The organism is Acinetobacter sp. Res13-Abat-PEC15-P4-01, assembly GCF_015676285.1.
Lineage (GTDB): Bacteria > Pseudomonadota > Gammaproteobacteria > Pseudomonadales > Moraxellaceae > Acinetobacter > Acinetobacter nematophilus.
Genome location: NZ_JADAIN010000020.1, coordinates 115,344 through 346,029, shown reverse-complemented (window position 1 = coordinate 346,029; position 230,686 = coordinate 115,344). Strand labels below are relative to the sequence as shown.

The window sequence follows — 230,686 nt, the reverse complement described above, 5'->3', positions numbered from 1 at the left end:
GAAACCATTGATGTGCATCGTCTAACATAACGGAGTATTGGAATGATTGATATTCTGCAACTGGAAGGTGTACAGCCGATAGATTACCGTAATGAAGATGGCTGTATTATGATTACCGTACAGCCAAGCGGTGAGCATTTGCAAACATGCCCTGAATGCGGTGGACGCTTATATAAGCACGGTCAGCGTATCAATCATTTTGCTGATACCCCCTTGCAGATGCAACCAGTAAAAATTGAGGTGATACGAACACGCTATCGCTGTTCTGAATGCAAAAGCATGATAACCCCTCAACTCAGCTTCTTAGATGAAAAACGCAGAGCGACCCATCGGCTGATTCAGCAAGTACGCAAGCGTTGCTTAGATCGAACTTTTACACAGCTTGCCGAAGATACGGGTGTAGTCGTGAACACCATTAAAAACATTACGCTCGATTTCGTGGAGGAATTAGAACGAGATATTAAGTTTGAAACTCCAACGATTATGGGTATTGATGAACTTAAATTGATGGGAACATATCGCTGTGTCATCACCAACCTTGCTATGAACAGCTTATATGATATGTTGCCTGAAAGAACTCAAGATACATTGATACCATACTTCGCCAAACTGCCTGATGCAGAAAAAGTAGAATGGATTTGTAGTGATATGTGGCGACCCTTCAAAAAGTCATTTCGTCTGCACCTACCAAATGCCAAGTTGGTTATTGATAAGTTTCATGTAGTGAGAATGGCAAGTGAAGCTTTAGACACTGAACGTAAAGCTTTACAAAGTAGTTTAGACCGTGATGCCCGACTGAATATGAAAAAACATTTACGGTGGATACTGCTTAGACGGCCAAATTCATTGACCGAAGATCAACAAAGAATTTTAGGAAATTTAGAAAAATGGCATCCTGAATTTAAGGAAGCTTATGACCTCAAAGAGCAGTTTTATAATATTTATGAAGCAACAACCAAAGACGATGCCATACAAAGGTTTCATGAATGGGAAAGCAGTATTCCCAAATATTTAAAGTCTTTCCGTGACGTTGCTAAAACTGTGAATAATAACTTTGAGGATATATTCACCTATTGGGATGCGCCAATAAGAATTACCAATGCTTATACTGAGGGGCATAATGGTATTACAAGGGTCGCAAATCGAATGGGACGAGGATATACCTTTGAGGTGCTTCGAGCAAAAATGTTATATAACAAAGTGGCTCGATCTATTACAACTTTAAAGACTCCATCATCTTCATTAAAATCAACCGAAGGTTATGAGGGTTTAACTGCATTTCCAACCAAGCAAGAGAAAACTAAGTTGGAATATGGCGCTTATATTCCAACCTTGGTTGAATTGTATGGCGGTGATGAAGATTTGGATGAAGAACTAATTTCAACCATATAATGCAAATAGCCTTTTTTTCTTATTCTCTGCACTTACAACAATATCTCCAAGCCGAATCACATCTGCATTTTGATCCGTTTGTTCTTGAATCTGATCGTGATTTGAGTCTGGGTTTGAATTCGGGTTTTGCTCAACATCATGTGCATAAGCCGGTGCGGTGAGTGTCCCCAATATCCCCAATGCAACTACCAGTGGGTTCAATTTAAAGTGATGTCTCATAATCTACTCTATTCATTTGATATGAGGTAGATTAGGCAAAGCATATGCCAATCTTCTATTTCGACAAAAGCAACATCTAATTACATGATTTAAAATATTTTTCCTTAATAGATAAAAATATATGGGTTATCCTTCGATTTGCTTTTCAGACAATTGTGTTGAAAATAAAACAAGCCGATTTTCAAATAAAATTTTAAGTTCATAAATTCCAAAGAAAAAAGTTAAAAACAGACTTGGCATCAGTTGTGCTACCTCTATTCAAATAATTGCAAAAGAGTGAAGCAATGTCGAATCAACAAGGATTAATATCTAGAAGAAAGTTTTTGATCAACAGCCTCGCAGGTCTGGGAAGTGTAAGCTTATTCAGCCAATTTGCAGGCTGTGAGAGTAAAAGTTCCGAGCAGCATCGGTCTGACGGACAAAACACCCTATCCAAACCCCAACATGGTGGAACGATTCGCATGGGCGTTATTGGTGGGCAACAGTCAGGCAACCTCGATCCTCATCTTTCACCAGTTGGAAGTAGTATTATCCGTGGCTTTGCCGTATATAGTAAATTATGGGAGTGGGATGAAAATATGCTCCCGCGTTTGGCATTGGCTGAGTTTGCAGAGCCGAATGCCAATGCCAGTGAATGGACAATTCGTTTAAAAAAAGGGTTGGAGTTTCATCACGGTAAAAGTATACGCAGTGAAGATGTTATTTTCTCAATCTTGCGTTTAAGTGATCCTAAACTCGCATCCCCTTTCCGCTCGTTGGTACAATGGATTGACCGAAGCGAAGTTAAAAAGTTGGATGACTATACGGTTCGGATTAGATTTAACTCAAACATTCCCGGCTTTGTTGCTTTACCTGAAACATGGGTTAATTTTGGCGGTATTGTGCCTACTGACTTTGATCCTGTCACAAATCCTATCGGTGCAGGACCATTCAAAGTCAAGGAATTTATTCCAGGTCAACGTTCAGTATTTACGCGTTTTGAAAACTACTTCAAAGCCAATGAGCCTTACGCAGATCACTTAGAAATCATTGATTTCAAGGATCAAATTTCTCGTTTGAATGCATTGTTGGCTGGACAGATTGATTATGCAAATTCAATTTCTCCCGAATATGTTAAAATTTTAGAAAGTGCAAAACATATTCAAACCATCCGCTCACAAAGCTATATCAATAATGGTTTTGACTTTAATACTCAAGTTGCGCCGTTTAATCAAGTTAAAGTCAGACAGGCTTTTCGTTTAATTGCAAATCGAGAAGAGTTAGTCAAACGTGCTTTGAATGGTGAGGGACGCATAGCCAATGATTTATACGCACCACAAGATCCAACATTTTTATCAGCTGTGCCGCAACGCCAACAAAACATCTCTGAAGCAAAGAAACTGCTTGCAGAAGCGGGTTATGCCGATGGTTTACAAATCGAACTGGTGACCACAGCAGGAGCAGCCAGCCAATCAGCCTTGATTTTTGCTGAACAAGCAAAAGCTGCAAATGTTAAAATTATCGTTAAACAGGTCGATCTCGCCACATTTAATGGACCACAACGCTCGACATGGCAAATTTCGACCAATACGACCAATGTAGGTACACCCTATTTATCGACAGCTGTCGTCAATGACGGTCCGATTTCAACTACGGGCAAAGTTAATTTTAATGATGCTGAATATAGTCAGTTATTTTTTAAGGGTTTGGCTGAACCCGATTTGCAAAAACGTAAGCGATATCTGCAACAAGCCCAGCAAATTCAATATCAACGTGGCGGTATGCTGATTTGGGGATTTAGCACTGTGATTGATGCAGCCTCAAAACAGATGGGTGGACTTCAACCCGAACACACTCAATTTTCAACTTGGCGCTTTGAAAAGTTATGGAAAGCTTAAGCGACCTAGAATTATTCAATGCTTGAAAATATCCTCGCTTATCTTGATCATTCGCTCAATACAAGCGAGGTTTGTTTATGGGTTTCAACAAAATGCCATCATATAATTTGATGTTTCTTGAATGTACAACCCTTTAATTTCAATCAGGACTTAGAGTACAGCTTTCCAGGCGCCATGCATGGGAAAAAGTGTTGTAAAAAACCAGGTATGATCAACATAGATCACGCAAAAAAGCTACGAACAATGATATTCGTAGCTTTCACTTTTAAATCAACAGGAATCAATGACCAGGAACAGTAACCACAGAAAGTTTATCTACACCGACCCGCTCAATACTTGCCAATAATTTAGCCACAGTGCCATAAGGCACAGCCTCATCAGCATTCAAATTCAATGCAAGTTGGCTATTGGCATGCTTGCGGTTTTGAATTTCTTTTTCAAAATTTGTCAGCGATACCCTGTCTTTATCCAAGAAGATTTCTCCTGCTGGATTAATACTAATCACGACCGCTTTATTTTGATCTGTCGCTTGCGTCGGCGCCGCTTTGGGTAGGTTCACTTTTACCGAATTGGTCAACAACGGTGCTGTAACAATGAAGACAATCAATAAAACCAACATAACATCAACTAAGGGTGTGATATTGATCTCACTGACTACATCATCCTCTTGAGAAGTTGAAATCGCCATTATGCATACGCTCCTTTCTCATTCACTTCGTTTGATTGAGTGTCTTTACTTATCGCCGTTGTTGCTGCTTTTACCTTAGTTGGAGTTAACTGAAATCCGGCTTTTTGATTTAAACTTACAAAATCCGTAGCAAAATCATCTAGATCAGCACCAATTGATTTTACTTTACGTACAAAGAAGTTGTATGCAAGCACAGCAGGCACGGCAACAGCAATACCGATCCCCGTTGCTACGAGTGCCTCTCCAATCGGTCCTGCAACGATGTCCATACTGGCATTGCCAGATTTAGCAATCGCTTGCAAAGCATGAATGATCCCAAATACCGTACCGAATAAACCAATAAATGGTGCATTGTTCCCAATTGAAGCCAACACCGCTGAGCCTTTTTCAAGTTGACGTCGTTCACTGAGGATCTGTTTACGTAAGTGGCGTTCTAATAAATCCTGACGACTCCATGTTTGCTGTAAATCTTGATGGGTTCTATCATCTGCTTCGATCAGCGTTTTAAAGCCGACATTGGCGATCCGTGCTGTTGGACCTTCTCCCGTTTCGGACTTTGAAAGTGCATCAGTCAAACTTTTTGCTGTCCAAAATTCTTCTACAAAGGCTTTGCTTTGTTTATTGGCTTTATGGGCTTGAAAGGCTTTCACCACGATAAGTACCCAAGTGACAATTGAAAATGCCACCAGTAACCATATTGTTGCATCGTGAATTAGAGAATTAATATCTGTCATGATCGTTCCTGTTTAATATAAAATCTATTTCGGTAATTTAAAATGTAGTGGTACATCTACCCATCCTTCGACAGGTGTTTTGCCTTTTAATGCTGGGGAGAATTTCCAACCCTTTACGGTTTTTAAAGCCGCATTGTCTAAAACATTTCTTCCGCTACTCTGCTTTACAGTGACGGTTTCTGGACTGCCATTTGCTGAAACTTTAACTCGAAGCAATACAGAACCTTCCCACCCCCGTTCTAAAGCCTGTTCAGGATATGTAGGTGCTGGATTACTCAAATATCCGGCATAGCCTTTTGCATCTGTAACAGGTAAATTCTCATCAGATGGCTTATTGACCGCCTCGGCAGCTTTAGGCTCGGCTGTGGTATTTTTCGTTTCTGTTGGTTCTGCGGCTGGCTGTGTTGAGGTTTTTTCTATAGGTTTTTCAGTTGGTTTAGATTGCTCGACTGCTTTTTGGACTGGTTTGGGTTGCGCTTGTTTGTTTGCTACAGCTTTAGGTTGCTCAACGGGTTTAGGTTTTTCCGTAACGGGTGGGATCTTGGGTTTCTGTGTTACAGGTGGAATTTTGGGCTCAATAATCTTGGGTGGTTCGATAGGTTTGACTATTTCAATCACAACAGGGGTTGGCTTTTTAATATCCAAAGCAGATGTAGGTAGTTGTTTTGCTAAAAACCAAATTCCGAAGTGTGCTACCGCAACAGTAATTAAAGCAGTGGCTAACTTATTTAACTTCGGTGAAGGTGGCTGGATATAATCTGCTGACGGACTCTGCTGAAAAGGGTCAACTGTACCAGTCGCCTGTGGTACAGCCAATTGCTCAAATAGCAAAGCTCGCTTGCGGGGGTTAAATACTCTTTCACTCATAATCATTTAAGTTAAAAATAAATATTGAGTAGAAAATTGCATAACTCATGCCAACATCATAAGTAATTGTTTTTAATTATTTTATTTAAAATACCTGGATCGAAAAACATAAATATGTTGTTTTTTAAACACTGCTATGCTGTTCAAACAACAAGAACCCTTTCATATCTCAAAGGGTCCTATGTTTATAATTATAATTTATATCCCACCAAGGGAAGTACTTCCTCTGCTACCCGGTAGGCTTCTTCCAAATGCGGGTTACTTGCAAGGATAAAATGCTCGACGCCAATATCGATGTATTGTTGTAATTGATCTGCCACCTGCTCATAGCTCCCCACTAGAATACAGTTCGGACCGCCCCGTACATTCGACATCCCCGTCCATACATTTGGATGAGCAAATAGGTCTTCAAAACGGTCCCCCTGCGCCAATGCCTGTTGTCTTTTGGCCCCCACTGATTCAGTATCTTTACGTTCAAATGCATTGCCATCCATTGCAATACTTTCATACATTTGTTTAAGTTCTTGAAAAGCCTGTTCTTGGGTTGGTCTTGCTAAAATATCAATACGCATTCCGAACTTTACTTTACGTGCTGGTGCGTGTTGCTCAAAAAAAGCTTGCGCATTTTCAATGACTTTTTGCTGTTGTTCGACAGGCTCTCCCCAAGTTAAATGAATGTCTGCATGCCGACCTGCAACCTGTAATGCAGCATCACTTGCCCCTGCCAACCATAGGCGAGGAATATCGTACTGATTCATTGGATATTTTAAACCGCCCTGTTCGACATGGAAAAATTTTCCATCATAATCAAAAGGTGCATGTTTCGAGTAGCCCTTCACAAACTCCAAAAACTCATGGGTACGTGCATAGCGCTGATCATGTTCAATCAAATCACCATACGCACGCTGTTGTGCTCCTCCTCCACCAGAAATAACATTCCATTCGACCCGTCCCTGACTGAGACGCTGTAAACTTGCAGCCATTTGACTTGCATAAGCAGGATGGATAAACCACGGCTGAATGGCAATCAGAAGTCTCAATCTTTTCGTTTCACGGGCCAGTGCAGAAGCCAACACCCAAGGTTCTTCAGTATGTGGAAATGCAGGGATCAATGCGCCGTGAAAGCCAACAATATCTGCGGCTTTTGCAACTTGTTGTACATAGTCATAATATGCAAATATCTTATCATCGTGCTGGGGAGCAACACGTTGCGGCGATTGGACTGATGAGCTCAGCTGATTCCATTCACCGCGGGTGTGTAATTGATGTGCTCGACGTCCGTCCCCATGTACAGGGATTCTCCATAAAAACTCAACTGACATAATCATTCTCGATCATTAACGGTTTAAAAGTATTTCTTTACTCATCATTGTCACGAGCAGAAATCATGCCGCTTTTCCACAACCATAAAATTTAATATATCTCTTTGTTTTAACTTGATTTCACAATATCAAACTTAAACCCCGTGCTGAAATTTCAACAGTTGACTGCATCAGACTGTCCCTTTCCCAACACACCATCCCCCCCTCAGTAAGAAAAAAATCAAATAAAAATACAATATATTGATTTATATACACTAATTATTTTGGCTTAGATTTTGCTCTATCCAGGTATATTTCTTAATGCTTATGATGATATGCGTAATTCTCTACATCTGCTGCTTGCGCTTAGTCTATTCGGACTTGTAGCTTGTGGCTCACCAAAAACAGAACATGCCACTCAAGATCAATCCATACAGCAACAACTCCGTGTTGCTGTAGTGGCGAATAGAACCTCGGGGAGTTTAGATTTTATTGGTGTCCCCCAACTGATTTCACAGGATCCTATTTTCCTCAATGCACTCAAACAAAAGAATATCGCGTTAAAGTGGGAACCTGTCACGACTGCAGCTGTAGCAACATTGGTCAATGAGAGCTTCCTCAATAATAAAATTGATTTTGCTTTTTATGGCAATCTTCCAGCAGTGGTCCTGAATGCAACTGGTGTTAAGACTCAAATCGTTGTACCAGGTGGTATTGGGAATAATGTTTATCTGGTTGTACCTGCTGATTCAACCGTTAAAACTATTGAAGATTTAAAAGGCAAAAAAATTGCACTACACCGTGGACGTCCATGGGAAATTAATTTTGCTCAACTCATTCAAAGTAAAGGACTCAACCTCAAAGATTTCGAGATTGTTAACTTAAACCCTCAAGCAGGTGCAGCAGCATTATCGGCTAAAAGTGTAGCTGCATTTTTCACTTTAAGTGATGCACTCACCTTGCAAGATCGTCATTTAGGTAAAATTATCTGGTCTTCACAAGCACTGCCAGCTGACTGGAAAATGCGTGCCGAACTTTGGGGTCGAAAAAGTTATTTAGAACAACACCCGGAAACTACACAACTACTTGCCGATGCAACAGTGCGGGCAATGAATTGGGTCTCCAAGCATCAAGATGAATTTCAGCAAAGCCAAACCAGGTTTGGTCAGCCACTCAATGTCATTCAGCGTGAAGGACACAATACTGCTAGTACATGGCAACAGGATTGGTCTGCTGAATATCAGCTGGATGTCCTTAAACAGCATTATTCAAGAGTCATCGACCATGCTGTAAACAACCGATTGATTCAGGCACCAATTAAAGTTGATGAGTTGCTCAATCCAAAATTTACACAGCAAGCGATCCAAAATTTACAGGCAAATGATCCCGCCTATAAGCAAGGAAACTAAGCCATGAAAACGCTGGTCGACCCACTGATCAAACAAACCCATATTGTTCTAGGCGCATCACAATGGACATGGCTGTCATCGAAAAACATCTATCGCTTACTATCTTTGATTTCACCCTTTTTGGTATTGCTGATTTGGCAATGGATCAGCGTTCTACACATCTTTCCTGTACAGATCTTAGTTCCTCCGGCAACAGTTTGGCATGCTTTCATTGGCTTATTGCAAACAGGCGAACTGCAACTACATTTAAAAGACAGTCTGTTGCGTTTATTTCTCGGATTTTCAATCGCTGCCCTTAGCGCTATCGTTTTTGGCATCGCCTATGGCACGCTTTCTAAATTCCATCAATACACCTATATTCTGTTTAATATTTTTTACCAGATCCCAATCTTTGTACTTATTCCAATTTTTATTTTAATTTTTGGAATTGGTGAATTATTTAAGATTCTATTGATTATTAAAGCCTGCTTTTTTCCAATCGCTTTAGTAACTGCGGATGCAGTCAAAAATATTCCTAAAAAATATATTGAACTGGGTCAAATCTACCGGCTTAAAACACGTGCATGGATTAAGTTCATCATTCTCCCCTCAATTTTACCAGACCTCATCAGCGGACTTCGTATTGCACTCGGTCGGGCGTGGCTCATTTTAGTTGCAGTTGAACTTCTGGCAGCAGGAACTGGACTGGGTCAAATGATGGAATTGGGACGACAAATGTTAAGACTAGATGTTGTCATGGTCGGGGTATTCATAACAGGCATCATTGGTTTTGCCCTAGATAAGCTCTTACGCTTGATCGAACAAGGTTTTATCTCAGCTGAATTAAGTTCAAAGGAGAAATAATGTCACCATTCTTTCTTGGCTTTAAAAGCTATATTCAACGCAGTGTTATCTGGCTGCAAGGCTTGTTGCTTCCCTGTCTACTCCTCATTTTATGGCAGTATAATTCTAGCCTAGGTGCAAGTCATGCCTATGCTTTTGTTCCTTTACAAAAAATTTATTCTGCCTTTGTTCAACTGCTTCAATCAGGCGAATTATGGTTCAATACTTGGGGAAGTCTTAAAAAAGCCGGTCTTGGTTTCTTACTGGGTTCGAGTTCAGGATTATGTTTAGGCATATTACTGGCGTACTCAAAAGTTTTAAATGCACTCATTTCCCCCCTGTTTAACAGTATTCGCCAAGTGCCGTTACTGGGGTTAACCCCATTGATTGCTTTATGGTTTGGCAATGGCGATGAAGCAAAAATTTTTATTATTGCACTGGCATCTTTTTTCCCTATGGTTATCAACACCTTTCAGGGATTTTATCATTATGACAAAAAATATCATGAAATCGCACGCATTTATCAATTTTCATGGTGGCGTGAATTTAGAAAAATTCGCTTAACACAAGCACTTCCACATATTTTTACTGGACTCAATCTCGCTGTCCCTTTTACATGGATCACCACCACTGCCAGTGAACTATTATTTAATGCTGGTGCTGGTTTAGGGAATTTAATGATGAAAGCTGAGATCAATGCAGAAATGGATATCCTTTTGGTCTGTGCGACCCTGGTGACGTTGTGTGGTGCATGTATGACCATGACTATCCATATCATTTCACAACGTGTTTTGTTATGGCGTATTTAAACTTATAAAAAATTGCAGGATTTCTTATGGCTTTTTCACTACTATCAATCAAAAAACTCAACAAATCATTTCGACATGAGCAAAAAGCATTAACCGTTTTAGATGGTATCAATCTCGATATCGAACAGGGTGAATTTATTTCAATTGTTGGCAGCAGTGGCTGTGGAAAGTCCACTTTACTGCGCCTGATCGCTGGTTTGGATCAAGACTATCAAGGTGAAATTTTACTCAATCAAGCCCCTATTCAAGGTACAGATCTAAAGCGCGGTTTAATTTTTCAGGAACATCGTTTACTGCCGTGGCTTAGTGTTTCAGAAAATATACATTTAGCGCTCGAAGAAACACATTTATCACGTACTGAAAAATCACAAAGAGTACAGGAACACATCGATATTGTCGGTCTTCAAGGCTTTGAAAACGCCTATCCACATGAACTGTCAGGAGGCATGGCCCAGCGTGTAGCGATTGCAAGAGGACTAGTCAACAAACCTGACATTTTACTTTTGGATGAACCTTTTGGCGCTTTAGATGCCATGACACGCAGTCATTTACAAGCTGAATTACAACGAATATGGCAACATGAAAAAATCACCATGATTTTGGTCACCCACGATATTGAGGAAGCAGTATATCTCGGTGATCGCGTGGTTGTAATGTCTGCCCGACCAGGGAAAATTAAACAAGTGATCCATATTCCTATCGAGCACCCACGCAGCAGGTCGTCAGAACAGTTATTTCATATTCGCAATCAAACGTTAAGCCAACTGGATCAGTTGATATAAACTTAAGGATTTAAAAAAAGATACTTAAATCTGAATGCAATATTTTCAATTATTTTATTGTGATTTAGTAAAATTTCTACTTCATGTTAAAACAAAGTTTATCGTTTAGGAGATGAAAATTATGGGTTTATCTATTTGGCATATTTTATTATTTGCAGTTGTGGTTATTTTATTGTTTGGAACAGCAAAACTAAAAAATCTCGGCAAGGATTTGGGGGGTGCGATTAAGGATTTTAAGGATGCTATAAAATCAGAACACCAAACTGAAATTGATCATAAGCAGCAATTAAAAGAATTAAATCCAATCGATTTAAATAAAGAAAAAAGTCATTAATTGAGGTTGATATAAACAATGTTTAATATAAGTTTTGGAGAGTTTTTATTTTTTGGAATGATTGCTTTAATTATATTGGGTCCAGAAAAACTCCTCCAAACCTTAAGCAGTATATTTATCAAATATAAAAATATCAAAAAACAGCTAGATCAACTACAGACCGAACTTGAAAATGAATTTGAGCTCATCGAGTTAAAAAAAATGATGCAATCTGAATTACAAAAAATTCAACAAACTGAAGATCAGCTCAAGCTGCAACTCTTACAGATGCAGCAAGAAATCGAAACTGTTCAAGCCAAACAGATGCAACAGCCACTGAAACAGGTCAATTTTAAATACCAACTTTATGTATCCTCTGAGCAACAGCACCCGCCATTTATCAAGGGTCAATTCGCCACAAAAAACAATGAGGAGAATCAAGTAGCATGAGCAACCCAACGCTAAATGAATCACTCAACGAAATGAAATATACAGCCCATTTAAAGGCGCTCAGGAAATGTTTGATCTACGCAGTTTCAGCCGTCATTGCTGTATTTTTGCTTTTGTTACCCTGGGCACAGCAAAGCTATAAACTTCTTGCTCAACCCTTGACTTCGCTATTACCTTTACATTCAACCATGATTGCAACAGATGTCATGAGTACTTTTTTAGCGCCGTTTAAGCTCAATATCTATCTTGCAATTTTTCTAACCATTCCTTTTATTTTTTATCAGTTTTGGCAGTTTATAGCACCCGCCCTATATCAAAATGAAAGAAAAATGGGATTTGCTTTAATCGCCTTGAGCACCGTTTTATTTTATCTCGGTGTCATCTTTGCCTACGTTTTTATTTTACCTTTGGCGCTAAAATTCTTTATTCTAGCATCCCCTGAAAACGTGTTGCCAATGACCGACATTCATAGTTACCTGAATTTTTGCATTAAATTATTTCTGGCATTTGGTTGCGCCTTTCAGATTCCTATCATCACCTATATCCTTATTTTTATTGGTCTATTATCAATTCAGCAATTGGAACATCATCGTAAACATATCATTGTCTTTTTCTTCTTTATTTCCATGTTTATAACACCGCCTGATATTTTCAGTATGTTAGCTTTAGCGCTGCCAATGTGGCTATTATTCGAACTTGGTTTATGGGTGACCAAACTAACCCACCATCGATCCCATGCTTAGTTTGATGAGATCTCAATTGGCTTGATCATTTGATTTTAAAAAAAATGACTAGAAATAGACTCAATATTCAGTCTTATTATCTCCAGAAGATTTCCTGAAACCAAATAAAAAGCGCATAAAGCGCTTTTCGGTTTGCAGTCAAAACTTATCATCATTTCGTCAGCTCACGAGTACAGTAGACGAACGCATCAGTTTCAAACATATCAATTGAAGCAGTCACACAATTTCACCTTTTGATGGCAATAAATTATAACGAATCAATAAATTACGTAGAACATTACGTGAAATTCCCAACATTTTTGCAGTTTTTACTTGGTTGTTCCAACAACTTGAAAATGCTGTATTCACGATTTTATCTTCAACAATATGCCATGCCTCACCATCATACTCATGAAATAGTCGCTTTAACACATCCTCAAACTCCTGAATAAGATCACTATTTTCAGAGATCACTGTATTTTTTTCTTCTGAGAAACGCAGATGCTCTATATCAATGTTTTTTCCACCACTCATTAACAAAGCATAATGAATATTATTCTCCAATTCACGTATGTTTCCTGGCCAACCATAGTTCAACAGCGCATTCCGTGCTCGATCCGTGATATTGGGTTTAGGCGCAATCAACTTTTGTGAATATGAACTGAGAAAATATTCAACCAAAGGTAAAATATCCCCTTTACGTTCACGCAATGGGAGAATATTCAATACCACAACATTCAAACGGTAATACAGATCTAGACGAAATTTATTTTCCGCAACCGCCTTACGCAGATCAACATGCGTCCCTGATAAAATTCGGACATTGATGGGGATTGGTTTTCTTCCACCTACTCTGACGACCTCCCGCTCTTGCAACACTCGTAATAATTTTACTTGTAAAGAGAGGGGTAACTCTCCGACTTCATCTAAAAACAAGGTTCCACCGTCAGCGGACTCAAATATCCCCGCACGGGTCTTGTGCGCTCCCGTAAAAGCCCCCGCTTCATATCCAAACAACTCTGATTCTGCAAGACTTTCGACCAAAGCCCCACAATTTACCGCCAGAAAAGGTTTGTGTTTCCGATCACTTTTTAGATGGATTTCACGGGCAATCAATTCTTTACCAGTTCCTGACTCTCCTTGAATAATCACACTGGCAGAGCTTGGGGCAATTACTTCAACTTGATTGAGTAGTTTTTTAGATTTTTGATCTGAAAAAATAATGACTTTTGCTCGAATAGGTTTTATAGGAACTCCATTATCTGGCAAAGTAATTACTTTATATTCATTATCCAAATAGGATTTCATAATATAACCTTGTGCAATTTTAGAGAATTTCAATTGATTTTAATAGTACATTTCTACAACAAGGTTTATAAATAATAATTATAGATAATCTATCCTAAAAAATATTTGAACATCATATCTGTTCAAATATCTCTATCAAAATGTTTAAATTTAAACAAAATGTCATTTTCTTGATTAAATATAAACATATTCAAGATATAAAAAATGAAATGACATTGATTTTTAAACATTTCACATATGGCATTTTTATTGCTCTTTATATTATTTTTAATATGGAATGCACATGAGTATTGAGTTTGTTGGTATGGTTTTTCCAAATCAATGGTCAGAAACATATGGGATGCGTATTGGTCATAAAATAGATTTGGAATATCTCCGCTATCATGCACGTGCACATGAATATGCAGGCTTCGATAAAGTTTTGATTGCCAGCAACCCTTCAAGTCCAGATAGTATGCAAATTGCCGCGTACCTTGCACAACATACTGAACGTTTGGGATTTATGATTGCCCACCGCCCTGCTTTGTTGACCCCTAATTTGGCTGCTCGTTCTTTTGCAACACTCGATCATACGACAGGAGGCGGACGTATACGCCTGCATGCCATTACAGGCATTGGTGCTGAACCACAAGAAGGTGATTATATTATTGATAAAATTCAAAGATATGAACGGACAAGTGAATATCTTGAGATTATCAAACGACTCTGGAGCAATGAAGAGCCTTTTGACTATGAGGGAAAGTATTTTAAACTTGAGAATGCCTTTATACCGCTCAAACCTGTGTACGGTACAGTTCCAATTTCTTTCGGCGGATCTTCCGATATTGCGTATGAAATCGCAGCAAAACATGCGGATCTTTATTCACTTTGGGGAGAACCTTTATCAGGTGTGAAAGAACAGATTGATAAATTAAAAAATGCAGCAAATAAAGTTCATCAAACCACTCCTGCTGTAAGTTTATCAGTACGCCTTATTATTGGTCCGACCACGGAACTGGCATGGAAACGTGCCGAACAGATCTTAGCTGACATCCAAAACAATCCTCAATTTCAAAATAACGCTGACCTTACAGGACATAAGCTTAAAGGGACAGGTTCTCAGCGTTTACTTGCTGTTGCTAAACAAGGAGATCTTCATGACAAAGCCTTGTGGATGCCTACAGCCTCAGCTGTCGGAGCCTATGGCGATACCACAGCCTTAGTCGGTACGCCCGATACTATTATTGAATCATTGCTGGATTATGTAGATTTAGGTGTGACAACTTTCCTAAACCGTGGCTATGATCCTATTTATGATACTGTGGATTATGGTCGTTATATTATTCCTGCAGTTCGTCAGGAAGCGGCAAAACGTATAAAGCAAACGGCTTGATTCCACCGCATCATAATCCCATTGCGCTTATTTCAGTCAGCCACTTTGGTCCCATGAGCAAAGTGGCTATTTCTTATTGTAGTTCAGGCTTACAAATAGACTGTATTTTTTGTCCTGAAATCACCTTTTTAGCAAATGGAATAGAATCTTTTAATGATGCATTTACCGTTTCGCTATGACCGAGCCCATGATAGAGATGCCCTTCCACTACCGTTCCTGCCTGACAAGCATCTGCAACCAGTTTCATTTGACTGCGTGCATCAGGAGTAATGTCATTTGCGCCAGTACCAATAAATACGGGATGATTAATCTTTAATGTAGGATAATACCCGTAGGACTTGGATTGTTGTTCCAACACTTCCTTATAATAAGCCGGTGGATGAGGTTGATAAGCTTTCGCTGGAGATAATCCTGAAGCTTGGATATCTGACATAAATCCAACCAGACATGCATTACGCCCCTGTTCAACCAAAGCTAAGGCTTGTGGCGTAAAAATATCTTCAGCCTTAATTTCAGGATTTAAACTTTTGGCGACCAAGAAACTATAAATACCATATGCCAGTGATGGACTCACTTCATGCGGATTTAATTTCAAATCATTTTCACCTGCTTTTGCCTGGGGATCTTTATAAATAACTCCCGTACCGATTGAACCTTTGATATTTAAATCAGGTGCATAAGTCGCTGAATAAGAAGAAGCAGCAACGGCGCCCGCCCCCCCTTGCGACTGCCCCACAATGACGAATTTATTGGCCAATGGAAGATTGGTTTTTAAAGCTGCACGTCCGCTGTCTAAAATACTGTAAGCCAACATCGGATTGTTGATTAGCAAGTGTGGACCCGCTACTCCCAAGCCTTCGTAATCTGTTGCAACGACTGCAAAACCTTCTTCAAGCCAACGATTTAAATATTTGACATCACGGTATGAACGTCCATTCCAAGATGGAGCGCAACTGTCTGCCAAACCCACGGTTCCGTGTGCCCATAGCACGACAGGCCAGCCCCCCTGAGGCGCCTGTCCTTTGGGAATATGTACCGTTCCTGAAACGACAATTGGTGTTTTACTGTCCCGACCACTGGTCGAACTATATAAAATACGGATCGCTTGAGTCGCCTGATCAAGAGCAATATAAGGCGTAGTCACCACTTCTGTACGCAGCAATTCTCCCGGTTGGGCAGGAATATCATTGTTCCAAGTATAAAAAGCAGATACTCGTCCATCTCCATATTGTTCTTGCGCTTGTGGTGCATGTTGAGCATTCAAATAGGTGGGGATCACCATGGTGCTACCCAGTACAGTTAGACCGATGGTTTTTATCCATTGCTGAAATTTCATGATTTTTCTCTTACTCTAAATTGATTGAACAGGTATCGGGAATGGCTTGATCATTTAAAGCCAACTGGGCAAAAGGAATGGCATCCTGTAAGGAACGTGGTACAGCTTCACTATGACTTAAACCATGGTATAAATGAGCCTGTACTTGTGTTCCTGCTGCACAAGCATCTTTGACCAACTGCATTTGATTACGTGCATCAGGTGTACGATCGTCTGCCCCAGTACCAATAAAGACGGGATGCTTAATCTTAAGTGTGGGATAAGCCCCATATTTCTGATCAAATTTGGCTTGAAGTTTTTGGTATTTTTCAGAAGGTTGTGCCAATAAAGCATCGTTGAAACTGAGTTTCTCAAAATTTACATCAGCAAAAATTTCAGAAGCACATTGCGCACGTGAATGTTCCACCAAGGCAAAGGCTTTTGGGATAAATACTTCTTCTACCTTTAAGCTTGGGTCATATTGTTGTAAAACATGAAAGCCCAAAATCTGATAAGCCAATGCAGGATTGGGTAGATTACGATTGGCAATATTTATTGTAGGTCGCTCTGTTTGCTTAGGTTTATAAATCACACCTGTTGCAATTGTGCCTTTAATATTTAAATCAGGCGCATAACTTTCAGCATACGTTGCTGCGCCAAATGCCGCTGCACCACCTTGGGATTGCCCTGCAATAATGATGCGATTAGAAATCTGGTGCTGTGTTTTTAATGCCGCACGTGCGCTGTCTAAAATATTAAATGAAAGCTGTGGTACATTGATCAACCAATGCGGTCCTACGACACCTAACCCCTGATAGTCGGGTTCAACGATCGCATAGCCTTGCTTTAACCACTGATTTAAATAGTATGCGTTACGATAGACACGCCCCGCCCAGGAAGGCGCACACTGATCTGCAAGTCCAACTGTCCCATGCCCCCAAACTAAAAGCGGCCATCCCTCTGCTGGTGCTTTACCCTTGGGGATAAATAATGAGCCTGACACGACTGTTGCAGATCGACTGTCTATGCCATTGGTAGAACTGAATAGAATGCGATATTGATCAGAAGCTTCTTTTAAACGAATTCCTTCATCTAGAGGTTCAGTACGTAATAAAAGTCCGGGTTGCGTGGGTATCTTTTCATTCCATCGATAAAATTCGGAAAGATGCTTATCACCGTACAAGGGACTAAATTTGTATTCAATGAATGGCGTGTTGGCAAAGCTCTGTTGTAAGCCAAAAACCATATAAAAGATGCTGATTAAAATTGTGTTCAGTTTCATTTGGGTACCCTGACATCAAAAGTCGTAACTGATACGACCGTAGAGATAAGTACCAAATGAACCCTCTGGTGCATTAAAACTATATTTCACAACGCCATAAGGGTCTTGGGAAAGCGTACGATCCGGATGACTATTGAATAAATTCACCGCACCCAGATTGAGTTTTAAACCTTTCACGAATTGATCCGCGCTATACCCGATATCCAAATCCACAACCCATTGCGGATCAAACGTTTGGTCTAGACCAGGATTGGTATTGTTTTGAATGCTCCACTTGTCATAACGACGCAAATTGGTATTTAAAGTCCATGCATTTTTGTCCCACGTGGTTCCTATAGTCAGCTTATTTTTAGGTGCTGCTGACTCAATTAAACTCTGCGTATTTCGTCCTGCAATCGCACTGGATGGAATCATCTCTCCTTTTGAAGTCAATGCATTTCGCGTTTTGGTAATCTCATTGTCATTACTTGCAAAACCAAGATTTAAACGTAAATTCCCGTATCTGTCTAAATCTAAATCATGTTTTGCCGTAATCTCTACACCACGCGTACGAGTATCCAGCAAGTTATTGAAGAATGCTACATTATTGATATTGGCATATGCCGTGCCCGCAAAAGCATTGTTGATTAAACTGCCTGAGATATTATCCGAAAGTAAAATACGATCTTTAATGTTTATTTGATAAACATCGACGGTGAATGCTGTTTTGGCAACAGGTTCCCAAACAAAACCCAGTGAGTAATTGGTTGACTTTTCAGGTTTTAATTTATTTCCTCCCACCAATTGCGCGGCTTCACTGCCCGCAACTAAAGTACGCTGTTGTACATCTCTCCAAACACCATCTGTGCCTTGTACTGTCTGCACGCTATAGGTTGAATAGCCCAATTGGGCTAAAGAAGGAGCGCGATAGCCTGTGCTTGCTGAACCTCGGATACTGATCTTTGGATCAAGATTATATTTGAGCGTGAGTTTGCCGTTGGTGGTGCTGCCGAAGTCAGAATATCGTTCTGTACGCAATGCCACACCGGCATTTAAATCTTTAATCAGCTCTGTTTCCAAATCAACATAGGCACCATAAACATTGCGATCTATGCTTCGAACATCTTGGTCTGTAATCCCTGCATAAATCTCTGGCGCATTCAGGTTGTCATAGTAAGGACCACGCGTATAAGCAACACGATCACCTGCCTGCTGCTTATATTGTTCCCAACGATATAAAGCGCCTGTGGATACCGTTAGTGGGCTAAATAACCAAGATAGATTTAAATCACGACTGTAATCAACACCCGTATTGAGTTGAGAAAATATATTATTGCCCAAGTGGTATTGAGTCGGAGAACCTAATCCATAGCTTGGATTAAAACCATTGCCCTGTTCAGTATTGACTTTATTGTTTCCATAAGTCGCAAATACATCAAATTTACCCGTTTTCTGTGTACCATTTTTTGCTCCCAAAGTGACTGAAAAATCATCAACCTTGACTAAGCTTTCAGGAATTCTCCCATCTGGATAAATTTCCTTAAAATAAGGCGATTTATTAACTGCTGCTGTGGATGATGGCGGTTCATAAAAATTTTCCCCTTTGCTTTCGCGATGTCCATAAGTACCAAAGCTATAAAGTGCTAAGGTTTCCTTAATCGGTAGATCTGCATTAAAACTTAAGTTAATTTGATTTTTCAGCTCAGGTGAACCGAATTTCCAATGTCGGTAAGGCGTATTATTTTCATCGTATTGATGATTTGGATGACTCGAATTGTTGTAAAATACCCGCGTATCCGCCAAGGTATTATTGGCTGATTCACGTTTTCCAACATCCAATGCCAAGGTAAGTGAACCATCGTTGGGCAGTGCAAAACCTGTCCATGCTGAAATTTTATGCTGAACACCATCGCCCTGCGTAAAACCACCCCCCTGATAGTTGACATTACCCCCTGCATCAGTGGATCTTAAAATGATATTTACCACGCCTGCAATTGCATCAGAACCAAATTGAGCAGCTGCACCATCACGTAAAATTTCAACTCGCTCTACAGCACTGATGGGAATCAAGCTTAAATCCACACCCGCAGCACCTCGCCCTCCTGCATAGGACTGTCGAGTAAAATAAGCCGAGGTATGACGACGTTTACCATTGATCAATACCAGTGTTTGATCAGATGTTAAGCCTCTTAAAGCAATTCCTGGTGCAACTGCAGCACCAAAGCCACCTGCGGGAGAAGTTGGCAATGACACTGCTGGAGAAATTTTAGCCAATGCTTTTGATAGATCTGCTTCGCCTGTAGCCAGCAAGGCTTGAGGGGAAATAATATCGACAGGTGCTGGCGCATCTAATGCATTTTTAACTGCACGGCGAGAACCGGTAACGATAACAGATTCTAAAGTGATCGAATCTTCATCGTCCGCAGCTTTTGGCACTGAGGGCTGATTCGCCAGTGCAATCGCACTTGCCAGTGCAGAAAATACAAATATGGAGGATTTTAAAATGGAACTTTGATTGAATTTACTCATGAACATTTCCCTTAAAAAGTGATGTTCAATTGCAAAGCCAATGCCATTATTTTATTTATTAAAAATCAATCAATTAATCATAAATAAATCTATAGTGTTGTTTTTATTCAAACAAATATTTTCCAAAATGCTTTGAAAACAACTTTTTAAAATTATCCGGATAGCATTGAATTTTAAACCATAACTGTAGAGTGGAAATTAAGCTGATTTTAAACAAAGGTTAAAAAGCCACCCTGACTTTGGGATGGCTCAATTTTAAATAATGAGACCTAGACTGCACATCTTAAAATGAATAGCACCCAGTGTTTGCTTTTGATGAATTTATCATTTTCTCAATTCTGTTGGTGATTTTTAACTTCCACATCATCAGATCGGATAGACTATGCATGCGAGTTATTCATATAGGATTGATATAGCGCATAATACTGGCGTTGTTGCTGAAGTAATTGTTCATGTGTTCCAGACTCAACCACTGTTCCATTTTCAATCACCACAATCTTGTCAGCTTCTTGAATCGTACTTAAACGATGGGCGATAATAATACTGGTGCGATTTTGACAAAGACGGCGCAATGCATATTGGATTTTTTGTTCAGTATAGAGATCTATTGCTGAGGTCGCTTCGTCTAAAATCAAAATTTTGGGGTTGGCAAGATAAGCCCGGACCAGACAAACCAACTGGCGTTGTCCATGACTTAGATGTATACCTAAAGCTCCGACCTCTGTTAAATAGCCATTCGGCAATTGTTCCAATATTTCGTCCGCCCCTAAAGCTTCAATTGCTTGAATCAGTTCATTGTCCGTTGCTTCTGGTCTGACGAGTCTTAAATTGTCTAAGATACTGCCTGTAAATAACACATTATCTTGCAACACTATGCCTACATGTTGTCTTAAACTGGATTGTCTGATTTCATCAATCGGGTAACGATCAATAAAAATATTGCCTTGCTGCGCCTGATAGAAGCGAGTCAGCAATTGAACAACTGTGCTTTTCCCATGTCCCGTAGGTCCTACGATGGCTACCACCTGTCCTGCATCAATTTCCAGATTAAATTGCTTCAGCACAGGCTTGCTTGTATAGGCAAAATCGACAGATTGAAAACGAATATGTCCTTGTATGTGTTCCAAGTTCAAAGCATTTTCTTTATCGACAATCGCAGGTTGTGTATCTAATAAAAGAAAAATCCTTTGGGCACAAGCCGTACCATTGGCATAACGTTCAAACAGATCCGTTAATTCCTGCAAAGGTGCTAGAAATAAGAACACATAAAAAATACTTTCAGCAAACTGACCAATGGTGATGCTTTGCTCACTCAATGCATAGCTTCCTATTACAATAAATGCGGCGGTTGCAATGCTAGAAAGTATCCCTGTAAATGGCGCAAACCAACTGGTACGTTGACTGCCATGAATAATAGATTGATTAAAATCACGCAATAGCAGCTGATAACGTTGCTGATTAAGATTTGCATAATTCAATTGCTGAATAATTTTGGTTCCATTGACACTCTCTACCAAATGCGCCGTAAAACGACTGCGCTCTTCTGCAACACGCCCCCAATGCTTTTGTGATGATTTTTTGAAGATTGCCGTAACAGTAAAAAGAATCGGTAAAATCACAAATAAGCACCAAAAAAATGGTGGATATACATGCCAGAGTAAAATTGATGCCAAACCACAACGCAGCAATGCAGAAAGCAACTCTGGTGGTCCTTGAATCAACAGAGGTTCGAGTGCATCAACATCGCTATCCATCCGGGAAATTATCCTGCCTGCTTTTGTTCGATCAAAATATCCGATGCTTAAACTTTGTATATGTGCAAATAATGTTTGCCGCAACCGATTTAAAACCCGTAAACCCGCAAGACTTGATAAATATTTTGATAAAGCCGCAAAACCAAAGCGACTGATCCAGCTGATGCTCAGTATTGCCAAAGCCAACCATAAAACTTGATACTGGAGAATCAAGTGCCCTGCCTGTTGGGTAAAGCCTGAATCAAGAATAAATTTGATGGTCCAAGGGCGCACAAAAATACTCAGTACTTGAAAAATTTCAACGACACTGATGGCAATCAGTAAATGGCTTACAGGTGCAATCAAAGGAATAAGTTTTTCTAACATACTGCGTTGAATTGAGGTTTCTGCCAGATTTTCTTCTATTTGCAAATCTGTCAATTTCATCGTTGAACGTACATTCTGGGTGGATGAATTCATGACATTATTCCTTGTACGGCTATTCCCTTTGGTGTTGCAAGGTTCCTAGAAAATGTGGCGTGTTCTGGTCGATTGAACCCCATCAGCTCACCATAAAACTCACATGAATCAATTAATTCTTCATGTGTCCCCTGAGCAATGATTTGACCTTGTTTCAAAACCAAGATGCGATTTGACATCGCGATTGTTGTTGGCTTATTTGAATTAATGATCAATACCTTTTTTAATGAAGCTGCGGACTGTTGAGTTAATCGCTGTAGTACATGACGCTCAGTAGTGGCATCTAAAGCACTGGTTGAATCATCCAAAGCCAATATTGGAGAGTGATTCATAATGGCACGCGCCAAAGCAACACGTTGTTTTTGTCCGCCAGATAAGGTCACCCCTTTGTCGCCAATAATAGTGGATAAGCCTTGTTCAAGCCGTTGTATGAGTTCAGAAGCTGAAGCAAGATGTAATGCCTCAAGCATTTCCTGTTCAGTAGCATTCTGCTTAGCAACTTTGAGGTTTTCGGCTAAGGTCCCTGAAAAAAAGAAACTTTCCTGTGGAATGATTTGCACAATTTTTCTGAGCGTGGTCAGTTGCAAAGATTTGATATCCATCCATCCATCGTCGTCCGAACCAATCAATACACGACCTTCCGTTGGGTCAATAAAACGATTTAATAGATTCATCAACGTGGTCTTGCCCGAGCCGGTCTTACCCACAATGGTTACGATCTCATCTGCACGAAACTCAGCATGACAATTTTTTAAAATATACTTTTTTGTTTCTGTTGAAATTACACTGACATTGTCTAATTTAATGTTGATGGCTGTTTTGTGCTGAACAGCTTGTTCCCAGCCATCGACGATCTTGGTTTTCTCATCCAGCATTTGCCAAATTCGCGCAGCAGAAGAACGCGCATCGGCAAATATGTGTAAAACCTGCCCGATACTCTCTATGCGAAAAACCAATAAGTTTGCCATTAAAATGGCTGCAATAAATTCGCCGATTTGTAGTTGCTGCTGACCAATCAGATAAGCACCGAAAGCAATCACCCATACATAAGCGCAAGCAATAATCATTTGTGGAATCGGCAATCGGCAGGCACTCATGGCAACAGCGTGTGTAGAATGTTGAATAAATTGCACGATCGCCTGATTAAAACGCTGTAGTAATTTTTGTTCCAAACGGAATGCTTTAATCACTCGCACTCCAGCGACACTTTCTGTCAAAGTATCACTTACTTTTTCATAAGCAATGGCAACCTTGTGATCAAGAATTACCAAATGATTGGTTAATTTAAACAGTACCCCTACACCCAATAGAATAAAAAAAAATGGTACCAGTCCTAACCATAGATTGTACCAGGACAGTAAGCCGACTGTGACCAGGACCACCAGACTTGACTCAAATACCTGACGCCAAAAATTGATCAAGGCTTCTTTCAGTTTGTCGGCATCACGGGTACTGCGTGATAGCACTTCACCTAAGCCATGTTTCCAGTGCCATGAGATATCCAAATTCTGTACTTGCTGAAAAATTCGCTGTCTTAAAATGGTCAATAACTGTTGACCAATCATTAATGCACTTAAGCCTGCAAAATACTGAATGATGGCACGCATCACAGCAAGAAAGCTCAGCCCAATAAACCAAAACCACGGATTTAAAGGACTTGTCCATGCATGCTGAAACAAGCTCAATGGATCACCGTGTTTTAAAGTATCAATGGCTCGTCCAATTGAAAATTGTTGGAGTGCAATACCCAAATTCGCTAAAATAAAAAGCAAAGCAGTGGACACAAAACGGAATGGCATAAAACGATAGAGCGCTAAACTTCGTAGCAATGGATAGTGTTTCAACATATGGCAAAAAATATAAAGATAATCTGCTCTATTGCGAGAACCGTGCCATCTTTTATTTCGCAAAAACATAAACCAAGTATATGAAATTTATAGTGATATAATTAATCAAATGATCAGCATTGTTGAATTTAAGACAATAAATCTTGATGAGTGCTGTGAATGCAACAGATTTTGATATATCAACATCAAAAAACATGATAATAAAATAAAATATTATAAATCAATATTTTAAATAATGGCATTAATTTTGCAGTTCAGCCTTGAAACTCAATAGGAATGTTTTTATGGCAACACAAGTCATTAACCACTTATCTACACTCTGGTACACACGTTGTCCTGTTCCTACAGGATTAGGTATTGCAATCCAAAAAGGCTGGCTAAAAGATCGATTTTCTAAACAAAATATTGAAATCAAATCAATTCGTGAATCTCACTCAAAAGATATTCGTAATTCACATTTTAATCATAGTTTGGAAAATTCTGTCCGTCATGGCGGTAGTATTCCCGCGATTTGGGCTTATGCTTCCGGTCAAAAAACCAAAGTCATCGGTTTATCCTGGGCAGATGAAATCCAGCTACTCTTAACCCGCTATGACACAGGAATCAAAACAGTAAACGATTTAAAAGGAAAACGTTTTGGTATCCCCCATCACCAAGATGCGATTATTGATTTTTCTCGCGCCCAAGCCATCCGTGGGTTGGAAAATGCATTGAAAACAGTAGATCTTGAAGTCAGCGATCTTGTGTTGGTCGACACCCTCCGGACAGATATTCTAGCGGCACAAACACAACAGCAGCTTCCTGTTCAAAATGATGCTAGTTTTTATGGTAAACGTAATCCACTCAATGCCAGTGCTGAAATTGTTGCACTGCTCAAAGGAGAGGTCGATGCGATTTTTTTGAAGGGCGCACATGCTGCTCAAATCGCTCAAGATTATGCCTTACATACCATTATAGATATTGGTTCCCATCCAGATCCCATCTTGCGCTCGAACAATGGCACACCTCGTACGCTAACCGTGGATGAGAGTCTATTGACCCAATACCCTGAACAGACACAGACCATTCTTGAAGCCGTCCTCGAAGCTGAGCAATGGGCGCATTTACATGCCAGTGATACTCAGCGTTATTTGGCAAAGGAATGCAATAGCAGTGAACAATGGGTCAACATCGCTTATGGGGAGAATGCTCATCTAAAATTAAATACAAATTTTGATGAGGTTTCGATTCGAGCGTTGCAGGATTTAAGTGACTTTTTATACCGATGGAAATTTATTCCTCAGCGCATAGATGTCAATCAATGGCTAGCAGCTGAACTCTACCAGAATATAATCAGATAAACAGATTGATCAAATTTGATTTGAATCACTTTTAAATAAAAAATTTATTTTCCAAATCAATCAGATTTGATCATTTCTCCCAGTATGGTCCCATTCTGTTAGGGATTAAAAAGCGTTATGCATTGCACAGGCAGACAGAGATATGGTGAGTCACGGTATTTCAGTCGTGCTCAAGTCTAATGACTAAAAAATTGAATGTTATGGGATGATCGGTGACCGGTTTTTTACTTTGAATAGAAGCGCCAATAGAGCGATATGGTCATACGGTTGTTTAAAAACTTGAGATCGAATCCAATCAACATCATTGATTCGATCTCTAATCTGGGTTTAATCAAATTTTATTCTGGGCAACATGCGTCACATTCTGTGCTTGTTTTTTAAGGAGCACAGAGTTGTATTCACCGGGTGGAATATTATTTAAATAATAATTACCGACATGGTATAAACGCCAACGAATTGGATCATGCGTAGTATGAGTCCGTGCATTTCGCCAGAAACGGTCTAAATTCCATTTTGATAAAGTCGAACTTGCCCCAAGCAAACCAAAAATTTCACTGGATATTTTCAAAGAAGCGGCATCAGACTGGCTTCGTGTTGCAGCAACAGATAATATCAATTCCGTTTGTAAATCTTGATCTTCTAAATTCTCTAGATGTTGGGTAAAAATTTCTGCTGAACGGTCAAGCAAAGCTTCTGCTGAACGTACCAACACCGCAAATTCACCAATCTGTTTAATGATATGTGATTCTTCTGTTGGAGAATCAACACCACTTTCCACCCAAGGACGGGCGTGGTGTTGTAAATACTCAATTCCACTTTGTAATGCACCTGCAGCAATACCAGTATCCATAGCAGCATGCAAAATCTGAGGCCAGGTCAATCCGGTACGCAATAGCGTCCCTAAGCCACCCGAATTACGTTTGGCAATATAACGTTCATCCAGGACAATCTGATTAAAATTGACTGTACCACTGACACTATTGTTTTGACCAACTGCATCCCAATCGTCAATCAACTCCAAACCAACAGTATCCCGATGTACCAGTATAGAGACGGGTCCCTCGTCACTGCCTGCAATTAATGAAATCCATTCCGCCAGCAAAGATCCTGTCGAATAAAATTTACTGCCGTTGAGTATCCATTGACCTTGCTGGTTTTTTTCAACGCGGGTTTTATGATGAAATTTATCTTTCCCGCCAATTTCAGCCAAAGCATTACCTAATCGCTTTCCTGCCAATACATCTGTGATGACCTGATCACGAATTTCATCTTCATAGCCATTGAGCACCCCCCTCAACATCGTAAAATGAATCTGCAGCAGTTGTCCGATACCGCCATCAGCTGAAGAAATAATTTTCACCACATTCACAATGGTTAAAATACTTGCACCTAAACCTCCAAATTGTTTTGGTACACTGATTGCTGTTAATCCTGCCTCCGAAATGAGACGTGCCTGTTGATAAGGGATTGTACGGTTATATTGTGGATCTTGGGCAATTTCATTTAATTTCTTGGCAACGTCTTTAGCAATCTGCAGCGCTTCTTTTTCACTTTGAATATGTCGAATTGAACCCAGTGTAAGAAAGTCGGTATTGGTTGCATCATTCATGTTTAACTCCATAATATGTTCAATTATTTATACGTACTGTTGTTGTGTGGCAGGGCGATACAAACTCGGTGCATGAGCGAGTAAAGATTGGGTATAACGATGTTTTGGTTGGCTCAATACTTGTTGGGTATCACCGTATTCGACAATTTTTCCATTTTTCAATACAGCAACTCGGTCAGCAATCGCACGTACCACACCCAAGTTGTGTGTCACAAAAAGTATGGTCACACCTTGCAGTTGTAGTTGCTGTAAAAGTTTTAAAATTGAAGCTTGAACTGAAACATCTAGAGCTGAAGTGATTTCATCGCAAATCAAGATTTCGGGCTGGCACAGTAACGCCCGTGCAATCGCAACACGCTGACGTTCTCCACCTGACAAATCTCTTGGATACAGATCCTGAATCTGTAAAGGCAAAGACACTTGCGTCAAAACATCTGAGACTTTTTCTGCGATCAGCGATTCAGATTGACCATAAAAATGTGTTGCAACTTTCAACAAGGTTTGCCCGATCGTATGTGCAGGGTTCAGTGCTTTATAAGGATTTTGAAAGATATACTGAAGTTTATGTCTTTGTTCTGAACGACGTAATTTTCCTGTAAATGGCAGTAAGATACTGTCTAGAAATACTTGCCCTTCTACACTGTCATTCAAGCCTGCCAGTGCTCGCGACAAAGTCGTCTTACCAGAACCAGACTCTCCCACCAGAGCAAGACATTCACCGCGTTGCAGTTGAAATGACACATCAAACAGTACCTGCTGATGTCCATACCACGCATTGAGATGCTGAATGTTTAATAATGCTTCATGTGTGGTTTTAAACGCATCATACGCGGTTTCAATTTGCTTCAGCTGACTGAAACCCACCTGTTCCAGATGGTGACAAGCCACAAGGTGCTGTTCTAATTCATCCACCATTTGAATAAGCTTAGGCGACTGTTTTCGGCAGATCTCCGTAGCAAAATCACAACGTGGGGCAAAAGCGCATCCTAGAGGACGATGGTTTGGCGAAGGAGCATGTCCATCAATAGGCAATAAATATTTGCGTATCGCTACATCTGGGATAGCATTGAGTAAACCCTGAGTATACGGATGTTTTGGTGATTCAAATAATTGCGTTAAAACTGCGTTTTCAGCAATACGTCCTGAATACAATACAATCACCCGATCTGCAATCTCCTTCACCACAGTTAAATCATGTGAGACATAAATTGCCGCAACCTTATATTCATTACACAATTTTCGAATGATGTTCAAAATTAAAGTCTGGGTACTAACATCCAGTGCCGTAGTAGGTTCATCCAAAACAATTAAACGGGGCTGTAATAGAAAAGCCAGTGCCAATAATACGCGTTGCTGCTGCCCTCCCGAAAGTTGATGGGGAAACCGTTTCAAAAAATCATCATCAAATGCCAAACCAACATCTTGCAACATTCTTTTGACTTTATTTTTCCGTTCATTAGCACTCAATTTGGCTTGGTGAACATCCAGCAACTCTTCAAGGTGCTGACCAATGCGTAAAGCAGGATTTAATGCTGTACCAGGGTCTTGAGCGACATGACTGATTTGATGTCCACGTATTTGCCTGAGTTGCGAATCATCCAGTGTTAAAATATTGCGACCATCCAGATCAATTTGACCTTGAACAATTTTTGCACCGTGACGCGTATATCCCAGCAAAGCACTGGATAATGTGGTCTTACCTGAACCGCTTTCTCCAACAAGACCTAAGACTTCACCTTCCTTCAGGTCAAATGAAATGTCAGAAATGATGTGCTTAGCTGTTGTGATCAACGCAACGGATAGATTTCGTACTGATAAAACTGTTTGTTGATATTGCTTGGTCATCTTTATTTGTCCTCAATTCGTGCCGCTGCTCGTGCTACGCCTTCTGCCAATACGTTAGTTCCCAAGGCAAACAGTGCAATCAAGATGACTGGCGCAAACACCGCCCATGGTTGAATCAACAAACCTGCCCGATTTTCATTGATCATTAAGCCCCAGTCTGCAATTGGCGGTGCAACGCCATAACCCAGAAAAGCCAAACCAGACAACATACCCACAGCCCAAGTCAGCATCACACCGAGATGAATCAAGAGCGGTGTCAGCATATTGGGTAAAATTTCACGAAATAAGATATAACTCTTGGAATAGCCTAGAATCTTTGCCGCTTCTATATACTCCTGTTCAACGATGTTCAAAGCCACACTGCGAGCCAAACGTACGACCCCAGGAATAAATGCAATTGAAACGGTCAGTACGATCAACCACGGTTGACGACCTAACATCGACACGATCAGCAGTACTAAAATCAAATCTGGAAATGCCATAAACACATCTGTCAGCCATGTAACAAATTGATCGACTTTATTACGGGCAAATGCGGATAAAATACCAAAACCTGATCCGACAATTAAAGCAATTACACTTGCTGCCAAAGTCATCCAAATGACAGACATGCCTCCTGTCAAAACACGTGACCAGACATCATGCCCAATGTAGTCATATCCCAATAATGAACGCCCTTCAGGTGCCCCATAGGTCGTTCCGATCAATGCTGTTGAATCAAAAGGTGCGATCCTGGGTCCAAGCAAAGCAAATATCAAAACGACCGCTGTTACAACGACGCCAAAACGGACCTGACGCTCACGAAGTAATGTTTTAAAAAATTTACGCTGATACCATTGAAGTGTGCTCATTGTGCATCTCCCTGATGGTTGTTTTTTAATGCATTACGACGGTCTACGGGTTTCACTGTAATTGGACGCCCTGATTTCCATAGTCGCAGCGCATTACGACGTCCCGGTGAACGGGCCTTATGCTTTTTTGCAGTACGAATTTTGGGGGTCAACAAGGTGGTCAGCAAATCGGCAATAAGGTTAATTATCACCACACAAATTGTCAGCAGTAATATAATGGCCTGAATGGTCGGTATATCTCGCATTTCGATTGCAGCATTTAAGGCATTTCCAATACCGGGATAGCTGAATACCACTTCAACAATAATTGCACCACTCAACAAAACCCGTATACTCAATGCCGTCCCTTGTACAACAGGCACCAATGCATTCGGCAGCACATGGCGCCAGATAATACGGCGCTCTGGAATACCACGCATGCGTGCAGCTGTTACGTAGTCGGATTCCAAGGCATCAATCATTGAACCACGGACCAGTCGCATTAAATAAGGAATCAGAGACAGTGATAAAGTCAGCACCGGTAAAATCAAAAACTCAATCTGAGTAAATGGAGATTGACCAGGAATCAGCAAAGAAGCAGCCGGTAAAGCATGAAATACCGATGTTGAAAAAAACATCATGAGCCAAATTGCCAATACGAAACCGGGAACTGCTTTAAATATGATCGAAGTCGACACCACAATCCGATCCAGCTTACTGTCTCGACGTAATGCTAGGCACACTCCCAAAAGCACTGAAACCGGCAAAGTAATGGCAATGACCAAACTGCTTAAAGCAATCGTATTGCCAAAAAAATTACGGATAATTTGTACAACAGGCACATGGGAGTCGATTGAACGACCGAAATTACCTTGAAATAATTGGATAAGCCAATGCCAATACTGCACTAAAATAGGTTGTGTTAATCCAAGCTGTTCACGCAGTAGTTGCACAGTTTCTTCAGGTGCCTCTGCACCCAAAATCACTCGGGCAGGGTCTGAAGGTAATGCTTGAGTTGCAATAAAGACTATCAATGTAATTACAAATATAACGAGAAGTCCTGATACAATCCGTGTCAAAAACCACGGAAACCATGCAGGCAAAGCAAGGGTTTGATCAGTTTGAGTATTTACCTGTTGTGTTGGCGTATTGATTTCGCCAGTCTGAGTTGTCATGATCTAGCCCCTCCGCCAGAATTCATCAGTACGCCAACCAGCAAAACCCGTGCGATCTGCTGTCACGCCACCAATATGGTTTGAATGGGCATCAAGTACATTACTGAATCCCCAAATCAGTAAACCACCCTGTTCATGTTGGATTTGCTGGGCTTCGTGCACCAGAACTTTACGCTTTGCTAAATCTGCCTGTTGCAAAGCAGAATGAATTAATTCTGAAAAACGTTCATTGTTAAAACGTGTCTTATTATTTGCAGCACCTGGTCCATCAATTTGCAATACGGTCAGTAAAAATGGACGTGATACATTTGAACCTGTACTGAAAGCCCAGTCCTGTTTCACGGCATCGGCAAATGTGGCAGCTTCCACTTGACGCACATTGACAATCACTCCTGCTTGAGCGGCATGTTGAGCAAACACCAATGCTGCATTACTGTCTGGTCCAGTATACAAGTCAACTTTTAGGCTATTTTCAAAACCAGCTTGTTTTAATAATGCTCTTGCCTGGACTAAATCTTGTTTACGCTGTGCAATAGCATGGTTATATACAGGGTCACTAAATGAATAAAGATCATTGGCAACACGCCCTTGCCCCACCAGTGCTCTTTTAACCAGATCATCGCGATTCGCAATCAAACGGAATGCCTGACGCACACGTAAATCATTAAAAGGTGCTTTGCTTGTATTCATGTCGAAAGATTGCCAGGCATCGGTTTCTGAAGCGACGACATTGAGTTGTTTATTCTGCTGAATCAATGGTAAATGTTCCGCAAGAACCCCTGTTGCAATATCAATTTGACCAGACTGCAGCGCGGCTAAACGCCCAGTTTGATCTTTAAAATCAATAATTTCGATCGCATCAGCATAGGGTTGATGGGCTTTCCAATAATTCTCAAAGCGTATAAAACGAGAACGTTGCCCGGGTGTAAAACTTTCAAGCCTATAGGGACCTGCACCCACAACATTTTTTATCGGATCATAATCTGTGGGTACAATTCCCCCCCAGCTCATCCATGCTTCTGGTAGAGCAACCAATCCCTTGGCAGGAGCAAAGGGAATTTCAATGGTGTACGCATCGCGCTTTTGAATCGCATCACGCTGTAAAGAATATAAATAAGCGGCAAAGGGGGATGCCAATTTAGGATCGGTTAAACGTCTTAATGAAAAGATTACATCATCAGCAGTGATGGTTTTTCCATGATGAAATTCCAAGCCTTTTTTTAAACGGATGGTCCATTTTGTGCCATCTGCATTGGGTTCAGCAAATTCGGCTAAAGCCAGTTTTGGCTGAATATCACGCCCCCATTCCCACAGTTTTGCATATAAAGGCCATCCACGAAATGCACTCGACATGCCAATCGGTTTGTGTGCATCCAAGTTACCGGCTTGATGACCATTGATGACCCCAATCTTAATTACGCCCCCTTTTTTCGGTTGATTATTTTGAGGCGAAGATAAATCCCCACTGAGTGTAGGTGAGTCTGAACGAGAACAGCCAATCAAACTTGCAGCCGCGACTGCACCTAATCCCAAACCAGTATGTTTAATTAATTCTCGACGCGTAATTTTGCTCATATTTACTCTCTTTCTGGTTTAGGCACTTGAGTACAGATTTAATTGTGCTTTTTTTAAAAATTGATTGATCGACAGGTGCCTAAAGTGCAGTTTACGATCAATATATCCACAGCATGATATAAGGCGACAACCCATTAAAATGAAAGAATTAAATTGATATTGCTGGCTTAACCTATGCGTACTAAATGGCATGATCAGTATTGAAAGCCAATGTTTGAGCAAGCATTGCCGAGCTGAATATTGTGTCACCCTATCCCCCTTAAGCTACTGTTTTGCCTGCACGAATATTTAATGCAGAAGGTTGTTTTTTCAGTTGAGGCAACTCAAAACCATGGTCCAATTCAAGTAAAGGAAAGAGTAAATCAGCAACACGATAAACTTCACTGATCAACGGAAAGCCCGATAGAATAAAGGCTGATGTTCCATAGTGTTCATATTCTTTAATACGGTCTGCGACATTTTCAGCACTTCCAACCAAAGCTGTTCCTGCTGCAGGATTCAAGATATCGAAACCAAACAGCGATGGACCGGTCCATACATTCGGATAGATTTCAAAATCTTTAGCACTCGGTAAAATGCCTTGTCTGAGCAGAGCTAAGTTTTTTTGTACTTGCGGATGTTCACTTTGATAATCATCAAAACTTTCACCGGCAGGCAATTGACGCTTTACCGCTTCAATTGCATAGTTGACATCCAGTTTGTCCAGAAGTGACTGAGCGTATTGCCACGCTTCCTCTTCTGTTTCACGAACAATGATTTGTAGACGCGTCCCAAATTCCAATGTCCTTCCCACTTGTGCTGCTTTTGCAGCGACTTTGCTGAATTTTGCACCCAGTACAGGCGGTGTATTGGCAAAGCTTAAATACACGTCCAGTAATTCTACAGAATGTTCAACGCCTTTATCTGACGTTCCAGCTCCCCATAGTTCAACCCCTTTCGACTGTGTTGGACCATACCATCGGCCCATCGGTGATGCACTTTCTTGTCGTGGTGAAATTTTGATAAATTTCCCGTCAAATCCCATCGTATCTCCCAAATAGTTTTGCTGAAATGCCGCCCAATATTCTTTACTAAAGTCATAACGCTCATCATGCTGATAATGAATACCGAGTGCCGCTAATCCTTTGTCATTCCCATTGACAACATTGAACAACAAACGCCCTTGAGAAAAAGCATCAAACGTCTGTGCATATTTTGCCAAAACCGCAGGCTGAACTTCACCTGGATGTTGAGCCACTAAAAACTTTAAGCGCTCAGTAAATGGTATTAAACTGGCGGCTACCGCCAAAGTTTCATATTCACTGGTTCCCATCAAAGAGCCATAAAAACCGACACGGTCAGCGGTGATTGCAACTTGCTTTAAATGTTCATAATCGGTATCCCAACGCCCATTTTCCAACCACGGATATGGACCGTCGGGAGAAGTGAGATACCATAAAAGTTTTACTGCCATATTTTCTATAATCTCTATCTGTCTTTTTCAATCAGCGTTTAAAAAATGTACTGACCTTAATTTTGTGGCAATAAACCCAAGCTTTTTGCTTTTTCGGTCAAACCACTCATTTTCCATTGTTGCTGTAAAACGCCTTGACCATAATCTCGACTGCCACCCACCAGTTCAGCCAATAATTGAATTTGGGCACCTTCTTCAAGCAACAAAATAAACTCCGCAGTTTCTTGCAAACCTTGACGTCCCCATACCGTGGCACCACCATTGGCTTCTAAAATTGCACGATACTCAATGTCCACTTTCAATTGATCTAAAATGAAATCGACTTCGGCCTGGCGGCGGTCAATATAAATTGGTAGTTCTTTAAATAAATGGAAGCGCTGTACAGGCACATAACGAATCGGCAATGTGCGATGAGTTTGTGCCCACGCACCTAAATTTGGTGCATGTACATGTGAAATCGTCGTAATGTCAGCATGTTCTTTAAATAGTTTGTTATATCTCCCCCCCGCACTTTTTCGTCCAAGGAGTACTTCACCGTCTAAAGTCTCAACCAAGATTTTGCTTTTTTGCTCTGGTGACCATGGTCCAGCATAGTTAAAGGTCACCAATGTATTTTCAGGACCTCGCTCAACGAAGTTCACTGTGCCATTTGCGGTAATGGTAGATGTACGGCGGAAAACCTCAAAAGCAAATTCAGCCTTTTGACGATTTTCTTCAATGAAAGTATTTATTTCAGTTGAAAAAGGATGTTGAACAATTGCAGTCATATTCTGTGCTCTACTGTTAAAATGTCTTGTTTTTACGTCGTTTTAATACTTCCTGTAACGGGCGATGATCCACCCAAGCATCCAGATCAATATCACGCTCTAAAAAGCCATGTAGCCAAAGAAAATCTTTTTGTTGTTTAAGCAGCTCCAAGCGTTCAGCACTTAATGACGGATGAAGCGCTTTATGGAAATCATTACGATATGCAGTCGCTACACTCTCAGCTCCCGCTATGGTTTCATCTTCAAGAATGCTCAATACATCATCTAAATGCTCAGCAGCCCAGTCTGCGGTATCAAATAATTCCTCAAGGAAATTCACCACAGTATCAAAGTGATCTTTCAGTAAATCCTCATGAACTGTAATTGGACGTGGCGTTCCATTGTTTACTCGGCTGCTCACATCCTCAAAAGAATCTAAATCTATCCCCACTTTTAAGCCACGCGCTTTGGCAGCCTCAACAGCAGAAGCACCTTTCACATAAACCGCATCAACATCACCTGTCAGCAGCGCATCCAAACCAGACCAATAAGAACTTGCATCACGTCTATTTTGATTGTTTTCTGATACTACTCGCTCTGGAACCTCAACAAATTCAACATCTTTAAATTTTAAATTCGCTAACTGAAGTGCACCACGCAAACCCTGTAAAGACATGGCTCTAAAAATGCTGCCTGCACGTGTATCAGCATATTCTGGCAATGCAACTCTTGCATTTTTCAAGTGTTGAGGTTGACTGATTTGCGAGTCCGCACGAACAATAATGACTTGCCACTCATCAATCCAGGTCAGACCAATCAAACGACTCGGTGCTCCCTCAGAACGTGCTGCAAGTGCAGGAACATTGCCCCCTTCCCGGAACAACGCAGGTAATTGATGATCAAAATGATGTATGGATAAACCCTTGCTCGCATCTTGCAATACTTCAACATCGATACCATGTTGTTCAAACTTTTTTTTCAAAGTCCCACGTTTTAACGAGATCCCCGTTGCTGTAGGGACTGGACATCGAGTAATCCAAATCAATGATAAATTGGGCTTGAGCTGTTCTTTCTCAATTTCAACTTGATCTGCAATAATTGACATGAACATTCCTTTATATAGATTTCATGTCCAATCCATTGCACTGATCATGCCAAAAAAAATAATTATATTTTTCAAAATCTTATTATTTAATTTAAAATTTATGAATGATTATTTTTTTATTTTTCAACAGAAAAGTTGATTTTCCAACACTTCAAATCGACCTGTATCGCTTAAAAAAACCTGAAAAAGATCAATTTTACTCAATCTCACCAACAAAGCATCTCGGTTTAATCTCAGGCTGTTTTAATCAACAAAATTATCGCGCTGAATATAGCGACTTGGACTCATGCCTAAAACACGATGAAACATGGTGCTAAATGCCGCAGGATTTTTAAAACCAAAATCATAGGCAATCTGTTGGATTGAGTGCTGTCGAATCAGCCTCTCTAAACTCAATAATACGCAAGCATGTTGTCGCCATTTAGAAAAAGACATCCCCGTTTCACTTTTAAATCGCCGACTAAAATGACGTTCACTGAGATAGAGTTGCCCAGCAAAATCTTCAGGAGAAAAATGGATATTCGGGTGCTGAAGAAATTCCCTACACACCTTCAGCATCGCCTGGTTTTCAGGTAAGGCTAGATGTAAATCGATCACTTCAGACAATTCAAGCTCGCTTAGGATCAAATCAAAAATCAATTCATCACGTTTGCAAAAAGGTGGGCTAAGTTGAGGTGCCTTTAATAGTAGCTGTCGCAACAATGGAGAAACTGCCAAGACCTCACATTGCGTTGAAATCCGAGGTAAACAGTCAGGACGTATATAGATACTACATGTTTTCACATTGAACAATGTCAACTGATGGGGAACTTGTGGTGGAATCCATACTGCTCTTTCAGGTGGAATTATCCAATTGCCTTGTGGTGTTTCAACATGCATCACCCCTTCTGCACCATACAGAAGTTGAGCACGTTGATGGCTATGTTGTTCAAGTCTATAAAATTCAGCGTATTGAGTTTCTATGGCAATGATTCTATGTTCTAACTGTTCAATACTGTGAATAGAAATTTGCTTCATCTGCATGTCTGAATTGAGTAATTGAAAGCTGAATATAACAAACTTGCCTGTTTTATAAAGCTCTAAAATCTGAATTATTTTTCAAGATTCTGGTTATGGAACTCTATTTTATTCTACTGGCTGCTGGCATTCTGAGCGGCATACTTACCATATTATTTGGTTTTGCAGGTGGTTTCGTCGTTGTTCCATTAGTCTATTCTACCATTCACTTTCATGAAGCCTCTGATTCACTGGCATATGGCATGGCGTTCAAGAGTGCTGTTGCAACCTCCTTATTGTTAATGGTGATTAATTCTGGGCTTGCCTCATATCAACAGTTTACACGAGGCAATATACAGAGAAGATATCTTTTTCCAATTGCCTATTGGATTGGGGTGGGTGCAGTGATCGGTACTTTTATATCACTCCATATCGCAGCCTTTTATTTAAAATGGGCATTTGTAGCCTATTTATCCATTACAATTCTTGACTGTCTGTCACGACAACTCAAATCACAGCAAACTCAGCAGATTTCTCAACGTGGATTAAACTCAAAAGAACAGCATCTGGGCGGCATATGCATTGGTGTCGTTGCAGCTGCGCTCGGTGTTGGCGGAAGTGTCATGACCGTTCCGTTATTTCGCCGTTGTGGTTTAGAAATGTCTCGTGCTGTCGCTCTGGCAAATCCACTCAGTATGCCTGTTGCACTCGCGGGTTGCTTAACCTTGATCATCAGTCAATGGATACAACCACCTCACTTAGGAATACATTTCTGGGGATACTTCTATTATCCAGCACTAATATGTTTAATTCTCGGCGGCGTGATTGGAATGAAAATAACCCTTAACTTGTCTGGTAAATTGTCCAATACGGTTCATGAGCGCGGTTATATCGTTTTGTTAACTCTGGTTCTATTGAGTATTTTACTGACTTAGTGCAACGAGTTTTCTTGTATAAGCTTGAATCAAATTCAGCATTGTCCAATGATAAGATCCTGAATGTATTAGGATCTTCCTACATCTGAGTACAATCGCATTCATGCGAAGCTATAAAAAATGAGTAACTTTCGCTCAGCAGTTCATGGCACAGACTATGGCTTGGACAAGCATAATTCAGTCATTTAAAATTCAGCAATCCCATAAAAAATCATCAGTCGTCCCTTTTTCAACACAACTAAAATTGCTCCCCTGTCAATAAATGATAAATTTCGACTTGTAAAGCTAAAAAAAATTAACTAACCTACCTAACGTTAGGTATTTTACAGATCAAACCAATGAATCCAATTCTACACAAGCAAAAAATTGGTTTTTCGCTTATTGTTCTCCTTGCAATGCTGACGGCGCTTGACGCGTTGGCCATTGATATTTATTTACCCGCATTTCCTGAAATTGCAAAGAGCCTCAATGTCAATCTGAGTGAAATGCAGCAAACCTTGTCTATATTTTTAATTGGCTTAGCCATCGGTCAAGGTATTTATGGTCCCTTATTAGAGCGATTTGGACGTAGATTACCCTTATTGATTGGTGTATTGATTTTTATTATTGGATCAATGATTGCAAGCTTTGCAACTTCATTAGCGCTTTTGTTGACAGCCCGTTTTTTACAGGCGCTTGGTGCAGCAGCAGGTTTGGTCACACCACGTGCAGTGATCAGTGATCTTTGTAATGAAAAAGAAGCCGCAAAGAATTTTTCAATTTTAATGCAGGTCATGATGGTGGCACCTATAATCGCACCCATTGTTGGCAGCTATTTAATTCAACATAATCCATGGCAGATCATATTTTATACTTTAGCAGGCTTAGGCACGGTTCTACTGCTTTGGAGTATGCGATCCTTGCCAGAAACTTGCGATCCTGAAAAAAGACAAACCCTGAATTTAAAAAATATTTTTAACAGTTATCGTAGTGTCTGTACCAACCAAGCCTATCTCTACTTTACCCTTGCAAGTGGCTTTTTATTTGGTGGCTTTTTCTTTTATATCAGCAATTCGCCCTATATTTTTATTCAACATTATCAGCTCAATACCAGTCATTTCAGCTATCTTTTTGCTTTTAACGCCTTGTGTTTTATCCTCACAGGACAAATTTCAATTTGGCTGCTGAATCGGTGTTGGTCAGCCTACAAAATATTAAAATTAGGTCTGTGTATTTTTTTAGTTGCCACCGGGTGGTTATGTAGCAGTACGTTGTTTAGAGAGCCGACATTGATCGAGTATATTCTGACCTTGGGCTTTGCGATTTGGTCAACCGGCTTTTTATTTGGAAATTTGACCGCTTTGGCAATGCAGCAGGCAGAGCGTCATTTAACTGGAGTCGCATCGTCATTTATGGGATTCATTCAATATGCCGTAGGCGCAATGATTGGATTTATCGCCAGTCTGATGCCTGAGCATATTTCAGTTTTACCTCTTACCCTGTTGCTGTCCGGTCTGTTAATGTCCGCGCTTAGCTTCTATGCAAACGAAATAAGTAAATAGGATAAAACGATGTGATTGAAGGATTGAAAAACACCTATTTATTTGCAGGTGTTTTTCAATACCTCCAATACCTTGAGTATTGCCGTTAAACGAAGCTGATATTTGTGCTTGCCGCCATAGATTAATTCACTCTGTAAGGCATCCACGAAACTCATATACATCCGCGCCAAAGTCACATGATCCAATTGATTTTCAGGTAGCTGTTTCAAAGCATCCATAAAAATTTGCTCTAGATGTTCCATAAACAAATGCATGGGTTCAATCACCTCAGCATAGATATGTTTTGGCGGATTCAGTAAAGCATTGACCCAAAACTGTACATCAAAAGATTGGTCAAATCGCTGACCAATGCTACTCAAATATATATTGAATTGTTGAAATACTTCCTCACCACCGGTCAATATTTGTCTTGCATAGTTCAATTCATGCTCAACCATAATGGGAATTAAACTTAAATATAAATCATCTTTATTTTTAAAATGTGCATAAATTGATGGCTTTTTTATACCGACATCTGTTGCGATTTCGTTCATGGAAGTTGCACTAAACCCTTGCTTTGCAAAGCGTTCCAAGGCAGCTTTTTGAATTTTGAGAGCAGTCACGAAAACAAAAACCTTTATTGCGAATGGCGAAATCATAGCATGTAAATCAAGCCCCCCCCAAATCTACACATAGATGTATTCAAGCCAAAACATTTAGATCATCTAAAAATAAAATCACTTCAACACATTGTATTTTTATCAGACATGAGTGTCATGTCCATCTTTTGATGCCTGATCTGAACGATATCAAATCAAAATTAACTTTAAAGATGATCTAACCTTACCGGTAAACATAGTAAAAAATTAGTGCCCGTCTTTCCGGGCTGCCAACTTTTTTTCACCAAAGGATAGATGAGAATCTATCGCGACTGCGATATTAATAAAAATTAACTTTGATTTCAATATTTCTTCATAACTAAAATTTATAAAAAATCCTGTAGAGGCCGTGTGTAAAATTCGTATTCTCTACACCCAACGTTTTGATAATGGATTTAGGCATATGATATACAATCTGATCTTATCGTACTGATTTGTTCCAGCATTTTTTGCGATGTTGCGTATTGGAGACCAATAATTTATTTTTCGGTTAAGATGGCGCTTTTAGGATTGATGCGACAATTGACTGACTAAAAATTTTAAGCAGTTATCTTTTTCTGAAATCTTAAATAAAGCTTATGAATTGATTTGCTGATCCACCCAATCCAAAAATTTATTTTTATGATCAATCTCAGGCGCATTGATGATATTGATTATTTTCTTGTTACCAAACTGCCCCATAACTTTATCAGGAATTTCAAAAATAAAGTCATCATCTACACCTTGATTCAGCACTTTGAAATACTCAACCACTTTTTCAAAATTAGTCTTCGTTTTGAAATCAGGTGTAAGCAACAGAAAGTTATAAATCTGTTCTAAAACATATAAATAGTTAATATTTTTCATAAAAAACCCAATATGTAATATTCAATAATTTTTTAGCATCCATTCAAATAGCCAATAGAGCCAACTAGACTCTATTGAAATTCAAATGTGCACTCTACATTTTTCCTCTAGAAATAAAGCCAACAATGGCGAGGATGACAGCAACAACTAAAAGAATAACTGCAAAATCTTTAGAAAGCCCTGCTACACCACCAAATCCAAGTAAACTTGCCACAAGTGCAATCACTGCGAAAATTATTGCCCAACGAAACATATGCATTACTCCATAAATTAATCTTTTACTTTGAAATTAATATTTAAAGAAGTGGAGTGCCAATATCTGGTTATATCAGCATACAATTCTTTAATACTTTTATATAAAAAATAATTTTCAAAAATTACTTTTTATATAATCTGCTAAAACTAAAAATGTGATCGATCTCTGTATTTTTCAATTTCGGCATGACGATCTTAATTGAGAATAATACAGCACATGAAATGAATAGCATGATTAGCACTTCAATTGAATAACTAATCATGAACAACAGGGTATAAAACCCAAAAAAGAAAGACAGGCTTAAAAATATTTTTTGAAAATAAATGGTAATAAATGCGCCATAAAGTAAAGCTGCTGTAAATAAATTTACATATTTATTCATTCCCAATTTATCAAAAATAATAATAAGCAATGAAATAGCGAATATTGAGACAACAAAAATAAATAAATTTTTTAAAATTAACATTTCATTCCCTCATATTTTAAACCTTAGAAAAACCCCTCCTCCCTAGTAAACCGGCTAAGGAGGAGGGCTACCCCAATACACAACAATTTTTATTATGTCCATTAATTTAATAAATGCTTTTTTTAATTTAAGTGTTAGCGACAAACAGCTTAAATAATTATGCAGCTTTATAATAATGAACACTTGTGGTGTATGTAGGCAGTATAAATAAATGAAAATCAGACGGTATAATCCATAGCTTACATGATTGTGAGAAATTTCTTACAATTGTATACTTTTTAACCAATTATTTTTAATTATATTTTGATATTTTCTTTTACTTTCATATGCTTATTTTTAACAAAACAAATATCCAACCACCTGCTTTAACAAATCACTCAAACAGCAATAAAAAAACGTTACATTTCATATTTTTTTATAATTTCTACTAATCTATTCGCTTTCATTTCACGAACCCTGTATGGTAATCATCATTACTAATCTTTCTATGTGAAAACATAAAGCTTATTAATAAAATTAAAGCGTTAGCACCTAGTTTGAAGTAATTTTTATCGTGGAAACCTTCCAATGGAATTTGTCAGAGTTTTATATGCAAGTAAAGCTACGAGTGTTCATCCAGACGTGAAGAACGATCTCATAGAAATCTTGAATTCAGCCGTAGATTTTAATTCTCGTAATGAAATTACAGGCGTTCTTTATTATGGACATGGATATTTTGTTCAATGTTTAGAAGGACGTAAAAGTAAAGTAGACGATCTTTTTTACAATCAGATTTTGAAAGACCAACGTCACCAGAATTGTGAAATTTTATACTATGAAAAATGTGAGGTTGGATTATTCAAAAACTGGAATATGAAATTTGCTCCTGTCAACAAAAGGCTTGGAGACTTTTTTCTAGAAAATCATCGTGATGATTTTAATCCCTTTCTGCTTTCGAGTGAGACGATTCCCTCTTTTATTAATCTTTTGGCTGGAGAGTATGATGTTGAACCTTATAACTTTGATGCCAATGAGTGATCGAGTCGTTTATGCCCAAAATGTCTTGAGACAGCGCATATGTTAATTCGATTGTGTTATGCGAGTACTCGCAATCAATTGACTTCTGATTTACTTGAAGATCTCAATGATATCTTAAACACTGCTAGGGAATTCAATACGAGCAATCAAATTTTCGGCGTTTTGTATTATGCCAATAATTATTTCTTTCAGTGTCTTGAAGGGGATAAAGCGATCGTTCAAACATTATTTCAGCAGATAAAAAATGACATTCGGCATCACGATATTGTTGAATTCAAAATCAAGGAAATTGACAGAATTCACTTTAAGAATTGGTCGATGAAGTATGTTCAGAAGTGTTCGAAAATTGATATATTTTTCAATCAAATGGGATATGAATTGTTCACTCCAACTGCGCTCAATGAAGCTAATTTAGATAGCTTCTTAAAAGAGCTGCTCAGTGAAAAGCAAACTCGACTACGTAAAAAGGTCGGGTTAAATCAACGCGGTGTGTCGTCATTTCTCTAAACTTTAACTAGACGAACATATGTTCGTCTAGTTTAGCCATTATTTAAAGCTTTACAGACTGGCTGCTACCAAGTTGCTCAGTTTCCCCTGTAAGAGAAGCTTTGGCCAGTTTGAATAGGGTCACCAACTTTCCATTCCCTTTCCAATATTGTGCTCCATTACATACGACACGAATCAATTGAATGTTGGGATCGTTTTTCCCCTGCTCAAAAAATGCTTCATAGGCTGGTGACCATAATTGCTCAAGGATGTCTGGATCATTTACACACTCTGCAATAGCATTAATTGATACGTAATCATTATTTGCAATATGGCTATAGCCTAGATTGACCTGCTGACGAACAGGGATATTTTTAACTAATTCAGAATTTTTAGCACCAATAAACCATACGATACCATTAAAATCAGTATCTTGCGTAGTCATGGGAATAGAATGTAAATGCCCTTCTTCAGTGATAAATGTGACCATTACAAATCGAATATCTTTTATTAATGTATTAATCTGTTCATAATCTTGATTTAAATTTTCCACGTTGATATTCCTAAATAAATTTGAACCTTAAATATCCTCCAATGCATTAAACAAAACAGTTCCTTTATGTTCACTAAATGTTTTATCATGATGATAAAAGATAATGATTTATGAATAATTTATTTTTTTGTTATTATTAACACTCACCACTTTAAAAATAAAATTTTTATAACTAATATATTGACCTATTTTTGCATGATCCAATTGATCCCATAAATCAAAATAAAAAAATTCAGATGTCTCAGCATAGATCCAAAACCACGTGAATAATTCTTTTCTTTGAATGGAATCGTAAATAGTGTCCTTAACTTTTACGAGCTTGTGTAATTGAAATTTCTCATCTTGAAGTACGATTTCATAGATACACAATAGCGTATTCTCTAAATTTGAAATAATTCAAACTATATCCTAATTCAGATTCAACTTTGTATTCTTATTCTTTTTAAATATGTAATTTAATTTTTCAATCCCTTTTAAGCTCTGCGTTCAATTACTAAAATCAGCTTTAATCTTAAATTTTTAAATTCTCACTACATTATAATCTTAATCAAAAACATCAAGACTCCAAATGAGTCAATGTCTCACTATATGAATCTCAAGTAAAAAAATTAATCTTCAATCCTTTTAATTTTTTTATTTTCAAGACACCATCCACATGCTTATTTTTTTAAATTATTGTAAAGTCATAATTTAATGAGTGGTTATCCACCTTTTTATAAATTGCCAGTTCATGCTCATGATAACCACGTCTCCCTTTAAGCAGCTTGCGTATTTCTGCACTCCGATTTTTTTAAAGAAGACCTAAAGTACTTGGTCTATGTTAATCAAGCTCTATATCTCTCGCTATTTTCTTCTACAACACATAGAGCAGAAGCATGTCTGTGTTACTTTTAACTATCGCGATCTGATCTATTTTAGGCGCATGTTCACGTTAGGCAATAAGTTCTGAATTGAACACACCATTTGAAAATTTTCGTTTCAAAACTGTGATTGTTAATCTCCTAACTGTTTTAATCATCGGTTTAGCCGTGTCTTTTTGCAATAGCTCATTGAATGCAAATTATAAATTTTCCGTTATTTCAGCCTGTGGTCGCTTAAACACATTTTCTACTTTCTCAATGAAAGTTATGACCTTATTGCAAGTTGGGAAATTTGCCTATGCCTTTTACTGTTGGAGTCTATATGGTAAAGATTTTACCTTTTAAACCTGTCTGCCTTATGAATTTTGAAGATTCTTCATGAATGGATATTGAGTGCCTTTTATATAGAAATGAGTCAACGCTACCAAGCACAACTGTTACATGATTGACTGTTAAAGCGAGCAAAAATATGAAGTTCTGCGGCACAACTGCCATTCATGATTTTGAAAATCCAGATCCACAACAGAATTTCATTCATTCCATTTTTCGACTGGATTGATCAATCCTAGATACTTCAATTTACTTTTAAGCAAATCCAGTATGATCAACTGTTTCACAGTTTAAACCGGAGAGATGTTTTCATTTTAGATGTAAAATGCCAACTGATTTTGATCTTGGTGGGCACCACAGTGACAAATAATCATGGGCTTTACAGTATACCGTCATGCATAAAAATTATCACAAGCATCTGGCTCTTAAAAACTGAGTCTCCAACCTTGATAAAATCAAGACAAGAGACCCAAATTTTTAAACGTATTAAACTATCAATAAATTATTCGAGTTCTTTTAATATAGCCTGATTAAAAGCAGGAATATCATCAGGATTACGTGAAGTGATCAATACCCAGCCCCCCGTACTACAGCGATGTACTTGCTCATCCATCCAATTCGCACCCGCATTCTCTAGATCTAAACGTATACTTTTGTATGAAGTTAAATTTTTGTCTCTTATTCGATCCGCATTGATAAGTGTCCAAGGACCATGACATATTGCGGCAATGGTTTTTCTACTGTCTGTAAATGATTGGATAATTTTTATCGCATTTTCATCAATTCTTAATTGATCCGCATTCACCGTTCCACCTGGAATAACCAGTAGATCGTAATCATTCGGGTCCAGTTTTTCTAAAGTTGCATTAGGTGTATAAGATGCAGATTTTTCCTCATCATGCAGAACGGTCTGCACCTCTTTTAATTCAATTGCAGCATGAATACATTCAATTCCTTGACCATTTATAAAGTCTAATGGCTTTTTAAGTTCATCATGCTCTACACCAGAGTTTGAAGTGATAAATAGTACTTTTTTTGACATTTCTTACTCCACCAATATGTATGTTTTTAAGCTAACAAAAAATTGGCATCTGGGTGTACTCGTTTAGGCACCTTCTTGTTACTTGTTTAGGTGCATTGTTGTAAGATTTGTTATAACTGTCGATTTAATTCAGCGCTTTTTACACAAATCGCAAAAGCCCGATAAGTCCCGAATCAGCCGAATCTATTAAATTCAGAAAGTTGATTTACCTTTTTGAAAATTGGGAGTAAAGCGCTGTTTGATGTTGAAAATGGGGGGAATATTTACAAAAACAAGCAATCATAGAGCATACTTGATTGTTTTTTTTAAAAAATTTACTCATTTCTTTTAAATCAATAAATCGAAATTGAGAGAAGCCCTGATCAGCAATATCCGAAACACAAGCACATTTCGATCTGGAAGAACAGCAGCTTGCTTTTGACCAAAGATCTTGAAAATGTCTAAGCGGATTTATTCACACCGATACTTTTATTATAAATCGCGCTCTAACACTTGCCCATGCCATCCCTCATCCTGAAAACTCAATGTGGATCGATAACCACAAGATTCATAGAATTTGACTAGATTTCCATTACCCCCCGCATAACAGTCCAGTCGAAGATGATGGATCCCCTTCTCTTTCGCTAGCTGATCAGCAAAAGCCAATAATTGACGTCCTATTCCTTTATACTGTTGGTCCCGTCTTACGATAAGTAAACGTATATAACATTCTGGCTGAGCTGCGGATGGAACATAAGACATAGCATCACCCATAACAATTGCTGCACATATTCTACCGCTTTGTGTTTCAACAACCCAGGCATCAGGCAAGGCAAGTGTTTCTGTGACGCGAGCGATCTGTCTGGCTGAGGTAGACCACGGTTCTACTCCCCATTGTTGGGTATTTCCAATAGAAACCAACCATGCCACAACGTCATCAAAGATATCCAACACCTCAGATAAATCCTCAGCCCTTGCTTTACGAAGCACGAAGCTGTGTCTAGCAGTGCTTATTATTTTTTGCATATCTCTTCCAATTTCTTTAATTGAAAATATTTCTTGCTTCTAAACAAGCGATTGCCATATTAGAATGTCGATGGGGATCGCGCCAGCACACCTATTTTTTAGGGTCTTTTTTATTCAGTTAGATAATTTGAAATTTCTATTAAATTTTCATCTGGATCACGAATATATACCGACATAATATTTCCGATATCCGATGATTGGATTGTCTCAATCAATTCAAAGCCTATATAGGCTATTGCATCTCGACTTAAAATCAACCGACAAACTCCAATAATCCAAAGATCAGTTCTCTTTACGTGTTTAGCAAGACTAAGTACAAGTCACACCATCAATACGAGCTGATTTGTTTGCATCTAGGGATATGATCGAAAGCGCCACAGCATCAACAACGCGATTTAAAGCGCTGTTGGCTGTACTGACAACTTGCTGCATCTGCTTATTGTTGCTTGCTATCGCTTGATTAAAACTCATACGGCATGCCAATTGCTGATTTTGGTTAGAATTTTGATCCAAAGTAATAGTAGGATCATTGCGTTTCACAATCCAGGCAACAGACACTTCGACTTTCTCATTCGCCTGATTTGTGGAATTAACTATGTCAAAACGTGAAAAATCAGTGGCAATACGATAAGAAATTTTTCCCCCAACCATACCGCTATTGTAACGATCAACTGCACCCAGCTTTTGTTGCAGACCCGCAGATAAATTATCGCGCAGTTCTGTCCCTAAAGTTGAAGTCCAGCGTTCGTTGTCTAAAATTTGTGATTTTCCCGTAACATCTTGAATCACAATGGGCGCACGGTTGATGCGATCAGGCAATCCTACAGGCAAGACCTCAATGACAGTCACCTTTGAGTTGGCTAAGGGAGATACTTGAGCGGTTAAACTATAGTAGTTCGGTACTGGTGAGCTTGAACATGCCGACAAAAATATTGCAGCGAATAAAACGCCAGTACCTCTTACAATGAAAGCAGTATGGAATAATTTTTTATCTATTTTTTTCATTTATTAGCCTCTGCTTTTTTACCACGAATCAATGATTCAGGATGTTGTTCAATATAATCAGCCATTAACTGTAATGAAGCAGCAGCTCTAGTCATTTGCTGCAAAGCTTTACGCACATCCTGCTGCATCGGTGCATCACTGGATAAAATCGATTCACTGGATCGCATTGTCTTACGGACATCATTCAATGTTGCTTGTAAGTTTGGTGCAACCTTATCATCCAACTGTTTCACAAGTTTATCTGTCGATTCAATAGTCTTATTCATATTGCTGAATGTTTTACGTACATCCTGTCCGATTTCATCCAGTGGAAACTTACTCAGTTTATCCGCAATTTGTGACACTTGAGCCTGTAAACCACTTAATTCTGTTGCTGTTGTTGGAACTTCAGCACGTCCATCCGCACGCATTTTCAAAGTAGCCGGCTTGGCTTTTGGAAACTTATCAAAGGCAATATAATTTTGACCTGTTAGCAAATTTCCTGTACGCATCTGTGCACGCCAGCCATTTGCAATAAAGTTTTTGAAAATTTCACCATCAGGATCAAGCTCTTTACCATGAGCCAGTCGAGATGGATAAATAGTCGCATCTACACGCATCATTAATTGGGTATAAGATGGATCAAACTCAACATTAATGGCTTTCACATTGCCGATTTCGATGCCCATAAAGTCAATAGGCGCGCCAGCTGTTAGACCTCGTAATGAATGATCAAAATACATGATAATCGGACGAGGCTTACCATCGGGTTCTTTCATCGCTTCTTTACGAGACTCTGATAAGGTAAAATAACTGTGATTCGGTGCAATACTTCCTGCTGAATTTTCTGGATAACCGAATGCAATCCCTCCTGCAACAATACTGGCAAGAGATTGAGTATCTAAGTTAAAGCCCGATGCATTTAAAGAAACATCTACCCCACTTGCTTGCCAAAAACGCGCATCCGTAGTTACAAACTTATCATAGGGAGACTGAATAAAAGTCTGTAATTCAACACTTTTCCCATCATTTGCTAATTTGTAAGCAGTGATTTGTCCCACGTTGATTTTACGATAGTAAATTGGTGCACCTATATCCAAAGAACCTAAATCCTGTGCTTTTAAGAAAAAAACTTTCCCCGGAATATCAGAAGCGACAACAGGGGGAACTTCAAGCCCGGTGAAAGTTTCCTGTTTTTGCTCTGCCTTGCCGCCATCCACTTCAATGTAAGCACCCGACAGTAATGTATCAATCCCGGAAATTCCCCCTGTACCTACCCGTGGTCTAACCACCCAAAAACGTGAATCCTTAGCAGCAAAATTACTGGCATCTTTGCGTAATTCAATTTTCGCAATCACATGCGAACGATCATCAGAAAGATCGATTTGACGAACTAAGCCGATATCCACTTGTTTATAACGTACCGTGGTTTTACCTGCCACCAAACCTTCTGCGGTACGAAAGGACACTTCAATACTTGGACCTGTATCCAGTATGGCTTTCGCAGCAAGTGACAATGCAATCAGGAGTGCAACGAAAGGAACTAGCCAAATCAACGCAGGTCGCCAGCGCGCCTTTTTCTTTTCAGGTTCGGCGAGAAATACACCATTCTCCGTGGTCTCACTTGGGCTGGGTGTAGAATCTTGCTTGTTTGGTGTATTGTCTGGCATAGTGATCATTCTTTTAGCATTTAATCATGAGGATATGATTTCGTTTTAACTTTTAAATTGATGAATAACGGTTGTGTTCATCTGTTGGGGTTGCTGGGAATTCAACTTGTGAGCCTTGAAATAATTGTCCCAAATCAATCTTGGATCAAAGCTCAGTGAGGCAAACATGGTGAGTACAACGACTGCACCAAAAGCAACAGCTCCAGGTCCGGCCAAGATCGTTGCTAAAGATTGAATTTGAATAAGAGCGGTCAATAAAGCGACAACAAACACATCAATCATCGACCAACGACCGATAAATTCAACAATCCGATATAGCAGTGCACAATGTTCGGGTGAAAAATGCCACCTTGAAGATGATTGCATATACACGGCAATCAAGAGAAAAATCAAAATTAATAATTTTAAAATTGGGATAAAAATGCTTGCCATGAAAATGACTACGGACACCAGATAATCCCCATTTTGCCAAAAGTAGATGACTCCACTGATGATCGTATCTTGCTGACGGCCCAATAAAGAATCCGTGACTGTCATCGGCATTACATTGGCTGGAATATATAAAATTGCTGCGGCAATCACTAAAGCAAACGTTCGGTTTAAGCTTTGCGGTTTACGCGAGTGTAATCCACTTTTGCACCTCGAACACTTTAGCTCTGCATGTGTATCCCTGCTGGAACCAGCAAAATTTAATAAACCACAGCAATGGCATTGGATGAATCCGACATCTTTTGCCCGCACATAGTTTTTGGACTGTAAATCGACATCAGAAAGATGTTCTAACCATGAATTCTCAGTATCATGGTGATGTCTTTGCGTCATGCTAAGCTCCGATCGACTTCATCCCAAAGATCTTTAATCTTTACCGAAGCAATATAAACCAACAGAATGCTTAAAATCGTAAATGCCCAAAGTGCAATACCCGGAATGACGGTCACCATACCGACCAATTTGACCAAGGTGACCAATACACCAATTAAAAAGACTTCCACCATCCCCCATGTTCGAAATAAAAATAAAGTTTTCATAGCCAATCTGAGATGGCGAGGTCTGTATTTAAACAGTCCAACACAGCTTAAAACATAACTCAGCAATAACAATTCAATCAGAGGAACAACAAATGTAGTCATCAGAATCAGTGCCCCGACAAAAGGACGTTCAATATGAAACATCGTCCATGCCGCTCCTATCAGCGTGGTTTGTGAAGTATTGCCCTGTAACTCCACAATTACGATAGGAAAACTGTTGGCAATGACAAATATAATCAGTGCTGTAATTACCAAGGCAAGCAGTGATGACAAAGGTCGGCTACGTCGATACAACTCAGCACCGCAACAGGTGCAATAAGCACGCTCATTCACCAACAAGTCAACTTTACGATAAATCGCATCACATTCTTCACAACCAACCAACTCACTCAAGTCAAGAAGTTGTGATGATGCTAAAGGCTGATTATTTTTATTCGCCATAAGCTGACATCCGTGCGATTGATTCTTTCATTTTAAAGAACAGTTAATCTATCTTATACATTTTATTTTTAACATCTCAATCAGTGTTTCTCTTTACTACACAATTTTTAAACAAATTAACATTCAATTCAGGCAGGATAACATCAATGATGGAAATAAAAAATTTTAGATAATTGAAATCTGTATCGTTAAATCACCACTAAAAAGCACCCGTTAGAACGCTCATTCCATCACTTCTGCTGTAATGGGGTTGCCAACCTAAAATAGCGATATATCCATGGTACATCAGCTAAATTTGTCATCAACCCCAGATCGCATGCTCTCAAAGCAAGTTGCGCTTTAAGCACTCGATCAAGATAGCCCTGTTAAACCAGACTATCTTTATCTTTATTTAGATACTTTTGATATTCAGCAGCGTATTGCTTAGCCAAACCTTTTTTCTCGTTTTCGTCTAATATTTTACCCGCCTGCTGAAAAAAACTATGCTCTTCTTCTTTTAAATGATGATGAATAATTTCTGAAAGTTTTTTTGCCGTGGTTAGCCAACCTGGATGACTGAATTTTGTCTCAGTGAGTTGCTCTAACAATTCATCCATTTCATGATGTTCAGAAAGTGCATGTCGCGTAATATTCAAACCAGGATCTGTCATCATTAAAGGAATATAAAAATATCGATCTTCAGCAACTGCATGGGCAAAAAGTTCATTTTTCAATGCATCAAACAAGCTTCTTCTTTCTTCAGTATCTCCAGAGGTTTGAATAAGTTGTTCGGAATACTTTCTTTGCTTATCGTGACTTTTTCTTAATTCATCAAAAATATTATTATTTACTTTAGTATTCATGACTCAATATCCATACAGTTAATTGAATTAAACTTCATTATTATTTAGGGATAAAAAATTTATTGTTGAAATTTGTTTATAAAAAGAAATATATCTGTATAGCACTGTAATTTTTATAAACTATTGTAAAAATTCGTTTTTTTAGAGCTAATTATTTATTAGATCTTTTTACGAACTATTTTATAAATAACTTAAAATGAATCACCATTTATGAGTTGTTTTTATTTATCTAAACCTCTTATTAAACTCCATTAAAAATCCCCAATAAATTAAAAATATTGTGATTTGCCAATAATCATATCCGTCTTATATCCAATTCAGTTTTACAATCTCATTGAAAAAAATTTTATTGCGAGATAAGAATTATTTCAAAAGTTAAAATTTAAAGACCGAAGTTGAATGTTACAGGCAGCTATATTTTATTGGTGAAGTTCTTACACCGGGTGAAGCTCCAGAAAACACCAGAAATGAGAAAGATATGATTGTTTTTTACTTTTGATAAGATGCCTGTTCCATGATTCATGCTAACCAAAATACAGCTAGAAATGAATAGATGACAGCATATCTTTTCCATCTAACTTCACACCTCTTTCACACGTGTTTATCTACAGTGGTCAATATGCTTAAAAATGGATAATGATCGTGAAAAACTCAAAAAAAATATTTGCCTCCATATTCACATTACTCTGTGTATCTGGGTGTAAAAGTATTCCAAGTTATTCCTCAGATTATGCCAAGGCTAGAGATCATCTAATCGGTATTACATTGAATGATACTCAAGCATTGGATATTGGAACGCGTTTTACATCCGTCTTCAATACTTTGGGTACACCTGAATTCGTCAGTAAGGCAAGTTCATTATACGCAGATCAACTCTATATCAATGACACACTTTCCCAATTTTCATCACGGCAAAATTTGATTCAACATTTTAAAGGCATGAACAAGCGAGTCAGCAATGCAAGCGTCAGATTATTAAACACTACCCACCATCAGGATTCAGCCTATATTCATTGGTATATGGCTTATGATTTTAAATTTTTTGGCGTGAATAAAAGAATGGCGTCATATGGCATCAGCGAAATTAAAGTGAATAAAGATCAGCAAATTATTTTCCAACAAGACTTTTGGGATCCTGCAAATGGATTGTTTCGCCAATTACCTTATTTCGGAGGCTTATATTCATGGGCACTAACATTCAAAAAATCACCATATTGATTATGTCTGCGGCAGGTATATCCCTCAGCATTTGCGGTGCTCAAGCTGCGCCTACAAGACAATGTGGAAATGGTGCCATTTTAGTCGGTACCAAACAGATTGGTCAGGTAAGCTACTTTGCAGAGTCATGTAAACAGAACTGGGAAAACCAAAGTATTCAAATGAATTTTTCATACAGCCAGAATATTCCTGAATGGGCATTTAAGCGCGCAGCTACCCACTTTTTAAACAAAAACATCTCTGATTTTAAAGCCATATCTATTCTTAACCAAATTACCCAACTCTATAAACCGGTAAAGAATGGCGATGTATACACATTAAGTTATGTTCATTCATCGCAAACATTAACGCTTTCACTCAATGGAAAAATATTAGGTCATATTCAAAACCAAAATGCCAACCAATATTTCAGAATTTGGTTAGGTTCTGAGCCGTTTAGTGTTAAATTGAAACAGCAACTCCTGAATTAACAACATAAAGTTATTGTCATGACAAAATATTTTATTCTTATGGTGGAAGACCATTACGAATTAGCCTCTACACTCTGTGAGTTTTTAGAAGCTCATGGTTTTGTCATTGACCATGCACGCAATTTATTTACAGCACGAAATTTATTGAAAAATAATCCTTATCATATTCTTTTATTGGACATCAATTTACCTGATGGATCTGGCTATGATCTTTGTCAGTGGTTAAGAACAGAACAAGGGATAGATATTCCCGTGCTCATGCTTACAGCGCGTGACACCTTAGATGACAAAATTAAAGGGTTTTCTTCAGGAACTGATGATTATTTGATTAAACCTTTCGACTTCAATGAACTGGTTATGCGTGTTCGGGCATTAATCAAAAGATCTACAGGAGAGGTTTCAAATAGCAAATTACAAATCCATGATCTTATACTGGATAGTTCACAGCAAACGATTCAGCGTGCCGGGAAAAGTATAGAACTTCCACCTATTCAATTTAAATTATTAAAATTATTGATGAGAAATTCACCCAAGGTGATGACCAAACAAGAAATTATAATAGAACTCTGGGGAGATGCAGAACCTGAAAGTGATGCACTACGCAGCCATATTTATAATCTGCGAAAAATGGTGGATAAGCCTTTTAATCAAAAATTGATCCATACAGTATCCGGAGTAGGATTAAAAGTTTCTCTTGAACCTGATTCGTTTAATTAAGATACACCACAACAACCAATCCTGTGGAAGGTACTAAAGCAGTATTATTATGAACACTCAAATAATACAGGCGATCAAATAACCCTACACGCCAGCCAAGCTGTCTACACAGCTTCTGCACCAGTTGCAGTCCAATGCCATAGCCTTTTGTTTGCAATCTCAATTGAGGACTAGATAAATCCTGTACTTTAATTTCGTTGGGTAAATCAATACCTATCCCGTTATCAGCAATTAGAACTTTGTTTTTTTGTAGGATGATATCGATTTCTGATCCTTGGGAATAATTGAGGGCATTACGTAAAATATTGCCAAAAACCATTTTTGTCATAGAGGGATACAACTGTCGTGTCTGATCTTCTATCTCCTGATAAAGATTGATTTGTATTCCTTTCACTTGTCCCACTCCTTCAAGATCAGTTTGTAGTTCTTGTAATATCTTGAATATTGAACTCTGTTCTGGAGTCAGTGTATTGGTTGTATTGCGCGCAATTGCCAATAATGTATCAACCAATAACTGCATATCTTCTATTGTATTGCTCAAACGAACAAAGACTTTATTATCTCCATAACGAGCTTGGCAAAGCTGGACATTCCCTTTCAGGACAGTTAAAGGTGTCCGTAGTTCATGACTGACATCACGACTGAATTCACGTTCACGATGAATAAATTCAGTTAAAACTTGATGATATTTCTCTAACGCCTGTTTTAAATATTCTGCTTCCATATTCGCATCAGTACCGATATCCTTAAAGGGTGATGCTCCCTTGTTCTGGTGTTCCCAGTCAATATTTTCTAAGGCATTCGCAAGTCGAGTGATTGGAGAAAAATAACGACGTGCACGACGGTTCCACCACCAAAGCACGCTGTACAGTACAAATAAACTGAACATGAGCGGTGCCAAACCAAACAGCCAGATCAGTTTATTGACATTACTTTCACCAAAAACCAAAAGCACATGCTGTCCGTTACGCTCACCATAAACAGTCATACGCTCTTTACCATCAACAAAATGACGTCCCACGCCTGGTGTTAAATGCAGATTCTGAAAAGTGATCGGCGCTACCTGAGTCCAGCGATATCCATATAGATTTTTAGTATCGGGCAAATCCGCATTTGGATTACGCGCTACACGCATCCAATAATGCTCCATTTCCTGTTCAAGGGCAGTTTTCAATAATGTGCCTTTAATCACCCACGCACTACAGGTAATACCCACCACGATCGATAAAGCAATCAGTCCAATTTGCAACCAGTAATATCGATTAAACACTTCACCCAAGGGATGAGCACGGTTGCCCTTAAATAGCCTCAGCATAAATATATCCCTTGTGTCGCCGGCTGAACTGCACTTTCAATTTAAATTATACGGCTTTCTTGTGGAACAAAAAATGACCGATAATCCATTCTTGTCCTTGGTCAAAACCAAAAAGTTCAGCGCAAGCCATAAAAAAGATTCGCCAGCGTTGCCACCAAATTGCTGCATCTTTACCATAGGTTTGTTCAAACAATGGTTTTAGACTTCGATGCTGTCGGTCCATATTTTCAAGCCAGGCATTTGCTGTTCTCTCATATTGTTTACCAGACCATTGCCAATGCTGTTCTAATTGCAAATGATCTTGAAAATGTAAGAAAGTTGATGCAGATGGCATGAGTCCTCCACTAAAAAAGTATTTCGACATCCAATCATATTCATTTTTAATTTCAAATGGATAATGTAAAAACCGATGACAGAAAATATGGCACCACAATAGTCCATCAGGTTTAAGCCAGAGATTTATTTTTTCAAATAATTTTTGGTAATTGCGCACATGTTCAAACATTTCCACCGATACCACACGATCATATACACCCGCTTCAAGTTCTAATACATTCACATCGCAGGTGATGACTTTCAAATGATTGTACTGTCGTAATCTGGCTTGTTCCTGTATATAAGCGCGTTGTGTTGCTGAGTTTGATACCACTGTGATGGAAGCATTTGGGTATTGCTCAGCCATCCATAGACTTAAAGATCCCCAACCACAGCCAACTTCCAGAATGTGTTGACCATCTTTTAATTTTGCTCGCTCGCAATAACATGCCAAGGCCAACGCTTCCGCTTCATCTAAACTGGTTTCAGCATCGGTAAATAGACTGGCACTATATTTTAAGTGCTTTCCTAATACAGCCTGAAAAAACTCAGTAGGCAGTTCATAATGCTGTTGGTTCGCTTTATCAGTTTCAATTGCAATGTCACTGCGTTTAAGCATGTTCACAACATCCATATAACGCTGACTACCCAATTCAGGATCATAGCGCCCTTCTTGAGTTAAACGCTTTTTACTTAAGCTTCTTATCGCCGCACGTATAGCCTGATCTGGAATCAGTCCACTTTCGACCAGCTTTAAAGACTGTTGAATAATATAATCCATGTTGTGATCTACTCTTTTGGTTGCCGCGGAATAAACATTGACGTTCGCTGTTGATAATCTTGGTAATTTTGACCACGATGACGTAATGCCTGTTGTTCGCTAAATGGAATACCAGTGATGTAATATAAAAACAGCCACATCAGCAACGGATAAATCCATAGCAGATAAAGTCCTGCTGCCAAACCTAAAATTGGATAGGCAAACCAATGTAACCATTCAAAAAAATAATTCGGATGACGTGAATATTTCCATAAACCTTGATCCATGGTCTGACCTTGATTATTTGGATTCTGTTTAAAACGATATAGCTGTTGATCAGCAGTGCTTTCACCAGTAAAAGCCAGCAACATTATGAGAGCAGCCGCAGTGATTGCCCAATAAATCCATTCTTTCCACTGTGTTACTGGGGAGCTGAATAACGCCAGCATCGGATAAGAAAACAAAAGCGCCAGTACCGCTTGAAACATAAAAAATGCCAAGAAACCCCAGTGTTTCAATTGTCCCATCGCACGGCGCATATTGGCATAGCGGCGGTCTTCTTCTGTTTCATGCCAGTAACGGCGAAATAAATGCCATGTCAAACGAAGAAACCAGATACTGCTTGAAAGCCCGACAAAGATACGTACACTCAATGGAGCAATATCCAGCAAAAAAGCAGCACAAATAACATTTACTGCTATACAGAAACTCCAGGCAACATCGACTAAACCAGCACGTTTGTTATAGGTTACGATGAGCCAACTGATCAGCATAATCACGACATCGAGTAAAAACAATTTCAACAACATTCTGTTTACTCCTTGAGATATCAATGAATGCTTAAAGCTTAATAAGTGCTGGCTTCAAACAACATATGTACATTACTGATCACCCCTTCTTTGAATCCTCCTTCGCAATAACATAAGTAGAAATCCCACATCCGAATAAAATTTTCATCAAATCCAAGTTCAAGAATTTGTTCACGGGCGGCTAAAAAATTCTTCCGCCAAAGGTGCAATGTTTGAGCATAACTTTGACCAATATCCTCTAAATGTTTTAAACGCAATTTTTGCTCTGATGCCGTATGCGTTAATACGCTGATACATGGAATAAAGCTACCAGGAAAAATATAGCGTTTAATATAATCGACAGTGTTTAAAGCTTTTTTATAACGTGCATCTTCGATAGTAATGGCTTGAATGAGTCCCAATCCTTTTGGTTTCAACAAATGACGGCACTGTTTAAAATAGGTGGATAAATATTGTTCCCCTACCGCCTCAATCATTTCAATAGAAACCAATTTGTCGAATTTCCCTTCAAGTAAGCGATAATCTTTTAATTGTACCTCTACCCGATGCGCCAAACCTGCTGCTTCAATACGGGTTACGGCTTCATCATATTGCGCTTGTGAAATGGTAATCGTCGTCACTTTACAGCCATAATTTTGTGCAGCATAAAGTGCAAAACCACCCCACCCGCTTCCAATCTCAACCAAATGATCCATAGGTTTTAATTGTAATTTTTGGCAAATTAAATCTTTTTTATATTCAGATGCTTGTTCCAAAGTCATTTCAGTGTCTTTAAACACAGCGCTGGAATACATCATTGATGAATCAAGAAATAATTTAAAGAAATCATTACTCAAGTCATAATGATCTGCTATATTTTTACGACTCCCTTCGATTGAGTTTTTACGCTTTTTATACCAAGCTTTTAAGAAAAATTGGCTCGCCTGAGCAATAATATTTTGATTTAATTGATCCAAAAGATCTCGGTTACGTGCCAAAATTTGAATCAATTCGACCAAATGACTGGTACTCCAGTAACCCCGGATATAACCTTCAGCTGCGCCTAGAACACCATACTTGCAGATCAAATTTACCAATTTTTTATCATGAACCTGAACAACTGCAATTAACTCAATACTTTCACCCACAAAACCATTCCACACTCCATTAAATATAATCTGACCATGACGGAGTTTTAACAGATTCTGTAAAATCAAAGGTAGAGAATCTTGTTCACTGGAAATAAGTGCTTTCATCGCATTGTTTTTCCTTTTTGTTTATTCGGATGCCGATAAAATGGGACTTTTTTCCTCCATAAACGAAAAGCATTTAGATAAATACCTGTCATCATTTTGAAAGGTTCAAAGACACTATCAATAGCATAGCGATGCTGTTGTGAAGAAACTGTGATGGGTGTAAGTGAAAATCGCATAGTTGCATCAAATTGCAGTACATTTTGATGAAAAAGCTGCATATAAATTACATTTTGTTGCTCAGAAAAATTAAACGACCATATGTAGTTCATGTCCATGGGCATAAATGGAGAGACATGAAATGATTTCTTAAACTCAAATTTATAGCCGTTATATTGAGCGTGTTGTACAGCTTTGTTACGACAGTCATGTACATATACCTTACGTTCATCCCATGGCGTGTTGGTTATTTCACTCAGAATAAACAGCGGCTTTTCACTGGGATCGAAAATAAAAAAGAATACGACTGAGTTAAAACGGTAACCCAAAGTTCTCGGTAAAGCCAAAACTCGAATCTGTGTATTTAAAGCCAATACACTATTGGCTTGTTTTAATAATATTTTTTTAATTTTTTGCCGAATTGTTCCAGATTCTTCTATTAAAAAATCATTAGGATCGAGTTTGAGTAAATTCCAACGATGTGAAGACCATAAATAAGATTGCTCAGTAAAGACATGGATCTGATCCGGATCAAACCATAAATAATTCAACTTTGCTTCAAATTGATGTGGCTTGGGTAAATAGCGTCGATGCCTGATCAAGGCTGGTGCTATGGCGAGTTCAGTCATCAACATGAATACCCCCTACATTCGCTTTTCTATATGCTTTACGACTTGAGCAGCACTACGTACGCCATCCTCATGAAAACCCCATCCCCAATAAGCACCACAAAAAGAAGTCCGATTTTCACCATTGATCTCGGACCAGCGTCTTTGTGCCTCTATTGCCGATGCATTAAATACAGGATGACGATACTCTCGTTCTACTAAAACCAACTCTGGTGGAATATCAAAATTTGGATTTAATGTAGCGAAAATTTGTGTCTGGCAGCGCAAGTTTTGTAGTTTGTTCATCCAGTAGCTAAATGCATAATGAACTTGCGGCTTGTTATTTTGCGTATCGAAATTTGATTGATCTTCAGTAATATGTACATGCCAGCTCGCCCATTGAGTTTTCGACTTAGGCATAATCGTCTGATCACAATGCACGACCATTTTATTGTCCTGATAGGAAAATTTGGACAGTATCTCTTGCTCTAGTGCGGATGGATCATTCAATAACTTTAGACTGTCATCTGCATGACTTGCAAAAATCACCCAATCAAACTGTTGTGTATCATATTCTGTTTGCACAATCACTTCATCAGGCAAACGAGATACACTGATTATTGCTTGTTTTTTAAACTCCACATTTGCTGTCTGCTGTTGAATGGCTTCAACGTAACGAGCTGATCCACCAATTATGGTTTGCCATTGTGGACGGTCTTTAAGCTGTAGCATTCGATGATGTTGAAAAAAGCTTACAACGAATTTATAAGGAATTTTACCTACTTGATCAATAGGACATGACCATAATGCGCCACACATTGGATATAAATGCTCTTGGCGAAAAGCCTCGGAATATCCATTTTGATTTAAATACTCCTCAATACTTAAAGTGCTGTCGATATCTTTCAGCATGACCTCTTTATTTTTCGAATAAAATTTAAAAAGATCAGAAAGCATGGTTCTGAATTTTGATTTTAAAAAATTCTGTGGTCTGCTCAGTAACGCACTTTTTTTTGATGGATTATATTGCAAACCCGTAATTAAATTATTGACCGAAAAACTCATATCACTGTTTTGTGCTTTTACGCCTAACTCAGCGATCATCTGGCTAAATAATGGATAATTATAATGATTGAACACGATAAAACCGCTATCAATAGCGAGTTTCTGCTCATCAACCATCAAATCATGCGTATCAGTATGTCCGCCAAAGTACGTATTTTTTTCAAATACAGTGATATGATGATGTTTAGATAATTTCCATGCCGCATACAATCCGGAAATTCCTGAGCCAATAATTGCAATTTTCATGAAGACTCTCCAGTTGAACTTTTATCAGCCTTTGTTTTAATGAAGATATTTACTTTATTTGCTGATTGAGCAATTTTACTGACTTCATACACTCGTGCGGGTATGGGTTTCAATCCCCAAACCAGACCGAGCCAGGACATCATTCTTAAAACATAATAAGTGATATCAATTTGCCACCAATAAAAACCCTGCCTAACGCTCCCTGCATAATAATGATGGTTGTTATGCCATCCCTCACCTAAAGTAATGATCGACAAAAATAAGTTGTTTCGACTTTGATCTGCTGTTTCAAAATCTCGACTGCCATATAAATGTGCGAGTGAATTAATACATAAAGTGGCATGAATTAATAAAACTGTTGAAACAACAAAGCCCCAGACCAATAGTTGTAGACCTGATGTGGCAAGTGATGGATAGACAACGGCAAGCCACTCACCCAAAGCATAAATTGACACTGCGGTTAGCAGCACAATGATCAAGCTAAAACGATCCAACCACACCAGTTCAGGATATTTCAGCCAATCTTTAACCACCTCTTTACGTGTGGCAAAATTATAATCATTTAAAAACCAGCCTAAATGGCTATACCAAAAACCATAGGTTGATGAATGTGGATCATGTTCTGTATCCGTAAACCGATGATGATAACGATGATGTGCAGCCCACCATAAAGGTCCGCGTTGAGCACTCATCGTTCCAATCAACACAAAAACAAATTGAACTATTCGTGAAGTTTGAAAGGTTTTATGTGACAAATATCGGTGGAAAAATGCAGTAATTGAAAACATTCTTATCAGATAAAATAGCAACATGAAAATGACTGCAAACCCAGACACCCCCACGTAAAAAATCCCCAGACAGGCAAGATGTAGAACGATAAAAGGAATAATGCGTAACCATTGAATTTGCTTGCTTTCTGGCGAAATGGTCTGTGCCAGAATCGGACTGGACCAACTGTCTATCCACTGCCTAACACGGTTCAACATAGACGTATCCTAATTTTCTAATGATTGGATTTTATATGAACAAGTTTAATCAACTGGGAATGAAATTTATGTGAAGTGAATATTTTTTATGATACTAGCACGTTTATGACGATGGCGATGCCGCTCAACAACTCCATTGATTTTTATTCGATTGTGATAGCAATATCTTAATTAATTTGCACATAACGTTGCCATATCCAGACACGGCATATGTTGAATATTTTTCAATAAATAACCTTAGAAACTCGCCATTCTGGGTCTGTAGATAAAACTCAGCCTCAAATATATAGTAATCCGTCTTTAACTTAAGTATTTTTAGACAGATAAAACACTTTGACCTATTGCTCATCAATATTGGTTTATTTCCCTGTTCAAAGCTTGAATTGCACTCTAGATTGCAGATCAAATGCCTTTGCTGGTTTTTTTAATACATTCTGGATGCTCGTTTTATCATTTTCTGTCCTTCAAAATCATGCAAATACTGATTTAACTTAACTCTTGCTCTATCTTAATATCGATTCTGATATAAGAAATCTTTTTTTAATATTTGTTCTTTAATATTAGATATGCAATATATTAAACAAATCAGTTGAGTATATTACATGGAAATTTCAATACTCATTTCTTCGCTTCCGACTCAGAATACAACGACTCGTATGCGAGTCTGGCGATCTATCAAAGCAAGCGGTGCTGCAATCCTTAGAGATGGCGTTTACTTACTCCCCATTTCCCATACCAAAAAGTTTGAACCTATTGCAAACGATATTAATTCAGAACAAGGAACCGCTTATGTTTTTCATGCAGAACTACCTTTAAACTTTGAAATCTCTGCACTTTTTAACAGAAAGAAACAATACGATGGTTTCTACAAACAACTTTCTGAGTTAAAAAATCGACTGAGCAAAGATGAGAAGAAAGACTTACTCAAACAGATCCGTAAATTAAGAAAAAGTATAGATGCACTTATTGAAATCGACTATTACCCTGACGAAACTCAAATTCAGGTTGCCAATGAACTTTCCGCACTAGAGCTTCTAATTGCACGTTTTGGCGAAGCAAACGAACCCCTAGCGATCCATGCTGAAATCCAAGGTCTGGATAAAGAGAATTATCAAAACAAAACTTGGGCAACTCGAAAAAGACCATGGATTGATCGCTTAGCATCTGCTTGGCTGATTAAAACTTTTATAGATACTTCTCCCGCATTCATTTGGTTAGAAACTCCAGCAGACTGCCCCAAGGATGCAATCGGATTCGATTTTGATGGTGCAACTTTTAGCCATGTCAAGCATTGGGTGACCTTTGAAGTTCTCTTGCATCGTTTTAATTTAGAAACACCTGCTTTACAGAAAATTGCTGAAATTGTTCATTACCTTGATGTGGGGGGCGTTGAACCACCCGAAGCGATCGGTATTGAAAGAGTTATTCAAGGTATCCGTAGTCAAATGAGTGAGGATGATCAACTATTTGCTTTATCCAATCATATCTTCGATGGCTTATATGCCGACTTATCAAGAGAATAATCATGGAAAAACAACAAACCACGGTCGCTGACGAGCCAGTACAATCAGTTCCTTTTTGGCAAGCCTTCTTATTTTGGCTTAAATTGGGATTTATAAGCTTTGGTGGACCAGCTGGACAAATTGCTGTAATGCACCAAGAACTTGTTGAACAAAAACGCTGGATCTCTGAAAAACGTTTTTTACATGCTTTAAACTACTGCATGTTACTTCCTGGACCTGAAGCTCAACAGTTAGCGACCTACATTGGCTGGTTAATGCACAGGACGGCAGGTGGGATTATTGCAGGTGTTTTATTCGTTTTACCCTCTTTATTCATACTGATTGCGCTCTCATGGATCTATATCAAGTTCGGTAATGTTCCTATCGTCGCAGGGATCTTTTATGGAATTAAACCTGCTGTAGTTGCTATTGTCTTTCATGCTACTTTCCGAATTGGAAGCAGATCACTAAAGAATAAGTTTTTATGGACAGTTGCTGCCCTTGCATTCGTTGCTATCTTTTTCTTTAATCTACCATTTCCCGTGATTGTCTTAAGCGCAGCAATTATCGGATACTTAACCAGTAAAAAATATCCAGATTTTTTTACTGGAGCTGGGACACACCAGCAAAATCAAAAAAATTATGGTCCGGCACTCATTGATGATGATACCCCCCCGCCAGAACATGCCAGATTTAGTTGGAAACATTTAGGAAAGATCTTGGTTGTTGCTGGGGTTCTATGGTCTGCACCAATGTTGGTTTTGATTCTCAACTTTGGATGGGATCATAGCTATACACAAATGGCTTGGTTCTTTACTAAAGCCGCTCTACTCACCTTCGGTGGTGCCTATGCTGTATTACCTTACGTATACCAAGGTGCCGTGAATTTTTATGGTTGGCTAAGCCCAACACAAATGATCGATGGTTTGGCACTTGGTGAAAGTACGCCAGGTCCCCTGATTATGGTTGTTGCATTTGTAGGATTTTTAGGTGGCTTCAATCATATTTTATTAGGCAGCGATCATACATTCTTGGCAGGTGTTTTGGGCGCCGTAATTGTTACTTGGTTTACATTCCTTTTTTCATTTATTTTTATTCTTGCCGGTGCCCCCTTTATTGAATCAACACATAATGAATTAAAATTTACAGCTCCCCTAACCTCGATCACGGCTGCAGTTGTTGGGGTCATTTTAAACCTTGCTCTTTTCTTTAGTTACCATGTTTTATGGCCCAATGGATTTAATCATGGCTTCAATTATGAGGCTATGTTTATTGCCGTTATAGCATTCATTGCATTATTTTATTTTGAAGTTAAAGTCATGAAAGTTATTTTAGCATCTGCATTATGTGGTCTGATCTTGCATATGTGGCTATAAATTTTTAATCTTTGTCAAAGGAAAGCCAGACTCAATTTTGCTTATCGAGTGGTCATCACGGCTGCGCTTTGACTTTCCAGATAATCGTTTGATAACAAGCCTACTCATTTCGGTATGGCAAGCTGAAAAGAAATAAAACAGCGTTCAGTTGCTTTAGCCTGTATATTTGTATGGCTATCTGTATAGCGTGACTGTTGAGTAGGACATGCAACAGCTCTTCATCAAATTTGTAAGAGAGTCATGAGCATGAGAGACGGTGCTCAACACGTCTCGACAAAAGTTAAAAACTTGTTTTAAATATTAAAGATGCAAAATCGCGGTCATCTAGCACACTAAATTGGTTATTTCCAAAAAAATTAGTGTATGACAGTTCAGCCACATATTTCTTCTGATAAGTCGCCGATACCCCCACTGTAATCGCCATTTGCCCTTCCTGAAAATTTGGTCCAAAACCAGTCACATCATGACGCAGCATTAAACTCGGTGAAATACTCGTTTGTGCCAACAAATTACTGTAATTTAATGCGCCACGTAAACGATAGCCTGCGGACCATGGCTCATAGAAGCCTTCATCGTTACAGAATTTTTTATTTAGCTTGTGAATTTCTTGATCCGACAACTGAGCAGTTTTTGGCGTAATACAATATGTGTCTAATTTTGCAGGATCATAAACACCTGTTGATAAACCACTACGACCAAATGCACCACTACGACCAAAATGATATTGATCAGTATCACCTATATGGTTAATTCCTAGTTCTCCAATAAGTGATAGAGCACTTGCACCCCATACATTTGGAATAATCGTTGCTGCACCTAGGGTAAACTGCGTTACAGGCACTTGAGCAAAACCATTAATTCTTTCACCGAGCTTTAATGTTTCACCTGATTTGGTAAGTGGTGTATCACTATATAAAGCCTGTGCATAGACCATATCGGTACTGTTAAAATGCAATGGCATTTTGGGTTTATAATTCAATTCACTGAAAATATTCGTTTTTCCTGCTTTACTCGTCAAACTTAAACCATACATTTCAATATTTTCTGGATAAACAGAAACAATCCGTGCTGTATGATAATTCGCAGGTCCAGGTGCAGAAACAACAACACCATCAAAGTGCATAATACGACTATGGTAATTGGCATAGTACACACCTAATTCTGTATTGTTTAAACTTGGAATGGTTTGTTTAACCGCTAGACCATATTGACCACTATTTTTTGCAAATTCAGTAGGCAAACGAGCGACTGTAAAATCTAATGGACCATTGATGGCTTGATCAGTAGTAAATCCTGGTCCCCCAATCAAAAGTGGACCGCAATTTTCTGCAAAAACATCGGATATTTCAAAAAATGTCCCACAACCATCAATCACTGAGGGTCTAAATTTAAATTGATAGAAACCTTCTATTTTGGTTTTATCGCTTAAACCTGCTACAAAAGAGAACATTTCAACGGGAATGATCCTTTCTTTAATGTCAGCGCCAAAACGACTCATCCCTGCAAAATCAAACGCACTGACTGAGTTTAAACCATTTTGGAAAAACTGGGATTTACCCCAGTTCAACGCTTGTTTACCTAGTTTTAAATCTAAGGTTTTGTCCTCATCAAAACTAAAATTCTTCCAGATATAAGCGTCCCAGAGATCAATACCTTTATATTTCGCTAAACGTGGCCAATCAGAGTCATCAAATGCAAGAAAATCACCATGCCCCGTTTCATAAGCATGGTCGTACCAATACTTCGTACTAACTACAATACCTTGTTGCTTTCTTGTCAGGCGTAATTCAGTAATGCCTTTAATGACTTGTGATATAGGATCACCTTTACTAAAATTTTGACGACCATTATCACCATTAATATCAATACTTGTACCATTCTTACCTATGCTTAGAGCATCTGGCTTATAAAGCAACGCACTGTCAGGCGCCTCTGTACTCCAACTTTGAGCCACACTTAAATTGGTATTCGCTTCAAATTTCCAATCTCCATTTAAATCCAGACTCACTGCTGTCGCATGAGAAATACACATTACTGAACCCACTGTAATACTGAGCTTTTTCAGTTGTAATGCCGCATCCTTTGATTTTTTTAAATAATTATATTGCATTACCATACCATCTCCATATCGATATGATGAATTGAGTGTTACGCTTGCTTCCGCGCCTTTCTAGAAGATAAAAATTCTGTTTTTTGTTTTAAAAATCAAAAAGTAGGAATATCTATTCAATACTTTGAACTACGCAATAATTCCTACACTTGCATCATCAAGTTGCTGAATAAATTCTTCAGCTTGTGACCATGAACCAAATCCCGCAGCAGGATTTAAATGACCAACTTCGCCTAAATTCACCCACTGGCTTCCCCAAACTATTGCCATTTTTTCGACAGCCTCGGCACTTGCTAGATAGTCATTGCTGCTGGCAATGACAATACTCGGAAATGGGAGCTTTTGATCAGGCAACGGCGACCAGCCTTGTTCTTTCAACGTGTCTGAACTTGGATAGTTATCAGGCCAGATTTGGTCTAAATCAGGTGGTGTAACCAATAACGCACCTTTGATATTATATTTATGTGTATCTGGACGATATTGCGTTGCCCAATGGACTGTCATTAAAACACCTGCACTGTGTGCAACCAAAATGACTGGACCTTCAATTTTTTCTAACTCGGCTTGAATTCGTGCTACACGATTTGCGCAACTCAGTTTATCTGTCTCTGCAGGCGGAACTGAACGCACTTTTTCCAGTTTAGCTTCCAACAAGGTTTGCCAATGCTTTTCAACGTAATCACGCAATCCTGGAATAATTAAAATCGTTGCATTTGTGAGTATTTTTTCCATCTCTATACCTTGAGCATCATGCTCGCTGAAAATAAATCTGTACATTAAAATTCATCTCAACAATAAACTCTCGATAGCTTGAGCAATACACTTTCCACGACAATTACTTTTCATTTCAGGACAAATCGTATAAAAACACAGCAAATTTCAATAGACTTTTTTATGATGAAAAAACAGTGACACAACGAAACGAATTCAAACCTAGACCGAAGAGATACTTTTCTCGCACATAGAATTTAGTTATAAATAGTATCTCTGATCAGGAAGATCAAATTGAAAATATGGAGACAATAAAATGATTCCACTTGCACATAATGCTGTGCTCAAAAATTATATCGATATTACACTGCAACTTGGTGTGAATCCTTATCACTTATTGTCTGGTGTGGGATTATCCGAATCTCATATAAATAATCCTAAATATCGTATTCCTGTTGAAAAAGCTGTGGAATTAGTGGAACAATCTGCAAAATTGAGCAATTGTGAAGTATTTGGTTTACGTATGGCTGAACATAGACAACTTTCTGATTTTGGAGAAATAAGTTTATTGCTCAACTACCAACATACTTTGCGTGACGCTTTACAAACCATTGTTCGTTACCGAAGTTTATTAAATGACGCTTTAGCCATTCATGTTGAGGAAGTGGGAAATACTGTCATTATTCGACAGGAAGTTGTGACCTCAAAAACCCAGTACAGTCGTCAAGCAACTGAATTAGCACTAGGTGTAATGCATCGCTTCTGTGCTGCGCTTTTGCCTCAAAAATGGAAACCTTTATGTATCCACTTTACCCATTCTGCCCCAAATGACCTCTCAACTCATCGACGTATTTTCGGATGTACTTTAGAGTTTGGCAGTGAATTCAATGGAATCGTCTGTACAGCAGCAGAACTCGATACCACCACCCCTCAAGCCAATACGGCAATGGCAGATCATGCCCAACGTTTTTTGGATATTTTACAGAATACAGGGGAAGCATCTTTAATTTTTGAAATTCGGAAAAGCATCTATCTTCTTTTACCGATGGGGCGTGCCACCATTGACCAAGTAGCCCAGTCACACGGCATGAACGTACGCACTTTACAGCGTCGTTTAGTGGCTTATCAAACCAGTTTCAGCGATTTAATCAATGCCGTACGCCGTGAGCTTGTTTTCCGTTATTTAAACAATTTCAACTATTCACTCAGTCAAGTATCAGATATTTTAGGCTACTCCACACCGAGCTCTTTTACACGTTGGTTTATCAGTCAGTTTGGGATTGCGCCAAATCTATGGCGCTATAACAATACACATTAATCCTTGCTTGTATCGTTCTGTTTTTTCAATCCCGCTCTAGGAATAGCTTCACAAAAGGCTTTCAGGATTTGCTGAAAGCCCGATAAAGTCCATGATTTTCTACCCCATTTAAAACCAAAAATGTAAAATCGTGAGCACCAAGACAACAAGAAAAATACTTTCACCAATCATTAATAATATTGGCTTGACTCCTACTGAAGCAAGTTCTTTTAATTGAGTCTTCATTCCCAATGCACTGATTGCGATCACTAAAAACCAGCGAGACAGGTCATTGATCCCTGTTTGTACAATGGCAGGAACCCAACCCGTACTGTTAATACACGCCAAAACCAAAAAACCGACTGCAAACATCGGCAATAATGGTGGACGCTGTCCTGTACCATCCTCTGCTCCCTGCATTCGAGTAATCATGGCAGCACAGACAATCACTGGTAACAACATTGCTACGCGCATCAGTTTCACAACAGTCGCGGTATCCCCAGTTTCAGTTGACATGCTGTAGCCGGCACCCACAACTTGTGCAACATCATGAATGGTTGCTCCTAGAAATACACCTGCTATTTGAGGGACTAGATCAAACCATTTTGCAATCATCGGATAAGTAATCATGGCCACCGTAGATAACGCTGACACACCAATGACTGTAAACAATGTAGCCTTTTCTTTCTGGGGATGATTGGGTAAAGCAGCGGACAATGCTAATGCAGCAGAAGCACCACAAATTGCAGTTGCACCCCCTGTTAACATACCAAAAAATTTATTAAATCCGAGCAATTTAGCGGCTACCACAGAAATAAAGATCGTCACAACAACTAAACTCATCACCAGTACAACAGGTTTCCACCCCAGTCCAGTGATTTGTCCCAATGTGATTCTCATGCCAAGCAAAGCGATACCAAATCGCAATACAGAACGCGCCGTAAACTCAATACCTGCTTTACACTTACCGTCGGCTGACAGAAAGTTCAGTCCCATACCGAGTAATAGAGCAAAGAGCATTACTGGTGCACCATAATGCTCAGATAAAAAGGTAGCTGCTGCTGCAACAACAACACTGACAACCAAACCGGGCAATATTTCGCGGGTTCTTTGATTGAAATTCATGAGTTTTATCATGTTACTCTCCTGAACCCATTACGATATATAAATTTTCATTATCCAATTCAATTCGATAAGAATTTACTCTTAAATGCGTTGAATTAAGTAAATGACCGCTCTCTACATCAAAACGTAAACCATGTGCACAACATTGGATTACTTTTCCATCTAATTGACCTGAAAATAATGATGCGCCTTGATGTGGACAACTGTCATCGATTGCATAAAACTTTCCTTCGATATTGAATAAAACCAGAAATTTCTTCTTTACTTGCAGAAAAGTACGTTCACCTATCTTGGGAACTTTTTGTGTTGGTACTTGAAACCGAATAGTCATACGCACTGTCCTTGCATTTCGATCGTTTCCAGCATAGCCCTATATAATACCGATGCCTGTTGGGCACCTGCTATTGCCAAGCGACCACCAAAAATGAAATACGGAACACCCTTACCTCCTGTATCAGCTGAGACAAATGGCGTTTCTTTATTCACTAAAATGGCTTTAATCATCTCTTCCGAAAAACCACAATAACTGGCGATTTTCATCAATACATCCAATTGATTAATATGTTCGGAATGATTGAAATATGCCGAAATAATTGCTTCTAGCAAGCGATCGGTCTGTACAGAACATGAAATTTTGGCTGCTTTCTGAAAAAAATCATGCGCTAAACCCGTATTGGGCATACGGGGGATAAGATCAAAATCAATATCTACCCCCACCGATTGTGCAGCTTGACGAACTTGTCCCTGACGTATTCGAACAGCTGTTGCCGATCCCAATCTTTGTAAATAGAAAGCTTTAAATGGAACACCTTGTGTTGGAATGAGAGGCAACAATTGCACTCCACGCCAACTTATAAGCACTTCCACATCTGGATGGCTTTTTTTTAATTTTTTGATCGCATTGTGTAATTCTCGTTTACCGATCAAACACCAAGGGCAAATAAAATCAAAGAACATCTCAATAGAAAGTTGTTGTTTCATGATGAGTGTTCCCTATTTTCTTGAAGGCTTGTCGTAACTTGCCGGTCTGCACGTGCCATATCTTTGTGATAATGACGTTTCATATAAAGAAATACAGCAGCTGCTAAAATACTGATTAATGGCATTACCCTAAATGCATCATGTAAACCAATGATGTCTGATAATTTACCGGTTACCAATGGACCCAAAGCAAGCCCTAAAAAATTGTTGGCTAATGTCAATGTGGCAAATGCTGTTGCATGTACTGAAGCATGCGTCAAATTTGCAACCATCGCACTCGAAGGACCATTGGTCCCTAAAGCGACGAACATTCCTATGCAAATAAATACCAGTTGCATCGTGCCTATGGGTAAAGCAAATGCGAATGAAAGTAAACCACAGCTGACTAAGCAGAAAATAATTGCCAAAACCACTTTGCGATCGGGGCGGTCTTTACCCAAACGGTCACAGAGGATACCGCATAAGATGGTTCCGATAGCACTGAATAAGACAATGAGCGCTGATGCGATCCCTGCTTTATCTGTCGTCATGCCATAGTAGCGGTTAAGATAACTGGGCATCCAGACAATCACCGTGCCCCCAACAAAGAGTTGTAAACCACTTCCGAAATAACATGCGATGATGGAGCGACTTGAATAAATACTTCTAAGTGGATTAATCTCAGGCTTTAGTTTATTGCCCTCTTTGTCTTTTGGAATGGGGGAAGCAACTTTGCTTTCTTTGACCACCAATGGATAGAGTATAGACAGGATCAAACCAAAAATTGCCATACCAGCAAACGCCCAGCGCCAGCCAAATTCATGTGCAATGACACCGCCTAAAGACATACCGATGAATGAACCAAAAACACCACCAGCCATAAAAGAACTTGCGAGTGTAGCGCGCATTTCTCTTGGAAAAACAGCAACGACAACAGCTATACCAACACTTCCATATGCAGCTTCTCCTACACCGACCAAGAAGCGGGCGACAAACATCTGTTCATAACTTTGAGCCAAGGCACAACCTAAAGTTGCCATACTCCAAAGAATAGCCATTAAAGCAATGCTTTTAACTCGTCCAAATTTATCTGCAAATATAGAAAGCGGTAAGGTTAACAAGCCTACCATCAAGGCAACAATGCCGCTTAAGAGCCCAAGTTGGCTATCCGAAAGTAACCATTCACTTTTGATTAAAGGGAATACTGCATTAAGTACTTGTCTCGACATATAATCCGAAATAAGTAAACCAAATGTTAAAGCAAAAACGATCCACGCATAACGGCGAGGAATATCGATTGATGTATCGACTTGATCTGTTGTCGACAACTGATGTGTCCCCATACAACCTCCATATGTTTCTTTTAATTTTTTTCAGAACCTCAAGGATTACATTTTGAGGCAAAATGCAATCCTTATCTCTATGTTCTATTTGAGTTTAAATCCCTTTTAACTCGAATTATTAGTTGCGTTGGGGAACACCTTTTTGCCCTATTTTACGGTTCGGGGCCATGCCATTTTCACGTAAAGTCTCTTCTATGCTGTCGTATTGGACTCCTATACGATAAATTTCCCGTGCTTCTTGACCATTGGCGACTTCACGCCCTAGTTCATGTGCAATACGTACAGTCTGCTTGATTTGATCTACAGATGAAAAACGCTCGCCTTTATGATCAATAATCGTATCTTCATTACCCACACGGGCGTGTAAACCCATTGCCATAGACATGGTATTGAGTGGCAGTACATTTTTAAGCAAAGATTCAGAAGTCAAAGTACAACCATCTGGTACACGGTGAATAAAATTAAAGAAGTTAAATGGATTTGGACCATCAAATCCCCCACCGATACCAATCCAAGTCAGGTTCAACGGACCTTTGTACAAGCCTTTACGAACTAAGCGTTCCAGCGTTTCCAAACCATGCATCCCTGTCAATTGAAAGTGCGGTTGAATACCATTTGCTGCTAAACGCTTTAAATGCTCAATCAGCCATTCAGGTCCAGCAGGTACCGTCATTTCTGCATATGCTGCCTGAATCGCAGGGTGTTCCAAAGATGTACCTTTTAAATATTCTGGATATAACAGCTCCATGATATTCATTTGGGTTGTATTGACAGCAACAGTGACTTGATCTGGTTTGGGATCTAGTTCTGCCAATTTATGACGGGTATCATCACTGAGCCAAAGTGCAGCTTCCCCTTCACTTTCCGGCGCAAAAGAAATAGAACCGCCGACTTGAATAATCATATCGGGTACGGCTGCACGTACACCGGCAATCAACTCATTGAATTTAGATAAACGTTTAGAACCTTTTCCATCAAGTTCACGAACATGTAAATGTAAAACAGACGCACCTGCCTCATAACATTCCACAGCTTTCTGGATTTGTTCTTCCATTGTGACTGGAATATCTTCAGGAAAATCTTCTGGCATCCACTCAGGACCATAAGGTGCAACAGTAATTACGACTTTATCCATATTTTCCGGGTGCAAAGAATCATCAAAAAATTGCATGAGCATCTCCTATGCTATTTACATTTTTTAATCAAAAAAATAATTAAATAATATTCAAATCAATAAATTAGTAAGTTGCATCACCAATGATGCCGGCACGTTCCATTTTTCGATGGCATGCTGGATAGTCCATCACTGCATAATGCTGTGTACTTCGGTTATCCCAAATTGCAATGCTATTGGGTTGCCAGCGCCAACGGACCTGATACTCAGGAATATTGGCTTGTGTAATTAAATAACGCAGTAAATCTGATGCACCTGGATTAGCATCTTGCCCAAACCGAACACGCTCTTTAGTGTGGTAATTGCTAAAGTGAGTTGTAAATGCATTCACATACAGAATTTTCTCACCCGTTTCAGGATGTATGCGTACAACAGGATGTTCAGCATCTGGATATTGCGCCTTTAAAGCTAAACGCTTTTCTATCGGCATCACCGCTCCAAAACTGGCTTCAATACTGTGATAGGCACGTAAGTCTGCAATTTTTGCTTTTACATCATCAGGCAAGTTTTCATAAGCAGCCACCATATTGGTCCACATGGTGTCCCCCCCTACTGGCGGACATTCTACGCACCGTAAAACACAGCCCATAGGGGGTTCTTTTCGCCAGCTTGCATCGCTGTGCCAAGCATTTTCATAGCGATCAATCGGACTATCTGGGCGCTTGTAAATCTGTACCAAACCTGGATATTCAGGATGGCTACCCACTGCTGGATGATCTTCGAGTTGTCCAAAACGTTCAGCAAATGCAACGTGTTCTGCACGCGTGATATTTTGATCTCTTAAAAACAAGACCTTGTGTTCCAATAAATATGAACGAATTTCAGAGAATAAATCTTGGTCCTTTATGGCATCTGCCAAATTCACACCACGAAGTTCTGCGCCAATATTGCAGGCTAACTGTTCAATTTGCATAAGATATCCTTTCTGGCAAAATTTATTCGATCAAATCTAAATCACAAAAATAGATGATCCAATCGTTTTGCGTGCTTCTAAATCTCGATGTGCCTGAACTGCATCCTTGAGTTCATAACGTTGATTGATTTCGATTTTGATTCGACCATTTACAACATGATCAAAGAGTTCATCAGCAAGTGCTTTTTGCTCTGTAGGATCCGCAATGTAATCAGCAAGTGCCGGGCGGGTAATATATAAAGAGCCTTTGATGGCCAACAATACTGGATTGAATTCGGTAATTGGACCCGACGCAGTTCCTATACATACCATCAAACCACGGCGTTTCAATGAGTCTAATGACGTCATAAAAGTATCTTTTCCCACACTGTCAAATACGACATCTACCCCCACACCATTGGTAATTTCGCGGACTCTTTCTACAACATTTTCATGACTATAATTGATCACATGATCACAACCATACTTAAGAGCAACAGCGGCTTTTTCTTCTGAAGATGTTGTACCAATTACGGTCAAACCCAGTAACTTTGCCCACTGCGCTACGATTAAACCCACACCACCTGCCGCTGCATGTAATAAAATCGTATCGCCTGATTTAAAGTCATAAATGCGACGCATCAGATAAGCTGAAGTCAGCCCCCGCATGGTCATTGCTGCAGCAGTTTCATACGTAATGGCTTCAGGTAATTTGATTAAAGCATTTGCAGGAATGTTGCGTTCAACACTATAAGCGCCTAATGTATTTAAAAATCCTGTATAGGTAACACGGTCACCAACAGCAAAATCAGTCACCCCCTCACCTAAAGCTTCAATGATGCCAGAAGCTTCCGTTCCGATTCCATTAGGTAAAGAGATTGGGTATGTACCATTGCGGAAATAAGTATCGGCATAGTTCAGACCTACTGCCATATGACGTAAGCGTACTTCACCTGCCTTGGGTTCTGCGATTTCTACATCTTCATAACGCATTACTTCTGGTGAACCAGTTTCGTAAAAACGTACAGCTTGGGTTAATTTCATCGTCCTATCCATGTATTTGGTTATTATTGATTGCGCGTGGAGCATGAATTAAAACTACAATACTCCTTGCGCTGACCCTTCACATTTGACGACATCGACTTATCATTTTACGACAGCAGTAATTTTTAATTTAAAGAACGCATTGTTTTCACGCGTTTTAAATCAGAAAATCCAATAATGTTGATTTGATATAATTTTTAATAAAACAACAATTTATAAATTAATGTATAAAAATATAGATGCGAAAATTAAATCTGTTGGGAGTATCCCAATATATTTTCTCAAAGAATTATCGATCAGACTTACATAACAATTAACGCGGCTTTTCAATCTCGCATTATCACAAACCACTCCCATACCAACATTCGCCGATTTCATTTTTACAGCATCCTCTTTCTCATTTTATCAATCGCTCGACCAGATAGCGTCATCCTTCTTTTTGCTGTTTATTCCTCCATTCAACGCAGAATTGTTTTTTATTAATTCGCGTCAATTTGCTAAGATGGCTCTTATGAGAAATTGAGGATTATCCTTCAGTGATGCCACCTAATTAAGAGGTTAACGAAGGTGCACTATTTTCACTTGTTCGTGTAACTTGTCAGTTTTGTTGCTGATAGTAAATGTATTAATAAGCTAAGATAATTGAATCGCTTGCTAGTGCAGGCGGTTTTTTGTGTATTATCGGAGATCATCGATTAAAACTTGAAAATTGAGTGACCATATAATCAAGAACTCATCTGTGATATTTAAATTTACTGTTGCGAAACTTCGAATAACTGGAACTGTTTTTAAATTTTCAAAAAGTTCACTTATATCTGAGCATATCGATCAGCTATGCTCCCGTATTAAAAGATTGAACTTAAAATTTCGTCGCTATCAATTCTACAGAAAATGCACTGACATTTAATAACATAAAAAACTTTAATATCATTTTAAAATTCATATAAAAAATTTCATAGTATTGCTATCAATTTTTTTAATTTTAAAGGAATTTAACGAATGATATTGTCAAATCATCAGATTTTTAATTTATCCATTTTTTTTACTCTAATTATTTTTTTTATTACTGAGAATGCACATGCTGAAGGGAATTGTCCTTCAGGCTATTATCCAATAGGCGGACAAGGTGTTCAAGGCTGTGCGCCAATTTCCAGCGGAGGTAGTGGTGGATATTCGAATCAAAATCCACCTTTAAATCCTTTGCCTGAAACATTATGGGGTGCGATTGCAGAAGATAAAAGCAATGGATTAAAGGGACGTCCAATTGGCTTTACAAGAAACTTTAAATCTAGAGATGAGGCGCAAGCAAAAGCATTGAAGGCATGTGAGCAAGATGGAGGACAAAAGTGCCAAATCTCTCAAACATATTCTAGTCGCTGTGTAGCTGTGGCAGATCCAATTAAAGATGGTCAAAAATCAAAAATTTTGCTTGCTTTCTCAGAGGAACAGGCAAAAAAAGGTGCATTAGTGTTTTGTTTAAGTGAAAATTTAGAGCCTTGTCGTATTGTATATTCTGGCTGTAGTCTAGGAGACTAAGTACTAACAAAAATACTTAATGGCTCCTATCATAAATCATCAATTCCTTTTTCTTAAACGGCAAACTAACAAAAAAGTGTGTTCCTTCAATACACTTAGACTTTGAGACCTGCAAGGGCTTTTTTTTCAGAATCTATTTCTAGTAATTTTGTTTATCGACTCGCTTTACGAATATTACACGCTATACACAATTTATAAATTGAAGGGTGCCGATTGATTCCATCTTTCAATTTCAATGTCATTTCCCTGAAGTTCCAATAAAGCACCTAAAACCTACAGGCCATACTTGAACACCCGTTGAGCCATTGTTGGTACTCTCTGGGTAAATTTTGAGGACTGCAAATAAAACCTCTAAAAACATTAAAAGGTGAAAAATGGAAACTATGAATCATACAAATGCTAGAGCACAGCTCTCGATACTAATGAATAAGGCTATTTTAGGCCAACCTGTCGAAGTAACTCATAAAGACAAAGAATCCGTTGTCATTATCAGTAAATCATCTTTTGAATCTTACAAAAGGGCTAAGTTCGATCAAAACCTTACAAAGTAATTAGAGTATTGAATTTGGCAGTAACAAAAGTGATTTTTTTATTATAGCGATGTAACAACTTATTTTAAGAATAATTTCAGCAGTTTGGTTAAACTGTTGAAATTATTAAATCCCATGAAAATAAATTATTTAAAATGATCATCACTCCAATATTGTAGCAATCTGTAATTGACTTTGAATACGAATAAAATAGATACTAATTCGTATATTTGCAGATGTGTTTGCTTGCAAATGTCACATTCAAGTATTGTGGTGCAGGGATCGTGCTTATGAAGTCTACAATCAGAATTAATGACATTTCTGTCTCTCATGGGGAACATACTCATGATTTTGCCCAAATCCTATTTGGTGAACGAGGAAACGTCATCTGTGAACTGGAACATGGGGTCTTTAAATTAAAACAATCGAATGCCCTATTCTTACCATCAGATTGTCAACATCTTTATACAGGTAAAGATACAGAGAGTAGATTAATTGTCGTTGATATACCTTTAAACGATCCCACCCTAAATTCTATTTGCTTGTCTGCTGGCGTTGACCTAAAACAGCTAATCAATGAACAAGCCCTATTTAATAACATTAGTGACTTCTCCAGAGGAGTGCTTACCTCTGTTGCGCAACAAGGGAGCAACTGGAATTACCACCATGAGTTTGTGAAACAACAAACTGCAATTCTCCTTTTGACAGATTTTCTCAAAAATCAAATTGATGAGAGCATTTTGAGAGAAAATTGCCGGTTAATTAAAAAAGGGCAAATCGATCAAATCATTGATAGAAGGCTTACTGCTCCGCCCACTGGTGAAGAATTGGCAAAAATTCTTAATATGAGTGTAAGTACGATGATTGCCAAATTTAATCAAAACCTTGGAATGCCGCCTAATAAATACATTATGAAAAGAAGAATGGAATGGGCTAAATATTATATTGAAATATGCCATTTCAGTTTGTCTAGAGTCACTTATGAACTAGGTTTCTCAAATCAACCATCTTTCACAAGAGCTTTCAATCGTTATTATGGCTTCAGTCCAAAACAGATGAAAAAAACCTCTATTGTAAATTAAATAGAGGTTTTTTAATTAAAGTCTTTTAGTTTTAAAAATTAAGCGATATTTGTAACATTTTCGGTCTTGGCCTCTTCACCCTTTTCTACCACAGCTGTTCCAATTAGATCACCCGTGATATTACACACAGTATGTCCCATATCTAGCAATGGTGATAATGCTGCAATGATTGGTAGTAACGTTAATGGAAAACCAAGAGTCGTTAACATAATCGATGCCATAATAATATCTGCACCTTTCACTCCTCCCGTACCGGCTGCTAAAAAGACTCCTAGGAAGATAGTCGTAGCAAGGAAATCAATCGTAATATCTACACCATGAGCATTGGCTGCAAATATTGCAATAACACCTAAAACAACAGACATACCATTCATATTTACGGTAGCGCCTAGAGGAATGGTAAAGCCAAAGATTTTCTCAGAAATACCCAATTTTTCGCGCGCAATTTGCATTGTTGTAGGTAATGTTGCACTACTAGATGTGGTACTCGCCCCCATCAGCATTGCTGGGCTAATCACTTTATAGAATGTAATCGGGCGATAGCGTGTAAATAAAGCAATGATAATTGGATAAACCACTAACATTACTATGGCAATACCAGTGACATCTGCCAAAATATAGCGTAAACCTTGCAGTAAGAACTCTCCACCAAATTTTGAGGTAGCTGTCGCCATTAATGCAAAAATACCATAAGGTGCAAATGAGATAACAATCTCAGCCATCTTGATACTTAGGTCTGCGCCTACATTAAATAGGTCTACGAGTTTTTTCCCACGCTCACCCAATGCAATAAGTGCAATCCCCATTACAATAGCAAAAATGATGATTTGTAGGATGTTTCCGTTAGACATTGATTCAATGATATTTTTTGGAAACCAATTGACAATATTCTCTACAAAATTAAAGCTGAACTGTTTATGTACTGCTAAACTACTTACAGCTTCTTTGATATGGGCAGTTTCTTGTTTTCCAGGTGCAAAAAATAATGCAGCAATCACACCTAAAACAGTAGCTACAAAGCCTGTGACTATATAGAAACATACAGCTTTAACTCCAATAGTTCTCAGTTTCTCAATATTCTCAAGTTTCGTCATACCAGAAACTAAACTGAAAAATACCACTGGAACGATAATTGCCTGTAATGACCTCAAGAATATATTACCAATTGGGCTTAAAAATTCAGTTTTTTCGCCGAAGGTAAAACCTACTATAATCCCTAAAATCACGCCGATTAAGATCTTTACATACAGTTTTTGATTCTTCCACCAATTCATCTTCTTTCCTTAAAATGAATATTTCTTATAACTCTAAGAAATAGGTTTTATTCAACAACAGTGGAAATTTCAGTTTCCAGATCACGTCCTCTGTTGACCATAATTCATCTTAAGATTTGGTTGTTCCTTAGTATTATCAAAAATTCTTTATTTTTTACCATTTCTGTTAAGGTTCATATTTTTGAAATAATTGCTAAAAAATGCCTAATAATTGGTAAGAACCGATGCACTCATTTAATACAAGATTGTGAAAAATGAGTAAAGGAGTATCTAAATGAGTGCAATATATGAACCTGATAATTTAAGTGATTTATTACCTTGGGATAAATTAATTCAAGCTTTAGATGATGTATTTCGTAAAGATGTTTGTTGCCCTATACGACATCACCATGAAGTAAAAGTTCCTAATACAGATACAGCTACCCTTCTATTAATGCCAGCATGGATCGATGGAGAATATTTAGGTGTTAAACAAGTTAATGTTTTTCCTGGTAACTCAAAGTTAGGAAAACCAGGGTTAAATAGCCACTATTTACTTAGTTCAGCAACAACAGGGGATTTATTAGCTCGCTTTGACGGTAATATTATTACGGCTCGCCGTACAGCTGCTGCTTCTGCTCTAGCTGCAAAATATCTTTCTAGAGAAGATAGCAAACATCTTTTAATGGTTGGTGCGGGCCGTGTTGCACGGAATGTTGTGCCAGCAATTCTGAATGTAAGAAACATTGAAACTGTAGAAATTTGGGACATTACACCAGCAAATGCTGATTCATTCGTAGAGGAATTAAAAGCTGTAGGCATAAATGCTACAAGAGTTGAGCTCAACCAATTAGAAGAAGCAGTTAAAAGAGCAGATATTGTAAGTTGTGCTACTTTAAGTACTGAACCACTCATTTTAGGTGACTGGGTACAAGAAGGTGCGCATATAGATTTAATCGGAAGCTTTACACCAACTATGCGAGAAGCAGATGATCAACTCATGAAAAAGGCACGTATCTTTGCTGACTTTAAAGAAGCTGCTTTACATGAAACTGGTGACTTTATTACACCTATTGAAAAAGGTGCGATTACAGAAGATTCTATCTTAGGTGATTTTATTTCACTTAGTCGTAATCAAAAGAATGGAAGAAAAGCGCTCAATCTTCCAGAGAATTGTATAACTGTTTTTAAAGCTGTGGGTTCATCTATTGAAGACTTAGCAGTTGCAACACTAGCTTATAATCAAGTAAAAGCTTAATTGGTGAAGTAATGGAAAATTATCCAAACATTGACGTTGTTGACATGCATACAGGTGGTGAGCCTCTTCGTATTATTACAAAGGGCTACCCAGCGATTGAAGGTAATACGATTCTAAAAAAAAGAAGATTCGTTATCCAACATCTTGATCACTTAAGAAAGTTTTTAATGTTTGAACCACGCGGCCATAAAGAAATGTATGGAGCCCTTTTGGTTGAACCTAGTTTGCCAAATGCCGATTTAGCCGTTCTTTTCATGCATAACGAAGGCTATAGCACTATGTGCGGTCATGCTGTCATTGCTTTAGGACGCTTTGCAATTGATGAAGGAATTGTTGAACGCCAATTCCCTAAAACAACTGTGAATATTGAATGTCCTTGTGGTTTAGTACAAGTCGAAATTGATCCAACTACATATGAAACTTCTTTTATCAGTGTTCCAGCATTTGCCTTATTACTTGATCAAGAAATTAATTTAGACAACGGACAAAAAATTAAAGTTGATGTCAGTTATGGTGGTGCTTTTTACGCTCTCGTAGAAGACCATGTGTTGGGTCTTAATATTGAGAAAGATAGTGTTGAAAAACTGACGCATGCAGCTGACGCCGTTACCCAAAAAGCAAAAGCGCAGCTTAAATTGACTCACCCTGATAGCGATGACTTAGCGTTCTTATATGGAACGATTATTACAGATAGCAATCTACCTTTGAAGAAACCATCAAAAAATATATGTATTTTTGCGGATGCTCAAGTTGATCGTAGTCCAACTGGATCTGGCGTTACCGCCCGTATGGCTCAAGCCTACTCAAGAGGTATTTATCAGATCGGTGAACAAGCAAACTTTAAAAGTATTGTAAATTCAGAATTTAGAGCAGAAGTACATTCTACTGCTGATTTTGAAGACCTAAATGCAGTTCAAGTCAAAGTTTTTGGTAAAGGTTTTTATACTGGTCGCTCGAGTTTTATTTATGACGAAGGTGATGAATTAGGCAAAGGCTTCTTATGTAGATAAATGCAATTTCAAAGATTTAAATTTTCTACTAAATGAGCTACTTAGTTTTCTATAAGTAGCTCTTTGTTCATTTTATCAATCGCTCGACCAGATAGCGTCATCTTTCTTTTTGCTGTTTATTCCTCCATTCAGCGCAGAATTGTTTTTTATTAATTCGCGTCAATTTGCTAAGATGGCTCTTATGAGAAATTGAGCTAATCATCTCCCCTTTGTTGATTTAATTTTAACAATCCCGAGTAACCTTCAAGGTATACTTCCTTTTTTGATTAGTTCAGACCACTCAGAAAAATTGGATTTGGTTAGACGGCCAGGCTACTTTTAGATTGATTTTTTTTGCTTAAATTCAGGGATTTCACATACATGAATAATACAGAAATAACGGCTGACTTATCTTCTCACACCCCTATGATGCAGCAATATTTAAAAGTAAAAATGCAGCATCCGCATTCACTCATGTTCTATCGCATGGGCGACTTTTACGAACTTTTCTTTGATGATGCAAAAAAAGCAGCCAAACTACTTGGAATTACGCTCACGCACCGTGGAAAAGCCAATGGTGAACCTATTCCAATGGCAGGTGTACCTTATCATGCTGCTGAAGGCTACTTGGCCCGTTTAGTCAAAAAAGGCGAAGCTGTGGTGATCTGTGAGCAGATTGGTGAAGTCACAGGAAAAGGACCTGTTGAACGTGGTGTCGTCAGAATCATTACCCCAGGCACACTCACTGACGATGCCTTATTGACCGCGACACAGTCATCCAATCTTGTTGCCTTATGCTTTCAGCAAAATCAGATCGGTATAGCCCTGCTTGACCTAAGTGCAGGTATTTTTAAAGTTCAGCAGCAAGATTTTAAATCTGAAAATCTTGCGATTGAACTGGCACGATTGATGCCAAGTGAAATTCTAGTCGATGAAGACATTGTCGATCCCAATATTATTGAGCAAATAAAAAAACAAATTGAGTGTCCTATCACCAAACGCCCTAATGTTGATTTCAATTTAAATAATGCACAAAAAACCTTGTGTGATCAGTTTGCTGTTTCTACACTTTCTGGCTTTGGGATTGATCATTTACCCCTGGCTAAAGCCGCAGCTGCTGCCTTACTTCATTATGCGAAAGAAACTCAAAAAACGGCTTTGCCGCATATTCGTTCAATTAAATTAGAACAAAGTTCAGATTTTATTGCACTGGATCCTGTCACTCGGCGCAATTTAGAAATTATTGATCCTCTGTTTGAACATGGAACATCCTTATTTGGTCTGATCAATGATTGCCAAACTGCCATGGGAGGTCGTCTGCTTGCACGTACCTTGATGCAACCTATACGTGACACGCAAATATTAGATGAACGACTTGATGCAACAGATACATTGCTCAAAGGTTACCATGAAGCCCCCGTACGTTTAGTGCTCAAAGAAATTGGAGATATTGAACGTGTGTTAAGTCGGGTCGCGCTGGGGAGTGCACGCCCGCGTGATTTGGTACAACTACGTCAGGCATGCGCACAAATCCCCTTTTTAAGACATGCCCTGCAGCCTATTCTCAATACCCAACAATCTAAATTAATTGGGCAATTGAATGAAGAATTGGGCGATTTTAATGGATTGCACCAGCGTTTGATGTCTGCCATCGTTGAACATCCACCTGTTTTTTTGCGCGACGGTAATGTCATTGCCGAAGGCTTCGATACTGAATTAGACGAACTTCGTAAAATCCGTGATCATGCTGGACAATTTCTGATTGATCTGGAAATCAAGGAACGTGAATCAACAGGAATTAACACCTTAAAAATTGGTTATAACCGTGTAAGTGGTTATTACATTGAACTAACACGTGCTCAGGCAGAGCAGGCACCTGAACATTATATTCGTCGTCAGACATTAAAAAATGCTGAACGCTACATTACGCCAGAGTTAAAGTCTTTTGAAGATAAAGTACTTTCCAGTGAATCTCGTGCATTGGCTAGGGAAAAGTTGCTTTTTGAAATGTTGCTAGATGAGTTAAGAGCGGATATTGCCAATTTGCAGATGATGAGTGCCTCCATTGCACATATTGATCTATTGGCGAACTTTGCACATCAAGCGCGTTTAAACAACTGGAATCGACCTGAATATAGCCCAGAAATCGGCATTAAAATTACCGCTGGTCGTCATCCTGTGGTTGAATCCCTGAGTAAAGCACCATTTACGCCAAACGATACCCATCTTGATTTCAATCATCGCATGGCAATCATTACAGGTCCAAATATGGGCGGGAAATCGACTTTCATGCGTCAAACTGCTCTGATCAGTTTACTCGCCTACTGTGGCAGTTTCGTTCCTGCCAAAGCCGCAAAACTTGGTCCCATAGATCGTATCTTTACTCGTATTGGTTCTGCCGATGATTTATCTACCGGTAAATCAACCTTCATGGTGGAAATGACTGAAACCTCACAAATTTTACATCATGCCACCAATCAGTCTTTGGTGCTGATGGATGAGGTTGGTCGAGGGACAAGTACCTATGACGGTTTGTCGCTGGCTTGGGCATGTGTGCTCGACTTAACCAAACGCATCAAATGCTTATGCCTTTTTGCAACCCACTATTTTGAATTAACTGAATTATCAAAAGAAGTCGCAATTGATAATTATCATGTCACGGCAAAAGAGTTAAATGGTAATTTGATTTTATTGCATAAGGTACAACAAGGCCCTGCCAGTCAAAGCCATGGCTTACAAGTCGCAAAACTTGCAGGTATTCCTGCTGGAGTAATCAAAGAAGCTCAAAAACGCTTAAAAATTTTAGAAAAGCAACAACAGCAACAATTGCAATCCGTCGTACAAAATGACTTATTTGCAGACTTAAACAGTATTGAAACTGTAGAGACGGAACAAATCATCGAAATTGAGAAAGTCATTGAAATCATCAAGCCCTCTCCTGTGCTTGATACTTTGGCAAATATCGACCTTGATGATCTAACCCCTCGTCAAGCCCTTGAGCAATTGTATGCACTTAAAGCAGCTTTGAAGTCATAAGCCAATATTTCAGAACCTGCTTGTTATTTAAGCGGGTTCTAGAAAAGCATATTGCAAACAAAGTGAAAATCTGAATACTACAACACACAATTTTAATATATCAAAACTAGTTGAAACAAATTCGAGGATTGTAAAATCAAGATTTCCTTTAGACCATTACAACACACTGAGATTGATTTGATTTGGCAACAGATTGATCGAAAAGAATTAATCACATCCATGTATCAACAACAGGGGCAACAGTTGCAGCACGTTGACTGCTTTTATGATGTTCAAACTTGGGATCAGCATCACCTTGAAAATGATCCGCCCTTGATTAAACACCTTTGCCAACAAGGTGCCATTTGCATTGGTGGCTTTAATCCCTCAAGTCAACTTATCGCAGTTCAGGTCGTATCGAATCAAAGAATTACTGATTATCCACAGGCGAAGCTACTGCAATATTTTTATGTCGATGCCGATCATCAAGGGCACGGCATTGGCAGCCAGTTGATGCAAACAGCCGCCACTTCAGCAAAACAATTAGGTGCCAAACAACTCTATATTTCGGCAACTCCCACACAACGCACAGTTGATTTTTATCTCAAACAAGGTGCAAAGCTTTTAGAAAACCCAGATCAACAGCTCTGGGCTTTAGAGCCTGAGGATATTCATTTAATTTATGATCTCAGTGAATAGCCATGAAATCCTGTCAGTCCCCTTCAAGCACTGACAGGATCTATATAATCGGTTTATTATTCAAGCAATAAAACATTTTTTGTGATTTATTCAATATTACAGTTATACCTTTTTTTTAATATTCTTAGCATTTTTTCAACTATAGATTTCTTAGAATCATTACCTATATTTATAAAATTGCAAAATTCATCACAAAATATATCTTTTTCCTATAAAAAAAATTGATTCAGCAGGTTCATCTATATTAAATATCAATAAAAGCAATTGTTACTTTGTCGCGTTTTCCCTAAAATACAGCATTATTAATTAGAACCATATTTTTAGGTAGCTGACGCCATGACCTTTGTTGTCACTGAAAATTGTATTAAGTGTAAATATCAAGACTGCGTAGAAGTATGTCCAGTAGACTGTTTTTATGAAGGTCCGAATTTCCTTGTCATTAGCCCAGACGAGTGTATTGACTGTGCATTATGTGAACCTGAGTGCCCTGCAAATGCAATTTTCTCAGAAGACGAATTACCTGAAGGTCAAGAAGTCTTTATTGAATTAAATGCTGAGCTTGCACAAAAATGGCCTAATATCACTCAAATTGGCGATCAACCAGCAGATCGTGAAGAATGGAATGGTAAGCCAGATAAATTACAGTACTTAGAAAAATAAGTATTGTCCTAAAAGATCAGCTTAGGCTGATCTTTTTGCATTTAAATATGCAATTTATACATTTATTTGCAATTTATTCATAATACCCAATCTAAACTAGACTAGAATACTCCGTTACTTTCTTTAGCTAATATTGAGAATGAAATTTATTTTGAAAGGTCTACTTGCTGTCGGTGTTACTACAATGATTCTGGCTGGATGTACATCTTCCCCTCAAAAGAATCCAACAATTAGCACACCGCATGGTCAACGTATTTATATCCCTGAAGAAAAAATTACGATTGAACGGCCAATCCCACAAAAGACCATGCCTGCCTCTTATCGCCAATGGTTAATGTATGGTGACAATCAGTCTCGTGCGCGTGGCTATGAACGTTTTCTTGAACAAAACAATGCAGGGAACATTATTCCAAGTTTTGAACTATTTAAAACTGCACGTGATTGGGAAAAATGTGGTAAATCAGAATACATGATCCCAAGCCGTGAATTATGGAATAATCAATTGCCAACATTGAAAGTGTTTAAGTATCTGGTTGCATCCAAAGTATTGACTGATTTTACCGTCACTTCGGTCTATCGTGACTTACCATTAAATCAATGCGCTGGGGGTGCTGGCTCTTCACGGCATTTATTTAATTCAGCCATTGATTTTCGTATTGGTCCTGAAAATCCTCAACCTGAAGATTATGCTTATATTGAACACACCAAGTTCAAACTTTGCCAATTCTGGGCGCAGTACGGTCAAAGTTTAAACATGGGCTTAGGATTATATGCTTCAGGACAAATCCATATTGACACACAAGGCTATCGTACCTGGGGACCCGACTTGACCCGCAATAGTTCAATGTGTAATTTTTAATCCTCCTTTTGAATTAAAAGAGATCGATATGATCTCTTTTTTTATTCCTCAGCTTTTCTTGAGAAAGATGACGCTCAAGCCTGAAATGGCTTTATTCTTCATTGAATTGATGCGCTTAAACAAAGCAAATAAAAAAATGCCCAATGAAGTTCATTGGGCATTTTAAAATAAACAAAATCTATTTCAGATCAATCAATACGGTTTACACCTAGTCAATTGCAGGTGTATATGTGCCATCTGCGATTGCAGCTTTAATACGATCTGCTTCTTCCAACACCAAAGCAAGAAGATTTTTCACGTTGTCTAAAGTTGCAACTGGACTTAAAGTGGTCATTTTCAAAGATTGAACCTGCCCCACCTTGGTTACACCAATATTGGCCTCACCACGTGCAAATAATTCATCTGCAACGTTTTGATTCAATGTATCCAGCAACTCCACAGGATAATCCTCTGGAACGACACGGAACAACACCGATGCAAATTGTGGCTCAACCAAAAGCTCTAGGCCCTGGGTAGCTTTGATATAGTCAGCAACTTCACGCGTCAGCTTAACACCGTGATCAATCATCGAACCATATAGCTCTTCACCCAAGTTTTCAATTGTCATCCACAATTTCAATGCATCGAAACGACGTGTTGTTTGCAATGACTTCGAAACAAGGTTCGGCACCCCATGCTCTTCATCATAAGCCGAGTTTAAATACTCAGCTTCATAATGCATGAAACGATAATTCGCTTCATCTTTAAGCAAGAATGCACCACATGAAATGCTTTGAAAATAATGCTTGTGGAAATCCAATGTAATTGAATCAGACAATTCAATTCCATCCAGCATTGAACGGTAGTCATTTGAAAGAATCAGCGCACCGCCCCATGCCGCATCGATATGCATCCACGCGCCATATTTGTTGGTAATTTCACGGATTTTTTTCAATGGATCAATCGCACCCGCATCTGTCGTCCCTGCTGTCGCAACAACACACGCTACGATTTTGCCTTCAGCCTGTAAATGCGCCATGGTTTTTTCAAGCGCATCGACATCCATCTGGGCATTTTCATTGACAGGTACAGTGACCACAGACTGAAAGCCCATGCCCATCATTGCCATATTTTTTTGTACAGAGAAATGTGCATTTTCAGAGCAAATCACTTTGACATTACGCATCGCTTCGTTTGGAACGCCGTCACGTTGAACAGACCAAGGACGACCGTCCTCATCTTTCCAATTCTTGGCAATACACCAGTCACGTGCCAACAGTACACCCATCAAGTTTGACTGTGTACCACCAGAAGTGAATACGCCTGCTTGACCTGCACCATAGCCCACTTTTTGGCGCAACCAGTCAATCAATTGAACTTCCATCAATGAACCTGCTGGGCTTTGATCCCAAGAGTCCATTGATTGGTTTGTGGCATTAATCAACACTTCGGCAATTTGACTGGTCACCATCGTTGGGCAGTGCAAATGTGCTAAAGAATGAGGATGATGTACTTTTAAACTCTTGTTGAGGAAAAGTTCAACCATTCGCTCAAGCGATTGATGAAGCCCTAAACCTTGTTTAGACGGCGTAAAAGAAATTGCTTCACGCAATTCTTTAATGCTTCCGCCGGTATACATTTTATCGTTTTGCAACCATGCCGCGACTGCTTTAGTCGCCTCAGCCATTGCTGACTCATAGTCAGCAATGGATTGAGCATCATTGCAGAGTAACGCTTTACGATGTTCTGCAAAATCTACCATAAATCAAGCGCCTCGAACTGCAACAAGCGCTTCAGCAACAGCTTTCTTAAAGCGTGCAATCGCGTCTTCGCATTCTTCTTGAGTAATGATCAACGGACAAAGTAGACGGATCACCGTACCACTGCGACCCCCTTTTTCCAACAATAATTTATTGTTAAAACATGCAGTTTGAATGGCAGCCGCCAACTGCGAATCTGCAGGAAGTGAACCCATATGATCCGCTGGCTTACGTTCATCTACAATTTCAATGCCGATCATTAAACCGCGACCACGAACATTACCAATACATGGGTATTCCTGTGCTAATTTTTTCAATTCTGCTTGTAGGAAATCACCACGTTCTTGCGCATTTTTCGAAAGATTTTGCTCTTTGATGGTTTTGATCGTTGCAAGACCAGTACCCATAGCCAATTGGTTGCCACGGAAAGTTCCCGTATGCCCCGCAGGCTGCCAAGCATCAAACTTGCGTTTAATCCCCAATACAGCCAATGGAAGACTACCACCCACAGCTTTCGACATCACCACCACATCAGGTTCAATACCTGCGTGTTCAAAGGCGAACATTTTACCTGAACGTGCGAAGCCCGCTTGAACTTCATCTAAAATCAATACGATGTTATGGCGCTCAGTCACTTCACGGATTTTCTGCAACCATTTTGCAGGCGCAGATACAACACCGCCTTCACCTTGAATCGCTTCAAGGATTACAGCAGCAGGTTTGGTCACACCACTTTCGACATCTTCGATGAAGTTTTCGAAATAATATGTAAGGGCATCTACACCTGCTTCACCGCCAATTCCCAATGGGCAACGGTATTCATGCGGGTATGGCATAAATTGTACGCCTGGCATTAGACCATTTACCGCATTTTTAGCAGACAAGTTACCTGTCATCGCAAGTGCACCATGTGTCATACCATGGTAACCACCAGAGAAGCTGATCACCGTACTACGACCAGTATATGTTTTTGCCAATTTAATTGCTGCTTCTGTCCCATCTGCACCAGATGGACCGCAGAACTGCAAACAATACTCTTCTTTTCCACCAGGAAGTTGTTCAAGTAGTGCTTCAGTAAAAGCATCTTTTAAAGGCGTTGTTAAATCTAAAGTATGTAAAGGTAAACCACTTGCTAAAGTGTCTTGAATACTTTTAATCACCGCAGGATGGTTATGGCCCAAAGCCAATGTTCCTGCCCCAGCTAAACAATCGAGGTACTTTGTACCTTCAACATCGGTAACCCAACAACCATGTGCTTCCGCTATCGCTAACGGTAATTTACGTGGATAACTACGAACATTCGATTCCATCTGACTTTGGCGAGTCAAGTAGTATTCGTTTGTGGAAGTGGCAGCAGGATTTACAGAAGTAACGCTCATATCGAATTACCATCTCTGATATGGGTTGAAAGAAATAAGTCGGGTGACTTGTGGTCCTTTGACTCGGTGCTTTATAGAAATCTAGTTAGAGAGCTTTTAATATTCATAACTAGGAGCGCGATAATACAGTTTTTTACAAGAAAATAAATAACTTTTATGTACTTATCTACTCTCCATTTATCGAAAAAAACATTTAGCTCAATCCAGTTCAAGTATTATTATCATACTATGTGACAAAGCAAAGAAAAGTAGACAATTAAAATCACGTTCCCCATAAGACATGATCCTATACAAATCCACTCCCCCATAAAGGCATAAGCAGTTAATTTTTAAAATATTTTAAAAAAGAGATTATTGCAATTTTTATGTAAATTATTACAAATGCACCACAAAATCCGCCATAGTTTTTCCACAAACTACCATTATCATCAAAACAGATTCAATTTATACAATATATTTTTTGGTCATAAAATTTAATCAAACGATTTTTTAAGGATGACTTATGCGTTACTTAGCCTTAACCACTTTACTCTTGGGAACAACACTGAGCACAATCACAATGGCAGCTGATAATGATCCGCTAAACTACAATATTGTAAATGTCCAAGCAGATGCTACACGTCAAGTATCGAATGATGAAATGCATGCTGTACTGTTCATCGAAAAAACCAACAAACAACCTGCTGAGCTTTCTGCACAGATTACTCAGTTAATGAATCAAGCCATCGCGATCTCTAAAAAATATCCGCAAGTTAAAGTGGAAACAGGTTCACAAACCACATATCCTGTATATGACAATGACAATCAAAAATTAAAAGATTGGCGCGGCCGTGCTGAAATCCAAATCGAAAGCAAGGACTTTAAAGCGGCAAGTCAATTAATCAATGAATTGCAAAACAGCTTCCAAACCCAGTCAATTAATTTCACAGTGTCTGACGAACAACGTAAAAAAGTTGAAAATGAATTAATGGTGGAAGCTTCGAAAAACTTCCAACAGCGCGCGCAAATTTTAACCCACGCATGGAATAAATCGTCTTATAACTTGGTAAATATCAATATCAACACCAGCAACTCTTACCCTCAACCGATGTATGCGGCACGAGCGTCGATGGCTAAGTTTGAGGCTGCTGATGCTGGTGGACAGAACATGGCTGCTGGAGAATCAAAAATCACAGTGAATGCCAATGGTTCTATTCAATTTAAATAATCTCTTTTATATAATCCTAAATGAGACTCACAGAAACCGTGCTAAAGCACGGTTTTTGAATATTTATGCTTAACAGTTTGATTGTTTATTAAAAATTCCACTTGATCCCATCAAACCATAGTTTTAAATGATAATCATCATGATTTAAAAACTACATTGAACAGATTAAGATACGCATAATTCCAAATTGTTAAGTCCTTATGAATATATCCGTTCACAACACAAACAGTTATACCGTATTCAAACCCAGCCCACTGAGTTTGGCGATTGCCGTTTCATTCACTTTTATATCCATGTCATCCTCTGCTGAGGATGCCCAAGCAGGTACGCCTCAAGCACTTAAAACAATCACAGTTCGAGCCGAAGGAAACTGGCTTGAAGAAGCCAATGCTGAAAAAATTCACCAACATGCCGGGGCACGGACTATTGTTGATCGCAAAAAAATGGATGAATCTGCAGTAACCTCCATTCGTGATGCATTAAAACAGGTTCCTGGTGTTCAAGTTCAAGAGAGCAATGGTACTGGTGGCAGTGATGTTTCACTAAATTTAGGCGTTCGTGGTCTCACTTCTCGTCTCTCACCACGCTCTACAGTTTTGATGGATGGTGTCCCACTATCTTTTGCGCCTTATGGGCAACCACAATTATCTATGGCACCTGTGTCAATGGGTAATATTGAATCTATTGATGTAGTTCGTGGTGCAGGTTCTGTACGTTTTGGACCGCAAAATGTCGGCGGCATCATCAACTTCAATACCCGTTCAATCCCTGAAAAATTATCAGGTTCCGTTGGTTTAACGACTGAGTTTGCTACTGGAACAGATCAACTGAAGTACAGCCCGAATCTATTTGTTGGCGGGACCATGGAAAATGGTTTAGGGATTGCTTTACTCTATTCTGGAACCAAAGGGAATGGCTATCGTGAAGCAAATAATGACATAGATATCGATGACGTGATGTTGAAATCTTCATATCAGTTTACTGATCAAGATGCTTTAGCTGTCAATCTGCATCATTATGAAGGTCGTGGTGAAATGCCTGAAGGATTAACCACAGCCGACTATGCAAAAAATCCTTACCAGTCCAATCAATATCGAAATTATTTTGCAGGGCGCCGTTCCGATGTTTCGGTCAAATATAGCCACAAAGACGAACGGAATAATTTTGAAATCTTAGGTTACTATGTCGATTCTTTCCGTACCAGTGATCTGGAATCGGCTATAGAAGGTACTGCAAATAGTCGAATCAGCAACTCTCCACGTGATTATAAGTACTTTGGAATTGAACCGCGTTATTCGTACGCCTATACCTTAGGCAATATGAATAATGAAGTAACTGTTGGCTACCGTTATTTAAAAGAAGACAGTTCTGAGTTCTCAGGTCGTACTGCGCCATATAATACTGCAACGGGAATACCGGGCGAGCGTCTGGCCAATACGATCAGTGAAGGTGGAACCAAGGCCCATGCGGTGTATATTGACAATCGTTTTGGTCTGGGTGCATTGACCATTACACCTGGTGTACGTTTTGAATCAATTCAGACGCAAAATGATTACAGCGCTTATCAAAATGGTAAATTCATCAACACCGTGCATCCAAAAATCAAATCTGATGAGTTTTTGCCAAGCTTGGCAGTGCAGTATAACTTCACTGATCAATGGAACATTTTTGCCAATGCGGCTGTTTCATTTGGTCCTCAGCAATATAATCAATTAGCCAAGGTTGATGCTGGACAAGCCGTTACGACTTTAGATGGATTGCATCCTGAAAAGTCCAATAACTATGAGATTGGTACCAAATATCTGGGCAATGGCTTAAATGCCGAAATGACCGTGTTTTATCTGGACTTTGATAAAGAGTTGATATTAGAGCGACCTGATAATATTGGTACAGGGATCTGGACCAATCTAGGTGCAACCAGTCATAAAGGTGTAGAGCTGGGCTTAAATTACGATTTTGGGCATCTTAATGAGATGCTTCAAGGTCTGAAAATCTATAGTAATTACACATTTACCAAAGCACTATCAAAGGCTGGAAAGTTTGAGGGTAAAGATCTCCCTTATTATTCACGCCACGTAGGGAATTTAGGTCTGGGCTATGCGTTTGAAAAATGGTCTGTCAATCTAGATATGTTTGCCCAATCCAAACAACATGCTCCAGGTTCAGGCAATATCTATCAAACTATAGAAAGCGCGGATGGCCGTATTGGAGATATTCCAGGTTATTCGACTTTTGCTGTACGCACAGGCTATGATTTTGGCCAAGATTTCTATGGTTTGAAAGTTGCAGGTGGAATCAAAAACCTATTTGATCAAGAATATTTTACCCGTTCATCTGATTCAACAGGTGGAAAATATGTGGGGCAACCACGTACCTTCTATTTACAAACATCTGTTGATTTTTAATCTGATTCACAAACCTGTATAGATTTTCAAATCACTTCAACTTAAGCGTAAATCTCATCTATTGAGATTTACGCTTTTTTAATTACTTTTAATAGATTATCTTCTATGATTGTTTTCTTAAAATGAAAGTTAGAACTTCTGTAATGGAATATGAAACAATACTGCTCAGTTTGGGGTTCTTTGCATTTTGCGCTGGCTTAATTGATGCTGCTGTGGGGGGCGGTGGATTAATGCTACTCCCTGCCCTAATGCATGCTTTTCCAACCCGAAGTCTAGCCACAGTTTTTGGAACCAATAAAATTATTGCTATGGCAGGTACCGTTTCATCTGCTTTTGCTTACTTTAAGAAAGTAACAATCAACTGGAAACTCATCCTGCCAACCATGTTGGCAGCGTTCATATTTTCTTTCTTTGGTGCCATGTCTGTTTCGTTGATTCCTAAGGAGTTGATGCGCTATATCATATTCTTTTTGCTGATCTTGATTGCGATCTATACTTTTGCCAAAAAAGATTTAGGCAAAATACATACGGTTTTACAGACAGGAAAAAAAGAGATCGCGCTCGGTCTATTTTTTGGCGCATTGATTGGCTTCTATGATGGTATTTTTGGACCGGGTACAGGCAGCTTCTTGCTCTTTCTGTTTGTGAAAGTGTTTGCTTTTGATTTTCTCAATGCATCTGCTTCTGCCAAGTTGGTCAATGTTGCCACCAATATTTCTGCCATGTTCTTCTTTATCCCCTCAGGGCATATTTTATGGATGGCAGGCATTATTTTAGCAATATGTAATGTACTCGGCTCTCTCGCAGGAACTGCATTGGCGTTTAAATATGGAAGTGGTTTTATTCGTATTTTCTTTCTGATACTACTGATTTTTCTGATTGGGCGGATGGGATATGATCTATTCTTTTAATTCAAACCTATCTATTGATCTTTAAACTTGGATCGGTTCCCGATGCAGAATAATCACACTATTCTCCTCATATGAATCAGTAAAACCCTCACATCAAGCCATCCTCCTTGTGGGGGGTCGCTCAAAACCGACACTTCATAGATAGTTCAGATCTTGTTCAGCGCTATCACAGTGTTCGATACAAGCAATAGGATTGAATTGATGGTAACGGATTTAGTTCAGCTCTCCCTGCCTCAAATCTAAAGTGCAAAAATTTTGAATATAGTGTTGTCCAAATTGCACCCACTCCGTCATTAAAATTTCAGAAACTCAATTGCCGTTCAGACAGGATCTGAGCGTATTCATTTTCAATACGTGCAAACCTACGTTTAAATTCAAATAAATATGAAGTTTAGGAAATATTGTCCTTCACCTCTCACAGCACCCTCAAAAAATAATGAACACTTACTCAAAATCAGGACGAGCCCACCGTTCACTCATATGCCAATTGACTAAATCAATAGACGGATCACTTTCTAAAAACTCATTTTCGTCTTCCAAAGCATCTTCGTTGAGTTGATACAAATCATTTTGTAGATCATTACAAAATTGTTCAAGTAAATCACTGAGCGAGTTGGCGACTAAAATTCCCACGTTATACTCATGATCGATAAAGATGATCTGACCACTTCTACCTGTACCTGTTGGTGCCAAATCCATATACAAACCTGTTCTCCCGCCATCATGTGCAAACTGAATCCAATCTCGATGATAGGCATTGCTCGAATTGATTTGAGGGTCAGCATATTCCAGTATAAACAATTCAGTGACAATATCTGAAAGTTGCATACGTCTATTTTCAATATTGGCAAGTGATAGAAATTCCATACCGTAAAATAAACTACCCAAATTCTGCGCTTCATTCATCCCATCATGCCAACGATAAAGGGCTTTAAAATCTTCAGGTAATTGTTTAGAAATCTGAGCTTCAAAAGCTTCTAATTGAGTATTATTGGCTGCTGGATTCAATGACTGTGTTGCAATTCGTGGAGCGTGCTGTTCTAACCAGCGTTGTATATATTCTAATTGTTTTTGCATCATGTTCTTTTCATCATCGGAATAACAATTGAAAAACAGTGTACTCAAAAAAAACCATGGAGAGCAATAAAAAAGCCACGCTGAAGTGGCTTTAGCATTAAAACATTCATTACTTTTTAAATGGGAAAGCATATTTCACAATACGTCCAAGTACCTGACCATACTGTTTAAACAGACTTGCATTGTTGTAGTTCAGACCATATTTCTTACATACAGCTTCGACTTTAGGTGCCATTTTACGATAACGTCGTGCAGGTATTTCGGGAAATAAATGATGCTCAATTTGATGGCTCAAATGACCCGTTAAAATATGAAATGCTTCAGATCCGGTGAGATTTGAAGAACCACGAATTTGGCGCATATACCAGTGACCACGGCTTTCATCCTGTAACACAGTCTTAGGAAAGACCTCAACGTCTTTGGTAAAGTGACCACAGAAAATAATGCTAAATGTCCAAATATTACGGATACCATTCGCCACGAAGTTACCTGCAAAAACAGGTAAAGCAGCTGGTCCTGCAATCAATGGAAAGAACAAGTAGTCTTTAAAGAACTGTTTACCAATTTTTTTCTGTGTCGGTTTCCATTCTTCTTTAAACTGCGCCCAAGTTTTGCGCTTGTAGATCAATCTGCCGATTTCAAGATTTTGAATCGCTACGCCCCATTGAAACAATAAACAGAACGGAACGGCATATAAAGGTTGGAACAGAAAACCCGGTTTCCAGCGTTGCTCCGGAAATAAGCGCAACAAACCATAACCAATATCATCATCCATACCTTTAATATTGGTGTAGGTATGATGTTTATAATTATGTGTTTGACGCCAATTGTCAGAAGTCCCCACAATATCCCACTCGTAGGTAGTCCCTTTAAAACGTGGATCATTCATCCAGTCATATTGCCCATGCATGACGTTATGTCCCAGTTCCATATTTTCCATAATCTTTGCAAAACTGAGTAAACCTGTACCCAATAACCACGCAGGCGGGAACCAGCCAGCAAATAAACAAGCACGTCCTAAAATACTGCTGTAACGAATGGCGGCATACACCTTTTTGATGTATTTGGCATCTTGCTCGCCAATATCATCCAGGACTTCTTGTTTAATTGCATCCAACTCTCGCGCAAGTGCATCCAACTCAGTCTGACTCAGCTCACGATTTTTGGTATTTTTAAAATATTGAATTTTAACTGGCATATTCATGGTAAAACTCGCTTAAATATCAATTACTAAATCTGTCTGAGCTGTATTTACACAGATTCTCAGTAAATTATTTGGCTCTGCATTCTCTTGACCATTCACCAAATTCTGTGTCGCACCCTGTACTTTATTGCATGCACATTTGTTGCAGATCCCCATTCGACAGCCATGTTCTGGTTTGAGATTTTGCTGTTCTAGACCCACTAAAATAGCTTGACCTTTGGGGATGGCGATGACTTTATTGGATTTGGTTAAAGTGACATTTACAAAACCTGTATCATCTGATTTCACAGGACTCAAACTGAATGCTTCACTTTTAAGTTGTTGGGCAGTTTTAAACAACTGTTCTGCTGTTGCGACAAAACCTGATGGTCCACAGGCATACACTGTGCTGTGTTCTAAGTTTTTAATCAAATGAAGATATTCTGCATTCAAACGTTCATCTGCCGGTGTTTCCTGCGTATAAAACACCTCGAATTTGAATTGCGGAAACTGTTGAGACCATTGTTCGAACTGTTTTTTAAACGCGACATCGGCTTGTTTTTTTACCCAGTATAATAACTGTACTGGCTGCGGATTAAGTTGATGACTGTTCAACAAAGCCTGAACCAAACTGTACATGGGGGTAATGCCACTGCCCGCTGCCAATAAAATCAGTGGTTCATCCGTTTCTGGAAGCAACATATCACCGTAAGGCTGACCGAATTCAATAACATCACCGATTTGAATATGATCAGTCAGCCATTGACTTACCATTCCTTTTTCAACTTTTTTCACAGTAAGCAGGATATGTTGTTTATCCAGCTGTGTCAGACTATAAGTACGCTCATAACGTCGACCATTGACTTCAACCACGACTGGATGATGTTGCCCTGCCTGCCCCATTTTAAAGTGACGATTCGTTTTAATTTTAAGACTTACAGTATCTGCAGCTGATTGTTTCTTTTCAACAATTTTCCCTAATGCCTGTTGAACAGACCACAAGGGATTAATTTTTTGTAGCCAAAAGTTGGCAGTATCATTCCCCAATACCATATCAAATATAGACGTTACAGGAGATTTTTGCTTTTCAATAGCGTGCATGTTGAGCTCACCATCTGAGTGATTTTTAATTATTATACACATGTATATATATTTGTATATATATTTGTATATATAACCGTATTGTATCTGGACATTTCACTTATGTAATAGCAACAGCTATAATGAAAAAATATTTTAATGATTTGATAGTTTATGAATCCAACGTCAGCACTGCCTCAGAATGCCTCTTCTGTTCAAGATCAAATCCATGAGCTTGAAAAAGTTTCTGTACGTACCGTTGGACGCAAAGCAACCATTACCAAAGAAGAATTATTCCAAGCGGCATTAAATTTAATTGGCCCACAAAAAAGTATTTCTTCACTGAGCTTAAGAGAAGTTGCCCGTGAAGCGGGTATTGCACCAAATAGCTTTTATCGACACTTCAAAGATATTGATGAATTGGCAATTGAATTGATCGATCGCTCAGGTGTGGTATTGCGTCAAATTTTGCATGAAGCACGTATTAAAGCGGTCAGACAAAGCAGTATTATTCGTAGTTCTGTTGAAGTTTTTATTGAACAATTAGATGCAGATGAAGGTAATTTAAGCTTATTGCTGCGTGAAGGTTATACGGGATCAAAACAGTATAAACTGGCTGTTGAAAAACAGTTGAATTACTTTCAGCAAGAATTACAAGATGATTTAATTCGAATCGAGCGAATTAATCACAGTAAACTAACCCACCCGGATCTAGTCGCCAAAGCCATTACACAGCTGGTTTTTAATATGGGAGCAAACGTGATTGATTTGCCTGCCGCAGAGCGTAAAGAAGTTGCAGAGCAAACCATGATTATGATTCGGATGTTACTTGAAGGCTCTCGTCATCTCGATGAAGCACAAATAAAATAATCCTGTCACTGAAATGACCTCATCCAACCATAAGCATCCAATGATCAGCAAAAATCAACAGAATATTCGAGTAGGCATACTCGGGGTGACAGGCAGAATGGGACAAATGCTTGTACACGCCTCTATTCAGGCAGGACTAAACATTACTGTTGCAACAGGCAGATCTGGAACTCCATGCATTGGTCAGGAACTTGGAACATATCTGAATCAAGGCTGCTTAGATCTAATCATTTCTGAAGATTTATCAGAAGTCATTCAGAATTGCGATGTGGTCATTGATTTCACCACTGCGGAAGCTCTATCTCGCCATCTTGACATCTGTCAACAAGGAAAAAAACCGCTCATTATTGGTATTACAGGTCTATCCGAGTCATTGACCCAACGTATTAGGGTGGCAGCACAAACAATCACTATTGTGCATTCTGGTAATTATTCCATAGGTGTCAATTTATCAGTTGATTTAGTGCGGGTTGCAGCACAATTACTTAAACATGATTTCGAAGCTGAGATTATTGAAGCCCACCACCACCATAAAATAGATGCCCCCTCAGGGACAGCACTAATGTACGCTGATGCAATTGCCGAAGTAAGACAGAAATCACTCTCCGATTTAGCTGTTTATCAGCGATTGGGCAATCAAACAGAACCAGATCCTCAACGTATCGGATTACAGTCAATTCGCGGTGGAGACATTGTGGGTGAACACAGCACAATTTTTTTTGGTCATGGTGAGCAAGTTGAAATCAAGCATATTGCAACCAATCGCATGAATTTTGCTACCGGTGCTGTCCGTGCAGCAATCTGGAGCGTTACGCAAGCGCCTGGTTTATATGACATGAAAGATGTAATCAATTTTACTCCCCAGTAAAATTTCAATCTCAATCCGAATTTGATTTGCATCTAGAATTCCCAACCCAACCTCAAGCCATTTGAATCCATATGCTTGAATAACTTTAAGCACTTAAAGATGAATGAAAAATATATTTCCTTGAATATTGATGCAAAATATTTCACATAGAATTAAGATTCATATATAAAAATAGTTATTGTCGTCCAAGGCTAGAGCGGTTTAAATTTAGTTGCGGTTTTTATGACCCATACATCAATTGTATAATTGAGTCGAATTCACATGAAAATGTTAAATGATCGTCAAAGCATTATTGCAAGTTATTTGCTGATGCTGATCTTTTTGTCTTTACTCATTCCACTACATTTACTCGCATCTTTTTTTGCAGGATTTGTTGTTTTTGAAATCATTAACAGTCTAGGCACTGTTACTGAAAAATATATTGATGGTCAAAGAGCACGACTGACCATAAGTATTGTACTTGCGATCATTATTATTTCTCTAATCGTACTCAGTATTACGGGGCTCATCAGTTTTGTACAACATGATTTACAGGGCGCTGGAATTCATGCCATTAGCGATCAAGTAGATCAAACACTGCAAAAACTTCAACTTGAAGTTGCCCAATATTTCCCAAGTTTTATTCCTTATTCTTTAACTGAAGTAAAAGATCAAACCTTTGATTTGATCAAAGATAATTTATCAACGTTAAAAAATACCGGAACTGGTTTTTTACACAACTTAGCCACCATGTTGATCGGGATGATTGTAGGGATATTAGTGTCATTAAATCGCTTACACCCGCAACCAGATCAACCTGCATTTAAACGTGCCATGATTACTCGGATTGAGAATCTTTCCAGCTCCTTTAAGAATGTGGTTTTTGCTCAGTTTAAAATCTCATTGATTAATACGTTCTTATTTTTGCTGTTCTCCCACCTACTGCTCCCTGCTTTTGGTGTACAACTGCCTTTTGCCAATACTTTAGTCATTCTGACATTTATTTTTGGACTCATTCCGATAGTTGGGAATTTACTCTCCAACACGATCATTGTGATTGCAGGCTTGACGATTTCAGTATCCACAGCAGGTATTGCACTGCTCTATTTGATCTTTATTCATAAACTTGAATACTTTATCAATGCAAAAATTATAGGAACCAAAATCCACGCAGCATCGTGGGAAGTCCTATTGGCGATGCTGGTTTTTGAATCTCTTTTCGGACTTGCAGGCTTAATTATTGCTCCAGTTTTCTATGCTTATCTCAAACTTGAACTTAAACAAGCTGAAATGATTTAAACAGGCTGTATAGAAAAACCAAACCCAGCCTGTAAAGAAGACGCTTTAAAGCGTCTTTTTTACAGGCTTCACTATGTAATTTTCAAGCAATTATTCCCACACGATTTCTTGCTTTTTTTGCGCCCAACTGTCCAGAAATGGGGCATAACGGCTTTCGATCTTATTGCGTTTAATCTTCATTGTCGGTGTCAGTAAATCATTTTCCATTGTCCAGGGTTCCTTGACAATCACAAAAAAACTCAGCTTTTCATGTGGTTCAAGCCCTTCGTTGATGGTCGCTCTTAACGTTTTTAGCGTGTTTTCAACATCATTTTTTTGCTCATTTTGCTTCAAATGGAGCCGTATATCCTCTGCCAACATGATAAAAGCAACTGGTTGTGGTTGACTCGAGCCACCCACGCATACAGATTCGATTAAGGCATTGTTCCCCAGTTTCTGTTCAGTTGGAACCGGCATCACGTATTTCCCTTTAGACGTTTTAAAAATATCCTTAATACGCCCTGTAATTTTTAAACGCCCTTGTTGATCAATTTCACCCAAATCACCAGTCCGTAAAAAACCATCTACTGTCATATCTTCTGCTGTCTTTTCTGGATTTTTATAATACCCCAGCATGGTTCCAGGGCTTTTGACTAAAATTTCGCCATTTTCATCAATTTTACATTCTACTTTTGGCTGCACATGCCCAACATAACCCGCAGCAAACTGTCCTACTCGCGTGACATGCGAATAACCACAGTTTTCAGTCATTCCATATACTTCAAGCAGTTCCAAGCCCAAGTTCCTGTACCACAGTAAGATATCAATCGGTAGAGGTGCTGCAGCCGTAAAAGCATAGCGCACGTGATTTAATCCCAATTTAGTCAATAGTTTCTTTTTGAGTAAATTGCCTAAAATCGGAATTTTGAACAAAACTTTTTGTATATGTGGAGGAATTTTTTCATTAATTCCTAAATAAAATTTTGTCCAAAGTCGAGGAACTGAAAAGAATAAAGTCGGTTTAGCACGATTTAAATCTTCTATAAACGTTTCTAGCGAATTTGCAAAATAAACAGTGAATCCACACACCATCAGCGAGGTTTCTATAAAAATACGTTCCGCCACATGTGCTAGCGGTAAATAAGACAATACCCGGTCATTTTCATCAACCTGATAGATCGTTTTAAGTTCACGTGCACCTGCCAAAATTGTACCAAAGCTTTGCATGACTCCCTTGGGCGCACCTGTACTTCCCGAAGTATAAACGATGGTTGCCAATGTATTTTTATCTGGTAAAGCCGGATCTTGCAGCGGTTCAACCATCTGAACAATCTCATTCCATGTAGGCGCTGTATCATATTCTGGAGATAAATTTAAAGTAATACAGGGTAAATCTTTTGGAATGATATGTTTGACTTCATTCCAACTGTCTGCTTTGCCATCAAGCTTCCCGATAAACAGCAATTTTGCTTCGCTATGGTTGAGTACATAGGTCGCGCCGTCAGCATTCAATGTTGGATAAAGGGGGACAGAAACATAGCCAGCCATCCAAATCGCTAAATCTGCCATGATCCAATTTGCACTATTCTTTCCATAAATTGCAATCGCACTTTGTTGAGGTAGCCCTAAGGATTGCAAGTAGGCAGCCATTCGTCGAACCTGTGATGCGACTTCAGACCATGTATAAGACACCACCTCCCCATCGGAAAGAGGTTGAACGAATGCCTGTTTTTGAGGCAGATGTTTTTCCCAATGAAGTAAATAATGCACATGAGTGTCATGAAACTCAAAAAAATCCTTGTTTTCCATATCATTTCTTCCATTTATTGTAAATTTTTATCTCTGGTAGAGGCTTTCAGCTATAAATCCAATCAATGAATATGTGTAAAAATATTGGATGAAAAATAACAATGACAAACAAAATTCAATCCATATTCAATCCTTGAAACGGAAAGCACTTTATTTTAATAGCATAAAATTAGTCGAAATGTATATAGAAATTCATTTCGCACGATCCATTGTCTTTGCTTCAAAGGCGTACAGATCATTCAAAAATAAATGTCTACCGTGCTATACCAGATATGAGATTCTACAATCACCGTATCCCTCATTATGAACGCATTCAAATCTTAATTACGATTCAAAAAAGCCCCCGAAGGAGCTTTTTTTAAAAACAATCAGAAATTGAATTAAGGTTTAACCACAACCAATACTTGAATCGCCTCTGGTGTCACTGATAAACCATCCAGTAAGCCCAAGCCTTCTTGCTGGAATTTCTGTAAACGTTGAATTTCATCTGCACGGATACTTGGATTAAATTGTTTTAGATAGCTCAAACGGTCAATTTCATATTGCCATTTGCTGCCATAGATTTCTTTCGCCTGTTCTTTGAGTTGCGGTAATGCACCTTTTGCAATATCAAGTGCTTGAGCATAACGCGCTTCGATCACTTCACGACGCGCTTTGACCACTTGACGGCAACTGTTACTATCCAGGTGATGCAAATACGGCTTAATAATTTCTGGATCAAGTTTGGCAGTAATATCCTGACCGGTTTCAGTCAATAGAACACGAATCAACTGCGTTGGTAAACTTGATGGAAGATTTAACGCTTTTGGAGCAATCACATCCACCTTAAACCAAACTTCCAACAAAATCGTACCTTGTTTGAGCGCATTGGTTTTAAGAATCGCGACATTGGTACTCCCAAAAGATTGAGTTCGTATGATTTCCATCACACTTTCTGTAAAAGGATGCTCAAGTGTTAAATATTGTGCGTCTTCACGAATCTGTGCCTGATCACGATAGAAAGTTGCAGTCATACCCTCTTCATCAATCTCCAAACCTTGCACTTGCATTTGGTCTGTAGGCTTAATGATCACTGTACCGTTACTTTGCTCATCAAAATCAATATTGGTGGATGCCATAAAACGTTTCATGAACATCGGCAATAAAGTATTGTCATCATAATCTTCTAGAGCAGTGACAATTTCCTGCGCCACGATCGGACGACATGAATTGTACTCTAACAGACGGTCACGGCCATCCTGTAATTCTGCTTCAAGCGCCTGACGCTGCACATTGACCGCTTCAAGCAAGTCTTCAAAAACCTGCCCTTTATCTGCCAGTAAACACGCTTTTAAATCGACAATAAAGTTTTCTTGCAGTGTTTGCGCCGTAGGTGAAATATTACTGAAAATATTTAGTGCTTCATTATACCAACGGAACATACGCTCTTGCGCCGTGCCGACAAGATAAGGTACATGAATCTGAATACGGTTTTCTTGACCAATACGATCCAAACGACCGATACGTTGCTCTAACACATCAGGATTTGCAGGTAGGTCGAAAAGTACCAAATCAGAAGCAAACTGGAAGTTACGTCCTTCTGAACCAATCTCAGAACAGAGTAAAATCTGTGCACCATAAGAGTCCTCAGCAAAGTAAGCCGCGGCTTGGTCACGTTCCAATAAGCTCATGCCTTCATGGAACATTGCCGTACGAATACCGGCATGTATACGTAAAGCATTTTCAAGCGCCTCAACAACTGGACCACTACGTGCGATCAACAAAACTTTTTTATGTTTTAAATCAGAACGCAAACGTTCCATTAGCCATGTCACACGTGGATCTGTTTCCATCCAAGCGCCATCAAGCTGCCCTTCTTCCGGCCACATTTGCTCACGTAATTTACCATCTTTAGACCAGTTTTCTGGAGCAGGTAAAGCTGCAGGCTGGCAATCACGCCCAGGGAAACCTTGAATCGCTTCTCGTGTATTACGGAACAGGATACGACCTGTACCATGACGATCTAAAAGCTCATGAATCGCACGGAAACGGTGTTCTGGTTGATCTTCAATTGGATGACCCAACAGTTTTTCAACTGCTGCCAAATGTTCCGCTTCAAGTGGTAAATCCGACATCAATACTTCAGCGATTTTTGCAGTATGATGATATTGTTCTTCTTCATCCAAAAAGCGATCAAGTGAACTGAAACGTTGTGGATCGAGTAAGCGTAAACGCGCAAAATGGCTTTCTACACCCAACTGCTCAGGTGTTGCAGTCAGAAGCAGTACACCTTCTGTTTTTTCAGCAAGTTCTTCAACCAGATCGTAACGATCGTTGCCGCCCTCTTCTTCGCTCCACATCAAATGATGTGCTTCATCGACAACAAGCAAATCAAACCCAGCTTCAATTGCCTGTTCACGCAAGTCATCATGATCAATCATCAAATCCACAGAGGCAATAATACATTGTTCGGTCAGGAATGGATTCAGCTCTGGATCGTGTTCTTTGATCGAAGCTGTGCGGGTCAAATCAAACAATGAGAAATTTAAATTGAAACGGCGACGCATTTCAATCATCCACTGATATTGCAGTGAATCAGGTACCAGAATCAAAATACGTTCAGAACGACCCGTTTTAAGCTGCTGGTGGATGATCAAACCTGCTTCAATGGTTTTCCCCAGACCCACTTCATCAGCCAGTAACACTCGTGGTGCAAAACGTTTACCAACTTCATGCGCGATGTAAAGCTGGTGTGGAATCAATCCCACCCGTGCGCCAACCAAGCCACGTAGAGGTGAGGTTTGCATATTGGCTTGCATCTGCATTGCCTCAATACGCAAGTCATACCATTCCTTATAATCAATCTGGCTTGCCAGTAAACGTTCTAAAGGCTTTGAAAGCTGAATTTGCGCACCAATGCGCGTTTCATTCAATGCCTTTTTCTCTTGTTCACCATTGTCGAGGGTACGAATAACGTTATAACGGATCACACCATTGCGGTCATCAAAGGATTCGACAATCCATTTGATCCCCTCTTGATCCTGAACTTCATCATTGACATTGAAAACAATACGAGATAGAGGTGCATTATTACGTGCATAGACACGAGTTTCGTCACTTTTCGGGAAAAGAATACTGATTGAACGTTCATCGACATCAATCAAAACACCCAAACCTAACTCAGTTTCTGTGTCCGATAACCAACGTTGACCTATAGCAAATTGTTGCAATTTTTCCACCTTTATCTCATGTTAGGGCTGAAACATGGTTGCTCAAATCAGGAGAATATTTGAACAAAGTTTATACCCATTACGCAATACTTTTTGACATAAAGCTCATTAAATTTTGAGCGACTTAATTTCAACTTAAAAATTTTGACTAAAACGGAACTGGACAATCAAATTGTACAAGCTCCTCTGTTTTAGGATGATGAAAACTGAGTTGTTGTGCATGTAGACATAGTCTAGGCATAAGCTGCTGCTGTGCTACAGTTGCATATAAAGTATCACCAATAATGGGATGACCTAAATATTGCATATGTACACGTAACTGATGTGACCGTCCTGTAATCGGTGTCAATTCAACACGGGTTACAGCCTGTTCTTGAATATAAAAATGTTCGATTGCTTTCCAGTGTGTCAAAGCTGGCTTGTTATGTCCCGGATCTACAATATGTAACGGCGGATGTTCCAGATCATATACCACAGGTACATCAACTGTACCCTCACCTTTCAGGGTTCCAGCAACAACAGCTTGATAAATCTTAGCGGTCTGGCGCTCTTGAAACTGCCGTGAAATGGTTTTCTGTCCCCATTTACTTAACCCAAAAACCAGAATACCGGAAGTATCTCGATCTAAACGGTGAATGAGTAAAGTCTTCGCTTCGATTTTTAATAGTCTATTGATGACACAATCTTGTAAATCTGCTGTTTTCCCAGGAACAGTGAGTATGCCTGCTGGCTTATGAATCACCATAAAATCATCATCACGATGTATCAGGTGTTCGGTTAGAAAATTACTCAAAGTTCAGTTCCAATGATCACGCAAACAAGCAGGCAATTCTAAGAATCTTGGACTAAAAATACAATCAAAATTATCTGATTTATTCGATTATTCTAAAGAAAGAATAATAAATCGTACAATTATGCAAAAATCATCTGAAATTATTTCAAGTCATCCAATATCAAGATACTTTTTGCCAATCTCTTTGCCTCAAATATACTAAAATCATTCAAAAAATATTTTTTAGCTTATTTTTTGGTAGCTTAAAATCTTAACACTCATTTTCTTAAATGCTATAAACAGAAGTATTAATTGGAAAGAGTAAAGTATGAATAAATTCAAGAATAAGTTTACATTGTCAATTTGCCTATTTTCAGCATGTTTAATGACTGGTTGTGCAACCTCAACCCTTTTAAATAAAGATAATGGTGTTCGTACACGTGCTGTCAAACAGGTTTTAACTTCAGATAATGTGGTTGCCTTTGGTAAACCCGCTTCAGGTCTTGCAGATCTACCTGCTGACAGCATCGTCATTGCTGGGCAAAAAAATAATTATGTATTAACCCAGGGTGGGACACGATTTGCCAAAGTCATTACGGGACTTGACCCCAAACTGATCCAAATTGATAAAGAACTGACATTTTATTCAGCAAAGAATGATGGTGAGTTTTCAGGAACGCTTCCGTTGCGTTACATCAAACTTTCTGAAGATGTGACCAAACAGGACCGTGAGTTTTTTATTGAAAATGGGGCTGAAGAATGTACAACCTCCAGTGACCAACGACTAAAAGCGCAACGTTTCTGTTTTAATATCGCATTGTCAGGCCGTATTTATCCACCTGCGTCAAACATTGCATCACTAAAAGCATTAAGCAAACCCTATCAAGTCAGTATCTACACCACACAACAGGTGACAGATTACTCAAAAGCAGGGGCGAAGACTGCAGATAAACTGGTGCTTTTCCCATTTGCGGTTGCTTTTGATGTCGTAACTTTACCCTTCCAAGCCATTCATAAAATTTTTGATTGAATATCATTATAAACAATGACATTGATCCTGTTTTTGTAAGTGATAGGTCTGATAAAACACTAAATTTTCGTTCTCAATGAAAATTTAGTGTTTTATGGCTGGCAAAATTCTATAAGAATCCCACCAAAAATTGAACTTTGCACATGGCAATCCAGACTCCCCTATTTAATATATTTTTTCAAATAGTGACTGGATCAAATAAATTCATTTAACACTTGAGCTTCGAGTTAACTCCAATCTTAGAATCAAATTTAACTCAATCAACAAAGAGGTTGTTTTATGCAGATTCTATATAACAAAGGCTACATGCTATTAGGCATAATTTTTATTTTATTGGCACTATTCATCACGACTTCCATCATGCCCACCAGACATGTTCGTATAGAAAGCAGGATCTTCATCAATAAGCCCATTGAACAGGTATGGGCACAATTCAAATGTGTCGATGCTTATTCACAATGGAATACTTTATTTGATATAGAAAAATTTCCAACACAAGTTGGGCAACAGATCAAAATTGATTTATACGATGAGAATGGAAAAGTAAAAATTCAAATGCAACCCGTTGTGCTCAGCTTAGAAAATTATCGTCTTGAATGGGAAGGAAAATTGTATGTCAATGGATTGTTTAATGGTCGTCATCAATTCATTTTTCAGTCATTGGATGAGAATACAACTGAACTTATTCAAGCTGAAGATTTCAAAGGGCTACTTATTCCATTTTTAAATCGAGCGATCATTCAACCAACATTACTCAATTTCAGAAAAATGAACGTATCATTTAAAACATATGTTGAAACATATAACTTAGATTCAAATCCATGTTTAGATACTATTGATGAGAAAAAATAAAATGAATATTAGTCAATTTTCAAAAAAGCATGGCGTATCTCCGGATACACTACGCTTCTATGAAGAATTAAAAATACTTGTCCCAGATCGATTGAAAAATGGTTATAGAAACTACCAAGAGCATCATGAACAGCAGATCAAATATATTATTGCGCTAAAAAGCATTGGTTTTAGCTTAATAGAAATCAAACATATCCTTGAGTTAAGTCAACAGCCAGTATCTGAAAGCTGCAATATACTTTCCAACCAACTCATTGATGAAAAACAAGCTTTGATTCACCAACAAATACAATTGCTCGAATATGGAAAAAACACCTTGGATCATCTCAAACAATATATCAAGGAGAATACCTTTATTCAAAACCAATCCAAAATTGAACAAATGATTGAAAATTTATATCAGTTGACTAAACAGGCGAAAGTTCAAAAACTTCTGCATGTAAATATTGAGCCAAACATAAAAATCAAATAGTCGGCAAAGAGATGGACTGTATTTATAGAGTTAACCATCCAGATTGGATGATGAACCCGACAGGTCAACAACAGTTAAACGCTGCATTTTATTGATAAGTTTGATTCAATTTATTTGCAACAATTGATTACAGCACTTTGGACCGTTTACTTTTAAAACTTAAATCGTTTTTTATCCGTTAAAGATAAATATTTGTTTAAATATGGATTAAGACCATAAATAAATCTGCAACAATAATCAATTAAACACAAAATCCGTTTAAAATTGGATATATTTTCTTCAAACCTTAGCCAATTGGTAAAAGATTAAACAAATTCACAAAGAAGCTGTTGTAAAAAACAACAGATTCTTTATAATTCATTCAAACAGACAAGTCTGTCTATTTAGCTGAAATAAAACCGAATGACATGTGCATTCAGAGGGTAAAAGAAATAAATATAAGAAGACGCTTAAGCATCTCATCATCTTAACGTTGATTGTGATTGCAATAAGCGTTAAGTACATAAGAAACTTATCAGCAAAGCGCGATAGCATAAAGTTATCGCGCTTTTTTATTTTAAAATTATACAGTGAAGCATCAGCTTAAAACTAGCATATGCTTCAATTCAACATAAATTGTCATGTGAATATTCAATATCAAGAAGCGACTGGCAGTTCCATTTGGATCAAGGTTTCTACTCTTTTCCAGTAATCGTCTAAACACACTTGCTTTGGATCAATCTGAGCTTGAATCGTCATTCCATCAAGGATACTCGACAAAAAGCCTGCCATTTGCACAGCCTGTTGAACTCCTAACTGTCGTAAAGCATGGCTGAGATGCCCTTTTAACCATTCCTTGTAATCAATAGCAGGCTGAAGTGATGATGGGTATATTTTTGAAATTTCTTCAACCGCTTTTTGGAACATACAGCCATTAAAATCTTCCGTATGGAACCAAGCGTTATACCAAACGAAAATTGCTTTGATGTGTGATAAATAATCATCGGGATCACACTTGGCTATTGCAGCATCCAATGAATGCTGCAAATTGTGATTTCTCGTCACCAAACACTCTTCAATCAATTTAGCTTTAGATGGAAAATACTTATAAAAAGTCATTTTTGCAACGCCAGACTCGCTAATAATCCGGTCTATACCGATAGAATTATAACTATAAGAATTAAAGAGATTCAGCGCTGTATTAATGATGTCCTCTTTTTTTGACATTTATTTTTACCTGACGTATAAAAATTTAAGATTAAAATTAAGGCATTAGCTTGAAAAAACAGCACATAAATACGCATTACTTCACGATACGCCTAGAATTATATCTTAAATTCACAACAACATAGAATTATTGAAAAAAAACGATGTAAGAGCAAATGCAAGTGCATGAAATATAAAATATTAAACTTGATTAAATACTAGCAAATTAATTTATTTTTGACTATGATAAAAACGGTAAAATTAAAATTTTAATGCAGCATATGAACACATTCTCTTTTACGCAATCAGAACATACTCGTCTTGAGTTGCTGCAGTTCATCCAAAATTCCTTAAAACCCGAAATATGGCAACAAAATACGCAAGCTGTCAATCATCTCAAGCAACTGACACAACACCATTCTCTATTTAAACATCCGATACTCGACCAACTTCACCAATGCCAATTTAGTCTGGATCAATTAAAGTTTATCCATATCAATTATTTTACTGCTATCGTTAAAAATTTTACCGATGCCTTGAGCATGGTCATCTACCAAGCGCACAAGCTGGAACAAAATTCAAATATCCTTGAAGAAAATAGAATTGCATCAAAAATTTATGCACGTTACTTGCTGTCGCTCAATTTAATTGATGAGTTAGGTTTCAATACCCATCAACTTGAACAAAGTTCAGCTGCCAAATCCCATCTGGTGTATTTCTTGAAATTAATGCAACAGTTAGGTCTAGACCCTCTGGATCAGAGTGAAACTCAAATCGAGGCATATGCACTGACAGAGTATATACAAAAAAATATGGATTCTTATGCTGAGCTTTTACTGATTTTGGCATGTACAGAACTGCAGGTGATCAAATTTAGTGAAGCATTGCGCAACAATATGGCGATTTACAACAGCATCTATATTGAGGGCTACTATGCATGTCATGGTCTAGCTGATCAGGATGCTTCAACACTTGCCAATGATGACAATCATCAAGATGATATTTGGACACTGCTTGCACAATGCTATTCCCTGGAGAATCAACAACATCTACTGCAAATTCAGTCAGAATATTTGGTTTTATGGAATAATTTCTGGAGCAAAATGAAAGTTTGTACTGCAACCATTTAATTTTTTGCTTTTTCATCAGGCAAATTTACCTGACATCACGCTCAGATTTTGCGGCATGGTGTAATCAAAGCCAGCGATACACAAGTAATCAGGTTATCTCCCTTGAAATACCCTCTAAAACAATATCAGGCTTTACTAAAAAAGTATCGGTTGCCGGTTTCTGCTGAGCATTTCTCTTTCGATGTTCACATAAAGTACTCCCCTAAATTGAAACCTGAATCATACACATCGTCTGTTTGATCCAAGTTTCTCATTCAGGATTGCCTTTCCGGCCATATTCAAACCGATGTTTTTATACTTTCCTGCCTGCTTTTCAATTTAACGCGACTCTAAAGCTTGTTGTGTGGAAGGACTTTGTTTGCGTTCTTGACTTGCTTTTTTAATCACCTGATATCCCCCCGTTAACCCTAAAGTTGCCATAATCACTGCGACAATCAAATCTGGAAACATGCTTCCCGTACCAAACACACCGATTGCAGCAAAAATTACCGCGATATTGCCGATTGCATCATTTCGACTACACAACCAAACAGACCGCATATTCGAATCACCCTCTCTGAATGCATAAAGTATGACTGCTGAAATCACATTGGCAATAAGTGCAAGTATGCCAATAGCTCCCATTGTAATGGCTTCGGGTGGAATTCCCTGCATATATGCATAAACAGTTTTAGCAATCACCACAAGTCCAAAAATTGCCATGACCGCACCTTTAAACAATGCAACCGTTGCGCGCCAGTACAAACTTGCTCCTAAAACTGCCAAGGAAACAGCATAATTGACAGCATCACCAAAGAAATCGAGTGAATCAGCCCAGAGTGCTGAAGAATGTGCATAAGCACCACCAAGTAACTCAACAAAAAACATCGCAAGATTGATAAATAAAGCAATCCACAATGCCGTTCTAAACTTGCTGTTGTTTTTTTGTGGTGCAGGTTCATGACTGCATGTACACGCCATGACACATCTCCTTAATGAAATATCAGTCGTTGATCCGTCTTTGTTCAAGCAACCGCATGACCTTTTTAATGCAATTGGAAGCGTTATAGACAATAATCAAATTAAGTTATACTGCTATTTAAAACTATGGAGTAAGTCCTAAGTCAAGCAAAATTGAGGAATCATCATGCAGCAATATTTAATCAGTGATCTTGCCAAAAAAACCCAGCTTTCGACTGATACCGTACGTTTTTACGAAAAAAAGCAGCTAATCCAGTCCTGCTATCGCGCAGAAAACAACTATAAATATTATGATGAAGATTGCTTAAAAAGACTGGTATTTATCAAGCGCTGTCGTTCTTTGGATATGACCTTACATGAAATTACCCAACTTCTAGAACAGATTCAGCATCCTGAACAGGATTGTAAAGTGATCGATCGATTGATTGAAGAACATATTCAACATGTCGAAGCTCGTATTCATGAATTACAAAATTTTAAAGCTCAATTGCAATACTTACGTCAATCCTGCTCATCGAATACCACCATTGATCACTGCCAAATCGTCAAAAAGCTGGAAGCCTCCGAATAATCGATTTATTTCTATGATTGCTGAGCCCCCTTTATTGAAATACGATTCTATTTAATTTTAATGATAGCCCGACCAATAAGATGAGTACTGGAACTTCGACCAAGGGACCAATGATCGTTGCGAAGGCAACAGGCGATGCCAATCCAAACGCAGCTACCGCGACAGCAAGTGCTAATTCAAAATTGTTGCCTGCGGCTGTAAATGAAATTGCTGTTGTTTTTGCATAATTATTCCCCATCCATTTACTCATGAAAAAGCTTAGAAAAAACATCAGTACAAAATAAAGAATCAATGGAATTGCAATTCGCAATACATCTAAAGGAAGACTGATGACCTCAGCGCCTTTTAAACTAAACATTGCTACAATGGTAAACAGCAATGCCAGTAAACTGATCGGGCTGAGTGCAGGAATAAAAATATTTTCATACCAAACCAATCCTTTCATTTTGACCAATATCGAACGAGTGAAAAAGCCCAAAAGAAATGGAATTCCCAAATAGACCAAAACAGCATGTGTAATCGTCCAGAACCCCACATCAATGACTTTACCTTCTACACCAAAATATGGAGGTAATACATCAAGAAATAACCAAGCATAACTACTAAAAAAGAGAATCTGAAAAATGCTGTTGAAAGCAACCAAAGCTGCAACGTATTGATTATCACCACCTGCCAAGTTATTCCATACCAATACCATTGCGATACAGCGCGCCAGTCCAATTAGAATCAACCCAGTCATATATTCAGGATACTGATGTAAAAAAATAATGGCTAAGACAAACATTAAACAAGGCGCAATCAACCAGTTTTGCAATAAGGATAAAACCAGTGTTCGCCTGTCATTAAATACCTGTGGCAGAGTTTTATAGTTCACTTTGGCAAGAGGCGGGTACATCATCAAAATAAGACCAATCGCAATGGGTATATTGACTGAATCCAAACTTAAATCATTTAAATTTGTCGATATCCGCGGGAAAAATATGCTGACAGCAATTCCTAATGCCATAGCCATAAAAATCCATACAGTCAGATAGCGATCTAAAAAAGACAATCCAGAAGTCTGCCGAGGGAAATGCATCATGATTTACTCACAGCAATGATTGATATTGATCAGAGCTGAAGGCTTTTTTATCGGGTTGTGATTTTCCAGGGCAATAATATTTAATATTTTGCTCGCCCACTCTGGAAGTTCAGGATTCAATCGGTAATACACCCATTGTCCTTTTCGTTCATCCAAGACAATGGATAGATTTCTCAACAAAGCCAAATGCCTTGAGATCTTCGGTTGACCTAAGTTTAAAATTTCCGTGATTTCACATACACAGACACTGTCTTTTGCCACCAGCATTTTTAAAATGTCTAGACGTGTCGGGTCAGATAAGCATTTAAAGAAATCTGTTTGATCCATGACAATTGCTCAATTTACTCATTATTCATATTTGCTATTGCGAATATACGCATATCCATATATAAATACAAGACCATCCTGTTGTCACAAAATCGTAAAATCCATGTCATCCCAAATTAAAATTTACCACAACCCTAACTGTGGAACCTCACGCAACACGCTTGCATTGATTCGCAATGCAGGAATAGAACCTGAAATCATTGAGTATTTGAATAATCCGCCAAGCAAACTACAGTTGATTCAACTGATTCAACAATCGGGTTTATCCGTCCAAGATGTGCTACGTAAAAACGTAGAAGTCTACATGGCTTTAAATCTAGAAAAACAGCAATACAACGAACATCAGCTCATTGAACTCATGCTGCAGCATCCCATCTTGATTAATCGTCCATTTGTCGTCACGGAGTTAGGTGTCCGTTTATGCCGCCCTTCTGAAATGGTTTTGGATATATTATCCGCCCCTCAATTACATCCATTTTCTAAAGAAGATGGTGAAATTATTATCAATCAAGCATTAAAAAGAATGAAATAATTTTTTAGACTTGCATAAAATAAACAAGAAATTAAACATAAGTTATTGAATAAATTGTTTTTTAATTAAAAATCAACCTAATAATCCTGAGTGTTTTACTAGGTTGAATCTTATTTTTAAACCCTTACAATAAAACCATATTTTTAGTATGCCTTTAGATTTTTATGCGCATCTCTCACATTACAGAACTTCTCTCTCCAGCAGGTTCACTGAAAAACATGCGTTATGCATTTGCCTATGGTGCTGATGCAGTATATGCAGGTCAACCTCGCTATAGTCTGAGAGTCCGTAATAATGAATTTGATCATGCCAATTTAAAAGTTGGAATTTCCGAAGCACATGCGCTGGGAAAAAAATTTTACGTTGTGGTCAATATTCAGCCACATAATGCTAAATTAAAAAACTTCATTCGTGACCTGACACCTGTCATTGAAATGCAACCTGACGCACTCATCATGTCCGATCCGGGCTTAATCATGATGATTCGAGAGCACTTTCCACATATGCCGATTCATCTGTCTGTACAAGCAAATGCAGTCAATTGGGCAACTGTGAAGTTTTGGAAAAACATGGGGCTGACTCGTGTGATCTTGTCACGCGAGTTATCAATCGAGGAAATTGAAGAAATTAAGCAGAATGTACCTGATATGGAAATTGAAGTTTTCGTACATGGTGCACTTTGCATGGCTTATTCCGGTCGTTGCTTACTTTCAGGCTATATGAATAAACGTGATGCAAATCAAGGCGCTTGCACCAATGCATGTCGCTGGGAATATAATATTCACGAAGCAACAGAAGATGCATCTGGGGATGTCATTCCAGTCCAGTCACTGGAGACAGCATCAGCATGTTGCAACAATAAAGATGCCAACGAGCAACACGCCATACAACAACATCAATTTGGCGAGCCGGTTTTATTACAACGTCATGAAGAAGACATGTTTGCTGCCGAAGAAGATCAGCATGGCACCTACTTCATGAATTCTAAAGACTTACGTGCAGTACAACATGTAGATCGCTTAACCAAAATGGGCATTCATTCTTTGAAAATTGAAGGACGCACCAAATCTTACTTCTATTGCGCAAGAACAGCGCAAATCTATCGTAAAGCGATTGATGATGCACAATCGGGTAAACCATTTGACTGGGCTTTGATGAAACAACTCGAAGGTTTAGCTAATCGTGGTTATACCGAAGGTTTTTTACGTCGACATGTGCATGCTGAATATCAAAATTATGAAACAGGCTCATCACGTTTTGACCATCAACAATTTGTCGGCGAAGTGCTGGAAAGAAATGATGACTACATCAAAATTGATGTGAAAAATCGTTTTGTGGTCGGGGATTCTCTGGAGCTGATGACAACATCGGGCAATATTAGCTTTAAGCTTCATCAGATATTGGACAAAAAAAGACAGCCTATTATGGATGCAAAAGGATCCGGGCATATTGTCGAAATTCCTATTCCTGCGGATGTTGATATGCAATATGCCTTATTAATTAGAAACTTACCTAACTCAACTGCTGATATTTCAGCGTCATCATTGGCTTACCAGGCAGTATAGGATATTGAAATGGCTTTAATGATTACTGACAAGTGTATCAATTGTGATATGTGTGTTGCAGAATGCCCCAATCAGGCAATATTTGAAGGTCAAGATATTTATGAAATCGATAGCGAACGTTGTACAGAATGTGTTGGATTTTATGATCGCCAAACTTGTGTAGATGTTTGTCCTATTGAATGCATTGTTCAAAATCCTGAGCACATTGAAAGCAAGGCACAACTGTTAAATCGTTTTCACTATCTAAGTTTTTTTGGATAAAAATATTTTCCAAGAAATGCTGATCTTGGAACGTATATTGCTTTATTAATATGTCAGCAAATAACAAGAACAATAAACAACATGGAATTGAGCAGTGGCAGCGCAGCTCATTAACAGGGTAAAACAATAAGATTAAGGAGAAGCTAAGGTGTGTTTGGGGGACACTTTAGCTTTTTCTTATTTAAATGGTTAATTTCACTTTTAGGGACCAACGAATACCTTAATTTTTATGAAAAAATTCCAAGCCTAAACAAAACTTTGAGAAAATTTTTCTTTGCACCAATTTTTCACTTCATTCACAACAGAATCAGCATCGGGTGGAGTCAATAGATAATAATTCCAAGCCGGTTCACTATATGCTGAAACGATTTTCATACGCCCCTGTTTTAAGTCATTTGCAATTGCTGTACGACTTAATAATGCCACACCTTGCCCTGACAATACTGCCTGAATTGCATGACTTTCCTGAGTATAAAAAACTTGTGGCTGTCCGGCATGTATCTGTAATCCACGCTTTTCAAACCATTTTTGCCAATTGACCAAATTGGGGCAGTATTCATCTCCCCAAGTAAAGTGAATCAATGGAACAGTCTTCCAATTCATTTCTTGTATATTCAGCGATGGATGCCCGACAGCAACATATTCATCGGTGGCCAGTAGTTCAGTAGTAACATGCTGATAGCCTCCTGAACCGTAGCGAATCGCCAAATCGTAGAGACCGGAATTCATATTGACCAAATCATAGCTCGCATGTACGCGAAACATAATATTGGGAAAGCGGTTTTGTAATTCCGGTAAATGCGGAATGATCCACTCACTTGCAAAAGACGGGATCGTTGTAATCGTAAAAAGCCGTTGTTTGTGTTGTTCAAGTTGATGTAAAGCCGATTGAATCTGTTCAAAACCAGTGCGCACATGTTTCAGCAAGAACTCGCCTTCTGGGGTCAGCGTTATTGATCTTATGCGTCGTTCAAAAAGCTGTAAATTTAATTGTTGCTCTAACTTTTTGATGCGATGGCTTAAGGCAGTGGGTGTCAAAAAAAGTTGATCCGCTGCTTTTTTAAAGCTCAGTTCTTCTGCGACATATTGAAAAGCCAATAATTGTTCGAATGCATTATGTAAAGCCATAAGACCACATATATAAATGAATTTAATTCATTTATAACATGTATTTTTATCGTTTGTCGTTTTTTTCGAATTAAATAAAAATCATATTCAATACATTAACAACAGCGTATTAATATGGCAAACATTCTGAAAATAGATACCAGTTTAAGAAGTGGTATTTCTGGAACACATCCACATGGTTCTTTAAGCCGACGTTTAACAGCGTTATTTATTCAACAATGGCGTGAAAATGATTCATCTATTGAGGTTAAGTATCGTGATCTAGGACAAAATCCCATACCTTATATTGATGAAGAATGGGTCATTTCAGAATTCGGCTACGCAGAATCCGAAGAAAAAGCACAACAACGCTTAAAACTCAGTGATGAACTGATTGAAGAAATACAATGGGCGGATGTAATTGTACTGGGCGTACCCATGTATAACTTTGGACCGCCTGCCCATCTAAAAGCCTATATTGACCACTTGGTACGCATAAATAAAACCTATTCTTTTGATCCCACCAAAACACAACCATACTCAGGTTTGTTAGATGATCAAAAAACGCTGATTATTCTTTCTGCACGAGGCTCACACGACTTTGATTCAGCCGATGCACCTTTTGCCAACCATGTGGAGCCCTCTATCAAAACCGCATTTAATTTTATTGGCATCAGAAAAATTCATGAAATTGCCATTGAACATCAGGAAACTGGCGGCAGCTTGCTAGAAAACTCCATACTTGCCGCTGAAGAAAAAACCCGAACACTGGTTAGAAATCTACAGACACAAACACCCCCATAAAGTCATTCAACACCTATGACAAAAAAAGGAATTGAGCTGTTAGCAACTCAATTCCTATCAAGGGTAAAACAATCAGTTGAATAATTGCAAAATCAAAGCGTTTAATGGACCAGTCTGGTTTTGCCACTCAACAATCTTCAGTCATTATTGACCTGAACGAATAATATAATCAAATGCAGATAACGACGCTTTTGCCCCCTCACCCGCAGCGATGATAATTTGTTTATAAGGTACTGTTGTACAGTCGCCTGCAGCAAAAACACCTTTCACATTGGTTTCATTGCGATCATTCACTACAATTTCATTTCGATTAGAAAGTTCAACAGCGGTTTCTTTTAGGAAATCTGTATTTGGCAATAAACCAATCTGTACGAATATTCCAGCAAGCTCAATGATGTGAAGCTCATCAGTCGCACGATCTTTATATTTCAAGCCTGTCACGACCGAACCATCACCAATCACCTCTGTAGAAAGTGCATTCATGATCACTGTAGTATTTGGCAAGCTATTGAGCTTATCTTGAAGTACTTGGTCAGCACGAAGTTTGGTATCAAACTCAATTAATGTCACATGCTCAACAATACCTGCAAGATCAATCGCGGCTTCCACACCTGAGTTACCACCACCGATTACAGCAACTTTTTTGCCTTTGAACAATGGACCATCACAATGCGGGCAGTAAGCAACACCACGTGTTTTATACTCTTTCTCGCCTGGTACATTCATTTCTCTCCAACGCGCACCTGTTGATAAGATGACTGTTTTTGATTCAAGTTTTGCACCATTTTCCAACTCAACTTCGACCAAGCCATTGACTGTTTGATCTGCACCTACAATGTTTTTAACTTTTTGCAAGTTCATGATGTCGACGCCGTACTCACGTACATGAGCTTCCATATCAGCACCAAATTTAGGACCTTGGGTTTTCTGAACTGAAATAAAGTTCTCGATATCCATGGTGTCCATGACCTGACCGCCAAAGCGTTCTGACACAATACCAGTACGAATGCCTTTACGTGCAGCATATACCGCAGACGTTGCACCCGCAGGTCCACCACCGATCACCAATACATCGAATGCATCTTTGGCATTGAGTTTCTCAGCATCTTTGGCTGCAGCGCCACTGTCTAGTTTGGCAATGATTTCTTCTAGAGTCATACGACCTTGACCAATATGTTCACCATTTTGGAAAACCATCGGTACAGCTAAAATTTTGCGCTCTTCAACTTCATCTTGGAAGAATGCCCCATCGATCATGGTTGCGGTCGTACCAGGGTTGTTAATGGCAATCAAGTTCAATGCCTGAACAACATCTGGACAGTTGTGACAACTTAAAGAGACGAATACATCAAAGTCTGCAGTCAGATTTAAGCCTTTGACTTGTGCCAGAACTTCATCAGAAACTTTGGGCGCATAGCCAGAAACTTGCAACAAAGCCAAGATCAGTGAAGTAAATTCATGCCCCATAGGCAAGCCGGCAAAGAATACACGTGGCTGCTCACCCACTTTTGCAATACCAAAGCTAGGCTTACGTCCATTTTGACCATCAAAACGTGCTGTCACTTGATCTGAAAGCGCAGCAATTTCAGTCACCAACTCTTTAATTTTATCTGACTTCTCAGAGCCATTTAAAGAAGCAATGATTTCGATTGGGCTTTCGAGACGCTCTAACAAAGTTTTTAATTGAGCAGAAGTATTTGTATCTAACATGCTAACAATCTCCAAGGGAGTAAATTTATTTCGTTAAATGTATATTACGACTATTTAAAAAATAGATAAAACAGTTTGTTTTCATTAAATCAATCGGTTTTTTAGTTTAACAATAATCCGACTCATTTGCATCACATGTTCCCCTGTTTATTCAGTACAAGTATTTAACTGTATTGTATATCGGGACATTCACGATAAAATCAATCAATCAGGGCAATTCTTCAAAACTTAAAATTAGATTAATATTCAATAAAAATAATATTTTTGCGACCATGTTTCTACAAAAAACTCTGCGCAGAGATTACACAAAGTTTTAAGCTAAATTGATGGTGTCGTTTCTCCTATTAAGTACAACAACGTGTACTTATTCACAATTTCCAAATACAGATGTGATGAGGTAAAACAATGAAAATAGAGTTTGTGTTCGATATCGTCTACCCAATGAGTTATGTTGCATTTGAAAAACTCAAACAACACTGGAATCAACCAACGGCGAAAAAAATCGAATTATTACCTGTGCAAGTTTTACCTGAAATTCCGGAACAGGGTTTAGATATTTATCAATATCTGACTGAAAAATACGGAACCAAAGAAGCTGATCGTAAACTTGATATGGCAAAATTTGCTGCATATAGTCAAGACTTGACTGTAGATATCGAGCATATGAAACGTATGCCCAATAGTCGCTTGGCGCATCAGGCTATTTTAGCCTTGGATAATGTCTTTGATCAGTTTGCTTTAACCCAGGCTTTATTTCACGCTATTTTTGCGCATGGTAAAGACATTGCCAATCCTGAAATATTAAAACAAGTCATTGAAGGCATGGGACTGGACGGCACTAAAGTTCTACGTTCAATTCAACATAAAGAAGTTGCAGACAAACAAGCTGAAATTACCCAATATGTCCAAGGTTTTGGTAAACATCCAACACCATACTATTTGGTTGATGGTGAAATTTGGGATAAAACCTTTGATACACTTGAACTTAAGGAACTTATTACTCAACGCGCGAAAGATCTAGCCTAGTAAATTCCGGTCACACATTAAAAAGCACTTGGCGTCAAAACAAAAAGTGCTTTTTTGCTTAGATGCCCCCTGTATGTAACAGGTAAACATTAACTTATCCGATGACCAATCCGCTGTAATCGTTTGCTCATTCGATATGCGATCAAATAGATGAATAAGCCTGATAATAAACCCATTGCCCCAATCGCCCATAACAGCTTCTCGACGATATTAGACCAAAAATTTGCTCGATTCACTTGAACTTCAACGCCTTTGGCAAGTGGAGACAGCGCTTGGTTAAACACTTGATGCTGAATCGTCCATAACTGTTCTGGTTTAAATCCATATTCTAAGAATTGAGGGTCGCCTTGCTCTGCTTTGATGAGCTTTTCTGCATAGACTGTTGCAACCACTCGATCTACAGGTTTATGCATTAATGCTGTCTGTGCCAATAAATAGTTTTGTACAGGTTCAGGTAATTCAGATTTGCTGAGATATTGGTAAATATTACTGTGTTGAATATTCTGATCATAATGAACAAAAGCTTTCAGCTCTTTGTCACCTTCATCTTTTAGATCATATTGTATATAAGTCAAACCTGACCATATCACAATAAAAGCAATTAACCATGCCACACATTTGAGAATAAAAGATTGCAGACGAATCAAAAAGAATTGCAACTTTTTAAGTAATTTAATGACAAAAAATGCACCAATGAAAGAAATAATCAATTTTAAAATTAACCAACCTAACCAAGAAAACGCGTTCATCAGATAGTCAGGCTGATAAATTGCGTCTCTTAATTGCTGATCAACCATATAAGGCAGATGCAGTTGATGCACATGTTGAGCAACCCCAAACATGTTAAAAACCCATTCCTGCTGAAAAAATAATGAAATCAAACCTGCAACACCAACCGCTGACAAAATTACAGCCGCCGCCGTAAGATTCCACTTACGGCGCTGTAACATTTTTAATCCATGTTCTATTTGCTGAATATCTACAGCATGTTGATTATTTTCAGTCAAGTATTACACCTTTATTCACGACATCAATGAGCACATTTAAAATTGATTCAAGATTTTTGTGCAGTATTGTCCAAAACCAACTGCTGTAAATTCGACTGCAAAGCTTTAATTCGGGTTGAAGCCTCTTCACGCTTTTGCATGCCTTCTTTTTGTATCTGAATCACATCATTCACTGTTTTAATGAGGGTGTTTTGAACATGTTCAAGCGTTTCAATATCAATCACCGAGCGTTGATTGGCTTTGGCGGTATCTACTGAATTTTGATGTAACAAATCCGCATTGCGTTTTAACAACTCGTTGGTTGCATCATCAATCGTATTGGCAAGTTGTACGCTGTTGCGTTGTTCATTTAGCGATATCGCTAAGCTAATTTGGTTTTTCCAAGCAGGCAGTGTGATATTTTTAATGGCATAGAATTTATCAACCAACATCATATTATTTGACTGAATGATTCGGATCATCGGCAAAGTTTGCATGGCGGACTGTTGCAGAACCTGTAAATCACTGACTCTTTTTTCTAGATTATTGGCTAAATGGTTGAGATCGTAGACACGCTGATTGATTTTTTGATCTTGTTCTTGCACAGATAAAGTCGCAATCTCTTGTTGTACCTCTTGTTGTTTGATTCGTCCAGCAGCAATATAGATACCCAACTGGCGATATTCTTCCTGCACACCATTAAACATGCGATCTAAGGTATCTACACGTGCTTTCAAACCCGTTTGCGAAGTTTCAATTTCTTTAACCAGTGCGTCAATTTGTTCTTTGGTGGTATTAAAATGTTGGTCAAAACTCTGTTTCGCACCTTTAAACTTATTTAAGAGACTGCCGATAAATCCTGAACTTTTCGATTGATTCAAAATACTCGATGTATTGAGCTGCTGCGCAACTTGTACGACTTCATTTAACTTTTGCCCCGTCACATCGAGGTCTTTATTTTTAACCAGATTCAACAATTCATCCGTATAGGACGAAGTTTTAGTTGCAATATTTTTTCCGTACTCTGCAACTGCTGCATGGTTGATATTTGCCAAATCTTTATGAGCATTGACCACCTCATTAAAATCCTCGGTATTTAAACCGATCTCTTTGAGATTCAATTGTTCAAATTTTTGAATTTCCAATGGAGAGTTTGATTCTGCTGTCGTTGACGTCATAGAATCCGCTGATGTTTTTAATGGTTGCTGATTCGAATCGCTCATAGATCTACCCTATTTATTTTCTAATGATTTCTTTAAAGATTGAATTAATTTATCACGACTTTTATCAAGTTCTTCAGTCGTCACCAAAGAATTTTGTGCACTGCTCTGTCTGACATGATACTGCCATGCAGGAATCAAAACTTGCTGTGCTTCATTAAAGCGGTCCAACAATGTTAAGGAAAGTTGTTGCGTTAACTGCATCTGAGCCAATGCAATATCATTACTGGCTTGTAAAGTCTGCAAAGTGTTGATCTTTTTTGACAAACGTTCTGAAAAATTATCCAAGGGATGACGTTGCTGCACAAATACAGGGTATTCATCTAAAAATTCCTGTGCTGCGCGAATATATTTTGCCATTTGCTCTCTTAAACCATTGGCTTGTTGGAAACGAGATTCTGACTTTTGAATTTCAATTTGCAATCGTTGACTCAGTTGTTTGGCTTCATCAATTAAACTTTCTAAATCCCGTAAATATTTTACTTGCCCGACGCTAAACTCTAAATCCAAACCTAACCACTTTTGCAAAGCATTAAATTTTCTTTGGTTCAACTTTGTCTTTGATACAGATAACTGTTCAATAATTTGGGCAATAATTTGACTTAACTTTTGTGTCAAACTCGGATCTATACTTTTTAACAGTACGGACTGTGCTTGAATCAATTGATCCGCATACAAATTGAGTCGGGTTTGATTATCCAGCAATGGAACAAGATCATTACGTTTAATTGAAAGCAATTCATCAGCATTACAAGAAATCTGTTCAAGGGGGGTCAGTACAGTAAATTGTTTCATATCAGTTCAAAATGAATAACTTTTCAATGATTTAAGGGAAATCTTCAGACTACCCTCTCTAATTAAAACTTATAATACAAATTCAGCTTAAAGCCTAACTAAATAGCAAAAAATATACAGACATAAAAAAACCAGCTTCGAAAAACTGGTTTTTATACATCTAAATGACTATTTCGCCTGTTTATGCAACTGATAGCGACGATATCCCAGCAATCCGAACAAACCCAATATGCTCAACCATCCAAACGCACCACCACCACTGACACGCGGACTGCCTGGTGCAGTGCCTGAGTTTTGCAATTTCACTGTTGCTGAATTCGAAATTTTTCCATCTGCATCATACACATAGTAAGTAAAATTATAACTGAATGGATCAAGCGTACTTCTGAGCTGGATATGCACCTTACCGCTGTAACAGGTATATTTACCGTCATCACCCGGACACGGTCCACTACGGTCTGCCGTAATCACCACAGGGTCAATGCTGTTTGCAATTCTAACTGGAAGCTCAATCCCTTCTGGATTGACATAGAATTTTGGTTTATTCGGTTTTGCAGTTAAAGCTGCAACATTTCCATCACCATCATCATTGGCATATTGCAGTAAATCAACATCCAATGGTTTGGTTGAACCATATTCGATATTCAATGTTGCATCTTTAGCGATTGGTGCAATATTGGTAAAACTACCAATGATATAAGCTGAAGATTTTATACTTGGATCTGCAATTAATTGTAGTTGATAGCTACAGAATTCATTATCACCTGAAGGTGTCACATTATCATTGATACGCCACAGCATGATTCTTTTCAGGTTCGGATTCCATTCACATTTAAAGTTTGGATCTTCTTTACCAACGAATACCTTTTTATCATTCAATGTGCCTACGCCAAGCGCTTTAACGGTTACGGTGTAGTTGTCCGTGTTTAGGTGTTTGACTACACGTGTATCTTGACCATTTGCATTTTTCGTTACGATCTCAGCAGGTAGATTCGCGGCAAAAGGATCAACAAATATGGTCCGATATTTCTGATCAGATTTGGTATATTTGATTAAGTTACTATATGTCTCCGATTGAATTTTATAGAACGGAATATAATCTTTATTGGTCGCTGGATCTTCCAGCAACTTATTATAGTTATCCAGTATGGTTTGATATGACTCCAACATGGTGACGACGGAACTATTGGATGCACTCAGGTTATTCGCTGTTAAACGTAAAACCTCGGTTGATCCCATATCACAGGAGTTAGCAACATCATTTTCACCATTTGAATTTTCCGCAATGACACGAGTTACACCACGCTGATCTTTACCACTACAGCCTGTATAACCGATATCTACCAGATCTTTGTCTGTGCCTAAATTCTTAGGAAAATACATCGGCATGAACCCAGTAGATTCACTAGGTGGCTCAAGTTCATTCAAGAGTGTTGAGAAGTTAATATTACTGACATCAAAGGTATTGTCCTTGCCATCTTTCCTCACATCTTCTGCCACTTCACACTGATCATTTCCAGCAGACATTGTCAAAGCATTATAGGTGAGTACAACACCAGATTTTTCAACCTTGGTGACATCACCATCTGCATAACGACAAGACTTTCCAGTATTGTAGGCCAATATATTGTTACTTAATGCTTTTATTCCATTAAAGCCATATAACAATGTCGACCATGCACTATTTCTAACAATAGTATTACTGATTAAACTTAAAGCAGAATTGTCACTCAAATTCACCTTTCCTTGCGGGGTCGTTTGCGTGAATTGAATAATACTGCCTTGATTTGAATTTGCCACATTGTTGGTAATTGTATTGGCGGTAAATGTGACTGAAGGTTGTCCACAAAAGCTAAACATACTTAGGCTATTTTCAGATCCATTTCTCAGAAAACTTGCGTAGTTAATTCCGATAGTGCGTGTCGTAAATCCTAAATTATCTGAACATGTCATCCCAAGTACACTGCCTTGGTCCGCGTTATTCCCGTCGAAAACACCATAATTGATATTGAGTGAACTGGTCACATCATTTAAATAAATCGCGCCACCGACTTTCGCCTTGGAATTCAGGACGGTAACATTATTTAAAGTCAGTGCCCCGCCCGCATAAATTGCTCCACCAACACTGTAATTGCTGTCAGTTAAACTTGAACCATCTTTTAAAATTAAATCGTTAAGCACCAGACTCGGTTTGTTTTCATAGATGGTATTAAAAATACGCGAACTGCCTTGACCAGAAATTGTGGTTTTAATTGGCGTTGCAGCCGGAAACTGATTGGTCAACACATCAGGACGGGTATAATCACCTGGTTCTTTCCCAACAATTGATACATCTGAATTAGGTCTAAGCTCTTTATTTAACTTATACTCTCCTGCTTCCAATTGGATCACGTTAGGCACTGTAGAATAGACTTGTCCTGCACTACAGCCGCCATAAGCTTTGTGTATAGCAGCAGCATGTAATGCTTCTCTCAAAGAACACTTGTCGGGATTTGTCCCATCTTCATCATCAAAAGTCGTGACATAAATCGTTTTATCTTCTGCCGCCATTAATGACATCGTCGACAATATAACAACTGTCAGAAATCCTTTTTTATAGTTTTTCATAGCAAATCCCTTACTTATTCTTTAAACGTCGATAGCCTGCTAATCCGAGAAGACCTACGATAGAGAAGAACCCAAGACTTCCGCCCGATGTTTTGACTTTATAATCCTTAAAATCATCAGGTTTTCTCTGTACAACTCGTGCAGGTATAGTGATATAAGGGTTATCTGATTTATTAAAACTTGTTGTGGATGTCACAACACTAATTTTAAATTCATCTGAACCTTGCCAGTTCCCATTTGGGGTATAGACCAAATCACCTGCTTGATCAATCACTAAGCTACCCTTAGACGGGGTATTGGTTTGAACTGTTTTGAGGCATCCGATTTGCCATGGTTTGCCATTGTCATCAACATCTCGATTGAAAATCTGTTTACATTTTTCTGGGCTAACCAACTCGCCATCCTGCAACTGATCGGCAATCGAAAACTTAGCTTTTTCACCATAAAGAATGTCTTGTCCAACAATTGAAATATTACTCGTGTCAATCACCAGCTCAATTGAACCGCGATCACATAATTCAGCATTTATATCTCTATTCTTGCCACGTTGATCAGTTGTTGAGCATGACAATATTTTATCTTGTACAGCAGGTCCATGATTAATAATCAACGAATCTTCTGCCGAATTGTAACTTGGTAAAATTCTCGGTAAGAAATATCCCAAGGCGATCTTAGAAGACTCTGCAAAAGGACATAAAATACCATTGGTACTATAGTCACATTTACCTTCAGTCGTTGAGCCAGCAATCAATTGAGCATTACCCAGTGCAGTAGATTTAAACCCAGTACAGCCTGATGAATATAGGTTATTACTGATCTGTTCAGCTTCTCCCCCTGCCACCACAGTACAATCTTGTGCGCCATTTTGCGCAATAATACTATTGGCAACATAACCTTTTTTCTGCGGTGCGTTCACAATCAAGCCCATGCTGTTTAAAATCATGGTGATATTGTTGACCTGCATCGCATCATAGATTTTAACCACATAACCTTTATTGTTAAAAATGGTACTGGTTACAATTCCAAACGGAATGGAGGAACCTATTGCTTTTAATGCATCTTCAGAGAATTGATTTTGTGTTTCAAAATTTGAACTGTTACTGTTGCTTGTTTCATTGTCTCGAATCAATGATTGAGAAATGATAAATGACGGCAATTCGGTATAAATGACACCGCCCTCTACTGCCTTATTGCCTTTCATTAAAGTTTTTGACAATGACACAGAACTGAGCGAGGTATTTGCAGCATATATACCTGCATTATAAATTGCACCACCTTGTCGTGCAGAACCGTCTAACAGTTGCCCATTGCTGATACCCAGTGATTCTTTGTTATAAATCAAACCACCTTGATCCGCACAAATCGACTGTCCACATCCTTTTAATGTAATTTCATCAAAAGAAACTTTCAGCATCGCAGGAGGAGTGGTTGCGTTTGGGTCATTTGCTTTTTCGATTTGAAACAAACGGTCTTTACCCACCATTTTAATGATGGCATTTCGTTTACCAACAATCGACTCATTATCATTGACATTGGTTTGATAGTCAGAACCAAATGCCACATCTTTTAAAATATGAATTTGCTTTGTCAGTGAATATTCTTTATTTGCCTGCAACATGATTTTTGCTGTTGCATCTTTACCACCGCATCCGTTATAGCCAGCTTCAGGCATGCCCTGATTGACGTATTCAACTGCTTCCCTTAATGAACACTGGTCATCAGCTTTTACAATATCATCTGTTGTTGTTACAGTAATATTTGCACTGAATGCATGACCAGTAATACATAATAATCCTAAGCCTATGCCCCGTTTGAGCATTATAGTCTCCTTGATTTCTTTTAATTATTTCTTATTAGCCAGCATAATGCTTTGCTATCAGTCCTTTTTGCGTACTTTGTCACAGCTAATAAAAATTCTCAAGAATTTTTATTTTTACACTGTCGATCACACATCAAATCAAACACAGATCAAAAATTACTATAAAATACAAATAATTATTGTCTATATTCATCAATCAATGCATAGAGTTGTCTTAGCGTCGCATGAGATAATTTGGTTTTCTCACCCTTCAATAACTTTTCTAGTTGATCCACAGATTGCAGTAGTGTACTCGTTTGATGTGGTCCATGTAATAGCAAATATTCCGTTATTTGCGGGTCAAAATGTACACCCCGACGTTCCAAGACAGAATGTAATAATGCATGACGATCTGCATAAGACTGTCCACTGGGTACTTTTACACTTACCGCCTGGGTCAAACGTGATTGTAAATCAGGAAGTTCGAGCTTTAATTCGATAGGTGCGAATCTCGATGAAAACACCAACTGCCCGCCATCTTCGTTATTATTGTTGATGAGATGGAAAACTGCTTTCTGCCAATGCGGCACGCCACTGATCGCCTCAATATCATCCAAGGCAACGAGATCATAACTTTCTAATGACGTAATTGCTTCTATGGGCGCGTCCAACAACTCCAATAAAGATACTTTTATTGCAGACTTACCAATTTCTAAATAAGAATCACAAATTGCAGAGAGTAAATGGCTTTTTCCAGTTCCAGCACCACCATAGATATAGAAACGATTCATCAAGCCCGCATGAAGCTGACGCACAGCATCAATTACAGGTCCCCAACCTGGTCCAGAAAAATCACTAATTCTGGCATCCAGTTGTGGTTCTATATCCAACTGTAATTGACGCATATATTCAAATCATTCCTAAAGTGGATTTTGATCAGTTTTAATCGATTCATCAGTATCTTGCGTGTTTTTGACTTCAATATCAAGATCAACTTTATCGCTTTCAACTGAAATTGTCTCGGAACTTCCAGTATTTTGTATGGTCACCAGCGTGCTTTCTGCCTTGTAAAACTGACTTCGCTGATATAACTCTTTGAGATGTTTCAATAAAACCACGATCACAGCAGCCACAGGAAGCGCAATCAACATCCCAACAAAGCCGCCTAATTGCGCACCAGCAAGTACAGCAAAAACCACAGCGACTGGCGATAAACCAATTTTATCCCCAAGAAGGAAAGGTTGCAGGATGTATCCTTCGATCAATTGCCCAACACCAAATACTGCTAAAACCATCAATAAATGTTTTACATCAAGCCCAAATTGGAAGAAACAGGCAATAATGGCGGCAATAATACCTACACCAAAACCCAAATAAGGAATAATGCTGCATAGACCTGCAATCATCCCAATAATCAATCCGACTTCCAATCCAACCAACTGTAAGCCAACTGCATATACGATGCCCAACAAGACCATGACTAAAAATTGACCTTTGACAAAAGCACCCAAAACACTATGACATTCAGCAACAATATTTAAAACGCTGTTTTCATATTGGCGCGGAATAAATCCCTTCATGCTTTCCAGCATACGGTTCCAATCGAGCAGGAAATAAAAGGCAATAATTGGAATTAAAACAATCGTACCGCCAATCGAAATAAAACTCAGTCCAGATTGTGCTATTTTCAACGCCATAGATTGAATACTGTCTGCGCTATAGTTGGTTTGCACATAGTCCATGACCACTTTAGAAATCTGATCTGTATCAAGCTCCATGTGTTCCACATTAAAATTATTGGATAACCACGGTAAAAAAGTCGCATTCACCCAATGAATTCCAGCAGGGATACTGTCACGCGCATAGATTAATTGTTTCCAAACCAAAGGCACCACAAACCAAATTGCCCAAGTCAGCAGTACACCGATTCCAACAAATACCACTGAAATAGACAACCAGCGCGGTAAAAATTTACTCAGCTTTTCAACAACTGGGCTAAACAGATAAGCTACGAGAAATGCAGCGACAAATGGAATCACTACAGGTTTCAGTAAGTACAAAATCCATAGAACAAAAGCGATTGCAGCAAGAATAAAAATTCGTTTTAAAGTCCGATCATGCATCGAATCACGCCTTTTTCAAATTTAATCATTATTGAGAGTAAAATATTTTAATAAAGATAACATTTTGCCGCATAAATAACATAAGAGTTTCGTATATTCAGGTATAATCCTCGCGCGAATGCGGAGACTTCAATTATGAGCAACTCAACTTCTACCCCAAACACTGGTTTAAGCTATAAAGACGCTGGTGTCGATATTGAAGCGGGCGACGCACTTGTCGATCGAATCAAATCAGTCGCTAAACGCACAACACGCCCTGAAGTAATGGGTGGTTTAGGCGGCTTCGGTGCACTTTGCAAAATTCCTAAAGGTTATGAAGAACCAGTTCTTGTATCAGGTACAGATGGTGTCGGTACAAAACTACGTTTAGCTTTAAACTTAAACCGTCATGACACAATTGGTCAAGACTTGGTTGCAATGTGTGTAAACGACCTTTTAGTGTGTGGTGCAGAACCTTTATTCTTCCTTGATTATTATGCAACAGGCCATCTCAATGTAGATGTTGCTGCAAATGTCGTGACTGGTATTGGTCAAGGCTGTGAACTTGCAGGCTGTGCTTTAGTCGGTGGTGAAACTGCTGAAATGCCAGGAATGTATGAAGGCGAAGACTATGATCTTGCAGGTTTTTCTGTAGGTGTTGTTGAAGCAAGCAAAATTATTGATGGCTCTAAAGTTAAAGCGGGTGACGTTTTGATTGGTTTAGCATCTTCTGGTGCGCATTCAAATGGTTACTCTTTGCTTCGTAAAATCCTTGATGTAAAAAATGTCGATTTGACACAACTTGTAGAGGGTCGCCCTCTTGCAGATGTTGCGATGGAACCTACGCGTATTTATGTAAAACCTGTTCTTGAACTTTGCAAACAAGTTGATGTTCATGCCATGGCACATATTACGGGTGGCGGTTTACCTGGAAATTTACCTCGTGTATTGCCAAATGGTGCGCAAGCAGTCATTCAAGAATCTTCATGGGAATGGCCTGAGCTATTCAAACTGTTACAACGTGAAGGTGGTGTTGAACAATTCGAGATGTATCGTACTTTCAACTGTGGCGTAGGCATGGTGATTGCTGTTGATGCGAATGATGCAGATAAAACGATTGAAGTATTGACCACACAAGGCGAAAAAGCTTGGAAAATTGGTCATATTCAAGAAAATTCAGCTTCTGTTGAAGGCGCTGACGAAAAAATTCGTGTCATTTTTGCCTAAGTTTTCGCATGATTAAAATTGCTGTACTTGTTTCAGGCAGTGGAAGCAATCTACAAGCCTTGATTGACGCCAATCTTTCAGGGCAAATCGTAGGAGTCATTTCCAATAAACCTGAAGCATACGCTTTAGAGCGTGCGACAAAGGCAGGCATTGCGACTCGCGTGATTGAACATAAAAATTATTCCAATCGTGAAGCATTTGATGATGTCATGCATCAACAATTAAAAGATTGGGATGTTGATCTGGTCATTCTCGCGGGATTTATGCGTATCCTGAGTGCCCAATTTGTAAATGCTTGGCAAGGCAAAATGGTCAATATCCATCCTTCCCTGTTGCCAAACTACAAAGGCATGCATACCCATCAACGCGTTTTAAACACTGGGGATGTATGGCATGGCTGTACTGTGCATTATGTCACCGCGGAATTGGATGCAGGTCAAGCATTGACACAAGGAATTTTAAAAGTTGATTTGCATGACAATGCTCAATCTCTTGCGGCACGTGTACATGTCCTTGAACATTTAATTTACCCTCAAGCCGTTGAATGGATCTGCAATGGTACCCTGCAGCATTTGGACAATGGTCAAGTGTTGTATAGAGGGCAAGTGCTTGAGAAACCAATTCAGTTCTGTCAGTTTTAGACAATATTTGAGTTGAAATATGCTCTAAAAAAAATGCATCTCAGGATGCATTTTTTTCACTGAAAACATTCAACTGAACATGGTAAAGCTTCCAATCAGATTCAATATGTGTGCAACAGTCAGTCTGTTGAAAAATCTATACGCCCTTAAAACAACTATTTATTTCGTATCAATTGCTTGACCAGTTCAACAGTTTCAACTGGATGTTCCAAAGGGAACATATGACCACCTGACGTAACTGTAAAAGGTATATTAAATTTCTTTTTTACAATTTGAGGAAATTTACGCTTTAAAAATGGACTTTCTGAACCAATCACCAAATCTACAGGTACCTGAGGTTGTGGATGCGGCAGCCACCAATAAGATGGTCCACTTCTAAAAATTGCAACTTCCACATCTTTAGGAATGGTTAAGGTGACTCCACCGCACACATGATCTTCCGTTAAGGCATGGTCAATATATGCTTGGAAACAATCTTCATCAAAATGCTGGTAAAAACCTTTGGGTCTCAGGAGCTCTGCTGCTTGTTGACGTGATTCCCAATGATCCCGTCGTCGTAAACTCAAATGTGCTGGCGTGATTTGATCGACTTTTTTTGGGAAAAAAGTTTTTGCGAGATTAAAAAATAATGAAGCTTTGCCCATAATTAAAGGAGGGTCTAATAGAATCGCTTGCTCAAATAAATCTGGACGTTTAAAAGCAGCCAAAAATGTCGCAACAGAACCTAAAGAATGCCCTAGCCCGATCACTTTACGGCCACTGGATTGCTGGACAATGCTATCTATCACTTGATCAGCAAAGTTCGACCAATTGCTATCGATTGGATAACGTTGATCGGTTCCCAACAATGACACATAGATGACATCATATTGATCTTTCAATAATTCAAACAGTTTTGTATATACCTTTGAAGGTACGCCATTGGCATGGGCAAAATGAATAACAGGTTTCATATGAGATAAGCGGGTCATGTGTTCCTTTTACATTCAAAAATCTAGGCAATTGAAAACACTGTATAGGATAATTTGCCTTGCGTTAACCATTTTTTTAGACTGTTTAGACTATTCTTTTGGATGAAGCTTGAATGTATCAATAAAAAATGAGGATATGGAGTATTTTGATTTTGCTGACTTTTCTTTAATCATCCAATGGTATTGATGATTGATCATCCATTCAGGATTGGTATTTTTTATCTGCTGATGAAAGATAGATGATTTCTTTCTGGTGTAGCACTAAATTTACAAAACGCTGACGATCAGCGTATAAACCAGTTTTCATGCCGTAAAGCGTGTTCAACCAGTGACCACGCTTTACATATCATGTATTTAAAACTATTGCATTTTTACATCTTGATTCATACCCAGTTTTTGGTTGATTGTCTCACCGAGACCATGCCCCATTTCCGACCCCATACGTCCAAGAATTGAATCAAATGGGCTTCGTTCAACTGTGTAATTGACTGTTTTCTTAACCTTTAACTCGCGTTTTAAACTTTCGATATTGCCGGCTTTATCAGCGATACCCAATTTAATCGCTTGTTCGCCTGTCCAGAATAAGCCAGAGAAGATTGCTGGATCTTGAGATTTGAGTTTGGCACCACGACCTTGTTTTACTGCATCAATAAAATGCGCATGTACATTGTCTAATAACGCCTGAATATGTGCACGTTGTTCTGGGTTAATAGGTTTGGTCATACTGAGGATATCTTTATTGTTCCCAGATGTCATCGTACGGTCTTCAACACCTAGCTTTTGTGCTAAACCACTGACCCCATAGTTTGGCATAATGACACCAATAGAGCCGACCAAACTTGATGGATTTACCCAAATCTCATCCGCTGCAGAAGCAATATAGTAAGCACCTGATGCACCCATATCACCAATTACGGCATATACTTTTTTATCAGGATTCTGCTTTTTAAGATACTGAATTTCCTGCCAAATATCATCTGATTGAACAGGAGAGCCACCAGGTGAGTTGACATTCAATACTACAGCTTTGGCAGATTTAGCTTCGAAAGCTTTCTTCAATGATTTGATCGTATCGGTACTATTCACACCCTGACTGCTTGAGTCGATTGTGCCAATAATATTGACCACGCCTAAATGGTTTTCGGAGGTCATTGAACCATCATCTGCACTCGATAAAGAACAACTTTTGACGAATGCAACCAAAACAAAGAGAATATACAGAAAAGTCAGAATCTTGAAGAAAATTCCCCAACGTCGACTACGACGCTGTTCCTCCACAGAAGCAAGCACTGCTTTTTCCAAGATCTTCCATTCCTGCCCTGTAGGCTGCTGACCTACATTCGAGTTCAAATTTGTATTGTCATTTTGAGGTTTAGGTGGCCAATCGGACATTTATACCATCCAAATTAATTATTCATGCTTCATTATATACACTGAATCCGTATAATCTATTTAATCATTACGATTTAACTTATAATATTTCGCTAAATCTTAAAATTAGGGCGTGTTGATTTTGCGTAGAGGCTTATAATGCCAGCGAAAATCAAGCTCCCCCTATTCACCTCAGTATTAATTTCTTGATCCAGATGACTGATAAACATAAAACCATAACCACACGACTACTTAATTTCTTTAGCCAGCTTCCTATCCCAGTGGCTCGTTTTATTGCCCGAATTTTAGCTGGATTGGTCAATTTATTGCGTATCACCAAGACATCTGAAACTATTCGTCTTAATATTGAAATATGCTTTCCAGAATTAGACAAAGCGCAACGCGAAAAAATTACCGAACATGCCATTCGTAACGAATTACAGTCCTATATGGAATTTTTTACCGTATGGGGTGGATCAAATCAAAAAAATATTGATCGTATTCATCAGATTCAAGGTGAACACTTTTTTCATGATGCCATTGCAGCAGGCAAAGGCTTAGTATTAATCGTGCCGCATTTTGGGACTTGGGAAGTCATGAATGCTTGGTTTGCACAATATACTCAAATGACCATCATGTATGAACCGATCAAGGACGTCAGTGCAGATGATTTTGTACGTGCTGCACGGAGTCGAGAAAATGCTACGCTTGTACCTACGGATGAGTCAGGTGTGCGTCGAATTTTTAGAGCCTTGAAACAGGGTGGTACAACCGTCATTCTGCCGGATCATACCCCTCATCAAGGGGGTGAACTGATTGAGTACTTTGGTATACCCCTTTCTTCAAGCAATTTAAGTGCAAAATTAATTCAAAAAACCAAAGCCAAAGCACTATTCTTATATGCCATCAGAAATGACAACCAAGGTTTTGACATGGTCATTCAACCAGTGGATGAAGAAATCTATCAAGTTGATGCCAATCAAGGCACACGGATCATTTACCAATTGTTGGAACAGCTTATTTGCCAATATCCCGAACATTATCATTGGAGTTATAAACGCTTTAAAGCCCATCCGCAGCTTAAGCAGATTTATAATGTTCCCAATAAAGAAGCCATGGAAATGGCGAATCTCATTCGTAATGGTTCAACTTTCAGCCCTACCCAGCCATTTTAGACTGTCACGAAAACCGTTTATTTTCATCTCGCCGTTACGATGAAGATCAATTTGGATCGTCCCCTGCTGACTGGTTGATTTGAGTGGAATATTTAAATGAGCCAGACGTTTCAATACGATCGGATGCGGGTGACCATAACGATTGTTATATCCAGCCGATACAATCGCTAGCTTAGGCTGCAGTTGTTTTAAAAAGGCATACGAGGAACTGTTCTGACTCCCATGATGTCCCAATACCAACACATCTACTTTTAAATCTGGATATTGCTGTAATAAACCAAACTCAGTTTCCCAGCCTGCATCTCCCATCAGCAAAAAGTTTTGATAGGACTTTGATTGCGGTACTTGAATATAGACCACACATGACTGTTCATTTTTATTGTATGCCGCCTGACTGAGTTTATTCTGGGCAGGCGATAGTATTGAAATGCGAATCTCAGCATATTGCCAGACTTGTCCCTGCTGACAATATTCAAATTGATAGTGTTTAAAATCTTCATGTTGTTCATTGGAAAGCACTTTATCAATCTTGATCTGTTCTGCAATCTGTGTAAATGCACCACTATGATCTTGATCCAGATGCGTTAAAATCACTTGATCAAGCTCACGAATCCCTTGCCGCATCAGATAAGGCAACATCACTTGCTGCGCTATGCTGAATTGAGTTTCATCCCATGAACCTCCTGTGTCAATCAGCATTTTATGTTGGGGCAACCTGATCAGTACTGCCTGACCCTGTCCGACATCAAGAACATCCAACTGAAAAATTGAAGGGCTTTGTTGAGGTAAAAGTAGCGGGCTCAAACATAACAGAGCCCAAAATTTGGGAACTGTTCCTTGAGGAAGGAATAAAATAAATAAAGCCAATGCCAGACAGAAAATTTCAAATTGGCTGAATGCCCACCAGCGCAACTCTCCCCCTAAAGATTGATCAAACAGGTCTAATCCTGCGACTAAAATGGACAGAAGCAGATCAGAAAACTGAAATATCCATAATCCAAGCGGCTCAGAAACAATACTCAGAGCAGCGGCTATTATTTCAATAGGGACAATCATCGCCATCATGGGAATGGCTATCAAATTACTCACGGGAGCGAGCCAAGAGAATTGTTGAAACACCCATAGGACCAATGGCATAAGTGCAATAAAAATTTTCCATTGGGATTCGATCAATACATAGATAAAGCGTTTGGCTTGTATCTTCCAAGTGAGAATCTGATGGGGATCCTGTTGCTGGATCGTTTGATAAATTCGAATCAAAATAAAACACGTCCCAAAGGACAAGGCAAACGCCGCAGAAAGAATACTAAAAGGGTCCAGCAACAATAAAATACTGGCAGCCAACAATAAATGTTTTAGCGGTTGAATTTTTTGTTTTAACAGAATGATCAGACTTAAAATGATGATCGTCAGCATGGTTCGAAGTGCTGGAATTTCAAATCCGACAAAAGCAGTGTAAAACACCACACAGATTAAAAATGGGTAGACCATCAAATAAGGTCGCGGCACTTTTAAAAAAATAGACGAGAAAAATTGCTTGATGAAAAAATTGAATAAAAAGCAAAATAACGTCGCAAAAATCAACACATGAGGACCAGAGATTGCCAATAGATGGGAAATTCCCGTTTTTTTAAATAAATCTTGTATCGTACTTGGTAATAAACTTTCATCTCCTGTTAACAATGCCAGCAATAACCCTTTATGCTGCAAGGATGAATGAGCAATTAAGTTCCTAAAATCGAATCGTAATTTTTCTATTTTCAATTGTGCCTGTTTCCACCATGCCTGTTGACGGTCAATAAAGGCAGCATAGCCCATCCGCTTAACTTGATCAGGCGCAATGAGATCAATGGACTGAGGGTGCAATATGCCCAAAATATTTTCCTGAATACTCCATTTTTCTTTATCAAATGTGCCTTCTACTGCAAAACCGTGGACAGGCTTAATTTGACCTGTCACCCGATAGTACTGCCCCAATTTTAAAAGCTCCGCTTGGGAAGGATTAACATATAACAGTAGCTGTATGGTCTGTTGAGGAGCTAACAGCTGAACTTTTTGTTGGATCGTTGCTGTATTTGAAAATCTATCGCCAGATATTGTCGTTTTTTGCTTAACTTTATTGATATGGGCAATATAGATAATGTGTTCGATTTGACCGTGTGCGGCATCTCTTAAATTCAGTCGTTGCTCTAATGCACTGTCTGCATAATACCAGCCGATCAAGCCGCTGAGTAAAGTGATTAAAGCTGTGCGAAAAAGTTTAAAATAGATGGAACCTATAATTTTGTAGTTAAAATAATGAAATAAAATCAGCAGAAGATTTGCCCCGATACCTAAAACAAGGAACAGATTGACATGCTGTGGCAAGGGATAGCCCAGCAGTGAAATACCCACCACCCATCCGACCAAGATGAAATATATATACATATAATTGTTCAATTTTATTGTTTTCGGTATGTTTGTGCTGATTAAGCCCAAGTTTTGGACTTAATCATGAATTATGAATATACACTTAATATTGCATCATTAAAATGACTAAAATCTTCTATTCACCTACCCAGATACCATCTTGCATATGCAAAATACGATCTGCAGATTTTGCCAATTGCTCATCATGGGTCACGATTAACATTGCCATATTGAATTCCTCACGTAAATCACGTAGCAACTCAAAAATAGATTTTGCTGTCTTACGATCAAGATTACCGGTTGGCTCGTCCGCCAGCATCAACTTAGGCTGGGTGACTAAGGCACGCGCCAAAGCCACGCGTTGGCGTTCACCTCCCGATAGTTCACCCGGTTGGTGAGTTAAACGATGCGATAACCCAACCCGTTCAAGCAAAAACTCAGCGCGTGCTTTAACCTGCTTAAATTCAGCATCTTTTCTTAACATCAACGGCATCGCAACATTTTCAAGCGCAGTAAATTCTGGCAATAAATGATGGAATTGATAAACAAAACCTAAGTTTTCGTTGCGTAAAAAGCCTCGCTCCGCTTCACCCAAATTGTCAAACCGTTTGCCATTTAGATTGACCATTCCCTGACTTGGGCGATCCAAACCACCTAAAATATGCAACAAGGTACTTTTACCGGAGCCGCTTGAACCAACAATAGATACAAATTCACCTTGATGAACCTGTAGGGACAAGTCTTTGATCACCTCTACATGTGATTTTCCATCTGTAAATGATCTATAAATATTTTTCGCTTCGAGTACCACGGGTTGTACTGCACTACTATTCATAACGAAGCGCCTCCGCAGGTTGAATTTTGGCAGCACGCAATGCAGGATAGATGGTGGCAATAAAGCTTAGACCCAATGATAGCGTCACAATAATCACCACATCTTGCCATCTTAAATATGAAGGTAAATAGTTAATGAAGTAAGCATCAAAAAGGTGTAAGCCAAATGCCGTATTGAGCCAACCGATAAAATTACTGATACCTAGCGCTGAAATTACACCCAGGATTGCTCCCGTAACTGTACCGACAACGCCAATCACTGTTCCCTGTACCATGAAAATTCTTGTGATGGTTGCTGGCGAAGCACCCAGTGTCCTAAGAATCGCGATATCAGATTTTTTATCAGTCACCACCATCACCAGTGAAGAAACGATATTGAATGCAGCCACCAAGACAATCAGGAAAAGCAATAAACTGACCATTGCTTTTTCCATTTGAATTGCACTGAACAAATTCCCATGTGTATAAGTCCAGTCAGAAGCATAAAACCCACTTGGCAAATCGCGCACAATTTCATTGGCAACTTGAGGCGCTTGAAAAATATCATCAAGCTTCATGCGAATCCCCTGCGCACCATCTGGAAGGCGTAACAGGGTTGAAGCATCATTTAATGCAATATAACCCAAGCTAGAATCAACTTCTGCACCAATGCTAAAAATTCCTACGATTTTAAAACGCTTAAAACGAGGAACAACGCCTGCTGGAGAAGGTGTTGCTTCCGGTAAAACCAAAGTGACGTTGTCATTGAGACTCAAACCAAGCGCATCAGCCATTTGTTTGCCTAAAACAATGCCATATTCTCCTTTTTTCAGTTGATCTATGCTGCCTTCCACCATATGATTTTGAATGATTGAAACCTTTTTCTCATATTGAGGTTCAATCCCAGTGACCATGATGCCTGCAACTTGTCCCTGAGCAGTGAGCATGCCTTGTAATTGGGTAAATGGCGCAACACCGGTGACGTGTTGATGTTTTTCAATTTTTTTCGCGAGAACTGGCCAGTCTGTTAAAATTTGTGTTGAAGAAACAGTAGCTTGAGGTATCATACCTAAGACACGGTTCTTTAGCTCTCGGTCAAAACCGTTCATAACAGATAAAACTGTAATCAGTACAGCAACCCCTAAGGTCAGACCGATCATGGAAACCAGAGCGATAAAAGAAATAAAGTGATTACTACGCCGCGCGCGAGTGTATCTCAACCCTATATACAGCGAGATTGGTTTAAACATACCATCTAGTCCGAGGTGTTTTATGGAAGCGTTACAGCAGCAAAATGAAATGATTGAACGTCGTGTCATGTCGCGAATTGATGCTGCATTGAGAATCAACTATCAAATCATTTCTGAAGAAGTTGCACTGAACGATCCATATGATCCTAATTTTGTATTACCGCGCTATTTTCTACTACTTGCAGAATTAGATCAATTTGATCATGCACTTCACTACGAATTAGAACAATTAAATGAAAAAGATCAACAAATTGCTCGAATCTTATCCTTATTCAACCAAAAGTTAAACCTTATTACAGGGTCTCTTTACGATTCTATTGTACAAACCATGTTACCAACGCCACAAAACGTTAATTTTTCAGAAAGTGGCTTTAGTTTTATTAGTCAGCAGTATCTTAAACAAGGCAGTTATATTCATGTGACCTTGAGTCATCCTGAAAATTTCTTTCATATTGCCGCCACAGCACAAATTGCCTATTCTGAAACAGTTGAAAACGAGCAGTATCGTGTAGGCGCCTATTTCATTACCTTACATCCGCAAGACAAAGTCAAACTTGCCGAATGTATTCAACAGAATACAATTTCATCCAGTGATTAATCTTTTAAACTGAGATTTGAATATGGATACATCATTATTTGCATTTTCACTGATTGCCTTGGGTATGGCACTAACCCCAGGTCCAAATATGATTTATCTCATTTCAAGATCATTGTGTCAGGGTCGTACAGCAGGTCTAGTCTCCTTGGCAGGTACTGCACTTGGTTTCGTGTTCTATATGTTTTGTGCAGCATTTGGAATTACTGCCCTGTTGATGACGATTCCACTTGCCTATGATGCATTAAAAATAGCAGGCGCAATTTATCTGGTCTACTTGGGTTGGAAAGCCATCAGCTCACCGCAATCCCCCTTTGAAATGCGCAATATTCAGACTTATTCCAATTCAAAACTATTTTTAATGGGTTTCCTGACCAATATACTTAATCCTAAAATTGCCATGATGTATTTGGCTTTACTTCCTCAATTCATCCAGCCGCATGAAGGTGCTGTACTTGTACAAACTTTGAAATTAGGTTTTGTGCAGATTACTGTGAGTTTACTCACCAATGCCTTTTTTATCTTCTCAGCCAGTTCATTTACACAATTTCTAAATCGTCACATACTTTGGTTGAAAGTACAAAAATGGTTTATGGGTACCGTCTTTTTTGGTTTAGCCACACAAATCATCCTCAGTTCAAAAAGATAATATTGCAAATTTTAACATCGTCCAAATTCCTTTCTATGCCATGCCAAACGTTTTATGATGGATCGTGCTTAAAAGGATCTAGAACGCATCATAAAAAATACTTATCCAAGGAATCTATTTTATTGGCGTTTAAATCCTCGTTCACTTGCGACTTTAGTACGTCTCAATTTTTAAAAAGGTGGGATTTTTTGACTGTTATCTTCCCACCGAATTGCTTTAGAACAATAATGGCTTAGCCAGCCAGAACATTATTCTGCCAATTGATGAATTCGTTTGTCATAATCTGAACGTGCAGAATGATCAAGTTTGGTCAGTATTCCATTATCACCCAAGACACGGCGCGCTCCTCGTTGTGCCCATTGTGGCAATAGACCATAAGCACCATACACAGTTTGTAAATAATCAGGAACTGCAATAAACAAACGTGGTTTCACTAAAGCACTTACCACAGCATTGGCAACTTGCTGAGGTGTCACCGCAGGAATTGTCTTTGCCGCATGTTCAGTCCCTAAAGTAAGCTCTGTCAGCACCTTGCTGGGCAAAATTGCAGTAAACTGAATATTGGAATCACGAAACTCTCCAGCCACTGCTTCAGTCAGACCAATCACCGCAAATTTGGTTCCAGAATAAACAGCTGAACCTGGTAAAGCAAAACGTCCGGCAAGCGATGCAATATTGATGATATGTCCTTGCTGCTGTTTGATCAGCTCTAGCAATGCCAACTGCATCCCGATGACTACACCGCGGAAATTAATGTCAATTTGTGCATCCGCCAAGGCAGGATCTTCATCAATAAATGCACCCATTGGCATAATACCTGCGTTATTCACCAATGAATAAAGACTGCCATAATGTTGAATCGTATTTTCAATAAATTGGGCAAATGATGTGCGATCTCTTACATCGACTTGAAAAGCTTTGGCACCTATCCGTTTTGCTTCTGTTTCAGCCAGCGCTAGATCAAGATCACCGATACTGACTTTCGCACCCAATGCGATCAAAGCTTCCGCAGTAGCCAAACCGATACCCCGTGCTGCACCTGTAATCGCAATCACTTTCCCTTTTAATTGTTGTTTTTTAAACATGGTTGTGTCCTTTATCTAATCCACAATTTAAGTTGCTTATTTTGAGGAAAATATCACTTTGTATTTAGCAATAATCATGATGCCGATTTTGTCCCGGGTTTATAATCGACACGATACTCTCGAAGATTAAAACGCTTCATTTTTTCACGCAGTTTAAATGTGGTCCACGGCCAGACTGTACTGTTACGACCATTCCGATCAATAAAATAACTTTGGCAGCCCCCTTTATTCCACACTGTGGTCTGCAAAGCAGCTTGAACTTCTTCATTAAAGATTCTGGTCAGTTTTGGATGGGGCTCGATGGTTTGAATTCCCAATCGCATCGCCTGCTTTAAAGCATCCATAATATAGCCCAACTGCGCTTCAATAATGATAAAAGCAGAAGAACTCACTGCTATATTCGGTCCAAACATTAAAAAACCATTCGGACAGTTTTCTACCATTGTGCCCATATAGCCCTCTGGGCTACCTTGCCAGACATCGGACATCCTTTCTCCAAAACGGTTATAGACCCGTTTGGCAATCGGTGGCTCAGCGATTTCAAAGCCAGTTCCAAGAATAATGACATCTGCTTCGCAGCTTTCGCCATTTGAAGCAATTAAAGTATTGCCTCTAATTTCATTTAAACCACTGGCAATGACTGCGACATTGTCTTGTGCTAATGCAGGATACCAATTGTTGGATTGTAAAATACGCTTACAACCAATGATAAAATCAGGGGTGAGCTTTTGGCGTAATTGTGGATTTTTAATATGATAATTTAAATGCCATCGTGCTAATTTTTGAAATTGCTTCATGGCTGCTGGACTTTGGATTCCACCATTAATGGTTTCGAAAATCCCATACACAGATCCACGCATAAGCTGTTGCGTCATCGGCCATAGCTTAAACATGGCACGTACAGGTGCAAGTAAAGGCATATCGGATTTGGGCAATACCCATTGTGCAGTTCGTTGAAACACTGTCAATTTTTTTACAACAGGCTGTATTTGTGGCACAAACTGTAATGCAGATGCTCCTGTTCCAATCACAGCAACACGTTTTCCGGTTAAATCGATATCATGACGCCATTGTGAAGAATGGAAAATCTCTCCTTTAAAATGTTCAATTCCTTGAATATCCGGTAATACTGGTTCATGCATAGGACCACAGGCAAGAATAGCAAATTGCGATCTCACTTCACCTTGATTGGTCTTGATGATCCAACAACTTTCTGTATCCGACCATTGTGCTTCAAGTGCCTCACAATTTAAGTGTACATGTGGCATAACCATGTATTTATCAACAACATCAAACAAATACTGTTTGATTTCCTTCTGTTGAGCAAAAACTCGAGACCAAGCTGGATTTTGTTCAAAAGAATATGAATACAAAGCAGATGGAACATCACAAGCACAGCCTGGATAGGTATTTTCCCGCCATACCCCACCCATTTCAGCGGCTTTTTCCAATAGAATGAAATCTTCAATGCCAGCTTGTTTCAGTTTGATCGCCGCGCCCAGACCTGCGAAACCACCACCGACGATAATGACGCGATAAAAGTTTTGATCCTTTGTATTATTTTTCTTTGGTTCCATGTTAAAAATCGCTTAGAATATGATCGACTGGAATAAAATGTCAAAAACGGAATGACTTGTCAATTTCTATTGTTTAACAATTTAAAAGATTATTTGGTAGTTTTTGCCTATGAGTGAAAAAATCGGTTTAAGTCGTGCAGAACGGCAACGGCTACAGTTGCAAGCAGAAATTTTAGAAGCCGCTTTTTTAGAGTTTTCTGAACGCGGCTATCACCAAACAGCCATTTCAGACATCGCTAAACGTCTGGGTATTGGACACGGTACCTTTTATCGACATTTTAAAAATAAACGCGATATTCTCCAACATGTCATTTCAGACACGATGCAGAAAATCATGGCATTGCTGACTGGTGAAAATGCGCCTCAAGCTGTAAAAAATATTGAGCAATATCGGGAACAGTGTCAGCGTATTTCAGAACGTTTAAGGACTTTTGCTCAAGAAAACCCACGCACTTTAAAATTAGTATTGCTCGAAGCAACATCGATTGATCCTGAAATGACCCAATTTATTCAAAATTTAATGCAGATGGCTGGCATGCTTACGGCTGACTATCTGGAACATGGCGTAGAACTAGGCTTTTTTAGAGAAAATCTGGACTGTGAAAATACAGGACACAACATCATCGGTATGATCTTGAATGGCGCCTTACGCTTTTTAGCCCAACCTGATGACTTGATTGGTTTAGAAAATTATGGAAATTCAATTATTGATTTAATTATCGGAGGAGTTGCAAAGGCTTGTTAAACAGCAACATAACAATATGGCTTAAATAAACCTTGCTTAACACTGGTCTGACAGAGCTACAAAGTTCTGTCAGATGTCTATTCTGGGTCTGTATTTAAAGATCACAAACCATCTTTGCTGGGTTTACAGCCAATCACCATAATATCGGTAATGATGTCACCGGGACCAGTTAATGCAGTGATATTGCATAGATACTGAGCACGTTCTTGGACTGCATTTTGATAATAGCCTGTTGGTCGATATTGATTTTCATAAATCGCACCTACCACACCTTGTCCTCCGGTCTGTCCAACAACACGCTGACCTGCATATTCAGATCCAGTTTGCACAAACTGCTGCACCACATATTGAGAAACAATAGAATTTTCCCACATTGCTGAACCACCTAACTTACTGGCAGGGACACGGTAAGTCGGTGAACCAAAAATATCAATGGCTTTATTTACGTGCTGTCCCACCAATTTATCGGCGGCTTGTTTTACTGGATTAGGTGTAGTGACACAACCGGTAAGTGAAAGCCCCAATGTCAAGGTCGCTAACAGACCGATCAGATTGAGTTTCAATGTACTTGATGACTGTTGAAGAACAGGGTTTATTGCTTGCTGTTTCATCCACATAAAAATTTCCTTTTATTAATTTTTGATTTTGCCTTATTGACCTATATTCTATATGGCCCGATGGCTTTTCATAAAACATTGTTTTGCTTTTTAGAGAAAATTATAATCTGAGAAACTAAAATTTTATGGATCCAGATAATATTCAGCTCTCACCTTACCCTGCTCTAACTCATTTGCACGTTCAGTCACTCGTTCAAGAAATTGCTGATCACAGTCTAATTCAGTAATTTTTTTACTTGATGTTGCGGGCGCATTTTCAGCATCAAATGCTGTCTGATTACACTGATCATCATAGAAGGTATGAAGGGATCGCCACTCTTTTTGCGCATCTAACAATCTTTTTTGTTCAGTGGCTGAGAGTGTCGCCGACAGTTTTTGCTCGGCATTTTTTAACCTTTGATTCTGACGTTGATATTCTGCACTTATACATTTCTGCTTGTTCGTTGATGACTTGGCAGCATGGGTACATTCATCATATGTTTTTGAGTATTGTAATGTCGGTGCAGCCGAGAGTGCCGTTGCAACACCAGACAGACTCACAAATCCCCAAATATATAACCATTTTGAAAATATATTGTTCATACAATTAACCTACAGATCCAAAAACTTTATTGAAGATATTGATATGAATTGTTGATCGCTGGATTTATTTATACGCTAAATTTCAATTCATGTGAAATTGAAACGATAAATGAGAAAATCAATAGCCAATAAAATTTTAAAAAGTAAACACTAAGTAATTATTATTTAATATATTTTCATGACTTTTAGTTGAAAGCCCCGATACCTTTTACAGATCATATCAATGACTTTCGCAAAGATTTCGTTTTGTCTGGTTTGTGAAAGAAAAAATCTACACAGATTTCAGCCTTCACTGTATAAAATAGCTTTCGTAAAATATGATTGATAATTTGGTCACCCTCATGGTGTCTTTAGTGTCAGGTTAAGGCTTGAGTTGAACAGACTTAACATCGACATAATTTTAATTCTATCCTTGGTGTTTTTATCTTGATTAAAAAAAGAACTTTCATGTAAATACATAAAAGTCCTTTTGGATAGGACCTGATTAGCCTGGGAAAATACCACGTTCCATACGTGCCTTTAAAATCCGTTCACACCCCAAAATAAATGCTGCCGTTCTTAAACTGCATATCTTTTCGTTTGAGGTATGCCAGACATCATTGATCGCCTGAACCATTAACTTGTCCAAGCGTTGGTTGATTTCTTCTTCAGACCAAAAGTAGCTCGACATGTCTTGCACCCATTCAAAATAACTGACGGTAACCCCACCTGCATTACAAATCACATCAGGAACTACGGTCACACCACGCTGAATCAAAATATCATCGGCTTCTGGATAAGTCGGACCATTTGCACCTTCCAACACTAATTTTGCGGTTAATTTCTGTGCTCGCTCAATTGTGATTTGCCCTTCCAACGCGGCAGGAATCAAAATATCGATTTCAACATTCCAGAAATCTTCATCGCTGATCATTTCAGCACCCTTGAAACCTGCAACGCCCTGATTAGTCTCTAAATATATTTTTAATTTCGCTAAATCAATGCCTTCTGGATTAAAAATAGTTCCCGTATGATCTTGTATCGCCACAATAAGAGATTGCGATTCTGCAAATAAGTAAGCTGCTTCACTGCCCACATTACCAAAACCTTGAACCGCAATTTTTGCTCCTTTGAGTGGAAGCTTAATTTTTTCGGCAACTTCTCGACCAGTCACAAAAACACCACGGCCTGTGGCTTTAATACGACCTAAAGATCCGCCCAAGTGAATTGGTTTGCCCGTCACAACACCAGTAACAGTATGACCCTGTCCAGATGAATAGGTATCCATAATCCATCCCATTACATTGGGATTGGTACCCACATCAGGGGCTGGAATATCTTTTTGTGGACCAATAATATGACTGATCTCACTGGTATAACGTCGAGTTAAACGTTCTAACTCGCGCGGAGAAAGTTTACGTGGATCAACTCGAACACCGCCTTTTGCACCACCAAAAGGTAAATTTAACACAGCAGTTTTAATTGTCATCCATGCTGAAAGTGCCATAACTTCATTTAAATCAACATCTGGATGATAGCGAATCCCGCCTTTGCCCGGTCCACGTGACAAATTGTGCTGTACACGGTATCCCTCAAAATGCTGAATCGTTCCGTCATCCATCACGATTGGCACATCTACAATCAGTGCACGTTTAGGACGTTTTAATGTGTCTATATAACCCTTGAGATGTTCTAAATAAGGCGTCACCCGTTCGATTTGTTCGAGATAAGTCGACCACGGGCCATGATTTTGAGTGATATAAGATAAATTCGACATGTGTTGTTTTGTCCTTTTAATGCCTTGTATTCAATCATTGATCGAAAAGGTAATTAAAAATAATATAAGCAGCCAATTTGGCGGTTCGGTTGTCCAAATCAAATCTTGGGTTGCATTCAGCAACATCAAGAACTTTAATTTTCCCAGTATTTTTAATGGCTTGAAATAAAGGATCAAATACTGATAAATCAATTCCTTTCACGGCTGGAGCACTTACCCCTGGTGCGATACTGGCACTAAAAACATCTAAATCGACCGTCACATAAAGCACATCAACTTTCTCAATGAACTGATTCATTTTCAGCATGATTGCATCTAAATGAGTTTCTCTTAATGCTTGATCATAAATATAGGTACAATTCAAGCGATCAGCTGTTTCAAATAACACTTGAGTATTTGCATGTTTGGCAACGCCAATACATAGATAGTGAAATTCTTGTTGATATTGTGCTGATAAATGAGCAGCATTTAAAAAAGGTGTTCCCGAGCTTACACGTTCAGCTTCACGCAAATCAAAATGTGCATCAAAGTTGATAATCCCAATTTTTTGATCGGGTTGATGTTTCTGTATATATTGAAATAACCCGGAAAAACTTCCAAACGCCACTTCATGCCCACCACCTAAAATGATGGGTTGGCTTCCAGAGCAAAGACAATCCTCAACCTGATCAGCCAATTCCGCCTGTGCCTTTTCAAGATCACCATCTACACACATTACTGTACCCAAATCCGCAATTGAAAGCGGTTGATGTACGGGTAAATTTGCCAATTGGGCACGAATTGCATCAGGCGCATCTGCTGCACCCAAGCGACCTTTGTTACGCTTCACACCTTCATCTGAACCAAAGCCAATCAATGCATAAGATGCGTGAGCTTGGGTGTTGATCACTTGATGGATACGCAGGTGCGCTGCACCTTCACCATCGTTGCGTCCTTGCCATATAAATGAATGCTTCATAATAAATACAACGCTGTCAAACTGAGTTTAAGGCTAGAATAAAACTTCTGTGCCATGTCTTATAATCCGTTTGGACAAATCGCCACCTAACCAGTAAACAATTTCGGAGGGATGTTCAATATCCCATGCGATAAAATCGGCGAACTTACCTTGTTCCAAACTGCCATGTGTATCTTGCAAGCCAAGTGCAAAAGCAGCATTGATGGTAACAGCCGCCAATGCCTGTTCAGGCGTCAATCGAAATAAAGTACTGCCCATATTCAACATTAAACGCAATGACAGGGTTGGAGAGGTTCCCGGATTTAAATCACTCGACAATGCAATTCGCACACCATGTTTGTGCAAGCTATCCAATGGTGGATATTGAGTTTCTCTCAGAAAATAAAATGCACCAGGTAAAAGCACTGCAACAGTTCCCGAAGCTGCCATGGCTTTGGCATCATCATCAGTCATAAATTCTAAATGATCTGCGGAAAGTGCATGGTAGCGTGCCGCAAGACTTGAACCACCTAAGGATGAAAGCTGCTCAGCATGTAGTTTTACAGGCAGTTTTAAGCTTTGGGCAGCTTTAAAAACACGTTCAACCTGGGCGGGTGAAAATGCCAAATGCTCGCAAAAGGCATCGACCGCATCAATCAAGTCTTCCTGCGCTAGTTTTGGCAGCATTTCATTGCATATATATTCAATATAAGCATCGCTGCGCCCCTGATACTCTGGAGCCAATGCATGCGCAGCCAAACACGTACTGCGTACTGTCATTGGCAATGCATCCGCGATCTGACGGATGACACGAAGCATTTTTCGTTCATTTTGATAGTCCAGACCATAACCTGATTTGATTTCAATCGTGGTTACACCATCTTTAAGCAGACATTGGACTCGTTTCAAGGCTGTGCTTAAAAGTTGCGCTTCACTTGCTTCACGCGTGGCACGAACAGTACTGGCAATTCCGCCACCACTCGCCGCAATTTCTGCATAGCTTAACCCTTGCAAACGTTTTTCAAACTCAATACTTCGATTACCACCAAATACACTGTGTGTATGGCAATCAATCAGACCTGGAGTTAGCCATGCTGCATTGAGATTGATGGTCTCTGCATAATCATCTTCAGGAACATCTTTTCGTGCGCCAATCCAGTGAATATGTGGTCCGAAAGTCACGATTGCAGCATCTTCTATAATGGAATAATGCCCATTTTGCATGGTCGCGATATGACAGTTTGTCCAAAGTTTTTTCATTCACATTTCCTCATACTGCCTATGTAGTCAAGTACATAGGCAGTTTCAGTATTAGCTTTCCATTTCGATATTTTGCTGTAAGTTTGATTTTTCTTTTGCATTATTTCGTTTTGGCTTAACCCAGATCGTGTAAGCAATCCAAAGAATCAACAGCCAACTTGCACCGACATAGATCGCGGGTCTCGAATCCGGGAAATATCCCATCATCAGTAAAATGAAGACCATGAATACAATCGCAAATGCAGGTGCATATGGCCAACCGATCACTGGAAAATCCAGGGCTTTGATTTCTGCCTTCGATAATTTTCGACGCATTGCAACTTGAGAAAGCAGGATCATCAACCAGACCCACACTGTTGCGAAAGTTGCTATTGACGCAATGATAATGAAAACATTTTCAGGAATCAGATAATTCAGTACCACACCAACAAGCAGTACACCGGCCATCACCACAACGGTCATCCAAGGCACACCACTTTTGGAAATTCTTTGGAAGACCTTCGGTGCTTGACCACGATTCGACATACCATACAACATACGACCCGCACCAAACACATCACTGTTGATTGCAGAAATTGCAGCAGTAATCACCACTATGTTTAAAATCGTTGCTGCTGATTGAATACCGAGATTTTCAAAAATCTGGACAAATGGACTGCCTTTGCTGCCAATTTGATTCCATGGGAAAATTGACATCAATACAAAAATAGTTAAAACATAAAATAGTAAAATACGTAATGGAACAGCATTGATTGCACGTGGAATCGATTTTTTAGGATCTTCAGATTCACCTGCAGTAATTCCGATGATTTCAATACCGCCAAATGCAAACACCACAACAGATAAACAGGCAACTAATCCTGCAATGCCGTTGGGCATAAAACCATCATGTATCCATAGATTTTGGATACCTGTGGTGAAGCCACTATGTTCAGCATGAAAACCATAGAACATCAAACCAAAACCACCAAGTATCATCGCCACAATTGCGCTAACCTTGACAATGGATAACCAGAATTCAAGCTCACCAAAAACTTTGACATGAATCAGATTGATTGCACCTAAGAACATAATCAGTGACAAAATCCAGATCCAGCGGGGTACATCAGGATACCAAAATCCCATATATATACCGAAAGCTGTCACATCAGCCAAGGCCACAATGATCATTTCAAAAACATAGGTCCAACCTGTGGTAAATCCTGCAAGTGGACCAATATAGTTAGATGCATATTCGCTAAATGAGCCAGATACTGGATTGTGTACTGCCATCTCACCCAATGCTCGCATTAAGATATAGATCGCAATCCCAGCAACAATGTATGCAAGCAATACGGATGGACCGGCCATTTTAATGGCGGTTGCAGACCCATAGAACAATCCTGTTCCGATGGCTGAGCCTAATGCTAAAAAACGGATATGTCGGGTATTTAACCCCCGCTGTAATGTGGAATGCTGTGACATTATAATCTCCAATCCTTGAGGAAATTTAGATAGATTCGGCCACTCCATGTGGCCGTTTTATTGATCACACTTTAGATAAACTTGGTAATAGCTTTGGAATGAGTAATTCGTTTAAGCAACCACTCGCAAGCAATTCACTTGCCTGTTCAATATCTGGTGCAAAGAAACGGTCTTCGCTGTAATATGGCACTTGATCACGCAGCACTTTGCGTGCTTGCTCCAGTTTTGGTGAACTTTTTAATCCTTCACGGAAATCAAGTCCTTGACATGCTCCCAACCATTCAACTGCCAAGATACCGCGAACATTGTCTGCCATATACCACAAACGTTTCCCTGCATTTGGCGCCATAGATACATGGTCTTCCTGATTGGCTGATGTCGGTAAGCTATCCACACTTGCAGGATGTGCAAGCGCTTTGTTGTCACTCGCCAATGCCGCAGCAGTCACTTGCGCAATCATAAAACCAGAGTTGACACCGCCATTGGCAACTAAAAATGGTGGCAGTTGGGACATATGACGATCCATCATCATTGAAATACGACGTTCAGACAATGAACCGATTTCAGCAATTGCAAGTGCTAGATTATCCGCTGCCATCGCGACCGGTTCAGCGTGGAAATTGCCTCCTGAAATCACATCACCTTCCGCTGCAAACACCAAAGGATTATCAGATACTGCATTTGCTTCGATTTCGAGTACTTCCGCGGCTTGACGTATTTGCGTTAAACATGCACCCATAACCTGTGGCTGGCAGCGTAATGAGTATGGGTCTTGAACCTTGCTGCAATCTTCATGTGAATGGGCAATTTCACTCGAATCGGTCAATAAGTCACGATATGCTGCAGCAACATCAATTTGACCTCGTTGACCTCGAACTTCATGAATGCGTGCATCAAATGGCGCACGTGAACCCAACATTGCTTCAACACTCAAACCACCACACACAGTCGCTGCCGCAAATAAATCTTCGGCTTCAAATAATCCGCGTAGTGCATAAGCTGTGGAAACTTGTGTACCATTTAACAATGCCAAACCTTCTTTGGCTGCTAGAGAAATCGGCTCTAAACCAGCTATTTTAAGTGCCTCAACCGCAGGCAACCATTTCCCTTGATAACGCGCTTTACTTTCACCCAGTAAAACCAGTGACATATGTGCCAATGGTGCCAAGTCACCTGAAGCACCCACTGAACCTTTTAAAGGAATATGCGGATATACTTCAGCGTTGACCAAAGCAAGAATTGCATCAATCACCTTACGGCGAATACCTGAAAAGCCTCGTGCCAAACTATTGGCTTTCAATAGCATGATTAAACGGACCATTGCATCATCTAAGGCTTCGCCCACGCCAGCGGCATGAGAAAGCACTAAAGAACGCTGTAATTGCTCTAAGTCTTCAGGTGCAATTTTTGTTGAAGCAAGTAAACCGAAGCCTGTATTGATACCGTAGGCTGTACGCCCTTCATTGACAATTTTTTCCACACAAGCCACGCTCGCATCGATGCCTTCAGAAGCACTGTCATCGAGTTTAGCTTTGATTGGATTTAAATAAGCTTGACGGAGATCTGCTAGGGTGAGTTTGCCTGGTTGAATTAAAAGTTCCATTATTGACGTCCTGTTTTGCACTGTATTGTTCTGTTACGGTGTTTTCTGCTCAATTGCAAAAAACACCGTAATCGCGATCCTTGTATTTTTTATTGCGTAATCATAGGCAAGTTCAGACCTTGCTCTTTCGCGCAATCAATCGCAATGTCATAACCTGCATCTGCATGACGCATCACACCTGTTGCAGGGTCATTGGTCAGTACACGAGCAATACGTGCTGCTGCTTCATCCGTACCATCACAGACGATCACCACACCTGAATGCTGTGAGAACCCCATACCAACACCGCCGCCATGATGCAATGACACCCAAGTTGCCCCGCCTGCGGTATTTAACAATGCATTCAGTAACGGCCAATCAGACACCGCATCTGAACCATCTTTCATGGCTTCAGTTTCACGGTTGGGACTAGACACTGAACCTGAGTCTAAGTGATCACGACCGATGACGATAGGTGCTGAAAGCTCCCCACTCCGTACCATTTCGTTAAATGCTAAACCCAGTTTTGCACGTAAGCCCAAACCAACCCAACAGATACGTGCAGGCAAACCTTGGAAGCTGATACGTTCACGAGCCATATCCAACCAACGGTGCAAATGCTCATCATCTCGAATCAATTCTTTGACTTTGGCATCTGTTTTATAGATATCTTCTGGATCACCTGAAAGAGCCGCCCAGCGGAAAGGGCCTATGCCTCGACAAAACAGCGGGCGGATATATGCAGGAACAAAACCAGGGAAATCAAAGGCATTTTCCACACCTTCATCTTGTGCCATTTGACGAATGTTATTGCCATAATCAAAAGTTGGAACACCCATCTTCTGAAAATCCAACATGGCTTGAACATGCTTTGCCATGGATTGTTTTGCTGCTTTCACCACAACTTCTGGTTCAGTTTGAGCACGTTGACGATACTCTTCCCATGTCCAGCCAATCGGTAAATAACCATTTAATGGATCATGTGCGCTGGTTTGATCAGTCACCATGTCAGGATGCACACCACGGCGCACCAGTTCAGGTAAAATTTCAGCAGCATTACCATGAAGTGCAATCGAAATTGCCTTGCCTTCTTGCGTGTATTTTTCAATACGTGCTAACGCATCGTCCAGGTCTGCTGCTTGCTCATCAACATAACGTGTACGCAAGCGGAAATCGATGCTGGCTTGTTGACATTCGATATTGAGAGAACATGCGCCTGCCAATGTTGCAGCCAAAGGTTGTGCTCCGCCCATACCACCTAAACCTGCGGTCAGCACCCAACGCCCTTTCAAATCACCGTTATAATGTTGACGACCGGCTTCAACAAAAGTCTCGTATGTGCCTTGTACAATGCCTTGACTGCCAATATAGATCCAAGAACCTGCCGTCATTTGCCCATACATTGCTAAACCTTTGGCATCCATTTCATTGAAATGCTTCCAGTTTGCCCAATGAGGAACAAGGTTTGAGTTAGCAATCAGTACACGTGGTGCATCTTGATGGGTTTTAAATACACCCACTGGCTTACCTGACTGAACCAATAGCGTCTCATCAATTTCTAAATTTTTGAGTGTTTCAACAATCTTGTCAAAACATTCCCAGTTGCGCGCGGCACGACCAATACCACCATAAACAACCAATTCTTTTGGGTTCTCTGCGACATCCGGATCAAGATTATTCATCAACATTCGAAGTGGAGCTTCAGTCAACCAGCTTTTTGTATTGAGTGTCGTACCACGTGGCGCGCGAATCTCTACATCACGAAATTTTGTTGTCGTTGTTGTCACAATAGGACTCCTTCCTTTGAGTTTAAAGCAGTGAATGAAATCACTTTCACTGTCTAGCAATGTACTAACTTGTATATACATCTATATACTACACAAATCTCTAAACTTGAAAAGATGATTTTTAATTTTTTTTGCAAAATTAGATTTAAGCATATGAATTAATTTGAAATTATTTTCAATTAAAAAGAAAACGCATACAACTTTAAGTTGAATGCGTCGAAACAACATCAATGAAATTTAAATTTTTGTGAGTTGAATGAGGCAGGCTTGTATAGAAAATTGTGGATTCAAAATCATCATTTTTGCCAAATTTTCATGTTCGATTTTGAGACAGTTCTGATGCTGCAAATAAAAAATCTTTTCGTCAATCATGATTTCCAATGGTTTTACTGACTGGTTAAAAACAAAAATAAAATCTGAAGAGATGGGAATTTTGAATGTTTCTTGGGTAAAGATCCATTGATATTGTGCTGATATTTTTTTGGGATCATAAATCAGATTAAAATCTCGGATTTGACCTGCCAATAACTCACAGTACACCACACTTTCCCCACTGAACGAAACAGTTTGCAGTGTATGCAAATATTTGAATTCATCATCAATATGCAGTGAAATTCCCTGACCTTCCAATACTGTTAAAAAACGCTGCATCCCGTGGAATTTGGAAAATTCTCCAGCGCTTTTGACATCAGCCATCGAAATACGCCATTCAAAATCGTTCAGGCTTTCTCCTGCACTTCGGGCAATTTCTAGCGTATAACCTTCACCGTTTTTCCATCGCATTTTTTTATAGTGCAATATTTCTAACAGCGCAATCATTGCGTAAATTTACCTTCAAGATAATAGCGACTTCCTGGATAGATTAAGCGGGCACTTGAAATCAACTGTTTATTCGACCATGTTCTACGACGAATCAGCAAACACGGTTCTGTTTTATTGATTTTCAACCACTTGCATTCTTGTGCGGATGCCAAAATCGCCGTAACCACATGCTCACCTTCTGTAACAGGTGCTTTTGACATTAAATACGCATTCGGGGTAATACTTTGGAAGTCTTGTCCAAGATAATCGGGAATCAGAATAGGATCCACCAAACGATCTTCAATTTGCACAGGCACGCCATTTTCATAGTGTACAATGATTGAGTGGAATAACTTTTGCCCTTCACGAATGTGCATCAGACGACTTTGCTCTGCATTGGCTTGTATCTGTTCGAGTACCAAGACTTTCGCATGATGCTTGTGATTTCTTGCAATAATTTCTTCGGCAATGTTATTGACATGAAATAAAGCAGTACGCCCCTGACCTTCAGCAACAAAAGATCCAACACCTTGTATACGTACCAATAGGCCCTCACTGGTGAGTTCACGCAAGGCACGGTTCACAGTCATACGGCTACAGCCGAGCAAATTGACCAATTCACTTTCAGAAGGAATTTTTTTATTGACCGTCCATGTTCCTTCATAAATTTTTTGTGAAATCATTTGTTTCACGCGCAAATACAACGGAACAGGACTATCTTCTTCTAGCGACAAGTCTAAATCGTTGTGCTTTGACACTCTTGACATTGACTAAAACTCATACAAAATATATCAAATCATTGTATATGGTCTCAACCTTGTTTGTATATACAAGCCTATACAAATATGCATAATTAAAAAATCAAATGCTTATTACATTTTCTACAATCTCAACGACCCATTTCTCATCATTCCATTGGGCAGGTCAATTTTCTCTGTTAAAAACAGCGTATAAACGTTTGAGCATATTAAAATGCATCTTCAATTAAAAAATGTTATGCAAAAAGAATATATTATCTTAAATGAAAACTTTAGATAGAATTAATAAAAACAAAGCAGTGGATCCACTGCACACCTTTTTAACACTTTTATCATTTTGAGTATTATAGCCATATCGATCAAAAAAGGAGGCATTCGCCTCCTCCTCTACCGCATTAAAAAGTTTTTCTGATACTCAACCAATACTGTTGATGATCTCGTTCCTTGAGTTGTTCTGGTGTGCTTCCTATTGGAAATGCAACTTCGGCATTGGCTTGGATATTCCATAAACTGCTCCAGTTTAAGCCCAATCCAGCACTGCTGATTTGTACTTGATTGTCGCCTGTGACGCCTGCCCAACGTTGCGCATTTAAGGTTACTTCTGCTGTATCCACAAAAACTTTACCAGTAAGTTGATGTTTGGCATTTGCAAATAAGCTTTGTCGCAGTTCTGCTGTAGCTAAATAGCCGGTCGAACCTGCGAATTGGCTGGATTCATAACCGCGAACATTAAATGGGCCGCCTCCTAAATATTGTTCTGCGCTGTCTAGATTATTAGGACTGTATTGACCATAAATTCCCAAATAGCCTTGTGTACCCTTGCCACCCAGATTTTGTAAACGAGAAAGATTCAGTGTGGCAGTGTAGTAATCTCCTGCTATTTTTGCTGTTTGTTCATCTAAGGCAGCGGCATCATCATTTTTAAATTTAACACGTCCATAACTGGTCGAGGCACCATATTGTGTTAATCCACCACCTAACCAAGAGTCAAATTGCGAACCATCTAGCCGCGCAGTCATCACATCAATATTGCGATGCTTGTAGTATTGGTTCAATTGAATATCATCTTTGAGTTGTTTATGGTCATATTGTAAGCTTAACAACACTTCTGCTGTATTGGTCAGTAATGCAGGCTGGCTGATGAATACACTGCTTTGTGCTGCACTTCCTTCTGCCCCAATACTTTTTAGATCTTTACCCAGTTCGTAATCCAGATAGGAATAGCTTGCACCTGCACGTGTCCCCATTCCTGTAAAGGTAAAGGCGTATCCGACACGTCCGTAGTTCATCCGTTTTCCAACAGTCATCAGATCTAAGCTCAGTTCATCCCCTAAACCAACTAAATTATTGACGGAGACACCGGCGGTACCTCGTACTCGACTGGTGTATTTATTCCCAAAGTTATCTGCACCGATATAACCATTGAGTAGGGATGCATTCTGTACTTCTACATTGAGTTGGCTACTGCCCACTGTGGTTCCTGGACTTAGAACATTTCGGGTGCTCACTCCTTTTAATCGATTGAGCAATTTAAGTTGCTGTTGCATTTGATCGCTGTTGATTCGCTCGCCTTGTTTCAAGGGTGCGACTGTTTGCTCAATAAGCCAATTCTGAGTTCTGCTTTGATTCTCAATCTGAGTTTTATCGTAATACGCTTCAAGAATATTGATTCGTACGATACCTTGACTTAAGTTTTGTTGTGGAAGATAAGCACGACTGTAGCCATAACCATGTTGTTGATAGTAAGTGCTAATCTTTTGTGCAACCTGCCAAAGTTGATTCAATGTCAGTTGCTGGCCTTCGGCATCAGCAACCAGTTGATGGAGTTGTTGGGTGTTAAAACGGCTATTCCCGATAATTTCAATTTTTCGTACAGGAATTTGTACATCTGTTGCCGTAGGAGCTATTGGGTTTGCGGTATTTTCAATCTGTACAGCAGTCTGTGGTTCAAGCGTCTGCCCTTGTTGCTGTTGTTGCAACAGCTGCCCAGCATTCGGGGCAGGTGCTGCATGGTTTGTGTTGCTGAATAGCATGAAACAAGCACTTACAGATGCTGACAATATATGTTGTTGTGATTTCATTGTTTAGTGCTCCCCTGCCAAGATTTGAATGCCTGTGGTGTTCACACCACCTTGGCGTACGTCAAGATTGACGGTATTTAATGCATTTTGTGTTTCAGGCAAATAATGTGGTCGTTTGAATTGAATGGCCTGTAAGTAAGCCGCTGGTGTCAACATATAAATATCTGCTGTAGTTTTCGCAGTCCTATCCACGAGTGTGTAGTTTTGGGCATCTGAACCGCCAAGACTTAAATCTGTAATCAATACATTTTTGCCTTGCCCTGTGGCCGCATTGTCAAATTGACCTATTGCTGTTGCTAAATTCAGATTATCCCCAGCATAGATGCCATTGAATTCAGCATGACTAAGATCTAAATCAGCAATTGTTAATCCATTATAGGTGCGGTTATTTGCGCGAATACCTGTAATATATTGAATCGTAGCTTGACTAATATCAGCTGTAGTTTGTGCAGTGTTATTCACTAACTCGTAGTTATGTGCATCTGCACCACTTAGGCTAATTCCTTGAATGTTTACTTGTTTGGCATTACCTACATTTTTATCACTGAATTGTCCTTTTGCTAATTCGACTTTCAGTTCATCACCTGCGATTTGACCTGTAAATTGCGCTGCTGCTGTATTCAACGTTACTTGTGTACTGGCATCATAAACACGATTATTTGCTGTAATTCCTGTAACTTGGTTAATTTTGGCTTTGGCAATATCCAATGCGCCATCGACAAAGGTTAGATCGTAGTTTTTATCAACGCCATTGGCTTTATTCGCATAACTGCCTGCATCTTTAGCCGTTACAGAGGCTGTAACACCTGAAAGTACAGATTCAGTTTCACCATTGACTAAACCTATTGCGCTAAAGCCCGATACTGTTTGGTTTTTGCCGTTATAAGTCGTATTTAAACTATTCGCTGTCACAGTCGCTTTGGCTTTGGCAATATCTAAAGCCCCATCGACAAAGGTCAGGTCATAGTTCTGATCAATACCACTGGCTTTATTCGCATAACTACCTGCATCTTTAGCCGTTACAGAGGCTGTGACACCTGAAAGTACAGATTCAGTTTCACCATTGACTAAACCAGTGGCGCTAAAGCCCGATACTGTTTGGTTTTTGCCGTTATAAGTCGTATTTAAACTATTCGCTGTCACAGTCGCTTTGGCTTTGGCAATATCTAAAGCCCCATCGACAAAGGTCAGATCATAGTTCTGATCAATACCACTGGCTTTATTCGCATAACTACCTGCATCTTTAGCCGTTACAGCGGCTGTGACACCTGTCAATACCGAGCTATCTTCGCCATTCACCAAACCTGTTGCAGTAAAGCCCGATACTGTTTGGTTTTTACCATTATAGGTCGTATTTAAACTATTCGCTGTCACAGTCGCTTTGGCTTTGGCAATATCTAAAGCCCCATCGACAAAGGTCAGATCATAGTTCTGATCAATACCACTGGCTTTATTCGCATAACTACCTGCATCTTTAGCCGTTACAGAGGCTGTGACACCTGAAAGTACAGATTCAGTTTCGCCATTAACTAAACCTGTTGCAGTAAAGCCTGATGCAGTCTGGTTTTGCCCGTTATAAACAGTTGATACGCTATTCGCCGTTACAGTCGCTCTAGCTTTGGCAATATCCAATGCACCATCGACAAAGGTTAGATCGTAGTTTTTATCAACGCCATTGGCTTTATTCGCATAACTGCCTGCATCTTTAGCCGTTACGGATGCTGTGACACCTGTCAATACCGAGCTATCTTCGCCATTGACCAAACCTGTTGTGCTAAAGCCAGTAGCTGTTTGATTTTGTCCATTATAAACAGTTGATACGCTATTCGCCGTTACAGTCGCTTTGGCTTTGGCAATATCCAATGTGCCATCGACAAAGGTTAGATCGTAGTTTTTATCAATGCCATTGGCTTTGTTCGTATAACTACCTGCATCTTTAGCCGTTACAGAGGCTGTTACACCTGATAAGACTGATTCAGTTTCACCATTGACTAAACCAGTGGCGCTAAAGCCCGATACTGTTTGATTTTGTCCATTATAAACAGTTGATACACTATTCGCTGTCACAGTCGCTTTGGCTTTGGCAATATCCAATGTGCCATCGACAAAGGTTAGATCGTAGTTTTTATCAATGCCATTGGCTTTGTTCGTATAACTACCTGCATCTTTAGCGGTTACAGAGGCTGTGACACCTGTCAATACCGAGCTATCTTCGCCATTGACTAAACCTGTTGCACTAAAGCCTGATGCAGTCTGGTTTTGTCCGTTATAGGTCGTATTTAAACTATTTGCCGTTACAGTCGCTTTGGCTTTGGCAATATCCAATGCGCCATCGACAAAGGTCAGATCATAGTTCTGATCAACGCCATTGGCTTTGTTCGTATAACTGCCTGCATCTTTAGCCGTTACAGAGGCTGTTACACCTGATAAGACTGATTCAGTTTCACCATTGACCAAACCTGTTGTGCTAAAGCCAGTAGCTGTTTGATTTTGTCCATTATAAACAGTTGATACGCTATTCGCCGTTACAGTCGCTTTGGCTTTGGCAATATCCAATGCGCCATCGACAAAGGTCAGATCATAGTTCTGATCAACACCATTGGCTTTGTTCGTATAACTACCTGCATCTTTAGCCGTTACGGATGCTGTGACACCTGTCAATACCGAGCTATCTTCGCCATTCACCAAACCTGTTGCAGTAAAGCCCGATACTGTTTGGTTTTTACCATTATAGGTCGTATTTAAACTATTCGCTGTCACAGTCGCTTTGGCTTTGGCAATATCCAATGATCCATCGACAAAGGTTAGATCGTAGTTTTTATCAACACCATTGGCTTTGTTCGTGTAACTACCTGCATCTTTAGCCATTACAGAGGCTGTTACACCTGATAAGACTGATTCAGTTTCGCCATTAACTAAACCTGTTGCACTAAAGCCTGATGCAGTCTGGTTTTGCCCGTTATAAACAGTTGATACGCTATTCGCCGTTACAGTCGCTTTAGCTTTGGCAATATCCAATGCGCCATCGACAAAGGTTAGATCGTAGTTTTTATCAACGCCATTGGCTTTATTCGCATAACTACCTGCATCTTTAGCCGTTACAGAGGCTGTGACACCTGTCAATACCGAACTATTTTCGCCATTCACCAAACCAGAGGCGCTAAAGCCTGATGCTGTTTGATTTTGTCCATTATAAACAGTTGATACACTATTCGCTGTTACAGTCGCTTTGGCTTTGGCGATATTCAATGATCCATCAATAAAAGTCAGATCATAGTTCTGATCAACGCCATTGGCTTTATTCGCATAACTGCCTGCATCTTTAGCCGTTACAGAGGCTGTTACACCTGATAAGACTGATTCAGTTTCGCCATTAACTAAGCCTGTTGCAGTAAAGCCTGATGCTGTTTGGTTTTTGCCGTTATAGGTCGTATTTAAACTATTCGCTGTTACAGTCGCTTTGGCTTTGGCGATATCCAATGTGCCATCGACAAAGGTCAGATCATAGTTCTGATCAACGCCATTGGCTTTATTCGCATAACTGCCTGCATCTTTAGCCGTTACAGAGGCTGTTACACCTGATAAGACTGATTCAGTTTCACCATTAACTAAGCCTGTTGCAGTAAAGCCTGATGCTGTTTGATTTTTGCCGTTATAGGTCGTATTTAAACTATTCGCTGTCACAGTCGCTTTGGCTTTGGCAATATCCAATGTGCCATCGACAAAGGTCAGATCATAGTTTTTATCAACGCCATTGGCTTTATTCGCATAACTGCCTGCATTTTTAGCCGTTACAGAGGCTGTTACACCTGTCAATACCGAGCTATCTTCGCCATTCACCAAACCTGTTGCAGTAAAGCCTGATGCTGTTTGATTTTTGCCGTTATAAGTCGTATTTAAACTATTCGCTGTCACAGTCGCTTTGGCTTTGGTAATATCCAATGTGCCATCGACAAAGGTCAGGTCATAGTTTTTATCAACGCCATTGGCTTTATTCGCATAACTGCCTGCATCTTTAGCCGTTACGGATGCTGTGACACCTGAAAGTACAGATTCAGTTTCACCATTGACTAAACCTGTTGCGCTAAAGCCTAATGCTGTTTGGTTTTTACCGTTATAGGTCGTATTTAAACTATTCGCAGTCACAGTCGCTTTGGCTTTGGCAATATCCAATGCCCCATCGACAAAGGTCAGGTCATAGTTCTGATCAATACCACTGGCTTTATTCGCATAACTGCCTGCATCTTTAGCCGTTACAGAGGCTGTTACACCTGATAAGACTGATTCAGTTTCGCCATTGACCAAACCTGTTGCAGTAAAGCCTGATGCAGTCTGGTTTTGTCCGTTATAGGTCGTATTTAAACTATTGGCCTTTACAATGGCTTGTGCTTTGTGAATTGTGGCACTTAAACCTATAGGCTGACTAAAAATATAATTTCCAGCATCCACACCTGTTAAGTTATAGCCTGTTACGATCACAGACCTGGTTCCTGCATTCTTATCTGTAAATGTTCCTATACCACTACCAGTCAATCCAACAGAATCTCCTGCAATTGGATTGATTGAAGCAGTGCCGTTTATGGTTGCATTGGACAAACCATCATAGGTTTTATCTGCAACACTTATTCCATTGATGGTTAAAATTGCAGGCGTTATATTAGCTTTAAGATTTGTAGGCTGTAGCAATGTGTAATTTAAAGCATCTGTTCCTGACAACGTAAAACCTGAAACAGTGACATTTTTATCATTGCCGACATTTTTGTCAGTAAATAATCCAATTCCAGTTCCAGACAACGAAATAGAATCACCCGATATTCCACCTACAATACTTGCATTTCCTGTTAATGATGCAGATTTTGATGCGTTATAAACTTTGTTTACTGCACTTAAGCCACCAATATTTAAACTCTTTGTTGTTATTGTCAGTGTTCCTGATCCACCATTGTCTTTATATATAACATCATCACCAAATTGTGTTGTATTTGCCCCTGTAGGAACGCCACTGATCAAGATTGAACCATCATTTAAACTATAAACACCTGCATTTTTACCGGCTGTTTTATAATTTACTCCTGAAGCTAGCGTTCCTGAAGCAATCACTCCATCATAAGTTTTATCAGTAAAATTAGCGACGATTTCTGTGACCAAAGGTTTTAGAAAATGACGTAGTAAAGGGGCAGATGTACCTTCATAAATACGCCAAATTTTACCAGTGCCTCCGGCATCATCAATATCCCAATCTGCAAAAGTCGCAATTTGTTGAAGTTGTGCTGTCGTCTTACCTACACCACCTGCACTGCTTAATCGACCAGAAGTACTGGTGTTCCAAAAGCTATTTGTAGTTGTACCATTTCCACCACCAACAAGACCACCAATATACTGATTCCCAATGACATTACCTGAAGAATAAGTCTTATCAACATTTCCTCCATTAAAACCAACTAATCCACCAACATATTGATTTCCAATCACTGTGCCTGTAGCATAAGAATTATTGACTGGTCCTGAAGTTCCTCCAACCAATCCACCAACATGATTATTTCCTGTCACTGGACCTGTTGCAAAAGAAGAACTGATTAACCCATCGCTATAACCAACTAGACCGCCAATATAGTTATTATTTGAATATTTCCCTTTTACAGTCACATTGGCATATGAGTTTAAAATATTGCCATAATTAAAATTCCAACCAACCAATCCACCATACTGTTCAGTATTACCTGTGACCAGCCCTGTGTTGACATAGGCATTATTAATTGTGCCCAGATTAAGCCCAACCAAACCACCAGTTTTTCCATAACCTGAAATACCAATATTGGTCAGCCCAACATTTTGTATCAGTGCATCCTGATGCGTAATCGCAAACAGCCCGATCCCTTGATACATAGATTCAATACTAAGTCCATTAATCACATGACCTAATCCATCAAAACGTCCACGAAAAGCCTGTTGTGATAGATCCATTGGGCTTAAATTTGCATTATAAAAACCAATTGGGTCGAATCCTGTGTAACCATTCCATAGCTCTGTACTGCTGGCATCTATGTCAGCACCCAACACATAATTACCACTCAGGTTACCATTAATGCCTTGTAAATCTTGACTTGTAGTTGAACCTTGTGCACCCAAAGCCGTAATGACTTGATAGTTAATGGTGGTTGCTGTTCCTTTTTGGGTACTAAAGTTCTGACCTGCCTTTAAGTTTATTTTTGCACCATTGTTAATATAATAATTTGCGCTGGTATTGGCTGTATTTTGCCCATAAATCAAATTAAGTTTGCCACTATTATTGGTCGCTGTAATGTTGGCATTAATATTAATGTTATTTTGTGCATTTAAAGTCAGGCTAGTTGCACTCCCCCAAGTCACATCAGCATTAACATTGATATCCCCCTTTTGGTTACCCGTAGTGCTGGTTAGTAATACAACATTACTGGTTGCAAGACTGCTTGCTAAAGTGGTTGCACCAATGCCACTACTACTTGCTGATGCATTACCCGAATTAATACTGAAATCTGTGGGGTCGATTAACCAAGTTCCTGTTTTTCCACTGTCGGATCGAGTGGACACAGCCGTAGTTTGATCGATCTTAACATCAGCGGCTGAGGTTTCAATAAATCCACCATCCTGACCATTTTTTCCTTCAGCTTTCAGTACACCACTCACAGTGGTTGTGCCCGTTTGCATATCACCTAGTAGAATAATTTCGCCTTTGGCATTTTGACTTAAACGGTTGGCTTCGATAATGCCTGAATGATTGACAACTGCTTTACTTAAACTGTCTTTGGCTTTTGCAGTTAAATAGACTGCGCCATTATCAGCAAGAATTGCTCCTCCATTGTCCACCAAACCTTTAAGAACCCCTTGATCCACTTGGTACTGGGTCAGTGAACCATCTTGTAAAGCAAGCGTGACTTGACTAGCGGATGTTAAGTGTGTAGTCCCATTCGGTGTGGTAATAGAACCTGTATTTTTAACATTCGGCGCAATTAGCGCTACTGTTCCACCTTGTGAAGTTTGAATAGCGCCATGATTTTCAATACTTGCATGACTATTGGCATCGCCTTTTAAAGTGAATTGACCATTTTGAATATCATGGTCCGTGAGTGCTAACGTTGAAGCAACCAATCCCCCAACATTCACTTGAGCGGTTTTAGAGAAAACCACACCATTCGGATTGAGTAGGAACACCTGACCATTGGCATTTAAACGCCCCATGATTTGCGAAGCATTACTGTCTAATACATGGTTAATTGCGACTGAAGATGCATTATTTTGGTTAAAATTGACTGTCGCATTTTGACCAATGTTAAAGCTGTTCCAATTGGTGCTCAGTGTTTGACTGCTTTGATTAATGTTCAAAGTATGCCCATTTTGAGAAATCGTTGCCGCACCCGAATTAATTTGAGCGCCTGTCGGTAACTCGGTATTTGAAATCGCCGCCAGTACAGATAAAGGCAACAGTGCCAATCCAAATATAAGCAGAGCTGATACTTTTTCAACAATCCCCATTGTCTTATTCTGATCAATGACTGTGCTTTGTGAAGGACGGTGATTCTTGGCAAGTTCTGAAACGGCTTGCCAACAACCAAGCTGCGCATTCCAGATAACTTTGTAAATTTTATTCATGATATGCCCAAATGTAATAGATTAAATATTAATCATCTAAACATAACTTTACATAACTAGATATACCTGAAATTAGTGATTTTTAAAGATTTTTTAATTATATCTACATGGTTTATTTAAATAATTTTACACAAAATGAGACTTATTTTACTGTAAAATTACAATGCATAAATTAAGTCTCATTTTTATAAAAACTACACTAAAAATGTTTATTCTATGAAGGTAGCTTATTTAAATTTACGAGCTCATTTAATTGATTCTGTAATTTTTCTAGATTTGCTTCTGGATCAAGCCACCATTCCACTGTCCACAATTGAATCACGCTCCAACCGAGTCCGGTTAATACAGAAGGACGCAATTGATCTCGATCTCGTGCAGTTGCAGCTTTGGCATAATCATCTCCATCCACCAAAATACCTGTTAAATACTGCCCAGCAACATAAGGATTTTGGATGGCAATATCAATACGGCTATCTCCGCTGCCTACGGCCAAGTCAACTTTCCAACCCAAATGTTCTAATTGTGCTTGCACATACAGCATTAGGTCATCTTTAGCCTTTTGATTTTCAAACGTTTGTGAGTAATATGCCATCTGCCCGGTTTGCGCAAAATTTAAGAAATCCTTTAAATCACGCACTCCCTCACTGCTGGTTCGAGACAAATCAATCTGGTCTGGACGGAGTGTTGAGAAAACATGTAGACCTTGACGCGCACGTGTAATCGCAACATTTAAACGGCGCTGTCCACCCTGACGATTCAAGGCACCAAAATTCATCAGTAATTTGCCCTGCTGATCGGGTGCATAAGTGATGGAAAAGATAATAATATCTCGTTCATCACCTTGTACATTTTCCAAATTTTTAACAAACAATGGCTCAAAGCCCTCTCGGCTAAGTTGTTCTAATTCAGGATGTTGTGCCAATTCATTATCAAGCAAATCTTCAATCAGTTTTTGCTGAGTAATATTGAATGTCACCACACCGATGGTTTGTTTAGCTTCTGCGTTGAGTTGATCCGTTAAATGTTGCAGAATAAACCGTACTATTGCCTGAGCCTCTGCTTTGTTGGTTCGAGTGTCCCCCTTGTCATATACACCTTCAACAGCGTGCAATTGAATTGCCCTGTCTTTTGCTACAGGTGCAGGAAATGTCAACAGCTCACCTTTATAATATTTTTGATTACTAAACTGAATGAGGCTTTCATAACGACTACGATAGTGCCAATTCAAGACCAGTTCTGGTAATTGTGCAGCTAAACATTCATCCAGAATGCTTTCCAAATCTTCAGTGACATCTTCATCAACCTCTTCGCTATCTCCTTTTCCAAAGAAACTGGTGGGCGGCATTTGTTTATTGTCACCAACAACAATGGATTGCTCTCCTCGTGCAAGTGCACCAATTGCATCCCAGACAGGAATTTGTGACGCTTCATCAAAAATCACGACATCAAACCTAGATTCAGGATCGAGATATTGAGCAACTGACAATGGGCTCATTAACATACACGGCTTAAGCCCCCGAATCACATCTGGAATCTGTTTGATCAGTTCACGTACTGGAATATGTCGACGTTTTTTCCCCAACTCTTTGTTGAGTAATGCCCACTGCTTTTTAAACTCATCAGGATTTTCAAAAATTTTATGCCAACGTCGGGTAATTTCCTCACTGGCAAATTGTTGGTGTTCACGATCCTGTTGTGAGAATTTAAGAATTTTTTGTTGATGTAACTCACCATTGAACTGGTTGAGTTCAGGATGCAGACTAAACTGTTGAACAATCCATTGACGGGCAAGATTGATATCAATGAGTCGTGCAACTTGTTCCTGATCTAATTTTACCTCGGTAGTCGAAGATCCCAGATCAGTTGAACAGTGCTGTTGTAAATATAGGACAAAACGAGACAAACCTTGTTGCTGAAGCTGCGTTTTTAAACCTTGCCAATTTAACCAGTGACGCCAGTTGCTGATCACGTTCTGTAAGTTTTGCTGACGTGTGAGTAATGCTGCAAATGCAATCTGTGTATATGATCTTGAATTTTCCGTCTGGATCTGCTGATCTGGTAATAGCAGTGCGTAGCATCGCTGTAATTCTTCAATAGATTGTTCGGCTTCAAAGTACTGCTGTTGACTTGCAAAGTCCAATGCTTGTAATAACACTGCTGGGCTGGAAATACGATCTGCAAGTTGGCTGTTCAACTGGGTCCAAGCCTGCAGCATGTTTTCAAACTGTGTCCAATCTGTTTTTTCACCTTGCCAATAGGTTTGCAGTTTGGCACTTAAACTATTTTCAATCGCTTTAAACTGTTGCTGATGAGTTTGGATATTCATCAGCAATGGCAGATCATTCTCCACCACCATGGCAGAAGGTCGCTGTTTCTCGGTGTGATAGCTACGCATCAAGTTTCTTAACTGATACTTGCCAAACCAAGACCACGGCCAAAACTTGGCAGAAGCTTCGCGCCACTTAAACTCAATCTGTTTTAATTCCGCTTGATAAATGGAAAAATCATATTTAAAGATCAAACGCGTCTGACTTTGAACAATCTCTGTGCTGACCGCTTTGGCTTCGGAAATCTGACGTATGTCTAGACCATCAATAATTTTTAGCAGCTTCAAATCATATTGTTGACTAAATGCAAATATTTTCTGGAAGACGGCTAAGTCAGCTTGAATCTGTTGTAGATTTTCTGCTTGTTTAAATTGACAAATATTTTGCCAAGCATGTAGCGAACGATGTATTTGAGGAATTAATTCGGCAATACGTTGTTGGTTGTGCTGATACTGATCTTGCCACATCAGATTCCAGAAATTCGGAGAACTTCCTTCGGCAAATCCATTCAGGCAATCCCGTACGCTGCTCGAAATTTGTTGATACTGCAGCCAGGCTTTGACGGCCAAATCTTTCAGCTGCGAACGTGCTTGATGGCTCAATTGTTGAATATTGAGATCAAAACGCAATGTTTCGGTCTCTCTATGCAACAACTCCTCACTCATGGCATCGAATAAACTCCATCCTATTGAATGTTGTTGATGCAACACCCGCACATGCTGATTAAGTACATCACGGCTTTCTACCAGATGTTGTGAAAGTAACTGCCATTCTTGTTGGGTTTCTTTTTGGGCAATTGCATAAGGATTATTGTTATTTTCTGCACGTTCACGGAGCTGATCAAGCACTTCTATTTTTTGTGCTTTGGCAGAATGGAGCTGTAGACAGAGATGCTCCAATCCAATTTGATTCAGTCGGCGATACACCACATCCAATGCAGCCATTTTTTCAGAGACAAAAAGTACGGATTTACCATCTGCCAAACATTGCGCCACCATATTGGTAATGGTTTGTGACTTTCCTGTTCCCGGTGGTCCAGAAAGCACAAATGTCCGCCCTAAAGCTGCGGACATCACGGCTGCAAGCTGTGAAGAATCAGAAGATAATGGGGTAAACAGCTGTTTGGGTTGGTATTTTTGATCGAGTTCAGCGGGATGCGGAAAAGCCTCTTGCTTTTTAAACGGCTCGCGTGGCGTTTCAATCAAATGATGAACCACAGCCTGTTCTTTTAATTGCTGTATACGTAAAGACAGATCTCGCCACATTAAGTATTTTGAAAATGAAAACTGACCAATCGCGGCTTCAACAGTCACCTCCCATCCTCGCATATGGACTACGGCTCGGCGTACAATTTGCAAGACAGCATTGACATCTATCCCCGATCCATCAGTTGGTAGCGGGTCCAAACCACTGACCTCAATTTCAAAATCCTGTCTCAATAATTGCAACAGTGTTGAATTGAATCGTGGCTCGTCATCATACATCCACAAGCGATAACCAGATTTTGCCGACTCTCGTGTCATCCGCACGGGAATTAACAAAAGCGGCGCTTTAAATGTTCTCTGGGCTTTCTCTGATTCTTTCCACTCCAGAAAACCAACTGCCAAGAATAAAGTATTTGCCCCACCTTCTTCCAACGCTGTGCGTGAGGCGCGATAAACTTCCACCAAACGTTTATTTAAGGTCTCGCTGTCTAAGCCACTAAATAACAACTGGCGCTGTAGATTTTCATCAATATAGTTTTGAACATGTTGGGCTTCATTTTCACGAGTGACATCTTTAAGAGAGATATAATCCACACTTTGAAAGAAAAAGCCCTTATTCTCAGCCAAAGCATCTTCTAAAGCGGCTAAAGTTTTCTCAGAACACTGCAAGGGAATACTTAAACGGTTATCTTTAAAATTTAATAACTTATTTCTTAAACTTAAATCCAGCAAACGTCTTAACCAGCGCTGTACACGCGTTGCAACGTTTACATTTGCATCCATCACCGCATATTCAGGTAAAGATGCTGCTGTCCATGTCATCTCATCTGCATCTAAATTTTGTGCGACATCAAGCTGTGTTGAAATAGGACGTACACCACGTAAACGACTTTGACGAATATCAATGGCTACATAAAACGGTTCAATTTTTTCAGCATCGCGCAAGTACTCTTGTGCTGAAGTTATGGCTTGCTGCAGACTTGCCCGAGAGCTTAACAAGGTGGTTTCGATAAAAGTAATGCCACCAAGTTCCATATACTTACGTAAAGCCTGAAGATCATCAATTAAAACATCAGCAACTGGAGTTTCATGCAACCATACACCGATAAAACTGTGACCTTGGACAATCACCACCATTGGATCAAGTCCAATTTGCTCAAGCAAAGAACTCATCAACATGGTGCTATCCAAACAACATGCCATTTTGTCTTCTAAAATCTGTTTGGCAAAACGGATACGCTGTCCATGTTGGATATAACTTGCAGGATTAACGATATAGTGTAAATCCTGTTCACACAATGCCTGCCAAATTGCATGTACCTGATTGAAAACTTGTTTAGGGCTTTTATCCATATAGCCATTCAGGCGACCTAGATTCTTCTGTACCAAGCATTCACTGGCACGTTGAAGCACAGGTGCTAAAGAAACCGCATTCGGTTGTGAAAAACAGGCTAAAAGTTCAAGCGGCTGTTTTTCTCCACCCCATGTATCTACTGTCAGCACTTCAATATCTTGTTGTTTTTCAGCCAACAGCTGTCCCTCTGGGTCCAACCATTTTAAATTTAGATAGCCTTTTATATTTTCAGTCAGGTGGAGCAGAAAATTGAGATCAAAATTGAGTTTGGGATTATTGAGGTAGATGCTTTGCTCAATATCGCTTTTACCGATTCGAATCTCAGTAGGTTGGATAAATACAGGATGAGATTCAATGACAAGCTTACTTTCAGAAAGTGGCTTACTCCCAGTCAAGGATATATGACGGATCAAAGGAATCGCGTTTTGCTGAAAAGTAAAATTTAAGCTTGAAGATGCATCGAGAGAAATTTGAAATTGATTGTGTTCCACAACATCTGGCATGAAAATTGTAATCCTGGATTTTTTTGATTATGAACTTAGTCGCTTACTGTATACTAAATCTATCTCAGTAAAAACGCACCCTAGGTGCTTATTCCGTATATCTCAATTAAAACAGTACCTGCTGTGAATTTAATAACTCGGCAATGGCATCTGTCGAGAATACAGTCGTACTTTGTAAATCACGCATAGGTTGCTCAGCAGGTTCTGAGTTTAAATTCACGACGTTCTCACTTATCGTACCGCTTTGCGTCATTGAACTTGTAATCACATGCTCAATCTGTTGGTCTGTCGACTCAACAGCAGCATCCAAAAACAAATCATTTACGATTGTCTCATGACCAGTATCCAAATACTTTTGAGTGGCATCATTGACCTCAGGAGGGGTTTGCAGCAGATTTGCAATATGCTCACTGGTTAAATCAAGGCTATTGGGTTGTGCATGCAGCATGTTATGACGCAAAATATCACTCTGGGCATTCGAACCTGAATTCAACTCAGCATTGACAATCTGATTCGATAAAAAGAGATGGGAATCTGCCAAGTTTTGATCAATGATAGAATATTCATCAATAGCTGCTGCTTTCACTCCCACTTCAACCACCGTAAATGAACGTGCATCGCTCATCAAACTCGTATTTCCGGCCTTATCCGTTTGTACGCTGGTAATGCTATGCGCCCCCAGACTTAAATCATAGTCGAAACTGAATGACCATTTGCTGTCAGCACCGACAGTGACTTTTCCAACAGCTTTATTATTGTCATAAATAATCAATGTCGCACCGGCTTCGCCAGTCCCTGAAATCACTGGGCGTTTGTCATCTGTGTTTCCATTAGCAGCTATTGAACCTTTGGTTTCACCGACATCGTCTACTACATCAGTAATTTTAGGACTGGCTGGTGGCGTGACATCTTTAGTTCCTGTTACAGATGCAACTGCTGATTGATTTCCGGCAGCATCTGTAGCATAGACACTCCCCACTTTTGCCTCAGTCAAAGCAGTTGAAAGGGTGACCGAATAATTTCCATTGGCATCTGTCGTTGCAGTACCCAACAGTTTATTGGCACTGTCATAGACCGTAATTTTGGAATTTGCTTCTGCAGTTCCCGTAATCATTGTGCCTTCAGCATTTAAGCTGGCTACAGGTTTTTCAGGCGCCAAACTATCTTGTCCTGGTTTAATTTCAGTGGCTTTGGATTGATTTCCGGCTGCATCCTCAATGATTATTTTACCTGTTTGGTTGGTCCCCAAAGCAGGCGAAATTGTGATATTGAATTTCCCCTGTGCATTAACTGTGCCTGTTGCAATCACAGCACCCGTCGAATCTTGAATAATGACTTTGGCATTGGCTTCGGCTGTACCCAGTATGGTCGTTCCCTCTTTGTTGAATTCATACTTCGGTTGATCCGGTGCAATGGTATCTTTGCCCAATTCTATTCTGTGCTGTTCGGATTTATTTCCTGCCGCGTCAATCGCTTCAACAGTTCCTATTTGACCTGCCGTCAAAGCAGGTGAAATTGCAACTGAAAACACGCCTTCGGTATTGGCTTTTGCAGTTCCGATTAATTTACCGGATGCATCATAAACATTGATGGTTGCATTGGCTTCAGACTTACCGGTGACAATGTTTCCTTGATCATTTAATTGTGCCTGAGGTTCCGATGGCGCAATAGTGTCTTTTGTTCCCGTGACTTGCGTATAGCCTGATGAATTTCCTGCATCATCTTTGGCTTTGACATAATAACTGTTGTTGTTGAGCAGCGCTTCAGGCAAGGTTACCGAGTACTGACCATCTTTATCCACTTTGACCGTAACAATGACTTTTTCATTTTTATCGACCACATAAATTGTTGCACCTGCTTCAGCTGTGCCACTGATTTTCGTACCCTCTGCATTAATTGTGGCGGTAGGTGTTTTAGGCGCAGTGATGTCTGGAGGTGTACTTGATTTACTATCACCGCTGTCAATCAATGCCAAGCCTAATCCGATTGCCGACACAACCCCTAGACCTGCTTTGGCTGCACTTGAAGAAAAAAGCTCAGAAAATGAAAAATCCGAAGTGGATGTAGAGGACGACTCATAAGCGCTGAGGGGTTGAGCAGGAACAGTATTTGCACTTTCATATAGTAGTGAATCTAATTTTTGCAGACCTGTATAATTGGAGAATTTACCAGTCTCATCAAATTGGACAAGGCTAAATGTTCCATCCGCTTTTGGAAATGCCAAAGCGTGTACTGTGGTTGTAGGGGTTTGAAAAAAACCCTCTAAAACAATCTGTTCTCCATTTTTCAAAGTCACAATGAGCTTATCGCCAGATTGTTCCAGCGTTTTAACATCTTGTTGTGTAACCCCAATTTGAATGATCGATGGTCGATCTAAAACAACCAATTTGGATTGAGTATCCTGCAATAAAGTTTGATCTTGTTTCGCGGCAACGACTATTCTTGTCATGTATGTCCTCAATTCATTTAAAGTTTATTTTTCTGAAATTATACAGAATCCCTCAAGAGACACCAATGCATTTTAATCTTTATAGAACCATTTAAACCATCTTTTTAATAAATTAAAAACAAATAAAATTCAAATACTTAAAAAAATAATTTTTAACGTCCGATCAAATAAATTGATATGGAATCGAGTTGATCATTTTTATTCATAGCATGTTAAACCAAACTTAACATGCAGCTTGTGTAAATTGCGGTGAATCATCCAAAATTTCAAACCATGCAGCTTTATTCGCGGTAAATGCATGTGACATAATTTTTGCCTTAACAGCTTCATTAATAATTCCAACACGTAACCGAACCACATCAGGCAAATCTAAACGCGCACTAAATAAAGGTGAAGCACAGTGTTTACAGAACACTCTTTTTTTATTTGCCGTTGCATAATACTCAGCAAATAGTTCTTTACCCTGAACAATTTCTAAATTTTTACTTTGAATCGGAGTAATGGCGACGAAAGCAGAACCTTGGGCTTTTTGACACTGTTGGCAATGACAGACAAAGATTTCGGAAATTTCACTCCGAATTTTTAATTGAATGCCACCACAAAGGCATGAAGCGGTATACATATTTGTTTCCTTGATGAATTCAATATTCAACTTGATGAATGTCTGTCTTATTTATTGGTAATTAAATGGATAGTTTGAAAAAAATGCAATATCTATTTGTTTGACTGCCTGCTCAAATTGAGCAAATTCATTATCAGTCATTGATTCATCCATATAATTTTCAAATTCTTGCAGCAACACAGCAAATTGTAAAAATTGAAAAAAATTAATCTGCATGGACTGAAGTGAATGGCGATTTAGCGCATCAGTAAAGCCCAAATCATGATCATAAAAGAGCACTTCTAAAGACTGCCGATCAAGAAACCATTCATCACCCTGCCCACTTCGCCCTATTGTCCATACTAGCCTAGATAGTTCTGGGAAATTGAGTGCTAAGTATTGATTTTCCTTGACTGTATTTTCGTACCCAAACAGATAAATATCTGCTGTAATTTCAGAATCAGTGCATGTTTTTAGAAATTTGATATAGTTAATATCTTTAGGCAAGAAACTAACATCTTGCATTATTTGTCGACGCGGATTCAATTGTTTAAATAGATCATCTAAATTGTTTTGAAGTTCAAACATAGGTTAATCCCAACCTGTATGTTTAACGTCTTTATGTTTGAAGTCTACATCTTCTGACCGATACAGCTTTAATGCTTCAATTTCAGTATAAATCAGCTGCTGTAACTGATCTCTAAATAGCATCATATCATCCATTGTTTGAATCTGATCAGTCGCTAAACGTGGCATAAATTTAAAATAAAATGGAATTCGTTTAGGAATAAGATGCTTTGGAATTGAGGGAATCACTTCACCGTGTCGAAGAAAACGATCAATTTTGGGATTAGACAAGATTTTGTTAAACCATTTTTGTTGAAGTAAAACGTTGACATCAAAACCTAAATCAAAAACTTCATCCCCGCCTAAAGCCACAAAAGGTGCAATTTCATAGCCAAATTCTTGGGCTAACTTTAGAAAACCGAAACGCTGCTTCCAAATCAATTGATAAGCCTCGCCTTTGCGTTTAATGACTTCTCGCCCGCCACCTGGGAAAACCAGAATAGAGTATCCCTGTCGCATGGCTGCTTTGGCATACTCCTGAATACCATCGATGCCGCCAACCCGCTTTACGACTTCTTTCCACACCGGGATATGAAAGTGCATATGATCAGCTAAACTCACCACCGCAATCTTATGTTCTGTAAATAAATAGTCGATCAGAATCGGAGAATCAAGCACGCCGTAAATGGTGTGGTTTCCTACATACATAGCGGGTTTATGGGCTACGAGGTTTTCTGCACCTAAAAATGTCGGACGAAAATAAAAGCGTTGTAAACTGCTGATCAATCGGATCAGTTTGGCATTGTGTCGTATTGTTAAATTTTTATCCGTCATGTTGTATCTCTACAAACTGATTTTCAACATTTATGGTCTGCCGCTTGTGAAATTTAAAAGTTTTTAAACAGGCTTTTAGCATCCTTAAATTGATTTAAATTTTGGGTAATCACTCCCGCTTTAAAAGAAGGAGTGAACAGCTATTTTTACAACAGTGATTTAAGCAACATGCTTTTGAACAAGGATTGAACCTACAGAATAGCCTGCTCCGAATGAACAGAGCACACCATATTCACCATCATTGACCTGATCTGCGGTACGATGCAATGCGATAATCACACCTGCCGAAGAGGTATTGGCAAACTCGTCCAAAATAATTGGAACTAATTCTGGATCAGCTTCTGCAACTTCACGCCCAACAATCAGCTTGAGGATCAATTCATTCATATTGGCATTGGCTTGATGCAACCAGAAACGTTTGACATTTTCAGGTTGAATACTGTTCTTTTCCAATTGCGTAGAAATGATTTTTGCGACCAGCGGACAAACTTCTTTAAAGACTTTACGTCCATCCTGACGGAATTGTTTATCGTCACGTGAGGTTAATTCGGAGCCGTTTAGAAAACCAAAGTTATTACGAATATTATTTGAGAACTGGGTAAATAAATGCGTATCTACGATTTCAAAACCAGTTTTGGTTTCTGTTTCTTCAATAATCGAAGCTGTTGCCACATCACCAAAGATAAAATGGCAGTCACGTGAACGGTAATCTGTATGGCCTGATGTAATTTCAACATTCACCAATAACACACGGCGAGCACCGGTTTTAACAGCATCATAAGCTTGTTTTAAACCAAAAGTCGCTGCTGAACATGCCACATTCATGTCATAGGCATAGCCTTGAATACCCAGTGCAGTCTGTATTTCAATGGCTACAGCAGGATAAGCACGCTGTAAATTTGAACAAGCAAGAATTACAACATCAATATCTTCCGCTGTCACGCCAGCATTTTCCATCGCTTGTTTTGCTGCGATTACGCCCCATTCTGCCTGAATCGAAAGTTCCTCATCAGAACGTTCCTCAAGACGTGGTCTTAAACGGTTAATGTCCAATACACCAGATTTCTCAATCACATAACGGCGTTTAACCCCGGATGCTTTTTCAATAAAATCTGCACTTGAACCACGACGTGCAACAACCTCACCTGCTTCAATTTTTTCAGCATTTTCAGTGTTAAATTGTTCCACATAAGCATTTAAACAATCCACCAATTCTTCATTGGTGATCACTTCTTCAGGATGGTACAAGCCTGTACCAGTAATACGGATGCCCATGTAAAACTCCTTTTCTCAATTCACAAATATTTCAAATTATTTCTATTCTAACCGATTCCTAGCTTTTCCCATACCTTTTGTATTCGAGTCGAAGATATCGGCATTTTGGTTTTCATCGGCTGTGAGAATAAGGAGATCCGTAGTTCCTCAACCATGAAATACACTTCTTTTACACGAACATCGGATTTAAACTTAAACAGTTTATCCATCCAAGGATCAACTTCTTTGATCGCAGCATCATCTCGATTTAGATTATTCGGCAAACGATCTAAACGCAATAACAATGCTTTTAAATAACGCGGATATTCTTGCCAAACATCAAATGATTTTGAATAAACAAAATTGGAGAGATTCATCAAATCCAGTTGATCTTCAATGTCATCCATATTTTTTCCAAAGACATCTTGATCCAACATGAGTAAATTTTGACGAATTTCTTGCCATTGAATATAGATTTCACTGATCAGTTTTAGTGCCTCCTGACCATGCGTTAAGAAGCTTTTCTTGACATCGGCAGTTAACTGAGCAAACTCCTGAGCATTGATCGGTAAGTTTTGAATCGCCATTTGCAAAGTTGCATAAATCAACATCTGCTCCAGTTGGGCTTTATCTCCCAATGGTGAGTAAGCCAAAGCCAATGGTTTTGAAATTTGCTTTTTCAGTTGACGGATCAAGTCACCTAACTGCATATGAATCAACCGAATCACACCTTCGCGATGCTGCTTAATGGCTTCATTCTGATCATTAAAAGTCTGGATCACAATCCCGGATTCATCTTTGCTGTCTAATTGTGCAAAGTCTTTAGTGGGTACCAATGCTTGATATTGTTTAACAACAACACCCGTAACTTTTTGAGAGGCCTCAAAAACAAAATTTTCAGGGAAGACGGTAAATTCACCTTTCAATTGTTTTACGGGACTGTGTGTTTCTGTACGGCAACGTGCTTTAAGTTCTGCAAGGTCACGCCCCTGTTCCAACACACGTCCTTTTTCGTCAAGAACTTTAACAAAAGGAATCAGATAAGGTTCAATACGCTCAAAAGAAAAATCTTTGCGCGTAATCTGTTCGCCTCGTAATTGAAATGCAAGGAAATCAAAAATATGACCACGTAAATGTTGAGCATCTACTGCTTTCATCAACTTTTGCGCTGTGTCGGGAATCGGCACTAAATTACGGCGTTTATCTTTAGGCAGTGCTTTGAGTAAGGCTTCTATCAACTCTAAACGCCATCCGGGGATTCCCCACGACCAGATATTTTCATCGACTTGTGCTAAGGCCTGTACTGGAATTTTTACTGTCGCCCCATCTTCATCATGGCTTGGATCGAAACGATAACTGGCCGCCAATCGCAATTGCCCATTATGCAAATAATCAGGAAATTGCTGCGTAGTCGGACGATCTGTCATCCATAAATCATCATCATCTACAAACAGATAACGAGGATTTTTAGGTTCTACCGTCGCCCGCCAGTCTTCAAAACTGCGACGACTTGCAATTTCAGCAGGAACCTTGGCTGCATAAAACTGGTAAATTGTTTCTTCATCAACCACCAAATCACGACGTCTTAATTTATCTTCAACCCGTTCAACTTCTTCAAGCTTCAATAAATTATGTTTTAGAAATGGCGGTGTAATCCCTAAATTTCCTGTCGTTAATGCATCTCTTAAAAAAATTTCATGCGCAGCAGGCTGATCCACTTTTTCATAATTGGTTGCCCGCTTGGGCTCGATAATTAAGCCAAATAATGAAATCTGATCATAGGCATTGACGACACCAGGTTTTTTCGCCCAATGCGGCTCAAAATAATGGTGTTTTAATAAATTTGGTGCAGCCAAGAGAATCCACTCGGGTTCTATTTTTGCCAAAGTGCGCAGATAAACCTGAGAGGTTTCCACCATTTCAAATGCCATGACCCAAGGTGTATTGGTTTTATGTAATGTCGATGCAGGAAAAATCCGTGCCTTTTGCTGGCGTACTGCCATGAAAGTATTGCGTTCATCTGTTTTATTGGCAATAAAAGACAATAGCCCCGTTAACAGTGCACGGTGCAAATTTTCATAACTGGCTTTTTTCTCATTAAAAGACAGCTTTAAGCCCTGCGCTAAATCAAGCAATTGTTCATGGGTTTTTTTCCACTCACGCAAACGCAACCAACTGAGAAAATGCTGCTTGGCAAAATTACGACGTTTGTTCTCGCTTAAAGTCTCACGATTTTCACTCAAGGTATTCCATAATTTCAGATAAAATAAAAAATCTGAATCTGCTTCTTTAAACAGTGCATGCTTTTGATCGGCTTGCATCTGTTTATCCGCAGGACGTTCTCGAGGATCTTGTACAGCAAGAGCTGCAACGATGATTAACACTTCACGAAGTACACCAAAGTGAGCCCCGCCCAAAATCATTCTCGCCAAACGTGGATCAATTGGCATTTTTGCCATTTGCAGACCAATTTTGGTCAGCTCACTGCGAGTAGAACTACTGGCTTGCGGCTGTTCCTGAATAGCCCCCAATTCAATCAATAGCTTTCGACCGTCGTTAACCAAACGATGATCGGGTGGCTCAATAAAATCAAAATCTTCAACTGCACCCAAGCCCAGACTTTGCATCTGCAAAATAACCGATGCTAAATTGGTGCGTTTAATTTCTGGCTCGGTAAATTCAGGGCGACTTTGAAAATCATCCTCGCTATAAAGGCGAATACACACACCCGGTGCAATACGACCACAACGCCCTTTTCGCTGATTCGCAGCTGCTTGTGATATTGCCTCAATCGGTAAGCGTTGTACCCGAGAACGATAGTTATAGCGGGATATACGTGCAAATCCACTGTCAATCACATAACGTATGTTGGGGACCGTCAAAGCAGTTTCAGCCACGTTTGTCGCAATAATGATTCTTCGCCCACCGCCTGAAGGATTAAAGATTTTCTGCTGTTCAGCTAGCGCCAGTCGCGCATACAAGGGTAAAATCTGGGTGTGTTTCGGTCCAAACTTCTGCAAGGTTTCCTGTAGTTCACGAATCTCTTGTTCCGTACTTGAAAAAATCAGAATATCTGCATGCTCAGGATGCCCTTTAGCTTCTGCATCTTTTAAACATTCCTCCACGGCTTGCACAACAGCACGCGGTAAGTTTTCCTCGAAATCATCAAAATCATCGTCATCACTGCCACCAATGGTCAGTTCTGAAATTGGACGATAACGCAATTCTACGGGAAAGCTACGTCCTTCAACTTCAAAAATAGGCGCCCCATTAAAGTAATCACTAAATCGGTTGACGTCTAAAGTTGCAGAGGTGATGATGATTTTCAAATCAGGACGCTTTTTCACCAACTGTTTCAGATAGCCCATGATGAAATCAATATTCAATGAACGCTCATGCGCTTCATCGATAATGATCGTGTCATATTTATTTAAATAACGGTCATTCGACAGCTCAGCCAACAAAATACCGTCCGTCATCAAACGAACAATTGAATCATTGGAACCTTGTTCATTAAAACGGACTTTAAAGCTAATGGACTCACCCAGTTTCTCGCCGACTTCTTCTGCGATCCGCTGTGAGACGCTTCGCGCTGCAAGACGACGAGGTTGCGTATGTCCAATCATTCCTGTTAAACCACGACCTGCAAGCATCGCAATTTGTGGTAACTGAGTGGTTTTACCAGAACCCGTTTCCCCTGCCACAATAATGACCTGATGTTTTTGAATCGCATCAATCAATTGATCTGCATATTGAGTAACTGGTAAATCTTGATTAAGTTTAATCGTCGGTAGACTGGCGAATCTCTTTTTAACTTGCTGATTCGATTTCTCAAAAAGTTCTTGAAATTTTTCTGGATCAGCATCTTTTCCTTTTTTCAGTCGGCTTAAACGATGGCGATCGCGAACCATAACCCATTGATCGACATTTAACTGATTTGGCACAGATGCTTTATCCTAATACTTAAAATTGAACAGAATATTTTACGCGGTAATGCGTAGCAGAGATAGTCTCTTGAAAAATGAAATCATATTGGTCTGACATAAATCAGGCTTAAAATCAAAAAAAGTAACCATGTAATCCCCCCAATGATCCACAATGGCTGATGGCAATACACGATACTGTCGTAAATAATTTTCGAAAATGGTGCTGTTTCAAGCATCGATAAAACAATGAGGAATATTAAAAAATAGACCGCTAAAAATAAAATATACCAAAAACGTCGATAAGACAGTAATAAAGGTAAACATAAAAACAGTCCGACAATGCCAGAAAACTGAATCATTTCAGGATCATCCGCAGAAGTGCCGTGCAACTCGCTAAAATAAGTCACCTGAAGTGGGCGAATATATTCATATAAACATAGATTGTTTTCAGAACCTGCAATACTCAACATACACAATGATGCGACAGCCAAACACAATACAGCAATAACACGCAGAATTTGATCAATATACGTCATTAAAATGTGATGGATTTAAGAGTCAAACGATCTTAGCAGAACAATTTCTATACATTGAAATATTTTTTATATCTTTTTTAAAAAATCACCCTTGAAATATAGCTACAGAAGCATCATGTTTGTTACAGATTTAAAAAGGATGGTTTTGTCATTCAAACATCATCTTTATTTGCTTTAGTTGATGGAACAATGACTGAACAATTGTCTTTGGTGAAATGTATCTGGAGCATGCTAATTTGATTTTCCGATCTTAGCCATAAAAAAATACTATTTCACCAATAACCTAAAATTCATTATTCTAGTTACATATTAGATAAACACCTCAATCATGGAGATAATGATGAGCTTAATTAATACTGAAGTTAAACCTTTTAAAGCACAAGCGTTCCAAAACGGTCAATTCATTGAAGTTACAGAAGCTGATCTTAAAGGTAAATGGTCTGTAGTTTTCTTCTATCCAGCCGATTTCACTTTCGTTTGTCCAACTGAGCTAGGTGATCTTGCTGATAACTATGCTGAATTCAAAAAATTAGGCGTTGAAATCTATTCAGTTTCTACAGACACTCACTTCACGCACAAAGCTTGGCACGATTCTTCTGAAGAAATCAAAAAAATCGAATACGTAATGGTTGGCGATCCAACTTGGGTACTTGCTAAAAACTTTGAAGTTTTAATCGAATCTGCTGGTCTTGCTGACCGTGGTACTTTCGTGATCGATCCTGAAGGTAAAATCCAAATCATCGAAATCAATGCTGGTGGTATTGGTCGTGATGCTTCTGAACTTCTTCGTAAAGTTAAAGCAGCTCAATATGTTCACGGTCACCCTGGTGAAGTTTGCCCTGCTAAATGGAAAGAAGGCGATGCAACACTTGCTCCTTCTATCGACTTAGTTGGTAAAATCTAATATTCAATTAGATTAGATTAGATTAAAAAACCACGTTAAAGCGTGGTTTTTTAATGCGACCAAATGGCAAGCTCATAACCATCCAAGTCCTTAAAGTGAAAGCGGCGTCCACCTGGAAAGCTAAAAATTTCTTGTACAATCGTTCCACCTGCATCTTTTACACACTGTAAACTCTGTTCGATTTGCTCAGTATATAAAACAATCAATGCGCCACCCGCACTGTGAACATGATCAGCTTGGGCAAAACCACCTTTAATCGTACCAGAATCGAATTCACAATAAGCCGGACCAAAGTCAGTGAATGTCCAACCCAAGGATTGATAAAATATTTTGGATTGCTGAATATCTTTGACATTGAATTCAATATAATTAATTGCAATTTTGTATTCATCGGAGGGCTGGTTCATTTTCATTTATCCTGTTTGTTTATCACAATGTAACTCACTTTATGTCAAAATTCTTCAAATAAAGCTGAATTGATTTATTACTAAATCATTCAATTATTGTTGTGAGATTCTGCTTAGGCGATCGACCTCTTTCAACAACTTCGGTATCCGATATTTTCCATGCATATTTTTCACATATTGCTTGGCAAGTTCAAGCTCAATACCGACCGCGGAAATATAAAGCGGCTGGATGCTTTGACCGCGTAAAATTTCGCAATTGCTTGGCGTACCTTTAAACTGATTTTTAGCCACCCCAATCACGGGAACTTTACGGATTAATGCCTCATACAAATACTGCCCCAAACCCGCTTTCTGTTCATTCCCAAGATAAACATACCCATCGATAATAATCGTATCAATCTGCTCTGTAACATGTGCCAACAAAGCTTCAATACAAGGCAATTCACGTTTATAAAACTGCCCGGATTCATAGTCCATGATGTGATCTAAAGAAATCCTGTATCGCTTGAATAAATCAGCTGCATCCCATGCATCAAATACTCCTCCAGCGACTTGCGCACTCGTTCCACTATACGCAACATCAATCGCAAGGATCATTGCGTCCCCTTTGTTTCCGAGATAGAAACAAACATTTTTTCAAGGATTCTATTCATGGTATTTGATCATTTTTTAAATTTTCGGCTTCGGCATAAGCTTATCAGAAAAAACCTCAGCCTTTTTACAAAACCACAATACTTTTCTAGAGATGAATAGACTAATTTCAAATCATACAGAATATTTTTTCTGTAGAACAATCAGAAGTTTAAGGGGTTGCTTATGGGATCAATGATTACCGTGACTTCTTGGAAGTACAATGCTTCTTCACGGTATTTAAAAATTTTTTATAACAATGGTTCTGGTGAACTATACCATCCTGTACCAGAATTTATTTATGACAATTTACTGCGATGTAGTGATAAAACGGCTTTTGTGCATAAGTATTTAGAATATGACGTACATTTTAAACGACTTTCAATTTTATAATTTGTAAAACCATCTGTTTCAGCACAAAGTCAGGGAGAAGCCTCCCTGATGCAACACCAGATACTAATTTTTAAATGTCACAATAAAAAGCCCAGCGCCTACTGACAGTGTGGTTGTCATAAATCGTGGATCTCGCTTTACTTCATCAATAAAACTTTTAACCTCAGCCGCATGTGAAATCACATTATCTACAACCAATACGCCCCCATGTTCTACTATCATATTTTGCAGATACACCCAATAATTCAAGTAGGCATCACGCTCAGCATCGAGTAATATAAAATCATATTTTTCATGACATTTTTCTAAATAATTTTGTGCATCACCGACCCAGAAGTCAATAACATGATCTAGTTCAAACTCTTTGGCATAATGCTTTGCTTGCAGTGTTCGCTGCTCATCAATCTCAAGCGTTGTGACCCTTGCACCTGTCACTTGTGCTGCATCAGCCAGCCACAAAGTTGAATATCCTGTTGAAGTACCAATTTCAAGAATCGTTTTAGCCTGTTGAATTCTGACTTGCATAGCCAGAAATAGTGCAGATTCTGGTTCAATGTTACGATATCGTTTGATCCGATCACATTGTGTCGCATCAAACCTGATAAAAGACTGGTATAGCTCATTCAATCGTTGCAAAAATGGGTGACTTAAACTCATATTCAGCACGTCCTCTTTACTATCATTGTTATTATTTCAATTATTCACGTCATTCCAATGACAGTCGATCAGCTCTACAGCATAAATTCTTTAGCATACAAATCACTTTTAACTATACTCCGTTAATCAACACATTGGCGAAATTAAACGGTATGTAAAAACTCAAATCTTGCTATCGATCGACCATCTTCCAAACTAACCTGTTCGATAAACATTTCATATGGTCGAACCCAAATTGAATAATCACCATATAAACATTGATAGACCACCATTTTTTCCCGCGTTTCACTATGATTTGCCACATGTAGAACTTGATACAAATGACCTTTATAATGTCTATAAATTCCGGCTTTCAACATAACGATAAAACTGCCAATACGATTATTATGTTATACATGATCTGAATATAAAAAACTCGTCCTAAGACGAGTTTTTTATATACTTTTCAATAATGAATTAAGAAAAATCCAAACCTTTTTCAAATGCTTTCAACTCATGGCGAGCCATAGCCAAGTTTGATTTAGAGCGGTCTAAAACAAGATAAAGGAATAAATTTTCATTTGAATCTAATGGACGGATCAAATGATATTGCTTACCTAGAGTAATCAAAATATCTTCAATTACATCATCAAGTTTTAAAGCTTTTGCAACTTTACGCTTAGCACGAACAACTTCAGTATTACCTGCTGCTGCCAATTCCAAGTCCAAGCCTGCACCTGCTGTCGCTAATGAAAGACCGCTTTCGCTGTCTACTAAAGCAGCGCAAACGAAACCATCGATATCTGTTAATTGATCTAGTGTGATACGAGCCATGAGCATCCCCGTTTCTATTTGACATTGTTGTTTGCTTTAGTAATTCAATTTTTATTTTGCTTTACTAAAACACTTTACTATTTAACTAAGGATTATTACCCCTAGCTAACATGGATAAAATTAGTATTCTTCTTGAATACCTATTTTAATTTTATTCGATAATCAATTTTAATTAATTATTTCCTACGCTTATTTTAATAGCATAAAAAATATTAATTATTCAAGCGTAATTTAAAAATAAATTAGACTTTTAATCATTTAAAACTTGCTACAACTTTCAACAATTATCAATAGATTATTTCGATTATTGATAAACATCTCGTTTTATATAAAAAATATAAGTCGCTTAACAATTTCCATGAATCAACGTTAGATATTTTTTACCAACAATTCTGTTGTCGACTTTACCTCATATAACATTTGCCCTAGCAAGATATCTTTGTTGGTCATAGCAACCAAAACCAAAGGATGTTTCGGATGCGGAATAGCTGTCAGCAACGCCTTTCCATTCTCAGCATCTAAAGTAATTGTTTGGCATCCCACAAGATTAATCTCAGATACAAAAGCTGTCACCATTGCTAAAATTGAGCTGCTGACAGCAGCAATTTTTCCTGAATTATTAATGTTTTTCTTATTGACCAGCGCAATTTCGAAACCATCTGAAGTACATAGCATCACAAACTCAACACCACTTACAGCATTCAGTAAGTGCCTAATTTGTCTTTCAGCATATTCCACAAAATCATCTGGCACTTTTCGAGATTTGTTTAAATCCAGCATATTTAAGAAAACCCCATAAATTTCCATTTTACCCGCGTTTAAAGCACCATTTTGGGGCTTTTGGGGGCGAGTCAATTATTTGATATATTTCACACTTTGGTTTTAATTCTATCTTTTTTTATTGGCTTGTAAATATATTTTTTTACTTTAACCCAGTTTTATTTTGAGAACTGTTTAAATAATATTCTAAACGTATAAATGTCAGATTTACCTCAATAATGTCATTCTTGCTCATCTATGGTGCATTATCACAAAACATCCATTTTGCACGCTGAATTTTACTTTATATCTCCACTATCTTGTTGCACTGGTATATTTTATCACTGGATATAATTTTTGAATTAAAAAAACACAATGAATATACTATTTTATGAATAATATATTAAGATTTTGTGAAAATATTATGGATTGAAGCATGCCTGTCGTTAATTTAAGGCATAAAACTTATAAAAACGTTACATTTTATTTTTTGATTTGATTTTTTTTTGTGTTTATATTTATTTCATCCAGCTGCTGGATGCCAAATATTAATTTAAAAAAGGTATACAAGATGAATAAAATTTTACTCGCTTTGGGTCTGACTGCTACGATTGCACTCGTAGGCTGTAATAAAGATAAAGCCCCTGAAACAGGAGCAACTACAGGTGAACATGTTGAAAATGCTGTTGATCAAGCTAAACATGATGTAGAAAATGCCACTAAAGATGCTGCTAGTGCAACAGCTCAAGCAGCTGACCATGCTGCCAATGCTACTGCTACGGCTGTAGACCATGCTGCTGACGCGACTGCCCATGCCGCTGACGCAACTGTAGATGCGGCTAAAAATGCAACCGCAACTGCAGCGGGCGCCGTTGAAAAAGGTGCAGCCGATGTGAAAGAAAAAGCTCAACAATAATTTGAATTGAAATAAAAGCTCCTGACATAGGAGCTTTTTTATATTTGTCATATACTTAAATTATAAGTGATTTAACTTTCCTGAATATGGAGTCACCTTTATGTCTCATTCACATCACCCAGAACAACATTTTATACAACGTACAGGCTGGTTAAGAGCAGCTGTTTTGGGTGCCAATGACGGTATTATTTCAGTGACCAGTTTAGTGATGGGGATGGCAGCAAGTGGAGCATCAAGTCACACACTACTTATTACCTGTATTGCTGGCTTAATTTCAGGTGCAACTTCAATGGCAGCAGGTGAATATATTTCTGTCAAATCACAATCGGATATAGAAGAGGCGGATTTAAAAGTTGAGGCACGCGAATTAGAAAAAAATCCGCATTTAGAACTTAAAGAACTGACACATATTTACATACAGCGTGGACTAGATCCAGAACTCGCCCATCAGGTTGCGATTCAACTGACTGAAAAAGATGCATTGGAAGCCCATGCCCGTGATGAAATTGGAATCAATGACATAACTGCTGCGAAACCGATCCAAGCCGCTGGTTCTTCTGCGTTATCTTTCTCGATCGGGGCGTTATTACCCACATTATCAATTTTATTCAGTCCTGAAATTTATTTAGAAAAAGTGGTTTTGGTGGTCGGTATTTTATCCCTGGTCATTTTAGGTGCTTTATCTAGCTATTTTGCCGGAACTTCTATGCTTAAAGGCAGCCTTCGAGTTGCCATTTGGGGCATTATCGCGATGGCTTTCTCTAGTTGGATTGGCTCTCTTTTCCATGTCACTCCAATTTAATATCAACATGTTTCACTTCAGCTCCACATAAACATGTATTTAAATTATATTTTTAAAATAAATACTGAACATAATTTGCTTATTGCCCTAAGCTTGGGCAAAGTAAATGAAAATTGAGGAGCTAGGAAATGTCTTTATTAGAACAGTTAGGAATAAAACTTCCAATATTGCTTGCCCCTATGGCAGGGGTTTCAACACCACAATTAGCAGCCGAAGTATCCAATCAAGGTGCACTGGGATCGTTGGGACTTGGTGCAAATGATGTTGAAACTGCCCACAAACTCATCAGGGAAACCCAAAATCTAACCCCTCACCCTTTTCAGTTGAACTTCTTCTGTCACGAATCATCGAGCATAGACATACAGTCCAATATGCTCTGGATAGAACATTTAGCGGCTGAATTTGAAAAATTTGGTGCTGTTCCACCCACTGAATTAAAGTGTATTTATCCAAGCTTTAAAGACAACGATGATTTTTTAGATCTATGCTTGGAGACACAGCCCAAAGCCGTAAGTTTTCACTTTGGTATTCCACATGAATATCAAATCCAAAAACTAAAAGATGCTGGTATTCTAACGCTTGTTTCAGCAACCAATCTGACTGAAGCCCTTGCTATCGAAGCAGCAGGCATTGATATTATCATTGCTCAGGGAATTGAAGCAGGTGGACATCGCGGTATTTTTAATGCACAAATCGATGGTGCAATTAAAACCTCCGACCTTGTTCAACTCATCAAAAAACACTGTTCAATCCCTGTGGTTGCAGCGGGGGGAATTATGAATGGTCAGCAGGCAAAAGCCATGCTCAATCTCGGTGCAGATGCAGTACAAATGGGAACAGCCTTTGTACAATGCAAGTCATCAAATGCCAATACTGCTTACCGCAAAGCGTTATTTGATCATCCTTTAACTCAAATTACCTCCAGTATCTCTGGTCGCCCTGCACGCGGCATCATCAATCATTGGCAAACTCGCATCGACCAGCCTGATCGTCCAAATGTAGCAGCCTATCCTTATGCTTATGATTTGGCAAAACAACTTAATGCATTGGCAGTACAGAATGGCGATGTTGGCTTTGGTGCATTTTGGGCGGGCAGTAATGTAGCACAAATCCGAGAACTTGAAGCACAGGATCTACTCAATCAATTGGTTGTAGAAATGAATCACGCTTGATTTAAAAGCAATTACAGAAGTGACGATGTGTCACTTCTGAAACATATTCTGGTCAATCTTGTAAATTTTCTTCAACCAACATATATACCCAATCAAGCTCAGGACACTGATAACCCAATATCGTCATAGCAGCAGTCACTTGCCCTCGATGATGTGTACCATGATTAAAAACGTGAATCAGCGTATCTGTATAGGGCAAGCTTTGTGCATCCCCATTGGCCCTGCAATAGTTTAAATTTCCCGCTAAAAGTGTCTCATCTAAATCATCAATAAAGCTCAACCAATTTAGGCTTTTAGTGTTTAATTCATTCAAAAGCTGAGTTTTATCCTGATGAATGACGGTGTTTAATGCCATAGTTGGAGAGTGATGCTCTTTAAAACGTGAATACCAGAGATAATGCTCCCCCAAAAGTAAATGGTTGAGAGTTCCTGCAATACTTTTAAAGTAAAGTCCGACCTCTTGATTAAAATCTGCATCAGAAACAGTTTTTAAACACTTACAAAGACGTTGGGTTGCCCAAACATTATATTGAGCAAATCGTTTTAAATCATTTTTACCCATTTTTTCAACGACCTTTGCAAGAGTATCAATTGGATCGACTTGATAAAATTCATATTTTGAATCAAATAGCAGCAAAATCAATATACATTTTTTTGCATATGATTAATCATTTTTTTCCCATCGTTCAGTCATTTTCCATCAGTTTAGATCATTTTCCTTTTTAACTGATTCAAAAATACACATGTGATTTGTCGTGTCTGCATATCACCCAATACGTGCAGGTTATGACCTGACAGTATTACGGTTGATCAATCCTATACCCCATATTGTGCAGCTCGCTGTTCAGCATCACAGGTTTGTCTTCCCTTTTTTCTTTTCAAAAAATGTCATGGGGCAAACCTTCATTTTTTATGGTTGATCAGGCGTAGCAATTGGGCGCGCAAATCCAATCAAAAATATTTAATCAATGTGATTTTTGGAAAGATTGATTGCAACAGCATTCATACCAACCCAACACTTCATACTCATCAAAATGCCACAATTTTGATGCTCAGGAGAGTATAAATATGCTGAAAAATTACTTTCGAAAAGAGCGAATCTCCCCTTGAAATGATCGGCTAAAAGAACATTTGCGAATGGCTTAGCAGAATGAGTGATTTGTGTTAATTTTGAGATTTAATTGCTGTTGAACCTTAAACCAGACATCCTTAAATAATTGAACTTTAAAAAATAATTAAAGTAGATGTAAATAAGACAGCCTCCATTTGGAGGCTGTCTTATTTTAATCAAAAGAAAAACTGAACATGTTTCTCTAATAATCAATCCATTTTACAAGGCGGTTAGGCTGCGTCTTGTTGCTTAGGATGAACCATATTTTGAACGGCAAGCACAGAAGCTAAAACTTCATCAGAAAGCAATTGTTCTGCTCGAATCAACTCTAAAATACTTGCACCAGTTTCATTGGCTTGTTTGGCAATACGTGTTGTCGTTTCATAACCCAAGTAAGGATTCAATACTGTAATGATACCAATCGAGTTGTCCACCAAAGCTTGGCAATGCTCTGCATTGGCACGAATATTTTGAATACATTTCTGTTCAAACATACGTATTGCTCTGCCCAGCAAATCAATTGATTCAAATAATTTGAAGGCAATTAACGGTTCCATAGCATTGAGCTGTAATTGACCTGCTTCAGCAGCTAAAGTAATTGCCAAATCATTCGCCATAATTTGATAACAAGCAAGATTCATTGCTTCCGGAATTACTGGGTTCACTTTACCTGGCATAATTGAGCTGCCGGGTTGGCGTGGTTCTAAATGAATTTCATTTAAACCTGCACGCGGACCACTCGACAACAAACGTAAATCATTAGAGATCTTTGAAAGTTTAGTTGCAGTTCGCTTTAATAAGCTCGATAACAGAACAAAATCGCCCATGTCCGAAGTTGCTTCAATTAAATCAGGCGCACTTGAGATGGTTTTATTGGTTATTTTAGACAAAGCTTGAATAGCAAGAATACGGTATTCAACTTCAGTGTTGATACCCGTACCGATCGCAGTTCCGCCAAGATTCACCACACTTAAAGCGTCTGGCATAATTTGATTGATTTTTTTCAAATCGTTTTGCAAAGTATGCGCAAATGCTGCAAATTCTTGCCCCAATGTCATTGGTACAGCATCTTGTAATTGAGTACGTCCCATTTTCAAGATATGAGAAAACTCATCTGATTTATTTTCAAAACTTTGAATTAAGCTTTGAAATGGCTGATTCAGTTGGTCTAAGGCAAACAATAAACCAATTTTGATTGCGCTTGGGTAAACATCATTGGTTGACTGCGACATATTCACATCATTATTTGGATGCAAATATTTGTATTCCCCTTTTGCATGCCCTAAATACTCTAATCCGATATTCGCCACAACTTCATTGATATTCATATTGGTCGATGTGCCCGCACCGCCTTGAATCATGTCGATTGGAAATTGCTCATGATACAAATCATTGTTCAGTTGCTGGCAAGCATGCTGAATTGCATTATACTTATTTTCTTCGAGCTTATTGAGTTTGAAATTGGCATCTGCACAAGCTGCCTTAACCATTGCAAGTGCTTTAATAAAAACAGGAAAGTGACTTAATTTAGTTGAACTTAAGTTAAAGTTCTCCAGTGCTCTCAGGGTTTGTACGCCATAATAGCAATGAAACGGCACTTCTTTAAGTCCTAGTAAATCCTTTTCAACTCGTGTTTTAATTTCAATGTTCATGTGCAATACAGCTCAATAAAAGAATAAATTTATCTTAGGAAATGCATTGAAAATTGGCTAATGTAAAAAAATATTTATGTATGCATTTTTTGCATATCACTTGCTATAATAGTAAGTGTGTAATGTAGAACGGCTAATCAATATGACCTTAGAAATTCGATGGATAGAAGATCTTTTGGCTTTAGACCAAGAAAAATCCATATCTAAAGCTGCTGCGCTACGCCATGTTACCCAATCCGCTTTTACACGCAGAATACAGAATATTGAAGAATCGCTTGGTTTTCAGATTTTAAAACGCTACAGCAAAAGTATTGATTTCACGGATGCCGGGCAAGTCTTGCTCTCAACATCTAAAAACATCAAAAATCAGATGAATACCACCATTAACTATTTAGAAAAAAATATTAAAGACAATGAATTATCGATTAAGTTTGCGGTATCCCACTCTCTGATTACTCAATTTTTCCCCAAATTTATTCAAAAACTATATAGCAATTATGATGATTTAAAATTGGAAATTATCGCCTCCAATTTGCAACAAGGACTTTATTTACTCAAAGAAGGCTCTTGTGATTTTTTAATTTGTTACTGTGATCAAATTACTTTACAACAGTTAGACCCGAGTATTTTTAAATATCATAAAATCGTCAAAATGGAAGTACTCCCTGTCACAGCGACAATCAATCAACAACCTAAATATTCATTTAGCCAGAACTTCCCTCTCTTGGCTTACAGTAAAAAAGCCTATTTGGGCAAATGTGTCGATAAAGTGATCGAAGGTAAATTAAATTACCGTACCTTGTATGAAACAGACAATGCCAGTGACTTAAAAGCCTTGGCTTTACAAGGTCTGGGTGTAGCATGGCTGCCAAGATTGTTGATAGAAGAAGAACTCAATGACAATAAATTAAAAGTTCTGGAGGGTTATAGCTTCTTTCAAGATGTTTATATCGTCCGCAGCCACTTAATTTACTCTGAAAAAGTAAATTTTGTTTGGAATGCCTTAGTGTTAAATTAAGGCTTTCATCCACCAACTTATGTCTATACATCCAATAAATTAACGGACTCAACCTGTACATCACTCATCAAGTTTCCTTGCTCCAATAAGTGGTCAAAATACTGTTCTACAACGTTCGCTTGCTCAACAGTACTTTCAACCTTATACATATGCTGACGAAACTCATTGCTTGAATGTAAGCCTTTGGTGTACCAAGCAATATGTTTTCGCGCGATACGGCAACCGGAGTACTCCCCATAAAACTGATAAAGCTCAGACAAATGACCAAGTAAAACATCTTTCACTTCTTGGATATTGGGCGCAGCTAAATGCTCACCGGTTTTTAAATAATGGGCAATTTCGCGAAAAATCCAAGGGCGTCCCTGTGCCGCACGACCAATCATCACGGCATCCGCACCTGTATAATCCAACACATATTTGGCTTTTTCAGGACGATCAATATCACCATTGGCAATCACTGGTATCGAAATCGACTGCTTGACTTCTTTGATCAAGCTATACCGTGCCGTGTTTAAATACATATCTTCACGGGTACGACCATGTAAAGCCAAAGCTGCTATTCCTGCTTCTTCAGCACGCTTTGCCACTCGCAGAATATTTTCCTGACCATTTAAATAGCCCAAACGGGTCTTTAAGGTCACAGGAACATCCACAGCATTGACCACTGCATCTAAAATTCGGGCAACTAAATCTTCATCTTGTAACAGTGCTGAGCCTGCTAATTTATTGCAGACTTTTTTCGCAGGACAGCCCATATTGATGTCGACAATTTGGGCACCATTTGAAACTTGGTAACGGGCAGCTTCAGCCAATTGTTCTGGTTCAGAACCCGCGATTTGTGCTGAAATGGGCGCGAGTTCACCATCAAAATTGGCACGATATAAACTTTTTTTGGTCATCCTTAATGTCTGATCAGATGTCATCATTTCGCTGACCGCATGTCCTGCACCAAAATACTTGCATAGCGTTCTAAACGGACGATCAGTTACCCCTGCCATAGGGGCAACGATTAAATTATTTGACAGTTGATAGGGACCAATATACATATATATTCATACATTTTAAGACCTTCATAGTATACTGCATCTGCCATAGTGGCTCATCATTTTCCGAGTATGTTTTCTGCGATATGAAAAAATTAGTTCGACATCACGCTTTTATTAAATCTTTCAGCGTGTTAGCTCTTTCTTTAAGTTTGGTTGCTTGTGGTAAAGGTTCATGGTTTGCCAATGAGGATGATGAGCAGTTAAAACAGGAACAGATTAAGAAGCTGATTCCAAATCGTGTCAGCCAACGTGATTCTTGGGCGAAAGATATTTACGATATTTCCAACGAATTAAAAATTCCGACCAATAAAGAAAATGTCTGTACCATTATCGCTGTCGTTGACCAAGAATCCAACTTTGTCGCTAATCCTGTTGTGCCTGGTTTAGGCGACAAGGCTGTCAAAGAAGTGACCACTCGACTCAATGAAAAGTTTGAAGAAAAATTGGGTTCAACCATTGGCGGTACAGTCGCATCGTACTTTGAAAATGTTTTAAAAAATCAACCCTCGCCAGATGATAATTACTTAAAACAGATGAGTCGTGTACGCACAGAAAAAGATTTAGATGTGCTCTACCGTGAAATCTTTGATTATATGGCAAAGCATTATCATGTCAGCGCACTCACGGGTGCTGCTAAATTCGTAGGTCAAGATATTGCCGAGAAAATGAACCCAATCACCACTCTTGGGTCGATGCAAGTACATATCAACTACGCCAAAGCACACAAACGCAGCAGTATGAATGTCAATGAATTACGAGATGATCTTTATACTGAGTTTGGTGGTTTGTACTACGGCATTCATCGTTTAATGATGTACCCAGCGGATTATGATAAACCGATCTATCGTTTTGCAGACTACAACTCGGGCATGTACTCGAGTCGAAATGCGGCTTTCCAAAAAATGATTGATAAGCTGACCAAAGCGGATTTAGCACTTGATGGTGACCTGTTGTCTTATGATAAAAATGGTGATCCTCGTCCTGCTATCACAGATACAGAAAAAGCACTGACGGCTTTATTTTCCCAAAATAATATTTTAGTGACCCCAAGACAATTACGTAGTGATTTAAAGCAAGAGAAAGAACAAGGTTTTGAAAAAACCCAGACCTATATAGCAGTCTCTAAACTTTATAAAAATCAGACAGGCAAAGAGCCAATATATGCCATAATGCCTGAAGTGATCATTTCTGGACCGAAATTAAGTCGTGACTACAACACAAATTGGTATGCGAGCCGCGTAAACGGACGATATGAAACATGTATGCACCGAGCAAAACGTATAAAAATTTAGCGTTATTTGATTTTGATGGAACCCTGTGTAAAAAAGATAGTTTTACAGGGTTTATTTTCTATGCCTTATCCAAAAGGCATATCGTAAAACAAGGCATCAAAATCTTACCGTGGATTCAAGCCTATTATTTAAATATCTACCCTGCTCATGCAATGCGCATAAAGCTGTTTAACGCCATGTTTAAACATGCGGATGCCAATGAGATCTTGGATATAGCGGATGAATACGCTTATCGTCTAATGGGACAATTAGATCCGATTCTTTACCAACAACTGCTCAAACACCAAAATAATGGTGATGATGTCGTTTTGGTTTCTGCCTCTGTTGACATTTACTTAGAGGTTATCTGCCAACTTTTAAAAATAGATTTGATCTGTACCGAGACAGAAATCACTGCGGGGAAATTTACAGGTCATTATGCGACGCCAGACTGTAGTAGCGAACAAAAACGGCTGCGAATTTTAGAAAAATATGATTTAACACATTATCAAAAAGTCTTCGCTTATGGAAACAGTGAAGAAGATCTCGACATGCTTGATCTAGCTGATTTTAAATATATGGTTGGTCAAGATCAGTATCTCCCAAACATTGAAAATGAAAAGAAATCAGCTTGAAATTTAATCGTTTAAATGTGAGCTCATTATGTCTTATATTTATGTCATTACACCATTGATGCAATTCTATCCTTATATTCAGCCTGAATTAGAAAAATACAAGATTGAACTGTTGATGGAATATTTTGATGCCAATCACCAGATTCAAATCGATGCCATCACGGCAGAAAATCTACAGGCACAACTTTTAAAGTATGGTCATCGAAATCTGGGATTCTATTTTTTAGATAAAGCTCAAAAAATAAATAAAAGCCAAATTTATAATGACAAATATTGTATTTATGCCATTGAAGGCAAAGGTGGAAGAGAAACAGAAGATAGCTTAGAAAAAATAACCTTGAGAATGATTTCAAAAACTCCCGATAAAAACATAAAAGGTTTTTTTAATGCCATTAAACGCAAATTAAATCATGATGAAAATTTTGCTCAAGGTATACAAGGTGCTTCGCGCCTGCACCAACAGCATTATTATTTAAAGTCATATGTGGGGAAAAAAGTATTTAAATCTGATTTTTATAATAACAAGGCGCCAGCATTAATACCCAAATAAAAACCCCGCCTTAGCGAGGTCATATCTATAAAACTTCGGAAATCAATAAATCGACATATGGTTGCGATGTATCATTTCCAATGAGCGTGCTTCACCTAAAACTTGATAAACCTTGTCAGATGACAAACCTTTGACAATTTCAGCAGAACGAGAGCTGAAATTTACTCGCCCAACCGCAACACGATGACCATGTTGATCGACGCACTCAACCACATCGCCACGATCAAAATGGCCTTCAACAGCTTTTACGCCTACAGGCAATAAACTACGGTGATTATCTTTAATGGCTTTCACCGCACCCTCATCGAGTACCAAACGCCCTGCCGTTTGTAAGTGCGCGGCAAGCCACTGCTGATGCGCCGTTAAACGATCATCATCGGTTATAAACAGTGTACCCAGTAATTCACCCGCCATTAAACGAGCCAATACATGGTCACTCTCACCACTTGCAATTAGCGTTGGACACCCTGACTTGGCTGCCAAACGAGCAGCACGAACTTTGGTCAGCATACCGCCACGACCAAACTTACCGCCACCACCCGCCATATCAAATAAAGTTTCATCCATTGCACGAACGGTATGGAACAATTTTGCATTGGGATTGGAACGTGGGTCTGAATCAAACATCCCCTGCTGATCAGTCAAAATAATCAGCAAATCTGCATGCACTTGACCTGCAACCATTGCGGCAAGCGTGTCATTGTCACCGAAACGAATTTCGTCTGTGGAAACCGTGTCATTTTCATTAATGACAGGAATCACCTTCCAGTCAATTAAATTCTGTAAGGCATCACATGAGTTCAAATAGCGGCGGCGATCTGCGAGGTCATCATGCGTCAACAAGACTTGTGCTGTTTGGATCGAATGTTTCTCTAATACGCTTGACCAAGTATGGATTAAGCCCATTTGTCCAATCGCAGCACAAGCCTGCAGACTGGGTAGATCGGTGGGTCGATTCTCTAGCTTCATGCGAACCATCCCTTCAGCCACAGCACCAGAAGACACCAGAATAATCTCATGTCCAGCAGTGTGTAGATCTGCAATTTGTTTCGCCCAATGCGAAATTGCATCCAAATCTAAACCTTGCCCATTTGCTGTGAGTAAAGATGATCCGATTTTAACAACGATACGTTTTAAAGCCTTGAGCTGACGTTGCCCATCTACCACTTCTATCATCTTATCCTCGGTCTTTCTTTTCTAAACGGATACCCGAATATTCGGATATCTTTAGAAACTAGCGCACGTAGTACACTTCCATTTCGCCATCGTCACCATCGTCGTCTTCATCGTCATCACCCAAGATACCGGCCAGACGTTGTTGACGGCGCATTTCACGATAAGCTTCTTTTGCAGCAATCGTTTGTTCACGTGTTTCAGCCTCAAGCTGATCACGGAACGCTTTCATTTTCGCTGCATACTCTGGATCTTCTTCTTCCAACTCACGTTGTTGTTCGATTTGATCCATGAGGTAATACACAACAGGTTTTGTTCCCTCTTCAAGCAAGCCTGAAGTTTTGAATACAGGACCATCCCATTGTAATTCTTCAAGAATATGATTACACCATTCTTCTTGAGTATCATCACTTAATTGGTCGAGTTTGTTTAAAACAAGTACAATCGGCAATTGAGCCAACGTTGGTGAGAATTTTTTCAATTCTTCCATAATGGCTTTGGCATTATAGGCAGGATCCGAACCATCAATCGGTTGCACATCAATAATATGCAAAAGAATACGAGTTCGTGCCAAATGTTTAAGAAAACGAATACCGAGACCTGCACCTTCAGCAGCGCCTTCAATCAACCCTGGAATGTCCGCCATTACAAATGAACGATGACGATCAGCATCAACCACACCCAAGTTTGGCACCATTGTGGTAAATGGATAATCCGCAACTTTAGGTTTTGCTGCCGAAACAGCACGAATAAAGGTAGATTTACCCGCATTCGGCATTCCCAGCAAGCCCACATCAGCCAGAACTTTAAGCTCTAGACGGATTTCACGGTATTCACCTTTGATCCCATGTGTACATTTACGTGGCGAACGGTTAGTCGATGATTTAAAGTGGGTATTTCCCAAACCGCCATCACCGCCATGCGCAACTAAAACTTTTTGACCATCTTCAACCAGGTCACCAATAATATCGCCAGACTCTGTATCTACAATGGTTGTTCCCACAGGAACTTTCAAAACAACTGATTCACCACCACGACCAGCACAGTTTGCGCCAGCACCGTTTTTACCACGTTCAGCGCGAAATTTACGGGTATAACGATAATCGACTAAGGTACTGGTATCGTCGTCAGCTTGAATGTATACGCTGCCACCACGACCACCATCACCACCATCTGGACCACCAAATGGTACAAATTTCTCACGGCGAAAACTGGCTACGCCATTGCCACCGTCGCCAGCCTCTACGGTAATGACTGCTTCATCAACAAAGCGCATGCTGCCAATCCTCTAAAATCTTTAAAACCGCATATTCTGCCATATTTTGAAAAATTTCTCGAATAGTATTATTCAACTGAGCATGTATTTTCATAAACATTTTTTGCAATTTCACCCATAAAACTGAATTCTCACTTATTTTGGTTGTTTTTCATGCAGATAGTTTTTTATAATACAGGGTCTGAAAAACACCTATTTGTGACTTACAAAAAATTATGGTCACAAATTTATAAATTTGCCTTTTTAAATCAATACTTTTTATTTTGATCAATTATTTGATCTAAAGGATAATCCATATTGTCTATAGTCCAAATCAGTGCTGCGCTTGGACCCGCAGAATGTGAACTTGCAGTTAAATACACTTTGCAAGAAATGCAAAAAGAAGCCAAAAAGCAAAAAATTCTACTTGAGGTCATAGAAAGCAATAATTCTGTGCATGGCTATTCATCGGTGATGTGTCATCTTGACGATGCGCATCAAAACTGGCTGAACTCATGGTTGGGAACCATTCAATGGACGTTTCAAAGTCCAATTCGTCCACATCACAAACGTAAAAATTGGTTTGTAGGCATTAGCCAATTTCAAACACCCCAGCAACTTCCTGCTGATGATGCGATTGTTTTCCAAGCCTGTCGGGCATCCGGTGCCGGTGGACAACATGTCAACACCACCGACTCCGCTATTCATGCAACCCATATCTCCACTGGAATCAGTGTTAAAGTCATGTCTGAACGCAGCCAACATGCCAATAAACGTTTAGCAAAAGAATTGATTGCATTAAAACTGCAACAACTTATTGAAAGTCAACAAGCAGATCATAAGCAAGCACGACATTTACAACATGCGCTGATCGAACGAGGCAATCCAGTTAAAGCGTTCAAAAGAAACTGATGCTAAAAGCCGATCAATATGTCCGATATTGCGTCACTGGCAAAACATTCTTTCCTCAGTATCTAATTTGAAATTATGTATGCAATAAAAGATCCTTCAACACTCATATAAAAAAGGAAGCCTTGGCTTCCTTTAATATTCTTTCCTGAATCGTTTAAAAAATTTAAGCATGTACTTCGGTTTTTTCTTCAAGCATTTTGCGGTCAACTTCTTCTGGATTATTCAAAGCATCATTGAGTTTTTCAACATCAAGCTTACCTACCCATTTAGCAACAACGATGGTTGCCAAAGAGTTCCCAACCAGGTTGGTTAAGGCACGTGCTTCCGACATAAAACGATCAATTCCCAGAATCAATGCCAGACCAGCAACAGGAATATTACCCACTGCTGCTAAAGTCGCTGCCATCACAATAAATCCTGAACCTGTCACACCTGCTGCACCTTTTGATGAAATTAACAATACCGCAAGCAAGGTAATTTCATGCCAGATATCCAATTGTGTGTTGGTTGCCTGTGCAATGAAGATCGCAGCCATCGTCAGATAAATAGACGTTCCATCAAGGTTAAATGAGTAACCTGTTGGGATCACCAAACCGACAACAGATTTTTCACAACCTGCAATTTCAAGCTTTTTCAACATTCGAGGCAATACAGATTCAGAAGATGATGTACCCAATACAATCAACAATTCTTCACGAATCATACGGATCATTTTAAGAATACTAAAACCACAGAAACGGCTGATTGAACCCAAGATAATGAAAATGAACAATAAACAAGTGATATAGAAGCAGAGAATTAATTGGGCAAGTTGTGCCAAGCTACCAATCCCATATTTACCAATGGTAAATGCCATTGCACCAAATGCACCAATAGGCGCAAGTTTCATAATCATGTTCACGATGTTAAAGAACACATGCGAAATTTGATCAATCAATCTCAGCACTGGTTTACCTGCATCTCCCAACTTATGCAAAGCAAAGCCAAACAGCAATGCAAATAAAAGAACTTGCAAAATTTCGCCTTCAGCAAATGCCCCAACAACTGTATTGGGAATAATGTGCATAAAGAAATCAACAGTAGACTGTGACGCTCCAGATTCCACATATTTGCTGATACCAGAGGTATCAAGTGTTGCGGGATCAATATTCATCCCAACACCCGGTTTCGCGATATTGATTACCACCAAACCAATAATCAGGGCAATCGTGGACACAATCTCAAAATACAACAGTGCAATACCGCCAGTCTTACCGACCGATTTCATACTTTCCATACCTGCGATACCACTGACCACGGTACAGAAAATCACAGGTGCGATAATCATTTTAATGAGCTTGATAAAAGCATCACCTAATGGTTTAAGTTGCTCACCCAAACCTGGAATATTTTTTTCTACACCATTGATCAATTGCGTACCACTTGGGAAATAGTGACCCACGATCACACCCAAAATAATGGCAACAATCACTTGAAAATAGAGTGACTTATACAGCGGTTTCTTAGCCATGATAATTACTTCTTTCTATATTTCTGTTCGAAGAAATATCCAATATTAATGCGACCATTTGCTGACACAGGCAAAAATCCTGATGAAAACATCAAGAAAATAGATTTTTAGAAAATAAAAATCCGTTCAGAAAACAGCCGTTTTCCAAAACAAAGACAACGAATGACGATGTTTAAGATTTACTCCGTACTGCCAATATGCAAATCAGAATAAATGTAGAACAGGAGATGATAAATAAAACACTATTCAAGCATATTTTAATTAATTTTTGAGCATCAATCTCTAGTTAAATGTAGATTTCGGCTAACATCTGTCCATTTTCTGCTTAGACCTTAGTCTAATGTCACTTGGATCTATACCCTTTTAATCCATTTATGGCATAGTGTACTGCACAGCTTCTTCCGCTTATGACTGCACCCATATGAACAGCAAACGCAATCTATATAAAGACTTTGAACATCCTTTTGCACAGTATGTGCGAATTATCGGTAAAGGGAAAAATGGTGCAAGATCATTAACTTATGATGAAGCTTATCAAGCTTTCTCGATGATCTTAAAAAATCAAGTGCTTGATGTACAACTGGGGGCATTTTTGATGTTACTCCGAGTCAAGGAAGAATCTGTAGATGAACTTACAGGTTTTGTCCAAGCGACCAAAGACCAATTGAATTTCCAGGCACTTTCTGTGGATCTAGACTGGTCATCCTATGCAGGCAAACGTAAACATTATCCATGGTTTTTGTTGGCGGCTTTAACACTGGCCAAACACGGTTATAAGATCGTCATGCACGGTGCTGCCGGTCATACCATGAACCGTGTTTATACTGAACAGGTTTTAGCGCATTTAGGATTTCCAATTTGCCAAAATGAAACAGCGGTCAAGCAACAGTTAGCAGCTCGGAATTTTGCTTATTTGCCTTTGGATGTAATTTCTCCAATTTTGGCGGATTTGATTAATCTCAGAAATGTGATGGGATTACGCTCTCCAGTACATACTCTTGCTCGTCTAATTAATCCTTTCAATGCCAAAGCCACCATGCAGGCTATTTTCCACCCTGCTTACCGCAGCTCGCATCAACAGGCAGCCTTTCAACTGGGTTACCAAAATAGTGCGGTGATTAAGGGTGAAGGCGGTGAGTTTGAAAGAAATCCTGATGCAAAAACATTGATCTGCGGCATTCAAAATGGCGAACTCTATGAATATGAATTGCCAAAATTAACAGATCATCGCAGTCCTGTTGAAGAACAACTGGATCTGTCCGTCTTTAAAGCAGTTTGGGAGGGTCAACAATCACATGGCTATGGTGAAATTGCCGTGACTCAAACGATGGGTATAGCGCTCTATACCATGGGTGTGGTAACAGATTATGAAGATGCCATGAAAAAAGCCCAACAGCTTTGGAACACACGTTTTTTAAATTGAAGCCTGTACCAAACTGTGATGATCAATGACCACGCTTTTCGATAAAATAAAATTCAGACCAATAGGGATAATGTTTTCCTGATGAATGAATATTTCTAAGTATGAGCGGATCACCAATGTGAATTGTATTTTTATTCTGCTCATGAGGACCAGATAAATATGCATCTTTTTGCTGTCCACTCAACTTGGAGCAATATTGCCGATGTTTTTCCAAATGTTTTGAAGCATTGCTTGCCTCAGCATTGTGAATTTTTATCCCGATCAATAACATGGGATACCCGTCATTTTTAATGGACGTATATTGCGTAACAGGATTTTGAAAGTTCCGGCTGGACACGACAGTAACATCAAGCCGACACTCGATGCTTTTTTCAATATTGGGTTGTGCCACGACAAATGTTGTTGAGGTCAACATCAATAGAATAATTAAAGAGTACTTGCGCTTGTTCATCTTAACATTATTTTATTGTTTTCAATTTTTTGCTGATCACCACAACGAACCATGTCGCTGTGGTGATGTTCAATTCACTTATGGTTTACTGTTAAACGAAACGAATAGGTTTGAATTCTGGTTCAGGAACATGTGAATCACATTCCTCACCTTCCTCCTTATGACCTTTATCAATATAACCTGTACGCTCTTTCTCAGGGACATTTTGATGTTCCCAAGCAATCACCGCCTGCATACAGGTTTGACGCTGCTCAGCAGTCAGTGCCACACCATTTGGCCATTTTCCAATTTCTACTGCTGTTTTTAATCGTTCAACAATGTCAGCATCTAAAATAGAAAGCATCTGTTCAATATTCATGGTCAATCCTGCTGAAAAGAATCAAAATCTTGATTCCAACCAAGTTTAGTACGACAAGCCATATAGAAGTCATACCCTGGCGGATGTAAAAGTATTAGTTTGAATGGATGTTTGCGAATATGCAAACTATCCCCAACATTTAATGAAACACTGTGTTGTCCATCTGCGCTCACCATCGGCAATACGCGATTTTCACGAATCAATATCTTGATTTCACTCTGCCCGCCGACAACGATTGGACGTGAAGACAAAGTATGTGGATGCATCGGAACCAAAGCAATCGCATCCATACTCGGGTGGAGAATCGGTCCCCCACCCGATAATGCATAGGCTGTCGAACCTGTGGGTGTGGAGACGATTAAACCATCACTGTGCTGACGGTAAACATACTGCCCATCAATGTTTAATTCGAAATCAATCATATGTACAGACTTTCCTGAATGAAGTACCACATCATTCAGGGCAATTGCATCGTAAATGGTTTCGTTTTTGCTGCGAATTTCTATTTCAAGTAAAAAACGGCGATCAAGCTGAAACTCACCTCTGAGCACTTGATCAAGTTTAAAGATCACTTCAGTCGGCTTAATGTCGGTCAGAAAGCCTAAACGACCACGGTTTACTCCCAGAACAGGTATATTATATTTCACCAATGCACGTGCTGCATGTAATAAGGAACCATCGCCACCAACAACAATAACTAGATCAACCACCTCACCGAGTAAATTCTTACTGACAGTCTGGGTATTGGTATAGGGAACAAGTTCTGCTGTTGCGGTATCAAAAACGGGATGTAAACCTAAACCCAACAAATGATCATGTATAAGGCAAAGCGTATCAACCACAGAAGATTTATCTGGTCTTCCAATCAAACCAATGTTACGAAAGGTCTTTGGTGAAATCTGCACAGGTGCTTTAGCTCCACTGAAATTCTGAGATATCATAGCACTTTCAGAATATGTTTATAAAATCATTCATCAACGAAAAATAACAAGAATACCCAAAAAGCCTTTTAATTTGTGTATTTCACAGATTTATTATTGCAAATTTAAGAAAAGCTTCGCATGATTAGCGAAAATAAATTGGGTTTTATTATCTGTATATGAAGAACGAACGTGGTATAGGCTTGATTGCACTGATTTTTTGTGTATTGGTCATTGCAGCATTTTTTGCATTTAGTATCTACTTAATTCGACTCGACAATGTTATTCGGGACAAGTTCGAAGGAAACCGTTGGGACATTCCTGCTAAAGTATTTGCACGACCATTGGAAATATATGCAACTGCACCTATCGCACAAACAGATTTTGAACAAGAGCTTAAACAACTGGGTTACAAAAGTAGTGACAGCTATACCAAATCAGGAACATATATCAGCCAACCCAATTCAGTGTATGTCCATACACGGGGTTTCGACTTTGGTGACAGCGTTGACCCGGAACAAGTTCTGCAAGTGACCTTTGCAGGAGATAGCGTTTCTGACGTTAAAGCCACCAAGCCAACCAATACCGGAATTGCACGTTTAGAACCAATGTTGATTGGTGGAATCTATCCTCAGCATAATGAAGACCGCGTACTGATTAAACTGAATAAGGTGCCAAAGCCTTTGATCGAGGCATTAATCGCGACGGAAGATCGTAACTTTTATCGCCATCACGGGATTTCTTTCCGTGGCACCGCACGGGCTTTGGTCAGTAATGTGACAGGTGGAAAACGTCAAGGGGGGTCAACACTCACTCAACAGTTGGTGAAGAACTTTTTCTTAACGCCTGAAAAAACCTTGAAACGTAAAGTCAATGAAGCACTGATGTCTCTTTTGTTAGAGCTCCATTACAGTAAAGATGAAATTCTTGAAGCCTATTTAAATGAAGTGAATTTGGGGCAAAGTGGCAATTATTCTGTCAATGGTTATGGTCTGGCTTCACAATTCTATTTTGGATTACCACTGAGTGAGTTAAATATTTCACAACAAGCCTATCTTGTGGGTTTGGTTCAAGGTCCTACCCTGTTTAATCCATGGAAGAATCCTGAAGGCGCAAAAAAACGTCGAGATATTGTGTTGAACAATATGTTGGTCATGGGCTATCTAGATCAAGCGCAATATGAAAAAGAAATTTCGCGTCCATTGAATGTCGTACGTAAACCGACTCTAGGAACCGCGAAATTCCCAGACTTTCTCGATATCGTACGTCGTCAGCTTAAAACAGAGTACCAGGAGTCTGACCTCACCAATCAAGGTTTAAGAATTTTCACTACCCTTGATCCAATTGCACAAACCAAAGTTCAAAATAGCTTTAGAGACACTGTGACCCGATTAGCCAATGCCAATCCATCACGCTTGAAAGACTTGCAGGGTGCTGTTTTAGTCACCCGTCCCGAGAACGGTGAATTGATTGCTGCTGTGGGATCTACCCAAGACTTTACAGGTTTTAACCGTACTGTCGATGCAAAACGTCAGGTCGGTTCTTTGCTTAAACCTGTGATCTATTTAAGTGCATTGGAGTCAGGTCGTTATAATTGGGCATCTCAAATCGAAGATGCACCCATCAGCTTACCAGTCAATGGCAACCAAACATGGACACCGAAAAACTATAGTGGTTCTGGTCATGGTTATGTTCCTTTAGCACAAGCATTGGCGAACTCATATAACCTGTCAGCTGTACGTCTGGGCAATGAATTTGGCATATCAACATTTAGCAATAATCTGACTAAATTTGGTGTGACCTCTAAAATTCCGAATTATCCATCGATTTTCCTCGGTGCAGTTGATATGTCACCGATGGAAGTGATGAGTATCTATGGCAACTTTGCAACGGGTGGATTTAAATACCCGACCAAAGCCATTCGGACTGTGGTTGATTCAAACGGTCGCCTCCTAGAGCGCTTCGGCCTAAATGTTCAGCAAACAATCGATCCTTCTGCTGCATACCTGTTGAACTATGGTTTACAGCAGGTAATGTCCTCGGGTACAGGTAAAGCGGCTTACAATAGCTTATCTGCTGACCTTAAACTTGCCGGTAAATCAGGAACAACCAATGATACGCGTGATTCATGGTTCGCAGGATACTCAGGCAACAACTTAGCTGTGGTATGGTTAGGTTTGGACAACAATAAAATTACGGGGTTGACAGGTTCATCAGGGGCATTACCCGTATGGATTAATGTGATGAAACAGTTACGTCAAAAACCTGTGAATTTGCGTCAAACAGATGATATCGCCTGGCAGTGGATTGATTCACGTACTGGGGAATTGTCTGCCCAAGGTTGTGAGGGTGCCATGTATATTCCTTTATTACGCCATACTGTACCAAATCGTGCGACTGAATGCGGTATGCCACATTATCAGGTGGATCCACAATACGTACCCGATACACAACAAAACGCTTCGCAAACACAGTCAGGTGATAGTATTGACAACTACATTCGTGAGAGTGAAGACAGTATGGAACAGGACTCAAGAGGTCGCATGATTTCAAGCGGGAGTTACAACAACTAAATCCTCTCAGTTTTGAGGTTAAGATGGACTGGCTTTTTGAATAGGAATGAATGATGAATCGTAATGTGACCAAGACCACTTATTTAATAAGTTTAATGGGAATATTGGCTTTAACTGGTTGTCAAACGACACCACAACACACCAAGCCACCACTAAAACCTGTCGAAAAGCCAGATACATCACAGCAAAAGAATAATGTTCCAACGCCTGACGGTGTAAAGATTACCCCTTATGAGCGCCCTGAAATTAAACGTGAAAAGGTCCCTACTGTTATCGTGCCACAACAAAAAGCCCAAACTCAAAAATTTGACGATGGGCAAACTATTCCGGCTTTTAAGCAATTGATGCAACAAGCCCAGACTGCCTACCAAAAACAGCAGTGGGATGAAGCTGAACGATTTACCTTACATGCACAACGTTTAGCCCCACAATCTGCCGAAGTTTTTTCTTATCTGGCTAGAATCGCCCAACAGAAAAAGCAGTATGCAAATGCTGAGTCCTTAGCTCGACGTGGCTTAAGCTACGCACAGACCAATACGCAGAAGAAAGTGTTTTGGAATACAATCTTACAGTCGGCACAGCAGTTGAAAAATCAAAAAACCATTGCAGAAGCATCTAAACAACTGCAAAGCCTTTAGCAACTCAGTCCAAAAAAACCAGCTTAAATTAGAACAGGCTTATTCCTGCAATACCATAAGCATGATGTTGTTTTGCAATGCTTAGATCTGCGGGGCTTAACCCCCCCAATGCAAATACAGGCAAATCACTACTTTTGGCGTATTGTGCAAACTGCTCCCATCCCAAAGCATGTGCATCCGGATGTGTTGCAGTAGGTAGAACAGGGCTCAAAATCACAGCATCGAATCCTAAGCTGTGTGCACGCTGTAAAGACACCATATCATGACATGCTGCGATACAGCGCATACCGAGTGGCAATTGCCCCATTTGCAAATCCATCACCTGTTGTTGTTTGTAATGCACTGCAGCCACAGCTTTCTGCAAAGATTCTGGTAATTGTACCCAAATATCAATATTGACGATCAATCTAGATAGATCATCCTGATCTATCTGTTGAATTTCTTGGATTACAGATGGCTTAAATTCAGTTCGGTAATAAAATAATGGCAATACCGTTTTTTCGTGGTTTGTGTCTTTTTTGCTATCCCTCAACGCGGTCAGATCGTCAGAAATCTTAATATAATGGTGCCAAAATAAACGCTGAATAATCGGTCGATTGGCTTTGGGAAAATTCAGTTCTAAAAGTTGATCACGGCTATACCACGTCCACGGTTTTTGAATGTCTGCTAAATACTGTTCACTCACAGTGGCGTGAAACAAGTGCAAAAAAACTTCGACATCTTCATACACATGATGAATCACATCAAAAGCATGCCAATGTTGAATGCCAACTCCCACTTCCTCAAAAATTTCTCGTCGGCATGCTTCAACAGGCGTTTCTCCTGCCTCGATCTTGCCTCCCGGGAACTCATATTTATTCCCTTGGTGCTGATCAGCATTGCGCCATCCTACAAGGACTTTGCCACGATACATCAATAAAGCTATGGCGACATAGATAGTGGGTTTTGACATAGAAAATAAGACCTGAAGTTTTAATCAATTGTAAGTAAATATAGAAATTTTATAAATGATAAAAATTATCGTTGACAGATCTATTCGATAATGATTATCATTTAAATCACTTAGACAACACCCCACTCGGAGTCAGAAGAATGAACGCACCATTTAGCTTATTTACACGTAACACCGAAGCTCACCAATCCCTTCCAATGTTACATTCGAACAACTTATTTGCATTAGGACGCGAAATCCGCATTATGCATGCCGGTGAAGAATATCGTTTACGCTTGACTCGTAACAATCGCTTGATTTTGACCAAATAACGATAAAAACAACTGATTTAAAACAAAAAACGTGGGAACAAGCAGTATGAATCAGCGCATACTGCTTTTTAAGTTTTATTCATGTAATTTTCATATCACTTATTTATCGCAGCATTTCAGATATTCAAACACATCAGTGACTGTACAACCAGCCAAATGCTTGAAATATTTGGAATGAATAGCCGAGCATTTCAATTTAAGATAAATAGACACGGATTTTCAAGCCTCCATACTCAGAAGCACTAAAATGAATTTGACCTTGATGTAGATCTATCACCGTTTTACAAATCGACAAGCCTAGTCCTGAGCCTCGTGTTTGGGTTCCTAAAGCGCGAAAGAAGCGTTCACCTAAACGTTCAATAACCTCGTTTGGCACACCCTCACCTTCATTTTGAATTTCAAATAATTTCCAATGCTCAAAATGACCCAAATGAATATAAACATGACCTTGTTGTGGTGTATATCGAATCGCATTATCAATCAAATTACGGAGGCAAATGAACATCAGTTCTTCATTTACCTCAACGTCTACATCTTCTCTTTGAGTATGAATCTGAATTTGTTTTTCATCCATAAATGTTTCTAAAGCCAAAATGACTTTTTCTGTTATATGCCCCAGACTTGCCCATTTTTTGGGTAAATCAACTGCTTCTGCAGGATCTAATCTGGCCAGCAACAACAGATTTTCAAGTACTTGCGTGCCACGGAATACATCGTTCTGTATGAGATTTAATTGATGGTGAATTTCAGGAAATCCTGCATACTTACGTTGCAACAACTGCAAGCGCATGTGTATTGCTGACAGAGGTGAACGTAACTCATGTGATGCATCTGCGGTAAATCTTTGTTCTGCAACCAATGCTTGTTCAAGCCTGATAAACATTTGATTCAGTTGATTAACCATCGGTTGTAATTCTTTAAATTCGGGTTGGGGCTGCTGAATCAACGTTAAGTCTTTAACACTTTTCTCAGCTATTTCTTTTGAGAGAGATTGGATTGACTTAAATTGTTTTTTGACTGAAAAGTGCAGAATCAACCATTGGATCGCCCATAAGCTCAGTAAAATTAAAAAATAACTGATTAAACTTTGCGATAAATCTTTGAAACGCTCACTCAACGGTTGAATTACATAGACGCTCAATCCAGAATCCGTATTCTTTGCATGATAGCTTCGCCAAAGTTGATGATTTAACCAAATAAAGTCATAACCACTATCCTGATGAGTCATCTTAGAGAGATCAGTTGGGTTGAATGCAAACTCTGGAGATTGTGTTAAACGCATATCTCCATTCATCAATTGATATTGAATATCAAATTCATCACTCAGTTCATCCAGTTGAACCCCTGAAGTGGTACTCAAGTCTGAAATCAACAGCATGTCTGAAATTTCATCCATGATTTGATCTTGAACATCCATGTTGTGATAAATGGACAACGCAATCAGTAACAGCAAAGCAAACATACCCGCCACAATTGAACTCAACATGGACGTTTTAATCAATTTATATTGGAGCGAGATGGCTTGACTCATAGATACCCTGTTGAAACCATTAAGAATTAATCATTTGCCTACTGATTCTTGGGGGTATTCATTCGATATCCCAATCCACGTATGGTTTTAATCAAATGATTGCCAATCTTCTTGCGTAATTGATAGATATAAACTTCAATTGCATTACTTTCAATTTCATCGCCCCATGCATAGAGAGAAGCTTCTAACTGCTCACGCGTCACAACATGTTCAGGTTTTTGCATCAGTTTATATAAAATCTGAAATTCTTTTGCAGTTAAAGCAATCGCTTGCTGGTCCTGAAAAACTGTTTTTGCTTGGGTATCGAGGACTAAATTAGCATACTTTATTTCATGTACATTGACTGTCTGTGCTTGTCTTAATTGTGCACGTACTCGGGCTGAGAGCTCTTCAAGGCTGAAAGGCTTGACCAGATAATCGTTTGCGCCTAGATCCAAACCTTGCACACGATCTTGAATACTGTCTCTTGCCGTTAAAAAAATCACAGGCGTATCAGGATATTGCTTTTTTAATCGCTCTAAAATCTCATCTCCTGTGGTCTTTGGCAAGCCTCTATCAAGCAAAATACAATCATATTCATGCTGTTCAATCGCGAAAATGGCGTGGTCCCCACGTTCAACCCAATCTACATTATAGCCATCCATTTCTAGCCAAGATTGGATACTTTCAGCTTGTGAACGGTCATCTTCCGCAAGCAAAATTCGCATGATCCCCTCCTCGTCTCCAGCCTGATCGAAACGACATCGGCTATCAAAAACAATTTCTATATCATACCGAAAAAGACCAGACACGAATGCATCTGATCTTTTTCAACTATTAAAGTTCAAATCATAATGAGTTGTAATCTTTGCAATCGAACACATTAAAAATTCACGGCATCAACATCAATTTCAACTCGCTTGGTTGGCTTATAATCAATATCCACCTCGCCTATTAAGGTCACAGCGGTATTCGGTGCAATCGGTTTACCCTGCCATAATTCATCATCAATATCGACAGTGATGGTACCAGTGTGATCACGGAATTGATATTTTTCATCACCGATGGCTTTTACCACATTGCCACGTAACTGGACTTTTGTATCATCTTTCAAAGTTAATGCATTTTTGACAGTGGTCAAACTTGGTGTAAGTGCTGACTGATTTACTGCTGTATTTGCAGAAGCAAAAGAAGTTGCACCGATGAAAGTTGCTGCCAAAACTGTTTTTGAAATTGCATTCATTGTATTACCTCATGGATATTGATCATTTCAATGAAGCCATTAAAACAAATCAACATGAGGTGAATCTTAGGATGCCTTGATTTTCAATTTTCGCTATAAAGTGGAAAAATTAATTCAAAGGTACAACCCTTAACACTTCTTCTAAAGTGGTTATACCTTCTAAAACTTTGCGCGCACCTGCAATTCGTAAGGGTTCAATCCCTTCTTTCTTGGCTTGCATTCTAAGATCATCTAAGCCGGCATTGGCGCTGATACGCTGTTTTGCCTCTAGACTGATTGGCATAAACTCATAAATACCCACACGACCTTTGTACCCCGTTTGGCGACATTCTTCGCAACCGACCGCTTTAAAAATAAAATCAGGGGTCTTGGTTTGATAACCAGAAGTTAAATGTTTCCATTCTTGCTCATTGATAAAAGTTTCTTGTTTACAATGAGGACATAGCTTCCGCACCAAACGTTGAGCAAGTACTCCCAGAATTGTTGCAGCTGTTAAGAAAGGTTGGACACCTAAATCATGCAAACGGGTCAAACTTGATGGTGCGTCATTGGTATGCAGGGTTGAAAGCACGAGATGACCTGTTAAAGCTGCCTGAATTGCCATATTCGCCGTATCTTGATCACGGATTTCTCCTACCATGATAATGTCTGGATCCTGACGCATTAACGCCCGGATACCATCCGCGAAACCCAATTCAATTCCTTGATTCACCTGCATCTGGTTAAAGCTGGGTTCCAACATTTCAATCGGGTCTTCGATGGTACAGACATTGACTTCTTCAGTGGCCAATTGTTTTAAGGATGAATACAGTGTCGTTGTTTTACCCGAACCTGTTGGCCCAGTCACCAAAATGATTCCGTGACTGTGTCGGGTCAAACCTTGCCATTGCGCCAACAGGTGCTCATCAAATCCCAATTGTTGAAAACTGCGTACCAAAACCTCCGGGTCAAAAATACGCATCACCAACTTTTCACCAAATGCAGTCGGTAAAGTCGAGAGACGTAATTCAGTTTCCTGTCCTTTCGGAGTACGGGTTTTCAGACGACCATCCTGTGGTTTACGCTTTTCCGCAACATTCATCCTTCCTAAGATTTTAATCCGTGAAATGACCGCAGTTAAAGTATTGGCAGGCATGTTATAAATCGTGTGCAGAACACCATCTATACGAAAACGAATTTTGCCCTTTTCCTTACGCGGCTCTAAATGGATGTCACTGGCACCTTGTTCAAAGGCAAACTGTAAAACCCAATCCACAAGTTTAACAATATGCTGATCATTGGCATCTGGATTTTGCGTATCACCCAATTGTAAAAGCGCTTCTACGCCCTTGTTTTCCTTATCATAAGCACTCGATTTTTGTGAGTTACTGACAGCTCGACTGACCTGATAATACTCTGTCAGATAGCGCTGTAACTGTTCGGGGTTTAACACCACTTTTTCGATTTTTTTTGGTCTTAAACTCCGTTCAAGATTATGCAGCCAATCCGTCATAAAAGGCTGAGCCGTCCCAATTAAAATACGATCGGCACTCACTTCTACAGCCAAGATTTTATTTCTTAAAGCAAACTCTTGAGACATCACACCAGTCAAAGATGTGACATCTGCTTTTAAAGGATCAATGGTAAATACATTTAACTGTGCTTTTTCAGCCAACCATTCTGTTAAAGTTGTGAGTGTCAATCTTTTTACAGGATCTTGGGCATCAACCAACTTAAAATTTGCAATCCATTGCAAGGGATGCCACTTCAATTGCTCACGTTGCCTGTGCGTGGTCTGGACCAATAATTTTTCACGCTCAGTAATACGTCCATCTTTTAATAATTGTTCTAAACACCAAGCTGTATCGATTTCGAAATTGAATTGCATTGTTATATCCCCAAAACACAGTTTACTATAACAAAATTAACTTTTGTATTTGCTGAATTTTTTAAATTGACCTCTATATTATTCAGAAGTCAAAAATAAACTTTTGATTTCGGAATACTTTAGGCTACATTGAAATCAAACAATCTATTCATGGTTCTGGGGGAGCGCTATGAATTTAATTCCAACCATGCCATTCGATTTCAATTCTTATCATGATTTATTTACAATTATTGCGGCTGCTTTGGGTTGCGGTTTGTTGATAGGACTCGAACGTGAGCGCAGCAAACAACGAGAAAATCAACGTAGTTTTGCGGGTTTAAGATCATTTGCGATTTGTTCAATCTTCGGTGCTGTATGCTTTTTATTTGGTCCCTACTTTGGCATCGTAGGCGCACTGATCACAGGTGCAATTGTTGCTTACTCGATCAAAAATCAGACCGATGATCCTGGGGTTACGACTGAAGTCGCTTTTATTCTCACCTACTTTATTGGTGGAATGTGTTTATGGAACATCCCATTTGCTGCCGGCTTATCCGTCATTTTGACAATCTTGCTCATGACCAAACATTCCATGCACGGCATCGCAGGCAAATGGATCACAGAATCTGAATTTAGAGATGGAATTTTTCTCTTAGCATTGTTACTGATTGCACTTCCGCTTACCCCCAATAAACCATTGTGGGGTTCAGTCCTTAATCCCTATGTGATTTTAAAATTACTCACTTTAATTCTGACTGTACAAGCATTGGCACACATTGCCAAACGATTATTGTCCACAAAAAATGCTTTGCTCTTGTCCTCTCTAGCATCTGGCTTTGTATCCAGTACAGCAACGGTTGCCAGTTTAGGATTAGAAGTCCGTAACGGACGTGCCGATGCCAAAGCCAATGCAGGCGCTGCACTTATGTCATGTGTTGCGACGCTATTGCAATTGATGATTATTGTCATTGGTGTAAGTATTTCTTGGTTTAAAGTCATTATTTTACCCAGTCTGGTTGCAATCACTGTTTTAGTTATTTTTGCATTATGGCTCATGCGCAATACACAACCGATTGAAACCAACAAATCAACGGATAGTCGTATGTTTAGCCTTAAAGAAGCTGCGATTATTGCTGGCTCTTTAACCTTGATTCAAGCAGGTGTTTATGGCTTAAACCTGTTATTGGGTGATGCAGGACTCATTGCAGGTACACTTCTTGCGTCACTTTTTGAAATTCACGGTGCATTAGCAACCATCGTCATTCAAGGTGAGCCAAGTCATTCTGTATTGTCACTTGCATTCCTGCTCGGTTTAGCTGCGCATGCAGTGGCGAAATCAATAAATGCTTTGATAAGTGGTGGGAGTCGCTATGCACTTGTTTTTGCTCCAATTCAAATTTTACACATGTTGATCTTTATTGGAATTTTTGTTTGGGTTGTTCAAAATTCGACTGCTTTATAAGTTCTTTTTAAAAGAAAGATTCAACATGAATCACTGATCCTTCTCATATAAACAATTTAAAACTTTAAAAATCAAGATAATTCACACGTTAAGCTCATTTTGATTCATCTGAACATGAAAATGATCGCTTAAAAATATGGTGCTGCGAATATTCTTAAACCTGTCGATCCAATATTTTTAAGACCACCAGTGCAATAAAATTTCAACCTTAAAATAGATATTGAAAAAATAATAGGTTTCAATATCATGACAACGTAAACTTTTATACGCATAAATTTTTAATATTTTATAATTTGGAATAATTCATGAAAATTAAATTACTGTCTTTTACCATTATTTCTTCATTATTTTTGACCGCATGTGGAGGAGATTCAGCTGCCGGGGACTATATCACCAACAATGAGTCAGAATGGTTTAGTTATGAAACTGGCGGTTCGCTTCAAGATGCTTATCTGTTTAGCAAAGTAAAATTTAGCTTTAGAAATAAACAAATGTATATCGATGGTGAATATAGAGTAGATGGTTCCACCCAATTTACTGCATCCGATCTGTTGAGCCATTATTTAGCAGCTGATGGATTGTATGATGCGCCTAAGAGTAAAACGGATTTGGGCTATCAAAATGCAACACTTAAATCAAAATCAGCAACAGTATGGACATTCACACCGTATTCCACACGGAACTACAAGCAATTAGAATTAACTGAAAAATTTGAAACTGTTAATTTAACTGGTAAATTAATCAGCCCATATATCAATGGTTTTGATCATTTTGCGGGTTTAAACAATACATTGAGCTCTGCGATTGGACCTTATCCTGCGTACTACGTGAAAAAGCTGCAGGGTAAAACTTTCCCAACAGGTTCAACATGTTTAAGATCAATATCTTCTTCGACCAATACCCCTTTTGCTGATCTGTATTCGAACGGACCCATCAATAATTACCAGCCATCAAAATATTTTCAAAATGGTTATATTGAAACAAAACTTGGTAATTTCAGCTTAGATTTATCTCGTAATATTCAACCAAACAGCCCGATAGATGCTGTGGCTAAAATTGGCTCTGACTATTATCCAGCGGCTTATTATACTACTGGTGACTATGAGGTTCTTGCGGATAAAATTCAGCAGTATGAGCAGGACTATAAAGACGCCGTGAATAAGTTTGGGAAATACAGTATCAATGCCCAGATAGAATTCGCATACCTTGAGGGTTTAAAATCTGAATGCACTTTGTTCAATACCACTGCAAGCCAAGCAATTGATGCTGTAAAATAAAGTAATCCTGTAAAACAATGCTCTGATTAAACATGGATTTCGTCAGGGCATAGCTTTTATGCAGTTATTTTAAAAAATCAAAATGCTTTATCATCAATTAACGATATTTTCCAAAGACCTTCCAAACTTGATTATCCGCCAAAGGATCCGCATAACTGTCATTGCGTTGCTTACGTGGTTTTTCCCTGGCGTCAACCAACTCAAACTCTTTCTCAGTGCCAAGTACCAATCCATTCACATAAAATCGAGTTCTGGTATATTCACTTTGTCCATGTTGAAAAATATAGGTGCGTAAATCAATAAATTCACGATGTGCCACCAGGGCAGCCGTATCATCACTATTTAACCATTGGGTCATGTTACTGATTTGACTTGGCTCGAATTGACCACATTTTTCGATCAAAGCAGCAATACCACGAAAGGTTTTAGACTCTTTAGCACGGGTTTTATTGATACGAATTCGATCTACATGAAAAAAGAACAAGGGTAAATTTAAGTGGCTCGGCAAATGAACAGCATCCAAAGGCTCATCTGTCATAAAGGGTTGGTAGAGTGCCTGTGCCCGTTCAATCAATCCAAGCCATTGTTTGTAGTAATGCTCTACTTGTGTTTGAGGTGCATAATAAATCGGTAAACCTTCAACATGTGCAAGCTCAGTCGGTGGCCAAATATTTTGGCGTAATAATGCAATATCGCTTTTTAAACTTTGTACAGCAATCGCATCTTGCATGATCTGCTCCTGAAGTATTTATTATGCTTAGGCTATTTTGAGTATGCTATAGTTATCTCAATGAAACAAGCCTGTAAATAGGAAAGGTTATGCCTGAAAATAATGATTTTTTTGAAGAAACTGAACAAGTTGACGTAGATGAAAGCTTTTACGAACGCGCTGATGAATTTATTGCACTTGCCAATCAATTCGCTGATGCTGACCATCAAGTCTCTCATCTCACAGCACATCCAGGTAGTGTCAGTGCTTCATTTATGTACGCCAATGCACGTTATAGCATTTGGCATGCGGCTTGTTCTTATCAAAAGGCATCGGATTTTAAAGCTGATCGACAAGTGATCTTGGATTATTACACTGAACAATTTAAACTCATGCTGGAAGATCATCTTGATGAATATCAAGAAAATTTTGACAGTTATTTCCCTCAATCAGACAGCGATGAAGTAAAGCGTTTCGTTTGATCATTGGATTGCCTATAATAGCTGCCAATGAAATACCATATGTGGAAAAACCATGTCTCAAAAAATCACCGCGACTGATATCACTGAAGAAGAAGCTTTAAATGCTGTTTTTTTTGAGCGTGCAGATGAGTTTATCAAACAAGCCAATGAATTCTGTCGGCCTGTAAAGGAAAAGCCAGTCAAGCCTGAAGAGCTGCGTGGTCAAGTCAGTGCTGCGATGTTATTTGCAACTGCTCGCTTTAACACCTGGGTTGCTGCCAATAATTTTAAAGATGGTAATGAAATGCGCGATGCAAAAGAACAAGTCATGTCTTATGTATTACAGCAATTTCAAATGATGCTTGAAGACAATTATGATGAATATTGTGAGCAGTTTGAAAACTATCTACGTTTCCGTAAAGATGAGCATTTCCATACGCATAAGCATGATCACGATGGTCATGATCATCAGCATTAATCTTTCCTGAACGCTGCTGTTCACCAGTGACCGTTTTAGCCTCTTTCTCGAAGAGGCTAAATTTTTCGTCCACACTTAAAACGATACTTTGAAATTTCAAAACAACTCATATTTCCAATCTGATATTTACGAACAAATAATATTCATCTTTTATAAAACTATTGTATGGTATGTTCATAATAAATAACAATTTGGATGTTATATGCACACATTTGATTTTCCGCTCATTGACCCACATATACACCAATGGGATCCCTATAACACACCTCATGCTGCTGCATTTGCTGTAAAGCTTTTCGGTCAACGTCCTTTTCTGTTGGATAAAATGGTTCGTCTGGTGAAACCCAAGGATTTAATTGATACTGTTGGGCTGACTGAGCATATTACACGCCCCTATTTGCCAGAAGACTATAAAAATGATCTAGGGCGATATGCCGTTGAACAGATCGTGCATATAGAAGCGAGTTGGGCAAAGCATAAAGGTAAAGGTGTGGTCGGTGAAACTGAATTTATTGAGTCTTTACCTTTTAATGAAGATACAGTCAAACTGGGCGGTATTGTTGCTACAGCAGACCCTCGTGACAGCAATTTCAAGAAAATTTTAAAACTGCATCAAAAAGCATCCAAACGATTACGCGGTATACGCCGTATGGCTGCTTTTCACGAAGACAAAGGTGTACATAACTGGACAGATACACCACACCTTTATACCCAAAAGAAATTTCTCAAAGGCTTTGAGCAACTGGCTCAGCATAACCTCAGCTTTGATGCCTGGGTGTATTCTCAACAAATCACAGATGTGATTGAACTTGCAAAAATTTTTCCTGAAACCTCCATCGTTCTAGATCACTTGGGCACGCCTGCGGGATTATTTGGCAAGGTGGGTCAAAATACCGGCTTGTCTAAAACAGCACGGGAAAATATCTTTTATCAATGGCAGGAAGATATTGCAGAATTATCTACACTTCCAAACGTATATGCAAAAATGTCTGGATTATTTATGCCTGTCCTCGGACATCAATTCTATAAAAAGAAACAATTGGCATCGAAACAGCAAATCATTGACCTTGTTGCCCCGCTCATTCTGCATGCTTTAGAAAGTTTCGGCACATACCGTGTGATGTTTGCTTCCAACTTTCCAATGGATCGGGTCAATACCAGTCTCATCAATATCATTGATGCATTTAGTGATATTGTGATGCAGTATGATGAAAATGCTCTTGAAAAAGTCTTTCATCATAATGCTAAACAATTCTATCGTTTATGATTGAACAGGATTAAAGTGATGTTTCCAAATATCACTTTAATCTCATCATTCACACAAGAATCAGGTTTCAATCAAATTTCGCAAGAAAAACCTGAATCGCATGTTGGGCAATTTGAGCATCTTCAAATGATTTTACTCCAGATATACCCACAGCACCCATCACATGTCCTTGATATAAAATCGGTTCGCCACCTTCTAACATACCTAAACCAGTATTCATTGATAAAAATCCCATTTGGCCATTTTTAATCAAGTTCTCATAAGCACTTGAAGGTCGACGACTGAGTGCTGAGCATTTGGCTTTTTCTTGACAGAAATTTGCAGACATTGCCGATGCTCCATCCATGCGCTTCATTGCCAATAAATTTCCTGTTTCGTCGACAATAGCGATACTGACATTAAAGTGGTGTTCACTTGCATATTGTTGTGCGGTATTCAATAGAAATTCTGCATCGGATAAAGTTAAATAATGTTTAGTTTGCATATTTTCGTCCGTAATTATCGTATTTAAAATTTAAAAAAGCCCATAGTACAAAGGCTATGGGCTTTTATTCTAAATGAAGCTTCATTAAAAATGACTGTTCATTCTGCTCATTTATCACAGCAATGAACAAGGCATAGAATTAAGCTAATTTTTCATTTCAGCAAAGGTTTCTTTAGCAGCTTGAATCGTAAATTCAATATCCTCATCGCTATGTGCGGCAGAGATAAAGCCGGCTTCAAATGCTGAAGGTGCAAGATTTACACCACGGTCTAACATACCGTGGAAAAATTTACGGAATGCCTCAATATCACATTTCAAAATATGATCAAAACTGCTGATTTCTGTTTGATCGGTAAAGTAAATTCCAAATAAGCCACCCGCTTGCTGAGTAAAAAATGGAATCCCGGCTTCATCTGCAGCAGCTTGTAAGCCTTGCAGTAATTTATCCAGTTTTGCGGTTAAATCCGTATAGAAATTGGGCTGGCGAAGTGTTTCAAACATTTTTACGCCGGCACGCATTGCCAATGGGTTACCCGATAAAGTTCCCGCTTGATAAACACCGCCTAAAGGTGCAATACATTCCATAATTTCACGTTTACCACCAAATGCACCTACAGGTAAACCAGCACCAATGATTTTACCCAAAGTGGTTAAGTCTGGTTTTACATTGTAATACGCCTGCGCACCACCAAGTGCAACGCGGAAACCAGTCATAACCTCATCAATGATAAAAACCGATTGATATTGATCACATTGTTCACGAATCGTCTCTAAAAAGCCTTTTACAGGCTTCACCAAATTCATATTTCCTGCAACAGGTTCAACGATCACACCTGCAATTTCATGACCATACTTTGCAAAACACGCTTTAACCGCTTCAATATCGTTATATGGCAAAGTGACTGTATGCTTTGCAAAGTCCGCAGGTACACCTTTTGAGGTTGGTTCCCCCATGGTCAACATCCCCGAACCCGCTTTTACCAAAAGTGAATCTGAATGTCCGTGATAGCAACCTTCAAATTTAACAATCATGTCACGTCCAGTATAGCCACGTGCTAATCGAATGGCGGTCATGGTTGCTTCTGTTCCTGAGTTGGTCATACGAACCAATTCAATGGATGGCATGATTTCACAAATCAAATCTGCCAGTGTCGTTTCATGAACAGTCGGTGCACCAAAACTCAAACCATCCACCGCTGCCTCTTGTACTGCTTGGATAATATCAGGATGTGCATGCCCCAAAATCATGGGACCCCAAGAACCCACATAATCCACATAACGCTTGCCATCCACATCGTATAAATAAGCCCCTTTGGCTTTTTCAATAAATATTGGCGTACCACCGACTCCATTAAACGCTCGTACAGGAGAATTCACTCCCCCAGGAATATGTTTACTGGCTTGTTTAAACAATTGTTCTTGCTTGGCAGATAACGTCATGAGATTACTCGACTAAAAAACAAATTACAAAAAGAGAAGCTTAAGCTTTGTGAGCAGTAAATAAATCTGCCCATTCTTGGGTACGGACAGTGACACCAGATAAAGTGCGTCCTAATATATCACTAATTACCGCACAAAGGTCGGCACCTGCCTCGATCACAGGCGCTGAATTTTCAACGGTTAACCCCCCGATTGCACAGATGGGTATATCGAATTTAGCTTTGGCTTGTTTTAAGGTATCCAGTCCGATATTTCCTGCTTCCGGTTTAGTATCCGTCGCATAGATTGCACCAAAAGCAACATAGTTTGCACCATCGGCAATCGCTTGTTCAGCAAGTTCTATTGAATTATTACAGCTTCGCCCGATGAGCACACCTTTGGGTAAACGTGCCACAGCTTCAGCAATCGAGCCATCGCCTTGACCTAGGTGAACCCCCACACCGTATTTGATCGCTGCGTCTAAATCGTCATTGATCACGAAAGGGACTTTGTATTGTGCACACATGGATTTCATGTACTCAATTTCATAAGCCTGATCTTGTTTTGGCACTTTCTTACGACGATATTGCAAAACGGCAACGTCATAGGTTGCCATTGCACCTTCTAATTTTGCTAATAACAGTTCAATTGGATCATCATTGGTGATGAGATAAAGACCGCGCATGATAGACTCAAAAAATGGAAATATTCATATTATATATTTTTTGGTATCAATCTGCTCTAAAACGGAAATTTTCTAGCGAAATTTATTAGGAGTAGATCAAGGAATGTTAGGATCTCTACAATAACCTGTAGTAGGAGTACTCATGATTGGAATTATGAATGGGGCAGAACAACCGATCCAAGAGTAAGAAACCTTCCCTCTTTTCGCAGCCCAACCTATATTCATTTTATTTCCTGGTTCAATAGTGCCAGGAGATTGCGTTTTATAGTCGATACCAGATAATGACCAATGACTCTTTTGGGCGTGACAAAGATAATCAGATACATTAGCATTTTGTGACGCCTCATTATAACAAAAAGCGATACTAACGCTCTTAGAACAAGCATTCACCAAATCAAGTGAACCATCTTTTTGAGCTATCTCTCGTAAACAATTTACAGGTCGTGATGTTTTGGATTGACCTGAATCAGTGATGTCTACCATCATATTATTTGTACTACTTTTTTTAGTAACACTATTTTCAATTTTAAAATTATATTTATTTGCATCCGGACCCATTGGAGTAAATTGCCCCCCTGTAGAAATATTTGTCGATTGCTTTTGTGCAACTTGGATCATGTTTTGCTTCGCCTGCATTTGGGTATTGAGTTTAGTTTGATTTGAAGATTGTTCTCCTACTTGTTGCGTTGCATATAAAGTTGCCGCACCAGACCAGACGTCTACAGCTTGTTCACTATTCAGTAAACCGCCTAGTGTAAAGACATCTATCACTGGTCCAAAGGTTATTGAACTTAAACCCATAAATGTGCCAAAAATATAGTTACCGTGTTTAAATTCTTCTTTGGTATCAGCAAGCATCCCTATCGTATTACATCCTGATAATAAACATCCAATTAATGTCAATAAAAATATATTTTTGGATTTCATTTTATTTCTCCATATAGAATTATTGTTAGAATAAAGTTAATTTTGTGTATCCTCTATTCCATAAATAAGGAATAAAAAACCACTCTAAGCGAGTGGTTTTAGTCCTATTATTTATTACATAAATCAACATCGGCTTGATAATTAACTTGAAGTTGTTTGGCGACCTTAATCCAATCGATAGGATTCTGTAATGTATACGTTGTTGAATAACTATAATGATTACTTGCATCTATAGCATTAATATAAATTCCTTCAAACGATTTATTTTGACAATTACTGATATTATTTTGAATAAAATTTATAAATGATGGCCAATTATTTTTTAAATTGCTGCAAGCTCTTTCCTTTTCAGTTGAACCAGCAACTAAACCATTTGGTTTTAAATATTCATAATGCGGTCCAAGTGCGGCATAGTTTACTGCACATAATATATTTGAATTAACCCCATTAGAAGGACTCGGATATAGAACATTAGTTGCACGATATTCAATTGGATAATAGTGATTATCAACCGTAATAGAACCTGTATTGTCACCTGTTGGTGATGGATTGTCTGGTGTAGTTGGCGGGGTTACAACAGCACCATTTCCACTAAGCTCTCCAAAGATATTAATCATTTCAAAGTCATCAAAATCGCCATTCTTTGGCAGTGAATTAATTTGCAATTGGATTTTGTCACCGACATTAAAGCTACTTAAAGAAAAACATTCTTTATATTGGCTGAAACTTCCATTTTCAGCGCTATCAGGAAGGACTTTAACAATATAACTACCAGGTTGACCATTGTTTGATAACGAAATCGGATCATTGCTCCCATCTTTTATACTATTAAAACCCCTTCCCATAAATGAAATACAAATATTGTCATATTTTGATTTTAATAGATCTGAATATATAAAATGATCAACCCAAATCTTTCCTTGAGCCTTTATCTGTAATTGAGAGTTTACAGAACCTGTAAACTGATTATCGCCCAAATGAATAATATCCAAGCCATTAAAAAATATAATATCTGTCTCTTCCAACTTCTTTAATGTTGGATTAGATGTTTTGGTATCAACTCCCAAATGATTATTTGTATAACTAAATAAAACTGTAACAGGCTTATAGTTCTCAGCCTTAATCATTCCTGCAAAAAATTGCGGATAATCGTAATCCTGGGGTGTCTTTAACTTATAATTTCCATTATTATCTGTTTTTACAGAATATTTTACATCATTAAGTTTTACTGATACTTCAGCACCAGCAATCGGATTACCAGTATCATCTACAACTTTGCCACTTGTACTCCAGACAGCTCCATCTATATTTTGATTTCCTTCACCGCCGCCGCACCCAGCTAAAACTGAAATAGTGATCATTAGAAATATCACTTTTTTATATCGTTTCATATCGAATCCCTTTTATTCAAAAATAATAAAGAGTATTCGCTTTATTTTTTATTCCCTCTATTCCTCAAATGAGGAATAAGCTCATGCCTTTTCATGATATTTAGGCATATTCAGCAATAATTTCATTAACTCAGACTGACGGTTGGTATCAGTTTTTTTAAAAATAGACTGTAATTGTTTTCTTACTGTGTCTGTATTCACATGATTTTTTTGAGCAATCTCTTTAAGAAGTAAACCATCTAATAGCGATAAAGCGACTTTTGATTCGGCTGGTGTTAAATTAAATGCAGCACTCAGTAAATGTGCATCAATATTTGGTGCATAAGTGGGTGAATAAAGCGTCAGCATAACAGATGGGCGTACACCAAATGCTTTCAGCTCTTGATCTGTAATTAACAGTGTTGCAAAAATATAGAAGACTTCGCCCATCTGATCGACAATCTTTATACAGCCATCCTCAAAAAAACTCTGATTCAAATTATTTTGCTTTTTAAATGCAATTTCGATTTCTTTTAGATTCTTCTTAAGCACTTGCATATAAGGCATGGGTAATTTTAAATAATTTTTTTCAATTTGAATGGTATTGTTTGTTTCTAAAATACACTTTGCCGCCTTGTTCTGGTGTACAACCTGTCCTGATAAATTCAAAATCACAATAGGCTGTGCTAATTTATCAATCAATGTATAACCCATAATCGCTTTATTTGAAAATTCATAGATACTTCGTTGAATTTCTACTATTCGTTTTAGATGAATCAGTAATTTATCTAAAAAACCCAATTCATCTGAGTTTAATGGTTGCCTTTGTTCTGATGTTTGTACTGCAATTAACATACATAATTTTTCATCCGAGATGATTTCATGTGCAGCGGTATAACGCATATTATAGGGAAGCAATATGTTTTGATATAAGTGTGATTTCTCCACAAAGTCTATGGATATATCATGATGACATTGATACCAACCTTTGCGCTGGGGATTAAATAAACCGCTCCAGCGCGGATCATCATTCACCGGATAATGTAAGTATGAAACTTCGGCATAAGCTGTATCGCTTTCATTGACGAACCGATTTACAGCACGACTAAATGAATAAGCTTGGAATTCTAAATCTAATGCCAATATGTGGACCGTTGAACAATCCATCACTTGTGTCATTTTTTCACAAAAAATACCCCAACCATCGGCATCCAGTGGAATTTTATAAATTAAATCTACAAGTTCATCATGATATTGATCTAAATTGTTCATTTTTTAAATTCACTCATTATTATTCTTTCATCATAAATTACAAAGTGTATTTTTTTATTTGAAAATAATCATAGAAAAATAAATTATTTCTAATTATAACGATTGATACAATTCAATAAAAAAGGAATATTCACATAAAATACCACTTGAAGGTATTGGCAACTTCTTTTATAAGTACCTTTTTTAGAATCATGATGAACAGATAAAATAATTTCATCCTCTCCCTATTCTAAATATAGAAATTGCTTGGATTGCTAATATGATTAAAAATATTTTTTTTAACTTAAAGGGAATATTTCTTAATTAATATCTATTAATTATGTAATTTATATTCAAAGTATTACGTAGATTACTGTCGAAGAAATAGAAAACGCTCTACTTCTTCGTTATGTTTTTTTTCTTAACTCTCAATTTTATCAAAACGGCGATCTTTCAAACTTAGATTACCGCGCAAAATATCAGAAAGCATACGCCAATCTGAAATAAAGCTATACAACGGCTGCTTAAAGCTGGCAGGTTTATTTTTTTCAAAGACAAAATGCCCCACCCAAGCACAGGCGTAACCTGAAACTAATCCATATAGTACATATTTGGCTTTACGCTGGCGAATTGCTTGAGTAAAGAAATAAATACCCAAACTGCTTCCCGCTGCATGTAAACGGCGACTCATGATGCTGCGGTGTTCTGTTAGATAAAAGCGATAAAACTCTGAATAGTTTTGAATTGGAAGTTCAAATTTAGGGTATTGCTCTAATTCCGATTTAGGCTCTACTTGGGCATTCATGATCAATCATCCTGTTTTATTTTTAATCAGCTTAGTTTATTTTATGCTGCGTTAAAAGCCAAATTAAAAATAGTGTGTAAATTGTGCATTCTTGCGGAAAGGATACGTTCTGTCAGCATTTTACACCCAATTTTGCGTTACAATAACAAGATAAACATGAAGAAAAATTTAAGTCTTCAATCGATATGATCATTTTTAGGATTTTCCCATGCTTGAAGTTGAATTAAAGTTTCAAATTTCCGAAACTCGCCGCAATGCATTACTTAAAGCAATAGACCCAAAAAAATCCGAGATCATTCACCTACAAGCAAAATACTACGACACACCTGACCGTCTACTTTCACAACAGGGCGTTGCACTTCGCCAACGTTTAGAAGGCACCCGTTGGATACAGACTTTAAAAGCAGCAACCAAAAGTCATTTACAACGCTTTGAAGACAATATTGATTTGGGTGAGCAAGCAGAAGCACCAAGTTTAGACCTCAAAATTTATGAAAATAAGCCTGAAGCATTCGCAATTCTTCAAAATGCTTTAGGTGACAGAATTGAACACTTACAGCTACAGTTTGAAACCGATATTCAGCGTACCACCCGACTGATCAACTTTGAAGATGCGGAAATTGAAATCAGTTTAGATGTCGGTGAAGTCAGAACCAAAACAGCAAAACAAGATATTTATGAAGTTGAATTTGAATTAAAAAGCGGTTCAATTCAATCACTTTTAGCTTTTAGTTTTGAATGGGTAAAAAAATACCAACTTTGGTTGGATGTCCGCAGTAAAGCTGAGTTTGGAAACTTATTGCTGCTTGGTCAAAAAGTGAGTTCAGCAAAACTTGCAAAAGAACCCCATTTAAATAAGAAAGACACTGCTGATAAAAATTTACGTGGACTTATTGCCAGCCAACTTCAACATTTATTACCGAATATTGCTGCGATTTCTGCACAAGTTGCCGAGCCTGAGCATATTCTTCAAGCACAAACTGCCCTTCATCATCTGCATCTGACCTTATCCTTGTTTAAGGACTGGACAGATACCAAAACAGAAAAATGGGCACATCAGCTTTCTGCTTTTGAAAGCCATTTTAAAAATTTACAGCATTTTGAGCATATGCAACGCACACTCGGTGCGTTACTGCAAAATCCTAAAACAGCAGAGAGTTTAGACAAAGACATCTTATATGCCAATGAGAAGTTGATTAATTTAGTTAAATCTACCCAGAATGTTCAACACTATCTTGAACTATTGATGTTTAGTCTTGGACAATCAAATAAACCACAGCCACATGATTTGAAATGGTTTGCTCAAAACACCCTACAGCATCAGTACAAACTGCTTCAGGAAAGTTTAAATGGTGCTGATCTTTCCAACCTTGAAAGTCTTGAATCATTAGCCCAGCATTTAAATGAACTGAAGTTCAGCTTTCCAATTTTAACCCAGATCTATGATGTTAAAAATTTGCAGAAATACGGTAAATCTTTGAATGATGCTCAACAGGCTTGTGAACAATATCAAGTATTGGCATCCTCATCTTCTTATTTACAGCAAACTGATCTAGATGCCAGTGATTGGTTTGCTTTAGGGTGGCTGACAGCCAAGCAGGAAGTCTATGCTGAAAAATTACTAGAAGCCACTGAGCAGTTCTTGGTCAGTCGTAAATTCTTAAAATAATCCAGATGTGGAGATGATTTTTTGTTTCAAAATCATCTCTTTGCACAGGTCATCTAAAATAACAATAAGCTATTATTCGTAGACGGAGTATTTGATTTGTAATCATTTTTTAAAAATTCTCAAAAATACAATTGATCAGATTACAATCATTCTGATCATAGCGAAAATGAGAACATGAAGATGTTTGAAATCGAATTAAAATTCCAGATTCCACAAGAAAAGCAAGATGCTCTCATTAAAGCATTTCAAAGAAAAAATGATCGAAGCTTACATCTACAAGCAAAGTATTTCGACACACCTACTTTTATATTGTCGCAACATTCTATTTCGCTTCGTCAACGGCTCGAAAATGATCAATGGGTACAAACCCTGAAACTGCCTACTGAACAAAAGCTAAAACGCGCTGAGTTTGAACATGATTTAGGAACAGATGAAATTGAACTGAATATTGAAGATTACTTAAAAAACAAACAGATTGCTAAAAGCGTTCAATCCATACTAGCGCAACATAAAACTGTGCTTGAGATTCAGTTTCAAACTGACATTGATAGAAAATTAAGTACTTTCCAGTTTCAAAATAGTCAAATTGAAGTGAGTTATGACCAAGGTCAAATCATTACCCAACATGACAGTTTAGCTTTACATGAACTTGAATTTGAATTAAAACAAGGCACGGTACAAGATCTGGTTTCGTTTATATTACCCCGTGTCAAACGCTATGGCTTATGGCTCGATGTCCGTAGTAAAGCACAACAAGGTTTTCAATTGGCACAAAGCATCCGAGAAAATCCCGTACAATTTCAAACACCTTTAAACTTAAATGCAAAAGACACACCTGAAATAGCATTAAAAAAGATATTTAATAACTGTCTGAATCATCTGCTTCCCAACAGCACGGCGATTGCATCTGCTAACTTTGATTCCAAGCATGTTCATCAGGCGCGTGTTGCTATTCGACGTTTACGTAGTGCAATTAAAACTTTTTCAAGTTGGTCCTTGCATATTGATCCAACTTGGCAAACACAGTTAACTGAACTGTTTAGACAGTTGGGTTCAGCACGAGATTTAGATGTGATTCGTGAAGAACTTTTACCCCAACTTGACGCTGTTAGTGCACCAAAATTTAAGCTGCCTGAATCACAGACCGTTGATCCCCATAAATTAACCAAATTATTTCGATCATTTAATTTTAATTATTTGATTCTGTCATTGATCCAATTTATCGAACAAGAATCACATGAGAAAAGTAAAACGTCCATACACAAATTAGCATTAAAAAAAATCAGTAAATTACATCGAAAAATTCAAATAGACGCTGAAAATTACCTAAACCTAGATATTGAAGCCCGTCATAAAACCCGTAAAGATTTAAAACGTTTACGCTATAGCGTTGAATTTATTGCATCCTTATATGATAAATCAACGATAAAAAAATACTTAAAGGCAATCAAACCTGCTCAAGAAAGCTTAGGTCTATACAATGATTTAATCGTGGCTGAAGAGATTTTAATAAAATTGGTTAAAAGCCAACCACAAGTTTGGTTTGCCTTGGGCTGGATTGCCGCGGAAAAACAACGTATTTTACAACAATCTCAACAAGACCTACTCGACTTTGCCCAAATCAGTACATTGCAGTAAAGCGCACTCAACAAAGCAAAATAGTGAGATAAACGGCAGCATAGATCAGGCGATTTAATTTTGAGATTAATATAAAAATCCAAGCAAAAATGAATTTTATTCAGTATTGTATTTTTTAAACATAATCAAACTGCTCGATTGTTCACACAAGTATTTTGATTTCAAAAGTTCATCCCGAATGAACTTTAAGCTTTTTATACAAACTTTTGGAAGCTTTGTATAATTCATATTTTTCATTTTTTTGAATCAAGGTTGGTTTCCTATCGTGCAACGCTATGGATGTTGTCATGTTGAGCGGGAATATAGGATATATCCCCTGCTCAACATACATAAAAACAAAGCATGGCTTTGTTTGCAGCGTCAGATTTTTCTGCCTCTACGAGAAGTGAAATTTCATCGACGAAAATCTATTCAGACTTGAGAGCTAAAGCGTGGCATAGAATGCTTTATATGATTCAGCAATATATTCATCTCATTGAATTTAAGCATGCTTATTCAGGCGTGATTTCTTGGATAACAACAGCATCATCACGACAGCTAAATTTGATGTTTAACTGACCAAAGCGCATCCCATAAATTCTTTGCTCATCATCTTGATAGGCTGGACGT

Annotated in this window: 201 protein-coding genes (2 of these 201 only partly in view); 74 read left to right on the top strand and 127 right to left on the bottom strand. The window is 38.9% G+C overall.

Annotation, left to right across the window (positions count from 1 at the left end; translation table 11 throughout):
* Together IMO47_RS08610 and IMO47_RS08605 are read left to right on the top strand one after the other, a co-directional pair.
* Positions 1–30 carry the end of a type I restriction endonuclease gene (locus IMO47_RS08610; RefSeq protein ID WP_196077395.1) on the top strand. The gene continues 3,255 nt to the left of window position 1, outside the view, so the window shows 30 of its 3,285 coding nt (coding positions 3,256–3,285); its start codon lies beyond the left edge, outside the window; the stop codon is at positions 28–30.
* Positions 31–42: 12 nt separating this feature from the next.
* A complete protein-coding gene (locus IMO47_RS08605) occupies positions 43–1,392 on the top strand; it encodes an ISL3 family transposase (RefSeq protein WP_196077394.1) in 1,350 nt (449 codons plus the stop codon).
* Here IMO47_RS08605 and IMO47_RS08600 read toward each other — a convergent pair.
* The gene (locus IMO47_RS08600) at positions 1,381–1,611 is read right to left on the bottom strand and encodes a hypothetical protein (protein ID WP_196077393.1); all 231 of its coding nucleotides are present in this window, start codon (positions 1,609–1,611) and stop codon (positions 1,381–1,383) included. The two genes, IMO47_RS08605 and IMO47_RS08600, sit on opposite strands and share 12 nt — an antisense overlap.
* A 284-nt stretch (positions 1,612–1,895) precedes the next feature.
* Here IMO47_RS08600 and IMO47_RS08595 point away from each other — a divergent pair, with 284 nt between their 5' ends.
* On the top strand, positions 1,896–3,488 hold the full coding sequence (locus tag IMO47_RS08595) for an ABC transporter substrate-binding protein (protein ID WP_196077392.1): 1,593 nt from the start codon (positions 1,896–1,898) through the stop codon (positions 3,486–3,488).
* A gap of 280 nt (positions 3,489–3,768) precedes the next feature.
* Here the strand turns inward: IMO47_RS08595 and IMO47_RS08590 are convergent, their stop codons facing one another.
* The 4 genes from IMO47_RS08590 to IMO47_RS08575 form a co-directional block, all read right to left on the bottom strand.
* Entirely contained in the window at positions 3,769–4,176 is a 408-nt protein-coding gene (locus IMO47_RS08590; protein WP_196077391.1) for a biopolymer transporter ExbD, read from the bottom strand.
* Positions 4,176–4,910: a MotA/TolQ/ExbB proton channel family protein gene (locus IMO47_RS08585; RefSeq protein WP_196077390.1), complete on the bottom strand. Its 735-nt coding sequence runs from the start codon at positions 4,908–4,910 to the stop codon at positions 4,176–4,178. The genes IMO47_RS08590 and IMO47_RS08585 overlap by 1 nt, the downstream gene beginning before the upstream one ends.
* Before the next feature lie 24 nt (positions 4,911–4,934).
* A complete protein-coding gene (locus tag IMO47_RS08580) occupies positions 4,935–5,777 on the bottom strand; it encodes an energy transducer TonB (RefSeq protein ID WP_196077389.1) in 843 nt (280 codons plus the stop codon).
* Positions 5,778–5,968: 191 nt separating this feature from the next.
* Complete coding sequence (locus IMO47_RS08575; protein ID WP_196076556.1) at positions 5,969–7,099, bottom strand: LLM class flavin-dependent oxidoreductase; 1,131 nt, start codon at positions 7,097–7,099, stop codon at positions 5,969–5,971.
* Between the two features lie 314 nt (positions 7,100–7,413).
* On the opposite strand from IMO47_RS08575, the gene IMO47_RS08570 reads away from it, so the two are divergent.
* The 7 genes from IMO47_RS08570 to tatC all read left to right on the top strand — a co-directional run bounded on the left by IMO47_RS08570 (position 7,414) and on the right by tatC (position 12,406).
* A complete protein-coding gene (locus IMO47_RS08570; protein WP_196076557.1) occupies positions 7,414–8,487 on the top strand; it encodes an ABC transporter substrate-binding protein in 1,074 nt (357 codons plus the stop codon).
* A 3-nt stretch (positions 8,488–8,490) separates the two neighbouring features.
* On the top strand, positions 8,491–9,330 hold the full coding sequence (locus IMO47_RS08565; RefSeq protein WP_196076558.1) for an ABC transporter permease: 840 nt from the start codon (positions 8,491–8,493) through the stop codon (positions 9,328–9,330).
* Positions 9,330–10,118 (top strand): ABC transporter permease, encoded by a 789-nt coding sequence (locus tag IMO47_RS08560; protein WP_196076559.1) that lies wholly within the window; start codon positions 9,330–9,332, stop codon positions 10,116–10,118. The genes IMO47_RS08565 and IMO47_RS08560 overlap by 1 nt, the downstream gene beginning before the upstream one ends.
* Before the next feature lie 11 nt (positions 10,119–10,129).
* A complete protein-coding gene (locus tag IMO47_RS08555) occupies positions 10,130–10,900 on the top strand; it encodes an ABC transporter ATP-binding protein (RefSeq protein ID WP_196076560.1) in 771 nt (256 codons plus the stop codon).
* A gap of 121 nt (positions 10,901–11,021) precedes the next feature.
* Positions 11,022–11,234: a Sec-independent protein translocase subunit TatA gene (tatA, locus tag IMO47_RS08550; protein WP_196084069.1), complete on the top strand. Its 213-nt coding sequence runs from the start codon at positions 11,022–11,024 to the stop codon at positions 11,232–11,234.
* Between the two features lie 18 nt (positions 11,235–11,252).
* Positions 11,253–11,663 (top strand): twin-arginine translocase subunit TatB, encoded by a 411-nt coding sequence (locus IMO47_RS08545; RefSeq protein ID WP_196077802.1) that lies wholly within the window; start codon positions 11,253–11,255, stop codon positions 11,661–11,663.
* The gene (gene tatC, locus IMO47_RS08540; RefSeq protein WP_196077197.1) at positions 11,660–12,406 is read left to right on the top strand and encodes a twin-arginine translocase subunit TatC; all 747 of its coding nucleotides are present in this window, start codon (positions 11,660–11,662) and stop codon (positions 12,404–12,406) included. The genes IMO47_RS08545 and tatC overlap by 4 nt, the downstream gene beginning before the upstream one ends.
* Before the next feature lie 216 nt (positions 12,407–12,622).
* Here tatC and IMO47_RS08535 read toward each other — a convergent pair whose 3' ends face one another.
* Positions 12,623–13,693, bottom strand: coding sequence for a sigma-54 dependent transcriptional regulator (locus IMO47_RS08535; RefSeq protein WP_196077198.1), 1,071 nt, complete (start codon positions 13,691–13,693; stop codon positions 12,623–12,625).
* 283 nt (positions 13,694–13,976) lie between these two features.
* Here IMO47_RS08535 and IMO47_RS08530 point away from each other — a divergent pair, with 283 nt between their 5' ends.
* Positions 13,977–15,065 (top strand): LLM class flavin-dependent oxidoreductase, encoded by a 1,089-nt coding sequence (locus IMO47_RS08530; RefSeq protein WP_196075238.1) that lies wholly within the window; start codon positions 13,977–13,979, stop codon positions 15,063–15,065.
* A gap of 73 nt (positions 15,066–15,138) precedes the next feature.
* Here IMO47_RS08530 and IMO47_RS08525 read toward each other — a convergent pair whose 3' ends face one another.
* From IMO47_RS08525 to IMO47_RS08505, 5 genes are all read right to left on the bottom strand, one after another.
* Positions 15,139–16,347: a lipase family protein gene (locus IMO47_RS08525; RefSeq protein ID WP_196075243.1), complete on the bottom strand. Its 1,209-nt coding sequence runs from the start codon at positions 16,345–16,347 to the stop codon at positions 15,139–15,141.
* A gap of 64 nt (positions 16,348–16,411) precedes the next feature.
* Positions 16,412–17,662, bottom strand: coding sequence for a lipase family protein (locus tag IMO47_RS08520; RefSeq protein WP_196075239.1), 1,251 nt, complete (start codon positions 17,660–17,662; stop codon positions 16,412–16,414).
* Between the two features lie 15 nt (positions 17,663–17,677).
* Positions 17,678–20,170 (bottom strand): TonB-dependent receptor, encoded by a 2,493-nt coding sequence (locus IMO47_RS08515; protein WP_196075240.1) that lies wholly within the window; start codon positions 20,168–20,170, stop codon positions 17,678–17,680.
* Positions 20,171–20,550: 380 nt separating this feature from the next.
* A complete protein-coding gene (locus IMO47_RS08510) occupies positions 20,551–22,383 on the bottom strand; it encodes an ABC transporter ATP-binding protein (protein WP_196075241.1) in 1,833 nt (610 codons plus the stop codon).
* Positions 22,380–24,230, bottom strand: coding sequence for an ABC transporter ATP-binding protein (locus IMO47_RS08505; RefSeq protein WP_196075242.1), 1,851 nt, complete (start codon positions 24,228–24,230; stop codon positions 22,380–22,382). The genes IMO47_RS08510 and IMO47_RS08505 overlap by 4 nt, the downstream gene beginning before the upstream one ends.
* 284 nt (positions 24,231–24,514) lie before the next feature.
* On the opposite strand from IMO47_RS08505, the gene IMO47_RS08500 reads away from it, so the two are divergent.
* Positions 24,515–25,570, top strand: a complete 1,056-nt coding sequence (locus tag IMO47_RS08500; protein WP_196074577.1) for an ABC transporter substrate-binding protein — start codon at positions 24,515–24,517, stop codon at positions 25,568–25,570.
* 331 nt (positions 25,571–25,901) lie between these two features.
* Here IMO47_RS08500 and IMO47_RS08495 read toward each other — a convergent pair whose 3' ends face one another.
* The 9 genes from IMO47_RS08495 to IMO47_RS08455 form a co-directional block, all read right to left on the bottom strand.
* A complete protein-coding gene (locus tag IMO47_RS08495; protein ID WP_196074578.1) occupies positions 25,902–27,179 on the bottom strand; it encodes an acyl-CoA dehydrogenase family protein in 1,278 nt (425 codons plus the stop codon).
* Between the two features lie 27 nt (positions 27,180–27,206).
* Positions 27,207–29,024 carry an ABC transporter ATP-binding protein gene (locus IMO47_RS08490; RefSeq protein WP_196074579.1) on the bottom strand — a complete coding sequence of 606 codons (1,818 nt, stop codon included), beginning with the start codon at positions 29,022–29,024 and terminating at the stop codon, positions 27,207–27,209.
* Positions 29,025–29,026: 2 nt separating this feature from the next.
* A complete protein-coding gene (locus tag IMO47_RS08485) occupies positions 29,027–29,875 on the bottom strand; it encodes an ABC transporter permease (RefSeq protein ID WP_196074580.1) in 849 nt (282 codons plus the stop codon).
* Positions 29,872–31,029, bottom strand: coding sequence for an ABC transporter permease (locus IMO47_RS08480; RefSeq protein ID WP_196074581.1), 1,158 nt, complete (start codon positions 31,027–31,029; stop codon positions 29,872–29,874). The genes IMO47_RS08485 and IMO47_RS08480 overlap by 4 nt, the downstream gene beginning before the upstream one ends.
* A 3-nt stretch (positions 31,030–31,032) precedes the next feature.
* Positions 31,033–32,604: an ABC transporter substrate-binding protein gene (locus IMO47_RS08475; protein ID WP_196074582.1), complete on the bottom strand. Its 1,572-nt coding sequence runs from the start codon at positions 32,602–32,604 to the stop codon at positions 31,033–31,035.
* Positions 32,605–32,863: 259 nt separating this feature from the next.
* On the bottom strand, positions 32,864–34,057 hold the full coding sequence (locus tag IMO47_RS08470) for an LLM class flavin-dependent oxidoreductase (RefSeq protein WP_196074583.1): 1,194 nt from the start codon (positions 34,055–34,057) through the stop codon (positions 32,864–32,866).
* Between the two features lie 56 nt (positions 34,058–34,113).
* Positions 34,114–34,824: a class II aldolase/adducin family protein gene (locus IMO47_RS08465; protein ID WP_196074584.1), complete on the bottom strand. Its 711-nt coding sequence runs from the start codon at positions 34,822–34,824 to the stop codon at positions 34,114–34,116.
* A 16-nt stretch (positions 34,825–34,840) separates the two neighbouring features.
* Positions 34,841–35,908 (bottom strand): ABC transporter substrate-binding protein, encoded by a 1,068-nt coding sequence (locus IMO47_RS08460; RefSeq protein ID WP_196074585.1) that lies wholly within the window; start codon positions 35,906–35,908, stop codon positions 34,841–34,843.
* A gap of 243 nt (positions 35,909–36,151) precedes the next feature.
* The gene (locus IMO47_RS08455; protein WP_196074586.1) at positions 36,152–36,925 is read right to left on the bottom strand and encodes a helix-turn-helix transcriptional regulator; all 774 of its coding nucleotides are present in this window, start codon (positions 36,923–36,925) and stop codon (positions 36,152–36,154) included.
* Positions 36,926–37,020: 95 nt separating this feature from the next.
* On the opposite strand from IMO47_RS08455, the gene IMO47_RS08450 reads away from it, so the two are divergent.
* Complete coding sequence (locus tag IMO47_RS08450) at positions 37,021–37,839, top strand: sulfite exporter TauE/SafE family protein (RefSeq protein WP_196074587.1); 819 nt, start codon at positions 37,021–37,023, stop codon at positions 37,837–37,839.
* Between the two features lie 338 nt (positions 37,840–38,177).
* Complete coding sequence (locus IMO47_RS08445; protein WP_196074588.1) at positions 38,178–39,380, top strand: multidrug effflux MFS transporter; 1,203 nt, start codon at positions 38,178–38,180, stop codon at positions 39,378–39,380.
* Between the two features lie 38 nt (positions 39,381–39,418).
* Here IMO47_RS08445 and IMO47_RS08440 read toward each other — a convergent pair whose 3' ends face one another.
* The 4 genes from IMO47_RS08440 to IMO47_RS19605 form a co-directional block, all read right to left on the bottom strand.
* A complete protein-coding gene (locus IMO47_RS08440) occupies positions 39,419–39,982 on the bottom strand; it encodes a TetR/AcrR family transcriptional regulator (protein ID WP_196074589.1) in 564 nt (187 codons plus the stop codon).
* 612 nt (positions 39,983–40,594) lie between these two features.
* Positions 40,595–40,864 carry a hypothetical protein gene (locus IMO47_RS08435; RefSeq protein WP_196074590.1) on the bottom strand — a complete coding sequence of 90 codons (270 nt, stop codon included), beginning with the start codon at positions 40,862–40,864 and terminating at the stop codon, positions 40,595–40,597.
* 94 nt (positions 40,865–40,958) lie between these two features.
* Positions 40,959–41,117, bottom strand: a complete 159-nt coding sequence (locus tag IMO47_RS08430) for a DUF1328 domain-containing protein (RefSeq protein ID WP_196074591.1) — start codon at positions 41,115–41,117, stop codon at positions 40,959–40,961.
* A 124-nt stretch (positions 41,118–41,241) separates the two neighbouring features.
* On the bottom strand, positions 41,242–41,586 hold the full coding sequence (locus IMO47_RS19605; protein ID WP_227552185.1) for a hypothetical protein: 345 nt from the start codon (positions 41,584–41,586) through the stop codon (positions 41,242–41,244).
* 567 nt (positions 41,587–42,153) lie between these two features.
* Between IMO47_RS19605 and IMO47_RS08425 the strand changes: the two genes are divergently transcribed.
* Together IMO47_RS08425 and IMO47_RS08420 are read left to right on the top strand one after the other, a co-directional pair.
* Positions 42,154–42,603 carry a BLUF domain-containing protein gene (locus tag IMO47_RS08425; RefSeq protein WP_196074545.1) on the top strand — a complete coding sequence of 150 codons (450 nt, stop codon included), beginning with the start codon at positions 42,154–42,156 and terminating at the stop codon, positions 42,601–42,603.
* Between the two features lie 39 nt (positions 42,604–42,642).
* Positions 42,643–43,110 (top strand): BLUF domain-containing protein, encoded by a 468-nt coding sequence (locus IMO47_RS08420; protein ID WP_196074546.1) that lies wholly within the window; start codon positions 42,643–42,645, stop codon positions 43,108–43,110.
* Between the two features lie 43 nt (positions 43,111–43,153).
* Here the strand turns inward: IMO47_RS08420 and IMO47_RS08415 are convergent, their stop codons facing one another.
* The 9 genes from IMO47_RS08415 to IMO47_RS08380 form a co-directional block, all read right to left on the bottom strand.
* Positions 43,154–43,642 carry a pyridoxamine 5'-phosphate oxidase family protein gene (locus tag IMO47_RS08415; protein ID WP_196074547.1) on the bottom strand — a complete coding sequence of 163 codons (489 nt, stop codon included), beginning with the start codon at positions 43,640–43,642 and terminating at the stop codon, positions 43,154–43,156.
* 108 nt (positions 43,643–43,750) lie between these two features.
* The gene (locus IMO47_RS19600; RefSeq protein WP_227552186.1) at positions 43,751–44,011 is read right to left on the bottom strand and encodes a hypothetical protein; all 261 of its coding nucleotides are present in this window, start codon (positions 44,009–44,011) and stop codon (positions 43,751–43,753) included.
* A gap of 1,323 nt (positions 44,012–45,334) precedes the next feature.
* Entirely contained in the window at positions 45,335–45,874 is a 540-nt protein-coding gene (locus IMO47_RS08410) for a type 1 glutamine amidotransferase domain-containing protein (protein ID WP_196074537.1), read from the bottom strand.
* Between the two features lie 471 nt (positions 45,875–46,345).
* Positions 46,346–46,879 carry a GNAT family N-acetyltransferase gene (locus tag IMO47_RS08405; protein ID WP_196074536.1) on the bottom strand — a complete coding sequence of 178 codons (534 nt, stop codon included), beginning with the start codon at positions 46,877–46,879 and terminating at the stop codon, positions 46,346–46,348.
* Between the two features lie 309 nt (positions 46,880–47,188).
* Positions 47,189–47,884 carry an ABC-type transport auxiliary lipoprotein family protein gene (locus tag IMO47_RS08400; RefSeq protein WP_196074535.1) on the bottom strand — a complete coding sequence of 232 codons (696 nt, stop codon included), beginning with the start codon at positions 47,882–47,884 and terminating at the stop codon, positions 47,189–47,191.
* Positions 47,881–49,533, bottom strand: a complete 1,653-nt coding sequence (locus tag IMO47_RS08395) for an MlaD family protein (protein WP_196074534.1) — start codon at positions 49,531–49,533, stop codon at positions 47,881–47,883. The genes IMO47_RS08400 and IMO47_RS08395 overlap by 4 nt, the downstream gene beginning before the upstream one ends.
* A gap of 45 nt (positions 49,534–49,578) precedes the next feature.
* Complete coding sequence (locus IMO47_RS08390) at positions 49,579–50,355, bottom strand: paraquat-inducible protein A (protein WP_196074533.1); 777 nt, start codon at positions 50,353–50,355, stop codon at positions 49,579–49,581.
* Complete coding sequence (locus tag IMO47_RS08385; protein ID WP_196074532.1) at positions 50,352–51,002, bottom strand: paraquat-inducible protein A; 651 nt, start codon at positions 51,000–51,002, stop codon at positions 50,352–50,354. Before IMO47_RS08385 ends, IMO47_RS08390 begins: the two co-directional genes overlap by 4 nt.
* A gap of 365 nt (positions 51,003–51,367) precedes the next feature.
* A complete protein-coding gene (locus IMO47_RS08380) occupies positions 51,368–51,844 on the bottom strand; it encodes a hemerythrin domain-containing protein (RefSeq protein WP_196077854.1) in 477 nt (158 codons plus the stop codon).
* Between the two features lie 636 nt (positions 51,845–52,480).
* On the opposite strand from IMO47_RS08380, the gene IMO47_RS08375 reads away from it, so the two are divergent.
* Genes IMO47_RS08375 through IMO47_RS08365 form a run of 3 tightly spaced genes read left to right on the top strand, consistent with a single transcriptional unit; the run spans position 52,481 to position 54,249 of the window.
* On the top strand, positions 52,481–53,062 hold the full coding sequence (locus IMO47_RS08375; RefSeq protein ID WP_196077580.1) for a DUF2358 domain-containing protein: 582 nt from the start codon (positions 52,481–52,483) through the stop codon (positions 53,060–53,062).
* The gene (locus tag IMO47_RS08370) at positions 53,029–53,532 is read left to right on the top strand and encodes a chalcone isomerase family protein (protein ID WP_196077581.1); all 504 of its coding nucleotides are present in this window, start codon (positions 53,029–53,031) and stop codon (positions 53,530–53,532) included. Before IMO47_RS08375 ends, IMO47_RS08370 begins: the two co-directional genes overlap by 34 nt.
* An 18-nt stretch (positions 53,533–53,550) precedes the next feature.
* A complete protein-coding gene (locus tag IMO47_RS08365; RefSeq protein ID WP_196077582.1) occupies positions 53,551–54,249 on the top strand; it encodes a response regulator transcription factor in 699 nt (232 codons plus the stop codon).
* Here IMO47_RS08365 and IMO47_RS08360 read toward each other — a convergent pair.
* From IMO47_RS08360 to IMO47_RS08330, 7 genes are read right to left on the bottom strand one after another with little or no spacing between them, the layout of a single operon-like run.
* On the bottom strand, positions 54,242–55,564 hold the full coding sequence (locus IMO47_RS08360; RefSeq protein ID WP_196077583.1) for a HAMP domain-containing sensor histidine kinase: 1,323 nt from the start codon (positions 55,562–55,564) through the stop codon (positions 54,242–54,244). The two genes, IMO47_RS08365 and IMO47_RS08360, sit on opposite strands and share 8 nt — an antisense overlap.
* Before the next feature lie 46 nt (positions 55,565–55,610).
* Positions 55,611–56,660, bottom strand: a complete 1,050-nt coding sequence (locus tag IMO47_RS08355) for a cyclopropane-fatty-acyl-phospholipid synthase family protein (RefSeq protein WP_196077584.1) — start codon at positions 56,658–56,660, stop codon at positions 55,611–55,613.
* 8 nt (positions 56,661–56,668) lie between these two features.
* Positions 56,669–57,448: a DUF1295 domain-containing protein gene (locus tag IMO47_RS08350; protein ID WP_196077585.1), complete on the bottom strand. Its 780-nt coding sequence runs from the start codon at positions 57,446–57,448 to the stop codon at positions 56,669–56,671.
* Positions 57,449–57,486: 38 nt separating this feature from the next.
* On the bottom strand, positions 57,487–58,683 hold the full coding sequence (locus IMO47_RS08345) for a cyclopropane-fatty-acyl-phospholipid synthase family protein (protein WP_196077586.1): 1,197 nt from the start codon (positions 58,681–58,683) through the stop codon (positions 57,487–57,489).
* Positions 58,680–59,474, bottom strand: coding sequence for a DUF1365 domain-containing protein (locus tag IMO47_RS08340; RefSeq protein WP_196077587.1), 795 nt, complete (start codon positions 59,472–59,474; stop codon positions 58,680–58,682). Before IMO47_RS08340 ends, IMO47_RS08345 begins: the two co-directional genes overlap by 4 nt.
* 9 nt (positions 59,475–59,483) lie before the next feature.
* Positions 59,484–60,758: an FAD-dependent oxidoreductase gene (locus tag IMO47_RS08335; protein WP_196077588.1), complete on the bottom strand. Its 1,275-nt coding sequence runs from the start codon at positions 60,756–60,758 to the stop codon at positions 59,484–59,486.
* On the bottom strand, positions 60,755–61,744 hold the full coding sequence (locus IMO47_RS08330) for an acyl-CoA desaturase (RefSeq protein WP_196077589.1): 990 nt from the start codon (positions 61,742–61,744) through the stop codon (positions 60,755–60,757). The genes IMO47_RS08335 and IMO47_RS08330 overlap by 4 nt, the downstream gene beginning before the upstream one ends.
* Before the next feature lie 602 nt (positions 61,745–62,346).
* Here IMO47_RS08330 and IMO47_RS08325 point away from each other — a divergent pair.
* Both IMO47_RS08325 and chrA read left to right on the top strand, forming a co-directional pair.
* Entirely contained in the window at positions 62,347–63,267 is a 921-nt protein-coding gene (locus tag IMO47_RS08325) for a chromate resistance protein ChrB domain-containing protein (RefSeq protein ID WP_196077590.1), read from the top strand.
* A gap of 2 nt (positions 63,268–63,269) precedes the next feature.
* The gene (chrA, locus tag IMO47_RS08320; protein WP_196077591.1) at positions 63,270–64,622 is read left to right on the top strand and encodes a chromate efflux transporter; all 1,353 of its coding nucleotides are present in this window, start codon (positions 63,270–63,272) and stop codon (positions 64,620–64,622) included.
* A 280-nt stretch (positions 64,623–64,902) separates the two neighbouring features.
* Here the strand turns inward: chrA and IMO47_RS08315 are convergent, their stop codons facing one another.
* Both IMO47_RS08315 and IMO47_RS08310 read right to left on the bottom strand, forming a co-directional pair.
* Positions 64,903–66,738, bottom strand: coding sequence for a DUF1302 domain-containing protein (locus IMO47_RS08315; RefSeq protein ID WP_196077592.1), 1,836 nt, complete (start codon positions 66,736–66,738; stop codon positions 64,903–64,905).
* A 123-nt stretch (positions 66,739–66,861) separates the two neighbouring features.
* Positions 66,862–67,464, bottom strand: coding sequence for an alpha/beta hydrolase (locus IMO47_RS08310; RefSeq protein WP_196077593.1), 603 nt, complete (start codon positions 67,462–67,464; stop codon positions 66,862–66,864).
* 295 nt (positions 67,465–67,759) lie between these two features.
* On the opposite strand from IMO47_RS08310, the gene IMO47_RS08305 reads away from it, so the two are divergent.
* Complete coding sequence (locus tag IMO47_RS08305; RefSeq protein ID WP_196077594.1) at positions 67,760–68,761, top strand: AraC family transcriptional regulator; 1,002 nt, start codon at positions 67,760–67,762, stop codon at positions 68,759–68,761.
* 108 nt (positions 68,762–68,869) lie between these two features.
* Here the strand turns inward: IMO47_RS08305 and IMO47_RS08300 are convergent, their stop codons facing one another.
* The 7 genes from IMO47_RS08300 to IMO47_RS08270 all read right to left on the bottom strand — a co-directional run bounded on the left by IMO47_RS08300 (position 68,870) and on the right by IMO47_RS08270 (position 75,278).
* Positions 68,870–69,877 carry a putative sulfate exporter family transporter gene (locus IMO47_RS08300; protein WP_196077595.1) on the bottom strand — a complete coding sequence of 336 codons (1,008 nt, stop codon included), beginning with the start codon at positions 69,875–69,877 and terminating at the stop codon, positions 68,870–68,872.
* Between the two features lies 1 nt (position 69,878).
* Positions 69,879–70,196 (bottom strand): Rieske 2Fe-2S domain-containing protein, encoded by a 318-nt coding sequence (locus IMO47_RS08295; protein WP_151824618.1) that lies wholly within the window; start codon positions 70,194–70,196, stop codon positions 69,879–69,881.
* Positions 70,193–70,849, bottom strand: a complete 657-nt coding sequence (locus IMO47_RS08290; protein ID WP_242052624.1) for a DsbA family oxidoreductase — start codon at positions 70,847–70,849, stop codon at positions 70,193–70,195. Before IMO47_RS08290 ends, IMO47_RS08295 begins: the two co-directional genes overlap by 4 nt.
* Positions 70,843–72,168, bottom strand: a complete 1,326-nt coding sequence (locus IMO47_RS08285) for an MFS transporter (RefSeq protein WP_196077597.1) — start codon at positions 72,166–72,168, stop codon at positions 70,843–70,845. Before IMO47_RS08285 ends, IMO47_RS08290 begins: the two co-directional genes overlap by 7 nt.
* Before the next feature lie 118 nt (positions 72,169–72,286).
* Positions 72,287–73,339, bottom strand: coding sequence for a 3-keto-5-aminohexanoate cleavage protein (locus tag IMO47_RS08280; RefSeq protein WP_151824617.1), 1,053 nt, complete (start codon positions 73,337–73,339; stop codon positions 72,287–72,289).
* Between the two features lie 67 nt (positions 73,340–73,406).
* On the bottom strand, positions 73,407–74,255 hold the full coding sequence (locus tag IMO47_RS08275; protein WP_151824616.1) for a TauD/TfdA family dioxygenase: 849 nt from the start codon (positions 74,253–74,255) through the stop codon (positions 73,407–73,409).
* 36 nt (positions 74,256–74,291) lie between these two features.
* Positions 74,292–75,278, bottom strand: a complete 987-nt coding sequence (locus IMO47_RS08270) for a quinone oxidoreductase (protein ID WP_151751269.1) — start codon at positions 75,276–75,278, stop codon at positions 74,292–74,294.
* Between the two features lie 999 nt (positions 75,279–76,277).
* Between IMO47_RS08270 and IMO47_RS08265 the strand changes: the two genes are divergently transcribed.
* The 3 genes from IMO47_RS08265 (at position 76,278) to IMO47_RS08255 (ending at position 78,426) form a co-directional block, all read left to right on the top strand.
* Positions 76,278–76,814, top strand: coding sequence for a DUF4189 domain-containing protein (locus IMO47_RS08265; protein ID WP_196077980.1), 537 nt, complete (start codon positions 76,278–76,280; stop codon positions 76,812–76,814).
* Between the two features lie 374 nt (positions 76,815–77,188).
* Positions 77,189–77,365 carry a type II toxin-antitoxin system prevent-host-death family antitoxin gene (locus IMO47_RS08260; protein ID WP_196075459.1) on the top strand — a complete coding sequence of 59 codons (177 nt, stop codon included), beginning with the start codon at positions 77,189–77,191 and terminating at the stop codon, positions 77,363–77,365.
* A gap of 269 nt (positions 77,366–77,634) precedes the next feature.
* Entirely contained in the window at positions 77,635–78,426 is a 792-nt protein-coding gene (locus IMO47_RS08255; protein WP_196075460.1) for an AraC family transcriptional regulator, read from the top strand.
* A gap of 38 nt (positions 78,427–78,464) precedes the next feature.
* Here the strand turns inward: IMO47_RS08255 and IMO47_RS08250 are convergent, their stop codons facing one another.
* Positions 78,465–79,700, bottom strand: coding sequence for a dicarboxylate/amino acid:cation symporter (locus IMO47_RS08250; RefSeq protein ID WP_196075461.1), 1,236 nt, complete (start codon positions 79,698–79,700; stop codon positions 78,465–78,467).
* Between the two features lie 274 nt (positions 79,701–79,974).
* On the opposite strand from IMO47_RS08250, the gene IMO47_RS08245 reads away from it, so the two are divergent.
* From IMO47_RS08245 to IMO47_RS08220, 6 genes are all read left to right on the top strand, one after another.
* Positions 79,975–80,937, top strand: a complete 963-nt coding sequence (locus IMO47_RS08245) for an ornithine cyclodeaminase family protein (protein ID WP_196075462.1) — start codon at positions 79,975–79,977, stop codon at positions 80,935–80,937.
* 11 nt (positions 80,938–80,948) lie between these two features.
* A complete protein-coding gene (locus tag IMO47_RS08240) occupies positions 80,949–81,947 on the top strand; it encodes a proline racemase family protein (RefSeq protein ID WP_196075463.1) in 999 nt (332 codons plus the stop codon).
* Positions 81,948–82,307: 360 nt separating this feature from the next.
* The gene (mutS, locus tag IMO47_RS08235; RefSeq protein ID WP_196075464.1) at positions 82,308–84,962 is read left to right on the top strand and encodes a DNA mismatch repair protein MutS; all 2,655 of its coding nucleotides are present in this window, start codon (positions 82,308–82,310) and stop codon (positions 84,960–84,962) included.
* Between the two features lie 135 nt (positions 84,963–85,097).
* Positions 85,098–85,640: a GNAT family N-acetyltransferase gene (locus tag IMO47_RS08230; RefSeq protein ID WP_196075474.1), complete on the top strand. Its 543-nt coding sequence runs from the start codon at positions 85,098–85,100 to the stop codon at positions 85,638–85,640.
* 336 nt (positions 85,641–85,976) lie between these two features.
* Positions 85,977–86,300 (top strand): ferredoxin FdxA, encoded by a 324-nt coding sequence (fdxA, locus tag IMO47_RS08225; RefSeq protein WP_120384435.1) that lies wholly within the window; start codon positions 85,977–85,979, stop codon positions 86,298–86,300.
* Between the two features lie 139 nt (positions 86,301–86,439).
* The gene (locus IMO47_RS08220) at positions 86,440–87,159 is read left to right on the top strand and encodes a D-Ala-D-Ala carboxypeptidase family metallohydrolase (RefSeq protein ID WP_196075465.1); all 720 of its coding nucleotides are present in this window, start codon (positions 86,440–86,442) and stop codon (positions 87,157–87,159) included.
* Positions 87,160–87,367: 208 nt separating this feature from the next.
* On the opposite strand, the gene IMO47_RS08215 is transcribed toward IMO47_RS08220, so the two are convergent.
* Both IMO47_RS08215 and IMO47_RS08210 read right to left on the bottom strand, forming a co-directional pair.
* The gene (locus IMO47_RS08215; RefSeq protein WP_196075466.1) at positions 87,368–88,900 is read right to left on the bottom strand and encodes an aspartate aminotransferase family protein; all 1,533 of its coding nucleotides are present in this window, start codon (positions 88,898–88,900) and stop codon (positions 87,368–87,370) included.
* 3 nt (positions 88,901–88,903) lie between these two features.
* Positions 88,904–90,277, bottom strand: a complete 1,374-nt coding sequence (locus IMO47_RS08210) for a diaminobutyrate--2-oxoglutarate transaminase (RefSeq protein WP_196075467.1) — start codon at positions 90,275–90,277, stop codon at positions 88,904–88,906.
* A 502-nt stretch (positions 90,278–90,779) separates the two neighbouring features.
* Here IMO47_RS08210 and IMO47_RS08205 point away from each other — a divergent pair.
* The 3 genes from IMO47_RS08205 (at position 90,780) to IMO47_RS08195 (ending at position 94,800) form a co-directional block, all read left to right on the top strand.
* Complete coding sequence (locus IMO47_RS08205) at positions 90,780–91,484, top strand: SIMPL domain-containing protein (protein ID WP_196075468.1); 705 nt, start codon at positions 90,780–90,782, stop codon at positions 91,482–91,484.
* 200 nt (positions 91,485–91,684) lie between these two features.
* The gene (locus IMO47_RS08200) at positions 91,685–93,889 is read left to right on the top strand and encodes a TonB-dependent siderophore receptor (RefSeq protein WP_196075469.1); all 2,205 of its coding nucleotides are present in this window, start codon (positions 91,685–91,687) and stop codon (positions 93,887–93,889) included.
* A gap of 143 nt (positions 93,890–94,032) precedes the next feature.
* Positions 94,033–94,800 (top strand): TSUP family transporter, encoded by a 768-nt coding sequence (locus tag IMO47_RS08195; protein WP_196075475.1) that lies wholly within the window; start codon positions 94,033–94,035, stop codon positions 94,798–94,800.
* Between the two features lie 444 nt (positions 94,801–95,244).
* Here IMO47_RS08195 and IMO47_RS08190 read toward each other — a convergent pair whose 3' ends face one another.
* From IMO47_RS08190 to IMO47_RS08180, 3 genes are all read right to left on the bottom strand, one after another.
* Entirely contained in the window at positions 95,245–95,880 is a 636-nt protein-coding gene (locus IMO47_RS08190) for an SMI1/KNR4 family protein (protein WP_196075470.1), read from the bottom strand.
* A 106-nt stretch (positions 95,881–95,986) separates the two neighbouring features.
* Positions 95,987–97,081 (bottom strand): acyl-CoA desaturase, encoded by a 1,095-nt coding sequence (locus IMO47_RS08185; RefSeq protein WP_196075471.1) that lies wholly within the window; start codon positions 97,079–97,081, stop codon positions 95,987–95,989.
* A 12-nt stretch (positions 97,082–97,093) separates the two neighbouring features.
* Complete coding sequence (locus tag IMO47_RS08180; RefSeq protein ID WP_196075472.1) at positions 97,094–98,161, bottom strand: ferredoxin reductase; 1,068 nt, start codon at positions 98,159–98,161, stop codon at positions 97,094–97,096.
* Positions 98,162–98,314: 153 nt separating this feature from the next.
* On the opposite strand from IMO47_RS08180, the gene fabR reads away from it, so the two are divergent.
* From fabR to IMO47_RS08165, 3 genes are all read left to right on the top strand, one after another.
* A complete protein-coding gene (gene fabR, locus IMO47_RS08175) occupies positions 98,315–99,010 on the top strand; it encodes an HTH-type transcriptional repressor FabR (RefSeq protein ID WP_196075197.1) in 696 nt (231 codons plus the stop codon).
* 40 nt (positions 99,011–99,050) lie between these two features.
* Complete coding sequence (gene dapB, locus IMO47_RS08170) at positions 99,051–99,878, top strand: 4-hydroxy-tetrahydrodipicolinate reductase (RefSeq protein ID WP_227552188.1); 828 nt, start codon at positions 99,051–99,053, stop codon at positions 99,876–99,878.
* A 261-nt stretch (positions 99,879–100,139) separates the two neighbouring features.
* Positions 100,140–101,156: an AI-2E family transporter gene (locus IMO47_RS08165; protein WP_196075198.1), complete on the top strand. Its 1,017-nt coding sequence runs from the start codon at positions 100,140–100,142 to the stop codon at positions 101,154–101,156.
* Between the two features lie 90 nt (positions 101,157–101,246).
* Here IMO47_RS08165 and IMO47_RS08160 read toward each other — a convergent pair whose 3' ends face one another.
* The 3 genes from IMO47_RS08160 to IMO47_RS08150 form a co-directional block, all read right to left on the bottom strand.
* Entirely contained in the window at positions 101,247–102,944 is a 1,698-nt protein-coding gene (locus IMO47_RS08160; protein ID WP_196075199.1) for an AMP-binding protein, read from the bottom strand.
* Between the two features lie 380 nt (positions 102,945–103,324).
* On the bottom strand, positions 103,325–106,162 hold the full coding sequence (gene rapA / locus IMO47_RS08155; protein ID WP_196075200.1) for an RNA polymerase-associated protein RapA: 2,838 nt from the start codon (positions 106,160–106,162) through the stop codon (positions 103,325–103,327).
* A 139-nt stretch (positions 106,163–106,301) separates the two neighbouring features.
* Complete coding sequence (locus IMO47_RS08150) at positions 106,302–106,946, bottom strand: RluA family pseudouridine synthase (RefSeq protein WP_196075201.1); 645 nt, start codon at positions 106,944–106,946, stop codon at positions 106,302–106,304.
* A gap of 307 nt (positions 106,947–107,253) precedes the next feature.
* Between IMO47_RS08150 and IMO47_RS08145 the strand changes: the two genes are divergently transcribed.
* The 3 genes from IMO47_RS08145 (at position 107,254) to IMO47_RS08135 (ending at position 109,279) form a co-directional block, all read left to right on the top strand.
* Positions 107,254–107,955: a hypothetical protein gene (locus IMO47_RS08145; RefSeq protein WP_196075202.1), complete on the top strand. Its 702-nt coding sequence runs from the start codon at positions 107,254–107,256 to the stop codon at positions 107,953–107,955.
* A gap of 279 nt (positions 107,956–108,234) precedes the next feature.
* Positions 108,235–108,807, top strand: coding sequence for an SRPBCC domain-containing protein (locus IMO47_RS08140; protein ID WP_196075203.1), 573 nt, complete (start codon positions 108,235–108,237; stop codon positions 108,805–108,807).
* A gap of 1 nt (position 108,808) precedes the next feature.
* Entirely contained in the window at positions 108,809–109,279 is a 471-nt protein-coding gene (locus IMO47_RS08135; protein ID WP_196075204.1) for a MerR family transcriptional regulator, read from the top strand.
* 636 nt (positions 109,280–109,915) lie between these two features.
* On the opposite strand, the gene IMO47_RS08130 is transcribed toward IMO47_RS08135, so the two are convergent.
* Positions 109,916–110,485 carry a TetR/AcrR family transcriptional regulator gene (locus tag IMO47_RS08130; protein ID WP_196075205.1) on the bottom strand — a complete coding sequence of 190 codons (570 nt, stop codon included), beginning with the start codon at positions 110,483–110,485 and terminating at the stop codon, positions 109,916–109,918.
* Positions 110,486–110,745: 260 nt separating this feature from the next.
* On the opposite strand from IMO47_RS08130, the gene IMO47_RS08125 reads away from it, so the two are divergent.
* On the top strand, positions 110,746–111,594 hold the full coding sequence (locus IMO47_RS08125) for a hypothetical protein (protein ID WP_196075206.1): 849 nt from the start codon (positions 110,746–110,748) through the stop codon (positions 111,592–111,594).
* Between the two features lie 318 nt (positions 111,595–111,912).
* Here IMO47_RS08125 and IMO47_RS08120 read toward each other — a convergent pair whose 3' ends face one another.
* The gene (locus IMO47_RS08120; protein WP_196075207.1) at positions 111,913–112,554 is read right to left on the bottom strand and encodes a cation transporter; all 642 of its coding nucleotides are present in this window, start codon (positions 112,552–112,554) and stop codon (positions 111,913–111,915) included.
* A gap of 166 nt (positions 112,555–112,720) precedes the next feature.
* Between IMO47_RS08120 and IMO47_RS08115 the strand changes: the two genes are divergently transcribed.
* Positions 112,721–113,125: a Cd(II)/Pb(II)-responsive transcriptional regulator gene (locus IMO47_RS08115; protein ID WP_196075208.1), complete on the top strand. Its 405-nt coding sequence runs from the start codon at positions 112,721–112,723 to the stop codon at positions 113,123–113,125.
* A gap of 31 nt (positions 113,126–113,156) precedes the next feature.
* Here IMO47_RS08115 and arsB read toward each other — a convergent pair whose 3' ends face one another.
* The gene (arsB, locus tag IMO47_RS08110; RefSeq protein ID WP_196075212.1) at positions 113,157–114,203 is read right to left on the bottom strand and encodes an ACR3 family arsenite efflux transporter; all 1,047 of its coding nucleotides are present in this window, start codon (positions 114,201–114,203) and stop codon (positions 113,157–113,159) included.
* A gap of 6 nt (positions 114,204–114,209) precedes the next feature.
* A complete protein-coding gene (locus IMO47_RS08105; RefSeq protein ID WP_196075209.1) occupies positions 114,210–114,533 on the bottom strand; it encodes a metalloregulator ArsR/SmtB family transcription factor in 324 nt (107 codons plus the stop codon).
* A gap of 103 nt (positions 114,534–114,636) precedes the next feature.
* Between IMO47_RS08105 and arsC the strand changes: the two genes are divergently transcribed.
* The 3 genes from arsC to IMO47_RS08090 all read left to right on the top strand — a co-directional run bounded on the left by arsC (position 114,637) and on the right by IMO47_RS08090 (position 116,891).
* Positions 114,637–115,065: an arsenate reductase (glutaredoxin) gene (gene arsC, locus IMO47_RS08100; RefSeq protein ID WP_196075210.1), complete on the top strand. Its 429-nt coding sequence runs from the start codon at positions 114,637–114,639 to the stop codon at positions 115,063–115,065.
* A 164-nt stretch (positions 115,066–115,229) separates the two neighbouring features.
* Positions 115,230–116,630, top strand: a complete 1,401-nt coding sequence (gene yegQ / locus IMO47_RS08095; RefSeq protein ID WP_196074776.1) for a tRNA 5-hydroxyuridine modification protein YegQ — start codon at positions 115,230–115,232, stop codon at positions 116,628–116,630.
* 9 nt (positions 116,631–116,639) lie between these two features.
* Positions 116,640–116,891: a YfhL family 4Fe-4S dicluster ferredoxin gene (locus IMO47_RS08090; RefSeq protein WP_196074777.1), complete on the top strand. Its 252-nt coding sequence runs from the start codon at positions 116,640–116,642 to the stop codon at positions 116,889–116,891.
* A 246-nt stretch (positions 116,892–117,137) separates the two neighbouring features.
* Here IMO47_RS08090 and IMO47_RS08085 read toward each other — a convergent pair whose 3' ends face one another.
* Positions 117,138–118,019, bottom strand: coding sequence for a LysR substrate-binding domain-containing protein (locus tag IMO47_RS08085; protein WP_196074778.1), 882 nt, complete (start codon positions 118,017–118,019; stop codon positions 117,138–117,140).
* Positions 118,020–118,133: 114 nt separating this feature from the next.
* Between IMO47_RS08085 and IMO47_RS08080 the strand changes: the two genes are divergently transcribed.
* Complete coding sequence (locus IMO47_RS08080) at positions 118,134–118,802, top strand: NAD(P)H-dependent oxidoreductase (protein WP_196074779.1); 669 nt, start codon at positions 118,134–118,136, stop codon at positions 118,800–118,802.
* Positions 118,803–118,946: 144 nt separating this feature from the next.
* Here the strand turns inward: IMO47_RS08080 and ahpF are convergent, their stop codons facing one another.
* Entirely contained in the window at positions 118,947–120,512 is a 1,566-nt protein-coding gene (gene ahpF / locus IMO47_RS08075) for an alkyl hydroperoxide reductase subunit F (RefSeq protein WP_196074780.1), read from the bottom strand.
* Positions 120,513–120,917: 405 nt separating this feature from the next.
* Between ahpF and IMO47_RS08070 the strand changes: the two genes are divergently transcribed.
* Positions 120,918–121,538: a DsbA family protein gene (locus IMO47_RS08070; RefSeq protein ID WP_196074781.1), complete on the top strand. Its 621-nt coding sequence runs from the start codon at positions 120,918–120,920 to the stop codon at positions 121,536–121,538.
* 89 nt (positions 121,539–121,627) lie between these two features.
* Here IMO47_RS08070 and IMO47_RS08065 read toward each other — a convergent pair whose 3' ends face one another.
* The 7 genes from IMO47_RS08065 to cxpE form a co-directional block, all read right to left on the bottom strand.
* Positions 121,628–122,545: a hypothetical protein gene (locus IMO47_RS08065; RefSeq protein ID WP_196074782.1), complete on the bottom strand. Its 918-nt coding sequence runs from the start codon at positions 122,543–122,545 to the stop codon at positions 121,628–121,630.
* 47 nt (positions 122,546–122,592) lie between these two features.
* Entirely contained in the window at positions 122,593–123,702 is a 1,110-nt protein-coding gene (locus tag IMO47_RS08060) for a toxic anion resistance protein (protein WP_196074799.1), read from the bottom strand.
* A 54-nt stretch (positions 123,703–123,756) separates the two neighbouring features.
* Positions 123,757–124,539 (bottom strand): tellurium resistance protein, encoded by a 783-nt coding sequence (locus IMO47_RS08055; RefSeq protein ID WP_196074783.1) that lies wholly within the window; start codon positions 124,537–124,539, stop codon positions 123,757–123,759.
* 168 nt (positions 124,540–124,707) lie between these two features.
* Positions 124,708–127,146, bottom strand: a complete 2,439-nt coding sequence (locus IMO47_RS08050; RefSeq protein ID WP_196074784.1) for a CSLREA domain-containing protein — start codon at positions 127,144–127,146, stop codon at positions 124,708–124,710.
* Between the two features lie 10 nt (positions 127,147–127,156).
* Entirely contained in the window at positions 127,157–128,965 is a 1,809-nt protein-coding gene (gene rbtA / locus IMO47_RS08045) for a rhombotarget A (protein WP_196074785.1), read from the bottom strand.
* A gap of 176 nt (positions 128,966–129,141) precedes the next feature.
* Complete coding sequence (hda, locus tag IMO47_RS08040) at positions 129,142–129,849, bottom strand: DnaA regulatory inactivator Hda (RefSeq protein ID WP_004831456.1); 708 nt, start codon at positions 129,847–129,849, stop codon at positions 129,142–129,144.
* Positions 129,850–129,864: 15 nt separating this feature from the next.
* Positions 129,865–131,067 (bottom strand): chloramphenicol efflux transporter CxpE, encoded by a 1,203-nt coding sequence (gene cxpE / locus IMO47_RS08035; protein WP_196074786.1) that lies wholly within the window; start codon positions 131,065–131,067, stop codon positions 129,865–129,867.
* A gap of 135 nt (positions 131,068–131,202) precedes the next feature.
* Here cxpE and purM point away from each other — a divergent pair, with 135 nt between their 5' ends.
* The gene (gene purM / locus IMO47_RS08030; protein ID WP_196074787.1) at positions 131,203–132,273 is read left to right on the top strand and encodes a phosphoribosylformylglycinamidine cyclo-ligase; all 1,071 of its coding nucleotides are present in this window, start codon (positions 131,203–131,205) and stop codon (positions 132,271–132,273) included.
* An 8-nt stretch (positions 132,274–132,281) separates the two neighbouring features.
* Positions 132,282–132,914 carry a phosphoribosylglycinamide formyltransferase gene (purN, locus tag IMO47_RS08025; protein ID WP_196074788.1) on the top strand — a complete coding sequence of 211 codons (633 nt, stop codon included), beginning with the start codon at positions 132,282–132,284 and terminating at the stop codon, positions 132,912–132,914.
* Between the two features lie 155 nt (positions 132,915–133,069).
* Here purN and IMO47_RS08020 read toward each other — a convergent pair whose 3' ends face one another.
* A complete protein-coding gene (locus tag IMO47_RS08020; RefSeq protein WP_196074800.1) occupies positions 133,070–133,867 on the bottom strand; it encodes an alpha/beta hydrolase in 798 nt (265 codons plus the stop codon).
* 378 nt (positions 133,868–134,245) lie between these two features.
* The gene (sppA, locus tag IMO47_RS08015) at positions 134,246–135,277 is read right to left on the bottom strand and encodes a signal peptide peptidase SppA (RefSeq protein WP_196074789.1); all 1,032 of its coding nucleotides are present in this window, start codon (positions 135,275–135,277) and stop codon (positions 134,246–134,248) included.
* Between the two features lie 194 nt (positions 135,278–135,471).
* On the opposite strand from sppA, the gene IMO47_RS08010 reads away from it, so the two are divergent.
* Positions 135,472–136,431, top strand: coding sequence for a lysophospholipid acyltransferase family protein (locus IMO47_RS08010; RefSeq protein WP_196074790.1), 960 nt, complete (start codon positions 135,472–135,474; stop codon positions 136,429–136,431).
* On the opposite strand, the gene IMO47_RS08005 is transcribed toward IMO47_RS08010, so the two are convergent.
* The 3 genes from IMO47_RS08005 to IMO47_RS07995 all read right to left on the bottom strand — a co-directional run bounded on the left by IMO47_RS08005 (position 136,402) and on the right by IMO47_RS07995 (position 140,903).
* Positions 136,402–138,858: a DNA internalization-related competence protein ComEC/Rec2 gene (locus IMO47_RS08005; RefSeq protein WP_196074791.1), complete on the bottom strand. Its 2,457-nt coding sequence runs from the start codon at positions 138,856–138,858 to the stop codon at positions 136,402–136,404. The genes IMO47_RS08010 and IMO47_RS08005 overlap by 30 nt on opposite strands.
* A 118-nt stretch (positions 138,859–138,976) precedes the next feature.
* Entirely contained in the window at positions 138,977–139,675 is a 699-nt protein-coding gene (gene lolD / locus IMO47_RS08000; protein ID WP_196074792.1) for a lipoprotein-releasing ABC transporter ATP-binding protein LolD, read from the bottom strand.
* Positions 139,668–140,903 (bottom strand): lipoprotein-releasing ABC transporter permease subunit, encoded by a 1,236-nt coding sequence (locus tag IMO47_RS07995; protein ID WP_121774764.1) that lies wholly within the window; start codon positions 140,901–140,903, stop codon positions 139,668–139,670. The genes lolD and IMO47_RS07995 overlap by 8 nt, the downstream gene beginning before the upstream one ends.
* Before the next feature lie 22 nt (positions 140,904–140,925).
* Between IMO47_RS07995 and IMO47_RS07990 the strand changes: the two genes are divergently transcribed.
* Both IMO47_RS07990 and IMO47_RS07985 read left to right on the top strand, forming a co-directional pair.
* Positions 140,926–141,501, top strand: a complete 576-nt coding sequence (locus IMO47_RS07990) for a PilZ domain-containing protein (protein WP_005029975.1) — start codon at positions 140,926–140,928, stop codon at positions 141,499–141,501.
* A gap of 22 nt (positions 141,502–141,523) precedes the next feature.
* The gene (locus IMO47_RS07985; protein ID WP_196074793.1) at positions 141,524–142,147 is read left to right on the top strand and encodes a LysE family translocator; all 624 of its coding nucleotides are present in this window, start codon (positions 141,524–141,526) and stop codon (positions 142,145–142,147) included.
* Between the two features lie 248 nt (positions 142,148–142,395).
* On the opposite strand, the gene IMO47_RS07980 is transcribed toward IMO47_RS07985, so the two are convergent.
* Together IMO47_RS07980 and IMO47_RS07975 are read right to left on the bottom strand one after the other, a co-directional pair.
* Positions 142,396–143,232: an SDR family oxidoreductase gene (locus IMO47_RS07980; RefSeq protein ID WP_196074794.1), complete on the bottom strand. Its 837-nt coding sequence runs from the start codon at positions 143,230–143,232 to the stop codon at positions 142,396–142,398.
* A 74-nt stretch (positions 143,233–143,306) separates the two neighbouring features.
* Positions 143,307–144,809, bottom strand: coding sequence for an NAD(P)/FAD-dependent oxidoreductase (locus IMO47_RS07975; RefSeq protein WP_196074795.1), 1,503 nt, complete (start codon positions 144,807–144,809; stop codon positions 143,307–143,309).
* Positions 144,810–144,918: 109 nt separating this feature from the next.
* Here IMO47_RS07975 and IMO47_RS07970 point away from each other — a divergent pair, with 109 nt between their 5' ends.
* Positions 144,919–145,554, top strand: coding sequence for a TetR/AcrR family transcriptional regulator (locus IMO47_RS07970; protein ID WP_196074796.1), 636 nt, complete (start codon positions 144,919–144,921; stop codon positions 145,552–145,554).
* Positions 145,555–145,655: 101 nt separating this feature from the next.
* On the opposite strand, the gene IMO47_RS07965 is transcribed toward IMO47_RS07970, so the two are convergent.
* The 20 genes from IMO47_RS07965 to IMO47_RS07870 all read right to left on the bottom strand — a co-directional run bounded on the left by IMO47_RS07965 (position 145,656) and on the right by IMO47_RS07870 (position 182,364).
* Complete coding sequence (locus IMO47_RS07965; RefSeq protein ID WP_196074797.1) at positions 145,656–146,171, bottom strand: hypothetical protein; 516 nt, start codon at positions 146,169–146,171, stop codon at positions 145,656–145,658.
* A 123-nt stretch (positions 146,172–146,294) separates the two neighbouring features.
* Complete coding sequence (locus IMO47_RS07960; protein ID WP_196074798.1) at positions 146,295–146,753, bottom strand: lysozyme inhibitor LprI family protein; 459 nt, start codon at positions 146,751–146,753, stop codon at positions 146,295–146,297.
* 484 nt (positions 146,754–147,237) lie between these two features.
* Positions 147,238–148,509, bottom strand: a complete 1,272-nt coding sequence (locus IMO47_RS07955; protein WP_196075261.1) for a Glu/Leu/Phe/Val dehydrogenase — start codon at positions 148,507–148,509, stop codon at positions 147,238–147,240.
* Between the two features lie 34 nt (positions 148,510–148,543).
* The gene (gene hutG, locus IMO47_RS07950) at positions 148,544–149,467 is read right to left on the bottom strand and encodes a formimidoylglutamase (protein ID WP_196075260.1); all 924 of its coding nucleotides are present in this window, start codon (positions 149,465–149,467) and stop codon (positions 148,544–148,546) included.
* 33 nt (positions 149,468–149,500) lie between these two features.
* Positions 149,501–150,706 carry an imidazolonepropionase gene (gene hutI / locus IMO47_RS07945; protein ID WP_196075259.1) on the bottom strand — a complete coding sequence of 402 codons (1,206 nt, stop codon included), beginning with the start codon at positions 150,704–150,706 and terminating at the stop codon, positions 149,501–149,503.
* A 51-nt stretch (positions 150,707–150,757) separates the two neighbouring features.
* Positions 150,758–152,170, bottom strand: a complete 1,413-nt coding sequence (locus IMO47_RS07940; protein WP_196075258.1) for an amino acid permease — start codon at positions 152,168–152,170, stop codon at positions 150,758–150,760.
* A 64-nt stretch (positions 152,171–152,234) separates the two neighbouring features.
* Positions 152,235–153,773 (bottom strand): histidine ammonia-lyase, encoded by a 1,539-nt coding sequence (gene hutH / locus IMO47_RS07935; protein ID WP_196075257.1) that lies wholly within the window; start codon positions 153,771–153,773, stop codon positions 152,235–152,237.
* An 89-nt stretch (positions 153,774–153,862) separates the two neighbouring features.
* On the bottom strand, positions 153,863–155,539 hold the full coding sequence (hutU, locus tag IMO47_RS07930) for a urocanate hydratase (RefSeq protein WP_196075256.1): 1,677 nt from the start codon (positions 155,537–155,539) through the stop codon (positions 153,863–153,865).
* Positions 155,540–155,776: 237 nt separating this feature from the next.
* Positions 155,777–156,358 carry a HutD family protein gene (locus tag IMO47_RS07925; RefSeq protein WP_196075255.1) on the bottom strand — a complete coding sequence of 194 codons (582 nt, stop codon included), beginning with the start codon at positions 156,356–156,358 and terminating at the stop codon, positions 155,777–155,779.
* Positions 156,355–157,107, bottom strand: coding sequence for a histidine utilization repressor (hutC, locus tag IMO47_RS07920; RefSeq protein ID WP_196075254.1), 753 nt, complete (start codon positions 157,105–157,107; stop codon positions 156,355–156,357). The genes IMO47_RS07925 and hutC overlap by 4 nt, the downstream gene beginning before the upstream one ends.
* A gap of 386 nt (positions 157,108–157,493) precedes the next feature.
* Positions 157,494–159,179, bottom strand: coding sequence for a ShlB/FhaC/HecB family hemolysin secretion/activation protein (locus IMO47_RS07915; protein ID WP_196075253.1), 1,686 nt, complete (start codon positions 159,177–159,179; stop codon positions 157,494–157,496).
* Positions 159,180–159,182: 3 nt separating this feature from the next.
* Positions 159,183–166,808, bottom strand: coding sequence for an MBG domain-containing protein (locus IMO47_RS07910; protein ID WP_196075252.1), 7,626 nt, complete (start codon positions 166,806–166,808; stop codon positions 159,183–159,185).
* Positions 166,809–167,022: 214 nt separating this feature from the next.
* Entirely contained in the window at positions 167,023–172,197 is a 5,175-nt protein-coding gene (locus IMO47_RS07905; RefSeq protein ID WP_196074740.1) for a DUF4011 domain-containing protein, read from the bottom strand.
* A gap of 106 nt (positions 172,198–172,303) precedes the next feature.
* Positions 172,304–174,646, bottom strand: a complete 2,343-nt coding sequence (gene blp2, locus IMO47_RS07900; RefSeq protein WP_196074739.1) for an Ig-like repeat protein Blp2 — start codon at positions 174,644–174,646, stop codon at positions 172,304–172,306.
* Positions 174,647–174,869: 223 nt separating this feature from the next.
* Positions 174,870–175,268, bottom strand: a complete 399-nt coding sequence (locus IMO47_RS07895) for a GFA family protein (protein ID WP_196074738.1) — start codon at positions 175,266–175,268, stop codon at positions 174,870–174,872.
* A gap of 51 nt (positions 175,269–175,319) precedes the next feature.
* On the bottom strand, positions 175,320–175,835 hold the full coding sequence (locus IMO47_RS07890; RefSeq protein ID WP_196074737.1) for a hypothetical protein: 516 nt from the start codon (positions 175,833–175,835) through the stop codon (positions 175,320–175,322).
* 3 nt (positions 175,836–175,838) lie between these two features.
* Positions 175,839–176,648 carry a lysophospholipid acyltransferase family protein gene (locus tag IMO47_RS07885; protein ID WP_196074736.1) on the bottom strand — a complete coding sequence of 270 codons (810 nt, stop codon included), beginning with the start codon at positions 176,646–176,648 and terminating at the stop codon, positions 175,839–175,841.
* A gap of 159 nt (positions 176,649–176,807) precedes the next feature.
* Complete coding sequence (locus IMO47_RS07880; RefSeq protein ID WP_004831494.1) at positions 176,808–177,923, bottom strand: beta-ketoacyl-ACP synthase III; 1,116 nt, start codon at positions 177,921–177,923, stop codon at positions 176,808–176,810.
* Positions 177,924–177,970: 47 nt separating this feature from the next.
* Positions 177,971–181,846: an ATP-dependent RNA helicase HrpA gene (hrpA, locus tag IMO47_RS07875; protein WP_196074735.1), complete on the bottom strand. Its 3,876-nt coding sequence runs from the start codon at positions 181,844–181,846 to the stop codon at positions 177,971–177,973.
* 83 nt (positions 181,847–181,929) lie between these two features.
* Entirely contained in the window at positions 181,930–182,364 is a 435-nt protein-coding gene (locus IMO47_RS07870; protein ID WP_196074734.1) for a hypothetical protein, read from the bottom strand.
* 340 nt (positions 182,365–182,704) lie between these two features.
* On the opposite strand from IMO47_RS07870, the gene ahpC reads away from it, so the two are divergent.
* Positions 182,705–183,268: an alkyl hydroperoxide reductase subunit C gene (ahpC, locus tag IMO47_RS07865; protein ID WP_004721823.1), complete on the top strand. Its 564-nt coding sequence runs from the start codon at positions 182,705–182,707 to the stop codon at positions 183,266–183,268.
* Positions 183,269–183,318: 50 nt separating this feature from the next.
* Here the strand turns inward: ahpC and IMO47_RS07860 are convergent, their stop codons facing one another.
* Both IMO47_RS07860 and IMO47_RS07855 read right to left on the bottom strand, forming a co-directional pair.
* Positions 183,319–183,675: a VOC family protein gene (locus IMO47_RS07860; RefSeq protein WP_196074733.1), complete on the bottom strand. Its 357-nt coding sequence runs from the start codon at positions 183,673–183,675 to the stop codon at positions 183,319–183,321.
* Positions 183,676–183,768: 93 nt separating this feature from the next.
* Positions 183,769–184,272, bottom strand: a complete 504-nt coding sequence (locus IMO47_RS07855) for an endonuclease V (protein WP_196074732.1) — start codon at positions 184,270–184,272, stop codon at positions 183,769–183,771.
* Between the two features lie 219 nt (positions 184,273–184,491).
* On the opposite strand from IMO47_RS07855, the gene IMO47_RS07850 reads away from it, so the two are divergent.
* Entirely contained in the window at positions 184,492–184,698 is a 207-nt protein-coding gene (locus IMO47_RS07850) for a KTSC domain-containing protein (RefSeq protein WP_004831498.1), read from the top strand.
* Positions 184,699–184,761: 63 nt separating this feature from the next.
* Here IMO47_RS07850 and IMO47_RS07845 read toward each other — a convergent pair whose 3' ends face one another.
* The 4 genes from IMO47_RS07845 to IMO47_RS07830 all read right to left on the bottom strand — a co-directional run bounded on the left by IMO47_RS07845 (position 184,762) and on the right by IMO47_RS07830 (position 186,948).
* On the bottom strand, positions 184,762–185,355 hold the full coding sequence (locus IMO47_RS07845) for an O-methyltransferase (protein WP_196074731.1): 594 nt from the start codon (positions 185,353–185,355) through the stop codon (positions 184,762–184,764).
* A 143-nt stretch (positions 185,356–185,498) separates the two neighbouring features.
* Positions 185,499–185,714, bottom strand: coding sequence for a DUF1653 domain-containing protein (locus IMO47_RS07840; RefSeq protein WP_196074730.1), 216 nt, complete (start codon positions 185,712–185,714; stop codon positions 185,499–185,501).
* A 97-nt stretch (positions 185,715–185,811) separates the two neighbouring features.
* Positions 185,812–186,168: a hypothetical protein gene (locus tag IMO47_RS07835; protein ID WP_004721834.1), complete on the bottom strand. Its 357-nt coding sequence runs from the start codon at positions 186,166–186,168 to the stop codon at positions 185,812–185,814.
* A 369-nt stretch (positions 186,169–186,537) separates the two neighbouring features.
* A complete protein-coding gene (locus IMO47_RS07830) occupies positions 186,538–186,948 on the bottom strand; it encodes a roadblock/LC7 domain-containing protein (protein ID WP_196077339.1) in 411 nt (136 codons plus the stop codon).
* Positions 186,949–187,498: 550 nt separating this feature from the next.
* Here IMO47_RS07830 and IMO47_RS07825 point away from each other — a divergent pair.
* The 3 genes from IMO47_RS07825 to IMO47_RS07815 all read left to right on the top strand — a co-directional run bounded on the left by IMO47_RS07825 (position 187,499) and on the right by IMO47_RS07815 (position 189,817).
* Positions 187,499–187,843, top strand: coding sequence for a hypothetical protein (locus IMO47_RS07825; protein WP_196077226.1), 345 nt, complete (start codon positions 187,499–187,501; stop codon positions 187,841–187,843).
* 100 nt (positions 187,844–187,943) lie between these two features.
* Entirely contained in the window at positions 187,944–188,645 is a 702-nt protein-coding gene (locus tag IMO47_RS07820; RefSeq protein WP_196077225.1) for a VIT family protein, read from the top strand.
* Positions 188,646–188,773: 128 nt separating this feature from the next.
* Entirely contained in the window at positions 188,774–189,817 is a 1,044-nt protein-coding gene (locus tag IMO47_RS07815) for a nitronate monooxygenase (protein ID WP_196077224.1), read from the top strand.
* Positions 189,818–189,869: 52 nt separating this feature from the next.
* Here the strand turns inward: IMO47_RS07815 and IMO47_RS07810 are convergent, their stop codons facing one another.
* Both IMO47_RS07810 and IMO47_RS07805 read right to left on the bottom strand, forming a co-directional pair.
* Complete coding sequence (locus IMO47_RS07810; protein WP_196077223.1) at positions 189,870–190,379, bottom strand: DinB family protein; 510 nt, start codon at positions 190,377–190,379, stop codon at positions 189,870–189,872.
* A 779-nt stretch (positions 190,380–191,158) separates the two neighbouring features.
* Positions 191,159–192,580: an aspartate ammonia-lyase gene (locus IMO47_RS07805; protein WP_196077222.1), complete on the bottom strand. Its 1,422-nt coding sequence runs from the start codon at positions 192,578–192,580 to the stop codon at positions 191,159–191,161.
* A 142-nt stretch (positions 192,581–192,722) separates the two neighbouring features.
* On the opposite strand from IMO47_RS07805, the gene IMO47_RS07800 reads away from it, so the two are divergent.
* Positions 192,723–193,598 carry a LysR substrate-binding domain-containing protein gene (locus IMO47_RS07800; RefSeq protein WP_196077221.1) on the top strand — a complete coding sequence of 292 codons (876 nt, stop codon included), beginning with the start codon at positions 192,723–192,725 and terminating at the stop codon, positions 193,596–193,598.
* Positions 193,599–193,621: 23 nt separating this feature from the next.
* On the opposite strand, the gene dusB is transcribed toward IMO47_RS07800, so the two are convergent.
* Positions 193,622–194,644 (bottom strand): tRNA dihydrouridine synthase DusB, encoded by a 1,023-nt coding sequence (gene dusB, locus IMO47_RS07795; RefSeq protein WP_196077220.1) that lies wholly within the window; start codon positions 194,642–194,644, stop codon positions 193,622–193,624.
* Positions 194,645–194,727: 83 nt separating this feature from the next.
* On the opposite strand from dusB, the gene IMO47_RS07790 reads away from it, so the two are divergent.
* From IMO47_RS07790 to IMO47_RS07780, 3 genes are all read left to right on the top strand, one after another.
* Positions 194,728–195,936, top strand: a complete 1,209-nt coding sequence (locus IMO47_RS07790; protein ID WP_196077219.1) for a DUF1615 domain-containing protein — start codon at positions 194,728–194,730, stop codon at positions 195,934–195,936.
* The gene (locus IMO47_RS07785) at positions 195,903–196,550 is read left to right on the top strand and encodes an HAD-IB family phosphatase (protein ID WP_196077218.1); all 648 of its coding nucleotides are present in this window, start codon (positions 195,903–195,905) and stop codon (positions 196,548–196,550) included. The genes IMO47_RS07790 and IMO47_RS07785 overlap by 34 nt, the downstream gene beginning before the upstream one ends.
* Positions 196,551–196,665: 115 nt before the next feature.
* Positions 196,666–197,100, top strand: a complete 435-nt coding sequence (locus IMO47_RS07780) for a hypothetical protein (RefSeq protein WP_227552304.1) — start codon at positions 196,666–196,668, stop codon at positions 197,098–197,100.
* A gap of 42 nt (positions 197,101–197,142) precedes the next feature.
* On the opposite strand, the gene proB is transcribed toward IMO47_RS07780, so the two are convergent.
* On the bottom strand, positions 197,143–198,276 hold the full coding sequence (gene proB, locus IMO47_RS07775) for a glutamate 5-kinase (RefSeq protein ID WP_196077216.1): 1,134 nt from the start codon (positions 198,274–198,276) through the stop codon (positions 197,143–197,145).
* Between the two features lie 58 nt (positions 198,277–198,334).
* Positions 198,335–199,549, bottom strand: a complete 1,215-nt coding sequence (gene cgtA, locus IMO47_RS07770; RefSeq protein ID WP_196077215.1) for an Obg family GTPase CgtA — start codon at positions 199,547–199,549, stop codon at positions 198,335–198,337.
* Between the two features lie 297 nt (positions 199,550–199,846).
* On the opposite strand from cgtA, the gene prfH reads away from it, so the two are divergent.
* Positions 199,847–200,440, top strand: coding sequence for a peptide chain release factor H (prfH, locus tag IMO47_RS07765; protein ID WP_196077214.1), 594 nt, complete (start codon positions 199,847–199,849; stop codon positions 200,438–200,440).
* Between the two features lie 163 nt (positions 200,441–200,603).
* On the opposite strand, the gene IMO47_RS07760 is transcribed toward prfH, so the two are convergent.
* The gene (locus IMO47_RS07760) at positions 200,604–201,950 is read right to left on the bottom strand and encodes a dicarboxylate/amino acid:cation symporter (protein WP_005030057.1); all 1,347 of its coding nucleotides are present in this window, start codon (positions 201,948–201,950) and stop codon (positions 200,604–200,606) included.
* Positions 201,951–202,371: 421 nt separating this feature from the next.
* On the opposite strand from IMO47_RS07760, the gene IMO47_RS07755 reads away from it, so the two are divergent.
* Entirely contained in the window at positions 202,372–203,373 is a 1,002-nt protein-coding gene (locus tag IMO47_RS07755) for a glycosyl transferase family protein (protein ID WP_196077213.1), read from the top strand.
* A gap of 22 nt (positions 203,374–203,395) precedes the next feature.
* Here the strand turns inward: IMO47_RS07755 and IMO47_RS07750 are convergent, their stop codons facing one another.
* The 3 genes from IMO47_RS07750 to IMO47_RS07740 all read right to left on the bottom strand — a co-directional run bounded on the left by IMO47_RS07750 (position 203,396) and on the right by IMO47_RS07740 (position 205,123).
* Positions 203,396–203,788: a hypothetical protein gene (locus tag IMO47_RS07750; protein WP_227552306.1), complete on the bottom strand. Its 393-nt coding sequence runs from the start codon at positions 203,786–203,788 to the stop codon at positions 203,396–203,398.
* Positions 203,789–203,915: 127 nt separating this feature from the next.
* Positions 203,916–204,182 carry a DUF1315 family protein gene (locus tag IMO47_RS07745; protein ID WP_010112869.1) on the bottom strand — a complete coding sequence of 89 codons (267 nt, stop codon included), beginning with the start codon at positions 204,180–204,182 and terminating at the stop codon, positions 203,916–203,918.
* Between the two features lie 2 nt (positions 204,183–204,184).
* Positions 204,185–205,123, bottom strand: coding sequence for an NAD(+) kinase (locus tag IMO47_RS07740; RefSeq protein ID WP_196077211.1), 939 nt, complete (start codon positions 205,121–205,123; stop codon positions 204,185–204,187).
* A 158-nt stretch (positions 205,124–205,281) separates the two neighbouring features.
* Between IMO47_RS07740 and mrcB the strand changes: the two genes are divergently transcribed.
* Both mrcB and IMO47_RS07730 read left to right on the top strand, forming a co-directional pair.
* The gene (mrcB, locus tag IMO47_RS07735; RefSeq protein WP_196077210.1) at positions 205,282–207,675 is read left to right on the top strand and encodes a penicillin-binding protein 1B; all 2,394 of its coding nucleotides are present in this window, start codon (positions 205,282–205,284) and stop codon (positions 207,673–207,675) included.
* A 53-nt stretch (positions 207,676–207,728) separates the two neighbouring features.
* The gene (locus IMO47_RS07730; RefSeq protein WP_196077209.1) at positions 207,729–208,313 is read left to right on the top strand and encodes a tetratricopeptide repeat protein; all 585 of its coding nucleotides are present in this window, start codon (positions 207,729–207,731) and stop codon (positions 208,311–208,313) included.
* Between the two features lie 28 nt (positions 208,314–208,341).
* Here the strand turns inward: IMO47_RS07730 and IMO47_RS07725 are convergent, their stop codons facing one another.
* A complete protein-coding gene (locus tag IMO47_RS07725; RefSeq protein ID WP_196077208.1) occupies positions 208,342–209,265 on the bottom strand; it encodes an NUDIX domain-containing protein in 924 nt (307 codons plus the stop codon).
* A gap of 140 nt (positions 209,266–209,405) precedes the next feature.
* Between IMO47_RS07725 and IMO47_RS07720 the strand changes: the two genes are divergently transcribed.
* The gene (locus tag IMO47_RS07720; RefSeq protein ID WP_004721884.1) at positions 209,406–209,576 is read left to right on the top strand and encodes a hemin uptake protein HemP; all 171 of its coding nucleotides are present in this window, start codon (positions 209,406–209,408) and stop codon (positions 209,574–209,576) included.
* A 196-nt stretch (positions 209,577–209,772) separates the two neighbouring features.
* Here IMO47_RS07720 and IMO47_RS07715 read toward each other — a convergent pair whose 3' ends face one another.
* The 4 genes from IMO47_RS07715 to IMO47_RS07700 all read right to left on the bottom strand — a co-directional run bounded on the left by IMO47_RS07715 (position 209,773) and on the right by IMO47_RS07700 (position 214,196).
* On the bottom strand, positions 209,773–211,107 hold the full coding sequence (locus IMO47_RS07715; RefSeq protein WP_196077207.1) for a HAMP domain-containing sensor histidine kinase: 1,335 nt from the start codon (positions 211,105–211,107) through the stop codon (positions 209,773–209,775).
* Between the two features lie 38 nt (positions 211,108–211,145).
* Complete coding sequence (locus IMO47_RS07710; protein WP_196077206.1) at positions 211,146–211,814, bottom strand: response regulator transcription factor; 669 nt, start codon at positions 211,812–211,814, stop codon at positions 211,146–211,148.
* 155 nt (positions 211,815–211,969) lie between these two features.
* Positions 211,970–212,329 (bottom strand): NirD/YgiW/YdeI family stress tolerance protein, encoded by a 360-nt coding sequence (locus IMO47_RS07705; protein WP_196077205.1) that lies wholly within the window; start codon positions 212,327–212,329, stop codon positions 211,970–211,972.
* A gap of 109 nt (positions 212,330–212,438) precedes the next feature.
* Positions 212,439–214,196: a GspE/PulE family protein gene (locus tag IMO47_RS07700; protein WP_196077204.1), complete on the bottom strand. Its 1,758-nt coding sequence runs from the start codon at positions 214,194–214,196 to the stop codon at positions 212,439–212,441.
* A gap of 169 nt (positions 214,197–214,365) precedes the next feature.
* Between IMO47_RS07700 and IMO47_RS07695 the strand changes: the two genes are divergently transcribed.
* Both IMO47_RS07695 and IMO47_RS07690 read left to right on the top strand, forming a co-directional pair.
* Positions 214,366–215,637, top strand: a complete 1,272-nt coding sequence (locus IMO47_RS07695; RefSeq protein ID WP_196077203.1) for a DUF4010 domain-containing protein — start codon at positions 214,366–214,368, stop codon at positions 215,635–215,637.
* A gap of 305 nt (positions 215,638–215,942) precedes the next feature.
* The gene (locus tag IMO47_RS07690; RefSeq protein WP_196077793.1) at positions 215,943–216,914 is read left to right on the top strand and encodes a hypothetical protein; all 972 of its coding nucleotides are present in this window, start codon (positions 215,943–215,945) and stop codon (positions 216,912–216,914) included.
* A gap of 97 nt (positions 216,915–217,011) precedes the next feature.
* On the opposite strand, the gene IMO47_RS07685 is transcribed toward IMO47_RS07690, so the two are convergent.
* Positions 217,012–217,644 (bottom strand): hypothetical protein, encoded by a 633-nt coding sequence (locus IMO47_RS07685; protein WP_196077407.1) that lies wholly within the window; start codon positions 217,642–217,644, stop codon positions 217,012–217,014.
* Positions 217,645–217,733: 89 nt separating this feature from the next.
* Here IMO47_RS07685 and IMO47_RS07680 point away from each other — a divergent pair, with 89 nt between their 5' ends.
* The 3 genes from IMO47_RS07680 to IMO47_RS07670 all read left to right on the top strand — a co-directional run bounded on the left by IMO47_RS07680 (position 217,734) and on the right by IMO47_RS07670 (position 219,829).
* Complete coding sequence (locus IMO47_RS07680) at positions 217,734–218,105, top strand: DUF3144 domain-containing protein (RefSeq protein WP_196077406.1); 372 nt, start codon at positions 217,734–217,736, stop codon at positions 218,103–218,105.
* 52 nt (positions 218,106–218,157) lie between these two features.
* Positions 218,158–218,562, top strand: coding sequence for a DUF3144 domain-containing protein (locus IMO47_RS07675; RefSeq protein WP_196077405.1), 405 nt, complete (start codon positions 218,158–218,160; stop codon positions 218,560–218,562).
* Positions 218,563–218,764: 202 nt separating this feature from the next.
* On the top strand, positions 218,765–219,829 hold the full coding sequence (locus IMO47_RS07670; RefSeq protein WP_196077404.1) for an amidohydrolase family protein: 1,065 nt from the start codon (positions 218,765–218,767) through the stop codon (positions 219,827–219,829).
* A 67-nt stretch (positions 219,830–219,896) separates the two neighbouring features.
* Here IMO47_RS07670 and IMO47_RS07665 read toward each other — a convergent pair whose 3' ends face one another.
* The 7 genes from IMO47_RS07665 to IMO47_RS07635 form a co-directional block, all read right to left on the bottom strand.
* Positions 219,897–220,313 (bottom strand): heme-binding protein, encoded by a 417-nt coding sequence (locus tag IMO47_RS07665; protein WP_196077403.1) that lies wholly within the window; start codon positions 220,311–220,313, stop codon positions 219,897–219,899.
* Positions 220,314–220,457: 144 nt separating this feature from the next.
* Positions 220,458–221,753, bottom strand: coding sequence for a glutamate-1-semialdehyde 2,1-aminomutase (gene hemL, locus IMO47_RS07660; protein WP_196077402.1), 1,296 nt, complete (start codon positions 221,751–221,753; stop codon positions 220,458–220,460).
* Between the two features lie 40 nt (positions 221,754–221,793).
* Positions 221,794–222,417 carry a thiamine phosphate synthase gene (thiE, locus tag IMO47_RS07655; protein ID WP_196077401.1) on the bottom strand — a complete coding sequence of 208 codons (624 nt, stop codon included), beginning with the start codon at positions 222,415–222,417 and terminating at the stop codon, positions 221,794–221,796.
* Positions 222,418–222,513: 96 nt separating this feature from the next.
* Positions 222,514–223,344: a hypothetical protein gene (locus IMO47_RS07650; RefSeq protein WP_196077400.1), complete on the bottom strand. Its 831-nt coding sequence runs from the start codon at positions 223,342–223,344 to the stop codon at positions 222,514–222,516.
* Positions 223,345–223,451: 107 nt separating this feature from the next.
* A complete protein-coding gene (locus tag IMO47_RS07645; RefSeq protein ID WP_196077399.1) occupies positions 223,452–224,735 on the bottom strand; it encodes a carboxypeptidase-like regulatory domain-containing protein in 1,284 nt (427 codons plus the stop codon).
* Between the two features lie 81 nt (positions 224,736–224,816).
* A complete protein-coding gene (locus IMO47_RS07640) occupies positions 224,817–225,986 on the bottom strand; it encodes a helix-turn-helix transcriptional regulator (RefSeq protein ID WP_196077398.1) in 1,170 nt (389 codons plus the stop codon).
* Positions 225,987–226,386: 400 nt separating this feature from the next.
* Positions 226,387–226,770, bottom strand: coding sequence for a DUF962 domain-containing protein (locus IMO47_RS07635; protein WP_196075237.1), 384 nt, complete (start codon positions 226,768–226,770; stop codon positions 226,387–226,389).
* A gap of 208 nt (positions 226,771–226,978) precedes the next feature.
* On the opposite strand from IMO47_RS07635, the gene IMO47_RS07630 reads away from it, so the two are divergent.
* Both IMO47_RS07630 and IMO47_RS07625 read left to right on the top strand, forming a co-directional pair.
* Positions 226,979–228,439 (top strand): CYTH domain-containing protein, encoded by a 1,461-nt coding sequence (locus IMO47_RS07630; protein WP_196075236.1) that lies wholly within the window; start codon positions 226,979–226,981, stop codon positions 228,437–228,439.
* A 180-nt stretch (positions 228,440–228,619) separates the two neighbouring features.
* Positions 228,620–230,077, top strand: coding sequence for a CYTH and CHAD domain-containing protein (locus IMO47_RS07625; RefSeq protein ID WP_196075235.1), 1,458 nt, complete (start codon positions 228,620–228,622; stop codon positions 230,075–230,077).
* A 491-nt stretch (positions 230,078–230,568) separates the two neighbouring features.
* Here IMO47_RS07625 and tsaA read toward each other — a convergent pair whose 3' ends face one another.
* Positions 230,569–230,686, bottom strand: the 3' end of a protein-coding gene (gene tsaA, locus IMO47_RS07620) for a tRNA (N6-threonylcarbamoyladenosine(37)-N6)-methyltransferase TrmO (RefSeq protein WP_196075234.1). The gene runs 602 nt beyond the window's last position; only the last 118 of its 720 coding nucleotides appear in the window; the start codon falls outside the window, past its right edge — the gene reads right to left on this strand; its stop codon occupies positions 230,569–230,571.

Excerpts from the sequence above, each read along its gene's own strand:
- IMO47_RS08525 (WP_196075243.1), bottom strand. The coding sequence starts at position 16,347 with ATGGTGATCCCCACCTATTTGAATGCTCAACATGCACCACAAGCGCAA.
- IMO47_RS08330 (WP_196077589.1), bottom strand. The coding sequence starts at position 61,744 with ATGTTGAACCGTGTTAGGCAGTGGATAGACAGTTGGTCCAGTCCGATT.
- IMO47_RS08365 (WP_196077582.1), top strand. The coding sequence starts at position 53,551 with ATGACAAAATATTTTATTCTTATGGTGGAAGACCATTACGAATTAGCC.
- IMO47_RS07670 (WP_196077404.1), top strand. The coding sequence starts at position 218,765 with ATGCACACATTTGATTTTCCGCTCATTGACCCACATATACACCAATGG.
- IMO47_RS07645 (WP_196077399.1), bottom strand. The coding sequence starts at position 224,735 with ATGAAACGATATAAAAAAGTGATATTTCTAATGATCACTATTTCAGTT.
- IMO47_RS07940 (WP_196075258.1), bottom strand. The coding sequence starts at position 152,170 with ATGTCACAGCATTCCACATTACAGCGGGGGTTAAATACCCGACATATC.
- mrcB (WP_196077210.1), top strand. The coding sequence starts at position 205,282 with ATGAAGAACGAACGTGGTATAGGCTTGATTGCACTGATTTTTTGTGTA.
- IMO47_RS07650 (WP_196077400.1), bottom strand. The coding sequence starts at position 223,344 with ATGAAATCCAAAAATATATTTTTATTGACATTAATTGGATGTTTATTA.
- hutG (WP_196075260.1), bottom strand. The coding sequence starts at position 149,467 with ATGAAGCATTCATTTATATGGCAAGGACGCAACGATGGTGAAGGTGCA.
- IMO47_RS08585 (WP_196077390.1), bottom strand. The coding sequence starts at position 4,910 with ATGACAGATATTAATTCTCTAATTCACGATGCAACAATATGGTTACTG.
- IMO47_RS08380 (WP_196077854.1), bottom strand. The coding sequence starts at position 51,844 with ATGAATACTAAAGTAAATAATAATATTTTTGATGAATTAAGAAAAAGT.
- IMO47_RS08345 (WP_196077586.1), bottom strand. The coding sequence starts at position 58,683 with ATGAAAGCACTTATTTCCAGTGAACAAGATTCTCTACCTTTGATTTTA.
- IMO47_RS07760 (WP_005030057.1), bottom strand. The coding sequence starts at position 201,950 with ATGGCTAAGAAACCGCTGTATAAGTCACTCTATTTTCAAGTGATTGTT.
- IMO47_RS08530 (WP_196075238.1), top strand. The coding sequence starts at position 13,977 with ATGAGTATTGAGTTTGTTGGTATGGTTTTTCCAAATCAATGGTCAGAA.
- IMO47_RS08395 (WP_196074534.1), bottom strand. The coding sequence starts at position 49,533 with ATGCCAGACAATACACCAAACAAGCAAGATTCTACACCCAGCCCAAGT.
- IMO47_RS08315 (WP_196077592.1), bottom strand. The coding sequence starts at position 66,738 with ATGGTAATGCAATATAATTATTTAAAAAAATCAAAGGATGCGGCATTA.
- IMO47_RS07755 (WP_196077213.1), top strand. The coding sequence starts at position 202,372 with ATGAACAGCAAACGCAATCTATATAAAGACTTTGAACATCCTTTTGCA.
- IMO47_RS07680 (WP_196077406.1), top strand. The coding sequence starts at position 217,734 with ATGCCTGAAAATAATGATTTTTTTGAAGAAACTGAACAAGTTGACGTA.
- purN (WP_196074788.1), top strand. The coding sequence starts at position 132,282 with ATGATTAAAATTGCTGTACTTGTTTCAGGCAGTGGAAGCAATCTACAA.
- IMO47_RS08335 (WP_196077588.1), bottom strand. The coding sequence starts at position 60,758 with ATGAAAATTGCAATTATTGGCTCAGGAATTTCCGGATTGTATGCGGCA.
- IMO47_RS08565 (WP_196076558.1), top strand. The coding sequence starts at position 8,491 with ATGAAAACGCTGGTCGACCCACTGATCAAACAAACCCATATTGTTCTA.
- lolD (WP_196074792.1), bottom strand. The coding sequence starts at position 139,675 with ATGAATAGTAGTGCAGTACAACCCGTGGTACTCGAAGCGAAAAATATT.
- IMO47_RS07740 (WP_196077211.1), bottom strand. The coding sequence starts at position 205,123 with ATGATATCTCAGAATTTCAGTGGAGCTAAAGCACCTGTGCAGATTTCA.
- IMO47_RS08265 (WP_196077980.1), top strand. The coding sequence starts at position 76,278 with ATGATATTGTCAAATCATCAGATTTTTAATTTATCCATTTTTTTTACT.
- mutS (WP_196075464.1), top strand. The coding sequence starts at position 82,308 with ATGAATAATACAGAAATAACGGCTGACTTATCTTCTCACACCCCTATG.
- IMO47_RS07990 (WP_005029975.1), top strand. The coding sequence starts at position 140,926 with ATGGAAGCGTTACAGCAGCAAAATGAAATGATTGAACGTCGTGTCATG.
- IMO47_RS08495 (WP_196074578.1), bottom strand. The coding sequence starts at position 27,179 with ATGAATGATGCAACCAATACCGACTTTCTTACACTGGGTTCAATTCGA.
- IMO47_RS08545 (WP_196077802.1), top strand. The coding sequence starts at position 11,253 with ATGTTTAATATAAGTTTTGGAGAGTTTTTATTTTTTGGAATGATTGCT.
- IMO47_RS08055 (WP_196074783.1), bottom strand. The coding sequence starts at position 124,539 with ATGAAACAATTTACTGTACTGACCCCCCTTGAACAGATTTCTTGTAAT.
- IMO47_RS08535 (WP_196077198.1), bottom strand. The coding sequence starts at position 13,693 with ATGAAATCCTATTTGGATAATGAATATAAAGTAATTACTTTGCCAGAT.
- IMO47_RS07640 (WP_196077398.1), bottom strand. The coding sequence starts at position 225,986 with ATGAACAATTTAGATCAATATCATGATGAACTTGTAGATTTAATTTAT.
- IMO47_RS08465 (WP_196074584.1), bottom strand. The coding sequence starts at position 34,824 with ATGACTGCAATTGTTCAACATCCTTTTTCAACTGAAATAAATACTTTC.
- IMO47_RS07835 (WP_004721834.1), bottom strand. The coding sequence starts at position 186,168 with ATGGCTCGTATCACACTAGATCAATTAACAGATATCGATGGTTTCGTT.
- IMO47_RS08165 (WP_196075198.1), top strand. The coding sequence starts at position 100,140 with ATGAAAATGTTAAATGATCGTCAAAGCATTATTGCAAGTTATTTGCTG.
- IMO47_RS07895 (WP_196074738.1), bottom strand. The coding sequence starts at position 175,268 with ATGTATACCGCTTCATGCCTTTGTGGTGGCATTCAATTAAAAATTCGG.
- IMO47_RS08005 (WP_196074791.1), bottom strand. The coding sequence starts at position 138,858 with ATGTATATATATTTCATCTTGGTCGGATGGGTGGTGGGTATTTCACTG.
- IMO47_RS07745 (WP_010112869.1), bottom strand. The coding sequence starts at position 204,182 with ATGAATATTGAACAGATGCTTTCTATTTTAGATGCTGACATTGTTGAA.
- IMO47_RS08370 (WP_196077581.1), top strand. The coding sequence starts at position 53,029 with ATGGGCACTAACATTCAAAAAATCACCATATTGATTATGTCTGCGGCA.
- IMO47_RS08325 (WP_196077590.1), top strand. The coding sequence starts at position 62,347 with ATGGAAATTTCAATACTCATTTCTTCGCTTCCGACTCAGAATACAACG.
- IMO47_RS08435 (WP_196074590.1), bottom strand. The coding sequence starts at position 40,864 with ATGAAAAATATTAACTATTTATATGTTTTAGAACAGATTTATAACTTT.
- IMO47_RS08580 (WP_196077389.1), bottom strand. The coding sequence starts at position 5,777 with ATGAGTGAAAGAGTATTTAACCCCCGCAAGCGAGCTTTGCTATTTGAG.
- IMO47_RS08010 (WP_196074790.1), top strand. The coding sequence starts at position 135,472 with ATGACTGATAAACATAAAACCATAACCACACGACTACTTAATTTCTTT.
- blp2 (WP_196074739.1), bottom strand. The coding sequence starts at position 174,646 with ATGACAAGAATAGTCGTTGCCGCGAAACAAGATCAAACTTTATTGCAG.
- IMO47_RS07815 (WP_196077224.1), top strand. The coding sequence starts at position 188,774 with ATGTCTTTATTAGAACAGTTAGGAATAAAACTTCCAATATTGCTTGCC.
- IMO47_RS07855 (WP_196074732.1), bottom strand. The coding sequence starts at position 184,272 with ATGATCCTTGCGATTGATGTTGCGTATAGTGGAACGAGTGCGCAAGTC.
- IMO47_RS08510 (WP_196075241.1), bottom strand. The coding sequence starts at position 22,383 with ATGAATTCATCCACCCAGAATGTACGTTCAACGATGAAATTGACAGAT.
- rbtA (WP_196074785.1), bottom strand. The coding sequence starts at position 128,965 with ATGCTCAAACGGGGCATAGGCTTAGGATTATTATGTATTACTGGTCAT.
- IMO47_RS08500 (WP_196074577.1), top strand. The coding sequence starts at position 24,515 with ATGGCAACACAAGTCATTAACCACTTATCTACACTCTGGTACACACGT.
- IMO47_RS07725 (WP_196077208.1), bottom strand. The coding sequence starts at position 209,265 with ATGTCAAAACCCACTATCTATGTCGCCATAGCTTTATTGATGTATCGT.
- IMO47_RS08430 (WP_196074591.1), bottom strand. The coding sequence starts at position 41,117 with ATGTTTCGTTGGGCAATAATTTTCGCAGTGATTGCACTTGTGGCAAGT.
- IMO47_RS07905 (WP_196074740.1), bottom strand. The coding sequence starts at position 172,197 with ATGCCAGATGTTGTGGAACACAATCAATTTCAAATTTCTCTCGATGCA.
- hda (WP_004831456.1), bottom strand. The coding sequence starts at position 129,849 with ATGCGTCAATTACAGTTGGATATAGAACCACAACTGGATGCCAGAATT.
- IMO47_RS07695 (WP_196077203.1), top strand. The coding sequence starts at position 214,366 with ATGAATTTAATTCCAACCATGCCATTCGATTTCAATTCTTATCATGAT.
- IMO47_RS07880 (WP_004831494.1), bottom strand. The coding sequence starts at position 177,923 with ATGGGCATCCGTATTACTGGTACAGGCTTGTACCATCCTGAAGAAGTG.
- IMO47_RS08425 (WP_196074545.1), top strand. The coding sequence starts at position 42,154 with ATGGAATTTGTCAGAGTTTTATATGCAAGTAAAGCTACGAGTGTTCAT.
- IMO47_RS08070 (WP_196074781.1), top strand. The coding sequence starts at position 120,918 with ATGAAAATAGAGTTTGTGTTCGATATCGTCTACCCAATGAGTTATGTT.
- IMO47_RS07925 (WP_196075255.1), bottom strand. The coding sequence starts at position 156,358 with ATGATTGCGCTGTTAGAAATATTGCACTATAAAAAAATGCGATGGAAA.
- IMO47_RS08090 (WP_196074777.1), top strand. The coding sequence starts at position 116,640 with ATGGCTTTAATGATTACTGACAAGTGTATCAATTGTGATATGTGTGTT.
- IMO47_RS08250 (WP_196075461.1), bottom strand. The coding sequence starts at position 79,700 with ATGAATTGGTGGAAGAATCAAAAACTGTATGTAAAGATCTTAATCGGC.
- IMO47_RS07915 (WP_196075253.1), bottom strand. The coding sequence starts at position 159,179 with ATGAAATCACAACAACATATATTGTCAGCATCTGTAAGTGCTTGTTTC.
- IMO47_RS07980 (WP_196074794.1), bottom strand. The coding sequence starts at position 143,232 with ATGTTTAAAAAACAACAATTAAAAGGGAAAGTGATTGCGATTACAGGT.
- IMO47_RS08300 (WP_196077595.1), bottom strand. The coding sequence starts at position 69,877 with ATGATAAAACTCATGAATTTCAATCAAAGAACCCGCGAAATATTGCCC.
- cgtA (WP_196077215.1), bottom strand. The coding sequence starts at position 199,549 with ATGCGCTTTGTTGATGAAGCAGTCATTACCGTAGAGGCTGGCGACGGT.
- dapB (WP_227552188.1), top strand. The coding sequence starts at position 99,051 with ATGATCAGCAAAAATCAACAGAATATTCGAGTAGGCATACTCGGGGTG.
- IMO47_RS08260 (WP_196075459.1), top strand. The coding sequence starts at position 77,189 with ATGGAAACTATGAATCATACAAATGCTAGAGCACAGCTCTCGATACTA.
- IMO47_RS08575 (WP_196076556.1), bottom strand. The coding sequence starts at position 7,099 with ATGTCAGTTGAGTTTTTATGGAGAATCCCTGTACATGGGGACGGACGT.
- thiE (WP_196077401.1), bottom strand. The coding sequence starts at position 222,417 with ATGCGCGGTCTTTATCTCATCACCAATGATGATCCAATTGAACTGTTA.
- ahpC (WP_004721823.1), top strand. The coding sequence starts at position 182,705 with ATGAGCTTAATTAATACTGAAGTTAAACCTTTTAAAGCACAAGCGTTC.
- IMO47_RS07710 (WP_196077206.1), bottom strand. The coding sequence starts at position 211,814 with ATGCGAATTTTGCTTGCGGAAGATGACCGTTCACAAGCTGAAAGTATC.
- sppA (WP_196074789.1), bottom strand. The coding sequence starts at position 135,277 with ATGTCCGATTGGCCACCTAAACCTCAAAATGACAATACAAATTTGAAC.
- hutC (WP_196075254.1), bottom strand. The coding sequence starts at position 157,107 with ATGTCAAGAGTGTCAAAGCACAACGATTTAGACTTGTCGCTAGAAGAA.
- arsC (WP_196075210.1), top strand. The coding sequence starts at position 114,637 with ATGTCATCCCAAATTAAAATTTACCACAACCCTAACTGTGGAACCTCA.
- IMO47_RS08020 (WP_196074800.1), bottom strand. The coding sequence starts at position 133,867 with ATGAAACCTGTTATTCATTTTGCCCATGCCAATGGCGTACCTTCAAAG.
- proB (WP_196077216.1), bottom strand. The coding sequence starts at position 198,276 with ATGATAGAAGTGGTAGATGGGCAACGTCAGCTCAAGGCTTTAAAACGT.
- IMO47_RS08270 (WP_151751269.1), bottom strand. The coding sequence starts at position 75,278 with ATGAAATTAACCCAAGCTGTACGTTTTTACGAAACTGGTTCACCAGAA.
- IMO47_RS08305 (WP_196077594.1), top strand. The coding sequence starts at position 67,760 with ATGATTCCACTTGCACATAATGCTGTGCTCAAAAATTATATCGATATT.
- IMO47_RS07970 (WP_196074796.1), top strand. The coding sequence starts at position 144,919 with ATGAGTGAAAAAATCGGTTTAAGTCGTGCAGAACGGCAACGGCTACAG.
- IMO47_RS07965 (WP_196074797.1), bottom strand. The coding sequence starts at position 146,171 with ATGTGGATGAAACAGCAAGCAATAAACCCTGTTCTTCAACAGTCATCA.
- IMO47_RS08355 (WP_196077584.1), bottom strand. The coding sequence starts at position 56,660 with ATGGATTATATTATTCAACAGTCTTTAAAGCTGGTCGAAAGTGGACTG.
- IMO47_RS08295 (WP_151824618.1), bottom strand. The coding sequence starts at position 70,196 with ATGACTATTCGGTTTCAAGTACCAACACAAAAAGTTCCCAAGATAGGT.
- IMO47_RS08420 (WP_196074546.1), top strand. The coding sequence starts at position 42,643 with ATGTTAATTCGATTGTGTTATGCGAGTACTCGCAATCAATTGACTTCT.
- IMO47_RS08105 (WP_196075209.1), bottom strand. The coding sequence starts at position 114,533 with ATGGATCAAACAGATTTCTTTAAATGCTTATCTGACCCGACACGTCTA.
- IMO47_RS08600 (WP_196077393.1), bottom strand. The coding sequence starts at position 1,611 with ATGAGACATCACTTTAAATTGAACCCACTGGTAGTTGCATTGGGGATA.
- IMO47_RS08275 (WP_151824616.1), bottom strand. The coding sequence starts at position 74,255 with ATGCAAATTGAACAGTTAGCCTGCAATATTGGCGCAGAACTTCGTGGT.
- IMO47_RS07955 (WP_196075261.1), bottom strand. The coding sequence starts at position 148,509 with ATGTCGAATTTATCTTATATCACTCAAAATCATGGCCCGTGGTCGACT.
- IMO47_RS07870 (WP_196074734.1), bottom strand. The coding sequence starts at position 182,364 with ATGACGTATATTGATCAAATTCTGCGTGTTATTGCTGTATTGTGTTTG.
- purM (WP_196074787.1), top strand. The coding sequence starts at position 131,203 with ATGAGCAACTCAACTTCTACCCCAAACACTGGTTTAAGCTATAAAGAC.
- IMO47_RS07800 (WP_196077221.1), top strand. The coding sequence starts at position 192,723 with ATGACCTTAGAAATTCGATGGATAGAAGATCTTTTGGCTTTAGACCAA.
- IMO47_RS07780 (WP_227552304.1), top strand. The coding sequence starts at position 196,666 with ATGGAATATTTTGATGCCAATCACCAGATTCAAATCGATGCCATCACG.
- IMO47_RS08390 (WP_196074533.1), bottom strand. The coding sequence starts at position 50,355 with ATGACGCAAAGACATCACCATGATACTGAGAATTCATGGTTAGAACAT.
- IMO47_RS08080 (WP_196074779.1), top strand. The coding sequence starts at position 118,134 with ATGGCAAACATTCTGAAAATAGATACCAGTTTAAGAAGTGGTATTTCT.
- IMO47_RS07700 (WP_196077204.1), bottom strand. The coding sequence starts at position 214,196 with ATGCAATTCAATTTCGAAATCGATACAGCTTGGTGTTTAGAACAATTA.
- IMO47_RS08220 (WP_196075465.1), top strand. The coding sequence starts at position 86,440 with ATGAAATTTATTTTGAAAGGTCTACTTGCTGTCGGTGTTACTACAATG.
- IMO47_RS07975 (WP_196074795.1), bottom strand. The coding sequence starts at position 144,809 with ATGGAACCAAAGAAAAATAATACAAAGGATCAAAACTTTTATCGCGTC.
- IMO47_RS07845 (WP_196074731.1), bottom strand. The coding sequence starts at position 185,355 with ATGAGTTTAAGTCACCCATTTTTGCAACGATTGAATGAGCTATACCAG.
- IMO47_RS07705 (WP_196077205.1), bottom strand. The coding sequence starts at position 212,329 with ATGAATGCAATTTCAAAAACAGTTTTGGCAGCAACTTTCATCGGTGCA.
- IMO47_RS08340 (WP_196077587.1), bottom strand. The coding sequence starts at position 59,474 with ATGTTGATGACTGAACTCGCCATAGCACCAGCCTTGATCAGGCATCGA.
- IMO47_RS07840 (WP_196074730.1), bottom strand. The coding sequence starts at position 185,714 with ATGTTGAAAGCCGGAATTTATAGACATTATAAAGGTCATTTGTATCAA.
- IMO47_RS07995 (WP_121774764.1), bottom strand. The coding sequence starts at position 140,903 with ATGTTTAAACCAATCTCGCTGTATATAGGGTTGAGATACACTCGCGCG.
- IMO47_RS07630 (WP_196075236.1), top strand. The coding sequence starts at position 226,979 with ATGCTTGAAGTTGAATTAAAGTTTCAAATTTCCGAAACTCGCCGCAAT.
- IMO47_RS08050 (WP_196074784.1), bottom strand. The coding sequence starts at position 127,146 with ATGAAAAACTATAAAAAAGGATTTCTGACAGTTGTTATATTGTCGACG.
- IMO47_RS08400 (WP_196074535.1), bottom strand. The coding sequence starts at position 47,884 with ATGAAAAAAATAGATAAAAAATTATTCCATACTGCTTTCATTGTAAGA.
- IMO47_RS08570 (WP_196076557.1), top strand. The coding sequence starts at position 7,414 with ATGCGTAATTCTCTACATCTGCTGCTTGCGCTTAGTCTATTCGGACTT.
- IMO47_RS07785 (WP_196077218.1), top strand. The coding sequence starts at position 195,903 with ATGTATGCACCGAGCAAAACGTATAAAAATTTAGCGTTATTTGATTTT.
- IMO47_RS08515 (WP_196075240.1), bottom strand. The coding sequence starts at position 20,170 with ATGAGTAAATTCAATCAAAGTTCCATTTTAAAATCCTCCATATTTGTA.
- IMO47_RS08470 (WP_196074583.1), bottom strand. The coding sequence starts at position 34,057 with ATGGCAGTAAAACTTTTATGGTATCTCACTTCTCCCGACGGTCCATAT.
- IMO47_RS07890 (WP_196074737.1), bottom strand. The coding sequence starts at position 175,835 with ATGTTTGAACTTCAAAACAATTTAGATGATCTATTTAAACAATTGAAT.
- IMO47_RS07790 (WP_196077219.1), top strand. The coding sequence starts at position 194,728 with ATGAAAAAATTAGTTCGACATCACGCTTTTATTAAATCTTTCAGCGTG.
- IMO47_RS08445 (WP_196074588.1), top strand. The coding sequence starts at position 38,178 with ATGAATCCAATTCTACACAAGCAAAAAATTGGTTTTTCGCTTATTGTT.
- IMO47_RS08560 (WP_196076559.1), top strand. The coding sequence starts at position 9,330 with ATGTCACCATTCTTTCTTGGCTTTAAAAGCTATATTCAACGCAGTGTT.
- IMO47_RS07960 (WP_196074798.1), bottom strand. The coding sequence starts at position 146,753 with ATGAACAATATATTTTCAAAATGGTTATATATTTGGGGATTTGTGAGT.
- IMO47_RS07850 (WP_004831498.1), top strand. The coding sequence starts at position 184,492 with ATGGGATCAATGATTACCGTGACTTCTTGGAAGTACAATGCTTCTTCA.
- IMO47_RS08505 (WP_196075242.1), bottom strand. The coding sequence starts at position 24,230 with ATGTTGAAACACTATCCATTGCTACGAAGTTTAGCGCTCTATCGTTTT.
- IMO47_RS08185 (WP_196075471.1), bottom strand. The coding sequence starts at position 97,081 with ATGAATATGCCAGTTAAAATTCAATATTTTAAAAATACCAAAAATCGT.
- IMO47_RS08085 (WP_196074778.1), bottom strand. The coding sequence starts at position 118,019 with ATGGCTTTACATAATGCATTCGAACAATTATTGGCTTTTCAATATGTC.
- IMO47_RS08285 (WP_196077597.1), bottom strand. The coding sequence starts at position 72,168 with ATGGGGACACATCAGTTGTCGACAACAGATCAAGTCGATACATCAATC.
- IMO47_RS08190 (WP_196075470.1), bottom strand. The coding sequence starts at position 95,880 with ATGATGCAAAAACAATTAGAATATATACAACGCTGGTTAGAACAGCAC.
- IMO47_RS07910 (WP_196075252.1), bottom strand. The coding sequence starts at position 166,808 with ATGAATAAAATTTACAAAGTTATCTGGAATGCGCAGCTTGGTTGTTGG.
- IMO47_RS07750 (WP_227552306.1), bottom strand. The coding sequence starts at position 203,788 with ATGTTGACCTCAACAACATTTGTCGTGGCACAACCCAATATTGAAAAA.
- fabR (WP_196075197.1), top strand. The coding sequence starts at position 98,315 with ATGAATCCAACGTCAGCACTGCCTCAGAATGCCTCTTCTGTTCAAGAT.
- IMO47_RS08140 (WP_196075203.1), top strand. The coding sequence starts at position 108,235 with ATGCAGATTCTATATAACAAAGGCTACATGCTATTAGGCATAATTTTT.
- IMO47_RS07805 (WP_196077222.1), bottom strand. The coding sequence starts at position 192,580 with ATGAACATTGAAATTAAAACACGAGTTGAAAAGGATTTACTAGGACTT.
- IMO47_RS08490 (WP_196074579.1), bottom strand. The coding sequence starts at position 29,024 with ATGACCAAGCAATATCAACAAACAGTTTTATCAGTACGAAATCTATCC.
- IMO47_RS08130 (WP_196075205.1), bottom strand. The coding sequence starts at position 110,485 with ATGTCAAAAAAAGAGGACATCATTAATACAGCGCTGAATCTCTTTAAT.
- IMO47_RS08385 (WP_196074532.1), bottom strand. The coding sequence starts at position 51,002 with ATGGCGAATAAAAATAATCAGCCTTTAGCATCATCACAACTTCTTGAC.
- IMO47_RS07860 (WP_196074733.1), bottom strand. The coding sequence starts at position 183,675 with ATGAACCAGCCCTCCGATGAATACAAAATTGCAATTAATTATATTGAA.
- IMO47_RS08115 (WP_196075208.1), top strand. The coding sequence starts at position 112,721 with ATGCAGCAATATTTAATCAGTGATCTTGCCAAAAAAACCCAGCTTTCG.
- IMO47_RS08210 (WP_196075467.1), bottom strand. The coding sequence starts at position 90,277 with ATGAGCGTTACTTCTGTAAATCCTGCTGCCACTTCCACAAACGAATAC.
- IMO47_RS08485 (WP_196074580.1), bottom strand. The coding sequence starts at position 29,875 with ATGAGCACACTTCAATGGTATCAGCGTAAATTTTTTAAAACATTACTT.
- IMO47_RS08280 (WP_151824617.1), bottom strand. The coding sequence starts at position 73,339 with ATGCAATTTTTTGATGATTCTTTGCACCCGGAAAATATGGATAAAGTC.
- IMO47_RS07830 (WP_196077339.1), bottom strand. The coding sequence starts at position 186,948 with ATGCTGGATTTAAACAAATCTCGAAAAGTGCCAGATGATTTTGTGGAA.
- IMO47_RS08480 (WP_196074581.1), bottom strand. The coding sequence starts at position 31,029 with ATGACAACTCAGACTGGCGAAATCAATACGCCAACACAACAGGTAAAT.
- IMO47_RS08145 (WP_196075202.1), top strand. The coding sequence starts at position 107,254 with ATGAATAAATTCAAGAATAAGTTTACATTGTCAATTTGCCTATTTTCA.
- IMO47_RS07685 (WP_196077407.1), bottom strand. The coding sequence starts at position 217,644 with ATGCAAGATGCGATTGCTGTACAAAGTTTAAAAAGCGATATTGCATTA.
- IMO47_RS08245 (WP_196075462.1), top strand. The coding sequence starts at position 79,975 with ATGAGTGCAATATATGAACCTGATAATTTAAGTGATTTATTACCTTGG.
- IMO47_RS08310 (WP_196077593.1), bottom strand. The coding sequence starts at position 67,464 with ATGGAAAAAATACTCACAAATGCAACGATTTTAATTATTCCAGGATTG.
- cxpE (WP_196074786.1), bottom strand. The coding sequence starts at position 131,067 with ATGCATGATCGGACTTTAAAACGAATTTTTATTCTTGCTGCAATCGCT.
- IMO47_RS08240 (WP_196075463.1), top strand. The coding sequence starts at position 80,949 with ATGGAAAATTATCCAAACATTGACGTTGTTGACATGCATACAGGTGGT.
- IMO47_RS07825 (WP_196077226.1), top strand. The coding sequence starts at position 187,499 with ATGAATAAAATTTTACTCGCTTTGGGTCTGACTGCTACGATTGCACTC.
- IMO47_RS08195 (WP_196075475.1), top strand. The coding sequence starts at position 94,033 with ATGGAATATGAAACAATACTGCTCAGTTTGGGGTTCTTTGCATTTTGC.
- IMO47_RS07715 (WP_196077207.1), bottom strand. The coding sequence starts at position 211,107 with ATGAGTCAAGCCATCTCGCTCCAATATAAATTGATTAAAACGTCCATG.
- IMO47_RS08255 (WP_196075460.1), top strand. The coding sequence starts at position 77,635 with ATGAAGTCTACAATCAGAATTAATGACATTTCTGTCTCTCATGGGGAA.
- IMO47_RS08450 (WP_196074587.1), top strand. The coding sequence starts at position 37,021 with ATGGAACTCTATTTTATTCTACTGGCTGCTGGCATTCTGAGCGGCATA.
- IMO47_RS07665 (WP_196077403.1), bottom strand. The coding sequence starts at position 220,313 with ATGCAAACTAAACATTATTTAACTTTATCCGATGCAGAATTTCTATTG.
- IMO47_RS07810 (WP_196077223.1), bottom strand. The coding sequence starts at position 190,379 with ATGGGTAAAAATGATTTAAAACGATTTGCTCAATATAATGTTTGGGCA.
- IMO47_RS08135 (WP_196075204.1), top strand. The coding sequence starts at position 108,809 with ATGAATATTAGTCAATTTTCAAAAAAGCATGGCGTATCTCCGGATACA.
- IMO47_RS07885 (WP_196074736.1), bottom strand. The coding sequence starts at position 176,648 with ATGACGGATAAAAATTTAACAATACGACACAATGCCAAACTGATCCGA.
- IMO47_RS19605 (WP_227552185.1), bottom strand. The coding sequence starts at position 41,586 with ATGTTAATTTTAAAAAATTTATTTATTTTTGTTGTCTCAATATTCGCT.
- hutH (WP_196075257.1), bottom strand. The coding sequence starts at position 153,773 with ATGGAACTTTTAATTCAACCAGGCAAACTCACCCTAGCAGATCTCCGT.
- IMO47_RS08605 (WP_196077394.1), top strand. The coding sequence starts at position 43 with ATGATTGATATTCTGCAACTGGAAGGTGTACAGCCGATAGATTACCGT.
- IMO47_RS08200 (WP_196075469.1), top strand. The coding sequence starts at position 91,685 with ATGAATATATCCGTTCACAACACAAACAGTTATACCGTATTCAAACCC.
- IMO47_RS08125 (WP_196075206.1), top strand. The coding sequence starts at position 110,746 with ATGAACACATTCTCTTTTACGCAATCAGAACATACTCGTCTTGAGTTG.
- IMO47_RS08460 (WP_196074585.1), bottom strand. The coding sequence starts at position 35,908 with ATGTCAATTATTGCAGATCAAGTTGAAATTGAGAAAGAACAGCTCAAG.
- arsB (WP_196075212.1), bottom strand. The coding sequence starts at position 114,203 with ATGCATTTCCCTCGGCAGACTTCTGGATTGTCTTTTTTAGATCGCTAT.
- IMO47_RS08060 (WP_196074799.1), bottom strand. The coding sequence starts at position 123,702 with ATGACGTCAACGACAGCAGAATCAAACTCTCCATTGGAAATTCAAAAA.
- yegQ (WP_196074776.1), top strand. The coding sequence starts at position 115,230 with ATGCGCATCTCTCACATTACAGAACTTCTCTCTCCAGCAGGTTCACTG.
- hemL (WP_196077402.1), bottom strand. The coding sequence starts at position 221,753 with ATGACGTTATCTGCCAAGCAAGAACAATTGTTTAAACAAGCCAGTAAA.
- IMO47_RS08405 (WP_196074536.1), bottom strand. The coding sequence starts at position 46,879 with ATGCAAAAAATAATAAGCACTGCTAGACACAGCTTCGTGCTTCGTAAA.
- IMO47_RS07720 (WP_004721884.1), top strand. The coding sequence starts at position 209,406 with ATGAACGCACCATTTAGCTTATTTACACGTAACACCGAAGCTCACCAA.
- IMO47_RS07730 (WP_196077209.1), top strand. The coding sequence starts at position 207,729 with ATGAATCGTAATGTGACCAAGACCACTTATTTAATAAGTTTAATGGGA.
- tatA (WP_196084069.1), top strand. The coding sequence starts at position 11,022 with ATGGGTTTATCTATTTGGCATATTTTATTATTTGCAGTTGTGGTTATT.
- tatC (WP_196077197.1), top strand. The coding sequence starts at position 11,660 with ATGAGCAACCCAACGCTAAATGAATCACTCAACGAAATGAAATATACA.
- IMO47_RS08520 (WP_196075239.1), bottom strand. The coding sequence starts at position 17,662 with ATGAAACTGAACACAATTTTAATCAGCATCTTTTATATGGTTTTTGGC.
- IMO47_RS08595 (WP_196077392.1), top strand. The coding sequence starts at position 1,896 with ATGTCGAATCAACAAGGATTAATATCTAGAAGAAAGTTTTTGATCAAC.
- IMO47_RS08475 (WP_196074582.1), bottom strand. The coding sequence starts at position 32,604 with ATGAGCAAAATTACGCGTCGAGAATTAATTAAACATACTGGTTTGGGA.
- fdxA (WP_120384435.1), top strand. The coding sequence starts at position 85,977 with ATGACCTTTGTTGTCACTGAAAATTGTATTAAGTGTAAATATCAAGAC.
- ahpF (WP_196074780.1), bottom strand. The coding sequence starts at position 120,512 with ATGTTAGATACAAATACTTCTGCTCAATTAAAAACTTTGTTAGAGCGT.
- dusB (WP_196077220.1), bottom strand. The coding sequence starts at position 194,644 with ATGTATATTGGTCCCTATCAACTGTCAAATAATTTAATCGTTGCCCCT.
- IMO47_RS08455 (WP_196074586.1), bottom strand. The coding sequence starts at position 36,925 with ATGAAGCAAATTTCTATTCACAGTATTGAACAGTTAGAACATAGAATC.
- hutI (WP_196075259.1), bottom strand. The coding sequence starts at position 150,706 with ATGAAAAAACTTTGGACAAACTGTCATATCGCGACCATGCAAAATGGG.
- IMO47_RS07985 (WP_196074793.1), top strand. The coding sequence starts at position 141,524 with ATGGATACATCATTATTTGCATTTTCACTGATTGCCTTGGGTATGGCA.
- IMO47_RS07690 (WP_196077793.1), top strand. The coding sequence starts at position 215,943 with ATGAAAATTAAATTACTGTCTTTTACCATTATTTCTTCATTATTTTTG.
- IMO47_RS08590 (WP_196077391.1), bottom strand. The coding sequence starts at position 4,176 with ATGGCGATTTCAACTTCTCAAGAGGATGATGTAGTCAGTGAGATCAAT.
- IMO47_RS07675 (WP_196077405.1), top strand. The coding sequence starts at position 218,158 with ATGTCTCAAAAAATCACCGCGACTGATATCACTGAAGAAGAAGCTTTA.
- IMO47_RS08120 (WP_196075207.1), bottom strand. The coding sequence starts at position 112,554 with ATGGCGTGTACATGCAGTCATGAACCTGCACCACAAAAAAACAACAGC.
- IMO47_RS08160 (WP_196075199.1), bottom strand. The coding sequence starts at position 102,944 with ATGGAAAACAAGGATTTTTTTGAGTTTCATGACACTCATGTGCATTAT.
- IMO47_RS07635 (WP_196075237.1), bottom strand. The coding sequence starts at position 226,770 with ATGAATGCCCAAGTAGAGCCTAAATCGGAATTAGAGCAATACCCTAAA.
- IMO47_RS08375 (WP_196077580.1), top strand. The coding sequence starts at position 52,481 with ATGATCGTGAAAAACTCAAAAAAAATATTTGCCTCCATATTCACATTA.
- IMO47_RS08360 (WP_196077583.1), bottom strand. The coding sequence starts at position 55,564 with ATGCTGAGGCTATTTAAGGGCAACCGTGCTCATCCCTTGGGTGAAGTG.
- chrA (WP_196077591.1), top strand. The coding sequence starts at position 63,270 with ATGGAAAAACAACAAACCACGGTCGCTGACGAGCCAGTACAATCAGTT.
- IMO47_RS08180 (WP_196075472.1), bottom strand. The coding sequence starts at position 98,161 with ATGCACGCTATTGAAAAGCAAAAATCTCCTGTAACGTCTATATTTGAT.
- IMO47_RS08205 (WP_196075468.1), top strand. The coding sequence starts at position 90,780 with ATGCGTTACTTAGCCTTAACCACTTTACTCTTGGGAACAACACTGAGC.
- IMO47_RS07820 (WP_196077225.1), top strand. The coding sequence starts at position 187,944 with ATGTCTCATTCACATCACCCAGAACAACATTTTATACAACGTACAGGC.
- IMO47_RS08215 (WP_196075466.1), bottom strand. The coding sequence starts at position 88,900 with ATGGTAGATTTTGCAGAACATCGTAAAGCGTTACTCTGCAATGATGCT.
- IMO47_RS07625 (WP_196075235.1), top strand. The coding sequence starts at position 228,620 with ATGTTTGAAATCGAATTAAAATTCCAGATTCCACAAGAAAAGCAAGAT.
- IMO47_RS08410 (WP_196074537.1), bottom strand. The coding sequence starts at position 45,874 with ATGTCAAAAAAAGTACTATTTATCACTTCAAACTCTGGTGTAGAGCAT.
- IMO47_RS08350 (WP_196077585.1), bottom strand. The coding sequence starts at position 57,448 with ATGTTGTTGAAATTGTTTTTACTCGATGTCGTGATTATGCTGATCAGT.